The 175,097-nt window shown below is 72.3% G+C and carries 163 protein-coding genes, 2 tRNA genes and 1 riboswitch; of the genes, 66 read left to right on the top strand and 99 right to left on the bottom strand.

From position 1 onward, the window contains the following. Nucleotides 1-232: 232 nt before the first annotated feature. The 4 genes from AC2YHB_RS14725 to glf are packed head-to-tail and all read right to left on the bottom strand — an operon-like array spanning nt 233 to nt 5,129. Nucleotides 233-1,012, bottom strand: a complete 780-nt coding sequence (locus AC2YHB_RS14725) for an ABC transporter ATP-binding protein (protein WP_487354206.1) — start codon at nt 1,010-1,012, stop codon at nt 233-235. A 1-nt stretch (nt 1,013) separates the two neighbouring features. Next, complete coding sequence (locus AC2YHB_RS14720; protein WP_487354205.1) at nt 1,014-1,916, bottom strand: ABC transporter permease; 903 nt, start codon at nt 1,914-1,916, stop codon at nt 1,014-1,016. Continuing rightward, a complete protein-coding gene (locus AC2YHB_RS14715) occupies nt 1,909-3,912 on the bottom strand; it encodes a glycosyltransferase (protein WP_487354204.1) in 2,004 nt (667 codons plus the stop codon). The genes AC2YHB_RS14720 and AC2YHB_RS14715 overlap by 8 nt, the downstream gene beginning before the upstream one ends. Then, nucleotides 3,909-5,129, bottom strand: a complete 1,221-nt coding sequence (gene glf / locus AC2YHB_RS14710; RefSeq protein WP_487354203.1) for a UDP-galactopyranose mutase — start codon at nt 5,127-5,129, stop codon at nt 3,909-3,911. The genes AC2YHB_RS14715 and glf overlap by 4 nt, the downstream gene beginning before the upstream one ends. Nucleotides 5,130-5,214: 85 nt before the next feature. Here glf and AC2YHB_RS14705 point away from each other — a divergent pair, with 85 nt between their 5' ends. After that, on the top strand, nt 5,215-6,357 hold the full coding sequence (locus tag AC2YHB_RS14705) for a phosphatase PAP2 family protein (RefSeq protein ID WP_487354202.1): 1,143 nt from the start codon (nt 5,215-5,217) through the stop codon (nt 6,355-6,357). Here the strand turns inward: AC2YHB_RS14705 and AC2YHB_RS14700 are convergent. From AC2YHB_RS14700 to AC2YHB_RS14690, 3 genes are read right to left on the bottom strand one after another with little or no spacing between them, the layout of a single operon-like run. Further along, nucleotides 6,257-7,159 (bottom strand): glycosyltransferase family 2 protein, encoded by a 903-nt coding sequence (locus AC2YHB_RS14700; RefSeq protein ID WP_207006493.1) that lies wholly within the window; start codon nt 7,157-7,159, stop codon nt 6,257-6,259. The genes AC2YHB_RS14705 and AC2YHB_RS14700 overlap by 101 nt on opposite strands. Continuing rightward, nucleotides 7,156-8,064: a glycosyltransferase family 2 protein gene (locus AC2YHB_RS14695; protein ID WP_308645461.1), complete on the bottom strand. Its 909-nt coding sequence runs from the start codon at nt 8,062-8,064 to the stop codon at nt 7,156-7,158. The genes AC2YHB_RS14700 and AC2YHB_RS14695 overlap by 4 nt, the downstream gene beginning before the upstream one ends. 39 nt (nt 8,065-8,103) lie before the next feature. Beyond that, a complete protein-coding gene (locus tag AC2YHB_RS14690; RefSeq protein WP_179647740.1) occupies nt 8,104-8,505 on the bottom strand; it encodes a hypothetical protein in 402 nt (133 codons plus the stop codon). Between the two features lie 217 nt (nt 8,506-8,722). On the opposite strand from AC2YHB_RS14690, the gene AC2YHB_RS14685 reads away from it, so the two are divergent. Beyond that, the gene (locus AC2YHB_RS14685) at nt 8,723-9,487 is read left to right on the top strand and encodes an inositol monophosphatase family protein (protein WP_036541287.1); all 765 of its coding nucleotides are present in this window, start codon (nt 8,723-8,725) and stop codon (nt 9,485-9,487) included. 49 nt (nt 9,488-9,536) lie between these two features. On the opposite strand, the gene AC2YHB_RS14680 is transcribed toward AC2YHB_RS14685, so the two are convergent. Together AC2YHB_RS14680 and AC2YHB_RS14675 are read right to left on the bottom strand one after the other, a co-directional pair. Continuing rightward, complete coding sequence (locus tag AC2YHB_RS14680) at nt 9,537-10,949, bottom strand: LCP family protein (RefSeq protein WP_308645462.1); 1,413 nt, start codon at nt 10,947-10,949, stop codon at nt 9,537-9,539. Between the two features lie 68 nt (nt 10,950-11,017). Further along, nucleotides 11,018-12,031 carry a threonine ammonia-lyase gene (locus AC2YHB_RS14675; protein WP_179647742.1) on the bottom strand — a complete coding sequence of 338 codons (1,014 nt, stop codon included), beginning with the start codon at nt 12,029-12,031 and terminating at the stop codon, nt 11,018-11,020. 88 nt (nt 12,032-12,119) lie between these two features. On the opposite strand from AC2YHB_RS14675, the gene AC2YHB_RS14670 reads away from it, so the two are divergent. Next, entirely contained in the window at nt 12,120-12,995 is an 876-nt protein-coding gene (locus AC2YHB_RS14670; RefSeq protein WP_036541281.1) for a LysR family transcriptional regulator, read from the top strand. Nucleotides 12,996-13,005: 10 nt separating this feature from the next. On the opposite strand, the gene AC2YHB_RS14665 is transcribed toward AC2YHB_RS14670, so the two are convergent. Continuing rightward, entirely contained in the window at nt 13,006-13,509 is a 504-nt protein-coding gene (locus tag AC2YHB_RS14665; protein WP_179647744.1) for an acyl-CoA thioesterase, read from the bottom strand. A gap of 23 nt (nt 13,510-13,532) precedes the next feature. Here AC2YHB_RS14665 and AC2YHB_RS14660 point away from each other — a divergent pair, with 23 nt between their 5' ends. Both AC2YHB_RS14660 and AC2YHB_RS14655 read left to right on the top strand, forming a co-directional pair. After that, nucleotides 13,533-14,732, top strand: coding sequence for an LCP family protein (locus tag AC2YHB_RS14660; protein WP_487354201.1), 1,200 nt, complete (start codon nt 13,533-13,535; stop codon nt 14,730-14,732). A 36-nt stretch (nt 14,733-14,768) separates the two neighbouring features. Continuing rightward, nucleotides 14,769-15,632, top strand: a complete 864-nt coding sequence (locus AC2YHB_RS14655; RefSeq protein ID WP_487354200.1) for a crotonase/enoyl-CoA hydratase family protein — start codon at nt 14,769-14,771, stop codon at nt 15,630-15,632. A 39-nt stretch (nt 15,633-15,671) separates the two neighbouring features. Here the strand turns inward: AC2YHB_RS14655 and AC2YHB_RS14650 are convergent, their stop codons facing one another. The 5 genes from AC2YHB_RS14650 to AC2YHB_RS14630 all read right to left on the bottom strand — a co-directional run bounded on the left by AC2YHB_RS14650 (nt 15,672) and on the right by AC2YHB_RS14630 (nt 19,389). Next, nucleotides 15,672-15,815: a DUF1059 domain-containing protein gene (locus tag AC2YHB_RS14650; protein ID WP_179647748.1), complete on the bottom strand. Its 144-nt coding sequence runs from the start codon at nt 15,813-15,815 to the stop codon at nt 15,672-15,674. Nucleotides 15,816-15,913: 98 nt separating this feature from the next. After that, nucleotides 15,914-16,489 (bottom strand): LPXTG cell wall anchor domain-containing protein, encoded by a 576-nt coding sequence (locus AC2YHB_RS14645; RefSeq protein WP_036541272.1) that lies wholly within the window; start codon nt 16,487-16,489, stop codon nt 15,914-15,916. 82 nt (nt 16,490-16,571) lie between these two features. Then, the gene (locus AC2YHB_RS14640; protein WP_487354199.1) at nt 16,572-17,372 is read right to left on the bottom strand and encodes a class E sortase; all 801 of its coding nucleotides are present in this window, start codon (nt 17,370-17,372) and stop codon (nt 16,572-16,574) included. A 111-nt stretch (nt 17,373-17,483) separates the two neighbouring features. Further along, nucleotides 17,484-18,041: an LPXTG cell wall anchor domain-containing protein gene (locus tag AC2YHB_RS14635; protein WP_487354198.1), complete on the bottom strand. Its 558-nt coding sequence runs from the start codon at nt 18,039-18,041 to the stop codon at nt 17,484-17,486. 193 nt (nt 18,042-18,234) lie between these two features. Beyond that, the gene (locus AC2YHB_RS14630; RefSeq protein WP_487354208.1) at nt 18,235-19,389 is read right to left on the bottom strand and encodes an acyl-CoA dehydrogenase family protein; all 1,155 of its coding nucleotides are present in this window, start codon (nt 19,387-19,389) and stop codon (nt 18,235-18,237) included. A gap of 95 nt (nt 19,390-19,484) precedes the next feature. Here AC2YHB_RS14630 and AC2YHB_RS14625 point away from each other — a divergent pair, with 95 nt between their 5' ends. Both AC2YHB_RS14625 and AC2YHB_RS14620 read left to right on the top strand, forming a co-directional pair. Continuing rightward, on the top strand, nt 19,485-20,174 hold the full coding sequence (locus AC2YHB_RS14625; protein WP_051931482.1) for a TetR family transcriptional regulator: 690 nt from the start codon (nt 19,485-19,487) through the stop codon (nt 20,172-20,174). Next, a complete protein-coding gene (locus tag AC2YHB_RS14620) occupies nt 20,171-20,620 on the top strand; it encodes a CoA-binding protein (RefSeq protein ID WP_218864591.1) in 450 nt (149 codons plus the stop codon). Before AC2YHB_RS14625 ends, AC2YHB_RS14620 begins: the two co-directional genes overlap by 4 nt. Here the strand turns inward: AC2YHB_RS14620 and AC2YHB_RS14615 are convergent. The 7 genes from AC2YHB_RS14615 to AC2YHB_RS14585 all read right to left on the bottom strand — a co-directional run bounded on the left by AC2YHB_RS14615 (nt 20,595) and on the right by AC2YHB_RS14585 (nt 26,324). Then, a complete protein-coding gene (locus AC2YHB_RS14615) occupies nt 20,595-21,764 on the bottom strand; it encodes a heparan-alpha-glucosaminide N-acetyltransferase domain-containing protein (protein ID WP_487354197.1) in 1,170 nt (389 codons plus the stop codon). The two genes, AC2YHB_RS14620 and AC2YHB_RS14615, sit on opposite strands and share 26 nt — an antisense overlap. Beyond that, on the bottom strand, nt 21,764-22,252 hold the full coding sequence (gene purE, locus AC2YHB_RS14610) for a 5-(carboxyamino)imidazole ribonucleotide mutase (protein ID WP_207006502.1): 489 nt from the start codon (nt 22,250-22,252) through the stop codon (nt 21,764-21,766). The genes AC2YHB_RS14615 and purE overlap by 1 nt, the downstream gene beginning before the upstream one ends. Before the next feature lie 34 nt (nt 22,253-22,286). Beyond that, the gene (locus tag AC2YHB_RS14605; RefSeq protein ID WP_487354196.1) at nt 22,287-23,465 is read right to left on the bottom strand and encodes a 5-(carboxyamino)imidazole ribonucleotide synthase; all 1,179 of its coding nucleotides are present in this window, start codon (nt 23,463-23,465) and stop codon (nt 22,287-22,289) included. A gap of 77 nt (nt 23,466-23,542) precedes the next feature. Further along, nucleotides 23,543-23,869 (bottom strand): winged helix-turn-helix domain-containing protein, encoded by a 327-nt coding sequence (locus tag AC2YHB_RS14600; protein ID WP_051931480.1) that lies wholly within the window; start codon nt 23,867-23,869, stop codon nt 23,543-23,545. Nucleotides 23,870-23,974: 105 nt separating this feature from the next. Then, nucleotides 23,975-24,937 carry an adenylate/guanylate cyclase domain-containing protein gene (locus AC2YHB_RS14595; protein WP_487354195.1) on the bottom strand — a complete coding sequence of 321 codons (963 nt, stop codon included), beginning with the start codon at nt 24,935-24,937 and terminating at the stop codon, nt 23,975-23,977. Continuing rightward, nucleotides 24,930-25,451 carry a PH domain-containing protein gene (locus tag AC2YHB_RS14590; RefSeq protein WP_179647756.1) on the bottom strand — a complete coding sequence of 174 codons (522 nt, stop codon included), beginning with the start codon at nt 25,449-25,451 and terminating at the stop codon, nt 24,930-24,932. The genes AC2YHB_RS14595 and AC2YHB_RS14590 overlap by 8 nt, the downstream gene beginning before the upstream one ends. Nucleotides 25,452-25,499: 48 nt before the next feature. Continuing rightward, nucleotides 25,500-26,324, bottom strand: a complete 825-nt coding sequence (locus AC2YHB_RS14585) for a biotin--[acetyl-CoA-carboxylase] ligase (RefSeq protein ID WP_487354194.1) — start codon at nt 26,322-26,324, stop codon at nt 25,500-25,502. Nucleotides 26,325-26,391: 67 nt separating this feature from the next. On the opposite strand from AC2YHB_RS14585, the gene AC2YHB_RS14580 reads away from it, so the two are divergent. The 3 genes from AC2YHB_RS14580 (at nt 26,392) to AC2YHB_RS14570 (ending at nt 28,692) form a co-directional block, all read left to right on the top strand. Next, nucleotides 26,392-28,005, top strand: a complete 1,614-nt coding sequence (locus tag AC2YHB_RS14580; RefSeq protein ID WP_179647758.1) for an acyl-CoA carboxylase subunit beta — start codon at nt 26,392-26,394, stop codon at nt 28,003-28,005. Continuing rightward, nucleotides 28,002-28,265: an acyl-CoA carboxylase subunit epsilon gene (locus AC2YHB_RS14575; protein ID WP_051931477.1), complete on the top strand. Its 264-nt coding sequence runs from the start codon at nt 28,002-28,004 to the stop codon at nt 28,263-28,265. The genes AC2YHB_RS14580 and AC2YHB_RS14575 overlap by 4 nt, the downstream gene beginning before the upstream one ends. Nucleotides 28,266-28,338: 73 nt before the next feature. Then, on the top strand, nt 28,339-28,692 hold the full coding sequence (locus AC2YHB_RS14570; RefSeq protein WP_487354193.1) for a DUF4345 family protein: 354 nt from the start codon (nt 28,339-28,341) through the stop codon (nt 28,690-28,692). Between the two features lie 31 nt (nt 28,693-28,723). On the opposite strand, the gene AC2YHB_RS14565 is transcribed toward AC2YHB_RS14570, so the two are convergent. Then, complete coding sequence (locus AC2YHB_RS14565; RefSeq protein WP_036541254.1) at nt 28,724-29,839, bottom strand: epoxide hydrolase family protein; 1,116 nt, start codon at nt 29,837-29,839, stop codon at nt 28,724-28,726. Nucleotides 29,840-29,934: 95 nt separating this feature from the next. On the opposite strand from AC2YHB_RS14565, the gene AC2YHB_RS14560 reads away from it, so the two are divergent. Genes AC2YHB_RS14560 through AC2YHB_RS14550 form a run of 3 tightly spaced genes read left to right on the top strand, consistent with a single transcriptional unit; the run spans nt 29,935 to nt 33,696 of the window. Then, a complete protein-coding gene (locus AC2YHB_RS14560; protein WP_179647760.1) occupies nt 29,935-30,933 on the top strand; it encodes a helix-turn-helix transcriptional regulator in 999 nt (332 codons plus the stop codon). Nucleotides 30,934-30,943: 10 nt separating this feature from the next. Beyond that, nucleotides 30,944-32,614, top strand: a complete 1,671-nt coding sequence (locus AC2YHB_RS14555) for a DUF885 domain-containing protein (RefSeq protein ID WP_487354192.1) — start codon at nt 30,944-30,946, stop codon at nt 32,612-32,614. Next, nucleotides 32,611-33,696: a DNA glycosylase AlkZ-like family protein gene (locus AC2YHB_RS14550; protein WP_179647762.1), complete on the top strand. Its 1,086-nt coding sequence runs from the start codon at nt 32,611-32,613 to the stop codon at nt 33,694-33,696. The genes AC2YHB_RS14555 and AC2YHB_RS14550 overlap by 4 nt, the downstream gene beginning before the upstream one ends. 2 nt (nt 33,697-33,698) lie before the next feature. On the opposite strand, the gene AC2YHB_RS14545 is transcribed toward AC2YHB_RS14550, so the two are convergent. Further along, nucleotides 33,699-34,940, bottom strand: a complete 1,242-nt coding sequence (locus AC2YHB_RS14545) for a hypothetical protein (RefSeq protein WP_179647763.1) — start codon at nt 34,938-34,940, stop codon at nt 33,699-33,701. Continuing rightward, nucleotides 34,933-35,445 carry a sigma-70 family RNA polymerase sigma factor gene (locus AC2YHB_RS14540; protein ID WP_308645464.1) on the bottom strand — a complete coding sequence of 171 codons (513 nt, stop codon included), beginning with the start codon at nt 35,443-35,445 and terminating at the stop codon, nt 34,933-34,935. The genes AC2YHB_RS14545 and AC2YHB_RS14540 overlap by 8 nt, the downstream gene beginning before the upstream one ends. A gap of 90 nt (nt 35,446-35,535) precedes the next feature. Between AC2YHB_RS14540 and AC2YHB_RS14535 the strand changes: the two genes are divergently transcribed. Together AC2YHB_RS14535 and AC2YHB_RS14530 are read left to right on the top strand one after the other, a co-directional pair. Beyond that, the gene (locus AC2YHB_RS14535; RefSeq protein WP_179647765.1) at nt 35,536-36,135 is read left to right on the top strand and encodes a Maf family protein; all 600 of its coding nucleotides are present in this window, start codon (nt 35,536-35,538) and stop codon (nt 36,133-36,135) included. Next, nucleotides 36,111-37,433: a hypothetical protein gene (locus AC2YHB_RS14530; protein ID WP_179647766.1), complete on the top strand. Its 1,323-nt coding sequence runs from the start codon at nt 36,111-36,113 to the stop codon at nt 37,431-37,433. The genes AC2YHB_RS14535 and AC2YHB_RS14530 overlap by 25 nt, the downstream gene beginning before the upstream one ends. Here AC2YHB_RS14530 and AC2YHB_RS14525 read toward each other — a convergent pair whose 3' ends face one another. From AC2YHB_RS14525 to AC2YHB_RS14510, 4 genes are read right to left on the bottom strand one after another with little or no spacing between them, the layout of a single operon-like run. Beyond that, nucleotides 37,434-38,633, bottom strand: a complete 1,200-nt coding sequence (locus tag AC2YHB_RS14525) for an acyl-CoA dehydrogenase family protein (RefSeq protein WP_036541239.1) — start codon at nt 38,631-38,633, stop codon at nt 37,434-37,436. It lies immediately after the preceding gene. Nucleotides 38,634-38,682: 49 nt separating this feature from the next. Next, nucleotides 38,683-39,831 carry a dTDP-4-amino-4,6-dideoxygalactose transaminase gene (gene rffA / locus AC2YHB_RS14520; protein WP_179647767.1) on the bottom strand — a complete coding sequence of 383 codons (1,149 nt, stop codon included), beginning with the start codon at nt 39,829-39,831 and terminating at the stop codon, nt 38,683-38,685. Next, entirely contained in the window at nt 39,828-40,613 is a 786-nt protein-coding gene (locus tag AC2YHB_RS14515) for a sulfotransferase domain-containing protein (protein ID WP_179647768.1), read from the bottom strand. The genes rffA and AC2YHB_RS14515 overlap by 4 nt, the downstream gene beginning before the upstream one ends. Then, nucleotides 40,610-41,566: a glycosyltransferase family 2 protein gene (locus AC2YHB_RS14510; RefSeq protein WP_179647769.1), complete on the bottom strand. Its 957-nt coding sequence runs from the start codon at nt 41,564-41,566 to the stop codon at nt 40,610-40,612. Before AC2YHB_RS14510 ends, AC2YHB_RS14515 begins: the two co-directional genes overlap by 4 nt. A 121-nt stretch (nt 41,567-41,687) precedes the next feature. Between AC2YHB_RS14510 and AC2YHB_RS14505 the strand changes: the two genes are divergently transcribed. Together AC2YHB_RS14505 and AC2YHB_RS14500 are read left to right on the top strand one after the other, a co-directional pair. Further along, complete coding sequence (locus tag AC2YHB_RS14505) at nt 41,688-43,904, top strand: hypothetical protein (protein ID WP_179647770.1); 2,217 nt, start codon at nt 41,688-41,690, stop codon at nt 43,902-43,904. Further along, nucleotides 43,901-45,121, top strand: a complete 1,221-nt coding sequence (locus AC2YHB_RS14500; protein ID WP_179647771.1) for a lipopolysaccharide biosynthesis protein — start codon at nt 43,901-43,903, stop codon at nt 45,119-45,121. The genes AC2YHB_RS14505 and AC2YHB_RS14500 overlap by 4 nt, the downstream gene beginning before the upstream one ends. Here AC2YHB_RS14500 and AC2YHB_RS14495 read toward each other — a convergent pair. Beyond that, on the bottom strand, nt 45,090-47,087 hold the full coding sequence (locus tag AC2YHB_RS14495; RefSeq protein WP_179647772.1) for an acyltransferase family protein: 1,998 nt from the start codon (nt 47,085-47,087) through the stop codon (nt 45,090-45,092). The two genes, AC2YHB_RS14500 and AC2YHB_RS14495, sit on opposite strands and share 32 nt — an antisense overlap. 158 nt (nt 47,088-47,245) lie before the next feature. Here AC2YHB_RS14495 and AC2YHB_RS14490 point away from each other — a divergent pair, with 158 nt between their 5' ends. Then, nucleotides 47,246-49,042, top strand: coding sequence for an acetyl/propionyl/methylcrotonyl-CoA carboxylase subunit alpha (locus tag AC2YHB_RS14490; protein WP_179647773.1), 1,797 nt, complete (start codon nt 47,246-47,248; stop codon nt 49,040-49,042). Between the two features lie 25 nt (nt 49,043-49,067). On the opposite strand, the gene AC2YHB_RS14485 is transcribed toward AC2YHB_RS14490, so the two are convergent. After that, nucleotides 49,068-50,255 (bottom strand): GGDEF domain-containing protein, encoded by a 1,188-nt coding sequence (locus tag AC2YHB_RS14485; RefSeq protein WP_051931579.1) that lies wholly within the window; start codon nt 50,253-50,255, stop codon nt 49,068-49,070. Nucleotides 50,256-50,424: 169 nt separating this feature from the next. On the opposite strand from AC2YHB_RS14485, the gene AC2YHB_RS14480 reads away from it, so the two are divergent. The 3 genes from AC2YHB_RS14480 to AC2YHB_RS14470 are packed head-to-tail and all read left to right on the top strand — an operon-like array spanning nt 50,425 to nt 52,807. Then, entirely contained in the window at nt 50,425-50,907 is a 483-nt protein-coding gene (locus AC2YHB_RS14480; protein ID WP_242530306.1) for a PH domain-containing protein, read from the top strand. Continuing rightward, entirely contained in the window at nt 50,904-52,379 is a 1,476-nt protein-coding gene (locus AC2YHB_RS14475) for a PH domain-containing protein (RefSeq protein WP_487354191.1), read from the top strand. Before AC2YHB_RS14480 ends, AC2YHB_RS14475 begins: the two co-directional genes overlap by 4 nt. Then, on the top strand, nt 52,376-52,807 hold the full coding sequence (locus AC2YHB_RS14470; protein ID WP_487354190.1) for a type II toxin-antitoxin system PemK/MazF family toxin: 432 nt from the start codon (nt 52,376-52,378) through the stop codon (nt 52,805-52,807). The genes AC2YHB_RS14475 and AC2YHB_RS14470 overlap by 4 nt, the downstream gene beginning before the upstream one ends. Before the next feature lie 3 nt (nt 52,808-52,810). On the opposite strand, the gene AC2YHB_RS14465 is transcribed toward AC2YHB_RS14470, so the two are convergent. Then, nucleotides 52,811-53,725, bottom strand: coding sequence for an AurF N-oxygenase family protein (locus AC2YHB_RS14465; RefSeq protein ID WP_179647776.1), 915 nt, complete (start codon nt 53,723-53,725; stop codon nt 52,811-52,813). A gap of 63 nt (nt 53,726-53,788) precedes the next feature. Between AC2YHB_RS14465 and AC2YHB_RS14460 the strand changes: the two genes are divergently transcribed. The 5 genes from AC2YHB_RS14460 (at nt 53,789) to AC2YHB_RS14440 (ending at nt 57,461) form a co-directional block, all read left to right on the top strand. Then, on the top strand, nt 53,789-54,487 hold the full coding sequence (locus AC2YHB_RS14460; protein WP_051931585.1) for a TetR/AcrR family transcriptional regulator: 699 nt from the start codon (nt 53,789-53,791) through the stop codon (nt 54,485-54,487). After that, nucleotides 54,484-54,768, top strand: a complete 285-nt coding sequence (locus AC2YHB_RS14455; RefSeq protein WP_207006525.1) for a DUF4873 domain-containing protein — start codon at nt 54,484-54,486, stop codon at nt 54,766-54,768. Before AC2YHB_RS14460 ends, AC2YHB_RS14455 begins: the two co-directional genes overlap by 4 nt. Nucleotides 54,769-54,802: 34 nt before the next feature. Further along, complete coding sequence (locus AC2YHB_RS14450; RefSeq protein ID WP_179647779.1) at nt 54,803-55,204, top strand: DMP19 family protein; 402 nt, start codon at nt 54,803-54,805, stop codon at nt 55,202-55,204. 139 nt (nt 55,205-55,343) lie between these two features. Further along, nucleotides 55,344-56,774 (top strand): hypothetical protein, encoded by a 1,431-nt coding sequence (locus AC2YHB_RS14445; protein ID WP_179647780.1) that lies wholly within the window; start codon nt 55,344-55,346, stop codon nt 56,772-56,774. A gap of 36 nt (nt 56,775-56,810) precedes the next feature. Then, nucleotides 56,811-57,461 carry a hypothetical protein gene (locus tag AC2YHB_RS14440; protein ID WP_179647781.1) on the top strand — a complete coding sequence of 217 codons (651 nt, stop codon included), beginning with the start codon at nt 56,811-56,813 and terminating at the stop codon, nt 57,459-57,461. Nucleotides 57,462-57,479: 18 nt separating this feature from the next. Here the strand turns inward: AC2YHB_RS14440 and AC2YHB_RS14435 are convergent, their stop codons facing one another. After that, entirely contained in the window at nt 57,480-58,016 is a 537-nt protein-coding gene (locus AC2YHB_RS14435) for a helix-turn-helix domain-containing protein (protein ID WP_179647782.1), read from the bottom strand. Between the two features lie 77 nt (nt 58,017-58,093). On the opposite strand from AC2YHB_RS14435, the gene AC2YHB_RS14430 reads away from it, so the two are divergent. Next, nucleotides 58,094-59,281 carry a benzoate/H(+) symporter BenE family transporter gene (locus tag AC2YHB_RS14430; RefSeq protein WP_179647783.1) on the top strand — a complete coding sequence of 396 codons (1,188 nt, stop codon included), beginning with the start codon at nt 58,094-58,096 and terminating at the stop codon, nt 59,279-59,281. A gap of 6 nt (nt 59,282-59,287) precedes the next feature. Here AC2YHB_RS14430 and AC2YHB_RS14425 read toward each other — a convergent pair whose 3' ends face one another. Together AC2YHB_RS14425 and AC2YHB_RS14420 are read right to left on the bottom strand one after the other, a co-directional pair. After that, complete coding sequence (locus AC2YHB_RS14425) at nt 59,288-60,466, bottom strand: calcium-binding protein (RefSeq protein WP_179647784.1); 1,179 nt, start codon at nt 60,464-60,466, stop codon at nt 59,288-59,290. A 31-nt stretch (nt 60,467-60,497) separates the two neighbouring features. Beyond that, a complete protein-coding gene (locus tag AC2YHB_RS14420; protein ID WP_179647785.1) occupies nt 60,498-61,655 on the bottom strand; it encodes a SpoIID/LytB domain-containing protein in 1,158 nt (385 codons plus the stop codon). A 59-nt stretch (nt 61,656-61,714) separates the two neighbouring features. On the opposite strand from AC2YHB_RS14420, the gene valS reads away from it, so the two are divergent. Together valS and AC2YHB_RS14410 are read left to right on the top strand one after the other, a co-directional pair. Then, on the top strand, nt 61,715-64,333 hold the full coding sequence (gene valS, locus AC2YHB_RS14415; protein ID WP_487354189.1) for a valine--tRNA ligase: 2,619 nt from the start codon (nt 61,715-61,717) through the stop codon (nt 64,331-64,333). Further along, nucleotides 64,333-64,614, top strand: a complete 282-nt coding sequence (locus AC2YHB_RS14410; RefSeq protein WP_179647787.1) for a hypothetical protein — start codon at nt 64,333-64,335, stop codon at nt 64,612-64,614. Before valS ends, AC2YHB_RS14410 begins: the two co-directional genes overlap by 1 nt. Before the next feature lie 25 nt (nt 64,615-64,639). Here AC2YHB_RS14410 and clpX read toward each other — a convergent pair whose 3' ends face one another. The 4 genes from clpX to AC2YHB_RS14390 form a co-directional block, all read right to left on the bottom strand. After that, complete coding sequence (gene clpX, locus AC2YHB_RS14405; protein WP_036541694.1) at nt 64,640-65,917, bottom strand: ATP-dependent Clp protease ATP-binding subunit ClpX; 1,278 nt, start codon at nt 65,915-65,917, stop codon at nt 64,640-64,642. Between the two features lie 135 nt (nt 65,918-66,052). Then, nucleotides 66,053-66,658 carry an ATP-dependent Clp protease proteolytic subunit gene (locus AC2YHB_RS14400; RefSeq protein ID WP_036541696.1) on the bottom strand — a complete coding sequence of 202 codons (606 nt, stop codon included), beginning with the start codon at nt 66,656-66,658 and terminating at the stop codon, nt 66,053-66,055. Between the two features lie 11 nt (nt 66,659-66,669). Further along, nucleotides 66,670-67,275 carry an ATP-dependent Clp protease proteolytic subunit gene (locus AC2YHB_RS14395; protein ID WP_036541699.1) on the bottom strand — a complete coding sequence of 202 codons (606 nt, stop codon included), beginning with the start codon at nt 67,273-67,275 and terminating at the stop codon, nt 66,670-66,672. 128 nt (nt 67,276-67,403) lie between these two features. After that, nucleotides 67,404-67,877, bottom strand: coding sequence for an SRPBCC family protein (locus AC2YHB_RS14390; protein ID WP_179647788.1), 474 nt, complete (start codon nt 67,875-67,877; stop codon nt 67,404-67,406). 96 nt (nt 67,878-67,973) lie between these two features. Here AC2YHB_RS14390 and AC2YHB_RS14385 point away from each other — a divergent pair, with 96 nt between their 5' ends. After that, complete coding sequence (locus AC2YHB_RS14385; RefSeq protein WP_487354188.1) at nt 67,974-70,472, top strand: hypothetical protein; 2,499 nt, start codon at nt 67,974-67,976, stop codon at nt 70,470-70,472. Between the two features lie 4 nt (nt 70,473-70,476). Here the strand turns inward: AC2YHB_RS14385 and AC2YHB_RS14380 are convergent, their stop codons facing one another. From AC2YHB_RS14380 to lpdA, 13 genes are all read right to left on the bottom strand, one after another. Beyond that, nucleotides 70,477-70,827: a hypothetical protein gene (locus AC2YHB_RS14380; RefSeq protein ID WP_036541705.1), complete on the bottom strand. Its 351-nt coding sequence runs from the start codon at nt 70,825-70,827 to the stop codon at nt 70,477-70,479. Nucleotides 70,828-70,880: 53 nt separating this feature from the next. Further along, complete coding sequence (locus AC2YHB_RS14375) at nt 70,881-72,077, bottom strand: alpha/beta hydrolase (protein ID WP_036541707.1); 1,197 nt, start codon at nt 72,075-72,077, stop codon at nt 70,881-70,883. 65 nt (nt 72,078-72,142) lie between these two features. Beyond that, complete coding sequence (tig, locus tag AC2YHB_RS14370; protein ID WP_179647790.1) at nt 72,143-73,546, bottom strand: trigger factor; 1,404 nt, start codon at nt 73,544-73,546, stop codon at nt 72,143-72,145. A gap of 67 nt (nt 73,547-73,613) precedes the next feature. Continuing rightward, nucleotides 73,614-73,686 (bottom strand) — tRNA-Pro (locus tag AC2YHB_RS14365). Between the two features lie 38 nt (nt 73,687-73,724). After that, nucleotides 73,725-73,795 (bottom strand) — tRNA-Gly (locus AC2YHB_RS14360). A 76-nt stretch (nt 73,796-73,871) separates the two neighbouring features. Further along, a complete protein-coding gene (locus AC2YHB_RS14355; RefSeq protein ID WP_051931591.1) occupies nt 73,872-74,960 on the bottom strand; it encodes a PP2C family protein-serine/threonine phosphatase in 1,089 nt (362 codons plus the stop codon). Then, complete coding sequence (locus AC2YHB_RS14350) at nt 74,915-75,769, bottom strand: Fpg/Nei family DNA glycosylase (RefSeq protein WP_487354187.1); 855 nt, start codon at nt 75,767-75,769, stop codon at nt 74,915-74,917. The genes AC2YHB_RS14355 and AC2YHB_RS14350 overlap by 46 nt, the downstream gene beginning before the upstream one ends. Next, nucleotides 75,769-76,275, bottom strand: a complete 507-nt coding sequence (locus AC2YHB_RS14345; RefSeq protein WP_179647792.1) for a ribose-5-phosphate isomerase — start codon at nt 76,273-76,275, stop codon at nt 75,769-75,771. The genes AC2YHB_RS14350 and AC2YHB_RS14345 overlap by 1 nt, the downstream gene beginning before the upstream one ends. A 20-nt stretch (nt 76,276-76,295) precedes the next feature. After that, nucleotides 76,296-77,663, bottom strand: coding sequence for an NAD(P)H-quinone dehydrogenase (locus tag AC2YHB_RS14340; protein ID WP_179647793.1), 1,368 nt, complete (start codon nt 77,661-77,663; stop codon nt 76,296-76,298). A gap of 53 nt (nt 77,664-77,716) precedes the next feature. After that, nucleotides 77,717-78,430 carry a hypothetical protein gene (locus AC2YHB_RS14335; RefSeq protein ID WP_179647794.1) on the bottom strand — a complete coding sequence of 238 codons (714 nt, stop codon included), beginning with the start codon at nt 78,428-78,430 and terminating at the stop codon, nt 77,717-77,719. Continuing rightward, nucleotides 78,414-80,180 (bottom strand): M91 family zinc metallopeptidase, encoded by a 1,767-nt coding sequence (locus tag AC2YHB_RS14330; protein ID WP_487354186.1) that lies wholly within the window; start codon nt 80,178-80,180, stop codon nt 78,414-78,416. Before AC2YHB_RS14330 ends, AC2YHB_RS14335 begins: the two co-directional genes overlap by 17 nt. 3 nt (nt 80,181-80,183) lie before the next feature. Further along, entirely contained in the window at nt 80,184-80,534 is a 351-nt protein-coding gene (locus AC2YHB_RS14325) for a hypothetical protein (protein WP_051931593.1), read from the bottom strand. A gap of 119 nt (nt 80,535-80,653) precedes the next feature. Beyond that, on the bottom strand, nt 80,654-82,054 hold the full coding sequence (gene lpdA, locus AC2YHB_RS14320; RefSeq protein WP_036541721.1) for a dihydrolipoyl dehydrogenase: 1,401 nt from the start codon (nt 82,052-82,054) through the stop codon (nt 80,654-80,656). Between the two features lie 117 nt (nt 82,055-82,171). Here lpdA and AC2YHB_RS14315 point away from each other — a divergent pair, with 117 nt between their 5' ends. From AC2YHB_RS14315 to AC2YHB_RS14295, 5 genes are all read left to right on the top strand, one after another. Then, the gene (locus AC2YHB_RS14315; RefSeq protein ID WP_487354185.1) at nt 82,172-83,362 is read left to right on the top strand and encodes a S8 family peptidase; all 1,191 of its coding nucleotides are present in this window, start codon (nt 82,172-82,174) and stop codon (nt 83,360-83,362) included. A 123-nt stretch (nt 83,363-83,485) separates the two neighbouring features. Then, nucleotides 83,486-84,679 (top strand): S8 family peptidase, encoded by a 1,194-nt coding sequence (locus AC2YHB_RS14310; protein WP_487354184.1) that lies wholly within the window; start codon nt 83,486-83,488, stop codon nt 84,677-84,679. Nucleotides 84,680-84,723: 44 nt separating this feature from the next. Continuing rightward, nucleotides 84,724-85,176 (top strand): gamma-glutamylcyclotransferase family protein, encoded by a 453-nt coding sequence (locus AC2YHB_RS14305; RefSeq protein WP_036541723.1) that lies wholly within the window; start codon nt 84,724-84,726, stop codon nt 85,174-85,176. Nucleotides 85,177-85,219: 43 nt separating this feature from the next. Further along, nucleotides 85,220-86,581: a YncE family protein gene (locus tag AC2YHB_RS14300; RefSeq protein WP_179647797.1), complete on the top strand. Its 1,362-nt coding sequence runs from the start codon at nt 85,220-85,222 to the stop codon at nt 86,579-86,581. A gap of 27 nt (nt 86,582-86,608) precedes the next feature. After that, a complete protein-coding gene (locus AC2YHB_RS14295) occupies nt 86,609-87,433 on the top strand; it encodes a purine-nucleoside phosphorylase (RefSeq protein WP_179647798.1) in 825 nt (274 codons plus the stop codon). 30 nt (nt 87,434-87,463) lie between these two features. On the opposite strand, the gene AC2YHB_RS14290 is transcribed toward AC2YHB_RS14295, so the two are convergent. Then, nucleotides 87,464-88,291: an ABC transporter permease gene (locus AC2YHB_RS14290; RefSeq protein WP_487354183.1), complete on the bottom strand. Its 828-nt coding sequence runs from the start codon at nt 88,289-88,291 to the stop codon at nt 87,464-87,466. Next, the gene (locus AC2YHB_RS14285; protein ID WP_487354182.1) at nt 88,288-89,301 is read right to left on the bottom strand and encodes an ABC transporter ATP-binding protein; all 1,014 of its coding nucleotides are present in this window, start codon (nt 89,299-89,301) and stop codon (nt 88,288-88,290) included. Before AC2YHB_RS14285 ends, AC2YHB_RS14290 begins: the two co-directional genes overlap by 4 nt. Nucleotides 89,302-89,364: 63 nt before the next feature. On the opposite strand from AC2YHB_RS14285, the gene AC2YHB_RS14280 reads away from it, so the two are divergent. Further along, on the top strand, nt 89,365-90,309 hold the full coding sequence (locus AC2YHB_RS14280; RefSeq protein ID WP_487354181.1) for a helix-turn-helix transcriptional regulator: 945 nt from the start codon (nt 89,365-89,367) through the stop codon (nt 90,307-90,309). On the opposite strand, the gene AC2YHB_RS14275 is transcribed toward AC2YHB_RS14280, so the two are convergent. Genes AC2YHB_RS14275 through AC2YHB_RS14255 form a run of 5 tightly spaced genes read right to left on the bottom strand, consistent with a single transcriptional unit; the run spans nt 90,299 to nt 96,488 of the window. Then, complete coding sequence (locus AC2YHB_RS14275) at nt 90,299-92,047, bottom strand: N-acyl-D-amino-acid deacylase family protein (protein ID WP_487354180.1); 1,749 nt, start codon at nt 92,045-92,047, stop codon at nt 90,299-90,301. The genes AC2YHB_RS14280 and AC2YHB_RS14275 overlap by 11 nt on opposite strands. After that, nucleotides 92,044-93,633 (bottom strand): AMP-binding protein, encoded by a 1,590-nt coding sequence (locus tag AC2YHB_RS14270; protein ID WP_487354179.1) that lies wholly within the window; start codon nt 93,631-93,633, stop codon nt 92,044-92,046. The genes AC2YHB_RS14275 and AC2YHB_RS14270 overlap by 4 nt, the downstream gene beginning before the upstream one ends. After that, nucleotides 93,626-94,537, bottom strand: a complete 912-nt coding sequence (locus AC2YHB_RS14265) for an alpha/beta hydrolase (protein ID WP_487354178.1) — start codon at nt 94,535-94,537, stop codon at nt 93,626-93,628. Before AC2YHB_RS14265 ends, AC2YHB_RS14270 begins: the two co-directional genes overlap by 8 nt. Continuing rightward, entirely contained in the window at nt 94,534-95,163 is a 630-nt protein-coding gene (locus AC2YHB_RS14260) for a TetR/AcrR family transcriptional regulator (RefSeq protein WP_051931601.1), read from the bottom strand. The genes AC2YHB_RS14265 and AC2YHB_RS14260 overlap by 4 nt, the downstream gene beginning before the upstream one ends. Next, complete coding sequence (locus AC2YHB_RS14255) at nt 95,160-96,488, bottom strand: flavin-containing monooxygenase (protein WP_487354177.1); 1,329 nt, start codon at nt 96,486-96,488, stop codon at nt 95,160-95,162. The genes AC2YHB_RS14260 and AC2YHB_RS14255 overlap by 4 nt, the downstream gene beginning before the upstream one ends. A gap of 143 nt (nt 96,489-96,631) precedes the next feature. On the opposite strand from AC2YHB_RS14255, the gene AC2YHB_RS14250 reads away from it, so the two are divergent. The 3 genes from AC2YHB_RS14250 to AC2YHB_RS14240 all read left to right on the top strand — a co-directional run bounded on the left by AC2YHB_RS14250 (nt 96,632) and on the right by AC2YHB_RS14240 (nt 98,815). Continuing rightward, the gene (locus tag AC2YHB_RS14250) at nt 96,632-97,360 is read left to right on the top strand and encodes an SDR family NAD(P)-dependent oxidoreductase (protein WP_487354176.1); all 729 of its coding nucleotides are present in this window, start codon (nt 96,632-96,634) and stop codon (nt 97,358-97,360) included. After that, nucleotides 97,357-98,175: an SDR family NAD(P)-dependent oxidoreductase gene (locus AC2YHB_RS14245; RefSeq protein ID WP_487354175.1), complete on the top strand. Its 819-nt coding sequence runs from the start codon at nt 97,357-97,359 to the stop codon at nt 98,173-98,175. Before AC2YHB_RS14250 ends, AC2YHB_RS14245 begins: the two co-directional genes overlap by 4 nt. A gap of 64 nt (nt 98,176-98,239) precedes the next feature. Beyond that, complete coding sequence (locus AC2YHB_RS14240) at nt 98,240-98,815, top strand: VanZ family protein (protein WP_487354174.1); 576 nt, start codon at nt 98,240-98,242, stop codon at nt 98,813-98,815. Here AC2YHB_RS14240 and AC2YHB_RS14235 read toward each other — a convergent pair. Continuing rightward, entirely contained in the window at nt 98,798-99,238 is a 441-nt protein-coding gene (locus AC2YHB_RS14235; RefSeq protein WP_179647807.1) for an SRPBCC family protein, read from the bottom strand. The two genes, AC2YHB_RS14240 and AC2YHB_RS14235, sit on opposite strands and share 18 nt — an antisense overlap. A gap of 70 nt (nt 99,239-99,308) precedes the next feature. On the opposite strand from AC2YHB_RS14235, the gene AC2YHB_RS14230 reads away from it, so the two are divergent. Beyond that, complete coding sequence (locus AC2YHB_RS14230; protein WP_036541761.1) at nt 99,309-99,692, top strand: MerR family transcriptional regulator; 384 nt, start codon at nt 99,309-99,311, stop codon at nt 99,690-99,692. 34 nt (nt 99,693-99,726) lie between these two features. Continuing rightward, complete coding sequence (locus AC2YHB_RS14225) at nt 99,727-100,716, top strand: aldo/keto reductase (protein WP_487354173.1); 990 nt, start codon at nt 99,727-99,729, stop codon at nt 100,714-100,716. 31 nt (nt 100,717-100,747) lie between these two features. Here AC2YHB_RS14225 and AC2YHB_RS14220 read toward each other — a convergent pair whose 3' ends face one another. After that, nucleotides 100,748-103,012, bottom strand: a complete 2,265-nt coding sequence (locus tag AC2YHB_RS14220) for an FdhF/YdeP family oxidoreductase (protein ID WP_487354172.1) — start codon at nt 103,010-103,012, stop codon at nt 100,748-100,750. Nucleotides 103,013-103,118: 106 nt separating this feature from the next. Here AC2YHB_RS14220 and AC2YHB_RS14215 point away from each other — a divergent pair, with 106 nt between their 5' ends. After that, nucleotides 103,119-104,795 (top strand): phospho-sugar mutase, encoded by a 1,677-nt coding sequence (locus AC2YHB_RS14215; RefSeq protein ID WP_487354171.1) that lies wholly within the window; start codon nt 103,119-103,121, stop codon nt 104,793-104,795. A gap of 3 nt (nt 104,796-104,798) precedes the next feature. On the opposite strand, the gene AC2YHB_RS14210 is transcribed toward AC2YHB_RS14215, so the two are convergent. Next, entirely contained in the window at nt 104,799-105,359 is a 561-nt protein-coding gene (locus AC2YHB_RS14210) for a hypothetical protein (RefSeq protein ID WP_179647810.1), read from the bottom strand. Nucleotides 105,360-105,382: 23 nt separating this feature from the next. On the opposite strand from AC2YHB_RS14210, the gene deoC reads away from it, so the two are divergent. From deoC to AC2YHB_RS14190, 4 genes are read left to right on the top strand one after another with little or no spacing between them, the layout of a single operon-like run. After that, nucleotides 105,383-106,366: a deoxyribose-phosphate aldolase gene (deoC, locus tag AC2YHB_RS14205; protein ID WP_051931603.1), complete on the top strand. Its 984-nt coding sequence runs from the start codon at nt 105,383-105,385 to the stop codon at nt 106,364-106,366. A 12-nt stretch (nt 106,367-106,378) separates the two neighbouring features. Then, entirely contained in the window at nt 106,379-107,815 is a 1,437-nt protein-coding gene (locus AC2YHB_RS14200) for an aldehyde dehydrogenase family protein (RefSeq protein WP_179647811.1), read from the top strand. Further along, the gene (locus AC2YHB_RS14195; RefSeq protein ID WP_036541773.1) at nt 107,815-108,684 is read left to right on the top strand and encodes an aldehyde dehydrogenase family protein; all 870 of its coding nucleotides are present in this window, start codon (nt 107,815-107,817) and stop codon (nt 108,682-108,684) included. Before AC2YHB_RS14200 ends, AC2YHB_RS14195 begins: the two co-directional genes overlap by 1 nt. A gap of 3 nt (nt 108,685-108,687) precedes the next feature. Beyond that, nucleotides 108,688-108,954, top strand: a complete 267-nt coding sequence (locus AC2YHB_RS14190; RefSeq protein ID WP_487354170.1) for a hypothetical protein — start codon at nt 108,688-108,690, stop codon at nt 108,952-108,954. A 54-nt stretch (nt 108,955-109,008) separates the two neighbouring features. Here the strand turns inward: AC2YHB_RS14190 and AC2YHB_RS14185 are convergent, their stop codons facing one another. The 3 genes from AC2YHB_RS14185 to AC2YHB_RS14175 all read right to left on the bottom strand — a co-directional run bounded on the left by AC2YHB_RS14185 (nt 109,009) and on the right by AC2YHB_RS14175 (nt 113,370). After that, the gene (locus AC2YHB_RS14185; RefSeq protein ID WP_487354169.1) at nt 109,009-110,301 is read right to left on the bottom strand and encodes an HNH endonuclease signature motif containing protein; all 1,293 of its coding nucleotides are present in this window, start codon (nt 110,299-110,301) and stop codon (nt 109,009-109,011) included. A 306-nt stretch (nt 110,302-110,607) separates the two neighbouring features. After that, on the bottom strand, nt 110,608-111,801 hold the full coding sequence (locus tag AC2YHB_RS14180) for a dipeptidase (RefSeq protein WP_487354168.1): 1,194 nt from the start codon (nt 111,799-111,801) through the stop codon (nt 110,608-110,610). Nucleotides 111,802-111,834: 33 nt separating this feature from the next. Next, nucleotides 111,835-113,370, bottom strand: coding sequence for a serine/threonine-protein kinase (locus tag AC2YHB_RS14175; protein WP_487354167.1), 1,536 nt, complete (start codon nt 113,368-113,370; stop codon nt 111,835-111,837). A 78-nt stretch (nt 113,371-113,448) separates the two neighbouring features. Between AC2YHB_RS14175 and AC2YHB_RS14170 the strand changes: the two genes are divergently transcribed. Together AC2YHB_RS14170 and AC2YHB_RS14165 are read left to right on the top strand one after the other, a co-directional pair. Continuing rightward, complete coding sequence (locus tag AC2YHB_RS14170) at nt 113,449-114,081, top strand: AAA family ATPase (RefSeq protein ID WP_487354166.1); 633 nt, start codon at nt 113,449-113,451, stop codon at nt 114,079-114,081. Continuing rightward, complete coding sequence (locus tag AC2YHB_RS14165) at nt 114,065-114,583, top strand: hypothetical protein (RefSeq protein WP_036541789.1); 519 nt, start codon at nt 114,065-114,067, stop codon at nt 114,581-114,583. The genes AC2YHB_RS14170 and AC2YHB_RS14165 overlap by 17 nt, the downstream gene beginning before the upstream one ends. A 23-nt stretch (nt 114,584-114,606) precedes the next feature. Here AC2YHB_RS14165 and AC2YHB_RS14160 read toward each other — a convergent pair whose 3' ends face one another. Genes AC2YHB_RS14160 through AC2YHB_RS14145 form a run of 4 tightly spaced genes read right to left on the bottom strand, consistent with a single transcriptional unit; the run spans nt 114,607 to nt 117,930 of the window. Beyond that, nucleotides 114,607-115,686 (bottom strand): adenosine deaminase, encoded by a 1,080-nt coding sequence (locus AC2YHB_RS14160; protein ID WP_179647818.1) that lies wholly within the window; start codon nt 115,684-115,686, stop codon nt 114,607-114,609. 23 nt (nt 115,687-115,709) lie between these two features. Continuing rightward, nucleotides 115,710-116,225, bottom strand: a complete 516-nt coding sequence (locus tag AC2YHB_RS14155; RefSeq protein WP_179647819.1) for a hypothetical protein — start codon at nt 116,223-116,225, stop codon at nt 115,710-115,712. A gap of 5 nt (nt 116,226-116,230) precedes the next feature. After that, a complete protein-coding gene (locus tag AC2YHB_RS14150) occupies nt 116,231-117,520 on the bottom strand; it encodes a thymidine phosphorylase (protein ID WP_487354165.1) in 1,290 nt (429 codons plus the stop codon). Between the two features lie 23 nt (nt 117,521-117,543). Then, nucleotides 117,544-117,930: a cytidine deaminase gene (locus AC2YHB_RS14145; RefSeq protein ID WP_487354164.1), complete on the bottom strand. Its 387-nt coding sequence runs from the start codon at nt 117,928-117,930 to the stop codon at nt 117,544-117,546. 199 nt (nt 117,931-118,129) lie between these two features. On the opposite strand from AC2YHB_RS14145, the gene AC2YHB_RS14140 reads away from it, so the two are divergent. The 4 genes from AC2YHB_RS14140 (at nt 118,130) to AC2YHB_RS14125 (ending at nt 123,361) form a co-directional block, all read left to right on the top strand. Further along, nucleotides 118,130-119,227 carry a BMP family lipoprotein gene (locus AC2YHB_RS14140; protein ID WP_487354163.1) on the top strand — a complete coding sequence of 366 codons (1,098 nt, stop codon included), beginning with the start codon at nt 118,130-118,132 and terminating at the stop codon, nt 119,225-119,227. A 113-nt stretch (nt 119,228-119,340) separates the two neighbouring features. Next, the gene (locus AC2YHB_RS14135; protein ID WP_207006565.1) at nt 119,341-120,855 is read left to right on the top strand and encodes an ABC transporter ATP-binding protein; all 1,515 of its coding nucleotides are present in this window, start codon (nt 119,341-119,343) and stop codon (nt 120,853-120,855) included. Then, nucleotides 120,852-122,075 carry an ABC transporter permease gene (locus AC2YHB_RS14130; protein WP_487354162.1) on the top strand — a complete coding sequence of 408 codons (1,224 nt, stop codon included), beginning with the start codon at nt 120,852-120,854 and terminating at the stop codon, nt 122,073-122,075. The genes AC2YHB_RS14135 and AC2YHB_RS14130 overlap by 4 nt, the downstream gene beginning before the upstream one ends. Then, nucleotides 122,072-123,361, top strand: coding sequence for an ABC transporter permease (locus AC2YHB_RS14125; RefSeq protein WP_487354161.1), 1,290 nt, complete (start codon nt 122,072-122,074; stop codon nt 123,359-123,361). The genes AC2YHB_RS14130 and AC2YHB_RS14125 overlap by 4 nt, the downstream gene beginning before the upstream one ends. 8 nt (nt 123,362-123,369) lie before the next feature. Here AC2YHB_RS14125 and AC2YHB_RS14120 read toward each other — a convergent pair whose 3' ends face one another. Genes AC2YHB_RS14120 through AC2YHB_RS14105 form a run of 4 tightly spaced genes read right to left on the bottom strand, consistent with a single transcriptional unit; the run spans nt 123,370 to nt 129,450 of the window. Further along, nucleotides 123,370-124,566, bottom strand: coding sequence for an amidohydrolase (locus AC2YHB_RS14120; protein WP_308645468.1), 1,197 nt, complete (start codon nt 124,564-124,566; stop codon nt 123,370-123,372). A 19-nt stretch (nt 124,567-124,585) separates the two neighbouring features. Then, complete coding sequence (gene meaB, locus AC2YHB_RS14115) at nt 124,586-125,566, bottom strand: methylmalonyl Co-A mutase-associated GTPase MeaB (RefSeq protein WP_179647821.1); 981 nt, start codon at nt 125,564-125,566, stop codon at nt 124,586-124,588. A gap of 9 nt (nt 125,567-125,575) precedes the next feature. Next, on the bottom strand, nt 125,576-127,723 hold the full coding sequence (gene scpA / locus AC2YHB_RS14110; RefSeq protein WP_179647822.1) for a methylmalonyl-CoA mutase: 2,148 nt from the start codon (nt 127,721-127,723) through the stop codon (nt 125,576-125,578). Next, nucleotides 127,720-129,450 carry a methylmalonyl-CoA mutase family protein gene (locus AC2YHB_RS14105; protein ID WP_487354160.1) on the bottom strand — a complete coding sequence of 577 codons (1,731 nt, stop codon included), beginning with the start codon at nt 129,448-129,450 and terminating at the stop codon, nt 127,720-127,722. Before AC2YHB_RS14105 ends, scpA begins: the two co-directional genes overlap by 4 nt. 183 nt (nt 129,451-129,633) lie before the next feature. On the opposite strand from AC2YHB_RS14105, the gene AC2YHB_RS14100 reads away from it, so the two are divergent. Further along, nucleotides 129,634-130,680, top strand: a complete 1,047-nt coding sequence (locus AC2YHB_RS14100; RefSeq protein WP_487354159.1) for a glycosyltransferase — start codon at nt 129,634-129,636, stop codon at nt 130,678-130,680. A 27-nt stretch (nt 130,681-130,707) separates the two neighbouring features. Here AC2YHB_RS14100 and AC2YHB_RS14095 read toward each other — a convergent pair whose 3' ends face one another. Further along, the gene (locus AC2YHB_RS14095) at nt 130,708-131,355 is read right to left on the bottom strand and encodes a DUF1345 domain-containing protein (protein ID WP_308645470.1); all 648 of its coding nucleotides are present in this window, start codon (nt 131,353-131,355) and stop codon (nt 130,708-130,710) included. A 41-nt stretch (nt 131,356-131,396) separates the two neighbouring features. On the opposite strand from AC2YHB_RS14095, the gene AC2YHB_RS14090 reads away from it, so the two are divergent. Then, nucleotides 131,397-132,338: a LysR family transcriptional regulator gene (locus AC2YHB_RS14090; protein WP_487354207.1), complete on the top strand. Its 942-nt coding sequence runs from the start codon at nt 131,397-131,399 to the stop codon at nt 132,336-132,338. Here AC2YHB_RS14090 and fdhD read toward each other — a convergent pair. From fdhD to AC2YHB_RS14075, 3 genes are read right to left on the bottom strand one after another with little or no spacing between them, the layout of a single operon-like run. Further along, complete coding sequence (gene fdhD, locus AC2YHB_RS14085; RefSeq protein WP_487354158.1) at nt 132,302-133,132, bottom strand: formate dehydrogenase accessory sulfurtransferase FdhD; 831 nt, start codon at nt 133,130-133,132, stop codon at nt 132,302-132,304. The genes AC2YHB_RS14090 and fdhD overlap by 37 nt on opposite strands. Continuing rightward, on the bottom strand, nt 133,120-134,139 hold the full coding sequence (locus AC2YHB_RS14080; RefSeq protein ID WP_487354157.1) for an FUSC family protein: 1,020 nt from the start codon (nt 134,137-134,139) through the stop codon (nt 133,120-133,122). Before AC2YHB_RS14080 ends, fdhD begins: the two co-directional genes overlap by 13 nt. Continuing rightward, nucleotides 134,123-136,408 (bottom strand): FdhF/YdeP family oxidoreductase, encoded by a 2,286-nt coding sequence (locus AC2YHB_RS14075; RefSeq protein WP_036541815.1) that lies wholly within the window; start codon nt 136,406-136,408, stop codon nt 134,123-134,125. The genes AC2YHB_RS14080 and AC2YHB_RS14075 overlap by 17 nt, the downstream gene beginning before the upstream one ends. Before the next feature lie 163 nt (nt 136,409-136,571). Here AC2YHB_RS14075 and AC2YHB_RS14070 point away from each other — a divergent pair, with 163 nt between their 5' ends. The 5 genes from AC2YHB_RS14070 (at nt 136,572) to AC2YHB_RS14050 (ending at nt 142,951) form a co-directional block, all read left to right on the top strand. Then, nucleotides 136,572-137,954: an FAD-binding oxidoreductase gene (locus tag AC2YHB_RS14070; RefSeq protein WP_487354156.1), complete on the top strand. Its 1,383-nt coding sequence runs from the start codon at nt 136,572-136,574 to the stop codon at nt 137,952-137,954. A gap of 94 nt (nt 137,955-138,048) precedes the next feature. After that, entirely contained in the window at nt 138,049-138,765 is a 717-nt protein-coding gene (locus tag AC2YHB_RS14065; RefSeq protein ID WP_036541819.1) for a succinate dehydrogenase cytochrome b subunit, read from the top strand. Between the two features lie 13 nt (nt 138,766-138,778). Then, nucleotides 138,779-140,842 (top strand): fumarate reductase/succinate dehydrogenase flavoprotein subunit, encoded by a 2,064-nt coding sequence (locus AC2YHB_RS14060; protein ID WP_036541821.1) that lies wholly within the window; start codon nt 138,779-138,781, stop codon nt 140,840-140,842. After that, nucleotides 140,839-141,582 (top strand): succinate dehydrogenase/fumarate reductase iron-sulfur subunit, encoded by a 744-nt coding sequence (locus AC2YHB_RS14055; RefSeq protein ID WP_036541823.1) that lies wholly within the window; start codon nt 140,839-140,841, stop codon nt 141,580-141,582. The genes AC2YHB_RS14060 and AC2YHB_RS14055 overlap by 4 nt, the downstream gene beginning before the upstream one ends. Nucleotides 141,583-141,667: 85 nt before the next feature. Beyond that, nucleotides 141,668-142,951, top strand: a complete 1,284-nt coding sequence (locus tag AC2YHB_RS14050) for an adenylate/guanylate cyclase domain-containing protein (RefSeq protein WP_179647829.1) — start codon at nt 141,668-141,670, stop codon at nt 142,949-142,951. A gap of 4 nt (nt 142,952-142,955) precedes the next feature. Here the strand turns inward: AC2YHB_RS14050 and AC2YHB_RS14045 are convergent, their stop codons facing one another. The 11 genes from AC2YHB_RS14045 to AC2YHB_RS13995 form a co-directional block, all read right to left on the bottom strand. Next, nucleotides 142,956-143,606, bottom strand: coding sequence for a hypothetical protein (locus AC2YHB_RS14045; RefSeq protein ID WP_179647830.1), 651 nt, complete (start codon nt 143,604-143,606; stop codon nt 142,956-142,958). A 56-nt stretch (nt 143,607-143,662) separates the two neighbouring features. After that, entirely contained in the window at nt 143,663-143,881 is a 219-nt protein-coding gene (locus AC2YHB_RS14040; RefSeq protein ID WP_179647831.1) for a hypothetical protein, read from the bottom strand. Nucleotides 143,882-144,037: 156 nt separating this feature from the next. Continuing rightward, entirely contained in the window at nt 144,038-144,493 is a 456-nt protein-coding gene (locus AC2YHB_RS14035) for a hypothetical protein (protein ID WP_179647832.1), read from the bottom strand. A 21-nt stretch (nt 144,494-144,514) separates the two neighbouring features. Next, nucleotides 144,515-145,822, bottom strand: a complete 1,308-nt coding sequence (locus tag AC2YHB_RS14030; protein ID WP_179647833.1) for an HNH endonuclease signature motif containing protein — start codon at nt 145,820-145,822, stop codon at nt 144,515-144,517. Nucleotides 145,823-146,157: 335 nt separating this feature from the next. Further along, the gene (locus tag AC2YHB_RS14025; protein WP_179647834.1) at nt 146,158-146,394 is read right to left on the bottom strand and encodes an SCO4848 family membrane protein; all 237 of its coding nucleotides are present in this window, start codon (nt 146,392-146,394) and stop codon (nt 146,158-146,160) included. Beyond that, nucleotides 146,391-147,455 carry a YihY/virulence factor BrkB family protein gene (locus tag AC2YHB_RS14020; RefSeq protein ID WP_487354155.1) on the bottom strand — a complete coding sequence of 355 codons (1,065 nt, stop codon included), beginning with the start codon at nt 147,453-147,455 and terminating at the stop codon, nt 146,391-146,393. The genes AC2YHB_RS14025 and AC2YHB_RS14020 overlap by 4 nt, the downstream gene beginning before the upstream one ends. Nucleotides 147,456-147,461: 6 nt before the next feature. Then, complete coding sequence (locus AC2YHB_RS14015; RefSeq protein ID WP_179647835.1) at nt 147,462-147,977, bottom strand: 2'-5' RNA ligase family protein; 516 nt, start codon at nt 147,975-147,977, stop codon at nt 147,462-147,464. Beyond that, nucleotides 147,977-149,065: a tryptophan--tRNA ligase gene (gene trpS / locus AC2YHB_RS14010; protein ID WP_207006579.1), complete on the bottom strand. Its 1,089-nt coding sequence runs from the start codon at nt 149,063-149,065 to the stop codon at nt 147,977-147,979. Before trpS ends, AC2YHB_RS14015 begins: the two co-directional genes overlap by 1 nt. 33 nt (nt 149,066-149,098) lie before the next feature. Then, nucleotides 149,099-150,331 (bottom strand): MFS transporter, encoded by a 1,233-nt coding sequence (locus AC2YHB_RS14005; RefSeq protein ID WP_036541829.1) that lies wholly within the window; start codon nt 150,329-150,331, stop codon nt 149,099-149,101. Nucleotides 150,332-150,360: 29 nt separating this feature from the next. Next, a complete protein-coding gene (locus AC2YHB_RS14000; protein WP_487354154.1) occupies nt 150,361-151,209 on the bottom strand; it encodes an SDR family oxidoreductase in 849 nt (282 codons plus the stop codon). 25 nt (nt 151,210-151,234) lie between these two features. Next, the gene (locus AC2YHB_RS13995) at nt 151,235-152,575 is read right to left on the bottom strand and encodes a cytochrome P450 (protein ID WP_487354153.1); all 1,341 of its coding nucleotides are present in this window, start codon (nt 152,573-152,575) and stop codon (nt 151,235-151,237) included. 73 nt (nt 152,576-152,648) lie between these two features. Here AC2YHB_RS13995 and AC2YHB_RS13990 point away from each other — a divergent pair, with 73 nt between their 5' ends. After that, nucleotides 152,649-153,251, top strand: coding sequence for a TetR/AcrR family transcriptional regulator (locus tag AC2YHB_RS13990; protein ID WP_036541832.1), 603 nt, complete (start codon nt 152,649-152,651; stop codon nt 153,249-153,251). 3 nt (nt 153,252-153,254) lie between these two features. Here AC2YHB_RS13990 and AC2YHB_RS13985 read toward each other — a convergent pair whose 3' ends face one another. Genes AC2YHB_RS13985 through AC2YHB_RS13975 form a run of 3 tightly spaced genes read right to left on the bottom strand, consistent with a single transcriptional unit; the run spans nt 153,255 to nt 159,691 of the window. Continuing rightward, nucleotides 153,255-156,761, bottom strand: coding sequence for an ATP-binding cassette domain-containing protein (locus AC2YHB_RS13985; protein ID WP_487354152.1), 3,507 nt, complete (start codon nt 156,759-156,761; stop codon nt 153,255-153,257). A gap of 58 nt (nt 156,762-156,819) precedes the next feature. Then, nucleotides 156,820-157,482, bottom strand: a complete 663-nt coding sequence (locus tag AC2YHB_RS13980) for a DNA alkylation repair protein (protein WP_487354151.1) — start codon at nt 157,480-157,482, stop codon at nt 156,820-156,822. A 19-nt stretch (nt 157,483-157,501) separates the two neighbouring features. Beyond that, nucleotides 157,502-159,691, bottom strand: coding sequence for an NADP-dependent isocitrate dehydrogenase (locus AC2YHB_RS13975; RefSeq protein ID WP_487354150.1), 2,190 nt, complete (start codon nt 159,689-159,691; stop codon nt 157,502-157,504). 155 nt (nt 159,692-159,846) lie between these two features. Here AC2YHB_RS13975 and AC2YHB_RS13970 point away from each other — a divergent pair, with 155 nt between their 5' ends. Continuing rightward, nucleotides 159,847-160,854 carry an aquaporin gene (locus AC2YHB_RS13970; protein WP_487354149.1) on the top strand — a complete coding sequence of 336 codons (1,008 nt, stop codon included), beginning with the start codon at nt 159,847-159,849 and terminating at the stop codon, nt 160,852-160,854. Between the two features lie 107 nt (nt 160,855-160,961). Here AC2YHB_RS13970 and AC2YHB_RS13965 read toward each other — a convergent pair whose 3' ends face one another. Beyond that, nucleotides 160,962-161,693 (bottom strand): hypothetical protein, encoded by a 732-nt coding sequence (locus AC2YHB_RS13965; protein ID WP_487354148.1) that lies wholly within the window; start codon nt 161,691-161,693, stop codon nt 160,962-160,964. A 100-nt stretch (nt 161,694-161,793) separates the two neighbouring features. Between AC2YHB_RS13965 and AC2YHB_RS13960 the strand changes: the two genes are divergently transcribed. Beyond that, on the top strand, nt 161,794-162,780 hold the full coding sequence (locus tag AC2YHB_RS13960) for a malate dehydrogenase (protein WP_487354147.1): 987 nt from the start codon (nt 161,794-161,796) through the stop codon (nt 162,778-162,780). Between the two features lie 64 nt (nt 162,781-162,844). On the opposite strand, the gene AC2YHB_RS13955 is transcribed toward AC2YHB_RS13960, so the two are convergent. The 5 genes from AC2YHB_RS13955 to AC2YHB_RS13935 form a co-directional block, all read right to left on the bottom strand. Beyond that, on the bottom strand, nt 162,845-163,078 hold the full coding sequence (locus AC2YHB_RS13955) for a DUF3017 domain-containing protein (RefSeq protein ID WP_308645473.1): 234 nt from the start codon (nt 163,076-163,078) through the stop codon (nt 162,845-162,847). 98 nt (nt 163,079-163,176) lie between these two features. Beyond that, nucleotides 163,177-164,031: a bifunctional methylenetetrahydrofolate dehydrogenase/methenyltetrahydrofolate cyclohydrolase gene (locus AC2YHB_RS13950; protein ID WP_036551405.1), complete on the bottom strand. Its 855-nt coding sequence runs from the start codon at nt 164,029-164,031 to the stop codon at nt 163,177-163,179. A gap of 13 nt (nt 164,032-164,044) precedes the next feature. After that, entirely contained in the window at nt 164,045-165,634 is a 1,590-nt protein-coding gene (gene purH / locus AC2YHB_RS13945) for a bifunctional phosphoribosylaminoimidazolecarboxamide formyltransferase/IMP cyclohydrolase (RefSeq protein WP_487354146.1), read from the bottom strand. Between the two features lie 31 nt (nt 165,635-165,665). After that, a riboswitch (ZMP/ZTP riboswitch) is annotated at nt 165,666-165,741 on the bottom strand. 12 nt (nt 165,742-165,753) lie between these two features. Continuing rightward, a complete protein-coding gene (purN, locus tag AC2YHB_RS13940) occupies nt 165,754-166,362 on the bottom strand; it encodes a phosphoribosylglycinamide formyltransferase (protein WP_036551403.1) in 609 nt (202 codons plus the stop codon). A gap of 30 nt (nt 166,363-166,392) precedes the next feature. Continuing rightward, a complete protein-coding gene (locus AC2YHB_RS13935) occupies nt 166,393-167,712 on the bottom strand; it encodes a cell division protein PerM (protein WP_487354145.1) in 1,320 nt (439 codons plus the stop codon). 150 nt (nt 167,713-167,862) lie between these two features. On the opposite strand from AC2YHB_RS13935, the gene AC2YHB_RS13930 reads away from it, so the two are divergent. The 4 genes from AC2YHB_RS13930 (at nt 167,863) to AC2YHB_RS13915 (ending at nt 172,834) form a co-directional block, all read left to right on the top strand. Then, nucleotides 167,863-169,803, top strand: coding sequence for a SigE family RNA polymerase sigma factor (locus AC2YHB_RS13930; RefSeq protein ID WP_179647844.1), 1,941 nt, complete (start codon nt 167,863-167,865; stop codon nt 169,801-169,803). A 100-nt stretch (nt 169,804-169,903) separates the two neighbouring features. Then, nucleotides 169,904-170,413 (top strand): RNA polymerase sigma factor, encoded by a 510-nt coding sequence (locus AC2YHB_RS13925; RefSeq protein ID WP_036551399.1) that lies wholly within the window; start codon nt 169,904-169,906, stop codon nt 170,411-170,413. Beyond that, entirely contained in the window at nt 170,406-171,944 is a 1,539-nt protein-coding gene (locus AC2YHB_RS13920; protein WP_487354144.1) for a hypothetical protein, read from the top strand. The genes AC2YHB_RS13925 and AC2YHB_RS13920 overlap by 8 nt, the downstream gene beginning before the upstream one ends. A gap of 155 nt (nt 171,945-172,099) precedes the next feature. Then, a complete protein-coding gene (locus AC2YHB_RS13915; RefSeq protein ID WP_487354143.1) occupies nt 172,100-172,834 on the top strand; it encodes a hypothetical protein in 735 nt (244 codons plus the stop codon). 106 nt (nt 172,835-172,940) lie between these two features. On the opposite strand, the gene sucD is transcribed toward AC2YHB_RS13915, so the two are convergent. Both sucD and sucC read right to left on the bottom strand, forming a co-directional pair. Beyond that, nucleotides 172,941-173,837, bottom strand: coding sequence for a succinate--CoA ligase subunit alpha (gene sucD / locus AC2YHB_RS13910; protein WP_179647847.1), 897 nt, complete (start codon nt 173,835-173,837; stop codon nt 172,941-172,943). 17 nt (nt 173,838-173,854) lie between these two features. After that, a complete protein-coding gene (gene sucC, locus AC2YHB_RS13905; RefSeq protein ID WP_036551393.1) occupies nt 173,855-175,021 on the bottom strand; it encodes an ADP-forming succinate--CoA ligase subunit beta in 1,167 nt (388 codons plus the stop codon). Nucleotides 175,022-175,097 lie beyond the last annotated feature (76 nt).

Here is a 175,097-nt window from a genome sequence, read left to right as displayed (position 1 = left end):
GCGCTGCGGCATGCCGTTCGTGCCCACTCGACGGGGTCAGTCAGCACCCGGGACCGACCGGGCCATGCAGAGCCGGCTTGCCGCCAGGCGGACGCCACCATCCACCGGAGCCAACCGCGGCGCGGCAGCGCGGCGCCCCGCGCCGCAGGCGCGTCGATGCGCGCCCGCGGACCGAGCGGAGCGAGCGTCCGTGCGGTGCGCATCGACCGGCGACGCGCTCGCGCAATCCAACTCAGATGTCGTTGCCCATCTCGTCGTCCGTGAGCTCGACCTCGTTGTCGGTGTCGGGCGTGTCGTACTCGAGGTAGTGGATGGCGGCCTTGGGGTCGCCGTCGAAGCCGAGCTTGCCCTTCTCGAGGACGAGGACGCGGCTGCACATGCGCTCGACGGACGCCGGCGAGTGGCTGACGTAGACGAGGGTGCGGCCGGAGTCGCGGATCTCGAGCATCTTCTTCATGCACTTGCTGCGGAAGGGCTTGTCACCGACGGCGAGGACCTCGTCGGCGAGGAAGATGTCGGAGTCGACGTGGATGGCGACCGCGAAGCCGAGGCGGGCGCGCTGGCCGGACGAGTAGTGCCCGACGGGCGCCTCGAGGGTGCGGCCCAGGTCGGCGAAGGCGACGATGTCGTCGTACTTGCGCTTGAGCTCCTTCTCGCTCATGCCGAGGATCGCGGCGTTGAGGACGAGGTTCTCCGAGCCGCTCAGCTGCGGGTGGAAGCCGGCGCCGGTGGCGATCAGGCCGGCGATCCGGCCGCGGGTCAGCAGGGTGCCCTCGTCGGGGCGCATGACGCCGTTGATCAGCTTGAGCAGGGTGGACTTGCCGGAGCCATTGAGGCCCATCAGGCCGATCGACTCCCCCTCCTCGATCGTGAAGGAGACGTCCTCGATGGCGTTGAACTTGTCGCTGGTCTTGACCCCGCGCGCCTTGGCGACCGTGACCTCCTTGAAGGTCCGGTGGTAGCGCAGCGTGAACTCCTTGGTGATGTTCTCCGCGACGATCGAGACGGCCATGTCAGAGACGCTCCGGGATCTTGTTCTCGAGGCGGGTGAAGACCCACTGGGAGAAGGCGAGGATGACCAGGCACGCCAGGAGCGCGAGCACACCGTGGGTGATCAGGTGGTCGGGCATGATCTGGGTGCCCTCCGCCTTGAGCCTCGCGTGGTCGGCATCGGTCAGGGTCGGGTACCAGAACGCGCGCTGGAAGAGCACGACGGCGTCGGCCAGCGGGTTGAGCAGGTAGTACTCGGCGAAGCGCCCGAACCGGTCGTGGACGATCGCGTAGGGGTACATCATCGGCACGCCGAAGCGGACGAAGTTCGTCAGCACGTTGACGATATTGCCGAAGTCGCGGAAGAAGACGTTGGCGGCGCTGAAGAGCAGCGCGCCGGACAGGCCGATCGCCGCGATGATGAGCAGCGCGAGCAGGAGGCAGGCCACCCCGACGAGGTCGGGCGACCAGCCGCTGAAGAGGCAGGCCACCAGCAGGACGACGACCTGCGGGCCGACGTGGTAGAGCGAGACGAGCATCGTGGCGACCGGGAACATCTCCCGGGGCACGGCCATCTTCACCACCAGCGCCTTGTTGCGCATGATCGAGCGCGTCCCGGCGTTGAAGGTCTCGTTGAAGAAGTGGACGAGGATCAGCCCGGCGAACAGGTGGATCGGGAAGTTCGGGACGTCCTTGTGGAGCTGGAACAGCACCCCGATGACGAACCAGTAGATGAAGAACTGGGTCAGCGGGTTGATGTAGGACCAGAGCAGCCCCAGGAACGAGCCCTGGTAGCGCGCACTGATCTCCCGGCGCACCAGCAGCTTGAGGACGTAGCGCTGCTTGAAGACGGCGAACAGGCCGCTCTCGGGCGCGGGCGGACGGAGCGGGACCTCCTCGGCCGCCGTCGTGACGGCCTCACTCATCGGCACCGCCTTCGGTCCAGGGGGCGAAGGTCCTCTCCCACGCCTCCGGCGAGGTGATCTCGTCGAGGGCGTCGCGGTACTGGCGCGCGAGCTCGGGCCACTGCTTGGCGAAGCGGGCGTGCAGGTCGATCGTCCGCTTGAGCAGTGCGCGGTAGGTCTCCGGGTCGCGGCGGTAGAGCGCGGCCGACGTCCCGTCGTTCATCGAGACGATGGCGGAGTCGAAGCCGGCGAGGCGGTACCACTTGGCGTCGACCGCGGGGATCGCCGCCTCCGGGTTGGTCCGCGACAGCGCCCGCGGGGCCCGGAGCTGCCGCAGCGGCGCGAGACCGGCGCTGATCAGCTGCGACTTGCGGGTCGGGACCTCGGTGAGGTCCTTCTTGAGCGGCTTCTCCATCCGCGGCGGCGGGAGCGTGTCCACGTCGGCCACGAGCTGGGCGTCGCTGAACTCCTTGCGGGTCGCGTTCACCTCCGCGAGCCGGGTCGGGAGCATCTCGTGCAGCGCCTGCGGGCCGCGCAGCACGTCCTCCATCGCCTGGAGCCGCAGCTCGGCGGTGGAGTACTGCATCGCGACCAGGTGGGCGAGCTGGTTGTTGAAGACTTCGCGGATCACCCGGCCGCCGCGCGGGAAGGTCGAGTGCAGCAGGGCGGCGACGAGACGGTTGCGCAGGTGGAAGTACGACTGCCAGTCGAGCGCGTCGTTCTTGTCCGTCCACGGGACGTGCCACACCGCTGCACCCGGGAAGGTGACGGTCGGGAAGCCGTGGGCGCGGGCGCGCAGGCCGTACTCGGCGTCGTCCCACTTGATGAACAGCGGGAGCGACAGTCCGATCTCGTCGATGACCTGGCGCGGGATCAGGCAGGAGAACCAGCCGTTGAAGTCGACGTCGACGCGCTTGTGCAGCCACCGCGCGGAGCGGATGTTGCGGGTGCCGAAGTCCCACTGCATGTAGCCGTCCTCGGGCGTCTTCCACCAGAAGCGCCACGGGTGGACGATCTCGCCGAAGCTGTGCAGGCGGGAGCGGGAGTAGAGGCTGAACATGTGCGCGCCCACGATCGTGGGACGGCGGGCGAGGTCGCCGAAGGTGACCTGCCGGATGATGCCCTCGGGCTCGCAGACGACGTCGTCGTCCATCATCAGCGCGTACGTCGCGGTGCCCTTGCGCAGCGACTCGAGCTGGCCGCGGGCGTAGCCGCCGGAGCCGCCGAGGTTGCCCTGCTTGACGATCCGCAGCTTGTCGCCGAGCGCCTTCTCGACGTCGGGGAACAGCTCGGCGTCCTCGACCAGCTGGGTGCCCTGCTCCATCACGAAGACGGTGTCGAGGTAGGGCGCCAGGTCCTCGTCGGCGAACTGCAGGAGCAGCTCGGAGCAGAACTCCGGGCGGTTCATGGTGGTGATCGCGACGTCGACCGAGCCGTGGGCGGCGCGGTCCGCCGGGACCTCGGCGGTCCACTCGGCGGAGACCACGACCGGCTGCTCGCCGGCGAGCACGTCGTACCAGTACCAGCCGCCGTCGATGAAGGGCTTGAGGCTGAGGTCGAACACGAACGCCTCGGTGCCGCTCCCGGTCGACTCGGCGGACTCGACGCGCTGGCTGTTGCCGTTTGCGAGGGACTTGTTGACGACGACCGTCGCGCCGGCACCCTCGACGGTCACGGTGAGCCGGACCTGGTCGACGATCGTCCAGCGCCGCCAGTAGCTGGCCGGGAAGGCGTTGAAGTACGACGCCAGGCTCACCGTCTGGCCGGCGTCGACCCGCAGCCGGGTCCGGTCCAGGACCTGCTCGGGACGCAGCTTCTCGCCGCCGACGGTGGCCTGCCGGATCTTGGTGTTGTTGAGGTCCTTGGCCGCACGGCTGCCGCCGACGACGTACTTGTCCTCGTCGAGGTCGGGCTCGGCGAGGTCGACGTAGAGCGCGAAGACCTCGGAGTCGCGGTCGAGCGGGAGGATCTGGCGCTGCAGCAGGCGGGTCACGGTGCCGCCGGTGGGCTCGCTCATGCGTCCACCCCGCCGCTCTTGAGCTCCGCGCCGTCGGCGAAGTGGGGCCGCAGCGTGTTGTCGTACATCGACAGCGCCGAGGCGATGGCCATGTGCATGTCGAGGTACTTGTAGGTGCCGAGGCGGCCGCCGAAGAGCACCATCGGCTCGCGCTCGGCGAGGTCGCGGTACTTCAGCAGCTTCTCGCGGTCCTCGGCCGTGTTGACCGGGTAGTACGGCTCGTCGGTCTCCTCGGCGAAGCGGCTGTACTCCCGCACGATGACGGTCTTGCCCTCGGGGTAGCTGCGCTCGGGGTGGAAGTGCTTGAACTCGTGGATCCGGGTGAAGTCGACGTCCGGGTCGGGGTAGTTCATCACCGAGCAGCCCTGGAAGTCGTCGACGTCGAGCACCTCGGGCACCAGGTCGACGGTGCGCCACGAAAGGCGGCCCTCGCTGTTGTGGAAGTACTCGTCGACCGGGCCGGTGTAGACGATCGGGACCTTGCCCTTGTAGCGATCGGCGACGCCGTCGGCGAGGAAGTCGGTGTCGAGGACCACCTGGATGTTCGGGTGGTCGGCCATCCTGGCCAGCCAGGCGGCGTACCCGTCGACGGGCAGGCCCTCGTACTTGTCGTTGAAGTAGCGGTTGTCGTAGTTGTAGCGCACCGGGAGCCGGCTGATGATGTCGGCCGACAGCTCCTCCGGCGAGGTCTGCCACTGCTTGGCGGTGTAGTGCGCGATGAACGCCTCGTAGAGCGGGCGGCCGATGAGGGAGATGCCCTTCTCGACGAAGTTCTCCGGCTCCTTGTCCCCCAGCTCGCTGGCCTGCTCCTTGATCAGCGCCCGCGCCTCGGCCGGCGTGTACGCCGCATCGAAGAACTGGTTGATCGTGCCGAGGTTGATCGGCAGCGGGTAGACCTGCTGGTTGTGCGTCGAGTAGACGCGGTGCTGGTAGCCGGTGAAGGCGGTGAACCGGTTGACGTACTCCCAGACCCGCTCGTTGCTGGTGTGGAAGAGGTGCGCGCCGTACTTGTGCACCTCGATCCCCGTCTCCGGCTCGGGCTCGCTGTAGGCGTTGCCACCGAGGTGGGAGCGGCGCTCGATGACGAGCACCCGGAGCCCGAGGTCGTTGGCGCAGCGCTCGGCGATGGTCAGGCCGAAGAAGCCGGAACCGACGACGACCAGATCGGGCAGATCGGGCAGGTCGGGGAGGTCCGGGTTCGACGAGGTGAGGGTCACGGAGGGTGAGTTTACGGACGAGTTCCCCGCCGGACACATCTGACGCGCGTCCCCCGAACGGGGACGTGACGAATATCCTGTTCTGGTGAATGACCACCAGACGGGACGTCGGGGGGCTCCCTCGTTCGCGCTGGCGTGGGTGGCGGGCCTCGGTCTCGCCACGCTGACCGTCGTGTTCTCCCTGCTCGAGGACATCCCGGTGCAGGACCCCGACAGCCTGATCCCCGGCTACATCCGCTTCCCGGCCATCGTCCTGGGCGCGATCGCGATCGACGTCGTACCACGGATGCTGGCGGCCGCCGGCCGCCCCGGCGGCGGCTGGCTGCGCCGGTTCGGCAGTGCCGGCCGGCGGGTGATGCGCGAGCGCTGGCCGCTGACGCACTGGAGGTTCGCGCTCAACGGCGTGGCCGCGTGGTACCTCTGCTACGCCGCCTTCCGCAACGTGAAGAGCATGGCCCCGTTCGTCCACGAGAAGATCTACGACGAGCCGCTGGCCGACGTCGACCGGTTCCTCTTCGCCGGGCACGACCCGGCCGCGACGCTCCACGCCTGGTTCGGCACCGGGGTGGCCGCGCACTTCTTCTCCGCCGTCTACATCGTCTGGATCGCGCTGGTCCCGGTCACGATCGCGATCGCGCTGGTGTGGACCCGGCACACCCGGGCCGGCGAGTGGTTCGTCACCGCGGTCGCCGTGGACTGGGCGCTCGGCGCGGTCCTGTACGTCGTGCTGCCGACCGTCGGCCCCATCTACTCCGACCCCGGCACCTTCGCCGCGCTGCCGGAGACCTATGTCAGCCGCCTGCAGGAGAGCATGTGGTCGGACCGGGTGGCCACCATGGCCGACCCGGCGACGGCGGGCCTGCAGACCATCGCGGCGTTCGCGTCCCTGCACGTCGGGATCATGGTGACCATCTGCCTGGTCGTGCACCTCGTGGGTCTGCACCGCTGGGTCCGGATCGCGTCCTGGACCTTCCTGGCGCTGACCGTGCTGGCGACGGTCTACCTCGGCTGGCACTTCTTCGTCGACGTGATCGCCGGCGCCGCGCTGGGCGCCTTCGCGGTGTGGATCGCCGGCATCGCGACGGGCAACCGGATCGGCTGGCGGGCCCGGCTCGTGCCGGAGCGGATCAACGTGGCGACGCCGGTGGGAGGGCCCGCATCCGCCGGGCATCCCGAAGCGCTCGCGTCACGTTCCGCGCCTCTGCCCGACCACCCCGCAGCGGACTGAGCAGGACCACCACGAGGGCGACCAGCCACGGCTTGAGCCGGACCAGCACGTTCTCGCCGTACCGGAAGTGCACGACGAAGAGGTTGCGGTACATGTAGTAGCCCTTCCAGCCGGCCAGGTCGTGCTGCTGGTCGAAGGAGAGCTGGCGGACGAGCACGGCGTCGCGCACCGCGCGGATCGGGAAGCCGGCGCGACGGGCGCGGATCGCGAAGTCCACGTCGTCGTAGAAGATGAAGTACGACGGGTCGGGCAGCCCGATCCGCTCGACGACCTCACGGCGGACGAGGAAGCCCTCGAAGGCGACGTTCTCGACCTCGACGGTCGCGGGCATGTCCGCGCGGGTGGCCCAGGTCGAGTCGATGCTGGCCGTCTTCGGCCGGATCGCGAGCGGGTTGCGCAGGTCGAAGCGGACGGCGGACTTCTCCACGAGCGCGCCGGTGAGGTCCTCGCGGACCGCGATCAGGCAGGAGCCGTCGGCCTCGAGCAGCCGGGTGAGGCAGTCGGGGGCCGGGACGACGTCGTCGTCCATCAGCCACATCACGTCGAAGCCCTTGTCGTAGGCGGTCTTCAGCCCGAGGTGGAAGCCACCGGCACCGCCGAGGTTCTCCGTCGTGTGGATCGCCACCAGTCCGGGCAGCGTGCTGCGCTCGAGCACCTCGCGGGTGTGGTCGGTGCTGGCGTTGTTGACGACGAACACCGCGTCGGGCGCCCGGTCCAGGCCGCCGAGGCCCGCGAGCATCCGCTCGAGGAGGTCGGCGCGGTTGAACGTGACGACGACGACCGCGACCTGCTCGGCACTCATCGCAGGTACCTCCGGTGCCCGCTGAAGTCGCCCCGCAGCCCGGCCGCCGCCGCTCGCGCGCTCAGCGGGATCCGCGCCGGCTGCGGCTTCGTGAACAGGTAGAACCACACCGTCTTCAGCCAGAAGAGCAGCACGTGCACCCAGCCTCGGTAGGCCCGCAGGTTGAGGGTGTTGTTGCGCGCCATGCAGTAGTGCTTGAGGTCGCTGGGCGTGTGGTTGTACGTCGTCCGCCCGAACATCATCGGCGTCCCGAGGTCGTCGGTGGCCGGGTGCAGGAAGTGGGCGTCGACGACGGTCGCGATCCGGGCGCCGGCCCGCTCCGCGCGCCAGAGGTACTCGACGTCGTCGCCCCAGATGAAGAACTCCTCGCGCGGCAGCCCGATCCGCTCCACGAGGTCGCGGGTCACCAGCACGCCGTTGAACGGGATCACGACGTCGTCGATCAGCCCGTCGCGGGCGGCGGCCTCGACGGCGGCCATCTCGTGCACGACGCGGGTCCCGCCGGGCAGCCGGATCGGGAAGCACAGCCGCGACGGGTCCTGCTCGGCCAGCACGGCCGGCCCGCAGAACTCCAGGCCGTCGCGCTCCTGCCGCTCCAGCAGGAGCTCGAGGCAGTCGGGCGCCGGCAGGCCGTCGTCGTCCATCAGCCAGACCAGGTCGGCGCCCTCGCGCACGGCCCAGCCGAGTCCGTGGTGGAAGCCGCCCGCGCCACCGGTGTTGGTCGCGAGCGTCTCGTGCCGCACCAGGTCCTCGTCGAGACCGGCGAGCCACTCCCCCGTGCCGTCCGTCGAGGCGTTGTCGACCACCAGGATCCGCTCGAGGCCCGGGGTGGCGAGCAGCCGCGGCACGAGGCGCTGCAGCATCGCCAACCGGTTGAAGGTCACGACGACTGCCTGCACACGCACGGAGCAGACCCTACTGGCCGGAGCGCTCCCAGCCGGACTTCAGGACTCGTCGGGCAACTCGGTCAGCAATGCGTCCGGGTCGAGCCGCGGCGGCACGCTCGCCAGGGCCAGCTGGACGAGGGCCGTGCGGGCCTTGACCTCGACCGCGCGGCGCACCCGACCCTTGTCCTCCCCCAGCAGGCCGGCGACGACGTCGGCGACCACCTTGTCGTCGTACGACGGCCGGGTGCCGGGCTCGACGTCGATGTCGGGCAGGGCGACGAGGACCGGCAGGACCTGGTCGCCGAGCGCGTCGAGCATCTGGAAGCGGGCGTAGCGGTCCATCTCGGCCCACGCGGTCTCGACGTCGACGCCCTTGCGGCGCAGCTTGCGGTCGGAGGCCAGGAAGTGCTTCGCCGTCCCGGTCAGGGCCGCCGTCAGCTCGTGCTCGGTGAAGCGCATGGGCCCAGTCTCCTGTCTGCCGGAGGCGCGGGCATAGTCGGTGGTCATGGTGCGTGCATCGCAAGGCGGCTGTGTGACGCCAGACCGGGCGTCTTGCGAGCACGGCCAACGCAGCGAGGTGCGTGCCAGGGCCGCCGAATGGGACTGTGCATCCGGCAGACAGGAGGCGGGTCTCTCCGATGCGGTCCCGGCGGCGGCCATGGCCTAGCGTGGAGGTGTGGACACCGCCGCCGTGCTGACCCTCCTCCAGGACGTCGCCGCGGAGGTGATCAACCCCCGCTTCCGCGCCCTCGCCGACGAGCAGGTGTCGGAGAAGAACCCCGGTGACCTGGTCACGGTCGCGGACCACGAGTCCGAGGCGCTCATCACCGCCGCCCTCAACGCGGCCTACCCGGACGCCGTCGTGCTCGGCGAGGAGGCGATGGCGGCCGACGCATCGCTGCTCGACGCCTTCGCGGCCGCCGACCACGGCTTCACGGTCGACCCCGTCGACGGCACCAAGAACTTCGTCAACGGCTCGCCGGACCACGCCGTGATGGTGTCGGAGGTGGTCGCCGGCGAGATCACCCGCGGCTGGATCTGGCAGCCGCAGCACGAGAACGCCTATGTCGCCGAGCGCGGCGCCGGCGCCTGGCTCAACGGCGAGCGGCTCAACGTCACGACCGGCACCGGCGCGCCCTTCCGCACCGCGCGGCGGCAGTGGGTCGGCCGCGGCCTCGGCGACCTCGGCACCCTGGAGCTGACCTGGGCCTGCTGCGGCGTCGACTACCCGCACCTGATCGCCGGTGACGCGGCTGCCCTCGTCTACAGCCGCAGCATGCCGTGGGACCACCTGCCCGGCGCGCTCATCCTCACCGAGGCCGGTGGCGCCATCGGACGCCACGACGGCGGACCGCTGGTGCCCCAGCGCCTCGAGGGCGGAATCGTCGCGGCCCCCGACAAGGCGACGTACGACGCCGCGGTGGCCGCGCTCCCCGTCTGAACGCTCCTGTCCGACCGGGCCCCGTCCAACCGGCCCCAGTCCGGCCGGATCAGCAGGCGGCCGCGACGTCGTCGGTCTCGTTGGCGACGTACCCGTCGTTGCGCGAGCCGAGCGAGCCGCCCGTGACCTTGCCCTCGCCCTTCTTCTTGCGGCCCGGGGTGGGCTTCGCGTCGCCCTCGGAGCGGTCGATGGCCTTGCGAACCATCGCGCGGACCTTGTCGAGGTCAGGGTGCGCGGTGTTGACCTGCGGCGGCACGAGCGAGACGGTCGCGACCTTCTCGTCGCGGGCGCGCAGGGCCAGCTGGGCGAAGTCGGCGAGCGCTCCGCCGGGCACGTCCGTCCTGATCATCGCGCTCGACGCCTTGGCGATCTCCTGGAAGTTCGTGAGCGCCTGCTTCGGGCTGACCTGCGTGAGCAGCGCCGTCATCACGCACTTCTGGCGCGCCATGCGCGAGTAGTCGTCGCTGCCCTCGCGGGAGCGCGCGAACCACAGGGCCTGGTAGCCGTTGAGCTTGCGCTTGCCGGGCTCGATGTAGCCGGTCACGTCCTCGCCCAGGCCGCCGACCGGGATCCGCTCGCGGACGTTGAGGGTGACGCCGCCGAAGGCGTCGACGAGGCGGCGGAAGCCCTTCATGTTGACCATCACCCAGTAGTTCATCTCGAGGCCGGTGATGCCCTCGATGGCCATCACGGTGGCGTCGATGCCCGGGGTGTCGGAGTCGAAGAGGTCGGTGTGGTCCTCGGCCCAGGTGCTGACGCCGTTGAGGTAGCACCCGTCGCAGTCGAAGCCCTTCGGGAACTGCTCGTCCATCACCGAGCCCTCGCGGAACTTGAAGTTCTGCATGTTGCGCGGGAGGCCGATCATGACGGTCTTGCCGGACGTCGCGTCGATCGAGGCGATCGTCATCGAGTCCGGTCGCAGGCCCCAGCGGTCGGCACCGGAGTCGCCGCCGAGGAGCAGCACGTTGAAGCGGCCGTCGTGGGCAGCACCGATCTCGCCGTCGACGAACATGGTGAGCCAGTCCCGCTGCACGGCGGCGAGGTGGGCGCCGAACAGCATGGTGCCGGCGACGGAGAAGCAGAGCACGCCGTTGACGCCGACGACCGCCCGGCGGTGCTGCATCCGCAGGCTCAGCGGCTGGCCGATCCGCCAGGCGTCGACGAACAGCGCCGCCCACGCGATGGCTCCGCCGATGAGGTAGAGGCGCAGGAGCAGCAGGAAGGTCGGGTTGAGCGCGAGGGTCAGCGCGTAGGACCGGTCGAGCAGCAGGCGGATCCCGAGGAAGGCGAGCACCGCGAGGGTCGCGAGCCAGACCCGGACGGCGATCCGGCCGACCTGCCGGTTGCCCGCCACGAGCTGTGCCGAGCCGGGGACGACGAGGGTGAAGGCCATGAGGGTCAGGGCGCGGCGGAAGCGCACGCGGGCGGCCCGCTCGGCCACGACCATCCGATCCCCAGACACCCGCCCAGTATCACCAGTCACACGCGTCCCACCGGTGCCGACGCGCCGTCGCGCGCCGGGCGGAGCGCTCAGGCGGCCGTCGACACGGCGCCGAGCCGGGCGATCTCGTCGGCCGAGGCGTTCGCGCCCGTGCACATCACGGCGACCGGGCCGGGCCGCCCCGACCGGTCCGGACTCCGGGGGACGAGAAGGCCGGCCAGGGCGGCGGCTCCGGCACCCTCGGCGAGGGTGTGCGCCCGCGTCGCCAGGAGGCGGGCGGCGTGGTCGATCTGGTCGTCGGCCACGAGCACGAAGTCGTCGAGCCGGCCGCGCAGTACCCGCTGGGGCAGGGGGTACCCCGTGGTCGTGGCGAGCCCCGAGGCCCGCGTGGTGGCGGGCGCGGTCTCGATGGTGCCGCTGCGCCACGACCTCCAGCCGGCGGGCGCCGCCTCCGACTGGACGCCGATCACGCGGGTGCCGGGCGCCAGGGCGTCCCGCACGAGGCAGGCGCCGGCCGCGCCCGTGCCGCTGCCGATCGGGACGTAGACCGCGGCCAGGCCGCTCGGCAGGACGGCGGCCTGCCGGAACAGCTCGAGGTACGCCGTCGCGTGGCCGAGCACGATCCGCCGGTCCGTCGGGCAGATGAAGGAGGCGCCCGAGGCGGCCGCCAGCTCGCGAGCCGCGGCAGCGGACTCCCCGAGGGTGTCGCCGCGGACCAGGACCTCGGCCCCCAGCGCCGCGACTGCGTCCCGCTTGACCGCAGGGGCGGAGGACGGCATCACGATCGTGGCGCGCACGCCGGCCAGCCGGGCGCCGTACGCAACGGACTGGGCGTGGTTGCCGGTCGAGCAGGTGACCAGGCCGTGCTCCTGCTCGGCGGCGGAGAGCGTCGCGGCGAGGTGGACGCCGCCGCGGACCTTGAAGGAGCCGGTCGGCAGGACGTGCTCGTGCTTGACGAGCACCTCGGCGCCGACCGCGCTGTCGAGGAGCGGGTGGGACTGCAGGGGCGTGGCCGGGAGCTCGCGAGCGACCACCTCGGCGGCCCGCAGCACCTCGTCGAAGGTCGGGTCGTCGGGGAGGGATGCGCTGCGCTGCTCGGCCATGGCTCCATGGTCCCGGTCCGGGCATTCATCGGTCCAATAGTTCTTGTCGCAACCATCCATCGACGACATCGATCGATAGAGTGCCGTCATGATCGACCTGCGCCGCCTCGAGGCCCTCGTCGCCGTCCACCGGACCGGCTCGGTCTCCGCCGCGGCCGCCGAGCTGCACTACGGCCAGCCGACCATCTCCCACCACCTGCGCCGGCTGGAGGCCGAGACGGGCGCGGTCCTGCTGCAGCGGGTCGGGCGGGGCGTGCGGCTCACGCCCGAGGGCGTGCTGCTCGCGCGCCGCGGCGAGGAGGTGCTGGGCCTGCTCGCCCGGGCCGAGGCCGAGCTGGCCGCGGTGACCAGCCTGCAGGCCGGGCGGGTCCGGCTGGCGGCCTTCCCCTCCGGGGCGGCGACCCTCGTCCCCGACGCCCTCGCGCTCCTGGCCGGCCGGCACCCGGGCATCGAGCTGGAGCTCACCGAGGCGGAGCCGCCCGAGGCGCACGAGCTGCTGCGCGCCGGCACCGTCGACCTCGCCCTCACCTTCGCCTACCCCGACCAGCCCGAGCCGGAGCAGATCACCTCCGTGCCGATCCTCGACGACCCGCTCCACCTGGTGACGCGCGACGACGCCGCCCCGTCCGCGGGGCCGGTCGAGCTCGCGGCCTGGTCCGGGCAGCCGTGGGTCGCCGGCTGTGAGCGCTGCCGGCGCGAGCTGCTCGCGCTCTGTGCAGACGCCGGCTTCACGCCCGCGATCGCCTTCGCGAGCGACGACTACGTGGCCGTGCAGTCCCTCGTCGCCGCGGGGCTGGGCGTCACCGTGCTGCCCGGGCTCGCGCTGCGCGCCCACCAGCACCGGGGCGTCGCCACCCGGCGACTCGCGGCGCACCGCCGGATCCAGCTCTCGACGTACGGCGCTCCCCCGCGTCCCGCGGCCGTCGACGCGGTGGCCGCGGCGCTCACCGAGGTGGCCGGCTGATCGGTGCCGGTCAGCCCAGGCGGACGGCCTCGATCTCCCGGCGCTTCGCGAGCCGGTGGGCCCGGCGGATCTCCGCCTCGCGCATCCGCCGGCGGTCGTCGTCGGTCTCGGGCTCGAGCGCCGGGACCGGACGCGCGGCACCGGCGCCGTCGATGGCGACGAAGACGAAGTACGCCGAGCCGACGTGCCGCAGCTCGGTCGTCGCGTCCCACGGCTGGGTCTCGATCCGCACGCCGATCTCCATCGACGAGCTGCCCACCCAGTTGATCTGGCCGAAGGTGCGCACGATGTCGCCGACGCGCACCGGCTCGAGGAAGGCCATCTCGTCCAGCGCGGCCGTGACGGCGGGGCCACCGCTGTGCCGCTGCGCCACGACACCGGCGGTGGAGTCGGCCAGCTTGAGCACCTCGCCGCCGTGGATGTTGCCCAGGAGGTTGGCCTGCGCACGCGACGACACGGTCGCCAGCTCGATCCGGGAGTACGACGGCGTGCGTGCCGCAACGATCTCGCTCACGGCCAAACGGTAGCGTCACGGGCATGGCGGGGCGCGGCAATGGCAACGGGGACGACGGTGACTTCGACTGGATGTACGGGTCGGGAAACGAGAAGGGCGTCCCGCGACCCGAGCGGGGCGGGGACGACCCCGAGCCGACGCGACGCATCCCCGTGCAGCCCCGCCCGGGCGCGTCATCCCCGCGGATGCCCGACCGGCTGCCACCGGCCGAGCAGTACGGCGCCACGCCCGAGCCGGCCGGCCGGCCGCCGGCGCCGCCGTGGTCGCCGCGCAGGAGCCGGTGGAAGCGGCCCGGGACCTGGGTCAGGCTGGTGCTCCTGCTGCTGGTGCTGTGGCTGGTGTTCCTCGTCGCGGTCCCGCTCTTCACGTGGAGCAAGGTCGACAAGGTCGCCTACGAGCCGTCGGGCGAGCGTCCCTCCGAGCAGCCCGGGACGACCTACCTCCTGGTGGGCAGCGACTCGCGGGCCGGCCTGTCCAAGGCGGAGCGCCGCAGGCTCCACACCGGCAACGAGACCAGCGAGCTGACCGACACGATCATGCTCCTCCACACCGGCGAGGGGCCGACGACGCTGGTCTCGATCCCGCGCGACTCGCCCCTCGACATCCCGGGCCACGGGGTGTCGAAGGTCAACTCGGCGTTCAGCAAGGGCGGCACCCCGCTCCTCGTGCAGACCCTGGAGAAGGCCACCGGCGTCCGGATCGACGGCTACGTCGAGATCGGCTTCGGCGGGCTGGTCGGTGTCGTCGACGCGGTCGGCGGGATCGAGGTGTGCCCGAAGAAGCGCATCCGCGACAAGCCGTCGGGCCTCAACATCAAGAAGGGCTGCCAGGAGGTCGACGGCGCGACGGCGCTCGCCTACGCCCGCGCCCGCAAGTACAGCCCGATCTCCGACCTGGCCCGGGTGCAGCAGCAGCGCGAGGTCGTGGCCGCCGTCGGCAAGAAGGTGCTCTCGCCCTGGTCCGTGGTCAACCCCGTGCGCTACTGGAAGCTCAACGCGGCCGTGCCCGACTTCTTCCGGTTCGGCGAGGGCATGGGCCCCTACGACGCCTCGCAGTGGGCGCTCGCGATGACCGACGCCCCGAAGTCCTGCACGGTGCCGCTCGCCAGCGCCGACGCCACGTGGGACACCAAGCGCGCGCGCAAGCTCTTCGACACCCTTGCCGAGGACCGCACCGACGACATCACCGCCGACCTGTGCACGGCCACCGGGCTCGCCCCGTGAGCCGACACCTCCTCACCACCGCAACGAAGGACTGACGTGTACGAGACCCTGACCTGGGAGGTCGACGCCGACGGCGTGGCCACCCTGACCCTGAGCCGACCCGACGCCCTCAACGCGTTCGACCTGACGATGGCCCGCGAGCTCGAGCAGGTCTTCCTCACCGACGCCCGCGACGACGCGGTGCGCGCCGTCGTGGTCACCGGCGAGGGCCGGGCGTTCTGCGCGGGGATGGACCTGAGCGCCGAGGGCAACGTGTTCGGGCTCGACGAGACGCTGTCGCCGACCCCCGAGGAGTTCCGGGCGTCGTACGACGCCGAGCCGTTCGCCTCCGGCGTGCGCGACACCGGCGGCAAGGTCACGCTGGCGATCCACGCGCTCCCCAAGCCCGTGATCGCGGCGATCAACGGTCCGGCGGTCGGCATCGGGGCCACGATGACCCTGGCCATGGACATCCGGCTGGCCTCGGAGAAGGCCCGGATCGGCTTCGTCTTCGGCCGCCTCGGGATCGTGCCGGAGGCCTGCTCGAGCTGGTTCCTGCCGCGGATCGTCGGCATCCAGCAGGCCCTGGAGTGGGTCTACTCCGCCGACATCCTCACCGCGGAGCAGGCGCTCGCCGGACGGCTGGTGCGCAGCCTGCACGCGCCGGAGGACCTGCTGCCGGCCGCGCAGGAGCTGGCCCGCTCGTTCGTGAAGGACCGCTCCCCCGCGGCGCTGGGCCTCGCGAAGCAGATGCTCTACCGCAACAGCGCGGCCTCCGAGCCGCTCGAGGCGCACCTGACCGACTCGCTGGCGATGTACTGGACGTCGATCGGGGACGGCAAGGAGGGCGTCGCGGCCTTCCTGGAGAAGCGGGCGCCCGCGTTCACCGGCAAGGCCTCCGCCCTGCCGCGCATCGTCTGACGGCCCGTTCGGGCGAGGCGGGCGATGTGGGCCTCGGGCTCACATCGCCATGAACAGGATCTCCTCGCGGGAGTACTCCCGGCCGGGGTGCTCGGCAGCGAGGTGCTCCTGGGCCTTCTCGACGAGCTCGTCGTCGGTCTCGCCGCGCAGCGTGACGGAGCAGGGGCAACGCAGGGTGGGCATCGGTACCTCCCGGGGTCGGTGTCGGATCCACTGTAGTGGCCGAAAACGACCTCCGGCCGCCCGTGGGCGGCCGGAGGATGGATCAGGGGTGCAGCAGGTCAGGCGGGGACGCCCTGCTGGCGACGGCGGCCGTAGCCGACCCCACCGACGCCGGCGCCGACGAGGGCGGTGCCGAGCAGCAGCCACATCACGTTCGGGCCACCGGTGTTGGGCAGGTTGCCGTTGTCGTCGTCGTCACCGCCGGGGCCGGCACCGAGGCGGAAGGCCGTGGTGTCGTCGGACGGGAGGAAGAGCTCGGTGTTGTCCGGCGTCAGCGCCGCGGTCGCGATGTACTTGCCGCGCGGCAGCGAGGGGCCGGTGACCGGGACCGCGTCGTCGACGAAGTGCACCGTGGTCGTGAACAGCGGGGCCGAGGCCACGGCACGCGCACCGCGCGCGGTGCCGGACGCGGCGAGGATCTTGACCTCGATGTCGCCCTCGGGCGGCGTCGGGTAGTTGGCGCTCGCGCTCACCTCGAGCTCGACGGGCTTGCCGATCTCGGCGTCGACGACCACGATCAGCGTCTCGGTCGGGATCTGCATCCCGCTGTATCCGTCGTCAGCAGTGGCGGAGCCCACGGGCGTCACGACGACCGCGGCCGACAGTGCGGCGAGCGCAGCGATCTTCCTCAGCACAACTTCCTCCTACAGCCAGTCCCCATGCAACGACCCGGCTCGTCTCTGGGACGGGAAGTGCGTTGCACGTGATCCTAGTGGGTCAGGACGCGTTCGTGGGAACAGACTCCACCAAGTGGCCGAATGCGACGGACCGGTTGTCGGTGTGGAAGATCTCCGAACAGGTCAGCAGCGTGATGATGTGGGTGTTCGGATCGCCGTCGATCGTGTCCGGCGGCTGGGTGCCGCCGTCGGGGTTGACGGGCTTCGGGTCCAGGACCCAGGTCTTCGTGAACGGGATGATCAGGTCCTCGCCACCGCTGTCCAGGACATAGGTGTACGTCGCCGCGCGGGTCATCACGAAGATCTCGTCGCCGGGCTCGAGCTTCGGGAAGTCGGCGAAGGGCTCACCGTGGGTGACCCGGTGGCCGGCCAGCACGTAGTTGCCCTCCGCGCCGGCGTCCGCGGTGTTCTCCATGTGGCCGACGCCGGCAGCCAGGACCTCGTCCGAGGACCCCTCGAGCACGGGCACCTCGTAGTCCTTGCCGAAGCGCGGGATGACCAGGATGGCGCTGGCGTTGCCGAAGTCGGTGCGTACGACGTCCTGCCCGTCGGCCCAGCCGTCCCGCAGCGAGCTGGCCACCTGGCCCTGGCGGCGTTCGGACACCCAGTTGGTGCCCCAGAACTGCCAGGCCACCCACGCCAGCACGGCGAGGCCGGCGGCGATCAGGCCGCAGCCGAGCCAGAACGAGACACGTCGCCCGGTCGACACCGGAGGCTTCGCGGTGGTGCTGCCCGACCCGTTGCCGGGGCGTTGACGGCGCCGGCGGACGCGGACCGTGCCCTCGCCCTCACCGCTCGTGGTGCCCTCGTCGGGTCCGTCAGGTGCGTCGACCTGCGACATGGGTGTCCCTCCTCCAGCGGCCCCACTGACCGCTCCCGCTCATCCAACGCCATGGCGGCGCAAGCGTCACGCGAACGGCCGAACCACGGGACGCCTCCGTCCCGCGGAGCGTCAGGCGAGCGCCCGGGGGCGCCGGCTGCCGCCGGCGAGGCCGCCGCCCGCGACGACCAGCCCGAGGCCGGCCAGCAGGATCCACAGGTGCGGACCACCGGTGTTGGGCAGCGTGCCGTTGTCGTCGTCCTCACCGCCGGTGCCACCGCCTCCGACCCGGAAGCCGACGGCGTTGCGGCAGCCCGTGAGCTGTCCGTCGTCGGGCGTGAACGCCATGGCGACGCGGTAGCGACCGCGCGGGAGCACCGGGCCGAGGACCTCGATCGGGCTGCCTTCGTAGCGCACCGTCTTGGTCCACACGACGCCCCGGGCCGCGGCGCGCGCGGCCTGGCGGGCGCTGGCCGTGGAGATCGTCAGCTTCACCGTGCCGACCTCGGCCACGTTCGAGTTGGACGCGACCTCGATGACGAGGTGCACCCGCTTCCCGACGGCGACGTGCGGCACGTTGATGTTGCAGCTCGTCGGGAACGTGGGCGTGTAGGTGTCGTCGGCGACCGCGCGCCCTCCCGGCACGAGCAGCGCTCCGACAATGGCAAGTGCGGTGAGCAATCGACGCATCTGGCCCCATCTCCCCATAGGTGAACACCGGCATCGGAACCGCTCCCCGAGCGGGGCGGACAGGTGTGTTCGATGATTAAACCGGAAGCGGCGCAGAGAGTTACGTCACGCACCACGGAAATCTTCTCGGATGCGATATTTCGGCGCGCGGAGGCGGCTCCGGATGTGCAAGGAGCCGCCTCGCGCGAACCGGTCAGAGCTCGCTCTGGACCCCCGCGAGGAGCTGGCGGGCCATGACGATGCGCTGCACCTGGTTGGTGCCCTCGTAGATCTGGGTGATCTTCGCGTCGCGCATCATCCGCTCCACCGGGTAGTCGCGGGTGTAGCCGTAGCCGCCGAGCACCTGGACGGCGTTGGTGGTGACCTCCATCGCGACGTCGGACGCGAAGCACTTGGCCGCGGCGCCGAAGAAGGTGAGGTCGGAGTCGCCGCGCTCCGAGCGGCCGGCGGCGGCGTAGGTCAGCTGGCGGGCGGCCTCGACCTTCATGCCCATCTCGGCGAGCAGGAACTGCAGGCCCTGGAAGTCCGCGATCGCCTTGCCGAACTGCTGGCGCTCCTTGGCGTAGCCGAGGGCGTAGTCGAGGGCGCCCTGGGCGACGCCGACGGCCTGGGCGGCGATCGTGATGCGGGTGTGGTCGAGGGTCTTCATGGCGTACTCGAAGCCCTTGCCCTCCTCGCCGATGATCCGGTCGCCGGGGATCCGGACGTTGTCGAAGTAGACCTCGCGGGTGGGCGAGCCCTTGATGCCGAGCTTCTTCTCCGGGGCGCCGAAGGAGACGCCCTCGTCGGACTTCTCGACCACGAAGGCCGAGATGCCCCTGGTCCGGGCGTCGGGGTCGGTGGTCGCGAGGACGGTGTAGAACTCCGACTCCCCCGCGTTGGAGATCCAGCGCTTGGTGCCGTTGAGGATCCAGTCGTCGCCGTCGCGGACCGCGCGGGTCTTCTGGTTGGCGGCGTCGGAGCCGGCGTCGGGCTCGGAGAGGCAGTACGAGAAGCCGCCCTCGCCGGCCGCGAGCTTGGTGAGGTACTTCTTCTTGATCTCCTCGCCACCGCCGATCATCACGGGCAGGGAGCCGAGCTTGTTGACGGCGGGGATGAGCGACGCGGACACGTCGGCCCGGGCGACCTCCTCGATGACGAGGACCGTGGCGAGCGCGTCGGCGCCGGCGCCGCCGTACTCCTCGGGCACGTGGGGCGCGTGGAAGTCCGCCGCCTGCAGGGCGTCGTGCGCCTCCTGCGGGTAGCGGGCCTCCTCGTCGACCGCGGCGGCGAAGGGCGCGACCTTGGCGTCGCAGATCGCGCGCACGGCCTCGCGGATGGCCTGGTGCTCCTCGGAGAGGGCGTACATCGGGTAGTCGCTCACGCGTGGCTCCTGTGCTCGGGCTCGAACGGTACTCAGTATCATAGTAGCGAGACTCCGTTCCGTCGAGCTAGCCTGAGCCGGTGCCCACCCCCACCCGCGAGCGCCTCGTCGCCGCCGCCTTCGAGCTCTTCGAGGCCCAGGGGTACGACGCCACGACCGTCGACGACATCGCGGCCCGGGCCGGCACCGGGCGGAGCACCTTCTTCCGGCACTTCCGCGGCAAGGAGGAGGTCGTGCTCCCCGACCACGAGGCGCTGCTCGGCCGCCTCGCCGACCGGCTCGCGGTGGCCTCGCCCGGCAGCGCCGGGACCGCCCTGCGCGAGGCGGCCGGCATGGTGCTCAGCCACTACCTCGCCGAGGGCGGGACCGCCCGCGCCCGCTACCGGCTCTCCAGCAGCGTCCCGGCCATCCGGGACCGGGAGACGGCGAGCGTGCAGCGCTACGTCCGACTCTTCTCGCAGCACATCCACGGCTGGCTGGACCAGGAGCCCGACGGCCCGCTGCGCGCCGAGCTGGTCGCCTCCTCGGTCGTGATCGCCCACAACCACGTGCTGCGGCGGTGGGTGCGCGGCGAGACCGACGACCCCCGCGGCGAGCTCGACGACGCGCTGACGCTCGCCCTGCGGCTGCTGCGCGACCCCGCGGCCCCCGAGCAGCCGACGATCGTCATCACCGGCGGGGTCGACGACGTCGACGACGTCGTACGACGGGTCCGCGAGGCGCTCGCGCCGGGGAAGAACCGCGGCCGTCCGGGTATTGCACCCACATGACCTCGGCACCCGCCCACCTGTCCCACGACGCCATCGACCTCATGCTCGACGACTGCGAGACCTGGGCGGTGGTCGGCCTGTCCGCCAACACCCGCCGGACGGCGTACGCGATCGCGCAGGTGCTGCAGGCCCACGGCAAGCGGATCGTGCCCATCCACCCCGTGTTCGGCACGCCCGACGGACCGGAGGAGGTGCTCGGCGAGCGCGGCTACGCGACGCTGGCCGACGTGCCCTTCCCGGTCGACGTGGTCGACGTGTTCCGGCGCTCGGAGGAGGCCGGGCAGTTCGCCGACCAGGCGGTGGCGATCGGTGCGCGCGGCGTGTGGTTCCAGGTGGGCGTGGTCGACGAGGCGGCCTTCGAGCGGACCCGTGCCGCCGGGGTGGCGATGGTGATGGACACCTGCCCGAAGATCGAGTGGGTCAACCGGTCCGTACGCCGCGCCTGAGCCGCCGACCCGGCCAGCCGACGAGCCACTCCAGCGGCCCGCGGCGCCCCAGCAGCGCGAAGGCCGCGCCGACGCCGAGCACGACGGCGACGTGCCAGCCGAACGTCCGCTCCTGCTCGGCGGGCCACACGTCCGGCGTCCGCATCACCACGTGCAGCGTGTAGAGCGACAGCGGCATGGCGCCCGCCCCGGCCACCACGGCGAGTCCGGCGCGTCCCCACCGCGGCAGGACGTCGGCGAGCGCGCGGGCGAGGCCGATCACGACCAGCGCGCTCCCGATGGTCTGCGCGAGGTCGAAGGGCGTCGCCGAGTGCGGTGACACGACGAGCAGCCACTGCCAGGCGCCGTCGGTCGGCGTGGTGCCGTGCTGGCTGCCGCTGAGCATTCGCAGCAGCTCGTCCTCGGTCGTGACCCGGTGGGGCACGAGCGCCGTGCGGACCTCCAGGGACGACGTGCACAGCCGCGACACCGCGGTCGCGACCACCGCGAGGCCGAGCCCGCACGCGGCGAGCCGCAGCGGGGTCCGCCAGCCGGTGAGGTCCGTCCGGCCGATCGCCATGCCGGCCAGCAGGTAGGCCAGCCACGGCACCGCCGGGTAGTAGCCGGTCAGCAGGAGGTCGGCGAGCAGCGGTCCCGGATCCGCCAGCCGCGCGAAGTCCGGGCTCGCGAAGTCCCGGACGGGCAGGCTCGGGCGCACCAGGTGCGAGACCACGGGCGCCGCCACCAGCCAGACCCCCGCCAGCACCGCGAGCGGCACGGCGCGCAGGCCGATGAACGGCAGTCCCAGCAGGAAGAGCACGCCGTAGTAGGCGAGGATGATCGCCAGGCTGGTCTCCAGCCCGCCGAGGGCGAACCCGAGCAGCGCGACCAGGACCGCCCGGGCCGCCAGGCCGAGCACGGTCCGGGTGCGCTCGCGGCCGCGGACCGGGTGCGCTCCCCCGCTCATCAGCGCGATGCTGACGCCGGCGAGGACGGCGAAGAGCGCGGAGGCCCGGCCGCCTGCGAGCCACTGGACGGTGGTCAGCTCGCCGGTCGTCGTACGGCCGTCGAGGACGTGGGTCGCGATCATGCCGACCAGCGCGACGGTGCGCGCCACGTCGATCCCGACGAGGCGCCCCTCGCGCAGCGGCGCGACCCGGAGCATCAGTGGCCCCGGACGACCGCGCCCTTCGCCTCGGCGGCGGCCTTGAGCTCGGCCTGGAAGTCGGTCATCCGCTGCTGGAGCGCGGGGTCGCTCGCCGCCAGGATGCGTACGGCGAGCAGCCCGGCGTTGCGCGCACCGCCGATCGCGACGGTGGCGACCGGCACCCCGGCGGGCATCTGCACGATGGAGAGCAGGGAGTCCATGCCGTCGAGGTACTTCAGCGGCACCGGCACCCCGATCACCGGCAGCGGCGTGACCGCGGCGAGCATGCCGGGCAGGTGGGCCGCGCCGCCGGCGCCGGCGATGATCACCGACAGGCCGCGACCGGCGGCCTCCTTGCCGTAGGCGAGCATCTCCTCCGGCATCCGGTGTGCCGAGACGACGTCCGCCTCGTGGGCGATGCCGAACTCCTGCAGGGCCTCCGCCGCCAGCTGCATCACCGGCCAGTCGGAGTCCGAGCCCATCACGATGCCCACACGCGCAGTCATGGGCGGGAGCCTAGTGAGTCCGGACGACGGCAGGTCACTCGCTGTGGTTGCCGAGATCGCCCCGGAACCACGCCGCCGCGTGGCGCGCCCGCTCGAGGCAGTCCTCGAGGTCGTCGCCGAAGGTGTTGACGTGGCCGACCTTGCGGCCCGGACGCAGGTCCTTGCCGTAGAGGTGCACCCGCAGCCGCGGGTCGCGGGCCAGCGCGTGCGGGTAGCCGTCGTAGAGGCGACCGACGTCCGGGTTGTCGCCACCGAGGATGTTGACCATCACCGTCCAGCGGTCGCGGGGCTCGGGCGAGCCGAGCGGCAGGTCGAGCGCGGCGCGCAGGTGGTTCTCGAACTGGCTGGTGACGGCGCCGTCCTGGGTCCAGTGGCCCGTGTTGTGCGGGCGCATCGCGAGCTCGTTGACGAGCACCTGCGGGTTGCCGTCGGCGTCCACGGCCTCGAACAGCTCCACCGCGAGGATGCCGGTCACGCCGAGCTCACCGGCGATCCGCAGCGCCAGCTCCTGGGCAGCGGTGGCCAGCGCCGGGTCGAGGTCGGGCGCCGGCGCGACGACCTCGCGGCAGATGCCGTCGACCTGCAGGCTCGCCACGACCGGGTACGCCGCCGCCTGGCCGCTCGGCGCGCGAGCGACGAGGGCCGAGAGCTCGCGCCGGAAGTCGACCAGCTCCTCGGCGAGGAGCCGGACACCCGCCTCCTCGGCGGTGGCGAGGGCGTCGGCCGCGTCGGTGGCCGTCCGGGCGAACCAGACGCCCTTGCCGTCGTACCCGCCGCGGCTGGTCTTGAGCACGCACGGCAGGCCGAACGTCTCGACCTCCGCGACCGAGGTGACCACGGCCCAGCGCGGCTGCGGGGCGCCGAGGCGGGTCATCGCCTCGCGCATCACGATCTTGTCCTGCGCGTGCACGAGCGCCTCGGGCCCGGGGTGCGCGACCACGCCGTCGTCGGCCAGGGCGCGCAGGTGCTCGGTCGGGACGTGCTCGTGGTCGAAGGTGACGACCGAGCAGCCCTCGGTGACCGCCCGCAGCGTCGCGAGGTCGCGGTAGTCCCCCACCTGCTGGTCCGGGATGACCTGCGCGGCCGAGACACCCTCGGCCTCGGCCAGCAGCCGCAACGGCACGCCGAGCGCGATCGCGGGCTGGGCCATCATCCGGGCGAGCTGGCCGCCGCCGATGACGGCGATGCGAGGGGAACGTTCGGTCGCTGGCACGGCCGAAGCCTAGGACGCGGCCGCCGTCGGTGCGGAATCAGGCGGGTCGCTCAGGCGGGTCGCTCAGGCGGTGTCGGTCAGGCGGTGTCGGTCAGCCCGGCGGGCTCGCCGGCCTCGAAGCGCAGCCCCTGGCCGCGGATCGTCGTGATCAGCCGTGGCTGGCGGGTGTCGTCGCCGAGCTTGCGGCGTACCCAGCCCAGGTGCACGTCGATCGTCTTCGAGGAGGTCCAGAAGGTGACCCCCCAGACGTCGCGCATCAGCTCCTCGCGCGTCACGACCGTTCCGGCGCGGGCGATGAGGGCGTGGACGAGGTCGAATTCCTTGCGCGACAGCAGGACCTCCCGGTCCCCGCGCCACGCGCGACGGGTCGACGGATCGACCCGTACGTCCTGCACCTCGATCACAGAGGTCAAGGTAAGGACGCGGGGTGGTCACCGGAGGGGAAACGGCGAGAATTTTGCCTAGCGAATCCGTTGGACCAGATCCGGGAATTCGCCGAACGCAGTCCGTCAGGCGCGTCGTACGGCGACCGGCTCGACCACGCCGAAGCCGCGCACCGGGCGCGGCGGCAGCGGCCGCGACTCGATCTGGTCGGCCGGCAGCAGGTCCGCGGTGGCGTGGTCGACGATGATCCGGTTGCGCCGTGCGACCTGGGTGAGCCGGGCGGCGAGGTTGACCGGCGGGCCGAAGACGTCGCCGAGCCGGAGCACGACGCCGCCGCTGGCGAGGCCGACCCGGACGTCCGGCATGCGGGGGTCGCGGCCGATGACGTTGATGATCCCCTCGGCGGTGGAGAAGGCCGCCATGGGGTCGTCGTTCACGAAGAGGACCGCGTCGCCCATGCTCTTGATCAGGCGACCCTGCTCGCGGGCGATGACGTCGCCGCAACGGGACTCGAAGACCTCGACGAGCTCGCCGATCCGCTCGCGGCTGACCTCGTTGGACAGCGCCGTGAAGCCGACGATGTCGGCGAAGCCGACGCTCAGGTCGGTCGTGTGCGGGTCGGCGTCGATCGCGCGCACCGACTGCATCCGGTCGACCGCGGCGGCCAGGTGGCGGCGCCACGCGTAGACGAGCAGGTCCTCGAACCGGGCCCCGAAGCGGTCCATCACCCAGGCCGTGGAGTCGCCGTCCTCGGCGCCGCCCTGCTCGGCGAACGCCTCGTCGACGTGGTGGACCAGCTCGCCGACCTCCCAGTCGGCCAGCCGCGCCATGCTCAGCCCGACCCCACGGGCGACGTTGAGCGCGACGTCGAGGTCGATGATGCCCTCGCCGAGCAGGTCGACCACCAGCCGGAGCGCGACGACGTCGGCCTCCGTGTAGGCGCGGGCGTCGCCGCGCTCCGGGAACCCGAGGGTGCGCCACAGCCGGCGCGCCTGCGCGAGCGGGATGCCCGCCTGGTCGGCGACCTCCGCCGCGGTGAGCTGGGGCTCCTCCCCGAGGAAGGTCAGCTCCGGGTCGGTGTCAGACACCTTCGTCGCGGCGCACGCCGGGCCCCTGGTGGAGGTCGTGCAGGAGCTCGTTGAGCTGGCGCTGCGCGGCCTCGACGTGGGGGATGTCGTTGAGCCGGACCATGCCGTGGGTCGACGCGTCGGCGATCAGCAGGCTGCCGCAGCCGAAGGGCCGGTCGATCAGGTTGATCTCGATCGAGATGTCGCTCACCCGGGCCAGCGGGATGTCGTGGCCGCGGCGGGTCAGGATGCCGTTGCGGGTGATCAGGCGCCGGTCGGTGAAGGCGTGGACCGTCGTCAGCCAGACGAGGAAGGGCCGCACCGAGAACCACAGGATGCCGAGGATCGCGAGCACCCACACGATGTAGCCGACGACCTGCTGGAAGCCGTCGTCGTCGAGGTTCGCCTCGGCGACCACCCCGATCGCGAGCAGGACGACGAGCGCGAGGATCGGCACGAACAGCGCCTTCGGGTGCTGCCGCGTGCTCAGGATCAGTCGCTCACCGGGGTTGAGCAGCTTCTTCGAGATGGCCACGGGGAGATCATCCCACCCTTCGCCCGGTTCGGCTGCGCACGCGGCGACTCAGTCGGTCGCGCGCACGTGCACGACGTCTCCGGCACCCACCCGCTCGGTCCCGGACGAGGTCTCGACGACGAGCCGGCCGTCGGGGTCGATGTCGGTGGCGCGGCCGGTCAGCTCGCCGCCACCGGGCAGGTCCACCCGGACCTCGCGGCCGAGCGTGGCGCAGTGGGAGCGGTAGGAGGTGGCGAGCCGCTGGGTGCCGAGGTCGCCGCCGGCCTGCCAGACGTCGTACCCCTCCCGGATGGCGGTGACGGCCTCGATCAGCACCTGCGTCCGGTCGGGCGCACCCGGTGCCGCGACCGCGAGGCTGGTGGCCGTCTCGACCGGCAGCTCGTCGGCCGTCATCGACACGTTGATGCCGACGCCGATGATCGCCGCCGGCCCGTCGGGGGTCTCGACCCGCTCGACGAGGATGCCGGCGACCTTGCGGTCGTCGTCGAGGAGCACGTCGTTGGGCCACTTCACCCGCGCGTCGTACCCGAGCGCGACGAGCGCCTTGGTGACGTTGTGCCCGACGAGCAGCGGGAGCCACGGCCAGGACGCTGCCGGCACGCTCGGACGCAGTACGACGGAGAAGGTCGCGGCGGTGCCGGCCGGCGTCTCCCAGGTGCGGTCGAGGCGTCCGCGCCCGGCGACCTGGTGGTCGGCCACGACGACGAGCCCCTCGGCGACGCCCGCCCGGGCCCGCTCGGTCGCGACCTCGTTCGTCGATGGCGCCTCGGGCAGCAGCTCGAGGGCGAGGCCGGGGGTCTGCCCGAACGCCGCGGCGAGGCGCTCGCCGTCGAGGGGTCCACGGGCCGGGTGCTGGTTCGAGCCGAGAGTCACGGGCACTACCCTGTCGCAGCAGGCGCCCTGAGGAAACCCCGGGGTGCTGGAGAACGAGGAGGCCCCCTTGACCGCCCAGCCGCAGCCGGCAGAGATCGACATCCACACCACGGCCGGCAAGCTCGCCGACCTGGAGCGCCGGACCGACGAGGCCGTGCACGCTCCCGCCGCGAAGGCGCAGGAGAAGCAGCACGCCAAGGGTCGCAAGACCGCGCGTGAGCGGATCGAGCTGCTCTTCGACGAGGGCTCGTTCGTCGAGCTCGACGAGTTCGCCCGCCACCGCTCGACCGCGTTCGGGCTGGAGAAGACCCGCCCCTACGGCGACGGCGTGATCACCGGCTACGGCACGGTCGACGGCCGCCAGGTCTGCGTGTTCTCCCAGGACTTCACCGTCTTCGGTGGCTCGCTGGGCGAGGTCTACGGCGAGAAGATCACCAAGGTCATGGACCTGGCGATCAAGTCGGGCTGCCCGATCATCGGCATCAACGAGGGTGCCGGCGCCCGCATCCAGGAGGGTGTGGTCTCGCTCGGCCTGTACGGCGAGATCTTCAAGCGCAACGTCCACGCCTCGGGCGTGATCCCGCAGATCTCGCTGATCATGGGCAACTGCGCCGGCGGGCACGTCTACTCCCCCGCGGTCACCGACTTCACGATCATGGTCGACCAGACCTCGGCGATGTTCATCACCGGCCCCGACGTGATCAAGACCGTCACCGGCGAGGACGTCACCATGGAGGAGCTCGGCGGCGCCCGGGCCCACAACACCAAGTCCGGCAACGCCCACTACATGGCCTCCGACGAGGACGACGCCATCGAGTACGTCAAGGGCCTGCTGTCCTTCCTGCCGCAGAACAACCTCGACGAGGCCCCCGCCTACGACGAGCAGGCGGACCTCACCCCGACGGCCGAGGACCTGGCGCTCGACACGCTGATCCCGGACTCCCCGAACCAGCCCTACGACATGCACGACGTGATCACCACGATCGTGGACGACGGCGACTTCCTCGAGGTCCAGGCGCTGTTCGCGCCCAACATCATCACCGGCTACGGCCGCGTCGAGGGCCGCCCGGTCGGCATCGTGGCCAACCAGCCGATGCAGTTCGCCGGCACCCTCGACATCGACGCCTCCGAGAAGGCCGCACGCTTCGTGCGGTTCTGCGACGCGTTCAACATCCCCGTGCTCACCTTCGTCGACGTCCCGGGCTTCCTGCCCGGTGTCGACCAGGAGCACCTCGGCATCATCCGCCGCGGCGCGAAGCTGATCTACGCCTACGCCGAGGCCACCGTCCCGCTGGTCACGATCATCACCCGCAAGGCCTACGGCGGCGCCTACGACGTCATGGGCTCCAAGCACCTCGGCGCCGACATCAACCTGTCGTGGCCCACCGGCCAGATCGCGGTCATGGGCGCCCAGGGCGCGGCCAACATCGTCCACCGCCGCACCCTCAACGAGCTCGCGGCCGGCGGTGCCTCCGCCGAACAGGTCGAGGCCAAGCGCGCCGAGCTGATCGACGAGTACGAGACCACCCTGGCCAACCCCTACATCGCGGCCGAGCGCGGCTACGTCGACGGCGTCATCATGCCCTCGGAGACCCGCGCCGAGGTGGTCAAGGCCCTGCGCCTGCTGCGCACCAAGCGCGAGACCCTGCCGCCGAAGAAGCACGGGAACATCCCGCTGTGAGCGACGTCCAGGAGACCGTCGAGGCGGCCACGCAGCCCGAGGAGCCGGCCCAGCCGCTCCTCCGCATCGTCACGCCCGACACCACGCCGGAGGAGGTGGCCGCGATCGTCGCGGTCCTCTCCGCCCTCGGCGGTGGCGCGCCCGCGCCCGAGCCGCCGCGCTCGGAGTGGGCGAACCCGGCCCGCCAGGTCCGCTCCACGCCCGGACGCACCCTCGCCCAGGGGCGTGGTGCGTGGCGGGCGAGCGGCCTGCCGCGCTGACGGGTCCCCGGCCCGCGGCCGATGACCTCGCAGGTCATGGCCCCGGGCACCGGACCGGGCGCACGATGGCGCCATGAACCCGCTCATCGCGACGGGCGCGGCGGCGTACGCCGGGCTCGGCCTCGTGTCCTTCCTCAAGCCGGGCGTGGTGCCCGCCGTGATCGGCTCCACCGCCCCGAGTGCGGACTCGCGCACCGAGATCCGGGCCGTGTACGGCGGCCTGCCGCTCGCCTTCGCCGCGACCCTCGCGACGAGCCCGGCCTCGGCGACGGCGATCGGCGTCGCGACGGCCGGGATGGCGGCCGGCCGGGCCGGTTCCGCGGCCTTCGAGGGCCGGCCGAGCGCGAAGATGGTCGGCCTCTTCGCGCTGGAGGCGGCGGTCGCCGGTGCGCTCCTGTGGGGTGCCCGGACGCACCGCAGCGCCTGACCGGAGCGGCCAGGCGCTGCGACGGGGACCGTCAGGCGAAGAACGCCCGCAGGTCGGCGACGACGTCCTGCGGCACCTCCATCGCCGCGAAGTGCCCGCCGGCCGGCAGCTCCGACCAGTGGTCGATGCCGGTGTTGTCGCGCTCCGCGAGCGAGCGGATCGTCTGGAAGTCGTCCTTGAACACCGCGACCCCGATCCGGCCGGCGCTGACAACGGGCTCGGCACCCGAGCGCTGCTCGTCGTAGTAGTAGCGCACGGCCGAGGCGTAGGTGTTCGTCAGCCAGTAGAGGGTCGCCTGGGCCAGCACCTGCTCCGGCGTGACCAGGCTGGTGCCGTTGCCGAAGCTCTCGAGGAGCTCGCTGTAGGCCAGGACGGCGACCGGTGAGTCGGCGAGGCCGGCGGCGATCGTCTGCGGGCGGCTCGCGTTCATCGTGTTGTAGCCGCCGACCGACTGGAACCACTGCATGTGCTCGAGGGCGGCGTACTCCTTCGGGCCGAAGGCCTCGAACTCGGCCGGGTCGCCGCTCGGGAACGAGAAGAGCTGCAGCACGTGCGCGCCGCGGAAGCCCTCCGGGTCGGTGACGGCGAGCTCGCGCCCGACCATCGCGCCCATGTCGCTGCCGTGCACCCCGTAGGCGTCGTAGCCCAGGCGCCGCATCAGGACGTCGTACGCCGCTGCCGCGCGCTTCGCCGTCCATCCCGCGTCGGCGACCGGGGTCGACCAGCCGAAGCCCGGCATCGACGGGATGACCAGGTGGAAGGCGTCCTCCGCGCGACCGCCGTGGGCCTCGGGGTCGACGAGCGGCTCGATCATGTCGACGAAGTCGAGCACCGAGCCCGGGTAGGCGTGGGCCAGCAGCAGCGGGGTGGCGTCGGCGTGGCGCGAGCGGACGTGGAGGAAGTGGATCCGCTGGCCGTCGACGTCGGTGACGAAGTTGTCGTAGGCGTTGAGCCGGGCCTCGACGGCCCGCCAGTCGAAGTCCTGCCACTGCTCGACCATGGAGCGGAGGTAGGACTCCGGGGTGCCGTGGTCCCACGAGTCGCCGGGCGCGGCCGGGGCGAAGCGGGTGCGGGCGAGGCGCTCGCGCAGGTCGTCCAGGTCGGCCTGCGGGACGTCGATGACGAAGGGGGTGATCTGCTCGGTCATGGTCGTGCCTTCCGGTTCTCGGTGGGGGTTCCCTCCTTGGTGTCTCCGACGTTAGAAGCGATACCGGAACACTTCTTTCCTGTTAAAACAGGTGGGTGCAGACAACTTCCGGGCGTGTCCTCGAGCTGCTGGGCCTGCTGCAGTCGCGGGTCGAGTGGACCGCCCCCGAGCTCGCCGCGCGCCTGGGCGTCACCGAGCGCACCGTGCGCAATGACGTCACCCGGCTGCGGGAGCTGGGCTACCCCGTCGACGGCCTCCGCGGCCGGACCGGCCACTACCGGCTCGGCGTCGGTGCGAAGCTCCCGCCCCTGCTGCTCGACGACGAGGAGGCCGTGGCCGTCGCGGTCGGCCTCCGCACGCTGACCGGGGTCGCCGGCTTCGAGGAGAGCGGCGGGCGCGCCCTGACCAAGCTGGAGCACGTGCTGCCCGACCGGCTGCGCCGCCGGGTGACCGCGCTGCGCGACGCGACCGAGGCCGGCCCGGTCAACACCGACTCCAATGTCGAGGACCCCGAGGTCGACGCGGGCGTGCTCGCCGAGATCGCCGACGCGATCCGCGACCACCGCGGCCTGCGTGCGTTCTACGGCCCGCCGGGCGGCGAGGACGGGGAGGGCGAGGACGGGGACCGGGAGCGGGTGGAGATCGAGCCGTACCGCGTGGTCGCGTGGCAGCGGCGGTGGTTCGTGGTCGGCCGCTCGCCCGCGACCGGGGCGTGGGCGCCGTACCGGGTCGACTGGCTGACCCTGCGCCTGCCGGGCGGGCGCCACTTCGTACCCGCCGAGCTGCCCGGCGACCTGACCGAGCTCGTCGTGCGCGAGGTGGCCCGGACCGGCTGGGCCGTGCACGCCCGGCTGGTCATCGACGCCGCCCCCGAGGAGGTCCTCGCCCGGATCAACCCGGCGGTCGGCGTCGTCGAGCCGCTGCCCGACGGCCGGTGCGTGCTGGTGACCGGTGGCGACAGCCTCGAGATCGTCGCGGTGTGGATCGGCATGCTCGGCATCGACTTCACCGTCGAGTCGCCCGCGGCGCTCGTCGACCACCTCCGGGTCCTGGCGGAGCGATATGCCGGTGCGGTTGTCGGGAGCGCTGGCTAGGGTCGCCCGCATGACGCGACTCGTGGACGCCCGCACCGACCAGTTCGTCGAGGACCTGGCCGCGCTCGACCCGCTCACCGCGACCTACGCCGGCATCCCCGGCCACGAGGGCGAGCTGCCGGACCTCTCGCCCGACGGCTTCGCCGCCCGCGAGGAGCTGCACCGCCGCGCGCTGGCCGACGTCGCGGCCCTGGCCAGCGCCGACGAGCGCGAGGAGGTCGCGAAGAACGCCTTCCTCGAGCGGGTCGGCCTCACCGTCGAGCGGGCCGACGCCGGCGTCGAGCGCAGCGAGTTCTCCGTCATCAGCAGCGCCGCCCACGCCGTGCGCGAGATCTTCGACCTGATGCCGACCGAGACCGCCGAGCACTGGGACGCCATCGGCGACCGGCTCGCCGCCATCCCCGCAGCGCTCGAGGGCTACCGCACGACGCTCCTCGAGGAGGCCGCCGCCGGTCGCGTCTCCGCCCGGAGGCAGTACGCCGAGGTGGCGAGCCAGGTGCGCGGCTGGACCGGCCAGGAGGGCGCCGCGGGCGACTACTTCCTGCGGGCGGTGGCCGAGGCGCCGGAGTCGGCCCGTGACGCGCTGACGACGGCGGCACAGGCCGCCTCGGCGGCGTACGCGGAGTTCGGCCGGTTCGTCGAGACCGACCTGCAGCCGAGGGGCCGCGAGACCGACGGCGTCGGCCGCGAGACCTACGCGCTGGCGTCGCGCTACTTCCTCGGCGCGGCCGTCGACCTCGAGGAGACCTACGCCTGGGGCTGGGAGGAGCTCAAGCGGATCGAGGACGACATGGCCGCCACCGCGCAGCGGATCGTCGGCGGCGGGTCCGTCGCCGACGCGGTCGCCGCCCTCGACGCCGACCCGGACCGCGACTGCGGGAGCCGCGAGGCCTTCCAGGCGTGGATGCAGGCGAAGTCCGACGAGATCCTCCGGGCCTTCGACGGCGTCCACTTCGACATCGCCGAGCCGATCCGCACCCTGCAGTGCAAGGTCGCGCCGATCGACGACGGCGGCGCCTGGTACTCCCCTCCCTCCGAGGACTTCTCGCGCCCCGGCACGATGTGGTTCTCCTTCACCGACGACCACGAGCACTACTCCACCTGGCGCGAGACCACGACCGTCTTCCACGAGGGCGTCCCCGGCCACCACCTGCAGTGCGCGCAGGTCGTGCACCAGGCCGAGCTGCTCAACCGCTGGCAGCGGCTGCTGTGCTGGGTCAGTGGCCACGGCGAGGGGTGGGCGCTCTACGCCGAGCGGCTGATGGACGAGCTCGGCTACTTCGACGACCCGGGCGACCGGCTCGGCTTCCTCGACATGCAGGGCTTCCGCGCCGCGCGCGTCATCGTCGACATCGGCGTCCACCTCGGGCTCGAGGTGCCGAAGGACAACCCGTTCGGCTGGCGACCGGGCGAGGTCTGGGACGCCGACCGCGTCCTCGAGTTCATGCGCGCGCACTCGCGGATGGACGACGGGGCGCTGAGGTTCGAGGTCAACCGCTACCTCGGCTGGCCGGGCCAGGCGCCGTCGTACAAGGTCGGCGAGCGGATCTGGCTCGACGCCCGCGCCGACGCCCAGGCCCGCCACGGCAGCGACTTCGACCTCAAGGCCTTCCACACCGCGGCGCTGAACCTCGGCTCCATCGGCCTCGACCCGCTCAAGGCGGCGCTGGGCCGGCTGTGACCCACCTCGACCCCGGCCAGGCGCGACGGATCGCGCTGCGCGCCCAGCTCCTGGACGCGCGGCGCAGCCGCTCGGTGGCCGAGGTCGTGGAGGAGCTGACCCTGCTGCAGGTCGACCCGACCGCCGCCGTGGCGCCCAGCGTGGACCTCGTGCTGTGGTCGCGCCTGGGGGACGAGTACGAGCACTCCGACCTCACCTTCGCCCTCGAGACGGAGCGCTCGCTGGTCGAGCACTCGTCCTTCGTCCGGCCCGTCGACGACATCGGACTCGTGCTCGCCACGACCACCGCCGACCTCCACCCGCGGGTCCTGGCCTGGGTGGCGGCCAACGACCGGTTCCGGGCCGACGTACTCGCCCAGCTCGCCGCCGAGGGGCCGCGGACCGCCGCCGAGATCCCCGACACCTGCCAGGAGCCGTGGGCATCCAGCGGCTGGAACAACGACAAGAACGTCAACCGGATGCTGGAGATGCTCACCCTGCTGGGGGACGTCGCGATCAGCGGCCGCCGCGGCCGGCTCCGCGTCTACGACCTCGCCGAGCGGGTCTACCCCGCCGACCTGGTCGTGCCGTCGTACGACGACGCGCGGGCCGCGCTCGACCGACGGCGGCTGGCGTCGCTCGGCATCGCCCGCGCGACCGCCAAGGGCAACGGCGGCGAGGAGCTGGGCGCGGGCGGCGCCGGCGAGCCGGCGACCGTCGAGGGGGTCGACGGCGAGTGGCGGGTCGACCCGGACGCACTGGCAGCCGCGGACGAGCCGCTCGAGGGCCGCTGCGCCTTCCTCTCGCCCTTCGACCGCCTCGTCTACGACCGCGACCGCGCCCGCGAGCTCTTCGGCTTCGACTACGTCCTGGAGATGTACAAGCCCGCGGCCCAGCGCCGCTGGGGCTACTTCGCCCTCCCCATCGTGTACGACGACCGGCTGGTCGGGAAGCTCGACGCGAAAGCCGACCGCAAGGCCGGCCTGCTCCGCGTCCACGCGGTACACGAGGACTTCCCGTGGGAGCCCGCGATCGGCGACGCCGTGGAGGCGGAGCTCGACGCACTGGCGGGGTGGCTGGGGATGGCGCTCACCCGGGCGTGAGCTCACCGGGTCGCGAAGCGCTCCCAGTGGCTCCCACCGTCGGCGCTGCGCCACACCTCGCCGTCGGCACCGGGCACCCAGAGGACGGGACCGTCGAGGTACTCGACGAGGAGCGGAGCGGCATCCGAGTTCCCAGTGACACCCGGCTGGTCGCTGGCGACCGGCTCGAGGGTGTCACCGACGACGCGCCACACTCCGGCATCGAAGCCCTGCCCGATGTCGTCCCAACGGGTGGCCAGCACGCGGACCTCCCCGTCCTGGAGCCAGGCGGCCGTCGTGGTGACGTGGCTGTCGGGCACGTCGATCGGGGTGCGGGTCCAGTCGGCCGGCGTCGCGGACGGAGCCCGGTCGACCACGTCCAGCGGGAAGAGCGTGGCGCCGTCCCCGCCCTCGATCACGGCGTGGTCCTGGCCGACGGCCGTGAGGACGAGCCCCGGCAGGAAGGAGCCGGACAGGTGGTGACGCTGCCAGGTCGTGCCGCCGTCGTCGCTCCAGTGGTAGTCGATGCCGTCCGCCGCCGAGGCGAACCCGGCCAACCGCAGGCCGAACCAGGTGACCTGCTGGAGCCCGTCGGGCGCGGTGACCGGGTGTCCCGTGCCGTCGCTGCCGACCGCGACCAGCCGGTGCTCCGCCGTGTCGGGGTCGAGCGTGTCGACCGGGACCTCCCCCGCGGCGAGCGGCCCCTCAGCCCCGCTGATGCGGACCGCTTCCTCGCGCCCGTCCGTCGAGACGAGGGCGATGCTGGAGTCGCCCCACCCCCGGCGCACGACGAACCGCCCTTCCGGACCCGCGGTGACCTGCGACCCCGACGGCAGCTCGATGAGCCGCCGGGTGGCGAACCCGTCGTCGGTCACGGCGAGCACGTCGCGCACCTCGCCGTCCTGCCACAGCGTCGCCATCGCGTCGGTGTCGCCCGGCGCCACGGCCAGGGCCAACGGCGGTCCGTCCTGTCCATCGACGAACGCGGCGAGCGCGGCCTCGGACGTGCTGTCGCTGGTCGTGGTCGGCCCGGGACCGACCGGATCGGGCGGGCCGGAGGTGTCCTCGCCACCGACGACCTGCACCACCCCCATCACGCCCGCGACCGCGAGGGCGGCGGCGCCGACGGCCGCGACCTGGCGGCGGGTACGGCGGGCTCGACCACGGCGGGCGAGGACGGCGAAGTCCGGGACGGTGGCCGCCTCGGCGGCCTGGCGGGCGACGACGGCGGCGTCGTCGCCGAAGAGCTGGTCGACGTCAGTCACGGGAGCCTCCGTGGACGAGGGGGTCGGTGGTGAGCGCCGCGGCGAGCGCGATCCGGCCGCGGCTCAGGCGCGCCTTCACGGTCCCGACCGCGACACCGAGGGTCTCGGCGACCTCCGCGACCGGGAGGTCCGCCAGGTAGTGGAGCGCGAGCGACTCGCGCTGCGCGGCCGGCAGCGTCCGCAGGGCGGCGACCAGGGCGAGCCGGTCGTCCGACAGGTCGGCGTCACGTCGTACCTCCGGACCGGGACGCCGGCCCAGTCGCTCGGCGATCGCCGACCTGCGCCGGCGGGTGCGCGCGACGTTGACGGCGACGGTGCGCAGCCACGCCTCCGGCCGCTCCACCCGCTCGAAGGTACGACGGGAGGCGACCGCCCGCGCGAACGCCTCGGCCACCACCTCCTCCGCCTCGGTCAGGTCACCGCAGACGGCGTACAGCTGGCCGACCAACCGGCGGTAGCTCGCGTCGAAGCACCGCTGGATCGGGTCCTCTGGCTCCTCGGCCACCGCACCTCCTGGATCGCTGCGCATCGTGTCATCCGTACGACCCGCACGTGCGCCGAAAGGTTGCGCCGACCCGCTGGTTAGGGTGAGCGGGTGCCGCAGCTCGTCCTCGCCTCCGCGTCCCCCGCCCGGCTGGCGACCCTCCGCAGCGCCGGCTTCGAGCCGCGGGTGGTCGTCTCCGGCGTCGACGAGTCCCAGGTCTCGGGCGTCCCGCCGGCCGAGCTCGCGCTGCGCCTGGCCCAGCTGAAGTGCCGCGCCGTCGCGGGCGGCGAGGACATCGCGTCGGACGCGCTCGTGCTCGGCTGCGACTCCGTCCTCGAGCTCGACGGTGAGGCGCTGGGCAAGCCGGAGGACGCCGACGAGGCGGTCCGGAGGTGGCAGGCGATGCGCGGGCGCTCCGGTGTGCTGCACACCGGGCACTGCCTGCGCGACGTCGCTGGCAGCAGGGAGGCCGCGGCCACGGCGTCGACCACGGTGCACTTCGCCGACGTGACCGACGACGAGGTCGAGGCGTATGTCGCGACCGGCGAGCCGCTGCACGTCGCCGGCGCGTTCACCGTCGACGGCCTCGGCGGTGGCTTCGTGACCGGCATCGAGGGCGACCACCACAACGTCGTCGGCGTGAGCCTGCCGCTGCTCCGCGGCCTGGTCAGGGAGCTCGGGCACTCGTGGACCGGTCTCTGGGCGCGCTGACGACCCTCGCCACCGTCGTCCTCCTGGCGGCGGCACCCGCGGCAGCAGCTCCGGACGACGACCCCGGGCCCGCTCTCGCCGGCACCCCGGTCAGTGGCAGCACAGGCCCCGACGGCGCGCCCGAGCTGACGACCGGTCGCTATCTCGACCACCTGCCGCCGCGGGGCGGCCTCTCCTACGTCCTGCCCCGCACCGCCGAGGGCAGCACCTTCCACGTCGCCGCGATGTTCGTCGGCGCGGGCGACTCGGTGGGCGAGGGTGTCCGGATCGAGGTCGGTACGACGCCGGGCGACAAGGGCTGCGGCAGCGGCGGCGTCTTTCGGCCGACCCTCGGTGAGACCGATCCCGTGCTCTTCACCAATGTGTCCACGTGGACCGACGTCGACGACCACCGGTGCGCGACGGCCGACCGGCTCTGGTTGACCCTCGGCGCCGCGGACGACCCGGCGGACGCCGGCCGCGACGTCGAGCTGCTCGTCTACGAGGAGCCACCGCTGTCCGACTACAACCTCGACCTGCTGCCCGAGCCCGAGCCGCTCGCGTGGGCCCCGCTCACGCCGACCGCGCCCCGCGACGTCCCCGTCGGTACGACGCCGACCAACGCCCCGGTCGTGCGCGACGGCAGCTACGCGGTGGTCCTGCGCCCCGGCCGGACCGCGGTGCTCGCCGTCCCGCTCGACTGGGACCAGTCGCTGCAGGCCCAGCTCGACGCCCGGCTCCCCGCGGGCTCTCCCACGCCCGACGGCATCACCGTCGACGTGGTCAGCCCGCTGCTCGGCACCAGCGAGGTGTCGTTCACCGCCGGCCGGCCCGACGACTGGACGGTCCCGCTCGACGGCCGCGGACCGCTGCGGATCGGGGCGCAGTCGCAGGTGGTGGCCTACGGCAACCGCGACTCCTACGACGCGACCTTCACCACCGAGGCGCTCGCCGGCATCCACTACGTCGTGGTCCGCTGGACGGGCACCGACGAGGCCGGTCCCGGCGCCGCCGGCCTGCGGGTGCCCGCGACGCTCACCCTGCACACGACCGGCGCGGCGGGCGACGGCCTGCCCGCCTACACCCCGGCGACCGGTCTGGTCGGCCCGCAGGCGACCTCCCGGCTCGTCGACGGCACGCTGCGCGAGCCCGCCGCGGTCGAGCCGGTCGCGGAGCCGGCCGAGGATCCCGTCGTACCGCTGGGCGGGCGGGGGCTGGCGGCGGCCGCGATCGCCGGCGGGCTCGCCGTGCTGGGCCTGGTCGTGCTGCGGCACCGCCGCGCGCACCCGGGTCGGGCGCGCGGCCGGCACCGCACCTGACTACTCGACCGGCAGGCCGAGGCCCCGCGCGATGAGCATCCGCTGCACCTCGGAGGTGCCCTCGCCGATCTCGAGGATCTTGGCGTCGCGGTAGAACCGGGCGACGGGGTACTCCTCCATGAAGCCGTAGCCGCCGAAGACCTGGGTGGCGATCCGGGTCGCGGTCACGGCGGACTCCGTGGCGTAGAGCTTGGCCACCGACGCGGCGTGCTTGAACTCCTTGAGCGACGGCCCGCGGCCACCCTCCATGGCGTCCTTCATCGCGGCGGCCCGGTAGGTCAGCATCCGCGAGGCGTGCAGCATGACCTCGAGGTCGGCGATCTGGAAGGCGACACCCTGCTTGCGGCCGATCGGGCCACCCATCGTCTGGCGGTCGAGGGAGTACTCGACGCAGAGGTCGACGCAGGCCTGGATCAGGCCGACGGCGAGCGCCGCGATCGCGACCCGGCCGTCGTCGAGGATGGCGAGGAACTGGGCGTAGCCGCGGCCGCGGTCGCCGACCAGGTTGTGCTCGGGGACCCGGCAGTCGGTGAACGACAGCGGGTGGGTGTCGGAGATGTGCCAGCCGAGCTTGTCGTAGGGCGGCTCGGCGACGAAGCCGGGGGTGCCGGCCGGGACGATGATCGCGGAGATCTCGGGCTTGCCGGACTCGGAGACGCCGGTGCGGGCCGTGACCGTGACCAGGCTGGTGATGTCGGAGCCGGAGTTGGTGATGAACTGCTTGCCGCCGTTGATCACCCACTCGCCGTTGTCGAGCTCGGCGCGGGTCTTCGTGGCGCCGGCGTCGGAGCCGGCACCCGGCTCGGTGAGGCCGAAGCCGGCGAGCCGCTGGCCCGTGACCAGGTCGGGCAGCCAGGTCTTCTTCTGCTCGTCGCTGCCGTAGGTGAGGATCGGGTTGATGCCCAGGCCGACACCGGCCTCGAGCGTCACGCCCATCGACTGGTCGACCCGGCCGAGCTCCTCGATCGCCAGGCACAGCGAGGTGAACGGGCCGTCCGCCGCCTCGAGCCCGGCGCCGCCGTACTCCTCGGGGGCGGTGAGGCCGAACAGCCCCAGCTCCCCCATCTTCTGGACCACGTCGGTCGGGAAGTGGTGGGCCTTGTCCCACTCCGCCACGTGCGGGCGGATGGTGGCCTCGGCGAAGTCCCGGACGGTGCGCCGGAACTCCTCGTGCTCGCGCGACAGCTCGAACTGGCTCATGCCAGCATCCTACGACGTCAGGTTAACGTTTGCTAACCCCCGAAAGAGGTCAGTCGAGCAACGATGCCCGCAGCGCCCCCACGACCCGGTCGGCCTGCTCCGCCGTGAGGTTGTTGAAGAAGGGCAGCCGCAGCAGCCGGCCCGAGACGTCCTCGGACACGGGGCACTCGCCGGGCACGTCCGCGAAGCGCCGGCCCGCGTCCGAGCTGTGCAGCGGGACGTAGTGGAAGGTCGGCTTCACCCCGCGCGCCCCCATCCCGGCCAGCGCCCTGTCGCGCAGCGCCTGGTCGGGGAAGAGCAGGTAGAACATGTGGAACGCCTGGCGCGCACCCTCCGGCACGACCGGCAGCGTCAGCCCGAACTCGTCGGCGACCGGGGCCACCAGCTCGGCGTACCGGTTCCACACCGCCGCGCGCTTGCCGAGGATCTGGTCGTGCATCTCCAGCTGGCCGTAGAGCTGCGCGGCGAGGGTGTCGGAGAGACCGAAGGAGGACCCGGTGTCCTTCCAGGAGTACTTGTCGACCTGGCCGAGGAAGAAGGCCTGCCGGTTGGTCCCCTTGTCGAAGAGCACCCGCGCCCGGTCGACGTCCGCCGGGTCGTTGATGAGCAGCGCGCCGCCCTCGCCGCAGATGAAGTTCTTCGTCTCGTGGAAGCTCAGCGTGGCGAAGCGGCCGAAGCTGCCGAGCGGCTGGCCGTGCCAGGTCCCGAAGAGACCGTGCGCGTTGTCCTCGATCAGCGTCGCACCCGGCCACTGCGCCAGCACCTTGCGGATGCCGTCGAGGTCGCACGCGACCCCCGCGTAGTGCACGGGTACGACGGCCTTCACCCGCTCGTCCATGAGCGTGGCCAGGTGCTCGGGGTCCATGCCGAGGGTCCGCGGCTCGATGTCGCAATAGCGCAGCGTGGCACCCGCCCGGGCATAGGCCAGGGCGGTCGTGGTGAAGGTGAAGTCGGGGACCACGACGACGTCGCCGGGACCGATGTCGGTGAGCATGCCGGCCAGCTCGAGGGCGGCCGTGCAGGACGTGGTCAGCAGCACCTCGGTGGCCCCGCTCGCCTCGGCGAGCAGGGCACCGACCTTCTTCGAGAACGGCCCGGAGGCGGAGGTGTGCCCGCCGTCGAGCGCGGTCCGGACGTACTCCAGCTCGCGGCCCTCGATCGCCGGGACGTTGAAGCGGATGGTGTCCTGGGCGGTCATCGTGCCTCCGTGGTGGTGCCGGTGGTGGTTCGGGTCGCCCAGGGCAGGTCCCGGTGGAGCAGCCGGGACAGGGCGAGGTCGCTGTCGACGAAGTGGTCGCGCAGGGCGGTGACCAGGTCGGCGGGGAGGTCCGGCTCGTCGCCGGAGGACGCGTTCACCGGTCCGTCGGGGGGCGGCGGAGCGCTGGCGGGGTCGACGCCGACCGCGTCGTACACGGCCGCCAGGGCGGCAGCGCCGAGGTCGGCGTCGGTCACCTCCTCGAGGAAGCAGACGTGGGAGCTGTCGGGGAACGCCTCGAGCCAGGGGGCGAGGTGGTCGACGTACCGGCCGCGCTCGAGGTAGGCGTACGGCGAGACGGAGGTGAGCGTCGGGTCCCAGGGGCGGGAGCCCTCGAGGTTGTCGCTGAGGGCCTGCTCCAGCGTGCGCTCCTCCAGGCCGAAGCCGTGCGTGAAGCGGTAGTTGGAGACGGCGCGGGCGACCGGGTCGCGCAGCTGGGCGACGACCACCGGTGTGCCGAGCAGCGCCTGGGCCCGGCCGATCGCGGACGGGTGCTCGATGTAGCTGGTGGACTTCTCGCCGAGGACCGCCTCACCGGCGGCGTGGGCGAAGAAGGTGCGCCGGTAGCCGTCGAGGCCGGCCCCGAGGATGGCGTCGTCGAGGAACACCTTCGGCTCCGGCCGCGCCGGGCGGGCCATGGTGATGTCGGGGTGCGCGTCGAGCAGGCCCGCGAGGTAGGTCGTGCCGCAGCGCTGGCCGCCGATGACGAGGAGGTGGCGGGTCATCCGGCGCTGACCCGCTTCACGACGTGGTAGCTCTCGTGGGCGCTGACGGCGTTGAGCGTGCGCACGACGTACTCCCCCAGCATCGAGAGCATCCCGATGATGAACCCGTTGAACACGGCGAGGAGGACCACCAGGGTCGTCCACCCCTGGACGTCGCTGCCGAAGAACAGGCCGCGCAGCAGGTAGACGATGCCGATGAGGAAGGCCAGCCCGGCCACCGCGAAGCCCGCCATGGCGGCGACGCGCAGCGGGAAGGACGAGTAGGAGAACAGGATCGTGAAGACCAGCTTGAGGATCCGGGCCAGCGAGTAGTTGCTCTTGCCGACCGCGCGCGGCTCGTGCCGCACCGTCACGTTGGAGCGGTTGCTGGAGTAGAGCAGCGCCTGCCCGGTGATGTAGGGGTACGCCGTCCGGGAGGCGTTGATCCGGTCGACGACGTCGCGGCGCAGGATCCGGAAGTTCGAGACCGCCAGGTCGGTGGGCTGGCCGAAGATCCTGCGGTTCATCATCGAGATCAGCTGGCTGCCGATGCGCCGGTAGCCGGCCGCCTGCTTGCGCTCGAACTCCCCGAAGACCACGTCGCGACCGGTCATCGCCTCGTCGATGAGGACCAGCGCCTGGTCGGGCGGGTTCTGCAGGTCGTCGTCGAGGGTGATGACGTAGTCGCCGGTGGCCTCGCGGAAGCCGGCGAGGTTGGCGTTGTGCTGCCCGTAGTTGCGCAGCATGTCGAGGGCGACCACCCGCGGGTTGGCACGCGCCTTCTCGGAGATGACCTCCCAGCTGCGGTCGCGGCTGCCGTCGTTGACGAGGATGACCTCGTAGTCGAGGCCCGCCCCCTCGAAGGTCTCGACGATCCGGTCGACCGTCGTCCCGACGATCGCCTCGCTGTTGAACACGGGCACGACGAGCGAGTAGCGGAACCGCCCACGGTCGAGCAGGGCCGGAGTGGTCATCGGCGGCAGCGCCATCCCTTCCAGGGGTCGAGGTCCGCACGAGGATAACCGCGTGAGCGGTCCTGCCTCGAACCGTGATCGGCCATGGCGTGCACCGGAGCCGGTGGCATACTGCCCGGCGATGACCACACCACGGACCGGACTCGCCCGCGAGGTCGCAGTGCTGGCGCCGCCCGTGCTGGCCCTGCTCGCCCTCCTCCAGATCGCCACCGGCCCCGACACCGGCCACCTGGCGCTGGCGCGGGCCGGCCTCGTCGTGGCCGTGGGACACCTGCTCCCCGGCGCGGTCGTGTGGCGGCTGGTGCGCCCCGAGCGCGGCTGGCTGGTCGAGGACGTCGTCATGGGTCTCGGGATCGGCCTCGCCCTGGCGGTCCCCGGGCACGTGCTGGCGGTCGTCGTCGGCGTCCCGGCGCTGGGGATCGCACTCCCCCTGCTGGTCGGGGCGAGCGTGCTGGCCGTCCCGGCATCCCGCGCCCGCGTCCTCTCCCGACGCTGCGAGCCGCTCCCCTGGCTGTGGGGCGCCGCGACGTCCGCGAGCGCGCTGCTGCCGGCGCTCGGAGCCTGGGACGCCTGGGCGCAGCGCCTCGACGTCCGCGGCTGGACGGTCCAGTACGTCGACCTGCCCTACCACTCCGCACTGGCCCACGCGGTCTCCGAGCGGTTCCCGCCGCACTACCCGCAGGTCGCGGCCGAGCGGCTCACCTACCACTGGTTCGCGCACGCGTGGACGGCCCAGGTCTCCGCCGTCTCGGACACCGGGGTCGACCAGCTGCTGTGGCGCTTCAACCCGGCGCTCCTCGCGGTCGTCGTCCCCCTGGCGACGGCGGTGGTGGCCGTGCGGATCACCGGGCGCGCCTGGGCCGGGCCCGCAGCCGCGGCGGTCGCCTTCCTGCTCCTCGACGTCCGCCCCTGGGGCGTGTCCGGGCTCAGCAACCCGCTCGCGTCGCCGATGTCGCCGACCCAGCAGTTCGGGCTGCTCGTGCTGCTCACCCTGCTCGCGGTCCTCGTGCTCCGCTGGCGCGGGGAGGTCGGCGCCCGGGCCAGCCTGCCGGTCCTGCTCCTGCTCCTCGTCGTGACCGGCGGCTCCAAGGGCAGCATGCTCCCCGTGCTCGTCGCCGGAGCGGTCGCGGCGGCCGGTGTGCTGCTCCTGGTGCGCCGGCGTGACGCGCTCCGGGTCGTCGGCGCCGACGCTCTCCTGGCCGGGGTGACGCTCCTGGTGCTCAACCGGCTGATGTTCGGCGGCGGCGACGGCGGCGTCAGCCTGGACCTCGGCGCGGACTACGTCGCCGCGCGCAGCCAGGGCCTGCTCGGCCGGGAGGTGGAGCTCGCCAGCGCCCTGGGCGTCCTCGTGCTCGTCCTCGCGACGCTGCCCCTCGTGCTCGCCCTCCTGGGCGGGCTCGCCCTCGCCGTCGACCGGGGCACCCGCACCGACCCGGTCACCTGGCTGCTGCTCGGCGGCGGCGTCGCCGGCGTGGGCGCCGTGGTGGCGCTGACGCACCCGGGCGGCTCCCAGGGCTACTTCTACAAGGCGGCCGAGCCGCTGCTGGCGCTCGCCGGGGTGTGGGGCACGGTCGTGCTCTGGGAGCGGGCGGGGGCCCGCCCCCGCCTGGTCCTGGCCGGGGTCGTGACCGGCCCGGTCGCGCTGCAGGCGACGCTGCTCGCCTTCGACCACGGGCGTGCGCCCGGTGCCGGCGGGGCCCTGCTGTCGGTCGCGGTCCTGCTCGCCCTCGTCGCCGCCGGCGCGTACGCCGCCAGCCGCGCCAGCGGGGCCGGCCGGGCCGGGTTCGTCGCGACGGCCGCGCTCGCGCTGCTGGCCGCCGGCGTGGTGCCCACCGCGCACGCGGTCGTCGAGTGGGAGCGCCCGACCGCGATCGCCTCCGACCGACCGATCCCCACGGGCATCAACGGCACCGACATCCGGGTCCTGCGCTGGCTGCACGACCACTCGGAGCGCGGTGACCTCGTCGCCACCAACAAGCACTGCCTCGGCCGGGTCGCGGACCCGTGCGACCGGCGGCGCTTCTTCATCGGCGCCTACAGCGGGCGCGGTGTCGTGATCGAGGGCTGGACCTACAACCGCCGCGTGGCCCCGCTCTACCCCGACTACGGGACCGCGCAGTTCCGCGACGACCAGTTCTGGGACCAGGACCTGCTCGCCCTCAACGACGGCTTCCTCACCGCACCCGGCGCCGAGGGTGCCGCGGCCCTGTGGGACCTGGGCGTGCGCTGGCTCGTCGTGTGGCGCGACGCCCCGCACGCGGCCGACCTGGCGCCGTACGCCGAGAAGGTGCGCTCGGGCCGGACCCTCGACGTCTACCGCCTGACGCCGGCCGGATGAGCGCCCGGCGCGACACGTCCGCCCTCGCGGTCGCCTCCCTCGTCTCCGGCGCCCTGGCCTATGTCGTCTTCGCCACCACCACCCGCGCCCTCGGCACCGAGCAGGCCGCCCCGGTCGCGGTGCTGTGGACCTGGTGGGGCCTGTCGGCGGCGGCGATCACCTTCCCGGTCCAGCACTGGATGGCCCGGTCGGTGGCGGCCCACGGGGGCTTCGCGGCGGTGCGGGCGGCGCTGCCCTCCGTCGCCGGCCTGAGCCTCGCGGTCGCCGGCCTGGCGGGGGTCGTGGCGTGGTTGCTGCGCGACCCGCTCTTCCACCGCGACGACGCCGGCTTCCCGGCGCTGGTCGCGGCGCTGACCTTCGGCTCCTTCGCGATGGGCGCGGTCCGCGGTGCGCTGACCGCCCACGAGCGGTTCCGGGACCTCGCCGTGACCATCGTCGCCGAGAACGGCCTGCGCACCGTCGGCGTCATCGCCCTGTGGGCGGCCGGCGTCGACTCCCCACTCGCCTACGGACTCGTCCTGGTCGCGGGGCACGCCTGCGGTCTCGCGTGGACCTCCGCGCTCGCGCTCCCGGCCACCGGCGAGCCGGGATCGGACCCACGACGTTCGGCGCTCTCGCTGCTGGCCGGCGCCTCGGCGGGCCAACTGCTGGCCCAGTTCGTGCTGACGGGCGGGCCGCTGGTGCTCGCCGTGCAGGGTGGCGCGGCCACGGACGTGACCGCGCTGTTCGTGGCTTTGGCGGTGTACCGCGCGCCGTTCATCGTCGCCCTCGGCGTGGTGCCGCAGCTGACCGGTCGCGTCACCCGCTCCGTCGTCGAGGGTCGACACGACGAGGTACGCCGCCTGCGCCGGACGCTCCTCGCCGGCACCGCTGTGCTCGGCGCGGGAGCCGTCGCCGTCGGGCTCTGGGTCGCTCCCCCGATCGTCCGGCTCGTCTTCGGCGCGGACGCCGACCTCCCCGGCCGGCCGAGCGCGCTGCTGGCGGTCGGCAGCGTGCTCGCCGTCGCGAACCTGGTCGCGACCGTGCTTGCGATCGCCCACGGGCACGCCCGGATCGCCGCGGTCGGCTGGCTGGCCGGCATGGCTGGCGCCGCCGTGGTCCTCCTGACGGACCTGGCCGCGCTCGACCGCATCGGCACCGCCTTCCTCGTCGCCGAGGCGATCGCCTTCGCGGTGCTGCTGGGCGTCAGGAGCCCTCGAACGCCCCGGTCCGGCTGAGCAGGCGCCACACCGGGCGCTGGCGCGCCTTCACGTACGCCGCCGTGTAGTGGTGGTCGTCGCGCCAGACGACCTGGCCGTCGACCACCGGCAGGCACCACGGTGCGCCCTCGCAGAAGGCCGGGTTGAGGTTGAGCAGCTCGACGTTGGGGTGCTCGGCCGCCACGGCGGAGACGTAGCCGTCCACCGGGGTGCCGCCGTCGGGGACCGGCACGGAGCACTGGCCGAGGGTCGAGGCCGAGGCCAGGCAGTCGGTCGGGTCGAAGGTCTCGGGCATCACCAGCCGGGAGACGACCAGCACGTGGGGCACCAGCGCGCTCACCTTCTCCAGGGTGGCGCTCGTGGTCTCCCAGGTGAGCCTGTCCAGCGGCTCGCGGGGGCCGTCACGGCGGGACACCACGTCGCCCCACTCCTCGACGTCGTCACGCGGGCGGGCGAGGAGGATGACGACGTCCGGGTCGAGCTGGGGCAGCACGTCGTCGTACCAGCCCTCTCGTGCCCTGCGGCAGTCCTCGGAGCCCTCGGCGCCCATCTTCGAGTTCGTGAGCTCCTCCTGCCAGGTGCAGCCGGGGAGCACGTTGAACGACATGTCCCAGTCGCGGTCGCGGGCGAGGCGGCGGAACATCGGGACCATCATCTGGGCCTGGCTGTCGCCGACGAGCAGCACCCGGGTGCCGGCGCCGCGGTGATCGCGGCAGGCGTCGACGTCGTCGACCGTGCACGACTGGACCGCTCCGTGGTCGTCGACGACCTTCTTCCAGTCGATGTCGGCGGGCACCGACGCCCGGCCACCGGGCGCGCCCGACGCCGGCCCGGCCGCGGCCGCGACCTCCGGCCGGCGGTCCTGCTCGAGCAGGCCCGGCGCGACGACGACGGCGACCAGGGTGCTCACGGCGAGACCGGCGACGACGCTGGACCACCGGAGCCGGTCGAGCACGGCCGCCTTGCGGACCGGCATCTCGAGGACCTCGTACGACAGCGCCGCGAGGCCGGTGCTGACACCGGTGGCGAGGACGGCGATGACCAGCGGACCGGAGTCGAGGACGGTCGTCAGCGCGACGATGACGGGCCAGTGCCACAGGTAGGTGCCGTAGGAGATCTTGCCGAGGAAGACCGGGATCCTCGTGCCGAGCACCCGGTTCAGGGCGGCGCCCTCGGTCTGCGCCAGCGCCCCGAGGAGCACGACGGCCGCGGCGCAGGCGCCGAGCCCGCGCCACGACGCCGACACGTCGAGCAGGCCGCTGCCGAGGACGAGCAGCGCCAGGAGTGAGAGCCACCCGGCGGCGACGGCCACGCGGCGCGGGGTCGGCTGCGGTCGCCGCTGCAGCGCCAGGGCCAGGAGCACACCGGCCAGCAGCTGGTAGAGGCGGGCGTCGGTCCCGTAGTACGCCCGGTCCACGTCGACCCCGGCCCAGTACACCTGCGCGGCCACGGAGCAGACCAGCAGCGCGCCCACGATCCAACGGAGCAGCGCGACCCGCTTGAGGACCACGAGGAGCAGCACGAGCAGCGGGAAGAAGACGTAGAACTGCTCCTCGATCGACAGCGACCAGAAGTGCAGGAAGGGGCTCTTCTCGCTGTCCGCGGCGAAGTAGTCGCCGGCGGCGTCGGCGAAGTGCCAGTTCGAGTAGTAGAGCAGGGCGGAGCGCGCGTCACCGACCAGCGAGATCCGGGCAGGCACGGACCAGAGCACCGTGAAGACACCGGCCACGGCGACCACGACGACGACCGCTGCGGGCAGCAACCGCCGGGCGCGACGGGCGTAGAAGCGACCCAGCGCGAAGGAGTCCGTGCGCTCGACCTCGGCCAGGATCACGCTCGACACCAGGAAGCCGGAGAGCACGAAGAACAGGTCGACACCGACGAACCCGCCGGTCGCGAGCGCCAGGCCGGAGTGGAAGAGCACCACCAGGTAGACCGCGACGGTGCGGAGCCCGTCGAACTCGGGCCGGTAGGTGCGGATCACGCGGGCAGGCTAAGCGCTCCCCGGCACCGGACCCAAGCCGCAGCGGACGGCGTCGGCGTCCATGTGCCGAAGGGGCGCGTCGACCCCCGGCAGGTAGCCCCTAGACTGCCCGGGCAGTCGCACAACCGTTGTTACGCCACCGAAGCAGGAGAGTCCGCGTGCCTGAGACCAAGCCGTTGCAGAAGGTCCTCGTCGCCAACCGTGGCGAGATCGCCGTCCGGGTCATCCGTGCCGCGAAGGACGCCGGCATCGGCAGCGTCGCGGTGTACGCCGAGCCCGACGCCAACGCCCTGTTCGTCCGGCTCGCCGACGAGGCCTACTCCCTCGACGGAACCACCCCGGCCGACTCCTACCTCGTGATCGACAAGATCATCGACGTCGCGAAGAAGTCGGGCGCCGACTCCGTGCACCCCGGCTACGGCTTCCTCGCCGAGAACGCCCAGTTCGCCCAGGCCGTCATCGACGCCGGGCTGACCTGGATCGGCCCCTCCCCCGAGGCCATCGACGGCCTCGGCGACAAGGCCAAGGCCAAGCAGATCGCCCTCGCCGCCGGCGCCCCCCTCGCCCCGGGCCTCAAGGACCCGGTCGAGTCCGCCGACGAGATCGTCGCGTTCGCCAAGGAGCACGGCCTCCCGGTCGCCATCAAGGCGGTCTTCGGCGGCGGCGGCCGCGGCCTGAAGGTCGCCCGCACCCTCGAGGAGATCCCCGAGCTCTACGAGTCCGCCACCCGCGAAGCCATCGCCGCCTTCGGCCGCGGCGAGTGCCTGGTCGAGAAGTTCCTCGACAAGCCCCGCCACGTCGAGACCCAGTGCCTGGCCGACAAGTACGGCAACGTCGTGGTCGTCTCCACCCGCGACTGCTCCCTGCAGCGCCGCCACCAGAAGCTGGTCGAGGAGGCCCCCGCGCCGTTCCTGACCGACGAGCAGAACAAGCGCCTCTACGAGTCCTCCAAGGCCATCCTCAAGGAGGCCGGCTACGTCGGCGCCGGCACGTGCGAGTTCCTCGTCGCCGCCGACGGCACGATCTCCTTCCTCGAGGTCAACACCCGCCTCCAGGTCGAGCACTGTGTCTCCGAGGAGGTCACCGGCATCGACCTGGTCCGCGAGATGTTCCGCATCGCGGCCGGCGAGGAGCTCGGCTACGACGACCCCGAGGTCCGCGGCCACTCCATCGAGTACCGCATCAACGCCGAGGACGGCGGCAACAACTTCATGCCCGCCCCCGGCACCCTCACCAAGTGGAACCCGCCGCAGGGCCCGGGCATCCGCGTCGACGGCGGCTACGAGAACGGCGAGACCATCCCGGGCGCGTTCGACTCGCTGATCGCCAAGCTGATCGTCACCGGCCGCGACCGCACCCAGGCCATCGAGCGCTCGCGGCGCGCGATCGCCGAGTTCGAGGTCGACGGCATGCCCACCGCGCTCACCTTCGACGAGGTCATCGTCAACGACCCCGCCTGGGTCGCCTCCTCGAACCCGACCGGCGAGGGCTCCTTCGACGTCTACACCACGTGGATCGAGACCGAGTTCGACAACCAGATCGAGCCCTACAAGGGCACCGCCGGCGAGACCGACGAGCCCGAGGAGAAGCAGAAGGTCGTCGTCGAGGTCGGCGGCAAGCGGATCGAGGTCGTCCTCCCGGCCGGCCTGGGCGGCATCGCCTCCGGTCCCGCTGCCGGTGCGAAGAAGCCCAAGCGTGCCGCCGGCAAGAAGGCCGCCGCGGCCGCGTCGGGTGACGCCGTCACCTCCCCGATGCAGGGCACCATCGTCAAGGTCGCCGTCACCGAGGGCCAGGAGGTCGCCGAGGGCGACGTCGTCGTGGTCCTCGAGGCCATGAAGATGGAGCAGCCCCTCAAGGCCCACAAGGCCGGCACCATCACCGGCCTCACCGCCGAGGTCGGCGCCACCATCGGCAACGGCGAGGTCGTCGCCGAGATCAAGGACGCCAGCGCCTGAGCCCGCTGCGCGGGGCGGACGCAGGTCACGCCGTACGACGCACGGACGGCCCGGCCTCCCCGGCCGGGTCCGTCCAGCGCACGGCGTGCGCCCGCCCGGCGGCCTTGGCGCGGTAGAGCGCCTCGTCCGCACGGGCCATGGCCTGTCCGATGTCGTCGTCCGGCTGGACCGCGGCGAGGCCGAAGCTCGCCGTCGACGGCTCCGCTCCGCCGGACGCGCGGTAGTGCTGCGCGACGTCGGCCGCGACCTGCTCGGCGCGGTCGTCGAGGGTCAGCAGCACGAACTCGTCGCCGCCCAGGCGACCGACGAGGCCGCGGGCCCCGACGACCTCCTCGCAGGCGTCGGCGAAACGGGTCAGCGCGCTGTCGCCGGCGGCGTGCCCGAACCCGTCGTTGAGCTCCTTGAACCGGTCGAGGTCGGCGACGAGGACCGCGGGCGCCTGGCCGAGGCCGCCCGTGGCGATCTCGCGTCGCGCCAGGCGCAGGAACTCGTCGCGGTTGAGCAGGCCGGTCAGGCCGTCGCGGGTCGCACGGCGGCGCAGGTCGGAGGTCTGCTGCTCGTGGCTGAGCGCGGACATGCCGAAGGTGACGACGACCAGCAGGATCATCGTGAGCAGCGTGGTCGCCTGCGACCCGAAGCCGGCGAGGAAGACGGGGTGCCGCGGCCCGACGGCGACGAAGACGCCGGTCCGGGCGAGGTAGAAGGCGCCGATCGCGGTCGACGCGACCGCCATCGACAGCACCGCGAAGTGCACCTGCGCCCGGGACTCCGCCACCAGGTCCCGCTCGCCGAGGAGGCACCACAGCTCGACGGCGGAGCGGCTGATCAGCAGCGCCATCCCGGCGAGGTAGAACGCACCACCGGCCCACACGTCGTGCGCGGGGTCGTCGAGCAGCGACGCGGGCAGCACCACGGCCGGCCCGACGGCGAGCTGCCAGCGCGGCAGGGCCCGGCCCCGCAGCGAGCGCGCTCCCGCCCACACGCAGCCCGCGCCGAGAACGCCGGTGGCATTGCCGAGCGGGTTGGCGACGGCCTGGACCGGCGTGCCGTTGAGCACGAACAGCGACGCGCTGACGATGAACAGCCCGAGGGACACGCACCACCAGCCGCTGTAGGCCGACCGGGTGGACCGGTAGGTCGCGCCCCAGAAGAGCACCAGGACGCACGCCGCGACCAACCCGAAGGCGACGCGGAGGGTCAGGGTGTCCAGCACGTCCTCAGGCTAGGCACGCCCGTGTACGACGGCAGGCCGTTGCGTGAGGAGCCCGCCGATCATGACCGGACGAGGTGGCGCAATGGTCACTTCGAGCCGGGCCGTCGGCGCCGGTGCGGGACCTAGGTCCCTGCTCACGGCGCTCGGATCCGGCTCGTAGGGTGGCCGCGTGAGCCAGCTGCGCGACCCCGCCCACCGGGTCAGTCCCCGCGCCCGCACGATGTGGCAGCTCGAGGCGGGGATCGAGGCGCTCGTCGCCGTCGTGGTCGGCGTCGTCGCCGCGCTCGTGTGGGTCCCGGGCGGCCTGCGCTGGGGGCTGGCGCTGGCGGTGGTCGTCGGGTGCGTGGGGCTCGCGGTCGTCGTACCGCTGTGGCGCTACCGGGTGCACCGCTGGGAGGTGTCCGCGACGGCGGTCTACACCCAGCGCGGCTGGTGGGCGCGCGAGCGCCGGATCGCGCCGATGTCGCGGGTGCAGACGGTCGACTTCGCGCAGGGTCCCCTCGCGCGGCTCTTCGGCCTGGCGACCGTGACGGTGACGACCGCGTCGGCGGCGGGGCCGCTGCAGATCGAGGGCCTCGACCGCGACGTGGCACTCCGGCTGGTCGACGAGCTGACCCGCAAGGCCGACCTCGTCGAGGGCGACGCGACGTGAGCCTCCCCGTCGCGGACGAGGCGCCGTGGCAGCGGCTGGACCCGCGCATGCTGCTGGTCCACCCGATCACCGAGCTCGTCAAGTTCCTTCCGGTCCTGGTCGGCCTGCTCGTCGCCGGTGGCGCGTCGGGCACCGGCCCGTGGGCCCTCCTCGGCGTCGGCTTCCCGGTCGGCCTCGGCGTGGTCCGCTACCTCACGACGACCTACCGCGTCACCGGCTCGCGCGTCGAGCTGCGCCGCGGCCTGCTGCAGCGGCACAACCTGTCGACGCCGGTCGACCGGGTCCGTACGGTCGACCTGACCGCCTCCCCGATCCACCGGGTGCTCGGCCTCGCCGCGATCGTGATCGGCACCGGCAGCGTGGCCAGCGACGACGACGAGCGGCTGCTGCTCGACGCCCTCCCCCGCGAGCAGGCGAGCGCGCTGCGCGCCCAGCTGCTGGCGTCCCCGGCGACGGGCGCGGGTGCGGGCTCGCCGGACGCGGCCGGCCTGCCGGGCGTCGTACCGGAGGCGGTGGTGGCGCGCTTCTCGCCGCGCTGGCTCTGGTACGCCCCGTTCAGCGGCGCCGTGCTGGTCGCCACCGGTGCGGTCGTCGGTACGACGGCCCCGCTCCTGCAGTCCGTCGACATCCGGATCAGCGAGGACGACCTCGACGTCTTCTCCCCCGGCGTCGTTGGTGCCCTCGCGGTCGCCGTGCTGCTGCTGGTCGCGACGCTCGCGGTGGTCGGGTACCTCGTCGTCAACGGCGGCTTCCTGCTCGCCCGGCAGGGCGCGACCTGGCACGTGCGCCGCGGGTTGCTCACCCAGCGCGAGACCAGCATCGACGTCGCCCGGCTGGCCGGCGCCACGATCGGCGAGCCGGCCGCGCTCCGGCTGGCCCGCGGACGGCGCGTCAACGCGATCGTGACGGGGCTGCGCGGCAGCCAACAGTCCTCGACCGTGCTGCTCCCCCCGGCGCCGTACCCGACCGCGGTCACCACGACGAGCGCCGTCCTCGGCGACCAGGCACCCGTGACCGGCGCGCTGCGCGGCCACGGCCGGGCCGCGACCACCCGTCGCTTCACCCGCGCCCTGCTGGGCGCGGCACCCTTCGCGGCGTTGCCGGTCCTGGCGGTGCTGGCCGGGGCATCCGCGGGACTGCTCGTCCTCCCGCTGGTCGCGGTCGCCGCCGCGCTCGCCCTCGCCGCCGACCGCGCCCGCGCCCTGGGCCACGCGCACCTGGCCGGCCACGTGGTCACCCGGTCCGGGTCGGTCCTGCGCCGACGTGACGCGCTGGCCGACGCCCACGTCATCGGCTGGAACCTCCGCGCCACCTGGTTCCAGCGCCGCGCCGGCCTGGTCACCGTCGCCGCGACCACCGCCGGCGGCACCGGCCAGGTCGGCGTGTACGACGTCCCGGCGCCCGACGCGATCACCCTCGCCCTGGCCGCGACCCCCGGCCTGCTCGACGAGTTCCTGGAGGACGCCGGATGAGCGACACGACCGACCCGACCAGCGACCCGACCAGCGTCCCCGACGGGACCTACGCCCCCGTCCCCGACGGCCGCCCCGACCCGGGCGAGGTCGTCTGGGCGTGGGTGCCCTACGAGGACGACCCGCAGCAGGGCAAGGACCGCCCGGTGCTCGTCATCGGCACCGCAGCCGGCCCCGCCGGGGAGCAGCTGCTCCACTGCCTGGTGATGACGAGCAAGGACCACGACCGCGACGCCGCCCAGGAGGCGGCCGCCGGCCGCTTCTGGATGGACGTCGGCTCCGGGGCGTGGGACCCGCGCGGGCGCCCCAGCGAGGTCCGGCTCAACCGGCTGCTCGTGATCGCCGCCGACACGGTCCGGCGCGAGGGCGCGGCCCTTCCCGCCGACGTCTACGCGGCGGTCGTCGAGGCCCGACTGCCGTTCGCCTGAGCCTCAGCGCATCAGGAACGAGGCCCGCCACACCTTGCGGTCCCGCTCGCCGACCATGCCGTTCTCCTGCAGCACCGGCATGACCTTCTCGCCCATCCAGGCGATCGTCTCGCGGTAGGCCTCGTTGCCGAGCGCCTGGCGGCGGGCCTCCTGGGGGTCGAGCCCAACGGCGGCGTACACGTCGGGGTGGACCAGCGAGCGCATGGTGACATAGGCGACCTGGGCGGTCAGGGCCTGGTGCCAGCGCAGCTTCGCGCGGCTCAGCCCCTTGACGGCGGAGGCGAGCTCGTCGCGCGCGAAGGTGACGTGGCGGGCCTCCTCGGTCACGTGGATGCGCGCGATCATCCGGGCCAGGGGCTGGATCCGCTCGTCGCGCATCAGGTCGCGCTGCCAGCGGTCGACCGGCTCCTCGCCGATCAGGATGCCGGCGTACGCACTCGCGCCGCGCAGCGCGACCGGACCCAGCCGCGCGAGGCGGTACGGCGTCCGGCGCGGGCCGTAGGCACGCACGCCCATCGCCTCGATGGCCCGCCCGAACATCACGGTGTGGCGGGTCTCGTCGCCGACCTCAGTCAGCATGAACTGGGTGCGCGCGGAGCGCGGGTCCTCACGGTAGGCGTCGCGCAGCAGGATCTGCATCAGCACGACCTCGAACCAGATCCCGACACTGACCATGCTCGCGACCTCGTGCAGCGACAGCTCGATGCGCTGCTCCTCGCTGAGCCGGTCCCACAGCGGCGTACCGTAGAGCGACATCCGCTCCGGCTGCATCCACCACAGGCCCGGCACCGGCGGCGCGCTCCAGTCGATGTCGACGTCGGGGTCGTAGGACTGGCGGGCCGTCGAGCGCAGCAGCCGCTCGGACAGGGCCTCGGCGTTCGGGGAGGCGACCTCGGCAGCGGGGTCGAGCAGGGTCATCGCGGGAGATCCTTCGAAAACTAGATGTGACCATCGGTAACGTCTAACTGTACTGTTGTGCCCATGGCCTCCAACGTCAAGAGCGACGGGCGCACGACCCGCTGGGAGAAGCACCGGGCTGCCCGGCGCGAGGAGTTCGTCCAGGCGGCGGTCCGCGCCATCGACACCCTCGGCCCCGACGCATCGGTCGCCGACATCGCCGCCGAGGCGGGCGTCAGCAAGCCGGTGCTCTACCGCTACTTCGCCGACAAGTCCGAGCTGCACGCCGCGGTCGGCGCCTGGGGCACCGACCTGGTCCTCGAGCGGGTCATCGCCGCCGTCCTCCTGCCCGCGAGCTCCCGCGAACGGGTGACCGCGGGCGTCGAGGCTTACCTCGGCACCATCGCCGAGCACCCGCAGGCCTTCCTCCTGCTCACCCGCCAGCACGCCGGCGGCGACCCGCTGGCGGCCGGCAAGGACCTGATCGCCTCCAAGCTCTCCCGGATGCTCGGCGACGCCCTGCGCCTGCTGGGCGGCGACGCGGGCGCCGCCGAGCCGTGGTCGCACGCCATCGTCGGGCTCGGCAGCTCGGTCGGCCAGTGGTGGCTCGAGCGCCGCACCATGTCGCGCGCCGCGGCCGCCGCCTACCTCGGCGAGTTCATCTGGCACGCGCTGTCCGGAGCCGCGGCCGAGCACGGCGTCGACCTCTCCGCCCTCGACCCCCAGCTCGGCGCGGACAACGTCCGCCCGCTGCGCAAGGAGCCGAAGGAGTCCGGGCGATGAGCGTCGCGCACGAGCCCCAGGAGCTGTACGACGGCCCGGCGGTCGTCCACGTCGACGGCACCGACCACGGCGTCGTCGTCACCCTGCGCGGCAGCTTCCAGCCCCTCGACGGCCTGTTCCACTGGTACGGCCGCGTCGCCGCCGGCACCCCCGTCGACGACGTGCGCAGCGGCAGCACGGTCACCCTGCGCACGGAAGCCGGCGAGGCGACCGCCCGGCTGTCCGACAAGGACACGTGGGGGCGGTTCCGGATCACGGGGACGGGGACGCCTCCGTTCTGAGGCAGGGCCGTCCGCCAGCGGTAGCGTCACGTCCATGTCGACCGACGACGCGTGGAGCCAGTACGAAGCCTTCGGCGAGGGTGATCGTTCGACTCTGACGCCACGACAACGTGCGGTCTTCGCCATCTGCGACCTACGCCAGGAGATCAACTCCGGCGGGTTCGACTCCTACTTCCGCTCCTGGGGAGGAGACACCGCACCCCTTGCTCTCGCCGCCCTCCCCGAGGCACTGGGCGAGCGGTGGGCCATGCTGCTGCGGGAGGGGATGCAGGTGCTCGGCCCCGACTACCCAGCGAGCGCCGATGCGCGGTTCGACGTACTCGACTCCCACAATCTCGACGCGGTGCTGGACGGGCTCGACGAGAGGTTCTACGACCTCGAGGCCGCGACCGACGCGAACGACCTGATCGACGCCTACCTGCAAGCCGGCTCCTAGTCACCGGTCCACGAGCCCGTCCGGCCACGCCCGTCCGGCCACGCCCGTCCGGCCACGCCCGTCCGGCCACGCCCATCCGGTCGTCCACAGGGACCGCTTGCCACTGGCTATCGAACGCATGTTCGCTTATCATGGATGCATGGCCGAACTCGCCTACCTCGATGCGGCAGCGTTGCTCGCTGCCGAGGAGTCCGGGGTGCGCCAGCGGCGCCAGGCCGACGTCGAGGCGATGGACCGCCTGCTCGCCTGGTGCGACCACCACTCCGAGGACCCGCAGTCCCAGCCCGGAGCGGTCCCGGGCATCGGAGGCGACCGCCTGGTCACGATCGGCGGTGAAGGAACGCCGCCGGTGGCCGAGCTGTGCTTCGAGGAGTTCGCGATCGCCGCCCACGCCGGCGTGATCGCGACCGCCAACCGGGCCGCCGACCTGCTCGACCTGCGCCACCGCCTTCCGAACGTGTACGACGCCGTGCGGGCCCTGCGCCTTGAGCTGTGGGTCGCGCGCAAGGTCGCCTCGATGTCACGCAGGCTCGACCGCGACCGGGTGACGGTCGTCGACATCGCCGTCGCAGCCGCCGCTGACGAGTCTCCGTCGCGCGTCCTCGCGCTGGCCGAGGCCAAGGTCATCGAGGCCGACGTCGAGGCCCACCGTCGGCGGATCGCCGACGACGAGGCAAGGAAGGGCGTGTGGCTGCGCCGCAAGCGCCCCGGCGAACGCGCCGGTGGCATCGCCGCCGAGGCGGACGTCCAGAGCCTGGGGATGCGGCTGTCCACCGCGGGAGCCGAGGAGCTGGCCGAGTTCATCGACCACCTCGCCGGCACCATCGCCGACCAGCACGTCCCGACCCACCCCGACGACGTGAAGACGATGGACCAGTTCCGCGCCGAGGCGGCCGAGCTGCTCGCCGACCCCGCCGCGGCGCTCGCCCTCCTCACCGGCCCGCCCGACCAGCCCGACGAGCCCGACCAGCCCGCACCCGAGTCGCTCGCGGCGAAGCGCCACCGCCGCCCCGCGACCATCAACGTCTTCCTCAGCCAGGACGTCCTGTCCGGCAACGCCGACGGTGTCGCCCGGGTCGACGGAATCGGCCCGCTGCTGCTCGACCAGCTCGCCGCCCTCCTGCACCGCCGAGACATCGCCGTCCTCCCGGTCGTGGACCTCACCATCGGGCGCGCCGTCAGCGGCTATGAGCATCCCACGTCGATGAAGCGCCGCACGCTCCTCCGCACCCGGCGCGACGTGTTCCCCCACTCACCCCGCCGCGGCACCAGCCTCCTCGACCACGACCACCCCTCGCCGTACGACCCCACCGGCCCACCCGGCCAGACAAGTGACCACAACGACGCACCCCTGGCCCGCCGCGACCATCGCGCGAAGACCCATCTCGGCTTCCGCGTGGTCCAGCTCGGCCTCGGCGCCTACCGCTGGGAGACACCCCACGGACTCGCCCGCGTCGTCACCGGCAACGGCACCACCTCCGTCGAGCTGATCCGCGACCGGAAAGGCAAGGCGATCGGCGAGATCTACCCGGCCCACCGCCGCGTCGCCTGCGCTCTCTCGACGATGTGACGCTCACGCGGCGGCAGGTCGCCGTAGGGTCACGGCATGACCGTGATCCCGGCGACCCGCCAGGAGCCTGCACGTCGCGACCGCAGGGCGGGCGTGGTCGCCACGGGGCTGTCCGTCGCCCTCTACGCCGCGTCGGTGCCGAGTGGGCTGGGGTCCGACTTCGACGGATACATCTGGGCCGCACGCTTGCTGGACCACCAGTTCCTCCTCGGCGCCCTCGGCTGCACCCTCTCGATCCTCGGCGCCGTCACGCTGCTGCGCGGTTGGCGCCTCGGCATCGGCCTCGCCGTCGCCCTCAGCCTCGGCGTGCTGTGGACGGGGTGGGGCGCGTTGGGCGCCGCCTTCGCCGACAGCCATGACGAGCGACTCTCCGGAGTCGAGAACCCGGACCGCACGCTCCGGACCCGCGTGCTCCTGTCCGGTTTCGTCGATCCGATCTACGAGATCCAGGTGGAGCAGACCGACCGCGGGTTGCTCAACCGCAGGTTCACCCTCGGCTGCATCGACGGCGACGCGCTCTCGATCGACCAGTTGCGGTGGGACGACGGCGCACTGATCGTGGACTCGTCCGCCGGGGCTGTCGCCGTCACGGTCGACGAAGGTGGACGGCCGGGCTACATCCGCCCGTTTCCCGACTCCTCGCTCGACGAAGGCTCCGTGGGTCCGGTCAGGCTCTACCCCTGCTAGCAGCGACCACCGGCGCTCTCACCCCGGCGTGACGATCACGTTGACCGCCTCGAACCCCTCGACCCCACCCCGGTAGGAGTGCGGCCGGTCGGCGGCGAACCGCACGTGGTCCCCCGGCCCGAAGGCGACCACCTCGTCGTCGTACTCCACCGACCCCGAGCCGGACAGCACGACCAGCTGCTCCTCGACGCCCGCCACGTGGGCGCCCGATCGCCGCTCAGCTCCGGGCGCGAGGCGGAGCAGGTAGACCTCGGTCGTCCGGCCCGGCTCGCGCACGACCCGCACGCGTGTCGCGAGGATGCCGTCGTCGGCGATGACCGCGCCGTCGCGGTCGTCCATCAGCGCCGCCATCGGTACGCCGAGCGGCGTCGCCACCGCGTACAGGGTGTCGAGCGTCGGGTTGCGCTGCCCGGTCTCGAGCTCCGAGAGCGTGCCCTTGCCGATGCCGGCCTCGGCGGCCAGGGCCGAGAGGGACAGCCCGCGGGCCTCGCGCAGCGCGCGGATCCGGGCGCCGACGCCGGCGCGATCGGGACCCGGGCCGTCCACTCGCGCCATCGGCGTCCCTTCACCTAGAGTGTTCCGTATACAGAACGCCGCGCAGGTGTTCGCGAGAGCCAGTCGGAGGAGGCGGCGTGTCCGAGGAGACTACCCACGGCCCGGTGCTCGCCGGTGTGGTCACGGCGGTCGTCGGGTTCAGCAGCTCGTTCGTCGTGGTGCTCGCCGGCCTCACCGCCGTCGGCGCGTCCCCCGACCAGGCCGCCTCCGGCCTGCTCACGCTGCTCGTCACCCAGGCCGCCGGGATGCTGTGGCTCTCGGTGCGGCACCGCACTCCCGTCGTCCTCGCCTGGTCCACGCCCGGCGCCGCGCTGCTCGCCTCGGCCACAGGCGTCACCGGCGGCTGGCCGGCCGCCGTCGGTGCGTTCGTCGCGACGGGGGTCCTGATCGTCCTGACCGCGCTCGTCCCCCGGCTCGGCGACCTCGTCGCAGCCATCCCGCAGAGCCTCGCCCGGGCCATGCTGGCCGGTGTCCTGCTGCCGCTGTGCATCGCGCCGGTCACCGCCGTCGTCGACGCTCCCCAGGCCGTGGCGCCCGTCGTCCTCACCTGGCTGGTCCTGCTGCGGATCGCGCCCCGCTGGGCCGTGCCGGCATCGCTCGGCGTCGCCCTGGCCACCGTCCTCGTCACCGCCGACGTCGACGCCGCCGCGCTCGCCCCGACCCTGGCCTGGACCACCCCGCACTGGTCCGTGCCGGCGCTCGTCGGCGTGGCCCTGCCCCTGTACGTCGTCACGATGGCCTCGCAGAACGTGCCCGGTGTCGCCGTCATGGGCACCTTCGGCTACCGCGTGCCGTGGCGCGAGACGCTCGCCGTCACCGGCATCGGCACCGTCGTCGGCGCCCCGACGGGTGGCCACGCGATCAACCTGGCCGCGATCAGCGCGGCCCTCGCCGCGGGCCCCGCCGCGGGGCCGGACCGCAGCCGCCGCTGGATCGCCGCCGTGAGCGCCTCGGTGACCTACCTGGTCCTCGCCGTCGCGAGCAGCGCGCTCGCCGCGATGGTCGCGGCTGCCGAGGACGGGCTGATGCAGGCCGCCGCCGGCTTGGCCCTGCTGGGCACGCTCGGCAGCTCGCTGGCCGACGCGCTCGCCGATCCCCGCGAGCGCGAGGCCGCCGCCGCGACCCTCGTCGTGGCCGCCTCCGGGGTCACCGTGCTCGGGATCGGCGCCGCGTTCTGGGCGCTCGTCGTCGGCCTCGGCTGCCGGGCCGTGCTCCACCGCCCGGCCCCCGAGCCGGACCCGGAGCCCGAGAAGGCGCCGGCCTGAGCCGGCTCAGACCTCGCAGCCCCGCCGGACCTCGGTGGAGCAGATGTCGGCCCCGGCGCCGCCGTACCCGATGTCGCGGCCCTTGCCGCCGTCGAGGATGTCGGTCCCGCTGAGCCCGTAGAGCTTGTCGCCGCGGCCGCCACCCGAGAGGTAGTCGTTGCCCGACGAGCCGGTCAGGACGTCGCTGTACGACGTGCCGTAGGCGAGGTTGATCGACCTCAGGGTCGCCAGGCCGGTGCTGTCCCAGCGCGCCTCGCCGCGGCCCAGGTTGATCCGCACGGCGCGGTCGAAGCCCTGGAAGCTGATCGAGTCGTCGCCGGTGCCGCCGTTGGCATAGGGACGCGCCTTCCTCGTCCGGACGACGAAGGTGTCGTCCCCGCCCTCGCCGTAGGCGGTCGACTTGCCGTCGCGGAGCCGGAAGAGGTCGTCGTCGGCGCCGCCGTAGCCGCGGGCGCCGAGCGAGAGCTGGACGTTGTCGGTGCCCGCGTCGCCACGGGCGACCCCGCCCTTCATGACGACGAGGTCGTTGCCGGCGCCGCCGCTCGCCGTACCGCCACCCGCGACGAGGGTGTCGTCGCCCCCGTTGCCGGTGATGGTGTCGTCGCCGGCCACACCGACGAAGCTGTCGGGGCCGGGGCCGCCGACCATCGTGTCGGCGTCCGCGGTGCCCTGCAGGGTCTCGATCTGCAGGTAGACGTCGTGCCCGTCGCCGTCGACCGTGCCGGCGGCACCGTCGACCGTGATCGGGTGCAGCGCGGTGACATAGGTCAGCAGGTCCTTGTCGCGACCGCCGTTGATGCGGTCGTCGTCGGCGCCGCCGTAGAGCGCGTCCGCACCGGTGCTGCCGAGCAGGTAGTCCTTGCCCGGGCCGCCGGAGAGCCGGTCCGCGCCGGCCTCGCCGTTGACGGTGTCGTTGCCGTAGCCACCGGAGATCGAGTCGTTGCCCGTGCCGCCGCACACGACGTCGTCGCCGGCGCCACCCTTGAACCTGTCGTTGCCCGGACCGAGCCAGACCACGTCGGCGAGCGGGGTCCCCTCGAGGTCGTCGTCACCCGTGGTGCCGACGATCGTCGCGGTCAGCCCACGGCAGGTCTGCGTCGCGGCGTCCGCCGGTCCGGCCACGACGACCGCACCGACCATGACCAGCGACGCCCCGGACAGCAGGGCCAGCAAGCTCTCGCGCATACCCCATACCTGTCACCGGGGTGGTCGCCCGTTACACGCGGCGGAAGTACGTCGACAGCAGCCCGATCCGCGACCGGAAGGTGTCGGCCGGGACGTCGACCGTCTTCAGCGTCCCGGTGACCCGCACGGTCACGGCGCGACCACCCCAGTCGCCGTGGCCGTCCCGGGCGACGACCGTCACGGCCGTGGCGGTCCCGATGCCCGGCGCCGCAGCCCGCAGCTCCGCCTGGGTGAGCGTCCAGTGCCAGGTGCGAACCGGGTCGTAGGGGTCGGCCCGCGCGACGAGATAGGGCTGCGAGCCCTTCACGGTCCACCCACCGTTGCTGGACGAGAACTGCGTGAACGCCGGCGTGCCGCCGTAGGCCCGGATCTCGCCCCGGGTGGCCGCGATCGCCGCGTCGGTCTGCGGCTGCTCGTCGCCCGCGCCGCCGTAGACCTGCGACTGGGTGGTGTCGTAGACGTCGAAGTGCCCACGGCTGCTGTTGGCGCGCTCGTAGGCGGCGTAGGAGCGGGCGGCGACCGCCTGCGCCTTGAGCGCCTCGGCCTTCCACAGCGCCGGCATCTCCCGCGGCACGACGCCGCGCAGGTAGGTCTCCAGCGACACGATGTTGACCACGTCGCGCTGCCCGCCGGCGCTCGCCGAGCGCAGCTTGCCGCGGTAGACCTTCGACCCCGACGGCAGGTAGAGCCGCATCGACGGCGCGACGAACTCGGCCTGGCCGGCGATCGAGCGGACCAGGTGCCAGCTGTCCGTGTAGACCCAGACCCTGCTGGTCGCGTTGTCGGACGACGGCGTGATCCGCCAGCGGGTCGCCCCCGCCCGGCTCAGCGGGTACGACGCCCCGCTGGACACCGAGCGCACCGACAGCCCGCTGCGGTGACCCACCACCAGGGCCTGACGGGTCTCCGCCGTGAGCAGGACGCGGATGTCGCCCGTGGCCGACCCGACGCGGGTGCCCGGGTAGTAGAAGTTGACGATCTGCCGGAAGCCCAGCCCCTTGGTCGCGGCGCCCTGCGCGCCCCACTGCGACATCCCCTTGCCGTGGCCCCAGCCGCGTCCGTCCAGCTGGAACTCGGCTGCTCCGGCCGCCGAGGCGACCGCCGGGCCCGGCGCCACCACCCCCGGCACCACCGCCAGCGGGGCGACGGTCGCGAGCGCGGTCAGGGCTGCACGGGCGAGCAGGCGCATCGTCCGAGGTTAACCCGCGGTTCAAGGCTGGAGGCCGTTGCGAACTAGGATCCTTGTCCATGAGCGAGCTCGAGAGCCAGCAGACCCCGGACCCGACCAGCGCCGACGCCAGCGCTGTCGTCGTACCGGACAAGCCGGCCCTGGAGGGGCTCGAGGCGAAGTGGGCGGAGCGCTGGAAGGCCGAGGACACCTACGGCTTCGACCGCACCCAGCCGCGCGAGAACGTCTACGCGATCGACACCCCGCCGCCGACCGTGAGCGGCAGCCTGCACGTCGGCCACGTCTTCTCCTACACGCACACCGACCTGATCGCCCGCTTCCAGCGGATGCAGGGCAAGTCGGTCTTCTACCCGATGGGCTGGGACGACAACGGCCTGCCGACCGAGCGCCGTGTCCAGAACTACTTCGGCGTGCGCTGCGACCCGTCCCTGCCCTACGACCCCGACTTCACTCCCCCGGAGAAGCCGGACCCCAAGCGCCAGGTCCCGATCAGCCGCCCGAACTTCATCGCCCTGTGCGAGCAGTTGGTCGAGGAGGACGAGAAGGTCTTCGAGGCGCTGTGGCGCACCCTGGGCCTGAGCGTCGACTGGAAGATCACCTACACGACGATCGGCAAGCACGCCCAGACCGTCAGCCAGCGCGCGTTCCTGCGCAATCTGGGCCGCGGCGAGGCCTACCTCCAGGAGGCGCCGACCCTCTGGGACGTCACCTTCCAGACCGCCGTCGCGCAGGCCGAGCTCGAGGCGCGCGACTACGCCGGCGCCTACCACCGGGTCGCGTTCCACAAGGCCGACGGCTCGCCCGTCCACATCGAGACCACCCGTCCCGAGCTGATCCCGTCCGTCGTCGCCCTGATCGCGCACCCCGACGACGAGCGGTACGCCGACCTGTTCGGCCAGACCGTCACCTCGCCGGTCTTCGGCGTGGAGATCCCCGTCCTCGCCCACCCGGCCGCCGAGAAGGACAAGGGCGCCGGCATCGCGATGTGCTGCACCTTCGGTGACCTGACCGACGTGCAGTGGTGGCGCGAGCTGCAGCTCCCGGTCCGCACGGTCATCGGTCGCGACGGCCGGTTCACCCGCGAGACCCCCGAGTGGCTCGGGTCCGAGCAGGCGTCGGCGGCGTACGAGGACCTCAAGGGCAAGACGGTCCACTCCGCCCGGGAGGCGATGGTCGCCAAGCTCAAGGAGACCGGCGACCTCGACGGCGACCCGAAGCCCACGCAGCGGATGGCGAACTTCTACGAGAAGGGCGACAAGCCGCTCGAGATCGTCTCCACCCGCCAGTGGTACATCCGCAACGGCGGCCGGGACGCGTCGATCCGCACCCAGATGCTCGACCGCGGCAACGAGATCCAGTGGCTCCCGCCGCACATGAAGCACCGCTTCGACAACTGGGTCGGCGGCCTCAACGGCGACTGGCTGATCTCGCGCCAGCGCTTCTTCGGCATCCCGTTCCCGGTCTGGTACCCCCTCGACGCCGAGGGCGAGCCCGACTACACCCGGCTGCTGCTGCCGACCGAGGCCGAGCTGCCGGTCGACCCGTCGACGCAGGCGCCCACCGGCTTCACCGAGGACCAGCGCGGCAAGCCCGGCGGCTTCATCGGCGACCCCGACGTGATGGACACCTGGGCGACCTCCTCGCTCACCCCGCAGATCGCGGGCGGCTGGGAGTCCGACCCCGACCTGTGGTCGCGCGTCTTCCCGATGGACCTCGCCACCCAGGCGCACGACATCATCCGCACCTGGCTGTTCAGCCGGGTCGTCCGCGCGCACTTCGAGAACGGTGCCGCGCCGTGGTCGCACGCGATGATCTCCGGCTTCATCGTCGACCCCGACCGCAAGAAGATGTCGAAGTCCAAGGGCAATGTCGTCGTCCCCGACGAGATCCTCGGCAAGTACGGCGCCGACGCGGTCCGCTGGCGCGCCGCGATCGCCCGCCCGGGCCTCGACTCGCCGTTCGACGAGACGCAGATGAAGGTCGGCCGACGGCTGGCGATGAAGGTCCTGAACGCGTCGAAGTTCGTCCTCGGCAGCGTCGGCGCGACCGAGTTCAGCGCCGCGCGGGTCAGCCAGCCGGTCGACACCGCCCTGCTCGGCCGCCTCGCCGGCGTGGTCGGCAAGGCCACCGAGGCGTTCGAGGCCTACGACTACACGACCGCGCTCGAGGTCACCGAGAAGTTCTTCTGGGAGTTCTGCGACGACTACCTGGAGCTGGTCAAGGAGCGCGCCTACGCCCAGGACGGCGACGCCTCCGACTCGGCCCGCGCCACCCTGGCCGCGGCCCTCCAGGTGCAGCTCCGGCTGCTCGCGCCGTTCCTGCCCTACGTGACCGAGGAGGTCTGGTCGTGGTGGCAGGTGGGCTCGGTCCACCGGGCCGCCTGGCCCACCGCCACCGAGCTCGGCTCCCCCGCCGCCTCCGACGGCACCGCGATCGACGCCGTCGCCGCCGCCCTCGCCGGCATCCGCGGCGCGAAGTCGCAGGCCAAGGTCAACATGAAGACCCCCCTGTCGCGGGTCGAGGTCAGCGGCCCCGAGAAGGCCGTGCGCGACGCCGAGGCGGCCTCCGCCGACCTCGTCGCGGCCGGCAAGATCACCGGCGACCTGGTCTTCACGGTCGACGCCGACGCCACCGAGCTGCGCGTCACCGCGGAGATCGCCGAGCAGCCCGCGGAGTGATGCGGGTCCGCACGCTGGCGGCCGCGGCCGTCGTACTGACGCTCGCGGCCGGGTGCCGCGCGACCGAGTGGCCCTCGGACGCGGACCCGGCGGAGTTCTGCGACGGCTTCACCGGCCTTCAGTTCACCGAGGACGGGATCGACGAGGGCCTGCGGCAGCTCGGCACGCCGCAGGACCTGCCGTTCGAGGCACGGCGCTACCTGCTCGACCTCGACGAGGGCAAGGACCCCGACCCGGCCGGGGAGCAGGCGTTCGAGGAGTATGTCGCCGCGTACTGCTGACGACCCGGCAGCCGTAGCAGCAGCGTCAGGCGGACTTTTTCTTCTTCGTCTCGCGCAGCACGAGCGTGGGCGCGACGTCGTCGTCGACGACCTCGCGGGTCACGACGACCTTCTCGACGTCGCCACGGCTCGGCACGTCGTACATCACGTGGAGGAGGACCTCCTCGATGATGGCGCGCAGGCCTCGGGCGCCGGTGCCCCGCTCGAGCGCCTTGTCGGCGATCGCGGCGATGGCGTCCTCGGTGAACTCGAGCTCGACGCCGTCGAGGTCGAAGAGCTTCTTGTACTGCTTCACCAACGCGTTGCGCGGCTCGGTGAGGATCTGGACGAGCGCGTCCTGGTCGAGCGGGCTGACGCTCGCGATCAGGGGAAGTCGGCCGATGAACTCGGGGATCAGGCCGAACTTGGTGAGGTCCTCCGGGCGGACCTGCGAGAGCAGGTCGTCCGCGGCCCGCTCGGCCTCGCCGCGCGGCTCGGCGGTGAAGCCCAGGGACTTCTTGCCGACGCGCTGCTCGATGATGTGCTCCAGGCCGGCGAAGGCCCCGCCGACCACGAACAGGATGTTCGTGGTGTCGATCTGGATGAACTCCTGGTGGGGGTGCTTGCGGCCACCCTGCGGCGGCACCGAGGCGGTGGTGCCCTCGATGATCTTCAGCAGCGCCTGCTGCACGCCCTCACCGGAGACGTCGCGCGTGATCGAGGGGTTCTCGGCCTTGCGGGCCACCTTGTCGATCTCGTCGATGTAGATGATGCCGGTCTCGGCCTTCTTGACGTCGTAGTCGGCGGCCTGGATCAGCTTGAGGAGGATGTTCTCGACGTCCTCGCCGACGTAGCCGGCCTCGGTGAGCGCCGTGGCGTCGGCGATCGCGAAGGGCACGTTCAGCATCCGGGCGAGGGTCTGCGCGAGATAGGTCTTGCCGCAGCCGGTCGGGCCGATCACCAGGATGTTGGACTTGGCGACCTCGACGACCTCGTCCTTGCTGTGCTTGCCCGACACCGGCTGCACGCCGGCCTGGACCCGCTTGTAGTGGTTGTAGACCGCGACCGCGAGGGACTTCTTCGCCTGCTCCTGGCCGATGACGTAGGAGTTGAGGAACTCGAAGATCTCCTTCGGCTTCGGCAGCTCCGCGAGGTCGACGTCGGAGCCCTCGGCGAGCTCCTCCTCGATGATCTCGTTGCAGAGGTCGATGCACTCGTCGCAGATGTAGACACCCGGACCAGCGATGAGCTTCTTGACCTGCTTCTGGCTCTTTCCGCAGAACGAGCACTTCAACAGGTCGCCACCGTCACCGATGCGTGCCACGGGTCCTCCTCAAGTCTGAACTCCCCGACGGTACTCCCTGCGGCGCCGCAAGTGCAGCGTGACACGGGGAGTACCGGGTCGGGTTCGGGGAGGTCATCGGTCGTACGTCGTTCTCTTCGGCAGCCCTGGTCCGGATCAGACCAGTGCGGGGGTCTTCAGCGACTCCAGGATGGAGTCGATCAGGCCGTACTCGACGGCCCCCTGCGCGGTCAGGATCTTGTCGCGCTCGATGTCGCGGCTGACCTCGTCGACCGCCTTGCCCGAGTGGTCGCTGATCATCTTCTCGAGCAGCTCACGCATGCGCAGGATCTCGTTGGCCTGGATCTCGATGTCCGAGGTCTGGCCGAAGGTGCCCTCGGTGTAGGGCTGGTGGATCAGGATCCGGCTGTTGGGCAGCGCGAGGCGCTTGCCCTTGGCACCGGAGGCGAGGAGGATCGCCGCCGCCGAGGCCGCCTGGCCGATGCACACGGTCTGCACGTCCGGCTTGATGAACTGGATCGTGTCGTAGATCGCGGTCAGCGCCGTGAACGAGCCGCCCGGGCTGTTGATGTAGATGCTGATGTCCTGGTCGGGATTCATCGACTGCAGGCACAGCAGCTGGGCGATGACGGCGTTGGCGACGTCGTCGGAGATCGGGGTTCCGAGGTAGATGATGCGGTCCTCGAAGAGCTTGGCGTAGGGGTCGATGCGACGGAAGCCGTACGACGTGCGCTCTTCCCACTGCGGGATGTAGTAGTTCATGCGTTGATCACTCAGTCCTTCTTGTGGGCCGGCCGGCCCTCGTCGGAGGCTTCCTTCGCGCTCTTGATGACCTGGTCGACCAGGCCGTACTCCAGCGCCTCCTGGGCGGTGAACCAGCGGTCGCGGTCGGCGTCCTCGGTGACCTGGTCGACGCTCTGGCCGGTGTGCTCGGCGATCAGGTCGAGCAGCACCTTCTTGATGTGCAGCGACTGCTGCGCCTGGATCTTGATGTCGGAGGCCGAGCCGCCCATGCCGGACGACGGCTGGTGCATCATGATCCGCGCGTGCGGCAGCGCGTAGCGCTTGCCCTTCGCGCCGGCGCAGAGGAGGAACTGGCCCATCGACGCGGCCAGGCCCATGCCGACCGTCGCGACGTCGTTGGGGATGTAGTTCATCGTGTCGTAGATCGCCATGCCGGCGTCGACCGAGCCGCCGGGGCTGTTGATGTGGAGGAAGATGTCCGCCTCGGGGTCCTCCGCCGACAGCAGCAGCAGCTGGGCGCAGATCGCGTTGGCGTTCTGGTCGCGCACCTCGGAGCCGAGGAACACGATCCGCTCGCGGAGCAGCCGGCTGTAGATGTTGTCGTCGAGGAAGTTGATCCCCGCGCCACCGTTCATCTCATGGCCAGCCGCGTGGCCACCGGGAAGAATCTGAGTCACGCGAGCGACACTAGCCGTCCGGGGCGGCAGAACCACGTGTTGCACGCCGCTGTTCGCCGACAGCAGATTTCACGACCCGCCGGCGGTCAGCCCTCGGCGGCGGCCTTGAGCCCGGCCACCGTCGTGGCCATCCCGTGCTCGAGCTCGTCGGCGTGCTCCTCGTTGCCGCCGAGCGCCAGCGGCGCGACGATCCGGCTGCCGAGGGTCAGCCTCGAGGGCACCGGGCGGCGGTGCACCACACGGGTGCGGCCGGCGTCGACCGGCTCGAGCTCCCACACCCACTGGGCACCGCTGGAGGGGGTGTCCCACGCCAGCCGCCGCCCGGGGACGACGTCGGCGACGACGGAGCGCGTCGGCCACACGAAGCCCTTGCGGCGGTTGATGCCGAGGTACCACTGGCCGACGCGGAGGCCACCGCGCTTGAGCGGCACCATCCGCACCGTCTCCGGGCTCCAGCTCGCCAGCTGGGCGAAGTCGGTCAGCAGCGCCCACACGTGCTCGGCGGGTGCGTCGACCTCGGCCTCGGCGCGGAGCTCGCGGGCCGCGTTCGGTGTCGCCATGGGCCCCATCTTGGCAATAACCCGGCCCGGCGTCACGGCGTTGTCCGCGGTGGGATCCGGGCCCGCCACGACGCCCTTGCGCCCAGGAGGAACCCGATGCCTGCCGGCTTCTGCACCCAGTGCGGCTCCGCCCTTCCCGCCGGCAGGAGGTTCTGTACGACGTGCGGCAGCCCGGCCCCGACGCCGGCCGCGCCCACGGTGCAGTCACCGCCTCCCCCGCCTCCCCCGGCTCCCCTGGCTCCCCCGGCTCTCCCGCCTCCCCCACCTCCTCCGTCTCCCGTCGGCCGCCGGCGCCGCGGCGCGGCACTGCTCGTCGGCGTCGGGATCGTGGTCCTCGCCCTGGTGTCGGGTGGCGTGACGGTCTGGCTGCTCAACCGCGGCGACGAGGACACGTCGGCCGGGCGCGGTGACGCCCTCGACGTGCTCCCGGCCTCGATCGGCCAAGGGGTGTCGGTGCTCGGCGAGCCCGGCGAGGTGTGGACCCTCGACGCGGACGACGTCGTCCCGGGCGGCCGGTTCTTCCCGCTGCAGACCTTCGACGACGGCCAGGACGAGACCCCCAACCTGCTCGCGTTCGGCGACGTGGTCGTCGTCCGCGCCTCTGGCGAGGGGGACTCCACCCTGGCCGGGGTCGACGCCCGCTCGGGCGAGGTCGACTGGCGCCTCGACGAGGGGCTCGGCGAGTGCCTCGGGACCGCGCGCCACCTCTACTGCCGCGACGCCGAGTGGAAGGGCCTCAGCGCCGTCGACCCCGCGGCCGGCAAGGTCACCGGCACGACCGACCAGTCACCGCAGTACAGCGTCCACCCGGTCGAGGAGGGCGACCGGCTGTTCGTGCTGGCCGGCGACGGCGACCAGGGCTACACGGCACTGGCCCTGGACCCGGTCACGCTCGCCGAGGTCTGGTCGACACCGATTCCCGGCTCCGGCGACTGGGAGTTCGAGTCCGGCGAGACCACGGGCGCCCTCGACGTCGGCGGCACCACCGTCACCATCACGCTCAACGACATCGAGGGTCCCGGCTACGTGACCCGGGTCGACCGGCGGACCGGCACGCTGCGAGGGGTCAGCGCCAGCGGTGACGACGGCGGGACCGCGGACGGCGACTGGCTCGTCGACGAGGACTGGGAGCACGAGGCCGTCACCGTCAGCCGCGACGGCGAGGTCGCCCTCACCGCCCCCGGTTCGCCGTGGCCCCGCTACAGCGAGAGTGAGTGGGGCTATGTCGTCGACGGCCGGATCGGCGTCGGCACCGCCCTCTACGACATCGCGAGCGGAGCCCCGGCCTGGGACCGCGACGACCTCCCCGACGGCTACTACCAGTGGGCCACCGACGGCGACCAGGTCGTCCACACCACCTCGTGCGACAGCTACTGCACCCCGACGACATCGGTCCTCGCCGCCGACGACGGCCACACCGAGTGGTCCACGGACGGCTCGGTCGGCAGCACCTGGACCCGGGACGCGGTGCTCGGCGTCGACACGGAGGCCGACCTGCTGACCGTCCGCGACCGCCACGACGGCACGCAGGCGTGGACCCAGCCGCTCGGCCTGTACGACGAGGACGCCGACGACGGCGGCATGGGCGGCACCTGGTGGCGGCCCGAGCTCACCGACCACGCCGTCGTCGCGATCGGCAGTGACCGGCTGCTCGGGGCGACCGACTTCCCGGCGTCGGCACCCGGCTCGGGCAGCGAGCCCGGCGGGTCCGGCGACGCCGACGACGACACGGCGTACGTCACCGCCTGCGGGCGGCCGCCGGAGTTCGTCCCCGTGGCGTCCGAGACGGCGTTCGGCGGTGTCACCATCACCTACGAGGTCCACGCGACGTGCCCCGGCGGGCAGTGGCTCAACCACAGCCAGCTCAGCGTGCCGTTCCTCGTCGACGGCTACGCCTACGCCGCCGGCTGGTTCGACTTCAGCGACGCTCCCTACTGGGTCCCCGACGACGGGGTCGAGCTCTCCCTCGTCTACCCGTTCGAGAACACCCAGGTCCCCGAGCCGCAGATCCGGCAGGCGATCGAGGAGGACGGCGGGTCCGGCGACGTGGTCGTCGTACCGTGCGAGCCGGGGCCGGACGACCAGCCGGGCTCGGTGCCGAGCGACCCGTCGTACGGCACCGACCCCGACGAGCCGGCGACGGCCGACGGCGCGCCCGACGAGGCCACCGACGAGGAGCGCAACGAGACCGCGCTGGAGGCCCTGCAGCGGATCGCCGCCGAGGACGAGTCGGCGGTCGAGGCCCTCGGCACGAGCTGGACGGCGCAGCTGTCGTCGAAGAAGCCCGGGACCGCCGACGACGGGATCGTCTACGACTCGTACGACGACATCCTCGCGCTGCACCTGCGGCACCGGGCGCGCTACCCCGACGCGCTCCTGGTGTTCAGCACCGACTGGCCCGGCAGCTTCGGGCCGTCGAGCCGCGACTACTGGGTGACGCTCGCCGGGCAGTCGGAGTCGACGACGGCGCCGGTGCTGCGCTGGTGCCGCAGCGAGGGCTGGGGCGAGGGCGACTGCTGGGCGAAGCGGCTGCGGCGCAGCGGCGACCCGGACGCCAACACCGACCGCGGCGCGCCGGACGAGCGCAACAACTGAGCCGTCAGAACGAGGGCGTGAGGAAGGACAGCCACAGCACGACCGGCGCCCCGGCGACGACCACGGCGATGATCGCGAGCACCAGGCCCGCGGTGCGCCGGGCGAGCAGCCAGCCGAGGCCGGCCAGCAACGCGCCGGCTGCGCCGGGCACCGCGATCACCAGCGCGATGAGGTAGCCGATGCCGACGAGCGGGTCGTCCGACGTGCGCGCCGCCTCATCGGTGGCGATCCACGCCCAGGCGGCGAAGCCGAGCTCGAGGACGGCGAGGACCAGGGCGACGACGGCGGTCACGACTGCCGCGCGGCGGGTGGGCGCGTCGGGGCGGGCGGGGCTGTCGGGCGTGAGCGTCGTCATGCCTCCAGCGTCGTACGACGCCCGCGGCGGCGGATGAGTAGTCGGACTCAGTTTCAGCCTGCTGCAGCCGCCGGGACGGGCTCGGCGAGCCACCGCGTGAGCGCGGTGTGGACCTCGGGGTGGTTGAGCAGGCCGAAGTGGTCCGTGCGGGCGAGGTGGAGCACCTCGGCGCCGGGGAACAGCTCGGTGCCCCGGCGGTCGCGGCCGGTGGCCGAGCGGGGGGTGACGAGCAGGTCGCCGATGGCGCTGGCCACCGGGTGGCGGGGGGACCTGGTGAGGGTCGCGGAGACCAGCCGGTAGCGGGCGTGCGGCAGCGGCGGCACGTCCTGGGCCAGGCCCTCGATGAGGTCGTGGATGCCGGGCGCCTGGCGGTCGATGATCCGACCGAAGGCGGCGCTCTCGGGGAACCGGGCCAGACGACGGCTGGCCCGGTCGGCGCCGACGGCGAACCACGAGCCGAGGTGCGGGGTGCCGAGCGTGACGACGTCGGACACCAGCCGCGTCCACGGCGCGGGGGCGTCACCGTCGGCGACCACCGCCGAGGACGCCCGGATGATCAGCCCGCCCAGCGAGTGGCCGACGAGCGCGATCCGGGTGACCTCGGTCGGCCACGCGTCGACCAGGCGCTGCAGGAGGGACGCGAGCACGACGCCGTTCTCGCGCAGGGGCAGGCCGGTGTTGGCGCGGAGGTAGACAGGCGTCCAGCCGCGGCGGGCCAGCGTCTCGCCGTACGTCGAGCCGAGGCGGTCGCGGTGCCGGCGCCAGTAGTCCTCGGTCTCGCAGAGGCCGTGGAGGAAGACCACGAGCTGGCCGGTCGCGTCCCGGAAGTCGGCGGCGACCTGGCCCGGCGTCAGGACCACGTCGCGCCCGTCGCGGCGCACGGCCATCTCGATCGCCAGCTGCGGGCGTTCGCGGCGCAGCTCCTCCCCGATCAGGCCGTTGACGGCTGCGCTGACGAAGCGGCCGCGCGGGCCGTCCTCCAGGCGCGGCCCGAGGCCGGTCTCGGCGAGGCGGGACAGCCCGGCGCTCGCCCCGCGCAGCGAGACGCCCAGGGCGCCGTACACGGTGGCGGCGATGCCGCGGTGGAGCACCTCGGCGGGACGTCCGGCCGGCCCGAGGCCGAGGCCGACCGTGCCGTGCACGCGGCGGGAGATGGCCTCGTGGGTGTCACGCGCGGTCGCGACGACCAGGTCGTCGAGGACCGCCGTGGCCAGCGCTGCGGCGTCGACGAGGGTCGGTTGCTGCCTCATGAAAACGGAGACTACCCCGTTGAGTGCACAGTCGTACACTCAACGGGGTAGCGAAGCGACGAGGCTCAGGCCTCGGTGGTCTCCTCGGCGGCGGCCTCCGGGGCCTCCTCCGACGCCTCGGCGGCCTCGGCCTCCGGGTCGCCGATGCTGCCGTCGGCCTTGAGGTTCTTCAGCTCGAGGACGTTGCCGGCAGCGTCCTTGACCTCGGCACCCTCGACGAGCAGCTGCAGCGCCTTGCCGCGGCGGATCTCCTGGACCAGCTCGGGCACGTGGTTGTGCTCGAACATGTGGTTGACGAACTCCTGCGGGTCCTGGCCGGACTGCTGGGCGCGGCGGATCATGTGCTGGGTCAGCTCGCCCTGGTCGACACCGAGCTCCTCCTTGTCCGCGATCTCGTCGAGGAGGAACTGCGCGGCCACGGCGTCCCGGACCCGGCGCTCGAGGTCGGCCTCGAACTCCTCCTGGGTCTGGTTCTCCTCCTCGAGGTACTTCTCGAGGGTCAGGCCGGAGAACTGCAGCTGCTGCTCCAGGTTGGCGCGACGGGCGTTGAGCTCCTCGGTCACCATCGTCTCGGGCAGCGGGACCTCGACCTTCTCCAGCAGCGCCTCGAGGACGGCGTCGCGGGCGGCAGCGGCCTGCTCGAGGCGCTTGCCGCGGGTGAGCCGCTCGCGCACGTCCTCGCGGAGCTCCTCCAGGGTGTCGAACTCCGAGGCCTCCTGGGCGAAGTCGTCGTCCAGCTCGGGGAGCTCCTGCTCCTGGACCTGGGTGACCTTGACCTTGACCTCGACGTCCTGGCCGACGAGCTCGCCGCTGACCAGCTGCGTGGTGAAGGTCTTCTCCTCGTCGACCGCCATGCCGACCAGCGCGTCGTCGAGGCCGTCGATCATGCCGCCGTTGCCGACCTTGTAGGAGAAGCCGGCGATCTCGGCGCCGTCGACGACCTCGCCGTCGTTGGTGGCGACGAGGTCGATGACCACGAAGTCACCGTCCTGCACGGCGCGCTCGACGTCGCTCAGGGTGCCGAAGCGCTCGCGCAGGGCGTCGACCTGCTCGGCGACGTCCTCGTCGGTGACCGCCAGGTCGTCGACCGACGCCTCGAGGCCCTCGTACGACGGGAGGTCGATCTCGGGCTTGACGTCGACCTCGGCGGTGAACTCCAGGCCGTCGTTGTCCTCGAACTTCGTGACCTCGATGTCGGGCTGCGCCAGCGGGGTCAGGTTGTTCTCCTGCAGCGCCTCGACGTAGGCCTTCGGGAGGACCTCGTTGACGGCCTCGTCGAGGACGACGCCGCGGCCGACCTGGCGGTCGATGACCTGCGGCGGGACCTTGCCACGGCGGAAGCCGGGGACGTTGATCTGCTTCGCGATCTTCTGGTACGCCGCGTCGAGGCTCGGCTTGAGCTCCTCGAAGGGCACCTCGACGGTCAGCTTGGCCCGGGTCGGGCTCAAGGTCTCGACGGCGCTCTTCACAGGTGTTCTCCTACTGTCTGATGAATGGGCGCGGGCCGGGGCCCGCTGGTGCGATCGGGGTGATCTGTCGGGGCGACAGGACTCGAACCTGCGGTCTCCTGCTCCCAAAGCAGGCGCGCTAGCCACTACGCTACGCCCCGTCGAGCGGACCGCTGACGGGCAGCCGACCGCAACTTCGAGGGGATGACGGGAATCGAACCCGCGTAATCAGTTTGGAAGACTGAGGCTCTACCATTGAGCTACATCCCCGGATGCTCACGGCTCGCCCGCTGGCGCGCCGAAAGACCCGGGCAATCGTGCCACACGGCACCTACCGGGCCCCAACTCAGGGGCGTCGGTGGACGAGCAGCAGCGCGCGGTCGTCGTCCGGCGATCCGACGGCACCGACCAGCCGGTCGGCGAGCCCGTCCCACGACTTGCGCAGTAGCGACTCCGCCGCCCCCAGCATGTGGTCGATGCCGAGCTCGATGTCGCGCCGCGGCTCCTCGACCATCCCGTCGGTGTAGAGCAGCAGGCTGTCGCCCTGGTCGAGCTGGCCCCGGATGCAGGCGTACTCGACGTCCTCGACGATGCCGAGCACCGGCCCCTCCGCCTGCAGCATCTCCCACCGGCCCGAGCCCGCGTGCCGCTGGACCGCGGGCGGGTGCCCGGCGCTGCGCAGCTCGAAGACGCCCGTGGCGAGGTCGACGGAGACGTGGACGGCCGTGGCGAAGCCCTCCTCCCAGGCGCGCTGGAGGAGGTAGTCGTTGGCCGCGGGGAGGAAGCCCGCCGGAGGCAGCGCGCCGACGAGGCCACCCATCGCGCCGGACAGCTGCAGCGCCCGGGTCCCGGCCGCCTCGCCCTTGCCGGAGACGTCGACCACGACCAGCTCCAGGCTCTCGCGCCAACGGGTCGTCGCCACCACGAAGTCGCCGGCGAAGGGCGAGCCGCCGGCGGAGGACAGCGCCGACTCCACGAGCCACTCGCGCGGCAGGGTCGGGATCTCGCCCTGGGCGAGGATCCGGTCGCGCAGGTCGACCAGCATCGACTGGCCCCGCAGCGGCCCGACGCCGATCTGCCCGCGACGCAGGGACATCACGATGACCAGCACCGAGATCGTCGCCATCACGCCGAGCGCGGTCGCGATCCGGATCGTGTACTCCTCCTGCAGGACACCCGCGGTCACCAGCGTGAGGAGGATGTAGCCCGCGAACCACGGCAGCATCCGGCTGCTCAGGAACAGGATCCCGAGCACCAGCGGCAGGAAGATCAGGTTGATCGGGACGTCGACGGGCTCGAGCCAGATGCCGACGACCACGAGGGCGGCGAAGAGGGCCAGCACGGACGCGATCCCGAGGTCGCTCAGCACCCACCGCCGGAGGACGCGGATCATCGCGCCGCCCGGGAGCGGAAGGTGGGCTGGCAGCGGGCGCACCAGAAGAGGTTGCGCCCGCCCAGGACCTCGGTGCGGACGGCGCGCCCGCAGACGTGGCACGGCTGCCCCGCGCGCCGGTAGACGTAGACCTCGCCACCGTGGTCGTCCACGCGCGGCGGGCGCCCCATGGCCTCGGGCAGGTGGGCAGGCCGGACGGTGTCGATCCGCCCGGTGCGCACTCCCTCCCGCATCAGCACGACCAGATCGTCCCAGATCGCGCGCCATTGCGAGACGCGAAGCGTCCGGCCGGGCCGCATCGGGTGGATCCGGTGCCGGAAGAGCACCTCGGCGCGGTAGACGTTCCCGACGCCCGCGAGGACGGCCTGGTCCATCAGCAGCAACCCGATCGGGGCACTGCTGCGACCGATCCGCTCCCACGCCCGGTCCGGCTCCGCGTCCTCCCGCAACGGGTCCGGCCCGATCCGCGCGGTGACGGCGTCGCGCTCCGCGGCGGTGACCAGCTCGCACCGGGTCGGGCCGCGCAGGTCCGCGTACGCCGCCTGCTCCCCCGCACCGGCCGGGCGGACCAGGCGCAGCCGCACCTGGCCGACGGGCTCGGGGACGGCCGGCACGTCGTCGTACACGTCGAAGGTGCCGTAGAGGCCGAGGTGGACGTGCACGAAGCGCTCGCCCTCGAACCGGACGAACAGCTGCTTGCCCCACGCCTCGGCATCGAGCAGGCGGCTGCCGTCGACCTGGCGGGCGCCGGCGTCGAAGCGTCCCTGCGGGCTGCCGACACGGACGAGGCGGCGGCCGAAGACGGTCGTGATCTCGCCGGCCAGGCGATGGAGGGTGTGCCCCTCGGGCATCAGGCCTGGCCGTGCCCGAGAGCGGACTCGGGCAGCGGCGGGAGCTCACCCGTCGTCTCGTAGGACGCCATCTGGCCGATCCGGCGCACGTGGCGCTCGTCGCCGGGGAACGGCGTGCTGAGGAAGACCTCGACCAGCCGGGTCATCTCGTCGATGGTGTGCATGCGGCCACCGACGGCGACGACCCACGCGTCGTTGTGCTCGCGGGCCAGGCTGGCGGTCTCCTCCGACCACGCGAGCGCGGCGCGGATGCCCTTGACCTTGTTGGCGGCGATCTGCTCGCCGTTGCCCGAGCCGCCGATCACGACGCCCAGGCTGTCGAGCCCGGCCTCGCGGTCGGCGCGCACGCCCTCGGCGGCGCGCAGGCAGAAGACGGGGTAGTCGTCGAGCGCGTCGTAGACGAAGGGACCGTGGTCGACCGGCTCGTAGCCGTTGTCGGTCAGCCAGCTGGTGAGGTGGGACTTCAGCTCCAGGCCGGCGTGGTCGCAGCCGAGGTGAACGCGCATGGCCGCCATTCTCTCAGGCATCACGCCTGGTGGAGTCGGCGGGCCGCCTCCGCGATCGAGCCGCTGATCGACGGGTAGACGGTGAAGGTGTTGGCGAACTCGTCGGCCGTCAGCCGCTCCTTGACCGCGAGCGTCACCGGGTGGATCAGCTCGGAGGCCCGCGGGCCGACGACGACGCCGCCGAGCAGCACCCCGGAGCCCGGGCTGATGAAGAGCTTCACGAAGCCGTCGGTGATGCCCTGCATCTTGGCGCGCGCGTTGGTGGCGAGCGGCTGCAGGACGACCTCGGCGGCGGTCTTGCCCGCGTCGACCTGCTGCTGCGTCACGCCGACCGTCGCGATCTCCGGCGAGGTGAAGACGTTGGACGAGACGTCGCGCAGGTCGAGCGGCGCCACGGCGTCGCCGAGGAAGTGCCACATCGCGATCCGCCCCTGCATGGCGGCGACGGAGGCCAGCATGAACACGCCGGTGCAGTCGCCGGCGGCGTAGACACCGCGGGCCGAGGTGCGCGAGACCCGATCGACCTCGATGAAGCCGCCGTCGTCGAGCCGGACCCCGGCCTCCTCGAGCCCGAGTCCGGTCGTGTTGGGCACCGAGCCGAGGGCCAGGATGCAGTGCGAACCGGTGACCTCGCGGCCGTCGGCGAGCGTCACCGTGACCACGTCGCCGTCGCGGGCCACCGACTGCATGCGCGACTGGCCGAGCACGGTCATGCCGCGGCGGGTGGCGACGTCCTCGAGCACCTGGGCGGCGTCCTGGTCCTCGCCCGGCAGGATCCGCTCCCGCGAGGAGACGAGGGTGACCGGGATGCCGAGCGCCTGGTAGGCGCTGGCGAACTCGGCTCCGGTGACACCCGAGCCGACGACGATCATGTGCTCGGGCACCACGTCGAGGTCGTAGACCTGCTCCCAGGTGAGGATCCGCTCGCCGTCGGGCTGGGCGCTGGGGAGGGTCCGCGGCGCGGCGCCGGTCGCGACGAGGATCGCGTCGGCGTCGTACGACGACTCGGTGCCGTCGTCGTGGGTCGCGACCACCCGGGCGGGGCCGTCGAGCCGGCCCCGACCGTGGACGACGGTCACCCCCTCGCGGGCGAGCCGGCTCTCGATGTCGGCCGACTGGGCGAGCGCGAGCAGCTTCACCCGCGCGTTGACCTTCGCCAGGTCGACGCGCGGCGAGTCCACCTCGATGCCGAGCTGGCCCGCCTCGAGCAGGTCGGTCATCACCTCGGCGGTGGCGATCAGCGTCTTGCTCGGCACGCAGTCGGTCAGCACGGCCGAGCCGCCGATGCCGTCGGAGTCGACGACCACGACCTCCGCCCCGAGCTGCGCGGCGACCAGCGCCGACTCGTAGCCACCGGGTCCGCCGCCGACGATCACCACTCGGGTCATGGCCGTCATTCTTGCAGCCGGTGCCGGACGCCGGGACGCCGCCGGGGCGCCGGTCAGGGCAGGGCGACCGGCTCGGAGCACCGGGTCGTCTGGCCCTCGGCGGCCCGGCCGTGGTTGACCCGGGCGATGCCGCCGTCGTCCTTGAACCCCCAGGCGGGCTCGCGCCCCGAGAGCACCCCGACGCAGAACACGACCGACGTGGCCGGTTCGGGCAGCCGGACGTCGTCGCCGCCCGGCGCCGGGGGCGCGTAGGCCCGCAGGGGCAGCGGCATCCGCACGGTCTCGCCCAGCTCGCGACCGTCGCCGAGCTCGGTCACCCCGATCCACGGGAACGCGTCGCCGACCGCGTCGGCGGCCACCGGCAGCACGCGCTTGGCGAGCTCGACCCGGCCCGGCTCGTCCCCCGGCAGCACGTAGGTCTGGTCGGGACCGTCGGAGAGCCGGCCGGAGTCGTCGGGCACCCGGTTCGTGACCAGGACGGGCGCGCCCGAGCGGTTGGTCACCGACCACGTCACCACCACCGCGTCGGCGTCGACCTCGACCGACGCCTCGACGGCGAGCCGGGTGCTGTCGAGCGTCGCGGTCGGCGTCGGCGTCGTCGGGGCCGCCGGTCCGGCGCCCGGCCCCGTCGGGTCGCGGTCGTCCCGGTCGTCACGGTCGGTGCGGTCGCCACCACAGGCGGCGAGGGCACCGAGGACGACCGGGAGGAGCGCCGCGAGCGCCACCCTCCGGCGCGCCCGCCGCGGCCGGTCAGCTGTAGGACTCACGGCGGTCCCAGCCGAGCTCGTCACGCAGCCCGTTCTCGGTCAGGACCGCGGGGTGGTCCGGGTCGACGCGCTCGGGGGTCGACGGGTCGTGGTCGTGGTCGACCGGCAGCCCCACGGCGGTGCGCTCGCCCTGCGCGACGCCGTGGTCCACCGTCGCGTCACCGTCGTACGGCGTGCCGTCGAAGTTCTCGCTGAAGAAGTCGTAGATGTGCGCCATCTCGTGGTACAGCCCGGCGATCGGGGGCCGCCCCTCCCCCGAGCCCTGCCGGTGCGGGTTGTACTCGATGGTGCCGTCCTCGTGGGCGTAGTTGTTGTCCTCGCCGAGCTCGCGAATGGTGACGGTGTCGCGACCGATGCCCAGGAAGCCGGAGTCGTCGTGCTCCGCCTTGAGCCGGGCGAGCATCTCCTGGCCGGTCGGCGACGCGGCGAGCAGGTCCAGGTCGGCCTGGGTGCGCGCGACGAACTCCGGCGAGCCCTCGATCCGGATGAAGTCCGACAGGTCGTCCAGCTCGATCCGCACACGGGTCCGTGTCTCGACGTCGCCGGCGTGGGTGTCGCCGTCCTCGCCGTAGGCCGTGTCGCTGCCGCTGCCGCCGTACGTCGTGTCGTCGCCCCGGCCGGCGTAGGCGACGTCGTCGCCGGCCCCGCCGACGAGGGTGTCGTCGTCACGGCCGCCGGAGACCACGTCGTCACCGGCTCCGCCGAGGACCAGGTCGTCGCCCCGCGCGCCCTCGAGGTAGTCCTTCCCCTCGCCGCCCGCGACCGTGTCGTCGCCGTCGGTCCCGTAGACGGTGTCGTCGCCGTGCCCGCCGTAGAGCTGGTCGTCGCCACCCTCGCCGTCGAGGTAGTCGCGGTCGGCGCCACCGGAGACGTAGCTGTCGCCGCCGCCGGCGTCGACGCTGTCCTGGCCGTCGCCGCCGAGAACCGTGGTGTCGCCGTCGCTCGTGCTCCGGACCGTGTCGTTGCCCTCGCCACCGACGACGGTGACGTCGACGTCCGCGCTCGAGGAGACGGTGATCGTGTCGTTGCCGTCGCCGGCGCGGACGACGACCGTCTGCCCGACCGGCACGCGGTAGGGCACGCCGTTGACGATCACGAAGGTCACGCCGGTGGCCGGGTTGGTCCACACGGTGACCCGGTCGTCGCCGCTGCCCGTGTTGACGATCGTCTGGCCGCCGACGTTGAGGACGCCGACGCCGTCGGCGCCGGCGGGCACGTCGAAGCCGTCCTCCTGACCCGAGGCGACGCGCTGCCAGGTGGCCGCGATCGCCTCCCACTGGCCGGTGAGCTCCTTGAGCGCGGCATCGCACCGGCCGAGCTCGCCGTCGAGTGCCGAGCGGATCTGGGTCGCCTCCGCCTCGGCGTCCTTGACCCGCTTCTCCTCGGCATCGTCGGCCGGGTAGAAGGTCACCCAGCCCAGGAGGCCGAAGTGGCGGATGCCCGCGACCTTCGCCCACGACGCGTCCAGCTGCGACTCCGCCGAGCGCACGCTGCCCGCACCGTCGCGCAGGACCCGCGCGGCGTTCCGCGCGATCTCGCTCGCGGTGTCGAGGGACGCCACGATGCGCTGGCGGTGGCCGGCGTAGGAGTCGGCGGTCGCCCCCTCCCAGCCGGCGGCGTACACGGAGCGCGCGCCCTCGTTCACCCGGTCGCCGGAACCGCCGAGCAGGCCGTCCAGGTCCTCCCAGCCGGCGGCGGCCGCGTCGAGGTCGGGGGCGTCCTCGCCCAGCCGCCAGATCCCCAGTGCCATCGCCTACACCAGCCCCAGCAGGCCCTGCAGGAACGGGTTCGTCGTGACCTCGTCGCGCGTCGCCCGGCTGAGCCGGGCGGCCTCCTCGTCCTGTGCGGTCAGGTCGAACGCGGTCGTGTAGAGGTCGTCCATGTCGCCCTCGAGGACGGCCGCGAGCCGTCCGACCGCGAGGTCACCGGCGTCGACGCACGCGACGTGGCTGGCGACGAGGGCGGGACCGCCCGCGGAGTTGCCGGCCGCACCGGCGTCGACCTGCAGGGCGACCGCGCCGCTGCTCCAGCCCTTGTTGATGCCCTTCGACTCCGCAAGGCAGATGTCGGCCAGCTTGCAGAGGTCCTGTGGTGTGACCTGCATGGTCGCCTCCCGTCCGAGAACGTCGGGGTGGCGTCGTCTCCCCGACCGGACGGGACCTACCCCGGGAGCCCCGGGGCCAATCGCGTCCGGCCGGCGGAAGGTGTCGAGCCGGGCCGGCCCTACAGGTTGATCATGTGGCCGGCGATCCCGTGGATCGCCTCCTTGACGGCCTCGGACAGCGTCGGGTGGGCGAACACGTTGCGGCCCACCTCGTCGGCGGTCAGGTCCCACTTCTGCGCCAGGGTCAGCGCCGGCAGGAGCTCGGTCACGTCGGGGCCGATCATGTGGGCACCGAGGATCTCGTTGTGCTCGGCGTCCGCGACGATCTTCACGAAGCCGACGCCCTCGCCGAGGCCCTGGGCCTTGCCGTTGGCCGAGAACGGGAACGAGGCCGTCTTGACGTCGTACCCCTTGTCCTTGGCCTGCTGCTCGCTGTAGCCGAACGAGCCGATCTGGGGCTGGCAGTACGTCGCCCGCGGGACGAAGTCGTACTCGACCGGCATGGTCTCGGCACCCGCGAGGGTCTCGGCGGCGACGATGCCCATCGCCTCGGCGACGTGGGCGAGCATGAACTTCCCGGTGACGTCGCCGATGGCGTAGACGCCGTCGACGTTGGTGCGGCAGTACTCGTCGATCGCGATCGCGCCGCGGTCGGTCAGCGCGACACCGGCGGCCTCGAGGCCGTAGCCCTCGACGCGCGGGGCGAAGCCGAAGGCCGCGAGGAACTTGTCGGCCTCCAGGACCTGCTCGTCGCCACCGGCGGCCGGGGCGATGCGGACCTTGACGCCGGAGCCGGTGTCCTCGACGCCCTTGACGGCGGTCGAGGTCAGCACCTTCACGCCGAGCTTCTTGTAGTGCTTGGCGAGCTCCTTGGACACGTCGGCGTCCTCGGTCGGGACCATCCGGTCGAGGAACTCGACGATGGTCACGTCGACGCCGAAGTTCTTCAGCACGTAGGCGAACTCGACACCGATCGCGCCCGAGCCGCCGATGACGATCGACGACGGGAGGTTCTCGTCGAGGATCTGCTCCTCGTAGGTGACGATGTTCTTGCCGTTGGGCTCCACGCCCGGGACCGACCGGACGGTCGCGCCGGTGGCGAGGATCAGGTCGTCGCAGGTGTACTCGGCGGTCGAGCCGTCGTTGAGCGCCACCGAGATCGTCTTCGGACCGGTCAGGGTGCCCCAGCCGTCGACCTCGGTGATCTTGTTCTTCTTCATCAGGTAGTGGACGCCCTTGACGATGCCGGCGCTCACCTGGCGGGAGCGGGCGTGCGTCGGGCCGTAGGCCATCGTCGCGTCGCCCTCGATGCCGTACTTGGCCTTCTCGTGCGTCAGCGTGTGCGCCAGCTCGGCGTTCTTGAGCAGTGCCTTGGACGGGATGCAGCCCACGTTGAGGCACACACCGCCCCAGTACTTCTTCTCGATCACGGCAACGGACTTGCCGAGCTGGGCGGCGCGGATCGCGGCGACATACCCACCGGGGCCGGCACCGAGGACGAGGACATCGAAGTGGGTCACGACCCAAGCCTAGTAGGGGGTGTGCTTGTGTCTCACATCACGCTGGGGCAGAGTGCGGGCTACTCACCGGTACGGCGGCTGAAGGGGTCGCCGACCACGATCGAGGAGTGCTCCCCCATGTCTCGGATTCCCGGATTCCTTGCTGCCTGCGCGCTCGCGTGCGCGGGCCTCGCGGCCGTCCCGTCAGCCACCCAGGCCGCCCCCGCGGCCACGGAGGCGAGCGGGCCGGTCAAGGTGATCGTCACGCTCGAGCCGGGGGCCGACGCCCCCGCCGCGGCCCGCGCCCTCGCCACCCGGAGGGGCGGCAAGGTCACCCACGTCTACTCGCACGCCCTCAGGGGCTTCTCGGCGACCGTGCCGGACGCCCTGCTCACGCAGCTGAAGGGCGACCCGCGGGTCCGCTCGGTCGAGCTCGACCTGCCGGTGCGGATCAGCGACACCCAGACCCCCACGCCGAGCTGGGGTCTGGACCGCGTCGACCAGCGCAACCTCCCGCTCGACAGCTCCTACTCGTCGACGGCCACCGGGCAGGGCGTCGACGTGTACGTCGTCGACACCGGCATCCTGACCACCCACCCCGACTTCGGCGGTCGCGCGGTCTCCGGCACCGACACGGTCGACAACGACGGCAACGCCACCGACTGCAACGGTCACGGGACCCACGTGTCGGGCACGATCGGCGGCTCGTCGTACGGCCTCGCCAAGAACGCGCACCTGATCGGCGTGCGCGTCCTCGACTGCAACGGCTCGGGCGCCACCTCGGGCGTCGTCGCCGGCCTCGACTGGGTCGTCGCCCACCACCAGGCCGGCCAGCCGGCCGCGGCCAACATGAGCCTCGGCGGTGGCGCCTCGACCGCGCTGGACGCCGCCGTCAACCGGGTCATCGCCGACGGGGTGACCATGGCGGTCGCCGCGGGCAACGAGAACACCGACGCGTGCACGAAGTCGCCCGCCCGGGTCCCGAACGCGCTCACCGTCGCCGCCAGCGACCGCAACGACGCCCGCGCCAGCTTCTCCAACCGCGGCACCTGCGTCGACCTGTTCGCGCCCGGTGTCGACATCACCTCCGCGTGGCTGGCCAATGGCACCAACACGATCAGCGGTACGTCGATGGCGACCCCGCACGTGGCCGGCGCCGCCGCGCTCTACCTGGAGTCCCACCCGTCCGCGACGCCGGCGGCCGTCGGCACCGCCATCGTCGGGGCGAGCACGAAGAACAAGGTCACCGGGACCGCGCGCACGTGCGTGCTGCTGGTCGTCTGCTCCCCCGCCACGCCGGCCAACCACCTGCTGTACACCGGCAGCTGAGGCTCGTCGAGGTACCGGATCACGACACGCGCCTCCCGGCCCGACCGTCACGTCGGGCCGGGAGGCGCGTTGTTCCTGCGGGGGACGTCGTGGGGGCGCGCCCGGACAGGAGTTGGTCCGACGATGATGCGCATCGGCAGTGTGGTTCTCGCGAGCGTGCTCGCGCTCGGCTGTCAGGCGGTGGCCGCACCGGCTCCCGCACCGGCCCGGGCTCCTGTGACGGCGGCGCCGGCGGGGCTCCTCGACGTGGTCGTCACGCTGCAGCCCGGCACCGACCCGGCCGCGGCCGCCCGTTCGCTGGTGACCAGCCGCGGTGGGCAGGTCACGGCCCTGTTCTCCAGCGCCGTCGACGGCTTCGCCGCCACGCTGACCGACTCGCTCCTGACGCTCCTGCGCGGTGACGCCCGGGTCCGCTCGGTGGAGCTCGAGAAGACCTACCGCACCACCGCCACCCAGACCCCGACGCCGAGCTGGGGCCTGGACCGGATCGACCAGCGCTCGCTGCCCCTGAACCGCGCCTACACCTACGCCCGCACCGGCTCCCGGGTGAACGTCTACGTGGTCGACACCGGGCTCCAGACCGGTCATCCCGACTTCGGCGGCCGGGCCGTGTCCGGCACCGACACCGTCGACCGCGACCGGACCGCCCAGGATTGCAACGGCCACGGCACCCACGTCGCGGGGACGGCCGGCGGATCGCGGTACGGCGTCGCGAAGCGGGTGCGCCTGATCGGCGTACGGGTGCTCGACTGCGCGGGCAGCGGCGAGACCTCGCAGGTCGTCGCGGGCCTCGACTGGGTGGTGCGCCACCACCGCGCGGGCCAGCCGGCGGTCGTGAACATGAGCCTCAGCGGGCCGGTGTCGGCGGCGATGGACACCGCCGTGCGCAACGTGATCGCCGACGGGGTGAGCGTCGTCGTGGCGGCCGGCAACGACAACGTCGACGCGTGCAAGACCTCACCCGCCCGGGTGCCCGGCGTGCTGACCGTCGCGGCCTCCGACCGCACCGACGCGCGGGCGACCTTCTCCAATTGGGGCACCTGCGTCGACCTCTTCGCCCCCGGCGTCGAGATCACCTCGGACTGGAAGGGCAGCACGACCCGGACGATCAGCGGCACCTCGATGGCCACGCCGCACGTCGTCGGCGCGGCCGCCCTCTACCTCGACGCGCACCCGAGCGCGTCGCCGGCGACGGTGCACTCCGCCATCGTCGGTGCGACGAGCAAGGGCAAGGTCACGGGCGCGGAGAGGCAGTGCCTGCTGCTCCTCTGCTCGGCCGGCACCCCGAACAGCGGACTGCTCTACGTGCCGCGCTGATCCGGCTGCCCGGGACGGCGTGCTCCACGCACTAACCTGACCGGGTGACGACGTACGCCGCCTACGGGACCAACCTCGATCCCCTCCGGATGGGCGAGCGGTGCCCGCACTCCCCGTTGCAGACGACGGGGTGGCTGACCGGGTGGCGGCTGACCTTCGGCGGCGAGGAGCACGGCTGGGACGGCGCGCTCGCGACGATCGTCCAGGACCCGACCACCGCCGTGTACGTCGCCGTGTACGACGTCAGCCCGCTCGACGAGCCGAACCTCGACCAGTGGGAGTCGGCCGACTCCGGCCTCTACCGCAAGACGAAGGTCCGGGTCTCGACCATGGTCGGCGAGATCGTGGCGTGGACCTACGTGCTCGACGCCTACGAGGGCGGGCTGCCCTCGGCGTCGTACCTCGGGGTGATCGCGGACGCCGCCGAGTCGGCCGATGCCCCGGCCGACTACGTCGAGGCGCTGCGCCGGCGCGACTGCCGCTCCACCGGCCTCTGACGGGGAGGCCGTACCCCCGGCGAACCTGAATCGTTGTCAGGTAATGCTGCGTCGTCTCACCCTGGCCACGACCGCCACCGCCCTGTGCGTCGCCTCGCTCGCCCTCGTGCCCGGCGCGGCCCCCGCGCAGGAGCCGCCCACGCGGCTGCGTGACGTGATGTGGGTCGGCAACAACTGGGCCGGCACGGCCAGCATCGTCGACGCCGACGACTTCACCGTGCTGAAGCGGGGCGTGGACCTGATCCCGGACAAGGCGCAGGAGCTCGCCGACATCCGCAAGGACCTGGTCGCGCAGGCCTACTTCCTGCTGATCCGCTACGGCCCCGGCGAGGGCCACGACCAGTTCGTCGACGACATGTTCACCACCCGCGACGGCCGCTACCTCGCCGTGTCGCGGCCGAGCTTCGCCGACGTCGTGTGGATCGACATCGCGAAGGCGACGGCCGGCGACCCGGACTCGATCGTGCGCGAGCAGCCGATGGACGGGCACCGCAGCGACCACATGGCCGTCTCCCCCGACGGCCGGCGGCTGCTGGTGTCGGACTCGACCGAGCGCCAGGTCATCGAGTTCTCGATGGTCGACGAGGTCCTCCCCGACGGGACCGTGGTCACGATGGGCGACCGGATGCGCACCTTCGCCTCGGGCGAGACGCCCCACGAGAGCAACTACACCCGCGACGGCGAGCAGATCTTCCACGCCTCGATCGGGCTGGTCTACACGCCGGGTGACCTGCCGCTGCTCGACGGCCTCAAGGGCGACCGCTGGTTCCAGGTGGTGCGCAGCTCGGACTTCTCGGTCCAGCGCCGCTGGGGCATCGGGCGCGAGCTGGCCGAGGCCGGCTACCCGGACATGAGCAGCGCCGTACGACCGATGGCGGTCTCGCCCGACGAGCGCTACGTCTACTTCCAGGTCTCCTTCTTCCACGGGTTCGTCGAGTTCGACACCCAGGCGCCCGACCTCAACGGCAGGACCGACTACAAGCTCGGCGGCGTCCCCGAGCCGGCGGTCGGTGCCGTCACCCGGCTGGTGCCGCTGCCCAACCGCGTGCCCAAGATGCCGCGCGAGCAGTACGTGAACGACTCGGCCCACCACGGCCTGTCGATCAACGCCGACGGCGACACGCTGTGCGTCGCCGGGACGATGGACGACTACGCGGCCCTGGTCGACCGGGAGTCGGGCCGCTACCGGATCTTCGACGAGGCGACCACCGGTCACACCTACCTGAAGCCGTACTGGACCACCGAGGGCCTCCACGACACCTGCTGGGTCTCGCTGTCCGGCAGCGACGCCGTCGCCGTGATCGACACCGAGACCGGCGAGGAGCTCGCCTACCGCGAGGTCGGCGACCACCCCCAGCGGGTGCGGCACGGGTTCGTGCCGGAGGCCCTCGTCGACACGTGGTGACGGGCCGTTGACGAGTAGTCTCGCCGCGTGAACGACACGCCCTCGCCGTACGCCCTGGCCGAAGAGGCCGCCGCCCGCCTCGCCGAGCTGACGGGGGTCGCCCGCCACGACGTCGCGCTGGTCCTCGGCTCCGGCTGGCTGCCGGCCGCCGAGGCGCTGGACCCGACGGGCGAGAACACGACCGAGATCTCCGTGACGGACCTCCCCGGCTTCGGTGCGTCGGCCGTCGTCGGCCACTCCGGCAAGGTCCGCTCGATCCGGCTGCCCGGCGAGGACGGCGACCGGCACCTGCTCGCCTTCCTGAGCCGCACGCACTACTACGAGGGCAAGGGCGTCCCGGCCGTCGTCCACGGCGTCCGTACGGCGGCCGCCGCGGGCTGCCGCGCGATCGTGCTCACCAACGGCTGCGGCGGCCTCAAGGAGACCTGGACGCCCGGCACCCCGGTGCTGATCAGCGACCACATCAACCTCACCGGCCAGTCCCCCATCGTCGGCGCCAACTTCGTCGACCTCACCGACCTGTACTCCCCGCGGCTGCGCGAGCTGTGCCGCGAGGTCGAGCCGAGCCTCGACGAGGGCGTCTACGTCCAGTTCACCGGCCCTCACTACGAGACCCCGGCCGAGGTGCGGATGGCCGGCATCCTCGGCGGGCACCTGGTCGGCATGAGCACGACGCTCGAGGCGATCGCGGCCCGGGAGGCCGGGATGGAGATCCTCGGCATCAGCCTGGTCACCAACCTCGCCGCCGGCCTGAGCGGCGAGCCGCTCGACCACGCCGAGGTGCTCGAGGCCGGTCGCGCCGCGGCCACCCGGATGGGGGCACTGCTCGGCGAGGTCGTCCCGCGGATCTGAGACCCGCGGGACGACCTGGGGAGCCGGCGCTCAGCTGGCGCGATCCATCGTCCGCACGCCTGCCCACAGCCCGAGCGCACCCACCACGAACGACGCGGCGAAGCCGGAGACGATCGTGTCCACCGGGAACGAGCCGGCGAACAGCGCGCGCTCGGCGTCCACGAGGTACTTCAGCGGGTTGAGGTCGGACGCGGTCTGCAGCCAGCCGGGGGCGCCGTCGAGCGGGAGCAGCACGCCGGCGAGCAGCAGGAGCGGGAAGATCACGGTCTGCTGGACGGTCCAGAAGATCCACGCCTGCTCCTTCGCGGCGATCGCGAGCGCGAGGCTCAGCGCGCCGAGGCCGACGCTGAAGGGCACCAGCACGACGATGCCGAGAAGCACGCCGCCCAGGTGCAGGTCGAAGGCGAAGGGCGCCACGACCGCGACGATGATCGCGGTCTGAAGGACGAGCGGCACCATCTCCCGCAGCGCCTTGCCGATCATCAGCGAGGAGCGGCGCACCGGCGAGACGAGCAGCCGCTCGAACGAGCCGCTGATGATCTCCTCCGACAGGTTGGCGCCAGTGAAGGACGCGCTCATCAGCGCGGTCATCGCGACGATGCCGGGCACGAACCACTGCAGCGCGGAGCCGTCCGGGCTCTCCGGCAGCAGCGGCGCGAACAGGCCGAGGAACACCAGCGGCTGCACCATGGCGAACAGGACGGACGCCGGCTGGCGGAGCACCGGCTGGAGCTCACGGAGCAGGACGTTCCAGATGTCGGCGGCGAGGCCGACGGGCCGCGCCGCGACAGGGGTACGACGGCGGGCGGGCACGGTGGGGGCGGCGCCGCCCAGGTCGGTGGTCATCTCGATGGTCATGCCGCTGCTCCTTCGCTGGGGGTGGACTGGTTCTCGCGCAGGCTGCGCCCGGTGAGGTTGAGGAAGACGTCGTCGAGGGTCGGCCCGACGACCTCGAGGCGGGTGACCGGCGTACCGGCGGCCGCCAGGTCGGCGACCAGGGCGGGGGCGGCGTCGCGCCCGAAGGCGGCCCGCAGCTCGACGTGGCTGCCGGTCACGACCACCTGTGCGCCGGCGACGCGGTCGGCCCGCTCCGCGGCGGCCCGGGCGGCGTCGGCGGAGGCGAAGTCCATCGCGACCAGGTCGCCGAGCGCCGACTTGAGCGCGGCGGCCGAGTCGTCGGCGATGACCTGTCCGTGGTCGATGACGATGACGCGGCCGGCGAGCGCGTCGGCCTCCTCGAGGTAGTGCGTGGTCAGCACGATCGTGGTCCCGAGCTCGGCGTTCAGGCGGCGCACCTGCTCCTGGAGGTTGACCCGGTTCTGCGGGTCGAGGCCCGTGGAGGGCTCGTCGAGGAACAGGATCGGCGGCTCCTGGACGAGGCCGATGGCGACGTCGAGCCGGCGGCGCTGGCCGCCGGAGAGCCGGGCGACCGGGCGGTCGGCGTGCTCGGTCAGGTCGAACGCCTCCAGCAGCTCCTCGGTCCGCGCGCGGGCGTCCTGCCGGGACAGGCCGTGCGCCCGGGCCTGGCTCATCACCTCGTCGCGGCCGCGGAACTGGTGGCCGGCGGCGTTGCCCTGGCCGACGTACCCGATCGAGCGGCGGACCGCGGCGCGCTCGCGGACGACGTCGTGGCCGGCGACCTCGGCGGTGCCGGAGGTGGGGGCGATGAGCGTCGTCAGCATCCGCAGGGTCGTCGACTTGCCGGCGCCGTTGGGGCCGAGGAAGGCGACCAGCTCGCCGGCCGCCACCTCCAGGTCGAGGCCGCGCACGGCCTCGATCGTCTGCTTGCTGCGCGTGTAGTGGCGGGTCAGTCCGGAGGTGCGGATGACCGGGCCGCTGCTGCCTGTCCTGCTCGTGTTCTTCTCCATGACCACCACGCTAGGAACGTTTTAGGTCAACTTCTGTCCTGATTCCGATCTAATCTCGGAGACATGTCGACGAGCGCCCGGATGCTCCGCCTCCTGTCCCTCCTCCAGACCCACCGGTTCTGGACCGGCGGCGAGCTCGCCGGGCGGCTGGAGGTCTCCGAGCGCACGCTGCGCCGCGACGTGGAGCGCCTGCGCGACCTCGGGTACGACGTCGACGCGGTCCGCGGGGCCGCCGGCGGCTACCAGCTGCGGGCCGGCGGGGCGATGGCCCCGCTGCTGCTCGAGGAGGACGAGGCGGTCGCGGTCGCGGTCGGCCTGCGCGCCGCGGCCAACGGCGGCGTCCCCGGCTTCGAGGACACCACGCTGCAGGCGCTCACCAAGGTGATCGCGCTGATGCCGCCGCGGCTGCGCCGGCGGATGGCCGCCCTGCAGACGCAGACCGAGGGCATGGCCTGGGCCGGCGGGCCGGTCCTCGACCCCGCCGTGCTGACCACGCTGGCCCAGGCCTGCCGGGACGACGAGGCGGTCTCGTTCGCCTACACGGCCGCCGACGGCAGCGCCACCGTGCGGCGGGTGGAGCCGCACCGCCTCGTCAACCTGGGGCGGCGGTGGTACCTGGCGGCGTACGACCGCGACCGGCAGGACTGGCGCTCCTTCCGGGTCGACCGGGTGGAGGGCACGCCCACGACCTCGGGCCAGCGGTTCCGCCCGCGGGAGATCCCGGGCGGCGATGCGGCGGCGTACGTCAGCCAGGGCCTGCGCACCCGGCCGCGCCAGCACCGGGTCGTCGTCACGATGGCCGTGCCCGCGGCGACGGCCGAGGCGAGCGTCGCGCGGTGGGCGAGCATCGAGCCGCTCGGCGAGGACCGCTGCCGGATGACGATGGACACCGACACCCTGGACTGGCCGGTGCTGGTCCTCGCCGGCCTGGACTGCGACTTCGAGGTGGAGGCGCCGGACGAGTTGCGCGCGCTGCTCGCCCGGTTCGCCGCCCGGATCAGCCGGTAGCCCGCAGGAAGCTCCCGGTACGACGGGCGCCGACCACGTCGGTCGGCAGGCCGTCGGCCACGACCAGCTCCCCGCCGACGAGCACCGCGGCGACCGTGGCGTCGTTGCGGTTGACCATCCGCGAGAGGTTGCCGAAGGCCGGGACCGGCGCCTCGGCGTACTCGTCGAGCGACGCGTCGAGGCGCTCGGGGTCGATCACGACGAGGTCGGCCCGGTCGCCGACGCGCAGGTGCCCGGCATCGAGGCCGTACCAGTCGGCGAGCTCCCCGGTCAGCCGGTGCACGGCGTGCTCGACGCTCATGAAGGGCCGCGGCGTCGACTCCGCGTCGCGGACCCGCCGCAGCAGCCGCAGGCCGAAGTTGTAGAAGGCCATGTTGCGCAGGTGCGCGCCAGCGTCGGAGAAGCCGAGCTGCACACCCGGGTCCGCCGTGAGCTTGTCGAGCACCTTCGGCCGGTGGTTGGAGATCGTCGTGCGCCAGCGCACCTTCTCGCCGTGCTCCACGACGAGGTCGAGGAAGGCGTCGACGGGGTGGATCCCGCCCCGCTCGACACCGACCTGGCCGAAGGTCCTGCCCACGACGTCGGCGTCGGGGCACTCGGTGATCTCGGCGTCGAAGAAGTCGCGGTGCCACACACGGGGCCCGTACTTCTTGTCGTAGTCCTTGCGGAACCAGCGGCGGTAGTCCTCGTCGGCGAGCAGCGCCCGCTGCTCCTCGATCTGGTTCGACAGGTGCAGGGCGGCAGCGCCCGAGCCGAACTCCTCGAAGACGGGCAGCGCGATGCCGTCGGAGTAGACCTCGAAGGGCACCGGCAGGTGCTGGAAGCGCAGGTCGCCGCCGCAGCGGTTCACCGTGCGGGCGATCAGTGGGAACAGGTGCGCGACCATCGGGATCGCCTTGATGTCGGCGGCCGACAGCAGGCTCACCTTGAGCGCGGGCTTGCGGCCCCAGCCGGCGCTGCTGAACGCCATCCGGGCCAGGCTCTGCGGCTTCGCGACGTCGGGTCCGCCCTGCAGCGCGCGCCCCCTCCTGCGCAGGACCCGGTTCAGGCGCCGCCGCTCCTTGCCCTTCGCGTACGTCGACGGCAGGGTCCGCGAGCGGCAGGTCTCCCCGTCCAGCTTGTCGAACATCAGCTCCTGCGAGGACATCCCGATGAAGCCCTCGTCGAGCGCATCGACCAGGTCCGCCTCCATCCGGGCCAGCTCGGCCGCGGTCGGCCTCACCGCGGGGTCGGTGGAGCGGGCCAGCCCCATCCGCGCGGAGCGGATGTCGGAGTGGCCGATGAACGCGGCGACGTTGGGGCCGAGCGGCAGCTGCTCCAGCGCGGCGACGTACTCCCCCGCGGTGGTCCAGGTCTTCAGCTGCTCGAGCGCGCCGACGACGTAGGGGCGCGGGATCGCCTCGACGCGGCCGAACAGGTCGCCGGCGTCCTCGGGCGCGGCGTGCACGGTGGAGAGCGAGCAGGACCCGAGGAAGGTCGTGGTGATGCCGTGGCGCAGCGACTCCGACAGGCCGGGCTGGACGAGCACCTCGACGTCGTAGTGCGTGTGGATGTCGACCATGCCCGGCAGCACCCAGTGCCCGGTGGCGTCGATGACCCGCGGGCAGCCGGTCTCGTCGAGGGGCTCCTCGCTGACCGCGACCACGCGGCCGGCACGGATCCCGAGGTGGCGCACCGCGGACGGCGCGCCCGTCCCGTCGAACCAGCGGCCGCCGCGGACGATCGTGTCGAAGCTCATGCGTCGCTCCTGACCAGCTCGGCGTAGTGGTGGTCCCGCTCGCCCCGCGACCAGAGCAGGTCGTCGGTGTCGAGGGCCTGGGCCCGCAGCTCACGCTTGAGCACCTTGTTGGTCGCCGTGCTCGGCAGGGCGGCGGCGATCCGCACGTGCCGCGGCCACGCCTTCGGCGACAGGTCGGGCTGCTGGGCCAGGAACGCCGCGAAGTCCTCCGGCGCGAGCGAGGCCCCGTCGCGCAGCACCAGCGCACACATCACCTGGTCGCCGACCCGCTCGTCGGCGACGGCGTACACGGCCGCCTGGGAGATCGCGGGGTGCCGCAGCAACAACTGCTCGACGGGCGCGGCGGCGAGGTTCTCGCCGTCGACGCGGAGCCAGTCGTCGGTGCGGCCGGCGAGGAAGACGAAGCCGTCCTCGTCGCGGTAGGCGAGGTCGCCGGACCAGTACATCCCTCCGTCCAGCCGCTCCGCCGTCGCCCGCTGGTCGTTGTAGTAGCCGGCGAAGAAGCCCGCACCCTGGGTGTTGACCAGCTCACCGACGGCCTGGTCGAGGTTCGTCACACGCCCGTCCGCGTCCCGCACCGCGCGCGGGCACTCCTGCCGGGTGAGCCTGTCGTAGACCGCCACCCCGTCGAAGGGGACGCCGATCGAGCCGGCCGGGGTGTCCTCGGTGCGGGTGATGATCACCGCCGACTCGGTCGAGCCGAAGCCGTCCCAGACCGAGCAGCCGAAGCGCGCCGCGAACTCGCGGATGTCGCGGTCGGAGGCCTCGTTGCCGAACGCGAACCGCAATGGGTTGTCCGCGTCGTCGGGGCGCTCGGGCGTGGCCAGCACGTAGGCGAGCGGCTTGCCGACGTAGTTGAGGTAGGTCGCCCCGTAGCGCCGGACGTCGTCGATGAAGTGCCGCGCGGAGAACTCCGCGAGGGCCAAGGCAGCGCCGGAGGCCGCACTCACCGCGAAGCCCGCCATCACCGCATTGCTGTGGAACAACGGCATCGAGCAGTAGACGACGTCGGTGGCGTCGAGGCCGTACTTGTCGACGAGCACGCTGCCCGCCATGACGACCATGAAGTTCGCGACCTGCACGGCCTTCGGCTCACCGCTCGTGCCCGAGGTGAAGATGAGCATGAAGGTGTCCGTCGTCGAGGCCACCCGGAAGCCGTCGGTCGTCGTCGGCGCGGCCGCGACCTTCTCCCGCCAGTCCGGCCGGTCGGTGTCGACGACGACCGCGCCACCGAGGTCGAGACCCTCCAGCAGCGGCAGGTGGGCCCCGTCGGTGAGCAGCACCCGGCAGTCGGCCCGTCGTACGTCGGCGGCCAGCGCCTCGCCGCGGCGGGTCCGGTTGATGCCGACCGTGACGTGCCCAGCGACCGCACCGGCGGCGATGGCGAACGCCATCTCGGCGCTGTTGGGCAGCAGGACGCCGACGTGGAGCGGGTCGCCGTCGCGGGCGAGCGCGTGCAGCACGTGCGCGCGGGCGGCGCTCCCCGCGACGACCTCGCGCCAGGTCCACGTGTCGTCGCCGTGCCGGAAGCCGGGGGTGTCGCGGTCGGCGTGCGCGAGCAGCAGGCCCTGGACGGTGTCAGCCATTGACCGGCTCCAGCTCGGGTGCGGGCACGGAGACGTGGCGGCGCAGGAAGTGGAGCGCGTGCTCGAGGGCCGCCTCGTGGAAGGGCTTGCCGGCGAACAGGTCGAAGTGGTCGCCCGGGTAGTGCCGGACCTCGGCCCGGCCCGCGAAGGCCGCCTTCATCGCGGCCTGCAGCGGGGCGCTCCGGTCGAAGTCGGCGACCTGCACCAGCCACGGCACCTCCAGCGACGCCGCGGCCTTCGCGGGCGCGCGGGTGCCGAGCTCCAGGACCACGTCGGCCGCGATCTCGTTGCGCCAGGTCGGACCCGCGATCGAGAGGTAGTCCTCGTAGGCGCCCTCCAGCGTCAGCGCGCCGGGCTCACCGGGGCGGGCCACGACGGGGATCATCGAGGGACCGCGGCCGGCCCTGCGTCGTACGGCGCTCGCGAGGCCGCGACCTGTCGACGCCAACAGCTGACCGGGCGCGTGGTGCTTCGTCGCGAGCCTGGCCGCCGCCAGCCCGTCCACCATGGGTACGACGGACACCACCGCCGCGACGTCGTCCCGCTCGGCAGCGGCGGAGACGACGTGGCCGCCCCCGAGCGAGACGCCCCACAGCACGACACGACCCGCGTCGACACCGGGCAGGCGCTTCGCGGCGTCGACCGCCGCGTGGAGATCGGCGACCTGGCCGGCGAGCGAGACGACCTGGCGCGGCGAGCCGTCGCTCGCGCCGAAGCCGCGGTAGTCGAAGGTGACCGCGTGCAGCCCGGCCGCCGCGAAGGCCTCGGCGAACGGGAACATCCCGGCGTCCTGGGTGCCGGCCAGGCCGTGCGCGAGGACGACGACCGGCGCGCCGTCGGCACCGGTGAAGTGGGTCGCGGCGCAGCGCACGCCCGCCGAGGTGAAGTCGAAGGTGGTGCTCATCGCGTGCTCCCGTAGATGCTCTGGATCCAGATGTGGGTGATCGCGTCGATGTGGGCCTCGCGCTCGGGCCCGACGCCCATCGCGTGCCGCTCGACGGCGTGGTCGTTGAGGTCGAGGAGGACGGCGGCGAGCACGTGCGCGTCGCCGCCCGCGGGCGCGTGCCCGACGGCCCGCTCGCGCTCGATCATCTCCGCGGTCATCTCCGCGAACTCGGCACGGCCGGCCTCCCACAGCTCGCGCACCGCGGGGCTGGTGGCGCGCGCCTCGAGGAGGGCGCGGTAGGTGTGCGGGGTGCGGTCGACCGAGTCGAAGAGGGTCGCGACGACCGTGCGGATCCGGGCCCGGGGCTCGCCCTCGGCCTTGACCAGCAGGTCGGTCGCGTCCGACGCGTCGTCGTACAGCTCGGCCATGAGGGCCAGGACCGCGGTCGCCTTGCTCTCGAAGTAGAAGTAGAACGCCGAGCGCGTCACGCCGGCGCGGCGCGAGATCTCCGCGACGTTGACCTCCTCGAGGGTCTGCTCGCGGAGCAGCTCGTCGAGGGCCTCCAGCAGGGCCGCCCGACGCTGGTCGCCCCGGTTGACGCTGCGCCGGTCGACCATCCGTGCCCAGAGCCGCTCGTCGCTCATCGCGCGGCCCCCTGGCCCGCCCGGGCGAGTCCGGCCGGGATCTCCTTGACCCGCAGGTCGTGCTCGTAGATGAAGTAGTCGAGCTGCTGGGTGTGCCGCGCGGTCTGGACCATGTGGCCGGTGTACTTCTGCGTGTCCTCGTCGATCACCCGCTCCATCTCCGCGACCGGTGGCGTCGCGTAGCGGCCGACCAGCCAGGCCGCGACCATCCGGGTCTGGCACTCGACGAACGGGAACAGCGTCGGCGTCGCCTGCGCGAAGCCGATGAAGGCGAGGTCGTCGAAGCCCGGCTTGAAGACCCGCTTGTAGAGGCGGATCTCGTTGTCGGGCGCGCTGATCAGCTCGGGGTCGAAGAAGGGGAAGGTGATGTTGTAGCCGGTCGCGTAGATGATCACGTCGAAGTCCGCGCTCGTGCCGTCCTCGAAGTGGACGGTCTCCCCGTCGAGGCGGGTGACATTGCCCTTCGGGGTGACGTCACCGGACTTCAGCCGCAGGGGCAGCTCACCGGACTGCGTCGGGTGCGCCTCGAAGAACTTGTGGTTGGGCGCGGGCAGGCCGTAGAGCGTGGGGTTCGAGGCAGTGAGGACCTGGCCCATCTGCATCAGCTTGCGCTGCCACGCCAGCGGGAGGTGCGGCGTGGTGCGGAAGTTCATGTCCGCCGCCTTGCCGTACATCAGCTTCGGCACGATCCACGCACTGCTGCGCGTGGACAGGGTGACCTGGTTGCGCATCGCCTTCTGCGACAGCTCGACGGTGATGTCCGCGGCACTGTTGCCGATCCCGACCACGAGGATCCGCTTGTCCATCAGGTGCAGGGGCGTCCACGGGTCGATGTAGGCGTGGGAGTGGATCGTCTCGCCGGTGAACTCGCCGGGGAACTCCGCGAAGCGGGGGTCCCAGTGGTGGCCGTTCGCGACGAGGAGCACGTCGAACGGACGCGTGCGGCCGGCCTGGTCGGTGATGTCCCAGCCGCCGCCGGGGCGGCGCTCGGCGCTGACCACGCCGTTCTCGAACTCGATGCGCCGGCGGATGTCGAAGGCGTCCGCGTAGGCGTCGAGGTAGTCCTTGATCTGGGTGTGGTGAGGGAAGTCGGGGTAGCTGTCCGGCATCGGGAAGTCCCGGAAGGACAGCTGGTGCTTCGAGGTGTCGATGTGCAGCGAGCGGTAGGCGCTGCTGTGCCCGTTCGGGTTCCCGAAGGCCCAGTTGCCACCGACCCGGTCCGACGACTCGAAGGTCGTGAACTCCAGGCCGTAGTCGGCGAGCATCTTGCTCATCGTGAGGCCGCTGATGCCCGCGCCGATCACGGCGACGGTGGGACCACTCATCGGTACTTCCTTCCGGTGGGGCTCCGGGCGGAGCCTCGACGAAGCCTTGACAAAGCCAGGTGACGGGCGTCACGTTAAGCCTGTCATTTGACACGTGTCAACAGATTCAGACGAATGTCAGCAACGAGTCAGCGGAGGGCAGCATGCAGGTAACCGTCGTCATCGGAGGCGCCTCGGGCATCGGGGCGGCCACCGCCCGGGTGCTGGCGGAGGCCGGTCACGAGGCGGTCGTCGCCGACCTGCCGGGCACGCCTGCGGACACCTTCGTGGACGTGACCGACGAGACCTCGGTGGCGGCGCTGCTCGACCAGGTGGTGGCCGACCACGGCGCGTTCCACGGCGTCGTCAACTGCGCCGGCGTGAGCACCCTGGCCCGGGTCGTCGACCACGACGCGGCCGAGTGGCGACGGGTCGTCGACGTCTGCCTCACCGGCGCCTTCCTCGTCCTCAAGCACGCCGGCCAGCGGGTGGCCGACGGCGGCTCCCTGGTGTCGCTGTCCTCGCTCAACGCACGGCAGCCGGGCACGGGGCTGGCGGCGTACTGCGCGGCGAAGGCGGGCCTGGTCGCGCTGACCGAGGTCACCGCGCTCGAGCTCGGGCCGCGCGGCGTACGGGTCAACGCGGTCGCCCCCGGCCTGGTGGTCACGCCGCTGACTGCGCCGGCGATGGACATCCCCGGCGTGCGCGACGACTACCTCGACAACACGGCGCTGGGGCGCTCGGGCGAGCCGGACGAGGTCGCCGCCGCGATCCGCTTCCTGCTGTCCGACGACTCGCGCTGGATCACCGGCGAGACGCTCGACATCAACGGCGGCGCCCACCTGAAGCGCTATCCCGATCTGGTCGGCCTCGTCGAGAAGGCCTTCGCATGAGCACCCTCGCCGGCCGCACCGCCATCGTCACCGGGGGCGGCTCCGGCATCGGCGCCGCGCTGACCCGTGCCCTGGTCCGTGAGGGCGCGCACGTCCTCTGCGCGGACCTCGACCTCGCGGCCGCGGAGTCCGTCGCCGCCGGCGTCTCCGGACCCGGTACGGCGACCCCGCGCCAGGTCGACGTGACCTCGGCGCAGGACCTCGTGGACGCCGTGGACGCCGTCGTCGCCGAGCACGGTCGGCTCGACCTGATGTTCAACAACGCCGGCATCACCTTCCTCGGGAACACCGAGGACCTGACGCTCGAGCAGTGGAACGCGATCATCGACGTGAACGTACGCGGCGTCGTGCACGGCGTGCATGCGGCGTACCCGCGGATGATCGCGCAGGGCGGCGGGCACATCGTGAACACCGCGTCGATGGGCGGGCTGATGGCCGCCGGCCTGATGACGTCGTACGTCACGACCAAGCACGCGGTCGTCGGGCTGTCCCTCGCCCTGCGCACCGAGGCCGCGGCCCACGGCGTCGGCGTCACCGTCGTGTGCCCCGCGGCCGTCGACACCCCGATCCTCGACAAGGGCGAGATCGGGCGGTTCAAGGGTCGCGACTTGTACCTCGAGGGGCAGGGCGTCAAGCACCCCGTCGACCCCGACGTGCTCGCGCGGCGGGTGCTCGCGGCGGTCGCCGACGACGAGGCGTACGTCGTCGAGCCGCGCCAGGCGCGGATCGCGTGGCGCGTCGGCCGGCTCTCCCCCACCTTCGTCAACAAGATGGCGACGAGGTTCATCGCGAAGCAGCGCGCGCAGGCCGGCTGAGCCGCGATCGGCGGGCCGGCGTCGAATCGGTGGCGTTGGGCCGGGGTCGATAGCCTCTGGCCCCATGGTCGGGTTCGGGGGCACCGGGGTGATGCTGCTCGGCGTCGTCGTCGCGGGTGCCGCTTGCGGCCTGCTGGGCCTGCTCCTGGTCCGCCCGCTCGGCTGGGTCTCGGCGGCCGCGATCGCGGGCTTCGTGTGGTCGGTCGCGGTGATCGGTCTGGTCACCCTCGTGCCCGCCGAGGCCAACCCCGGCATCGTCCCGGCCGAGGGCCGGTTGACCTCCTGCTCGTGGGACATCGGCGGGCCGGCACCCGACGGCTTCTGGATCTTCCAGTCCGGCCAGCGGGCGCTCAACACGGTGCTCTTCGTGCCGGCCGGCGCCCTGCTCGTGCTGGCCGTGGGCCGCTGGCGGGCCGGCTGGCTGCTCGCGCCCCTGGGCGTGGCCGCGTTGGCCGGCTACTCCGTGGTGATCGAGAAGACGCAGCTCGAGCTCGCCCGGATCGACCGCGCCTGCGACGTCACCGACATCATCGACAACTCCACGGGCGCCGCGCTCGGCGCCCTCATCGGGCTCGTCCTGCTCGTGGTGCTCCAGCCCTGGCGGCACCGGCGGCGCCAGCTCTCAGGCACCCACCACTGACAGGCGCCGGGCGAGGCCGTCGCGACAGCCCGCCATCATCCGGGCGTGGTTCCAGGCCAGCACCGGCCTGCCGGCGTACGACGCCAGCGCGAGCAGGCCGTGGACGACGACCTCCTGCCGGAACTCCAGCCGGGTGCCCGTCGCCGTCGGCGTGAGCCCGAACCGGGCGTAGCCGTCGAGGTCACCGCTCAGCGCGACCTCCACGACCGGCGGCGTCCGCGAGACCGCGTCGAGGACGAGGTCGAGGGTGTAGGGCAGCGCCGAGCGGCAGCGCACCCAGGCCGTGTCCGGCCCGAGCTTCGCGACCGCACGCACCTGCGGCCACCACCGCGGGTAGTGCTCCAGGTCCGTGAGCACGCCCGCCACGTCGTCGACGGACGCGGCGACCTCCCAGGCGTCGGCGAACTCGTAGGCGCGGACCACGCGTCCATCATGCCGTGGTCGTCCGTGGCGGCCTTGACCTGGAGCACGCTCCAAGGGGGAAGATCAGGACATGACGGGACTGACCATCGCCGAGGCGTCCGGCCAGCTCGGCCTGAGCGCCGACACGCTGCGCTACTACGAGAAGGACGGGCTGCTGCTGCGCCCGGTCCCCCGCTCGTCCAGCGGGCACCGGCAGTACGACGAGCCCGACCTGCGCTGGATCAAGCTGGTGACCTGCCTGCGCGCCACCGGCATGCCGATCCGCGACGTCCGTCGCTACGCCGCGCTCGTGCGCGAGGGCGACGGCAACGAGGAGGAGCGGCTCGCGCTGCTGCACGCCCACCGCGAGAGCGTGCTGCGCGAGCTCGCCGAGGTCACCGCCCACCTGGGCGCGATCGACCACAAGATCGGCATCTACGAGCACAAGCTGGAATTGCTCGAGCAGAGCGCTTGACCTGGAGCGCGCTCCAAGGAGTTGGCTGGTGGTCATGACGATCCCCACCCGCACCCTCGGTACGACGTCCCCCCTCACCGTCTCCGCCCTCGGCCTCGGCTGCATGGGCATGTCGGAGTTCTACGGCTCCCCCGACGAGGTTGGCGGCATCGCGACCATCCACCGCGCGCTCGACCTCGGTGTCACCTTCCTCGACACCGCGGACATGTACGGCCCGTTCACCAACGAGCGCCTCGTCGGCAAGGCGCTGGCCGGGCGCCGCGACGGCGTCCAGCTCGCGACGAAGTTCGGCAACGAGCGGCTGCCCGACGGCACCCGCCTCGGCGTCAACGGTCGCCCGGAGTACGTCCGCAAGGCCGCCGACGCCTCCCTGGAGCGGCTCGGCGTCGACCACATCGACCTCTACTACCAGCACCGCGTCGACAAGACCGTGCCGATCGAGGAGACCGTCGGCGCGATGAAGGAGCTGGTCGAGGCCGGCAAGGTCCGCCACCTCGGGCTGTCCGAGGCGTCGCCGGAGACCATCCGCCGCGCGCACGCCGTGCACCCGATCACCGCGCTGCAGACCGAGTACTCGCTCTTCACCCGCGACCTCGAGGACGAGATCCTGCCGACCCTGCGCGAGCTGGGCATCGGCCTGGTCCCCTACTCCCCGCTCGGCCGTGGGCTGCTGACGGGTGCGATCGGCGCGACCCCCGACACCGGCGACAGCCGCGCGACGGCGTACTTCCCGCGCTTCCAGGGCGACAACCTCGCCACCAACCTCGCGCTGGTCGACAGGATCAAGCAGCTCGCGGCGGAGCACGGCTGCACGCCCGGCCAGCTCGCCCTGGCGTGGGTGCTCGCCCAGGGCGAGGACATCGCCCCGATCCCGGGCACGAAGCGGGTGCGCTACCTGGAGGAGAACGTCGGCGCGGTCGCCGTCGAGCTCACCGCCGACGACCTGGCCGCCCTCGAGGCCGCGGTGCCGCGCGACGCCGTCGCCGGTGAGCGGTACGGCGACATGAGCACCATCGACGCCTGAGGATCGCGAGGATCCCGAGGAGCCCGAGGAGTCAGCGTGCGGGTGCGATCCGCACCCGCACGTTCTTCATCAGCGGCTGGTCGCTCTGCTCGCTGTAGTCGCCGGCGCCGATGAGCACGTTCATCTCCGGCATGTAGCCGGCGGCGCTGCCGCGGGGCAGGTCGTAGCGCAGTGCCGTGTAGTTGCGCAGCTCGCGCGTCGACCCGTCCTTGCAGGTGGCGACGATGTCGACGAGCCCGCCCTGCTCGATGCCGCGCGCCTTCATGTCGTCCTTGTGCAGGAGGAGCAGGGTGCGCAGGTTCTTCACGCCGCGGTAGCGGTCGTCGTCGGAGTAGATCGTGGTGTTCCACTGGTCGTGGGAGCGCATGGTCTGGAGCACGAGCACGTCGGGGTCGTCGGGGACCACGTCGGTCAGCGGCGCCGACGAGAACTCCGCGCGGCCCGACGGCGTCTGGAAGACGAGCTCGCGGGCCGGCTGCTTGAGCCGGAAGCCGAGCGGCAGCCGGACCCGCCGGTTGAAGTCCTCGAAGCCGATCAGCGCCTTCGCCATCGTGTCGCGGATCCGGTCGTAGTCGTCGACGTACCACTCCCACGGCGTCGCGCTGTCCGGCAGCGCCGCCCTCGCCATCCCGGCGATGATCGCCGGCTCGGACAGCAGGTGCGGCGACGGCGGCCTCCGCCTGCCGCGCGAGAGGTGCACCATGCTCATCGAGTCCTCGACGGAGGTCTCCATGAGCCCGTGCTTCTGCTGGTCCTTCTCGGTGCGCGCCAGGCAGGGCAGGATCAGCGCCTTGCGGCCGTGGACGAGGTGGCTGCGGTTGAGCTTGGTGCTCACCTGGACGGTCAGCTCGCAGCTGCGCAGCCCCGCCGCCGTGTACGGCGTGTCGGGAGCCGCCATGACGAAGTTGCCGCCCATGCCGACGAACACCTTCACGGTGCCGTCGTGCATGCCGGCGATCGTGGAGACCGTGTCGCGTCCGTGCTCGCGCGGCGCGGTGATCCCGGTGGCCGCGTCGAGCCGGTCGAGGAACTCCGGCGAGGGCCGGTGGTCGATGCCGCAGGTCCGGTTGCCCTGCACGTTGCTGTGCCCACGGACCGGGGACGGACCGGCGCCCTCGCGGCCGAGGTTGCCGCGCAGCAGGAGCACGTTGACGATCTCGCGGATCGCGTCGGGACCGTGCTCGTGCTGGGTGACCCCGAGGCACCAGCTGATCAGGGTCCGGTCGGACTCGGAGTAGATCCGCGCCGCCTTGCGGATCTCCTTCTCCTTCAGCCCCGACTGCTCGACCAGCTCGGACCACGGCGTCGCCTCGACGACGGCCCGGTAGTCCTCGAAGCCGTGCGTGTAGCGCTCGATGAACTCCATGTCGAGCGCCTTGGGGTCGGAGCGGTACTCCTCCAGGAGCGCCTTGGCCATCCCGCGCATCAGCGCCATGTCCCCGCCGGGACGGACCTGCAGGTTGAGGGTTCCGGTGCGCGTGGCCTTGAACAGCGCCATGTCGACCATCTCGTGCGGGATGATCGCCTTGCGCGACGCGGCCTCGATGAGCGGGTTGACGTGCACGATCTGCGCGCCGCGGTCGAACGCCTCGGTGAGCGCGGTCAGCATCCGCGGCGCGTTCGACGCCGCGTTGACGCCCATGATGAAGAGCGCGTCGGCGGCCTCCCAGTCCTTGAGATCCGCCGTCCCCTTGCCCGTGCCGAGCGAGGCCTGCAGCGCCCGGCCGGACGCCTCGTGACACATGTTCGAGCAGTCGGGCAGGTTGTTGGTGCCGAGCTCCCGCGCCATGAGCTGGTAGAGGAAGGTGGCCTCGTTGCCGAGCCGGCCGGAGGTGTAGAAGGCCGCCTGGTCGGGGCTGTCGAGGGCACGCAGCTCCGCACCGACGAGGGCGAACGCCTCGGCCCAGCCGATCGGGACGTACTTGTCCGACTCCGCGTCGTAGACCATCGGCTCGGTCAGCCGGCCCTGGTCCTCGAGGGCGAAGTCCGACCAGCCCTCCAGCTCGGTGACCGTGTGCTGCGCGAAGAACTCGCGGCCGACGCGCTTCGAGGTCATCTCCCAGACGACGTGCTTGATGCCGTTCTCGCAGATGTCGAGCTTCAGGCCCTTGAGATCGTCGGGCCAGGCGCAGCCCGGACAGTCGAAGCCGTCGTTCTCGTGGTTCATGCGGAACATCGCGGCGCTCCCCCGGCCGAACGCGTGCTCCTTCGCGAGCACCTTGTTCACCGAGATCGCGGCACCCCAGCCTGCTGCGGGGTGGTGGTAGTCCTTCTGCGACCAGCTCTCGTCCGCCATGGTGCGAACCTAGTCCGGAGGGCACGTCGCGCGACAGAGCGTCACGGACAATCGCCGGGCGTCGGGTTGGGCGCGGTGCACTGGCCGGGGCGGCTACCGTGGCCCGGTGACCACGCCCGACACCGACGTCCTGATCACCCGGGCCCAGGCCTGGCTCGCCGAGGACCCCGACGAGCACACCCGCGACGAGCTGACCCGCGTGGTCGCCGCCGTCCAGGCCGGGGACGCGGATGCGCGCGACGACCTCGCCGACCGGTTCCGGGGCACGCTCGAGTTCGGCACCGCGGGTCTGCGTGGCGCGCTCGGTGCGGGGCCGAACCGGATGAACCGCGTCGTCGTCATCCGCGCCGCGGCCGGCCTGGCGTCGTACCTCCTGCAGGAGGGGACGGACCCGGGCACCCCCGTCGTCATCGGGTACGACGCCCGCCACAACTCCGACGTCTTCGCGCGTGACACGGCCGAGGTCATGGCGGGCGCCGGGCTCAAGCCGCTGCTCCTGCCGCGGCCGCTCCCCACCCCCCTGCTGGCGTTCGCCATCCGCGAGCTCGGGTGCGCCGCCGGCGTGATGGTCACCGCCAGCCACAACCCGCCGCAGGACAACGGCTACAAGGTCTACCTCGGCGACGGCAGCCAGATCGTGCCGCCCGCCGACAGCGGCATCGCCGAGCGGATCGCCGCCGTCGGCAACCTCGCCTCCGTGCGGCGGGTGCCGCTCGACACGACCGGCGGTCGGGTGCTCGACGAGGGCATCGTCGACGCCTACCTCGACACGGTCGCCGCGATCGCGGGCGACGGCCCGCGCGACCTCGCGATCGTCTACACCCCGCTCCACGGCGTGGGCGGCGGCGCCCTGCCGGCGGTGCTGGAGACCGCCGGCTTCTCCGCCCCGACGATCGTCGCCGAGCAGGAGCAGCCGGACCCCGACTTCCCGACGGTCGCCTTCCCCAACCCGGAGGAGCCCGGCGCCATCGACCGCGCGGTCGCCCTGGCCCAGCGCACCGGCGCCGACCTGGTGGTCGCCAACGACCCCGACGCCGACCGGTGCGCGCTGGCCGTGCCCGATGCCGGCGCCGACGGTGGGTGGCGGATGCTGCGCGGCGACGAGGTCGGCGCGCTGCTGGCCGACCACCTGCTCAAGGCCGGCCGCGCCGGGGTCTACGCCACCTCGATCGTGTCGTCGTCCCTGCTCGGCACGATGGCGAGGGCCGCGGGCCAGCGCTACGCCGAGACCCTCACCGGCTTCAAGTGGATCGGCCGCCTGCCCGACCTGGTCTTCGGCTACGAGGAGGCGCTGGGCTACTGCGTCGACCCGACCCATGTCGCCGACAAGGACGGGGTCTCGGCGGCGCTGATGCTCTGCGAGATCGCCGCCGAGGCGAAGGCCGCCGGCCGCTCGCTCACCGACCTGCTCGACGACATCGCGGTCGCGCACGGGCTGCACGCCACGGACCAGCTGTCGGTGCGGGTCACCGACCTGTCGCTGATCGCGGCCGCGATGGAGCGGCTGCGCACGCAGCCGCCGGCCGTGCTCGGCGGCTCCGAGGTCACCGCCGCCGACGACCTCACCCGGGGCTCCGCCGACCTCCCGCCGACCGACGGCCTGCGCTACCGCACCGCCGACGGCAGCCGGGTCGTCGTCCGACCGAGCGGCACGGAGCCGAAGCTCAAGTGCTATCTGGAGGTCGTCGTCCCGGTCGTCGACGGCGTCGACGGTGCCCGCGAGGTCGCCACGGCCAAGCTCGCCGCGCTGCGCGCGGACATCGCGGCCGCAGCGGGGATCTGACGGTCAGCCGACGAGCAGGGCGACGAGGGTCGCGACCCCGAGCACGGCCAGCGCCACGATCTCGGGCAGCGCCCAGACCCGGCGCACCTCACCGCGTTCGGTGAACGCGTCGTGCGGCTTCATCCGCCGCCGTACCTTCTCCTCGACCAGCCAGCCGACCGAGTGCTCCTCGGGCCGCGCGCCCGGGCCGGCCTTCGCGTCGCGGTTGATGGTGAGCCGGCTGCGCCCGAAGCCGCTGCCGACGAACCGGTCCTCGTCGACCACGACGACGGTCATCTGGTTGATCTGCACCGAGGTGATGCGGGCGAAGGGGATGAACCGGCTGTGCAGCACGTTGCGCAGCTCCACCTCGTCGCGGTGCAGGAGGACCGCCGGCCGCAGCAGGACCGCCCAGACCAGCACGCCCGCGAAAAGGAGCGCGGGATAGGCCCAGGGCGCGAAGCCGTCGCGGTCCGACACCAGTCCGTAGCCCAGCATCGCCGCCACCGCGACCAGCCCGACCACACCCGAGACCAGCCCGCCCGAGCTGTACCGCTCGGCCTTCTCGCCACCTTCGCTCTGCACCCTGCGAACTCTATGCTGGGCCAATGCCGACCTCCGCCCCCACCGATCCCGTTCCGGGACTCGCGGCGTACTCCGAAGTGACGGCCAGCGACGCCTCGCTGCGCCGGTTCCTCCACGGCCTGCCCGGTGTCGACCAGGTCGGCGCGGAGGCCCGCGCCGCCGGGCTCGGGACCCGCTCGATCAAGACCACCGCCAAGGCGTGGGCGCTCGACCTCGCGATCCGGATGGTCGACCTCACCACGCTCGAGGGCCAGGACACCCCCGGCAAGGTCCGCGCGCTCGCCAACAAGGCGCTGCGGCCCGACCCCGCCGACCCGACCTGCCCGTCGGTCGCCGCCGTCTGCGTCTACGGCGACCTGGTCGGCGAGGTGAAGGCGATCGTCGGCGACCAGGTCAACGTCGCGGCCGTCGCCACCGCGTTCCCGAGCGGCCGCGCGTCGATGGACGTCAAGCTCGCCGACACCCGCGACGCCGTCGCCAACGGTGCCGACGAGATCGACATGGTGATCGACCGCGGGGCCTTCCTCGCCGGGCGCTACCTGCAGGTCTTCGAGGAGATCGTCGCCACCCGGGAGGCCTGCGTGCGTCCCGACGGCACGCACGCCCACCTCAAGGTGATCTTCGAGACCGGTGAGCTGCAGACCTACGACAACGTCCGCCGCGCCTCGTGGCTGGCGATGCTCGCCGGCACCGACTTCATCAAGACCTCCACCGGCAAGGTGCAGCCGGCCGCGACCCTGCCGGTCACCCTGGTGATGCTCGAAGCCGTCCGCGACTTCCGCGAGGCCACCGGCGTCCAGATCGGCGTCAAGCCGGCCGGCGGCATCCGCACCGCCAAGGACGCGATCAAGTACCTCGTCATGGTCAACGAGATCGCCGGCGACGACTGGCTCGACCCGGACTGGTTCCGCTTCGGCGCCTCGACGCTGCTCAACGACCTGCTGATGCAGCGCACGAAGATGACCACCGGCCGCTACAGCGGCCCCGACTACTTCACCCTGGACTGAGGGACTCAGACAATGGCGTTCGAGTACGCACCGGCTCCGGAGTCGCGGAGCATCGTCGACATCAAGCCGTCCTACGGACTGTTCATCGACGGAGAGTTCGTCGACGGGCGGGGCTCGTCGTTCAAGACGATCAACCCGGCCACCGAGGAGACCCTCGCCGAGATCGCGGAGGCGTCCGACGCCGACGTCGACCTCGCCGTTCGCGCTGCCCGACGGGCCTTCCGGGGCTGGTCGCGGCTCTCCGGCAAGGAGCGGGCGAAGTACCTCTTCCGGATCGCCCGGATCATCCAGGAGCGCGGCCGTGAGCTCGCCGTCCTGGAGTCCATCGACAACGGCAAGCCGATCAAGGAGAGCCGCGACGTCGACGTCCCGATCGTCGCCGCGCACTTCTTCTACTACGCCGGGTGGGCGGACAAGCTGGAGTACGCGGGCCTCGGACCCGCCCCCCAGCCGCTGGGCGTCGCCGGGCAGGTCATCCCGTGGAACTTTCCGCTGCTGATGCTGGCGTGGAAGGTCGCGCCCGCGCTGGCGTGCGGCAACACGGTCGTCCTCAAGCCGGCCGAGACCACTCCCCTGACGGCTCTGCTCTTCGCCGAGATCTGCCAGCAGGCCGACCTCCCGCCGGGTGTCGTCAACATCGTGACCGGCGCCGGGGCGACCGGCCAGGCCGTCGTCGCGCACCCGGACGTCGACAAGGTCGCCTTCACCGGCTCCACCGCCGTCGGCAAGGCGATCGCCCGCGCGATCGCCGGCACCGACAAGAAGGCCACCCTCGAGCTCGGCGGCAAGGCCGCCAACATCGTCTTCGACGACGCCCCCATCGACCAGGCGGTCGAGGGCATCGTGGGCGGCATCTTCTTCAACCAGGGCCACGTCTGCTGCGCCGGCTCCCGCCTCCTGGTGCAGGAGTCGGTCGCCGACGAGGTGCTCGCGAAGCTCAAGCGCCGGATGGGCACGCTGCGCGTCGGCGACCCCCTGGACAAGAACACCGACATCGGCGCGATCAACTCGGCCGAGCAGCTGGCCCGGATCCGGGAGCTCTCCGAGATCGGCGAGTCCGAGGGTGCCGAGCGCTGGTCGCCCGCCTGCGACCTGCCCTCGTCGGGCTTCTGGTTCCCGCCGACGATCTTCACCGGCGTCACCCAGGCCCACCGGATCGCCCGCGAGGAGGTCTTCGGACCGGTCCTGTCGGTGCTCACCTTCCGCACGCCTGCCGAGGCGATCGAGAAGGCCAACAACACGCCCTACGGCCTCTCCGCCGGCGTGTGGACCGAGAAGGGCTCGCGCATCCTGCACATGGCCTCGCAGCTGCGGGCCGGCGTGGTGTGGGCCAACACGTTCAACAAGTTCGACCCGGCCAGCCCCTTCGGTGGCTACAAGGAGTCCGGCTACGGCCGCGAGGGCGGACGTCAGGGTCTCGCCGCCTACCTCAAGGGAGCTGACCTCTGATGGCCCGCATCGACGTGCGCAAGACCTACAAGCTCTACATCGGCGGCGCGTTCCCGCGCTCCGAGTCGGGCCACTCCTACGAGGTGACCGACAGCAAGGGGAAGTTCGTGGCCAACGCCGCCCTCGCCTCCCGCAAGGACGTCCGCGACGCCGTCGTCGCCGCCCGCAAGGCCTTCGGGTCGTGGTCGGGCCGCACGGCCTACAACCGCGGGCAGATCCTCTACCGGATCGCCGAGGTCATGGAGGACCGCCGCCCGCAGTTCGAGGAGGCCGTGCGGCAGTCCGAGGGCGGTACGGCCGCCGCCGCCCGCGCGCAGGTGGACGCCGCCGTCGACCGCCTCGTCTGGTACGCCGGCTGGGCCGACAAGCTCGCCCAGGTCGTCGGCAACGCCAACCCGGTCGCGGGTCCGTTCTTCAACCACTCCGCCCCCGAGCCCACCGGCGTCGTGGGCGTCCTCGCCCCGCAGGGCTCCTCGCTGCTCGGGCTGGTGTCCGTGGTCGCCCCCGTGATCGTCACCGGCAACGTCGCGGTCGTCGTGTCGTCGTACACGCGTCCGCTGCCGGCGGTCACCTTCTCCGAGGTGCTCGCGACCTCCGACGTCCCCGGTGGTGTCGTCAACATCCTGACCGGCGACGCCGCGACCCTCGGGCCGTGGCTCGCCGCGCACATGGACGTCAACGCCATCGACCTCGCCGGTGTCGCGGGCTCGGCCGAGCTCGCGACCTCCCTGGAGGTCGCGGCCGCCGACAACCTCAAGCGGGTACGACGCGCGCCCGACGTCGAGCCGGACTGGTCGGCCGACCCCGGCCTCGGCGCGATGACGGCCTTCGTCGAGACGAAGACCGTCTGGCACCCGATCGGGATCTGAGGCATGGGCTTCTGGTCCCTGCGCCCCGAGACCGGTCTGGGATGGGCGCTCTGGTCGGCCTGTCTGGCCGTCCAGCTGCTGGCGGTCGTGGCCATCGTCCGGGAGGTCCGCGGGCGGAGGATCAACGGCTGGGACGTCGTGGCGCTGCTCTTCGTGACCGTCGGCGGTCCCGGCCCGGCGCTCGCCTTCCTGGCGGTGCACGCCTTCCTCGAACGCCGCGCCATCCGCAAGGAGCGGGACGCCATCGCGCGCACAGCCCGAGCGCACTGACACCCGGACATGCCACAGGCCCCGGCGGGTCTGGCGGGGTGTGGGGCGTGGTGGTCAGTAGCCGTCGAGGATCGTGGTGCCGGCGGGGCCGACGTGGAAGTGGTGGCCGTGGGGGCTGGTCCACAGGTAGTGGCCGGGCTGGATCACGAGGTAGCGCCATTGGCTGTGGGTCTTGGCGCGGTGGTGCCTGCGGCAGAGGGGGACGAGGTTGCAGGGGCAGGTCTTGCCGCCATCTGCGTGGGGTTGGGCGTGGTCGAGGTCGCAGCGGACCGCTTGTTGGGGGCAGTTGGGGAACCGGCAGGTGTGGTCGCGGAGCCGGACGCGTCGCTGGTGGCGGTCGGGGATCTCGTAGGAGTCGACCGGAACGCAGTCGGCCAGGTTGATCACCGGTCGCACGATCACGGTCGTGCCGGGGACCTGCAGCCACTCCTTCACCTGAGCGACGGCGACGGGTGATCTGGTCTCCTCACACCGCCCCACCGTGTTGTCGCCGGTGAAGGCGGTGTCGGTGATGTGGACGTTCAACTCCACCCGACGTCCGGGGGCTTGGGCGATGACCTCGCCGGTGGTCTCGTCGGCGATCAGCAGGTCGAGGGCGAGGTCACGGCGGGCGATCGCACCGACCGCCTTCGCCCGCCGGACGTCGAGGCTGGACTCGTCGCCGAGTTGGCCCCGCAGCGCTGCTTCCCGGGAGATGGCTTGGTTGAAGTCGTGGCCGTCGGCCGCGTCGAGGTACGCGTCGAGGTGCACGCCGCCGCGCTCATCGGTGTCGGTGATGTTGCAGTGACGGTGCTCGTTCGCGGCCTGCCGCTCGGCCTCGGCGCGTTCGGGGTCGAACCGCAGGATCGCCTCGGTCACAAGACGTTCGAGCTGCGCCCAGCCGACCCCGCCGACGGCGGCGTTGAGGTGCCGGTCCACGAACTCCGCCGCCTGCTCGGGAAGGGAGCGGGTGAGGTCGGCGATCCTCTGAGCCCGCCACGGCGTGACCCGGCCCTCGAGGACGGCGGCGTAGAGAAGCGGGAGGCGCCAGGCGCACTCGATGACCTGCCCGACATACGACCGGCCACCGTCAGGTGAGCGGCCGAGCACCGCGATCAGCTCCATCAGCTGGAACTCCGACACGAGCGGGGCACCCGGGCCGGCGATCGGGACACCGGTGTCGAGGTAGCCCTCGGTCAACGTCGCGGCACCCTCGGGACTGTCGACGATGTTGGCCTCAGCCCAGGCGACGATGTTCATCCACTCCCGGATCAGGAGGTGGTCACGGACCTCGGCGTCGTCAGCGATCCACGACAGCAACGACGCTGTCGAGACCGCCGTCGCGGTGCCGCTGGTTCCGAGATCCATGACTGGATTCTCCCATCGACCTCCGACACAACGAAGCGACGGAAAACCGCCTGTGGACAGGGGAAACTCCATCCGGGGCATGTGCAGAACAAGTGGCGCAACGAGTGATCACGAGGCTGCCGGACCGCACCCGACCGCGCGACCCAGCCCCGCACCCACGCCGCTCGTCGCTGCGCTTGAAGACCCGACCACAGGGAAACCGAAAGCCACAGCACGTGCACCGGAGCCAGGGGTCTCGAGACGGTCGCTGCGCGACCTCCTCGACCACCGAGGTCGCTGCGCGACCTCCTCGACCACCGGCCGAGGTCACTCCGCCGGCAGCACCGCCCGCAGCACCCGCAGCGTGTTGCCACCCATGATCGCGGCGATCTCCGTGTCGTCGTACCCGCGGTCGACGAGCTCCTGGGTGATGGCGGCGAGGTGGGTGGTGTCCCAGCCCACGGTGGTCGCGCCGTCGTAGTCGCTGCCGAGCGCGGCGGTCTCGACGCCGGCGATCTCGACGACGTGGTCGATGGCGTCCACGACCGCGTCGACGGTCAGGTCGCAGACGGCGGCGTCCCAGTAGCCGACGCCGACCACCCCGTCGGTCGCGGCGACGCCACGGACCTCCTCGTCGGTGAGGTTGCGGTTGACGTCGCAGGTGGCCTGTACGCCGCCGTGGGACAGCACCACCGGCTTCGTGGCCAGGTCGAGCATCTCGGCGACGGCCTCGTGGCTGGCGTGCGCGATGTCGACGACGATGCCGCGCTTCTCCATCTCGGCGAACACCTCGCGGCCGAGGTCGGTCAGCCCGCCCTTGTCCTCACCGTGCATGGACCCGGCGACCTCGTTGTCGAAGAAGTGGGTGAAGCCGGCCATCCGCATGCCTGCGTCGTAGAGCTTGTCGAGGTTGTCGATGTCGCCCTCGAGGTTGTGCAGGCCCTCCACGGAGAAGAGCGCCCCGGTGACCTGCTCGCCGTCGACGCGGTCCGCGATCAGCCGGTCGAGGTCGGCCCGGGAGCGGATCAGGCGCAGCGCACCGTCGGAGTCGTCGGCGGCGTTGCGCAGCTTCTCGGCGTGGTAGAGCGAGCGCTCCAGCAGCGAGCCCCAGGTGCGGAAGGGCTGGAGCTGCGCGATGGCCAGCAGGGTGATGTTGTCGCCGGCGTCGGTGGGGTTGCTGTCGTAGTTCTGCCCCTTCGGCGACTTCGACACCGACGAGAAGACCTGGAGCGCGACGTTGCCGTCCTCGAGCCGCGGCAGGTCCATGTGCCCGCGGTCGCCACGGTCGAGGAGGTCGCGGTCCCACATGAGCGTGTCGGAGTGCATGTCGACGACCTGCAGCGAGTCGTGCAGCCGCTGGGTGTCGGCGGTGACCTCGGGGAGCTCGGCGGGCTCGATCCGGTTCCGCATCCGCTCGATCTTGCCGGGCGCATAGCTGAAGAAGGCGACCGCCAGCACGACGACGAGGGCCAGCAGGGACAGACCGGTGATCTTCACCCGGCGGCGGTTGATCCAGCTCACCCGCGGACGCTACCAACGCGACGAGGGTGCAGCTCAGCCGCCACGGCGGACCTCACCGATCACGGCGGCGCACAGCTCCTCGACGTCCGACGCGAACCCGTCGGCACCGGCCGCGTCGTCGGCCGTCGCGAGCGCCCGGGTGCCGCCGCAGGCCAGCGCCTGGTCGGCCGTGGTGGCCACCAGCACGACCCGGACGACGCCGGGGTGCACCGGCTTCCTCGGGATCGCGACCGGCGGCGCGGCGCAGGTGAAGGCGGCGTCGTACCCGTGCGGCTCGAGGTCGTGGCACTGTGCCGCGTACGACGCCTGCCAGGTCGCCCCCGCCTGTCGCAGCGCGTCCTGGCCGGACCCGTCGAGCAGCCCGCGCAGGCGCTCGGCCGTGGTCACGCCGGACGCCTCGAGGTCGGCCTTCGCGCCGACCGAGATGCTGACGACGGTCCCGGACGCGCCCCCTCCCCACCAGCACGACGCGGACGCACGCGCGCCGGCCGCCGCACCCGTCGGCGCACCCTGCGCCCCCGACGAGTCGAAGCTGGACCGGGTGTCGGAGCCGGCGACGTCGGCCACGGCGTCCCCGAGCTCGTTGCAGAACTGGTCGGTCCGGAAGTACGACGGCCTCGGCGGCGCCCCGTCGTCCAGCACCGCGACCGCCGCGGCAGCCCCACCCGCGACCACCGCGGCCGCGGCCACCCCCACGAGCACGCGCCGACCACGGCGGGCCCGGCGGGGCGGTTCGGCCGGGGGCGGCGCGGGTGCGAGGGCGACGACTGGGGGCACCGAGGGCGCCGCGAGCGCGGCCAGTCCCGCCTCGGTCCACCAGGTCGTCCCGTAGGCGCGCTTCGCGGCCCGGCCGAGCGCGTTGAGGAGGGCGTGCGCGTCGGACTGGCGGTCGGCGGGCACCTTCGACAGCGCCTTGCCCAGGACCGTGCGCAGCGTGGCGTCGACCGCCTTGAGGTGCCGCTTCTGCTCGGAGAGCGGCTGCCCGGTCAGCAGGTGCACGAGGAGCGCCGCGACGGCGTACACGTCGGCGACGCGGGTCGTCGCGGAGCCGGGGTGGTGCACGGCCTCGGGGGCCAGGTAGGCGGGATCCGGCCGGCCGATCGCGAAGTCGGTCAGGCGCACCCGGCCGTCGCTGCCGAGCAGCACGGCCGACGGCGAGATCCGCCCGTGCACGACCCCGTGCTCGTGCGCGTGGGCGAGACCCTGGAGCACGCCGTGGGCGACGCCGAGCACCTGCCCCACGATGAGCGCCTGGCCACGATCGAGCACGTCGGCGAGGGTGGCGCCCTCCACCCGCTCCGTCACGAGGTACGACGCCGGGGAGCCCTCGGCGAGCCCCCGGACGCCCACGAGGTGGGCATCGGCGAGCCCCACCAGCGCCCCGACCCGGCCCGCGAGCGCCTCGGCCTCGTCGGCAGCGAGGCGGCGCAGCGCCACGGTCTCATCGTCACCCGTGCGGTGCCCCTCGAACAGGACCCCCGCGGGGTCGGCGCCGATCCGGCCGGTGACCTCGTAGCCGCTGACGTCCGGAGCGGTCTCCGGCTCCTGCGACTCCGTGTCGTGGCCCATGGTCCGATCCTGCCGTGCGCGGGGGCCCGCCGCTGCGGAATCCGCGATGCCCGTGGCGCTGCGGCAGAATGGACCCCCATGACCGCCCGTGTGATCGTCCTCGCCGGTCCGTCGGGCTCGGGCAAGTCGCGGCTCGCGGAGCGGCTGCAGAGGGCCCACGGCTGGCCCACCCTCCGCCTCGACGACTTCTACCGCGACGGCGACGAGCCGGGCCTCCCGACCATCACCACGGGCAAGAACGCCGGGCTCGTCGACTGGGACCACCCCGGCACGTGGCACCACGAGGACGCGCTGGCCGCGCTGCGCTCGCTGTGCACCACCGGTGCGGCCGACATCCCGGTCTACTCGATCGCGGAGAGCCGCCGCACGGGCTCCCAGCACCTCGACCTCGGCGGCGCCACCCGCTTCTGCGCGGAGGGCATCTTCGCCGCGGAGATCGTCGAGGAGTGCCGCGCGCACGGGCTGCTGGCGGCGGCGTACTGCATCACGCAGCACCCGATGGTGACCTTCTGGCGCCGGCTGACCCGCGACCTGCGCGAGCACCGCAAGCCGCCCCTGGTGCTCGTCCGCCGCGGTCTGGCCTTGGCCCGCGAGCAGCGGCAGGTCGTGCGCCGCGCCGTGGCCGTCGGCTGCAGGGTCGCGAGCGGCGAGCGCGCCTTCGCCGAGCTCGGCTCCCCCTCGACGGAGGACGACCATGCGGTGGCCCGCTGACCTCACGCCGCACGCCCTGAAGCAGCCCGACCAGGTCAGCTGCGGCGCCGCCTCGGTCGTCGCCGCGCGGGTCCTGCTGACGCCCTGGCGTCCCGGCGACGCCGAGACCGACATCCGCGAGGAGCACCGGCTGCTCACGTCGAGCCGCAGCCCCCGCGACCGCTTCCAGCTGCCCTGGCCGCGCCGCTTCGGTACGCCGCCGTGGGCGGTCGCCAACGCGCTGCGTGCCCTGACCGGCCAGCGGATCGCGACCGTCAACGCACGCCCGCGCCCGGTGATCGGCTACGAGGTGCTGCGGGAGAGCCTCGCCACCCGCCCGGTAGCCGTCTACGTCGGCAGCCGCTGGCTCCCCCGCCACGTCGCGCTGGCCGTGCGGGCGGTCGACGACGCGGTCGAGGTCTTCGACCCCGCCGCCGGCGCGGTGCTCACCATCGGGAAGGCCCGCTGGACCGGCCACCAGGTCGGCATCGGCGGCTGGAGCCACTTCTGGTTCGTGGTCTGAGGCTGCTGGCTCGGACTCGTGACTCAGCGCAGCCGCTCGGCGTACCAGGGCTTGATGGTCTCGGTGATCAGCCGGTAGCGCTCGTCGTACGGGATGAACGCCGACTTCATCGCGTTGACCGTCAGCCACTCCATCTCGCGCCAGCCGTAGCCGAAGGTGACGTTGAGGAGCCCGAACTCCTTGCTGAGCGAGGTGCCGCTCATCAGCCGGTTGTCGGTGTTGACGGTGACCCGGAAGCGCAGCGAGGCGAGCAGCTTGATCGGGTGCTCGGCGATCGACGGCGCCGCGCCGGTCTGCACGTTGGAGGACGGGCACATCTCGAGCGGGATGCGCTTGTCCCTGACGTACGACGCCAGGCGGCCCAGCTTCGCCGTCCCGTCCTCGGCGACGGCGATGTCGTCGACGATCCGCACGCCGTGGCCGAGCCGGTCGGCGCCGCACCACTGCACCGCCTCCCAGATGGACGGCAGGCCGAAGCCCTCGCCGGCGTGGATCGTGAAGTGGGAGTTCTCGCGCTGGAGGTACTCGAAGGCGTCGATGAAGCGGGTGGGCGGGTAGCCCGCCTCGGGGCCGGCGATGTCGAAGCCGACGACACCGCGGTCGCGCCACTGGATGGCGAGGCCGGCGATCTCCATGCCGCTCGCGGCCTGGCGCATCGCGGTGAGCAGGTGGCGGACCGTGATCCGGCCACCTGCGGCGGCCATGCCCTCCTCGAAGCCCTGCTGCACCGCGGCCACCACCTCGTCGAGCCCGAGGCCGGCCTCGACGTGCAGCTCCGGCGCGTAGCGGATCTCCGCGTAGACCACGCCGTCGGCGGCCAGGTCCTCGACGCACTCGCGGGCGACCCGGGTCAGCGCGTCGGCGGTCTGCATGACGCCGACGGTGTGCGCGAAGGTCTCGAGGTAGCGCTCGAGCGAGCCCGAGTCGGCCGCCTCGGCGAACCAGGTCGCCAGCTCGTCCGGGTCCGTCGTCGGCAGCTCGTGTCCCACGGCCGCCGCGAGGTCGACGATCGTCGCGGGCCGCAGGCCCCCGTCGAGGTGGTCGTGCAGGAGGACCTTGGGGGCGGCCTGGATGTCGGCGGCGTCGAGGACGGGGTGTTCCATGACCCATTCCTACCGCAGCGCCGTCAGCCGCGTCCGAACCAGCGCCGCTTCCTCCGCTCGGGCACGGGCGAGCTGAACGCCAGCGACCGTGCCGTGCCCGTCGCCAGGTCGGCGAGGCGGAGGCCGGTGCGGGCCTCCAGCAGCCGGCGCAGGCCGCGCTCGTCGAGCACCCGCAGGGTGCCCTCCTCCGGCAGCGGGTCGCCCTCGTCGACGACCACCTCCCCCTCGCCGCACGACCAGGAGCGCCGGCCGCCGGCGTGCGCGACCGTCCACGTGTAGTAGTCGACCGTGCTCATGAAGAAGGCGTGCGCGACCTCCACGTCGAGGGCCGCGTGGAGGGTGCCGGCGAGGTCGGGGTCGGTGCCCCGTCCGATCAGCACGAGGTCGTCTCCGTGCACCACGACCGAGAGGTGGTCGCCCAGTCCCTCGGCGATCGCCTCGTCGGGGGTGCTGGTGCCGCCGTCGGGCATGTAGCCGGCCTTCGCGAGGTCCTCGACCGAGGCACCGCGGACGACGGTCAGTGCCGTCTTCCAGCCCACCGGGCTCAGCCGATCCGGTCGATCACCAGGGGGCGCGGCTCGAAGGGCGTGCCGGCCGGCGCGACGTCGTACCCACCCTCGAGGGCGGCGAGCGCCCGGTCGAAGCGGTCGGGGGTGTCGGTCAGCAGGGTGAAGAGCGGCGCGCCGGCGCGGACCTCGTCGCCGGGGCGGGCGTGCCAGACGACACCGGCACCGGCCTGCACCGGGTCCTCCTTGCGCTCGCGGCCGGCGCCCAGCCGCCAGGCGGCGATGCCGACGGAGAGGGCGTCGAGGCGGGTCAGCACGCCGTCGGCGGGCGCGGTCACCACGTGGCTCTCCCGCGCCACCGGGAGCGGGGCGTCCGGGTCGCCACCCTGCGCGGCGATCATCGCCCGCCACGCGTCCATCGCCGAGCCGTCGGCCAGCTTCTCAGCGGGGTCGATGTCGTCGCGTCCGGCCGCGGCGAGCATCTCGCGGGCCAGCGCGATGGTCAGCTCGACCACGTCGGCCGGTCCACCACCGGCGAGCACCTCGACCGACTCGGTGACCTCGATCGCGTTGCCCGCGGTCAGGCCGAGCGGGGTGTCCATGTCCGTGAGCAGGGCGACGGTGTTGACGCCCGCGTCGGTGCCGAGACCGACCATCACCTCGGCGAGCTCGCGCGCCCGGTCGACCGACTTCATGAAGGCCCCGCTGCCGACCTTCACGTCGAGCACGAGCGCGCCCGTGCCCTCGGCGATCTTCTTGCTCATGATCGACGACGCGATGAGCGGGATCGCCTCGACGGTGCCGGTGACGTCGCGCAGCGCGTAGAGCTTCTTGTCGGCCGGCGCGAGCCCGTCCCCGGCCGCGCAGATGACCGCGCCGACGTCGTCGAGCTGCGCCAGCATCTCCTCGTTGGACAGCAGCGCACGCCAGCCCGGGATCGACTCGAGCTTGTCGAGGGTGCCGCCGGTGTGGCCCAGCCCGCGCCCGGACAGCTGGGGCACGGCGACGCCGCACGCCGCGACGAGGGGCGCCAGCGGCAGGGTGATCTTGTCGCCGACGCCGCCGGTCGAGTGCTTGTCCGCCGTCGGCCGCGAGAGGGACGAGAAGTCCATCCGCTCGCCGGAGGCGATCATCGCGGCGGTCCAGTCGGCGATCTCGCGCCGGTCCATGCCGTTGAGGAGGATGGCCATCGCCATCGCGGACATCTGCTCGTCGGCCACCACGCCGCGCGTGTAGGCGTCGACCATCCAGTCGATCTGACTCGTGGTCAGGGTGCCGCGGTCACGCTTGGTGTGGATGACCTCGACGGCGTCGTGCGATTCAGCCATGCGGGAACACTAGTCGGCAGCCGTCAGAGGCCGAGGTTCTCGGGTCCGAACGCCTGCGGCAGCACCTGGTCCATGGTGAGGACGCCCTCGGGGGTCAGCACCTCCAGCGGGGCGCCGCCGTTCTCCCACAGCAGCTGGCGGCACCGGCCGCACGGCATGATCACCTCGCCGGCGCCGTTGACGCACACGAAGTGGGTCAGCCGGCCGCCGCCCGTGGCGTGCAGCTGGGAGACGAGCCCGCACTCGGCACACAGCGTCACGCCGTACGCCGCGTTCTCGACGTTGCAGCCGACGACCAGGCGGCCGTCGTCGGAAAGCGCGGCGGCACCGACCCGGTAGCCGGAGTACGGCGCGTAGGCGCGCTCGGCGATCTCCGACGCGGATCGCTGAAGGGAGTCCCAATCGACCACGGGGACAACCTACTCGTCGTACCCTGCGTCTGCGCGAGGATCGTCGGCGAGAGCGCCCTGCCGGTGCAAATGTCCCAAGTTGGTAACCGTTTCACCGAAGGTGCTTCCCGCCGCGCGGTCGTTGGGTGAGGATGCACCGAGCATTCCCGCCATCCCCCTGCCCGGCCTGCGTGCCCGGGCGCCGATCTGGAGGACATTTGTGAAGACCTGGAAGAGGACCTCGGCGATCACCGCCGCCGCTCTCGTCGCGGCCGCGAGCCTGGCCGCGTGCGGCGACGCCCCGGAGGAGGGCGCGGAGAAGAAGAACGACTATCTGCCCTGCATCCTCTCGGACGCCGGCGGCTTCAACGACAAGTCGTTCAACCAGCTCAGCTACGAGGGCGTCAAGGAGGCGGCCGACAAGCTCGGGAGCGAGTACAAGGAGTTCGAGTCCAAGAACGAGAACGACTACGCGGGCGCGCTCGAGGGCTTCGTCAGCGCGGGCTGCGACACGATCGTCACGGTCGGCTTCGCGCTCGCGGCGGCCACCAAGGAGTCGGCCAAGGCCAACCCCGACATCGAGTACATCCTGATCGACGACGCCGCTGACGGTGGCGACGACGGTGCGACCTTCGACGGCAAGGCCGACCAGCCCAACATCAAGCCGATCCTCTACGACACGGCCCAGGCAGCCTTCCTCGCCGGCTACGCCGCCGCGGACTACACGAAGACCAAGGTCGTCGGCACCTACGGCGGCCAGCCGTTCCCGACCGTCACGATCTTCATGGACGGCTTCAAGCAGGGTGTCGACTACTACAACAAGGAGAAGGGCACCAAGGTCAAGCTCGTCGGCTGGGAGGGCAACGACAAGGGCGTCTTCACCGGTGGCTTCGACGCCAACGAGAAGGCGACCAACACCGCCAAGCAGATCCTCGACCAGAACGCCGACGTGATCCTGCCGGTCGGTGGCCCGATCTACCAGGGCGCGCTCACCGCGATCAAGGACTCCGGCAAGGACGTCGCGCTGGTCGGTGTGGACGCCGACTTCTTCGAGACCGACCCGAACACGCAGGCGATCGTGTTCACGTCGATCCTCAAGAACATGAAGACGTCGACCTACGAGGCCATCCTCGCCGCCGGTGAGGACAAGCTCGACATGGCGCCGTACGTCGGCACCCTCGAGAACGACGGCGTCGGCCTTGCTCCGTTCCACAACTTCGAGAGCAAGATCTCCGACACCCTCGTGTCCGAGCTCGACACGGTGAAGGCCGGCATCATCGACGGCTCGATCCCGGTCACCTCGTACCTCAACCAGTAACACCTCCGGTTCCGGGGGAGGTCGGTCTGCGCCGGCCTCCCCCGGACTGTGTTTCACCCCTGTTCCACCCCCGGGGATGGCATCCATCCCGTCACTCGGAGAGGATCGCCTCCATGACGCTCGAACTCAGGGGCATCACCAAGCGCTTCGGAGCGCTGGTCGCCAACGACCGCATCTCGCTGACCGTCAACGAGGGCGAGATCCACGCGCTCCTCGGTGAGAACGGTGCCGGGAAGTCGACGCTGATGAACGTCCTCTACGGCCTCTACCAGGCCGACGAGGGCGAGATCCTCCTCGATGGTGCCGAGCTGAAGATGTCGGGCCCCGGCGACGCCATGGCGGCCGGCATCGGGATGGTCCACCAGCACTTCATGCTGATCCCCGTGTTCACGGTCGCCGAGAACGTCATGCTCGGCAACGAGGCGACCGGGTTCGCCGGCACCCTCGACATCGACGCCGCGCGGCAGCGGGTGCGCGAGATCTCCGAGCGGTTCGGGTTCGACGTCGACCCCGACGCCCTCGTCGAGACCCTGCCCGTCGGCGTCCAGCAGCGCGTCGAGATCATCAAGGCCCTCTCCCGCGACGCCCGCGTCCTCGTCTTCGACGAGCCGACCGCGGTGCTGACCCCGCAGGAGACCGACGAGCTCATGGAGATCATGCGCCAGCTCCGCGAGTCGGGCACGGCGATCGTCTTCATCAGCCACAAGCTGCGCGAGGTGCGCGCGATCGCCGACCGGATCACGGTCATCCGCCGCGGCGCCGTCGTCGGCGAGGCCAGCCCCACCGCGACCAACGCCGAGCTGGCCGCCCTCATGGTGGGCCGGCCGGTCGAGCTGACCGTGCACAAGGACCCCGCCAAGCCGGGGGCCGACGCCCTCGTCGTCCGCGACCTGCGGGTCAGCGACGACACCGGCCACGTGCACCTCGACGGGATCAGCTTCTCGATCGCGGCCGGCGAGGTCCTCGGCGTCGCCGGCGTCCAGGGCAACGGCCAGACCGAGCTCACCGAGGCCGTGCTCGGCCTCCAGGCGCACGTGAAGGGCTCGATCGAGCTCGACGGCCACCAGCTCGTCGGCAAGTCGGTGCGCAAGGTGCTCGACTCCGGCGTCGGCTTCGTGCCCGAGGACCGCCAGGTCGACGGCCTGGTCAGCAACTTCACCATCGCCGAGAACCTCATGCTCAACCGCTCCCACGGCGGCCCGTTCGTCGGGCTCGGCACCGTCCGCACCAAGGCGCTGGAGGAGTTCGCCGAGCAGAAGCTCGTCGAGTACGACGTCCGCGCGTCCGGCATCCAGGCGACCGCCGGGCAGCTCTCCGGCGGCAACCAGCAGAAGGTCGTCGTGGCCCGCGAGCTGTCCCGCGACCTGCGGCTGCTCGTGGCCGCGCAGCCGACCCGCGGCGTCGACGTCGGCTCGATCGAGTTCATCCACAAGCAGATCGTCGCGACCCGCGACAGCGGCGTGCCCGTGCTCCTGGTGTCCACGGAGCTCGACGAGATCGTCGCGCTCTCGGACCGGATCATGGTGCTCTACCGCGGACAGGTGGTCGGCATCGTCCCGGCCGACACACCGAGGGAGACGCTCGGCCTGATGATGGCCGGCGAGCGGCCGGAAGGAGTCGTCGCGTGAACAACGAGCCCGGAGCCGTCCAGACCCCCGAGGTCGAGGAGAAGCCCGCCGGCCAGAGCCCGTGGCGCGGCGTCGCCCGCGAGATCGTCGGTGGCAACGCGATGGTCTCGCTGCTGTCGGTGCTGCTCGCCTTCCTCGTCGGCTCGCTGATGATCCTGCTGACCGACGAGAACGTCCGCTCGGCCGCCGGCTACATCGGCGCGCGCCCCAGCGACTTCTTCAACGCCGTCGGCGACTCGATCACCGGCGCCTACTCGGCGCTCTTCCGCGGCGCGATCTACAACAGCGAGGTCGACGCGTTCGAGACCCGGATCCGGCCGCTGACGGAGACCCTCAAGTTCTCCGGACCGCTGATCCTGGCCGGCCTCGGCGTCGGCCTCGCGTTCCGCGCCGGGCTCTTCAACATCGGTGGCCGCGGGCAGATGCTGCTCGCCGGCGCCGCGGCCGGCTGGGTCGGCGTCTCGCTCGACCTGCCCACGATCGTGCACCTGCCGCTGGCCATCCTGGCCGGCGCCGTGGCGGGAGCCCTCTGGGCCGGGATCGCCGGGCTCCTCAAGGCGCGCACGGGCGCGCACGAGGTGATCGTGACGATCATGCTGAACTACGTCGGCTACTACCTCGTCTTCTACGCCCTCTCCCGCCAGGGCTGGCTCCAGGCGCCGGGATCGGGCAACCCGAAGTCCGAGGCGATGCCGGAGTCGGTGATCCTGCCGAAGCTGCTCGGCGACAAGTTCAACCTCCACTTCGGCTTCATCCTCGCGCTGCTGGCCGTCGGCTTCGTGTGGTGGCTGCTCAACAAGTCCGCGATGGGCTTCCGCTTCCGCGCCGTCGGCGAGAACCCCGACGCCGCCCGCGCCTCCGGCATCGACGTCGGCCGCACCTATGTCGTCGTGATGCTGATCGCGGGTGGCCTGGTCGGCCTCGCGGGCGTCAACCAGATCCTCGGTACGACGACCAGCGGCGTCACCGTCGACCTCGACGCCGGCATCGGCTTCGACGCCATCACGGTCGCCCTGCTCGGGCGGTCGCGCCCGCTCGGCATCCTCGCGGCCGGCCTGCTGTTCGGCGCGTTGAAGGCCGGCGGCTTCGCGATGTCCGCGTCCGAGGGCATCCCGATCGAGATCGTCCTCGTCGTGCAGTCCCTGATCGTGCTCTTCATCGCCGCACCACCACTCGTGCGTGCGATCTTCCGCCTGCCCAGCAAGGAGGTGACGGCGTGACCACCACCGCCAAGACCCCGATGCCCGTCGTCCCCGACGAGACGCCGGTCGTCGCCACGCGCGGCGCCCTCAAGGCGCCGATCGTGCTCGGGATCGTGACCTTCCTGCTGGCCCTGCTGCTCGGGTTCAAGGGCGCCGAGGGCGACACCACCTTCCGGCTCGCGACCGACACCGACTTCTTCGAGCTGCCCGAGGTCGTCGTCCCGTCGAGCGCCGCGTTCGCGACCATGGTGGTGCTGCTGGCGATCATCACCGCGGCGTCCGCGCTGCTGGTGAGCCGCGGGCGTCGTACCCCCCTCTGGCTGGTGGCGGTCTTCGCCGTGCTCGCCATGACCGGCTTCCTGTGCTGGGCCGCGGCCGGCGAGACGCTGCCGGTCATCGGCCTGCTGGGCGGCTCCATCGCCCTCGCCGTGCCGCTCGTGTTCGGCGCGCTGGGCGGCGTCCTGGGCGAGCGTGCCGGCGTCGTCAACATCGCCATCGACGGCCAGCTGCTGTCCGGCGCCTTCGCGGCCGCCATGTTCGGCACGATCACCGGATCGCCGTGGGGCGGCCTCGTCGCGGCCATGCTGGCCGGCGCCCTCGTGGCGCTGGTGCTCGGCTTCTTCGCGATCACCTACTTCGTCGACCAGGTCATCGTCGGTGTCGTCCTCAACGTGCTCGTCATCGGCATCACCAGCTTCCTCTACGGCCAGGTGATGACGGAGAACCCCGAGGGCCTCAACGCGCCGGCGCAGTTCGAGCGGATCGCGATCCCCGGCCTCGGCGACATCCCCGTCATCGGCCCGGTGCTCTTCCGCCAGACGATCCTCGTCTACCTGATGTACGCCGCCGTCGCGCTCGTCGCCTGGGCCCTCTACCGCACCCGCTGGGGCCTGCGCGTCCGCGCGGTCGGCGAGCACCCGAAGGCCGCCGACACGGTGGGCATCAAGGTCAACCGCACCCGCTACACGACGCTCCTCATCGCCGGCCTGGTCGCCGGCATCGGCGGGGCGACGTACACCCTGGTCTCGGTGCCGCAGTTCGGCGAGGAGATGACCGACGGCGCGGGCTATATCGCCCTCGCGGCCGTCATCTTCGGGCGCTGGGACCCGGTCCGGGCCACCCTGGCGGCGCTGCTCTTCGGCTTCGCGACCAACCTGTCGGGCGTGCTGTCGGTGCTCGGCTCGGCCGTGCCCAGCCAGTTCATGCTGATGCTGCCGTACGTCGTCACCATCATCGCCGTCGCCGGACTGGTCGGGGCCTCGCGGGCGCCGGCGGCCGACGGGGTGCCGTACCGGAAGGGCTAGCGGACGCCTCAGCCGGCGGCGAGGGCGACCACGGCGACACCGGCGAGCATCTTGGCGCCGTAGCCGATCGCCTGCTCGTCGACCTCGAAGTCGCCCTGGTGCAGGTCGAAGCGCGCTCCCCCGGGGGTGCGCGTGCCGAGCCGGAACATCGAGCCGGGGACGTCCTCGAGGTACCACCCGAAGTCCTCGCCGCCGAGGCTCTGCTCGACCTCGGTACGGTGGTGCGGGCCGAGCAGCTCGTCGGCCGCGGTGGTGACCATGGCGGTGCAGACGCCGTCGTTGACGACCGGCGGGACGCCCTGGAGGTAGTCGACGGTCGCGGTGATGCCGTAGGGCCGGACGATGTCGAGCACCGCCTCGCGCACCACCGGCTCGCACGCAGCCCAGGCGCCCGCCTCGAGGATCCGGACCGTGCCACTCGCGATGCCGCGGTCGGGGATCACGTTGGGGGCCGAGCCCGCGCGGAGCATGCCCCACACGACGCTGACGCCGGCGCGGGGATCCATCCGCCGGCTCAGCACGGCCGGCAGCTCGCTGGTGATCTTCGCCAGCGCGAAGGTCAAGTCGCCGGTCAGGTGGGGGCGCGAGGTGTGCCCGCCGTTGCCCTCGAGGCGTACGTCGATGCGGTCGGCCGCGCTCGTGATCGGACCGGTGCGCACTCCGATCGCCCCCACGTCGACCGAGGGGTCGCAGTGCAGCGCGAAGATCCGCTGCACGCCCTCGAGCGCGCCGTGGCTGATCAGGTGCTTCGCGCCGCCGGGCATGACCTCCTCGGCGGGCTGGAAGAGCAGGCGCACCCGTCCCGCGAGCTGCCCCTGCTGGTGCAGCTCGGCCAGCGCGTGGGCAGCGCCGACGAGCGAGGCGACGTGCACGTCGTGGCCGCACGCGTGCGCGACGCCCTCGTTCGTGCTGCGCCACGGGTCGGTGGTCAGGTCGTCGACGGGCAGCGCGTCGAGGTCCGCCCGGAGCGCGACGATCGGGCCGCTGTCGCCGAGGTCGGCGACCAGCCCGCTGCGGGGCGTGCGGGTGAGCCGCCAGCCGGTGCCGTCGAGGCGCTCGGCGACGCGGTCGACGCTCCGCCGCTCCGCCCAGGACAGCTCGGGGTGCTGGTGGAGGTCCCGGCGGAACGCGACCAGCTCGTCGTCGTACTTGTCGACGACGGCGGCGACGAGCGCCAGCAGGTCGGAGGTCTCACGCAGGTCCACCAAGCCAGCCTATCCGGGGTCAGGCGTCGTAGGCGGCGAGGATCCGGTCGGCGGCCAGCGGCGCGCTCAGGTCGCCCGAGAGCACGGCGGCGCGAACCTCGTCCTGGACGGCGCGCACGCCGGCGTGGTGGCGCAGCCGCTGGTCCAGCTCGTCGCGGACCAGCGCCCACGTGAAGTCGAGCTGCTGCTCGGCGCGCTTGCGGGCGAGACCGTCGGCGCCGAGGCGCTCGCGATGGCGCAGCACCTCGCCCCAGACGATGTCGAGGTCCTTGTTGTACAGGCCCGAGTAGGTGACGACCGGCGGCGCGGCGGCCGAGCCGCGCACCAGCTTGAGCGCCCCGAAGAGCTCCCGGGCAGCCACCCGCGCAGCCATCTCCTGCTCCCCGTCATCGGCCTTGTTCACCGCGATCACGTCGGTGATCTCGAGGATGCCCTTCTTGATGCCCTGGAGCTGGTCGCCGGTGCGGGCGATCGTCAGGAACAGGAAGGTGTCGACCATCCCCGCGACCGTGACCTCGGACTGGCCGACGCCGACGGTCTCGACCAGCACGACGTCGTACCCGGCGGCCTCGACGATGGTCATCGCCTGCGCGGTCGCGCGTGCGACACCGCCGAGCGTGCCCTCGCTGGGGCTGGGCCGGATGTAGGCGTTCGGGTCGACCGAGAGCCGCGCCATCCGGGTCTTGTCGCCGAGGACCGATCCCCCCGTGCGGACCGAGCTCGGGTCCACCGCGAGGACCGCGACCTTGTGCCCCTCGGCGGTCAGGTTGGTGCCCAGCGCCTCGATCGTCGTCGACTTCCCGACGCCGGGCACGCCGGAGATGCCGACCCGGATCGCGTTGCCGGCATGGGGCGCCAGCTGGGCGAGCAGGTCGCGGGCGAGCTCGCGGTGGGCGGGCTTGCGGGACTCGACGAGCGTGATCGCCCGCGAGACCTGGGCGCGCTTGCCCGCGAGCACTCCCTCGACGAGTGCCGCCACCTGCTCCGCTCCACTGACCACGGCGCGAGCTCAGTGACCGAGCTGCTGCGAGAGGTCCTCGAGGAGCTCCAGCGCGGACTCGGCGATGACCGTGCCCGGCAGGAACACCGCAGCCGCGCCCATCTCCTTGAGCGTCGGCACGTCGTCGGGCGGGATCACGCCGCCGATGACGATCATGATGTCGCCGCGGCCCTGCTCCTCCAGCGCCTTCCTCAGCGCCGGGAGGAGGGTCAGGTGGCCGGCCGCGAGCGACGAGACGCCGACGATGTGGACGTCCGCGTCGACGGCCTGCTGGGCGACCTCCTCCGGCGTGGAGAACAGCGGCCCCACGTCGACGTTGAAGCCGAGGTCGGCGAAGGCCGAGACGACGACCTTCTGGCCGCGGTCGTGGCCGTCCTGGCCCATCTTGGCGACGAGGATGCGCGGGCGACGGCCCTCGTCCTCCTCGAACTTCGCCGTCGCGGCCAGCACGGCCGCGGCGGCATCGTCGTTGCCGACCTCGCTCTTGTACACGCCCGAGATCGTACGGATCACCGCCTGGTGGCGGCCGTAGACCTTCTCCAGCGCGTCGGAGATCTCGCCGACCGTGGCCTTGTTGCGGGCCGCGGCGACCGCGAGGTCGAGCAGGTTGCCGTCGCCGGTGTCGGCGGAGCGGGTGAGCGCCTCGAGGGCCGCCTCGACGTCGCCCTGGTCGCGCTCGGCGCGCAGCCGCTCGAGCTTGGCGACCTGCTGGCGGTAGACCTCGTCGTTGTCGACCTTGAGGACCTCGAGCGGGTCCTCGGCCGGCAGCCGGAAGGTGTTGACGCCGATGACCTTCTGGGCGCCCGAGTCGATCCGCGCCTGGGTGCGGGCGGCGGCCTCCTCGATGCGCATCTTCGGGATGCCCTGCTCGATCGCGGCGGCCATGCCGCCGGCGGCCTCGGCCTCCTGGATGTGCGCCCAGGCGCGCTCCGCGAGGTCGTGGGTCAGCTTCTCCACGTAGTAGGAGCCGGCCCACGGGTCGATCGAGAAGGTGGTGCCGCTCTCCTGCTGCAGCAGCAGCTGGGTGTTGCGCGCGATCCGGGCCGAGAAGTCGGTCGGCAGCGCGATCGCCTCGTCGAGGGCGTTGGTGTGCAGCGACTGGGTGTGGCCCTGGGTCGCGGCCATCGCCTCGATGGCCGTGCGGCCGACGTTGTTGAAGACGTCCTGCGCGGTGAGCGACCAGCCCGAGGTCTGCGAGTGCGTGCGCAGCGACAGCGACTTCGGGTTCTGCGGGTCGAACTGGCGGACCAGGCGCGACCAGAGGGCCCGGGCCGCGCGCATCTTCGCGACCTCCATGTAGAAGTTCATGCCGATCGCCCAGAAGAAGGACAGGCGCGGCGCGAACTGGTCGATGGTCAGGCCCGACTCGAGGCCGGCGCGGATGTACTCGACACCGTCGGCGAGCGTGTAGGCGAGCTCGAGGTCGGCGGTCGCCCCGGCCTCCTGCATGTGGTAGCCGGAGATCGAGATCGAGTTGAAGCGCGGCATCCGCTGGCTGGTGAACGCGAAGATGTCGGAGATGATCCGCATCGACGGCGTCGGCGGGTAGATGTAGGTGTTGCGGACCATGAACTCCTTGAGGATGTCGTTCTGGATGGTCCCGCTGAGCTGCTCCGGCTTCACCCCCTGCTCCTCGGCCGCGGCGATGTAGAGCGCGAGCACCGGCAGGACCGCGCCGTTCATCGTCATCGACACCGACATCTGGTCGAGCGGGATGCCGTCGAACAGGGTCCGGGTGTCGTAGATCGAGTCGATCGCCACGCCGGCCATGCCGACGTCGCCGCGCACGCGCGGGTGGTCGGAGTCGTAGCCGCGGTGGGTCGCGAGGTCGAAGGCGACCGAGAGGCCCTTCTGGCCGGCCGCGAGGTTGCGGCGGTAGAAGGCGTTGGACTCCTCGGCGGTGGAGAAGCCGGCGTACTGCCGGATCGTCCACGGCTGCGTGGTGTACATCGTCGGGTAGGGCCCGCGCAGGAACGGGCTCAGGCCCGGGAAGGTGTCGAGCGCGTCGAGGCCGGCGAGGTCGTCGGGGCCGTAGGACGGCTTGATCTCGATGCCCTCGGGGCTCTTCCAGCCCTCGGCGACCGGCAGGTCGGGCGCGGCGGCCGCGGCCCGGTCGGAGGCCAGCGGGAGGCCCGCGAAGCTCTTGGGGATGGTCATGCCAGCTTCTCCCTCGTGACGGTCAGGAACGCCAGGGCGTCGACGCCCATGGCAGCGGCGTCGTCGACCTCCGCGTCCACGGCGTCGGGCTTGCCGGCGATGATCACGTGCTGGGCGCCCGCCTCGCGGAGCGCCGCGACGGCCGCCGCGCCCCACTCACCGTAGGCGGCGTCGGTGCCGGCGAGACACACCACCGCCTGCCCTGTGTACGACGCCAGCAGGTCCTCGACACCGGACGTCGGCCCCGCGGCCTCGACCGCGATGCCACCGGCGGCGAACAGGTTGCTGATGAAGGTCGCCCGGGCGGTGTGCTGCGCGATGGAGCCCAGCGTCGCCAGGAAGACCGGCTGCGCGGCCGGCTCGTCGCGCAGCGCCTCGAAGGAGGCGCCGTAGCGGCGGACCCGGTCGTTGAGCGGGTCGGCGGCGCGCTCGGGCAGCGTCTCGGCGAGGTTCGGGAACTCGCTGACGCCGGTCAGCGGGCGCTTGCGGCGGGCGATGTCGGCCTCGCGCTTCGCGACCACCGCGGCGATGCGCTCGCGGAACGGGTCGAAGTCGTGACCGCTCTCCCACTCCTGCTCGAGCCGCTGGAACTCCGCCCAGCCCGCCTCGGCGAGGTCGGTCGTCAGCTGCTCGACGGCGTAGGCGCCGCCGGCCGGGTCGGCGACCGCGGCCACGTGGGACTCGTCGATGAGCAGGTGGTTGACGTTGCGGGCGATGCGGCGACCGAAGCCGTCCGGCAGGCCGTTGGCGCTGTCGAAGGGCAGCACGGTGACGGCGTCCGCGCCACCGACGCCGGCGGCGAAGGCCGCGACGGTGCCGCGCAGCATGTTGACGTAGGGGTCGTACTTGCTGAGCATCGGCCGGCTGGTCACGGCGTGCTGGCGCTGGCCGGTCGCGGTCGCGCCGCTGAGCTCGAGCACCCGCGCCCACAGCACCCGGGCGGCACGCAGCTTGGCGATCGTCGGGAACTGCTCGTCGGTGGCGGCGTACCGGAACTCGACCTGGGCGGCGGCCTGGTCGACCGTGAGGCCGTGGTCGGTCAGCCAGCGCAGGTAGGCGACGCCGGCGGCGAGCGACCAGCCCAGCTCCTGTGCGTCGCTGGCGCCGAGGTCGTGGGCAGCCGTGGCGTCGACGACGATGGCACGGATGTCGTGCTGGTCGGCCTTGCGGGCCAGCGTCTGCAGCTCGGCGACGGCCTCGTCGACGGCGATCGGGATGTCGCGCAGCATGACGCCGAGCGGGTCGATCCCGAGGTTGCTGTCCGGGTGCTTCGCACCGGGCAGCGCGAGGAACGCCTCGGCCACCTGCGTGGTCGCCGACGGGGCGTCGAGGACGACGGGCGCGAGGTCGAGCAGGACGTTGGCCAGCGTGGCGGCGACGTCGGTGGACTCGTCCGCGGCCAGCCACAGGCTGGTGACGCCGCCGTCGAGGTCGACCAACGCGGCCTCGTTGGCGAGCTTGGCGTCGGGGCCGCTCACCAGGCTCCGGATGTCCCACGCGCCCTGGCGGGTGGGCCGGACCGGGCTGGTCGCGCCACCGGGCAGGCCGAGCGGGGTGATGCCGATGCCGTCGAGCGTGGTGCGGGTGAGCTTCTCCCACACCGCGCCGTCGGGGTCGTTGTCGCCGAGCTTGCGGGACTTGCGCAGCACGGCGGCGGTGGCGGCCTCCCAGTCGGCGCGCGTGTGCGCGTCTTCGGGTTGCGCCAGCGTCAGGGGCGAGTCAGTCACGAGCGACAAGACTATCCGTGACATGACCACTGTCACCGTGCGTGTGAGATATGTCCGACTACCGGGCAGTAGCGTCCCGACGCTCGGACAGGCCCGGGGCGGGTCGCGACGAACGCCGAGCGTTCACCCGACCGCAACCCGCAGCCCGCGGTCCCGCAACGTCGCCGCCCCACCGTGGTGGACATGAGGATCCTCCTGGCCACCGAGAGCTTCTACCCGGCCGTCGACAGCACGACCACCACGCTCAAGGCGACGGTGGACCGCCTCGTCGACCTCGGCCACGCGGTGCGGATCGTCGCCCCCGGCCCGGGCCTGGGCAGCTACCGCGGCTGCGACGTCGTCCGCGTGCGCCCGCTCGAGCCGACCGGCGCGCAGGTGCGCGAGGCGATCGAGTCCTTCGGCGCCGACGTCGTCCAGGCCCACTCGCCCCGCAACGTGGGCCGCAAGGCGCTCAAGCACGCAGCGCGCCTCGGCGTGCCGAGCGTCGCCGTCGAGCAGTCCGCGGTCCTCGACCTCGCCGCCGACTACTGGCGGGCCAGGATCGCCGACCGCGCCGACCGCGTGCTGGTCACGTCGCGCTGGATGGTCGAGCGCGCCGCCGAGCTCGGCGTCGAGGCGTCGCTGTGGGAGCCCGGCGTCGACAACCGGGCCTTCAACCCGACGCTGCGCGACCCGTGGCTGCACGCCTCGTGGTCGAAGGCCGGCTCCCGCGACGGCGGGCGCGTGGTCGTCGGCTTCGTGGGCGGCCTCCACAAGCCCGCAGGCGTACGACGCCTCGCCGACGTCGCGCGGATCCCCGGCACCCGCCTCGTGGTGGTCGGGGACGGGCCCGAGCGCGAGTGGCTGGCCCGCCGCGTACCCGGTGCCCGGTTCACCGGCCCGCTGTCGATCGGCGACCTGACGGTCGCGATGCCGACCCTCGACGTCCTGGTCCACCCCGGCGAGCACGAGACCGACTGCCACGCGCTGCGCGAGGCCGCCGCGTCCGGCGTCCCGGTGGTCGCGCCGCGCGCCGGTGGGGCCCGCGACGTCGTCGCCCACCTCGAGACCGGGGTGCTGCACGAGCCCGGCGACGGGCGCGACCTGGTCCGCGCGGTGAGCGCCGTCGTCGCCGACCCGCACCGCCACCTGATGGGCGCGGCGGGCCGCGAGCGCGTGCTGCGTCGTACCTGGGCGGACGCGGTCGACGAGCTGGTCGCCGAGCACCTGCCGGTCGCCGCCGGCGTCTGAGCGGGCTCGTGTCTGGGCGGGCTGGCGTCAGGTCGCGACGATCCCGACCACGAGGTTGATCGTGGTGGCGAGGATCGCGGCGCCGAAGACGTACGAGATCAGGCAGTGCCGCAGCACGACCGCGCGGATCGCCGCGCTCTGCACGCTCGTGTCGGAGACCTGGTAGGTCATGCCGAGGTTGTAGCTGAAGTAGAGGAAGTCGCGGAACGCGGGCGGCTCGGACCCGTCCGCCGGGGCGTTGAAGTCGATGCCGCCCGGCGTGCCGGAGTAGTACAGGTGCGCGTAGCGGGTCGCGTACATCAGGTGCAGCGACGCCCACGCCACGAAGACCCCGCCCAGCGCCACGGCCGCGTCGGCGCGCCCGGCGACGTCGGACCCGACGAGCAGCAGCGCGACCACGCCGCCGAGGCCGCCCAGGGCCGCCGCCCCGACGACGACCTCGTCCACGCCGGGGCTGAGGTCCTCGTGGGTCGCGTTGACGCGGGTGGCATCGGCGTCCATCGGCCAGAGCACGGTCCAGCCGAAGACCACGTAGACCGTGCCGGCGACCGCGATCGCCAGGAGCACCCCGAGCTGGACCTCGACGAGGGAGCCGAGCACCGCGGCCGTCGTACCGGCGAGGACGGCGGAGAGCAGGCGCGGCCAGGCCGTCGCGGCCAACGGAGGACGCTTCACGCTGCCGAGCCTAGGCGCCGGGGAGCCTTAGGGTGAGCGCCATGCTGCTGCGCCGGCTGGAGTACCTCGCCGCCCTGTCCCGCGAGGGCCACTTCGGGCGCGCGGCGCAGGCCTGCCACGTGACGCAGCCGGCGTTGTCCGCCGGCATCCGCAAGCTCGAGCGCGAGCTCGGCGTGCAGATCGTGCGGCGCGGCCAGCGCTTCGAGGGCTTCACGCCCGAGGGGGTGCAGGTGCTGCACTGGGCCCAGCGGATCCTCGCCGAGCGCGACGCGCTGGACCAGACCCTCGCGGAGATGCGCGGTGGCCTGTCCGGCACGCTCCGCATCGGCGCGATCCCGACCGCCCTCGGCGTCGCGTCCCTGCTGACGGCGCCGATGCGCCAGCGCCACCCGCTCGTCCGCTACCGGCTCGAGTCGATGTCGTCGCGCGACATCGTCGGCCGCCTCAACGACTTCGAGGTCGACGTCGGGATGACGTACGTCGACGGCGAGCCGCTCGGCAAGGTCCGCGTCGTACCGCTCTACCGCGAGCGCTACCTGTTCCTGACCCCGGCGGACGGCGACCTCGGGCAGCTCGACGCCCTGACCTGGGCGGAGGCCGCGGGGGCGCCCCTGTGCCTGCTCACGCCGGACATGCAGAACCGCCGGATCATCGACGGCCACCTCACCGACACGGGCGTCGAGGCCAGCGTCGTCGTCGAGACCGACACGGTCTCCGCGATCTACGCCCACGTGGCCGCGCTGGGCCTGTCCAGCATCGTCCCGCACACGTGGCTGCCTGCCTTCGGCGTACCCGACGGCATCCGGGCGCTCCCGCTGCCGAAGCCGCGGCGCACCCCCCAGGTCGGGCTCGTGCTGGCCGGGCACGGCCCGGAGTCGCTGCTCGCCCGTGCACTCGTCGAGACGGCCCGCGGCGTCGACCTCGAGGCCCTGCTCGGGGGCGAGGCTCAGTCGTCCAGCAGGACCCGGTCGGCCCCGGCGTAGACGTTCATCGACGCGCCGCGCAGGAAGCCGACCAGGGTCATCCCGTTCTCCTCGGCCAGGTCGGCGGCCAGGGAGGACGGCGCCGAGACCGCCGCCAAAGCGGGGATCCCGGCCATCACGGCCTTCTGCACCAGCTCGAAGGACGCCCGGCCGCTGACCATCAGGATCGACTCGCGCAGCGGGAGCAGCCCGTTGCGCACGGCGTGGCCGACCACCTTGTCGACGGCGTTGTGCCGCCCCACGTCCTCCCGTACGACGACCAGCTCGCCGGTCGCGGAGAAGAGCGCCGCGGCGTGGAGGCCACCGGTCCGGTCGAACACGCGCTGCGCCTCACGCAGCCGCTCGGGCAGGGCGGACAGCAGTTCCGGCGTCAGCCGGAGCGGGTCGTCGGCGACGGACCAGGTGGAGGCCGTCCGCACGGCGTCGAGGCTGGCCTTGCCGCACAGGCCGCACGACGAGGTCGTGTAGAAGTTGCGCTCCAGCGAGACGTCGAGCGGCGGCAGCGACGGCTCGAGCGCCACGTCGACGACGTTGTAGGTGTTGCTGCCGTCGTCGGTGGCGCCGGCGCAGTAGCGCGCGGCCACGACGTCGCCGGCGGCCCGGACCACGCCCTCGCTGACGAGGAAGCCGACGGCGAGGTCGAAGTCGTCGCCGGGGGTGCGCATCGTGATGGTGAGCGCCCGGCCGCCGACCCGGATCTCCATCGGCTCCTCGGCGGCGAGCGTGTCGGGACGCTGGTCCACGACGCCGTCGCGGATCCGGAGCACCTTGCGTCGTGCGGTCACGCGGCCCATGTCTCGGTCCTCTCCTGGTGCCGGTCCGGTCGTCCACCGATCACGGCGGCGGCCGCGACCCCGGCGACCACGCCGATCAGGGTGTCCACTCCCCTGGCGAGGAGCATTCCCGACGGGTCGGCCGGCACGGCCAGCTCCGTCATGATCATGATGAGGGGGGTGAAGAAGCCGAGCGCCAGCCCGTAGTGCCGGCTGAGGAAGAGCTCGGTCGGGAACAGCAGCACCATCACCACCACCGCCAGCACCTCCGGGCGCGGCCCGGGCAGCAGCACCGCGGCGCTGACGACCAGACCGGCCAGGGTGCCGGTGACCCGGTGCGTCGCGCGGTGGACGACGGCGCCGAGCTCGAGCCGCTCGCCGACGACCACGACCGCGAGCGGGACGGCTGCCGAGGCCATCGCCCAGTTGGCGTGCTCGATGCCCAACGCGAGACCGGCCAGCCCGGCGGCGGCGATCGCCACGGCGTAGCGCAGGGCATGGACGCTGGTGCCCGCCGGGAGTCCGCGAGCCGGCGGCGCGGGCGGCTCGGCCGAGCCCGCTCGGAACACCCGGGCGAGGCCGAGGGCGAGGCACCAGGTCGCCGTGCCCGCGCAGATGAGGACGGCGCCGTACGGGCTGACCAGGCCGGGGCCGACCGTCGCGGTCGCGCCGAAGGCGAAGATGCCGAAGAACGGGCCGCCCGGCTGCAGGCGCAGCCAGTCCGCCAGCACGGAGCCGACGACGGCGTACGCCGTGACGCCGAGCACCACGAGCACCGCCGGGACGCGCAGCTCCGAGAACGCGACGCCCAGCGCCACCCCGGTCACCAGCATGCCGGCGCCGTGGAACTGGTGCCGCTGCCGCTCGGGAGCCGGCTCGGTCCGGCCGTACATCCCGGTGAAGGAGCCGAAGACGGCGTACAGGATCAGCTCGGGGCGTCCGGCCAGCAGGAGCAGCGTGCCCGGCACGAGCAGGCCGAGCCCCACGCGGACGACGTGGCGGCCCTCCGGGTCAGCGTGCAGCGACAACGGGCTCCAACCGGACGATCACGCCCTTGGAGGTCGGCGTGTTGCTGATCTCGGCGACGCTGTCGAGCGGCACCAGGACGTTGGTCTCCGGGTAGTACGACGCCGCCGAGCCGCGCGCCGCCGGGTAGCCGACCACGGTGAAGCCCTTCGCCCGGCGCTCCACGCCGTCGTCCCAGATGCTGACGATGTCGACCTCGGCACGGTCGGCGATGCCGAGCTCCGCGAGGTCGTCGGGGTTGACCATCACGATCCGGCGGGCGTCGTGGATGCCGCGGTAGCGGTCGTTCATGGCGTACGGGATGGTGTTCCACTGGTCGTGGGAGCGCAGGCTCTGGAGCACCAGGTGGCCGGCCGGAGCGGTGATCCGGTCGAAGGCGTTGGCGGTGAAGACCGCCTTGCCGCTCGGCGTCGGGTAGACACCCGAGTTGACCGGGTTGGGCAGCCGGAAGCCGCCCGGGTGCGCGACCCGCTCGTTGAAGTCCTCGAAGCCCGGGACGACGCGCGCGATCCGGTCGCGGACCAGCGCGTAGTCGGCCTCGAAGTCCTCCCACGGCACGGGGTTGTCGGGACCGAGCGTCGCCCGCGCCATTCGCCCGATGATCGCGACCTCGCTGAGCAGGTCGGGCGAGGCCGGGTCGAGGCGGCCGCGGGACTGGTGCACCTCGCTCATCGAGTCCTCGACGGTTACGAACTGCTCCCCCGTCGCCTGCACGTCGCGGTCGCTGCGTCCCAGCGTCGGCAGGATCAGCGCGGTGTCGCCGCACACGGTGTGCGAGCGGTTGAGCTTCGTCGAGATCTGCACGGTCAGCCGACAGCTGCGCAGCGCCTGCTCGGTGACGTCGCTGTCGGACATCGCACGCACGAAGTTGCCCGCCGCCGCGATGAACACCGACGCCTTGCCGTCCCGCATCGCACGGACGCCGGCGACCGAGTCGTAGCCGTGGGCCCGCGGCGGCTCGAAGCCGAACTCCTCGCCGAGGCGGTCGAGGAAGGAGTCGGGCACCCGCTCCCAGATGCCCATCGTCCGGTCGCCCTGCACGTTGCTGTGGCCGCGCACGGGACACACACCGGCACCGGGCCGGCCGAGGTTGCCGCGCAGCAGCAGGAAGTTCACGATCTCGCGGATGGTCGGTACGCCGTGGCGGTGCTGCGTCAGCCCCATCGCCCAGCAGACGATGACGCTCTTCGCCGCGAGCACGCGGTCCCGGACCTCCTCGATCTCCGCGCGGGTCAGGCCGGTCGCCTCGAGCACGTGCTCCCAGGTCACCTGGCGGACGTGGGCCGCGAAGTCGTCGTACCCGATGCAGTTGGCGGCGATGAAGTCGTGGTCGACGACCGTGCCGGGAGCGGCGTCCTCCGCCTCCAGCAGCAGCTTGTTGAGCATCTGGAAGAGGGCGAGGTCGCCACCGGGGCGGATCTTGAGGAACTGGTCGGCGATGGCGGTGCCGTTGCCGATGACGCCGCGCGGCTTCTGCGGGTTCTTGAAGCGGAACAGGCCGGCCTCGGGCAGCGGGTTGACCGCCACGACGTGGCCGCCGTTGCGCTTGGTCTCCTCGAGGGCCGACAGCATCCGCGGGTGGTTGGTGCCGGGGTTCTGGCCCACGACGAAGACGAGGTCGGACTCGTGGATGTCGTCGAGGGAGACGCTGCCCTTGCCGATGCCGAGGGTCTCGCCGAGACCGGAGCCGCTCGACTCGTGGCACATGTTCGAGCAGTCGGGGAGGTTGTTGGTGCCGAAGGACCGCGAGAAGAGCTGGAGCAGGAAGGCGGCCTCGTTGTTGAGCCGGCCCGAGGTGTAGAACATCGCCTCGTCCGGCGAGCCGAGCCCGTTGAGCTCGTCGGCGACCAGCGCGAACGCCTCGTCCCAGCCGATCGGCTCGTAGTGGGTCCCCCCCGGGCGCTTCACCATCGGCTCGGTGAGCCGGCCGCGGTGGTTGAGCCACATGTCGGACTTCTGGTCCAGCTCGGCGATGGAGTGCTGGGCGAAGAACTCGCGGGTGACCCGCCGCGTGGTCGCCTCGTCGTTGACGTGCTTGGCGCCGTTCTCGCAGTACTCGTTCTTGTGCCGGTGCTTCGGGTCGGGCCAGGCGCAGCCGGGGCAGTCGATGCCCTCGGCCTGGTTGAGGCTGAGCAGGGTCAGCAGCGTCCGCTTCGGACCGGCCTGGGCCAGGGAGTACTCCATGGCGTGGGCGACCGCGGGAACCCCGGCGGCGTACTTCTTCGGCGGGCTGACCTTCAGGTCGTCCCGCGGATCCTCGTCCGACCGCATCTGGGCTCCTCCTCCGCGGCACGGCGCCGCCGCTCCCAGCCTCCCCCGCCGGGCGTCCGTCGTCAAAGACCGGTCTTCCATCGCGCGATAAGCATCGGTGATGATGAAGGTGCTCCGGGACAACCATCTGCGAAGGGTCCGGGCGCACTGGCAGACTGCGTCCATGGAGGCCGACAACGCCGTCGTGGCTGCCGTGCGCGAGCTGGTCGACACCCTGCCTGCCGGCGTGGTGGTGACCGGTGCCGCCGAGATGGAGAAGTACCGCGAGGACTTCGCCCGCGACGGGTCGGCGGGGTCGCCGCTCGCCGTGGTCCGCGCCGAGGACGCCGCGCAGGTGCAGGAGGCGGTGCGGTGGGCCGCCCGGCACCGCATCCCCGTCGTCCCGCGCGGCGCCGGGACCGGGCTGTCCGGCGGCTCGTCGGCCGTGGACGGCGGCATCACGATCTCGCTCGACCGGATGCGGTCGATCACGGTCGACCCCGCGAGCCAGGTCGCCGTCGTCGAGCCGGGCGCGCTCAACGCCGAGGTCAAGCACGCCGCCGCGGAGCACGGCCTGTGGTACCCACCCGACCCGTCGTCGTACGAGATCTGCTCGATCGGCGGCAACCTCGCCACCAACGCGGGCGGCCTGTGCTGCGTGAAGTACGGCGTCACCACCGACTACGTCCTGGGCATGGACGTCGTGCTCGCCGACGGCACCCTGGTCCGGATGGGCGGCAAGCAGATCAAGGACGTCGCGGGCCTCTCGCTGATGAAGCTCTTCGTCGGGAGCGAGGGCACGCTCGGCGTGATCACCCGGGCGGTGCTGCGGCTGATCCCCGCCCAGCTCGCGGGCGCGACCCTGGTGGCGAGCTTCCCGTCGATGACCGACGCGTCGCGGGCCGTGGTCGCGATCCGCGGCCGGATCCGCTGCTCGATGCTCGAGCTGATGGACGGCGTCACCATCAACGCCGTCGAGGACTGGCGCTCCCACGGGCTCGACCGGTCGGCCGGCGCCCTCCTCATCGCCCAGTCCGACGCGCCGGGCCAGGCCTGTGCCGGCGAGGTCGAGGTGATCCGCGCGTGCTGCGAGGCGGCCGGGGCGGCGGAGGTCTTCACCACCACCGACCAGGAGGAGGCCGCCCTCTTCGTGGCCGCGCGCCGCAACGCCTTCCTCGCCGTGGAGCAGCGCGGCAGCGTGCTCTTCGAGGACGTCGGCGTACCGATCCCCCAGCTGCCCGACCTGGTCGACGGGATCGCACGGATCGCCGAGGACTGCGGTGTCGAGATCGCCCTCGTGGCCCACGCCGGCGACGGCAACACCCACCCCCTCGTCGTGTACGACGCCAGCGACCCCGCCTCGGTCGCCGGTGCCCGACGGGCGTTCGACGGGGTGATGGCACTCGCCATCGGGCTCGGCGGCACGATCACCGGCGAGCACGGCGTGGGCCGGGCCAAGAAGGCCTCACTCCCCGACCAGCTCGGGCCCGACCTGATGGCGCTGAACCGGCGGATCAAGCAGGCCCTCGACCCGGACGGCATCCTCAACCCCGGCGCCGTGCTCTGAACCCTCCGTCGATACGAGTAAGGCTTGCCTTACGTGCATATCTCACATGATCCGCGTCACCTACCGGCCGGTAGCGGGAGTAGCGTGGCCCCCCGTGGCAACGACGACGCGACCTGAACTGGTCAAGGGCTCCCGTGCAGCCCGCACGACCATCGCCCTCAAAATCCTGATGGCCGTGAGCGGCCTGCTGTTCATCGGCTTCGTGCTGGGGCACATGTACGGCAACCTCAAGGCCTTCTCCGGCGAGGAGTCCTTCAACGAGTACGCGCACCACCTGCGCGAGCTCGGGACGCCGATGCTCCCCTACGAGGGCTTCCTCTGGATCATGCGGGTCGGGCTGCTCGCCGCCCTCGTCGTCCACGTGGGCTCCGCCATCGCGCTCTGGCAGCGCGCGGCCAAGGCCCGGCCGGTGAAGTACGTCGCGAAGAAGAACCGCGGGTCCTCGATCTCCTCGCGCACGATGCGCTGGGGCGGCCTGACCCTGCTGCTGTTCATCGTCTGGCACCTGCTCAACTTCACGATCGTCAAGATCAACCCGAGCAACGGCGACACCGGCAGCGACAACCCCTACGCACTGGTCGTCGACACCTTCGACCTGTGGTGGATGACGATCATCTACCTGGTCGCGATGGTCGCCCTCGCGCTGCACCTGCACCACGGGACGTTCAGCTCGCTGCAGACGCTCGGCCTGACCAACTCCGCCACGTCCCGCGCCCGCGCGCGTGCCGCCGGCTGGGTCGTGGCGATCGTCGTCGCCGGCGGATTCTCGCTGGTCCCGCTGTCCGTGCTCGTCGGCATCATCGAGAAGTAAGGAGCCAACGAACATGGCTGCAGGAACCCACTACCTCCCTGGTCTGACCCCGACCAACGAGCCGTCGGTGCAGAAGTCCGACGACGCCGCCGGCTTCTACGAGCTCGGCGACAAGCTGGTCGACGCCAAGGCCCCCACCGGCCCGATCGAAGAGCGCTGGACGACGCGCAAGTTCGAGAACCGCCTGGTCAACCCGGCCAACCGCCGCAAGCTCGACATCATCATCGTCGGCACCGGCCTGGCCGGTGGCGCCGCCGCCGCCACGCTCGGCGAGGCCGGCTACAACGTGAAGTCGTTCTGCTACCAGGACTCCCCGCGCCGCGCGCACTCGATCGCCGCCCAGGGTGGCATCAACGCGGCCAAGAACTACAAGGAGGACGGCGACTCGACGTACCGCCTCTTCTACGACACGGTCAAGGGCGGCGACTACCGCGCCCGGGAGTCGAACGTCTACCGCCTCGCCGAGGAGTCGGCGAACATCATCGACCAGTGCGTCGCGCAGGGCGTCCCGTTCGCCCGTGAGTACGGCGGCCTGCTCGACAACCGCTCCTTCGGCGGTGTCCAGGTGTCGCGCACCTTCTACGCCCGCGGCCAGACGGGCCAGCAGCTGCTGCTCGGCGCCTACCAGGCCATGGAGCGCCAGGTCGCGGCCGGCACCGTCGAGGCGTTCACCCGCCACGAGATGCTCGAGCTGATCGTCGTCGACGGCAAGGCCCGCGGCATCGTCGCGCGCGACATGGTCACCGGTGACATCGAGACCCACCTCGCCGACGTCGTCGTCCTCGCCTCGGGCGGCTACGGCAACGTCTTCTACCTCTCGACCAACGCGATGGGCTCCAATGTCACCGCCGCGTGGCGCGCGCACCGCAAGGGCGCCTACATGGCCAACCCCTGCTACACGCAGATCCACCCCACCTGCATCCCGGTCTCCGGGGGCCACCAGTCGAAGCTGACCCTGATGTCGGAGTCGCTGCGCAACGACGGCCGGATCTGGGTCCCGAAGAACGTCGCGGACTGCGAGAAGGACCCGCGCCAGATCCCCGAGGCCGACCGCGACTACTTCCTCGAGCGGATCTACCCGTCCTTCGGCAACCTGGTCCCCCGCGACATCGCCTCGCGCGCGGCGAAGTACATGTGCGACGAGGGCCGCGGCGTCGGACCCGAGATCGAGGAGCTGCAGCCCGACGGCACGACCAAGAAGGTCCGCCGCGGCGTCTACCTCGACTTCAAGGACGCCATCGAGCGCCTCGGCAAGCACGGCGTCGAGGAGAAGTACGACAACCTCCTCGACATGTACGAGCGGATCACGGGCGAGAACCCGTACGAGGTGCCGATGCGCATCTACCCCGCCGTGCACTACGTCATGGGCGGCCTGTGGGTCGACTACGAGCTGCAGTCCAACATCGAGGGCCTGTTCGTCACCGGTGAGGCCAACTTCTCCGACCACGGCGCCAACCGCCTCGGCGCCTCGGCGCTGATGCAGGGCCTGGCCGACGGCTACTTCGTCCTCCCGAACACCATCCGCGAGTACCTCGCCGACGGCCCGTTCGAGAAGGTCGACGAGAGCAACCCGGCCGTGGTCGAGGCGCTGCAGTCCGTCAAGGAGCGGGTCGAGAAGTTCCTGTCGATCAACGGCACCCGCTCGGTCGAGAGCTACCACAAGGAGCTCGGCTCCATCATGTGGGAGTACTGCGGCATGGAGCGCACCGAGGAGGGCCTCAAGCTGGCCATCCAGAAGATCCGCGACCTGCGCGCCGATTTCTGGACCAACGTCAAGGTGCTCGGCTCGGCCGACAACATCAACCAGGACCTCGAGAAGGCCGGCCGCGTCGCCGACTTCCTCGAGCTGGGCGAGCTCATGTGCATCGACGCGCTCAACCGGCGCGAGTCCTGCGGCGGCCACTTCCGGGCCGAGTCACAGACCGAGGACGGCGAGGCGCTGCGCCACGACGACGAGTTCGCGTACGTCGCGGCCTGGGAGTGGGGCGGCGACTCGAACGACGGCGGCCAGCCGGTCCTGCACAAGGAAGACCTGATCTACACGGCCATCGAGATGAAGCAGAGGTCCTACAAGTGAAGCTCACTCTGAAGATCTGGCGGCAGGAGAACCCCACCGCCACGGGTGCGATCCACACGTACGAGCTCGACGGCGTCTCGAAGGACATGTCCTTCCTGGAGATGCTCGACCTGCTCAACGAGCAGCTCGTCACCAGCGGCGAGGAGCCGGTCGCGTTCGACTCCGACTGTCGCGAAGGCATCTGCGGCATGTGCTCGCTGATGATCAACGGCGAGGCGCACGGCCCGGAGGTCACCACGACCTGCCAGCTGCACATGCGCTCGTTCAACGACGGCGACACCATCACCATCGAGCCGTGGCGTGCCGAGCCCTTCCCGGTCCTCAAGGACCTGGTCGTGGACCGCTCCGCCTTCGACCGGATCATCCAGGCCGGCGGCTACATCTCCGCCAACACCGGCTCGGCCCCCGAGGCCAACTCGGTGCCGGCGCCGCGCGACAAGGCGATGCGGGCGTTCAACGTCGCGACCTGCATCGGCTGCGGCGCGTGCGTCGCGGCGTGCCCCAACGGCTCGGCCTCGCTGTTCATGGGTGCCAAGATCACCCACCTCGGCGAGCTGCCGCAGGGCCAGCCCGAGCGCTGGTCGCGCGTCGTCGACATGGTCGGCCAGCACGACCACGAGGGCTTCGGCGGCTGCACCAACATCGGTGAGTGCGCGGCCGCGTGCCCCAAGGAGATCCCGCTCGACGTGATCTCGCAGCTCAACAAGGACCTGCGCACCGCGCTGAAGAACGGTCACTGACCGCTCGCAGTCCCCGTCCGGCCCGGCTCGATCGAATCGAGCCGGGTCGGCGCCATTTCCGGGTCTGTTCTGCCACGATCAGCGCGTGGGGCTCAAGACGATCAGCAGCTGGCTGCAGGAGCAGCACGGACAGCTGCACATGGCCCGCTGGATGCTCGAGTTCGACGACCACGAGGCCGAGCGCGAGTTCGCCGGGTACGACGACGTCCGCGGCCTCAACGAGGGTCGCTTCGCCCTCGGCATCGGCATCCTCTTCACGACCGTGTACGGCGTCGTGGACGTGCTCGTGCTCGACCGGCTGGTGCCGGAGGTGGCCCTGGTCCGGCTCGCCGTCGTCCTGCTCTTCCTCGGCGCCCTCGTGGTCACCGGTCGCGCGATCTGGGTCGCCCGGCAGCTCCAGCTCGCCTCGGCGCTCCTGCTGACCGCGACGCTGCTCCTCCTCGGGACGGCGATGGGCCAGGTCGCGGACTTCCCCATCGAGTACCTCCGCACCTCCTGCACGGTCACCCTGCTCGGCGCCGTCGGGCTGCTCCGCCTGCGCATGCACGCCGTGATGGCGATGACGGCGGTCTACATCGCGGTGTGCCTGAGCCTGCCGGGCGCGCTGGGCGGTGTCGACACACTGGCCCGGAACGTGGCCCCCACCCTGGGCCTCGCGTCGATCGCGGTGCTGATCGGCTACTCCTTGGAGAAGCTGCGGCGTACCGACTACCTGCGCCAGCAGGAGGTCGAGATGGAGCAGGCCCGCTCCGACGAGCTGCTGCACAACGTGCTGCCGGCGACGATCGCCCAGCGCCTGCGCTCCGAGCCGGGCGCGATCGCCGACTCCGCGCCCGAGGTCAGCGTGCTCTTCTCCGACATCGTCGGCTTCACGCCGGTCTCGGAGTCACTGACACCCGAGGCGCTCGTCCAGCTGCTCGACACCATGTTCCGCGAGTTCGACGAGCTGTGCGAGCGACGCGGGATCGAGAAGATCAAGACCGTCGGCGACGCCTACATGGCGGTCGCCGGACTCCCCCTGCCCGACGCCGACCACGCCGCCTCCCTCGCCGAGCTCGCCCTCGACATGCAGCGCACGCTCACCCGCCTCTCCCCCGAGTGGCCGAGCCCGATCGCGATGCGGATCGGCATCGCCTCCGGTCCGGTCGTCGCGGGCGTGATCGGCCGCCGCAAGTTCACCTACGACCTGTGGGGCGACACGGTGAACACCGCCAGCCGGATGGAGTCGCACGGTCGCCCGCACCGCATCCAGGTCTCCGCGGCGACGCACGCGCTCCTCGAGAGCCGCTACGCCTTCAGCGAGCCGCAGACGATCGAGGTCAAGGGCAAGGGCCCGATGACGACGTACTTCCTGCTCGGGGCCTCCTGACGGCTCAGCCTCCGGGCGCGCTGGTGCCGTAGGGGTCGACCGGCGCGCCGTCGCCGGTCGTCGGCAGGTCGCCGCGCGTGACCGGCGACGACGGCGTGGCGGGCGTGATGTCCCCGCCGTCCTGGTGGCGCGCGCCGAGCGCCGCCGCGACCAGGTCGTCCCGGTCCACCCGCTCCGTCGGGCCGCTGAGGGCGAGGACGTGGCCGGCGTCGAGGACGACGTACTCCTGCCAGCCACCGCCGGTGCGGTACCAGCCGCCGGCATCGGGCTCGCACGACTCCACGGGCGCCGGGGACCCACCCGTCGGTCCCGGCAGCGGCTCGGTCGCGCACCGGCCGGCGTCGTACGTGCCGGCTCGGACGGTGAGGTGGACCTCGGTCGTGTACGGCGCCTCCACGGGCACGTACGTCGCCCCGTAGTCCGCGTCGCCGAACACCCCCGCCGACTGCTCCGCCAGCTCGAACCCGGCGAGCTCGATGGTGTGCACGAGGTCGGGGTCGACGCCCTGGGCCAGGACCCGGCGGTAAGTGTCGTCGGGCAGGGGCGCCGGTCCGTCATCCCGGCTCGAACTCTCGGTGCCGCAGGCGGTGGTCAGGAGGAGGACCAGGGCTGTTGCCGCAGTGGAGATGGGGCCGAGTCGTCGCGCACCGTGCATGGGTCGACCGTAGGGCGCAGGGGCTCACGTCGGCCTGAGGTCGGGTGCTCAGCTGGTCACACCGCGAAGCGGACGAGCGAGACCAGCCCCGTCACGAAGACGACTGCGAGCAGGACGAGCACAGCGAAGCATCCAGCCTTGCCCCACCACGTCCGTGGCCGTGGTTCGACTGCTTCGGCATCCCAGTCAGGCTCACCGCGACCCACCCACGCGGCGACGTGGTCCCACGAGCAGAAGTCCTTCCAGACCTCGTGGGGCGCATTCTCGAACTGCACGCTGACGTGAGTGTCGTGGACCAGCGCCGTACGGCCACACTCAGCGCAAGCGAGTCCTTCGTCACCACCACGGCAAGAGCGTAGGACGCGCTCAACGGCTTGACCTACTTGGTTGCGGATTGGCCGGCGCCGGCCTCAGGGTCTCTGCGGCCGTTCTCATTCGAATCCAATCGCCACGTACAGAACAACGAATCCAGCGATACAGAGCGGGACCATGAGCGCAACACCCCCGGCAACGCCGACCCACCACCTTCGCCACTCACTGGAGGCGGCAGCAGCGACAAGAGCGCCTGCGAACAGAATCGCCAAGGCCGGGATGACGAACACGTCCCAGAACAACCCGCCTGTGCCCCAACTCGCCTGAACGAAGTAGGCGCCCAAGACGAGCACACCCGCCGCGAATCCCAACAGCACCCCTGTGATTGCATGCGGCGCCCGATCAAGCTTGGACATTGGCATCAGCTCAGCTTTCGGCACGGTGCGATCTCCGCTCAGCAGGGACGCTCCGACTGCGGTCGCGATCCAGGCCCGCAACTCTAACTGCCAAGCCCCGAGAAGGTGGTCCAGATCAGATGAGAGGACTCGACATGCTCTTCCGTCGAACCCGAGCATTCCACGGCAACCTTCGAAGGCTCATGCAGCCCAGTCGAGGGCGATCCTCATCAGCGATGCCTCAAGGCGTGTGGGTGTCTGGTCAGCCGTGGCGGCGGTGACCTTGCGTGTTCCGGTCTGGTCGACCAGGTAGTGGGCCCCGTGTGGGTCTCGCCAGATGACGATCCCGGGGAAGGGTTGTCGTACTTGCCAGCCGGCGTGGGTCTTGATCCGGTGGTGGGTGCGGGTCATTGGGCCGAGGTTGTCGGTGGAGGTCTTGCCGCCCTCGGCGTAGGGGACCTGGTGGTCCAGATCGACCTTCCGGGACAGGTTCGCCGCAAACGGGAACGTGTCGCCGGGGTGGATCAGGTGCACGGCCTCGCGGAGCTTGGCCGGGATCTCGTAGGCGTCGACCGCGGCTCCCTGGTTGAGGTCGATCACGGGTTGCACCTTCACCTGGGAGGCGAAGTGGGCGACCAGGTGGCGGACGTAGGCAATGGTGACGGGGCCGTGGCCCTCCATTCGCGCGATCGGTGAGTCGGGGGTGCAGTGCAGGACGATCTCGACCTTCGGCTTCACCGGACCCACCGTGAGGTCGACGTGGGCCTGAGGATTGGTCAGGAGGGCAAGGGCGGCGACGCGGCGTTCGTTCTTGGTGGCGTCGGGCATCTGGTCCTCAAGTGCCTTGGCCACGGCTGTGACGCCGGCGTTGGAGCCGAGGATGAGGGCCGCGTCGGTGTGGAACGTCAGGGTGGCCTTGCCGTGCTTGTTGATCCGCGAGACCCGGACGTAGTTGTCCTTCGCGGCGGCCTCTTCCTTGGCTCGGGCGAGCTCGGGGGACGCTGCGGCGACCTTGCCCTCCACGATGGCTTCGAAGCGGGTCCAGGCGAGGCGGCCGTCGGCGATCTCGACCACCTCGGCGTCGACCCAGGCGGCCTCGTCCGCCGACAGTTCGCGGGTGGCGTCGGCGACATGCCGGGCGTGGGTGGAGCGCACCTGGCCGGCTTTCACACCGGCCCAGAGCTTCGGGAGCCGGTGCACGAGGTCGACCGCGTCGGCGATCAGCTTCTTCGCGCCGTACGGGCTGGTCTGGATCCGGGCGCCGAAGGTCGCGGCGGCGTGCTCGGTGATCCGCGGCGTACCGGCCGCACCCGCGGGCTTCGCGCGCTCGCGACCACGCTTGTCGCCAGGCGGCAGCGCGTCGGGTGAGTGGAGGACCGCCCACTGGTAGGCGGCTTCGAGGATCGCCCGCTCCGCGCTCTGGCGTGCTGCGTGCTGGTCCTCGACGAACGACAGCACGGCGTCGGCGGACATGTCCGCGAGCTGGTGGTGTCGGTCTCGAGTGGCCATACGTGTATTGGATCACGGGGTGCCGACACAACCGGCTGGCGCGGGACCTGCCTGTGCACAACGGCGCTCCCACCGGGCCTTGTGGAGGACAAGTGGCGCAAGAAGTGACTCGCGGAGCTGCCGGACCGCACCCGACCACCGGAACCCAGCCCCGCACCCACCGTCCTCGTCGCTGCGCTTGAAGACCCGACCACCCACCCAACCGCAGGGCACAGCAGGTGCACCGGAGCAAGAGGTCTAGAGACGGTCGCTGCGCGACCTCCTCGACCACCGGGTCGCTGCGCGACCTCCTCGACCACCGAGGCGCTGCGCGACCTCCTCGACCAGCGGCGAGGTCAGGCGGAGGCGTCGACCTTCGACGCCTTCAGCGCCTTCCACCCCAACGAGCCGAGCACGGCGGCGATCGCGAAGTTCACGACGATCAGCACGGTGTGCGCGATCCAGTAGCCGGCGGCACGGTCCTCGCCGGCGTCGTAGGCGTTGTAGAGGTTCTTGGCGAAATTGCCGAAGGTGATGACGTTCCAGGCCGCGACGGCGAGGAGCAGCAGGGCGTGCTTGCGCTCGAACTTCACCGTCCCATCCTCCCAGAGCCTCCACCACGACGGCCGATCAGGGCGCCGACCAGGGTGCCGGCCGCGGCGCCCACGGCCAGCGGGACGGCCCACGGGCCACGTCCGGCGGATGCCGCGGCGCCCGCGGGGTCGACGAGGGTCACCTGCGCCACCGACACGGGGACGACCGCGTCCGCCGCGGCCTCCGCACGCGCGACGGGGGCGGTCTGGGCCCAGGCGGCGGCGTACAGGATGACGCGGGAGAAGTAGTTGATCCAGACCAGCAGGATCAGCGCGATGCCGAACGCCTGGAAGGCGGGCTGGCCCTTCGTGCTGACCAGGAGGAGGCCGGAGAGCTGCTTGAGGATCTCGAAGCCGATCGCGCCCAGCCAGGCGCCCGACCACAGGGCCCGAGAGGGGGTCGGCGGCTTCGCGAGGATCCGGAACATCAGGAAGAACAGCAGCGCCGACGCGGCGAGGCCGAAGGCCAGCGCCAGGATCGTGACCAGCCACCCGAGGCCGGCGCCGAGGCCGATCCAGTCGAGCACCTGGCGCGACATCCGGGTGAGCACGCTCGAGGCGCTCACGCTCACCATCAATACGACGCCGAGCACGACCAGCGAGGCCAGGTCACGCAGCTTGCCGGCGATGAAGTTGGGCTGCAGGCGGTCCGGCATGCCGAAGACGACGATCAGCGCCGTCTGCAGCGAGGACAGCCACCCCAGGCCGGCGTAGAGCACACCGACGAGGCCGATCAGGCCGACGGCACCGGCGGCGCCCTGGATGTCCTCCAGCGGGACCTGGTTGGCGCCGTCGCCCACCAGCCCCGGCAGGACCTCGCCGATCGCCTTGATCAGGGCGTCCTGGGCGTCGGGGAAGACCTTGGCGACGTACCCGACGGCGAAGAAGGCGAGCGCCAGGACCGGGAAGACCGAGAGGAAGCCGAAGTAGGTGACGCCGGCGGCCTGCTGGCTGCCCTTGACCTCCGAGAAGTGCTCCTGGGTGCGGAAGGCGTGGTCGGCCAGCGGGGACCGGGCGCGCAACCGTGCGATCCGGGCCTTCACACGGTCGACAGCACTCATGGCAGCTCAGACGGGCTCGGACAGGGCGAAGGTGCGCGTCGCCCTCCAGCCCTCCTCCTCGTGGTGGACGTAGAGATGGAAGTCCGTTACCCCGAAGCGGCAGTCGAATCCCGCGAGCTCGTCGAAGGCGCGGTCCAGCGTCGGGTCGTCGAGGTGGTGGGCGACCGTGACGTGCGGGTGGTAGGGGTAGTCGAGCTCGACGGCGAGCGGTCCGCGGCGGACGGCGTCGGCGAGCTGCTCGCACTGCGAGATCCCCTCGACCAGGCCGACGAACACCACGGGCGAGACCGGCCGGAAGGTCGCCGTGCCGCGCAGGTGCACCGTGAACGGGGCGACCTTCGTCGCCGCCTCGGCCAGGTGCGCCTCGATCGCTGAGAGGTCGCCCTCGACCTCCATCGGCGGGATCAGCGTGATGTGGCTGGGGACGCCCTCAGCGGTGGGGTCGCCGATGGAGAGCCGGTAGTCGTAGAGCTCGGTGGCCCACGGCTCGGGTACGGCGACGGCGACGCCGATCACCGGCATCAGGACTCCGTTGCCCGCAGCGCGGCCGGGGCGACGAAGCCCACCCGCTGGTAGACGTCGCGCAGCGTGGCCTCCGCGACCGCGCCGGCGGTCTCGGCGCCCTTCGCGAGCACCTGCATGAGGTGGTCCTGGTCGTCGAGCAGCTCGAGGGTCCGGTCGCGGAACGGGGTGACGAAGTCGACCACCACGTCGGCGAGGTCCTTCTTGAGGTCGCCGTACATCTTGCCGGCGTACTGCTCCTCGAGGGCCGAGATCGGCTCACCGGTGAGCGCCGAGTAGATCGTGAGCAGGTTGCTCACACCCGGCTTCTCCTCCTGGTCGAACCGGATCTCCGTGCCGGAGTCGGTCACCGCGGAGCGGATCTTCTTGGCCGTGACCTTCGGGTCGTCGAGCATCTCGATGATGCCGCTGGGCGCGGAGCTCGACTTCGACATCTTCCGGGTCGGGTCCTGGAGGTCGTAGAGCTTCGCCGTCGCCTTGAGGATGTAGGGCTCCGGCAGCCGGAAGGTCTTCTTGAAGCGGCTGTTGAACCGCTGCGCGAGGTCGCGGGTCAGCTCGAGGTGCTGGCGCTGGTCCTCGCCGACCGGCACGTAGTGCGGGCGGTAGAGCAGGATGTCGGCCGCCATCAGCACCGGGTAGGCGAAGAGGCCGACGCTCGCGGCTCCCTCGCCGCCCTTGGCCGACTTGTCCTTGAACTGGGTCATCCGGCGGGCCTCGCCGAAGCCGGTCAGGCCGTTGAGGACCCAGGCCAGCTGGGCGTGCGCGGGCACGTGGCTCTGCACGAAGATCGCCGACTTCGCAGGGTCGACGCCGGCGGCGATCAGCTGGGCCGCGCCCCGCAGGGTCCGCTCGCGCAGCAGCTTCGGGTCCCACTCGACCGTGAGCGCGTGCATGTCGGCGATGAAGAAGAAGGGCTGGTGGTCACGCTGCAGGTCCACCCACTGACGGACCGCACCCACGTAGTTGCCGAGGTGGAAGGAGTCCGAGGTCGGCTGGATCCCGGAGAGGACGCGCGGACGCGCCACCCCCTCGGGCACGGCCGGCTGGGCGGTCTCCGGCACGGGCGTGTGCTCGGTCGTGGCGGACATGGGAGCGATTGTCTCAGGCGCCCGCTCGCCGGGTCACGCGGGTGCGGCCGCCACGGACGCCCGGCGGTGGGTCACCGCCGAGACGAGGAGGATCGCGACGCCGATGGCGGCCAGCCCGGCGCCGACGAGCGCCGGCGCGCGGTAGCCGTGGCCGGCCGCGATGACGAGCCCGCCGAGCCAGGCGCCGAGGGCGTTGGCGATGTTGAGGGCGGCGTGGTTCATCGCGGCGCCCAGGGTCACCGCTCCCCCGGCGACGTCCATCAGCCGCAGCTGGAGGTTGACCACGAGCACCGAGCCGGTCGCGGTGACGAGGAACGCGACGGGGAGCAGCAGCCACCCGTGCGGCGCGGCGGCGTAGTAGACGAGCATCAGCACGATGCCGGTCGCGCCGGACAGGATCAGGCTGCGGAAGACCGACCAGGCGGCCAGCTCGCCGGCGAGCCAGGTGCCGACGACCATGCCGAGGCCGAGCGCCAGCACGAAGAAGGGCACGGTGCCCCGCTCGAGGCCGCCGACCTCGGTGACGGTCTTCGCGATGTAGGAGTAGACGGCGAACATGCCGCCGAAGCCGACCGCGCCGACGGCCATCGTCAGCCAGACCTGCAGGCTGCCGAAGAACTCCCGCGCCTCCTTGCGACCGCTCGCCTCCGGGTCGCCGGGCACGGACGGGACGACGGCGAGCACCATCGCGACGGTGGCGAGCGCGAGCAGGCCGCCCAGGAGGTACGTCGAGCGCCAGCCCACCTGCTGGCCGAGGAAGGTGGCCAGGGGCACGCCGACGACATTGGCCACCGACAGCCCGAGCATCACGCTGGCGACCGCCCGGCCGCGGCGCTCGGGCGTGACCAGGCTGGCCGCGACGAGGCTGGCGACGCCGAAGTAGGCGCCGTGCGGCAGTCCGTCGAGGAACCTGGCCGCGGTGAGCACCTCGTAGCTCGGAGCCGCGGCGCTGAGGATGTTGAAGGCGGCGTACACGCCCATCAGGCCGACGAGCATGCCGCGGCGCGGCAGGGCGGCGCCGAAGAAGGCGAGGATCGGCACACCGACCACGACGCCCAGCGCGTACGCCGAGATGATGTGGCCGGCCGTGGGGACGGACACGTCCACGCCCTCGGCGACCTCGGGCAGCACGCCCATCGTCATGAACTCGGTCGTGCCGATGGTGAAGCCACCGACCGCGAGCGCCAGGATCGCCAGCACCGGCCGGGCGTGGGCCAGCTCGGGCTCGGACAGGGCCTCGGTCGAGGTCGCGGGCGCAGAGGTCACGTGGGATGGTAACCGGCCCGCACGGCTTCCTATTCCGAGAGGTCGGATGTCTCCGCGGCCCGCCGGGCGCGCTCCTCGTACGCCGCCCGCGCGGCGGGGTCCGCCGAGCTGAGCACGTCGCCGGCGCGCGTCGCCCGGCTCATCGCGTCCTGCACGAAGCGCGGCAGCGCCAGGCTCCCCTTGCCGAGCCCCTGGGTCCAGCGCGGGACCCACAGCTCCGGCCTCGGCCGGCGCACGGCGGCCTCGATCACCTCGGCGACGTCGTCGGCGGTCACCGGCTTGATCCCCCGCGCCGCGGGCACCCCGGCGGCGAGCTCGGTCTGCACGACGGTCGGCAGCACGACGGTCACGTCGATCCCGTCGGGCGCGAGCTCCTGGCGGATGGCCTCGCTGAAACCGACCACCGCGAACTTCGACGCGGAGTAGGTCGCCCCGTGGGGCACGGCCACCCGGCCCACGGCCGAGGCGACGTTGACGATGTGGCCACGACCCCGGTCGACCATCCCCGGCGCGACCGCCTTCACCCCGTTGATGACGCCGTGCACGTTGACGTCGAGGATGGTGCGGGCGACACCGACTGGCTCCTTCAGCACCGGGCCCAGCGGCATGATCCCGGCGTTGTTGACCAGCACGTCGAACGGGCCGAGGTGGGCCACCTCGGCGAGGAACGCGGTCCAGGAGTCCGGGTCGGTGACGTCGAGGTGGGCGGTGGCCACGCGGTCGTCGTACCCGCTCGCGACCTGGGCGGCGAGGCCCGCGTCGAGGTCCCCGACCGCCACCCGGGCGCCCTGGCGCGCGAAGCGCTCGACCGTGGCGCGGCCGATGCCGCGGGCACCTCCGGTGACGATGACGGACAGATCGGCGAGGGAGCGGCTCATGGTTGCCTCCGGGTCGGGCGGTTGGTCAGGCTCGGACGAGGTCGATGGGCTGGCCGTCCTTCGGGAACGGCAGCGAGTGGTTGTCGAGCGGCGCGACGTACGACGGGTCGACGCTCCACCGGTGGGTGCGCAGCAGCCGGTGCAGGATCGCCTTCACCTCGGCGCCGGCGAAGTGGAGGCCGATGCACTTGTGCACCCCGCCACCGAACGGCGACCAGGCGTAGCGGTGGGACTTGTCCTCGCGCCGCTCGGGCCCGAACCGGTCCGGGTCGAAGCGGTCCGGCTCGGTCCACAGGTCGTCCATCAGGTGCGAGAACTGGACGCCCACGGCGACGTGGGAGCCCGCCGGCACCCGGACGCCCTGCACCACGGTGTCCTTGACCGCGCGCCGCGCGAGCATCGGGACGGGAGCGCGGAGCCGGAGGCTCTCCTTCATGACCAGGTCGAGCGAGGTCAGCTGCTCCAGCTCGGCCAGCGACGGGGCCTCCCCCAGCGCGAGCGACTCCGCGCGACAGCGCTCCTGCCACTCCGGGTGCTGGCCGAGGTGCTGGAGCATCGTCGACGTCGTGATCGTCGACGTGTCGTGCGCCGCCATCATCAGGAAGATCATGTGGTTGACGACGTCGTCGTCGGAGAAGCGCTCGCCGCCCTCGCCCTCGATGTGGCACAGCACGGAGAAGAGGTCGTCGGTGCGCTCGGCCCGCTTGGCCGGCAGGTAGTGGCGCAGGAACTCCTCGAGCACCCTGCGGCCGCGGTGCGCGCGCCCCCAGCGGGTGAACGGGACGTCGGCGCGCACCACGCCGGACGCCGCCTGGACGCAGGCGATGAACGCCTCGTTGACCCGCTGCATCTCCTCCGGCGAGGTGTCCGCCGCACCGCCCATGAAGATGTCGGCGGCGATGTCGAGGGTCAGCTGCTTCAGGGCCGGGTAGCAGCGGAAGCCGTCACCCGCCGGCCACGTGTCGAGGCCACGGGCGATGGCGGGATGCATCGCCTCGACGTACGACGCCAGGCGGTCGCGCGTGAACGCCTCCTGCATGATCCGGCGGTGCAGGTGGTGCTCCTCGCCGTCGAGCAGCATCAGCCCGCGGTGGAAGAAGGGCCCGACCAGGCGGCCCCAGGCGGGGCCGTTGGCGAAGGCCTTGTCCCCGTTGCGGAGCGCCTCCTCGCAGGCGTCCGGCCCGAGGAGCATCACGAAGGTCTGGCCGAGGAAGGGGAACGGCGAGACCGGGCCGTAGGTCTCCCACTGGTGGCGCATCAGCGCGACGGGGTCCTTCGCGTAGGCCGTCACCCGCCCGAGCAGGGGCAGGCCGTGGTCGCCACGCCGCACCGCGGGGAGGTCGCGGGTCACCTGGTCGGTGGTCATGGAGCACAGCCTCATTCAGGAAGGACGTCCTGTCAACCTTCTCTCCCGGCCGTCTCCGTGACAGGGTGGAGGGGTGGCGGTGCAGTCGGGGACCTACAAGGGCGTGAGCGCGGCGGACCGTGCGGCGGACCGCCGCCGTCGCCTGCTCGACGCGGCGCTGTCCGTGTGGGCCGACCCCGACCAACGGACGACGATGACCGCGGTGTGCCGTGCGGCCGGGCTGACCGAGCGCTACTTCTACGAGAGCTTCGGTGGGCTCGACGAGGTGCTGAGCGCCGTGGTGGAGGAGGTCGGGACCGAGATCGAGAGCACCACGCTCGCGGCGGCCGACGCCGCCGGAGCCGATCCCGCGGCCCGGATCACGGCGGCCGTCGCGGCGTTCGTCGACCTCCTGGTCGCCGACCCCCGCAAGGGCCGGGTCGCGATCATCGAGGCCGCCGCGCTGCCGGGGCTCCGGGCCCGTCGTACCCAGCTCCTGCGGCACTTCGCGCACCTCGCCGCCGAGGAGGCGCAGCACCACGCCGCCCGCCGTCACGAGGACGAGCTCGCCGGCCTGCTCTTCATCGGCGGCATGGCCGAGGTCGTCACCGCGTGGCTCGACGGGGCCCTCGACGTCGCCCCCGAGGAGGTCGTCGCGACCGCCTCCCGGGCCTACCTCGGTCTCTACCCGACCTGACGCTCAGCCGGCGAGATGGCCCCACTCGCCGGCGAGCTCGGTCCACGGCCCCACGGCCGCCACCTCCCCGTCCGCGAGTACGACGACCCGGTCGGCCTGCGCCAGCGCCGCCCGCTTGGACGTGGCGCCCACGACGGTGGTGTGGCGCTCGCGCAGGGCCGCCCACAGCTCGATCTCGGTGGCTGCGTCGAGCGCGCTCGAGACGTCGTCGGCGAGCAGGAGCTCGGCGTCGGCGGCGAGCGCCCGGGCGAGCGCCAGGCGCTGGACCTGTCCGCCGGACAGGCGCACGCCCCGGTGGCCGACGAGCGCGTCCGGACCGCCGGCCTCGGCGACGTCGGCGCCCAGGCGGGCGGCCGCGATCGGCTCCTCGAACCGGCGCTCGTGGCCGAGCTGGACGTTGTCGGCGAAGGTGCCCGACAGCACGCGCGGGACCTGCGCGACGTGGGCGACCTGGCCCGGCCGCAGGAAGGCCTCGGCGTCCTGCACCTGCTGGTCGTTCCAGCGCACGGCACCGGTGTGGTCGATCAGGCCGGCGAGCGCGGAGAGCAGGCTGGACTTGCCCGAGCCGACCTGGCCGACGAGCAGCACCAGCTCGCCGCGGGCGATGGTGAGGTCGACGCCGGCGACGCCGATCGTGCCGTCGTCGTGGACCGCGGTGAAGTCGCGCAGGTGGAGCTCGTCGAGCGGGACGCGGCCGGGCGCCGCGGGAGCAGGCGCCGCGCCGGTGACGAGGTCGATGCCGTCGGGGAGCTCGACCAGGTCGACCCCGCCGGCGAAGCGCGAGGTCGCCCGTTGCCAGGACCGCACCCCGGGCGCCTCGGTGACGACGGCGCCGGCGACCCGGCCGAACCAGTCGAACCCGTTGACGGCCGTGGCGACCAGCAGCGCGGTGGCCAGGCCCCAGACGTCCCAGAGGTAGAAGGCCCACGCGGCCACGACGCCGACCTGGACCATCACCATCGGCACGCCGTCGAGGACGGCCTGCACCCGGTGCTCGAACACCGCGGCCTCGACCCGCCCGCCGTCGACGCGGCGCAGGTGGGCGTGCACCTGCGGCGTACGGCCGGCGAGCTTGACCGTGCGCGCGGACTCGACGGCGGAGACCAGCGCGCGGCCGAAGCCCGCCCGCGCCGCCGAGGACCGCGCAGCCGAGCGGCCGGCGATCGGGCGACCGATCGAGGAGGCGAGGGCGCTCGACGTCATCACGACGAGCAGCACCGCACCGGCGAGCCAGGTGCCGCCGACGAGCATGGTGAACAGCGCGATGAGCAGGCCGTTGACGAAGTCGATCCAGCGGTCGGAGTAGCGGGCGTAGCGGTCGGCGTCCATCGACCGCGCGACCACCTCACCTGGAGGCGTGCGGGGCAGGCGGTGCCCGGCGACCTGGCCGATCAGCACCGACATCCGCACCCTCAGCATGACCTCGATCCACCAGCGCGGGTAGCGGCGGATCGCGTCGGCGAGCAGCAGCGGGCCGGTCACCAGCAGCACCGCGAGCGCGGCCGTCAGCGGCCCGACCGGCTCGCCGGCGTCGAGCCGGGCGACGATGTGGCCCCACACGAAGCCGGTGAGCGCGCCGAGCGGCGCGAAGATGCTGGCGAGCAGGAAGAGCACCACGGAGTAGAGGCCCCACCACGGCCGGACCCGCATCGCGTGCCACGTGCCCCGCGCCAGGGAGGGGCCGGTGCCGACGACGGGGCGTGCCGGCGGCTCGCCGGTACGACGGCGCCCGCCCACGTGGCCCGACGCGTCCAGCGGGTCGGTGAGGTCCTGCTCGTCGTCGGCCGCGCTCGCGACGAGGAGCCGCTGGAACGGCCCGTCGACGGCGGCCAGCTCCTCGCGCAGGCCCTGCTGGATGACGCGGCCGTGGTCGAGGACGGCGACCATCTCGGCACGCTCGATGGTGCTCAGCCGGTGGGCGACCAGGACGCCGGTGCGTCCGCTGATCAGCCGGTCGGCCGCGGCCACGACCCGGCTCTCGGTGACCGGGTCCATCCGCGCGGTGGCCTCGTCGAGCACGACGACCTGGACGTGGCGGACCAGCAGCCGGGCGAACGCCACCAGCTGCTCCTCCCCCGCGGACAGCGTCGTCCCGCCCGGGCCGAGCAGCGTGTCCAGGCCCTGGGGCAGGCCGTCGACCCACTCGGTCAACCCGAGCTCGTCAACCGCCGCCTCGATCTCCTCGCGCGGCACGGAGGCGAACAGGGCGATGTTCTCGGCCAGCGTCCCGGCGAGGATCTCCGTGCGCTGGGTGACCACGCCGACGCGGCGGCGCAGCTCGTGCAGGTCGAGCGTGGTGATGTCGGAGCCGCCGAGGAAGATCGTGCCGGCGGGCGGCTCGACGGCGCGCGAGAGCAGCGACGCGAGGGTCGACTTGCCCGAGCCGGTGCGGCCGACGAGCGCGACGGTGTGCCCCGCCTCGACGTACATCTCGACGTCCTGGAGCGCGAACGCACCCTCGGCGTAGGAGAAGTCGAGGTGGCGGATGCGCAGGTCGAGGGCTCCGGCCGGGACGTCCTCTCCCCCGACCGGCTCGGCCTCCACGGCCAGCAGCTGGCGCAGCCGCAGCACGGCGCCGAGCCCGGCCTGGATGTCGGGCAGCTGGTGGGCGAGGTTGTTGATCTGGCCGACGAAGATCGTGGTGACCAGGAAGAGGGTGACCAGCCGGTCGACCGGCAGCGAGCCGTGGCCGGCGAGCAGGACGCCCGCGAGGGCGACGGACAGCAGCAGGCCGTGCAGGACGAGGCCGACGCGCGCGGCGACGCGGCCCTCGATCCGCACCACGGCGCCGAACCGCTCGTGCACGAGGGCGGACAGCTTCGCCAGCCGCTGGACGGCGAACGCCTGGCCGAGGCTGGTGCGGAGGTCGTCGCGGCCCGCGATGCCCTCCTCGAGCGCGGCGGCATGGTCGGTCCAGGCCATCTCCTCGATGACCTTGAGCCGGGCGATCTCCACGAGCGCCGGGCGCATGACCCACACGGTCACCGCGCCGACGACCGGGAAGAGCATGAACGCCGGCCACCAGGTGAAGCCCGCGACCAGCCACATCGGCACGGCGCCGAAGCCCGTGCGCATCGCCATCCAGATCTGCTGGCGCAGCAGCGTGCCGACCTCGTGGGTGTCGTCGTCCACCCGGTCGAGGACCTCGCCGACGGCCTGCTCGGTCAGGTGCTCGAGCGGCTGGTGGAGCGCCGCGCTGAGCAGGTCACCGCGCAGGCGGCCCTCCGCGCGGTCGACGACCCCGGCCCACACGACGCGGCCGGTGGTGTCGATCGTGGCGGCGCCGACGACGCAGAGCGCGAGCCAGCCCACGAGGGCGCCCGTGGGGTGGTCGGCGACCCGGCCGGCGAGGACCGTGCCGAGCGCCGTGCCCAGTGAGCTGATCGCGACCGCGACCACCGCGAAGAGTGCGGTGCGGCCCTTGAGGCGGCGCCAGTCGACGCGGCGGGCGGGGTCGTCGGCGACGTGCTCCGGGGCCGGAGCGGGGGCCCGGGTCAACGTCGTCGTCACTGGATCGAGAATAGTTGCCGCCGCCGACAACTTCCTCCGGATTATCTGCTGGCGAAGGTCACAGGTGCTTGAGGGCCTCGCGCCGGCTCAGCGGGCTCAGCTCGTGGCCCGCCACGTAGGAGCGCACCCAGTCGGGGTGCACCCTCGCCGCCTCGCGCAGCGACCATCCGACGGCCTTGCGGACGAAGAACTCGGGGTCGGCGAGGTTCGGCTCGATGACCTCGGCGAGCAGGTCGAGGTCGACCCGGTCGCGGCGGCCGAGCTGGCTGATGATCGCCAGGCGTCGTACCCACAGGAAGTCGTCGGTCGACCAGCGGCGCACGACCGCGGCCGTCTCGACGGGGTGGGCGTCGTGGAGGTCGGCGACCCGGTGGGCGGCCTCGTCGACGTGGTCCCACCAGGCACCGGTCCGCGCGACGTGCTCGTGGAAGGGGACGAGGGAGAGGTCGCCGCGCAGCGGTCGCAGGCCGAGCAGGACGGCGGCGGCGTAGCGCTCCTCGCGGTGGGTGGCGTCGTCCCACAGCTCGCGGGCCGTGGGGACCAGCTCGTCCGGGGAGCTCACGCCGAGGTCCCGGACGAGCGCGCGGACGAGCCGGCGGACCTCGGGGACGCGGACGCCGAGGAAGGGCATCGCGGACTTCATGTACGCCTGCTGCCCGGGCGCCAGGGACGCGTCAGCCGCGGCCCGCAACGTGCTGCGGACCGCGGCTGACAGCGACATGGTCGTGCTCAGGCGGTGATCAGAACGCGGCGAGGGCCTCGTTCAGCGTGGTGCTCGGGCGCATCACGGCCGAGGTCTTCTCGGCGTCCGGGTAGTAGTAGCCACCGATGTCGGCGGGCTTGCCCTGGACGGCGATCAGCTCGGCGGCGATCGCCTCCTCGTTGGCGCGCAGCGTCTCGGCCAGCGGCTTGAACGCGGCGGCGAGGTCCGCGTCCTCGGCCTGGTTCGCCAGCTCCTCGGCCCAGTAGAGCGCGAGGTAGAAGTGCGAGCCGCGGTTGTCGGTCGTGCCGAGCCTGCGGCCGGGCGAGCGGTCCTCGTTGAGGAAGGTGCCGGTGGCCCGGTCGAGCGCGTCGGCGAGCACCTGCGCCGCGGGGGCACCGGCCTGCTCGGCGTACTTCTCCAGCGACGGGACGAGCGCGAAGAACTCACCCAGGCTGTCCCAGCGCAGGTAGTTCTCCTCGACCAGCTGCTGCACGTGCTTCGGCGCGGAGCCGCCCGCGCCGGTCTCGAAGAGGCCGCCGCCGGCGATCAGCGGGACGACGGAGAGCATCTTCGCCGACGTGCCGAGCTCGAGGATCGGGAACAGGTCGGTGTTGTAGTCGCGCAGCACGTTGCCGGTCACCGAGATGGTGTCCTCGCCCTTGCGCATCCGCTCGAGGGAGTACGACGTCGCCAGGGTCGGCGCCAGGATCTCGATGGTGAGCCCGTCGGTGTCGTGCTCGGGCAGGTAGGCGTTGACCTTCTTGATCAGCTCGGCGTCGTGCGCGCGCGACTCGTTGAGCCAGAAGATCGCCGGCGTCTGGGACGCGCGGGCACGGGTCACGGCGAGCTTCACCCAGTCCTGGACGGGGATGTCCTTGGTCTGGCAGGCGCGCCAGATGTCGCCGGCCTCGACGTCGTGCTCGATCAGCACGTCGCCGTTGGAGGCGAGGACCCGGACGGTGCCGGCCTCGGCGATCTCGAAGGTCTTGTCGTGCGAGCCGTACTCCTCGGCCGCCTGCGCCATCAGGCCCACGTTGGGGACGGTGCCGATGGTGGCCGGGTCGAGCGGGCCGTTCTTCTTCACGTCGTCGATGACGGCCTGGTAGACGCCGGCGTACGACGAGTCCGGGATCACCGCGAGGGTGTCGTCCTCACCGCCGTCGACGCCCCAGAGGCGGCCGCCGTTGCGGACCAGGGCGGGCATCGACGCGTCGACGATGACGTCGGACGGGACGTGCAGGTTGGTGATGCCCTTGTCGGAGTTGACGTAGGACAGGCGCGGGCCGGCGGCGAGGGCGGCGTCGAACGCGGCCTTGATCTCCGCGCCGTTCTCGAGCTTGTCGAGGCCGGCGAGGATGGCACCGAGGCCGTCGTTGGCCGAGAGGCCCGCGGCGGCCAGCTGGTCGCCGTACTGGGCGAAGACGTCGGAGAAGTAGGCCTTCACGACGTGGCCGAAGATGATCGGGTCGGAGACCTTCATCATCGTCGCCTTGAGGTGGACCGAGAAGAGGACGTCCTGGGCCTTGGCCTCGGCGAGCGCGTTCTTCAGGAACGCCTGCAGGTGGGCGGCCGACATCTTGGTGCCGTCGACGATCTCGCCGGCAAGGACCTTCAGGCCCTCCTTGAGGACGACGGTCTCGCCGGCCTCGGTCTCGAGGACGATCGACAGCACGTCGTCCTGCGCCAGGGTCACGGACTTCTCGTTGCTGGCGAAGTCGTTGGCGCCCATCGTGGCGACATTGGTCTTCGAGCCGTCGGCGAAGGGCTTGTTGGTGTGCGGGTGCGTCTTGGCGTAGTTCTTCACCGACGCGGGCGCACGGCGGTCGGAGTTGCCCTCGCGCAGGACCGGGTTGACCGCGGAGCCCTTGACCTTGTCGTACTTGGCCCGGATCTCCTTCTCCTCGTCGGTGGCGGGCGCCTCGGGGTAGTCCGGGACGGCGAAGCCCTGCTCCTGCAGCTCCTTGATCGCGGCCTTGAGCTGCGGGATGGAGGCGGAGATGTTGGGGAGCTTGATGATGTTGGCGTCCGGCGTCTTGGCCAACTCGCCGAGCTCGGTCAGCGCGTCGTCGGCGAGGCCGAACTGCGCGAGGATGCGCGCGGCGACGGAGATGTCACGCGTCTCGAAGGCGACGCCGGCCTTGGCGGCGAAGGCCTCGACGATCGGCAGGAAGGAGTACGTCGCGAGCAGCGGCGCCTCGTCGGTGTGGGTGTAGATGATGCTCGACATGTCCGGGCGTCACTCCTGAGCCGTGGTTGGGATTCTTGACGTCAAGATACCTGATGACGGGGCGCAGGTCCCCCTCGGTGGCCACCCTAGTGACTAGGGTTGCCGATGTAACCCGGCTGGTTTTCGGGAGCCGGACCGAGGAGAGGTAGACCCCCATGACGCAAGAAGCGATGGCCGACCAGTCGGCCGACACCCCACCCACCATCGTCCAGAAGCTGCTCGCCGAGTTCCTCGGCACGTTCGTGCTGGTCTTCATCGGCTGCGGCGCCGCCGTCATCAGCGGCGTCGACCTGGTCGCGACCGGCTTCTCCTTCGGCATCGCGATCGTGATCATGGCCTACTCGTTCGGCCGGATCTCGGGCGGCCACTTCAACCCCGCCGTCTCGGTCGGCGCAGCGCTCGCCGGGCGGATCTCGTGGAAGGACGTGGGCCTCTACTCCGCCGCCCAGACCGTCGGCGCGCTCGTCGGCGGCTTCGTCCTGGCGATCACGCTGCTCGCCTCCGACGCCGGCTGGGAGTTCGGCGACCCGCTGGCCAGCAACGGCTACGGCGACTTCGGCAATGCCGACCTGTTCGGCGCGCTGATCATCGAGATCGTGCTGACCTTCATCTTCCTGCTCGTGATCCTCTCGGTGACCGATGACCGCAACCGCGCGATCGCGGCGCAGGCACCGCTGGCCATCGGCCTCGCCCTCGCGGCGATCCACTTCGTCGGCATCGGCGCCACCGGCACGTCCGTCAACCCGGCGCGCTCCATCGGCGTCGCGTTCTACTCGGGCGGTGACGCCATCGCCGACCTCTGGCTGTTCATCGTCGCCCCGCTCATCGGCGCGGCGATCGCCGGCGTGATCTACCCGCTGACCTTCGGCCGCGACAAGGACCCCGTCCCCGGCTCCGGCCTCAACTTCGGCAGCGGCGGGTCGTCCGACCCGGGCTTCACGCAGCAGTGGAACCAGGGCTACGGCCAGCAGGTCTTCGGCCAGCAGCAGCCGGACCAGCCGATCATCCAGGACGGCTGGCAGTGGGACCCGGCCAGCCAGCAGTGGGTGCCCGCCCAGCAGCCCGGCGGGGCTCCGGCTCCGGCACCCGCGCCCGACCAGGGCCAGCAGGGTGGCTGGGCGCCGCCCGCAGGCGACCAGACCCAGGTCCGCCCGCCGCAGTGACCTGATCCAGACCCCTCAGGAGCGGGGCCCATTCTTCGGAGTGGGCCCCGCTTCGCTCTTCGCGGTCGGCTGAGCCCGGGTGCCGACAGGTGGGCCGCCAGACAGCCTCAGCCGTCCACGGAAGCCAACCGCGTGCGCGGCAGCGCGGCGGAGCGGAGCGACGACGCGCTCGCGCCATCGAACACAGTGAGCCCCGCTTCGCCTGTGCGGACGAGGCCGATGCCGCGGGCGTAGACGTCGCGGCGGGTGAACCCGCTGTCGACCACCTCCAGGGTGACCGTGTCGTCGTACTCCCCCAGCGGTACGTCGACCGCGTCGCCGACCGCGACGACGGACGCGACCTCGTCCTCCCCACCGGCCCGGCCGCTCACGAAGCCGTCGCCCCGGCGCGGCTCGGCCGGCATGGCCAGCCCGGCCTCGGCGCCGTCCACGCCGGCCTCCCACGCGCCGGTGTCGGCCTCGCGGCCGAACCACCACACGTTGCCCTCGGTGTCCTGCGCGTAGTGGTCGCGGACCACGGCGCCGTCGGACGAGGTCCGCACCAGGACCGTCGTCGGCACGCCGGCGATCTCGCCGCCGGGCTCCACCTCGAGCACCAGCTCCTCGGTCGTGGCCCGCGCGACGTCGTACTCCCAGCGGGCGCCGGGCAGGAGCGGGAACCACGGGTTGTCGATCGCGTCGACGAAGTCGGAGGGGCGCGGGTCGGGCGTCGGGACGACGAGTCCGTCGACCCCCGTCGGGGCGCTCGGCGCCGAGGCGGAGCCGCACCCGCTGAGGGCCGCGAGCGCCATGAGCGCGGCGGCAGCGAGCCGAATCTTCGACCTGGCCGGGGTCCGCATGCGGGCCATCGTCTCGCACCCGTGCCCGGGTGCCCGCGGCGGGCCGGGCGCTGCTAGCGTCGCCAGAGTCCACCGCGTTCTTCTCCATAGGAGTGTCCCTGTGAGCACCACCCCGCTCAAGGTGGCCGTGACCGGCGCAGCCGGCCAGATCGGCTACAGCCTGCTCTTCCGCATCGCCAGCGGCGCCATCGCCGGCGACCGGCCCGTCGAGCTCCGCCTGCTCGAGATCGAGCCCGCGCTCAAGGCCCTCGAGGGCGTCGTCATGGAGCTCGACGACTGCGCGTTCCCGAACCTCGCCGGCGTCGAGATCGGCTCGGCCCCGGAGAAGATCTTCGACGGCGTCAACCTCGCGCTGCTCGTCGGCGCCCGCCCGCGCGGCCCGGGCATGGAGCGCGGCGACCTGCTCTCCGCCAACGGTGCGATCTTCACCGCCCAGGGCAAGGCGCTCAACGCCGTCGCCGCCGACGACGTCCGCATCGGCGTCACCGGCAACCCGGCCAACACCAACGCGCTGATCGCCGCGAGCAACGCCCCCGACATCCCCAAGGAGCGCTTCTCGGCGCTCACCCGCCTCGACCACAACCGGGCGATCTCGCAGCTGGCCGCCAAGACCGGCTCGGCCGTCACCGACATCAAGAAGATCACGATCTGGGGCAACCACTCGGCCACCCAGTACCCCGACATCTTCCACGCCGAGATCGCCGGCAGGAACGCCGCCGAGGTCGTGAACGACCAGGCCTGGATCGCCGACACCTTCATCCCGACCGTCGCCAAGCGCGGCGCCGCGATCATCGACGCCCGGGGCGCCTCGTCGGCCGCCTCGGCCGCGTCCGCGACCTGCGACGCCGCCCGCGACTGGCTGAACGGCACCCCCGCGGGCGACTGGGTCTCCATGGCGGTCGTCTCCGACGGCTCCTACGGCGTGCCCGAGGGCCTCGTGTCGTCCTTCCCGGTCACCACCTCCGGCGGCAACTGGGAGATCGTCCAGGGCCTCGAGATCGACGACTTCTCGCGCGGCAAGATCGACGCGTCCGTCGCCGAGCTGGCCGACGAGAAGGCCGCGGTCACCGAGCTCGGCCTGATCTGAGCCACCCGCACCAACGACGAAGCCCCGGCCGCGTTGCGGCCGGGGCTTCGTCGTGTCTGCAAGGTCAGACGGGCTGGTCCGGGATGCTCGCGGCGAGCACGAAGAGGGTGACCGCGATGACCACCAGGATGGCCACGTCGAGCGCCCGGTGGCGTACGGCGAGCATGCCGGCGTCGCGGTCGCGGAGCACCAGCCGCAGCACCGCCGCGAAGGCCAGCGCGCCGGCGATCATCCGGACGCCGGTGCGCCAGTCCGAGGCGGCCGCGACGACGACGCCGCCGATCGTCAGCAGCAGCACGACGATGTAGAAGCCCCCGCCGATGGTCGACGGGTACCGGCGTGGCCCCTCTTCCTCGGCGACCTGCGGCTCCTCGTTCAGCGCACTGCCCTTCCCGTTCAGGCCCGGGCCTGCTTCTCGGCCATGGAGACGACGTTGGCGAGCAGCATGGCGCGGGTCATCGGCCCGACGCCACCCGGGTTGGGCGAGACCCACCCAGCGGTCTCCCACACGTCGGCGGCCACGTCGCCGGCGATCTTGCCGTCGACCCGGCTCACGCCCACGTCGAGGACCGCCGCCCCCGGCTTCACCATGTCGCCGGTGATGATGTCCGGGACGCCGGCCGCCGCGACGACGATGTCGGCCTTCCGCACGTGCGCGGCGAGGTCGACAGTGCCGGTGTGGCACAGCGTGACGGTGGCGTTCTCGCTGCGGCGGGTCAGCAGCAGGCCGAGCGGACGGCCCACCGTGATGCCGCGACCGACCACGACCACCTCGGCGCCCGCGATCGGGACGTCGTGGCGGCGCAGCAGCTCGACGATGCCGTACGGCGTGCACGGCAGCGGCGCCTCGTTGCCGAGGACCAGCCAGCCCAGGTTGGTGGGGTGCAGGCCGTCGGCGTCCTTCGCCGGGTCGATCAGGCCCAGGACGCGGTTCTCGTCGCGGCCGCGCGGCAGCGGCAGCTGGACGATGTAGCCGGTGCAGGCGGGATCGGCGTTGAGGCCGGCGACGGCCTCCTCGATCTCCTCCTGCGTGGCGACCTCGGGCAGGTCGACCCGGATCGAGGCGATGCCCACCTCGGCACAGTCCTTGTGCTTGCCGTTGACGTACCACCGCGAGCCGGGGTCGTCGCCGACCAGCACGGTGCCCAGGCCGGGGGTGATCCCCTGCTCGCGCAGCTTGTCGATGCGGACCCGGAGCTCGTCCTTGATGGCCGCCGCAGTGGCGTTGCCGTCGAGCTTCTGTGCAGTCACGTGATCCATCCTGTCAGTGGAAGAAGTGGCGCGTGTTGGTGAAGTACATCGTCACGCCGTCCGCCTTGCACGCTGCGATGGTCTCCTCGTCGCGGACCGAGCCGCCCGGCTGGACGATCGCCTTCACGCCGGCGTCGATCAGGATCTGCGGGCCGTCGGCGAACGGGAAGAACGCGTCGGACGCCGCGACCGAGCCGCGGGCCCGCTCCTGCCCCTCGAGGAGGGTGTTGGCCCGCTCGACGGCGAGCTTGCAGGAGTCGACCCGGTTGACCTGGCCCATGCCGATGCCGACGGCGCCGCCGTCCTTGGCCAGCAGGATGGCGTTCGACTTGGCCGCACGCACCGCGTGCCACGCGAAGGCGAGGTCGGCGAGGGTCTGCTCGTCGGCGGCCTCGCCGGTCGCCAGCGTCCAGCTCGCCGGGTCGTCGCCCTCGGCCTGGAAGCGGTCGACGTGCTGCATCAGCAGGCCGCCGCTGATCGGGCGGGTCTCGACGCCGCCGGCCGCCAGCGGCTCCGCGACGAGGATCCGGATGTTCTTCTTGCCCTGGAGCACCTCGACCGCGCCCTCGTCGTACCCGGGGGCGACGATGACCTCGGTGAAGATCTCCGCGACCTGCTCGGCCATCTGCTTCGAGACCGGGACGTTGGTGGCGATGACGCCACCGAACGCGGAGACCGGGTCGCACTCGTGGGCCCGGCGGTGGGCCTCGGCCACGTCGGCGCCCACGGCGATGCCGCACGGGTTGGCGTGCTTGATGATCGCCACCGTCGGCTGGTCGCCGTGGTCGTACGCCGCCCGGCGGGCCGCGTCGGTGTCGACGTAGTTGTTGTAGGACATCTCCTTGCCGTGCAGCTGCTCGGCGGCCGCGAGACCGCCCGAGCCGTAGCCGGAGCGGTAGAGCGCGGCGGGCTGGTGCGGGTTCTCGCCGTAGCGGAGCACCGCCGACTTGTCCCAGGTCGCGCCGACCCACGCGGGGAAGCCGGTGCCCTCGGAGGAGTCGGTGAGGACGTTGCCCATCCAGGAGGCGACCTGGACGTCGTAGGTCGCGGTGTGGACGAACGCCTTGGCCGCGAGGGCCTTGCGCTCGTCGTACGTGAAGCCCTCACCCTGGGCGGCCTCGAGGGCCTTGGCGTAGTCGGCGCCGTCGGTGACGATCGCGACGGAGGGGTGGTTCTTGGCGGCGGCGCGGACCATCGAGGGACCACCGATGTCGATCTTCTCGATGCAGTCGTCGACGCCCGCGCCGGAGGCCACGGTCGCGGCGAACGGGTAGAGGTTGACCACGACCAGGTCGAAGGGCGCCACGTCGAGCTGCTCGAGCTGGGCGACGTGGTCGGGCAGTCGGCGATCGGCGAGGATGCCGGCGTGGACGCGCGGGTGCAGCGTCTTCACCCGGCCGTCGAGGCACTCGGGGAAGCCGGTGAGGTCCTCGACCTTCGTGACCGGCAGGCCGAGCGACTCGATGAGGGCGGCCGAGCCTCCGGTCGACACGAGCTCGACGCCGGCGGCGGCGAGGCCCTTGACCAGGTCGTCGAGGCCGGTCTTGTCGAAGACGGAAACCAGGGCTCGCTTGATGGCGATCCGGTCGGGCGTGGCGGACATCGAGGGGCTCCTCATCGGTCGGTGGTCTCGATGAGGGCACCCAGGCGATCGATGCCGACTCGTCACTCCCTGGTGGTGGCCCACCTGCGCCAGTCGTGTGACGCAGATTCTACGGCGGCTCAGCCTCCGAGGCGAACCCGCCGGCCGTCGACCGTGAAGCCCTCCCGGGCCATCCGCCCGACCGACTCGACCAGCATCGCCCGCTCCGCGACCTTGATCCGCTCGTGCAGGGTCTCGACCGTGTCGTCGTCCTCCACCGGGACCGCGCTCTGGGCGACGATCGCGCCCGTGTCGACCCCGGCGTCGACCACGAACAGCGTCGCGCCGGTGACCTTGACGCCGTACTCGAGGGCGTCCCGGGGCCCGTGCATGCCCGGGAACGACGGCGAGAGCGCCGGGTGGGTGTTGACCGTCATGCCCCCGAAGCGGGCCAGGAACTTCTCCCCCACCAGCTTCATGAACCCCGCGAGCACGACCAGGTCGGGCTCGAAGGCGGCGACCTTGTCGGTCAGCGCGCGGTCCCAGTACGGGCGGCTGGTGTGGTCGGAGAGCCGGGCGACGAAGGTGGGGACGCCGGCCCGCTCGGCCCTGGCGAGGCCCTCGATGCCGTCGCGGTCGGCGCCGACGGCGACCACCCGGGCGCCGTAGGCGGGATCCGCACTGGCGTCCAGGATGGCCTGGAGGTTGGTGCCCGATCCGGACACGAGGACGACGATGCGGGCGGTCACGGCCCGGAGTCTAGGCCGTGGCGGGCCCGCTCAGCGGCGCGGGAGCCGGTCCCGGACGGCGCTCAGGCGGGTGCGGACCCAGCCGTCACCGTCGCGCTGCCACCAGCAGACCAGCAGGGCCCCGACCACGCCGCCGATCCCGAACGACGTGATCGCGTGGAGGAGCACCTCGAACGTGTACGGACCCACGTGGGCCATCCGGCCGGGGCCCACGGCGCCACCCGCGAGCACGGTGAGCGCGGCCAGGCCGACGCCGGCGAGGATGCCTCCCGCGCAGCCGCGCAGGGCCGCCTGGTCCCAGCCGAGGACCGGCCGGTCGCGCTGGACCCGCCCGGCGACGTACGCCGCCAGCAGGACGGGCGTCACCATCAGCCACTCGGTCCACCACGGCTGGACGCCTTGGTCGGGCAGCGCTGCCAGCAGGGGGAACATCGGGAGCGGGCCGAGCACGACCACGCTCGTGGAGACGGTGGTGCCGGTGCCGACGGTGAAGCCGGGACCGAGCAGGTAGGAGCTCGAGAACAGCACCGCGTTGGGCAGCACCCCGAGCGTGATCAGCAGCATCAGGGTCACCGCGCCCGCGTCGGCGTGCAGCTGGGACACGACGTTGGCGGCGGTGGAGAAGTCGAGCACGAACGCGACGGCGAGCGCCACCAGGCTGATCGCGAACCAGAGCCCGAGGATCCGGCGCGCCACGAGCGCGGCGTCGCGCACGGCCGGCGGGACGACCGGCAGCCAGATCGCGGCGCGACCCGAGCCGAAGGCGATCGCGGCGCCACCGACGCCGCCGCCGATGAGGAGCGACCACAGGACCACGGGAGCCGGGGCCGGGGAGGACGCCGGGGTCGCGGCGACCGCGCAGGCGATGACGCCGACGACGGCGTAGCCGACCGCGAACAGGGCCGCGGCGAGCGGGACGGTCCAGTCGCGGGCCCCGTCGGAGATCCGGTCGGCGTCGGGCCCGTGCCCGGAGATCGACTCGCCGACGCGGTGGCCGACCCGCCAGGTGGCCCACGCACAGGCCAGGGTGAGGCCGAGCGGGATCGCGGTGATCCGGATGCCCTCCACGGCGACCGTCGAGCCGTGCGCGACCAGCCAGCCGTGCGCCCCGACACGCAGGGCGCCGCTCGGGCTGCCGTCGGCGCCCGCGTCGGTCAGGAACCAGCCGACCACCGCCAGCGCCATGCACACGAGCAGCGGGCCGCCGGCCGCGATCGCGCCGCCGAGGGTCGCGGCCGGCACCAGCGGCCGGCTCGTCGCCAGCTCGTGGCGCAGCTCGGCGTCGCTGCGGGCCGTGCCCTTGGCACGTCCGGCGGTACGGCGCAGCGGCGGATCCTGGAGCGACGTCATGGTCCCTCCATCTTCACGCCGTCGCCCGGCAGGGCCGGGCCGCCACGCCGACGGTGCCGGGGTTGAGGGCTGAGAATCCGCTGAGGTGACGGGAGAAACGGCCGGTCTGGTTGGGGTCCGGTCGCCCGGACGTCGTACGGTGGTCCGGCCATGACCGAGCCGCGCGACCGCACGTCCACCCCGGAGCACGGGTACGTCAGCCACGCGGACCTCACCACGGGCTTCGACGCGTTCTACAAGGACGCCCGCGACCGGCTGCTGCTGCAGACGTTCGCGCTCACCGGCGACCTCGCCGTCGCGCGCAGCGCCGTCCGGGAGGCCTTCGTCGTCGCCTGGCACCACTGGCGCAAGACCTCGCGCCTCGACGACCCCGAGATGTCGGTGCGGCCGAACGCCTGGCGCAAGGCGCTGCGCCGCAGCAGCCACCGTCCGTGGCACCGCAAGAAGGACCTCGAGCCCGAGGTGCGCGCGGTGCTCGACGGCCTGGCCACGCTCACCCTCCCGCAGCGCAAGGCGCTGCTGCTGACCCAGCTCGCCGCGGTCTCGATGGAGGAGATGGCGCAGGAGGTCGGCCTGCCGCTCGAGGCCGCCGAGCGCGAGCTCCAGCTCGGCGCCGCCCAGCTCGCGATGCAGCTGGAGATCCCCACGTCGGCGATCCCGCTCTCGCTCAGCTCGCTCTCCACCGTCACCCGCACCGTCACCTGGCCGCGCGTGACCATCATCCGGCGGGCCGGTAGCGCCCGTCGGCGCGCCCACACCGTCGTCGGCGCCACCGCCGCCGTGGTCGCGCTCGTCGCCGGCGGCGCCGTCGCCACCGACGCGACCGGCGCCCGCCCCTCGCTCGACCGGGCTCCCCTGCCGTCCTCCTCCGCCCCGCCGACCGCCGGTGGCCCGGCCGTCAACACGCTGCCCGACACCGCCCTGCTGCCCCTCATCGGCGTGCAGGAGGTCCTCGGTGGCAAGGGTTGGCGCGAGGGTGCGACGTCGGACAACTCGACGGGCAACGGCCGGGTGCTGCCCTGCCAGCCGGAGCGGTACGCCGACCCGCGCGGCACCGCCGCCTGGGTCCGCACGTTCCGGACGACCAGCACGAAGCCGCCACGGACGATGGTCCAGTTCGCCGAGGCCTCGATGTCGGAGAAGCACGCCGTGCGCACCTACCGTCGCGCGCTGAGCTGGTTCACCGGCTGCCCGACGCCCGACGACGACGCGTCGGCCGTGCCTCGGATCCAGCTCGTCAGCACCGCCGACCTGCCCGGCGTCGGCGACCAGGCCTCGCTCATGGTGCTGCGCTCGCGCGCCGACCGGGTCGTGTACGTCGTCGGGCTGGCCCGCAGCGGCCAGTTCACCACGACGACGTCGTTGGCCAGCCGGATCCCCGCCGGCAAGGCCGACCGCAAGAACGTGGCCCGCCTGCTCGCCAGCGCGGTCGACCGGCTCTGCCCGCTCGCCGACGGTGGCGCGTGCGCGGACCCGAAGGTGAAGGTGGCCGACCGGGCGTCGTACCCGGTGGGCAAGGTGCCGTGGATGCTGTCCGAGGTCGACCTGCCGCCCCTCAACGCCGACCAGGGCCCGTGGGTGGGCACTCCCCCGGCGGCGCTCGCCGAGGACCGGATCGACTCGGGCGCGATCGGCTGCGACACGGTGCACCTGTTCGGCTCGTTCCGCGACCAGAAGCTGCAGGGCAACCGGTTCCGCACGTTCGTGCTGAGCGCGGCCGACCTGCCGCCCGAGGTCGGCCTCACCCAGACCGTCGGCGCGCTCCCGGCCAACGCCGCCCGCGCCTTCGTCGACCGCTTCCGCGAGCAGATGCGGGCCTGCCCGCAGTCCGACGCGACGGCGGGCACCGAGGTCGACGAGCTGGCCTCCAGCGGCACGTCCGCCAGCGCGCTCTCGGCCTGGCACCTCAGCACCGCCCTGCCCGGCGACCGCACCGTCGAGTACGACGTGGCCGTGGTCCGCCGCGGCACCTCGATCGCGGTCCTCGCCTACGTCGCCGCGCCCAAGGCCCGCATCGCCGACGACGACTTCGTGGCCCTCGCCTACCGCGCCCTCGACCGGTTGCGCTCGATGGCGGCGTACGGCGGGTAGAGAATTCCTCCGACGGGGTGCAACCGCATCCCCTGGCCGGGCGTATGCCTCCTGAAAGCCCCCGACGAGGGGCTCGAGGACGGTCCGAGAGGAGGTCGGCGTGGAAGCCAGTGAGTTCGACGAGTTCTACACCGCGTCGTTCCGCAGGGTGACCGGGCAGGTCTACGCGATGATCGGTGACTTCGAGGAGGCCACCGAGTGCACGCAGGAGGCGTTCGCCCGCGCCTGGGCGCACCGTCGCAAGCTGGACCGCGCCGAGTACCCGGAGGCGTGGGTGCGCACGACCGCCTACCGCCTCGCCGTGAGCCGCTGGCGCCGCCGCAAGCGCGGTGAGCGCTCCCCCGACCGGGCCCTGCAGGGCGCCGGCTCGGTGGCGGCGGTCGACGAGTCGCACGTGGCGCTCGTGGCGGCGTTGAAGAAGCTCCCCGAGGCCCAGCGCCAGGCGCTGGTCCTCCACCACATCGCCGACCTCCCCGTGCAGCAGGTGGCTGCCGAGGTCGGCGTACCCGAAGGAACCATCAAGGCGCGGCTGAGCCGCGGCCGTGCGGCTCTCGCCGAGCTGCTGGCCGACGAGTCCGGCCTGGCGGGAGGAGGGGTCACCCATGCCTGAGCAGCACGACCCGATCGATGAGCTGGCCCGTTTCGGGGCAGGGTTCGGCTCCGCGACACCTGGAGGCGACATGCCCCTGTCCGCAGCCGACGTACGACGCCGCGGCGACCAGATCCGCCGTCGGCGCACCGCCCTCGTGGCCGGTGGCGCGGCGCTCGCCGTGGCGGCCGTCGCCGTGCCGGTCTTCGCGGTGATCGGCAACGGCGACCCGCGCGGCGACAAGCCGAATGTCACCGACAAGACGCACCCGGCGCTGGCCGAGGCCAACCTGCTCCGCGACGCCGACACCGAGTACGACCGCGAGGGCTACAGCCTGTTCACGACCACGGAGACCTTCGAGGGCGACGGCCAGGCGGTCTACCTGCCGTGCCAGCGGGAGGCGACCAGCGCCCTCGGCGCGAGCGACAGCCTCACCCGCGTCTTCAACCTGGCTCCCGACCCGGAGAAGATGTCGCCCGGCGACACCTTCGACGACCAGACGGACGACGACATGGTCGAGCTGGTCGCCCAGTTCGACTCACCCGACGCGGCGCGGACGGCCTACGACCGCTTCGCCGAGTGGATCGTCGACTGCGAGATCCCCGGCGCGGACACGGTCAGGGTCGGGGCCCAGGGCCGGTCGGTCGACGTCGCCGACGGCGACGCGGTCGTCTACGACATCAACTGGGGGCCGGTGCCGCAGGAGCTCGACCCGACCGGCGACTTCGCCTACATCGGGGAGATCGGGCTCGTCGTGCAGGACGACCGGATCGCGGTGCTCAAGGTGACCGGCATCGGCCAGGACTACAACTGGCTGCCGGAGGACGGCGGCAGCCCGCTGGAGCGGATGCTCCCGAAGGCCGCCGAGCGGCTGGCGCTGGACGGCGCGCCGAACCAGCCGACCGAGACGACGGAGCCGACGGACACCGTGACGGCCGACGACGGCCGGACGACCGGGACCGGCGAGCCCGACCCGGGTCCCGGTGGTCCCGACGCCATCCCTGACGACTTCCCGATCTTCGCCGGCTGGCCGGAGGAGGCCGGGGACGGCGAGGGTCGGATCGGCCCGGAGCGCCCCGGCGAGCCGCTCGCCTCGGAGGCCTGCGGCGAGAAGGCCGCCGACCCCGAGTTCGTCGACCGCCTGCGCGCCGAATACCACAACGCGGAGGACTACCGCAGCCGCGTGGTGACCACCTACGCCAACGCCGACGAGGCAGTCGCCGCCGTCGCGGCGATCCGGCAGGTGTACGCCGACTGCCCCACCGGCGAGGTCCGCGACGACGGCTACACGCCGCACTGGGCCGTGGTCGACACCCAGATCGGCGGCGACTCCTTCGCCGTCCTCGGGTGGGACACCCTCGGCGACCAGCCCACGCCGTACGGCGACACGCTGCTCGTCGTCCGGCTCGGCAGCTCCGTGCTCGTGGTCGCCCACGGCGGAGAGTCGGGTGCACCGAGCGGCGGGGACGACCAGCGGGCCGTCGACCAGATCGTCCAGGAGTCGGCGCCGGTCGTCGACGCGATGTGCACCTGGACGGCCGCCGGCTGCTGACCGGGCCGTCCTGGCCACGACGGGCCGCCACCGAGCAACGGTGGCGGCCCGTCCGCGTTCCCGCTCAAGAAAGTCCGCGCAGCGTTGCAACCGACCGCCCGGTTGCAGCGTCTCCACTTCCGAATCAACGAACCGATCACCTGAAGGAGACCGCCATGCAGCAGCACCGGCTCACCCTCGCCGTGGCCGCCGTCGCGGCCGCCACCCTGCTCGGCGCCTGTGGCACCGACCCCTCGACCGACCGCTCCGCCGACGACGGCGCGGGCACCACCCCGACCGGGACGTCGTCGACCACGCCGGCCACGAGCCTGACCACCGCCAACCTGCTGACCGACGACGACACGGTCTACAGCGACGGCGCCGACTGGTTCCGCACCGACGCCGCCGAGGGCGACGGCCAGTCCGTCTTCAACCCGTGCGCCCGGGAGAGTCTGCAGGGCACCGGCGCCACCAGCGTCGTGCGGGCCGACTTCGAGCTGCGCAACAGCGCGGCCGACGCCCCCGACACGGCCGGCGACCACCTGATCCAGGTCGTCGGCGAGTACGACGACGAGGCGGCCGCCACGAAGGCATGGAGCACGGTCAACGGCTGGCTCGAGGAGTGCAGCACGCTGCCCGACGACCTGCCCGACTACCGCGCGCTCCAGACCCGCAAGGTCGACGTCGACGGCGCCGACGCGGTGATCACGGACTCGCACTTCGGACCGGTCCCGAAGGAGGCCGACCCGACCGGCGACGCCGCCTACATCATGGAGACCGGCGTCCTGCGCCAGGGCAACCGCGTCGTCGTACTGACCTCGGTGATCATCGGCCAGGACTACGACTTCCTCGACGAGGACGGCGGTACGCCGGTCAACCGGATGCTCCCGAAGGCGGCCGCCCGGCTGTGACCCGGCCCTGGCCCCGGGGACGACGAAGGCCCGCCACCTGTGGGGGTGGCGGGCCTTCGTGCGACCGGTGGTCGAGGAGGTCGCGCAGCGACCGTCTCGAGACCCGTCAGAGCGACTGCAGGATCTCCCGCGCGAGCGCCGCGGTCGCGGACGGCGTCTTGCCGACCTTGACGCCGACGGCCTCGAGGGCCTCCTGCTTGGCGGCCGCGGTGCCGGCGGAGCCCGAGACGATGGCGCCGGCGTGGCCCATCGTCTTGCCCTCCGGGGCGGTGAAGCCCGCGACGTAGCCGACGACCGGCTTGGTGATGTTCTCCTTGATGTACGCCGCGGCACGCTCCTCGGCGTCGCCACCGATCTCACCGATCATCACGATGAGCTTGGTCTCCGGGTCGTCCTCGAAGGCCTGGAGGGCGTCGATGTGCGTGGTGCCGACGATCGGGTCGCCGCCGATGCCGATGGCGGTCGAGAAGCCGAAGTCACGCAGCTCGTACATCATCTGGTAGGTCAGCGTGCCCGACTTCGAGACGAGACCGACCGGGCCCTTGCCGGCGATGGTGTGCGGCGTGATGCCGGCGAGCGACTCGCCCGGCGTGATGATGCCGGGGCAGTTCGGGCCGATCATCCGGGTGGACTTGCCCTGCAGGTAGGACCACACCTCGGCGGTGTCCTGGACCGGCACGCCCTCGGTGATCACGACGATCAGCGGCATCTCGGCGTCGATCGCCTCGATCGCGGCGTCCTTCGTGAAGGCCGGCGGGACGAAGAGGACCGACACGTTGGCGCCGGTCTCCTTCATGGCCTCGGCGACCGTGCCGAAGACGGGGAGCTCGACGTCGTTGCCGTCGTGGTCCTTGTGGGTCACGGTGGTGCCGGCCTTGCGGGAGTTCACACCGCCGACGATCGTGGCGCCCGAGTCGAGCATGAGGGCGGTGTGCTTGGCACCCATGCCGCCCGTGATGCCCTGGACGATGATCTTGCTGTCCTTGTTGAGGTAGATGCTCATCTTCTCTGCTCTCTATCTCAGGCGTTCGCCAGCTCGGCGGCCTTGTCGGCCGCGCCGTCCATGGTGTCGACCTGGGTGACGAGCGGGTGGTTCAGCTCGTTCAGGATCGCGCGACCGGCCTCGACGGCGTTGCCGTCCAGGCGCACGACGAGCGGCTTGGTGGCCTTGTCACCGAGGAGCTCGAGGGCGCCCTTGATGCCGTTGGCGACCTCGTCGCACGCGGTGATGCCACCGAAGACGTTCACGAAGACCGACTTGACCTGCTCGTCGTTGAGGATGACGTCGAGGCCGTTGGCCATCACCTGGGCGTTGGCGCCACCGCCGATGTCCAGGAAGTTGGCCGGCTTCACGCCGCCGTGGTTCTCGCCGGCGTACGCGACGACGTCGAGGGTGCTCATGACCAGGCCCGCGCCGTTGCCGATGATGCCGACCTGGCCGTCGAGCTTGACGTAGTTGAGGCCGAGGTCCTTGGCCTTCGCCTCGAGCGGGTCGGCCTCCTCGCGGATCTCGAACTGCTCGTGGTCGGGGTGCCGGACCTCGGAGGCGTTGTCGTCGAGCGACACCTTGCCGTCGAGGGCCTCGAGCTTGTCGCCGGCGAGCCGCGCGAGCGGGTTCACCTCGACGAGGGTGGCGTCCTCCTCGACGAAGACCTTGTAGAGGTCCTCGATCATCTTCACGGCCTGCTCGAACACCGGCTCCGGGAAGCCCGCCTCGGTCGCGATCTCGCGCGCCTTGGCCGCGTCGACGCCCTTGCCCGGGTCGATCGCGATCTGCTTGACGGCGTCGGGGTTGGTCTTCGCGACCTCCTCGATCTCGACACCACCCTCGACGGACGCGATGCAGAGGTACTGGCGGTTCGACCGGTCCAGCAGGAAGGAGAAGTAGTACTCCTCCTCCGGCGGGGTCGCCGGGGTGACGAGGACCCGGTTGACCGGGAGGTCCTTGATCGTCAGGTTCAGGATGTCCGTGGCGTACTGGAAGGCCTCGTCAGGGGTCTTCGCGATCTTGACGCCACCCGCCTTGCCGCGGCCGCCGGCCTTGACCTGCGCCTTGATGACGGTGACGCCGCCGATCTGCTCGGCAGCGGCCTTGGCCTCCTCAGCGGTCTCGACGACCACTCCGAGGGTGGTGGCCACTCCGTGCTTCGCGAAGAGCTCCTTCGCTTGGTACTCCATCAGGTCCACTGATACGTCCTCACATCTGGGTCAGAGGTTCGGTGCGCACACCTGCCGCACCCCCCGGGCACACTAGTCCTGACCC

It is taken from the genome of Nocardioides sp. SRI_004, assembly GCF_057586415.1.
The sequence above is the reverse complement of the archived record's forward strand: the minus strand, read 5'-3'. Positions and strand labels throughout refer to the sequence as shown.

Bases quoted from the DNA above. Each gene is read 5' to 3' on its own strand.
- AC2YHB_RS14725 (WP_487354206.1), bottom strand. From the start codon at position 1,012: ATGGCCGTCTCGATCGTCGCGGAGAACATCACCAAGGAGTTCACGCTG.
- AC2YHB_RS14720 (WP_487354205.1), bottom strand. From the start codon at position 1,916: ATGAGTGAGGCCGTCACGACGGCGGCCGAGGAGGTCCCGCTCCGTCCG.
- AC2YHB_RS14715 (WP_487354204.1), bottom strand. From the start codon at position 3,912: ATGAGCGAGCCCACCGGCGGCACCGTGACCCGCCTGCTGCAGCGCCAG.
- AC2YHB_RS14700 (WP_207006493.1), bottom strand. From the start codon at position 7,159: ATGAGTGCCGAGCAGGTCGCGGTCGTCGTCGTCACGTTCAACCGCGCC.
- AC2YHB_RS14690 (WP_179647740.1), bottom strand. From the start codon at position 8,505: ATGCGCTTCACCGAGCACGAGCTGACGGCGGCCCTGACCGGGACGGCG.
- AC2YHB_RS14675 (WP_179647742.1), bottom strand. From the start codon at position 12,031: ATGGCCGAGCAGCGCAGCGCATCCCTCCCCGACGACCCGACCTTCGAC.
- AC2YHB_RS14670 (WP_036541281.1), top strand. From the start codon at position 12,120: ATGATCGACCTGCGCCGCCTCGAGGCCCTCGTCGCCGTCCACCGGACC.
- AC2YHB_RS14660 (WP_487354201.1), top strand. From the start codon at position 13,533: ATGGCGGGGCGCGGCAATGGCAACGGGGACGACGGTGACTTCGACTGG.
- AC2YHB_RS14650 (WP_179647748.1), bottom strand. From the start codon at position 15,815: ATGCCCACCCTGCGTTGCCCCTGCTCCGTCACGCTGCGCGGCGAGACC.
- AC2YHB_RS14640 (WP_487354199.1), bottom strand. From the start codon at position 17,372: ATGTCGCAGGTCGACGCACCTGACGGACCCGACGAGGGCACCACGAGC.
- AC2YHB_RS14635 (WP_487354198.1), bottom strand. From the start codon at position 18,041: ATGCGTCGATTGCTCACCGCACTTGCCATTGTCGGAGCGCTGCTCGTG.
- AC2YHB_RS14630 (WP_487354208.1), bottom strand. From the start codon at position 19,389: ATGTACGCCCTCTCCGAGGAGCACCAGGCCATCCGCGAGGCCGTGCGC.
- AC2YHB_RS14620 (WP_218864591.1), top strand. From the start codon at position 20,171: ATGACCTCGGCACCCGCCCACCTGTCCCACGACGCCATCGACCTCATG.
- AC2YHB_RS14615 (WP_487354197.1), bottom strand. From the start codon at position 21,764: ATGCTCCGGGTCGCGCCGCTGCGCGAGGGGCGCCTCGTCGGGATCGAC.
- purE (WP_207006502.1), bottom strand. From the start codon at position 22,252: ATGACTGCGCGTGTGGGCATCGTGATGGGCTCGGACTCCGACTGGCCG.
- AC2YHB_RS14570 (WP_487354193.1), top strand. From the start codon at position 28,339: ATGAACCCGCTCATCGCGACGGGCGCGGCGGCGTACGCCGGGCTCGGC.
- AC2YHB_RS14565 (WP_036541254.1), bottom strand. From the start codon at position 29,839: ATGACCGAGCAGATCACCCCCTTCGTCATCGACGTCCCGCAGGCCGAC.
- AC2YHB_RS14555 (WP_487354192.1), top strand. From the start codon at position 30,944: ATGACGCGACTCGTGGACGCCCGCACCGACCAGTTCGTCGAGGACCTG.
- AC2YHB_RS14525 (WP_036541239.1), bottom strand. From the start codon at position 38,633: ATGAGCCAGTTCGAGCTGTCGCGCGAGCACGAGGAGTTCCGGCGCACC.
- rffA (WP_179647767.1), bottom strand. From the start codon at position 39,831: ATGACCGCCCAGGACACCATCCGCTTCAACGTCCCGGCGATCGAGGGC.
- AC2YHB_RS14515 (WP_179647768.1), bottom strand. From the start codon at position 40,613: ATGACCCGCCACCTCCTCGTCATCGGCGGCCAGCGCTGCGGCACGACC.
- AC2YHB_RS14510 (WP_179647769.1), bottom strand. From the start codon at position 41,566: ATGACCACTCCGGCCCTGCTCGACCGTGGGCGGTTCCGCTACTCGCTC.
- AC2YHB_RS14505 (WP_179647770.1), top strand. From the start codon at position 41,688: ATGACCACACCACGGACCGGACTCGCCCGCGAGGTCGCAGTGCTGGCG.
- AC2YHB_RS14500 (WP_179647771.1), top strand. From the start codon at position 43,901: ATGAGCGCCCGGCGCGACACGTCCGCCCTCGCGGTCGCCTCCCTCGTC.
- AC2YHB_RS14470 (WP_487354190.1), top strand. From the start codon at position 52,376: ATGAGCGACACGACCGACCCGACCAGCGACCCGACCAGCGTCCCCGAC.
- AC2YHB_RS14465 (WP_179647776.1), bottom strand. From the start codon at position 53,725: ATGACCCTGCTCGACCCCGCTGCCGAGGTCGCCTCCCCGAACGCCGAG.
- AC2YHB_RS14460 (WP_051931585.1), top strand. From the start codon at position 53,789: ATGGCCTCCAACGTCAAGAGCGACGGGCGCACGACCCGCTGGGAGAAG.
- AC2YHB_RS14455 (WP_207006525.1), top strand. From the start codon at position 54,484: ATGAGCGTCGCGCACGAGCCCCAGGAGCTGTACGACGGCCCGGCGGTC.
- AC2YHB_RS14450 (WP_179647779.1), top strand. From the start codon at position 54,803: ATGTCGACCGACGACGCGTGGAGCCAGTACGAAGCCTTCGGCGAGGGT.
- AC2YHB_RS14445 (WP_179647780.1), top strand. From the start codon at position 55,344: ATGGCCGAACTCGCCTACCTCGATGCGGCAGCGTTGCTCGCTGCCGAG.
- AC2YHB_RS14440 (WP_179647781.1), top strand. From the start codon at position 56,811: ATGACCGTGATCCCGGCGACCCGCCAGGAGCCTGCACGTCGCGACCGC.
- AC2YHB_RS14435 (WP_179647782.1), bottom strand. From the start codon at position 58,016: ATGGCGCGAGTGGACGGCCCGGGTCCCGATCGCGCCGGCGTCGGCGCC.
- AC2YHB_RS14425 (WP_179647784.1), bottom strand. From the start codon at position 60,466: ATGCGCGAGAGCTTGCTGGCCCTGCTGTCCGGGGCGTCGCTGGTCATG.
- AC2YHB_RS14420 (WP_179647785.1), bottom strand. From the start codon at position 61,655: ATGCGCCTGCTCGCCCGTGCAGCCCTGACCGCGCTCGCGACCGTCGCC.
- valS (WP_487354189.1), top strand. From the start codon at position 61,715: ATGAGCGAGCTCGAGAGCCAGCAGACCCCGGACCCGACCAGCGCCGAC.
- AC2YHB_RS14410 (WP_179647787.1), top strand. From the start codon at position 64,333: ATGCGGGTCCGCACGCTGGCGGCCGCGGCCGTCGTACTGACGCTCGCG.
- AC2YHB_RS14400 (WP_036541696.1), bottom strand. From the start codon at position 66,658: ATGAACTACTACATCCCGCAGTGGGAAGAGCGCACGTCGTACGGCTTC.
- AC2YHB_RS14395 (WP_036541699.1), bottom strand. From the start codon at position 67,275: ATGAACGGTGGCGCGGGGATCAACTTCCTCGACGACAACATCTACAGC.
- AC2YHB_RS14390 (WP_179647788.1), bottom strand. From the start codon at position 67,877: ATGGCGACACCGAACGCGGCCCGCGAGCTCCGCGCCGAGGCCGAGGTC.
- AC2YHB_RS14385 (WP_487354188.1), top strand. From the start codon at position 67,974: ATGCCTGCCGGCTTCTGCACCCAGTGCGGCTCCGCCCTTCCCGCCGGC.
- AC2YHB_RS14380 (WP_036541705.1), bottom strand. From the start codon at position 70,827: ATGACGACGCTCACGCCCGACAGCCCCGCCCGCCCCGACGCGCCCACC.
- AC2YHB_RS14375 (WP_036541707.1), bottom strand. From the start codon at position 72,077: ATGAGGCAGCAACCGACCCTCGTCGACGCCGCAGCGCTGGCCACGGCG.
- AC2YHB_RS14350 (WP_487354187.1), bottom strand. From the start codon at position 75,769: ATGCCCGAGGGGCACACCCTCCATCGCCTGGCCGGCGAGATCACGACC.
- AC2YHB_RS14345 (WP_179647792.1), bottom strand. From the start codon at position 76,275: ATGCGCGTTCACCTCGGCTGCGACCACGCCGGCCTGGAGCTGAAGTCC.
- AC2YHB_RS14340 (WP_179647793.1), bottom strand. From the start codon at position 77,663: ATGACCCGAGTGGTGATCGTCGGCGGCGGACCCGGTGGCTACGAGTCG.
- AC2YHB_RS14330 (WP_487354186.1), bottom strand. From the start codon at position 80,180: ATGGCACTGGGGATCTGGCGGCTGGGCGAGGACGCCCCCGACCTCGAC.
- AC2YHB_RS14325 (WP_051931593.1), bottom strand. From the start codon at position 80,534: ATGCAGGTCACACCACAGGACCTCTGCAAGCTGGCCGACATCTGCCTT.
- AC2YHB_RS14315 (WP_487354185.1), top strand. From the start codon at position 82,172: ATGTCTCGGATTCCCGGATTCCTTGCTGCCTGCGCGCTCGCGTGCGCG.
- AC2YHB_RS14310 (WP_487354184.1), top strand. From the start codon at position 83,486: ATGATGCGCATCGGCAGTGTGGTTCTCGCGAGCGTGCTCGCGCTCGGC.
- AC2YHB_RS14300 (WP_179647797.1), top strand. From the start codon at position 85,220: ATGCTGCGTCGTCTCACCCTGGCCACGACCGCCACCGCCCTGTGCGTC.
- AC2YHB_RS14290 (WP_487354183.1), bottom strand. From the start codon at position 88,291: ATGACCATCGAGATGACCACCGACCTGGGCGGCGCCGCCCCCACCGTG.
- AC2YHB_RS14285 (WP_487354182.1), bottom strand. From the start codon at position 89,301: ATGGAGAAGAACACGAGCAGGACAGGCAGCAGCGGCCCGGTCATCCGC.
- AC2YHB_RS14280 (WP_487354181.1), top strand. From the start codon at position 89,365: ATGTCGACGAGCGCCCGGATGCTCCGCCTCCTGTCCCTCCTCCAGACC.
- AC2YHB_RS14275 (WP_487354180.1), bottom strand. From the start codon at position 92,047: ATGAGCTTCGACACGATCGTCCGCGGCGGCCGCTGGTTCGACGGGACG.
- AC2YHB_RS14270 (WP_487354179.1), bottom strand. From the start codon at position 93,633: ATGGCTGACACCGTCCAGGGCCTGCTGCTCGCGCACGCCGACCGCGAC.
- AC2YHB_RS14265 (WP_487354178.1), bottom strand. From the start codon at position 94,537: ATGAGCACCACCTTCGACTTCACCTCGGCGGGCGTGCGCTGCGCCGCG.
- AC2YHB_RS14260 (WP_051931601.1), bottom strand. From the start codon at position 95,163: ATGAGCGACGAGCGGCTCTGGGCACGGATGGTCGACCGGCGCAGCGTC.
- AC2YHB_RS14255 (WP_487354177.1), bottom strand. From the start codon at position 96,488: ATGAGTGGTCCCACCGTCGCCGTGATCGGCGCGGGCATCAGCGGCCTC.
- AC2YHB_RS14250 (WP_487354176.1), top strand. From the start codon at position 96,632: ATGCAGGTAACCGTCGTCATCGGAGGCGCCTCGGGCATCGGGGCGGCC.
- AC2YHB_RS14245 (WP_487354175.1), top strand. From the start codon at position 97,357: ATGAGCACCCTCGCCGGCCGCACCGCCATCGTCACCGGGGGCGGCTCC.
- AC2YHB_RS14240 (WP_487354174.1), top strand. From the start codon at position 98,240: ATGGTCGGGTTCGGGGGCACCGGGGTGATGCTGCTCGGCGTCGTCGTC.
- AC2YHB_RS14230 (WP_036541761.1), top strand. From the start codon at position 99,309: ATGACGGGACTGACCATCGCCGAGGCGTCCGGCCAGCTCGGCCTGAGC.
- AC2YHB_RS14225 (WP_487354173.1), top strand. From the start codon at position 99,727: ATGACGATCCCCACCCGCACCCTCGGTACGACGTCCCCCCTCACCGTC.
- AC2YHB_RS14220 (WP_487354172.1), bottom strand. From the start codon at position 103,012: ATGGCGGACGAGAGCTGGTCGCAGAAGGACTACCACCACCCCGCAGCA.
- deoC (WP_051931603.1), top strand. From the start codon at position 105,383: ATGCCGACCTCCGCCCCCACCGATCCCGTTCCGGGACTCGCGGCGTAC.
- AC2YHB_RS14200 (WP_179647811.1), top strand. From the start codon at position 106,379: ATGGCGTTCGAGTACGCACCGGCTCCGGAGTCGCGGAGCATCGTCGAC.
- AC2YHB_RS14195 (WP_036541773.1), top strand. From the start codon at position 107,815: ATGGCCCGCATCGACGTGCGCAAGACCTACAAGCTCTACATCGGCGGC.
- AC2YHB_RS14190 (WP_487354170.1), top strand. From the start codon at position 108,688: ATGGGCTTCTGGTCCCTGCGCCCCGAGACCGGTCTGGGATGGGCGCTC.
- AC2YHB_RS14185 (WP_487354169.1), bottom strand. From the start codon at position 110,301: ATGGATCTCGGAACCAGCGGCACCGCGACGGCGGTCTCGACAGCGTCG.
- AC2YHB_RS14175 (WP_487354167.1), bottom strand. From the start codon at position 113,370: ATGGGCCACGACACGGAGTCGCAGGAGCCGGAGACCGCTCCGGACGTC.
- AC2YHB_RS14170 (WP_487354166.1), top strand. From the start codon at position 113,449: ATGACCGCCCGTGTGATCGTCCTCGCCGGTCCGTCGGGCTCGGGCAAG.
- AC2YHB_RS14165 (WP_036541789.1), top strand. From the start codon at position 114,065: ATGCGGTGGCCCGCTGACCTCACGCCGCACGCCCTGAAGCAGCCCGAC.
- AC2YHB_RS14160 (WP_179647818.1), bottom strand. From the start codon at position 115,686: ATGGAACACCCCGTCCTCGACGCCGCCGACATCCAGGCCGCCCCCAAG.
- AC2YHB_RS14150 (WP_487354165.1), bottom strand. From the start codon at position 117,520: ATGGCTGAATCGCACGACGCCGTCGAGGTCATCCACACCAAGCGTGAC.
- AC2YHB_RS14135 (WP_207006565.1), top strand. From the start codon at position 119,341: ATGACGCTCGAACTCAGGGGCATCACCAAGCGCTTCGGAGCGCTGGTC.
- scpA (WP_179647822.1), bottom strand. From the start codon at position 127,723: ATGACCATCCCCAAGAGCTTCGCGGGCCTCCCGCTGGCCTCCGACCGG.
- AC2YHB_RS14100 (WP_487354159.1), top strand. From the start codon at position 129,634: ATGAGGATCCTCCTGGCCACCGAGAGCTTCTACCCGGCCGTCGACAGC.
- AC2YHB_RS14090 (WP_487354207.1), top strand. From the start codon at position 131,397: ATGCTGCTGCGCCGGCTGGAGTACCTCGCCGCCCTGTCCCGCGAGGGC.
- fdhD (WP_487354158.1), bottom strand. From the start codon at position 133,132: ATGGGCCGCGTGACCGCACGACGCAAGGTGCTCCGGATCCGCGACGGC.
- AC2YHB_RS14075 (WP_036541815.1), bottom strand. From the start codon at position 136,408: ATGCGGTCGGACGAGGATCCGCGGGACGACCTGAAGGTCAGCCCGCCG.
- AC2YHB_RS14070 (WP_487354156.1), top strand. From the start codon at position 136,572: ATGGAGGCCGACAACGCCGTCGTGGCTGCCGTGCGCGAGCTGGTCGAC.
- AC2YHB_RS14060 (WP_036541821.1), top strand. From the start codon at position 138,779: ATGGCTGCAGGAACCCACTACCTCCCTGGTCTGACCCCGACCAACGAG.
- AC2YHB_RS14045 (WP_179647830.1), bottom strand. From the start codon at position 143,606: ATGCACGGTGCGCGACGACTCGGCCCCATCTCCACTGCGGCAACAGCC.
- AC2YHB_RS14035 (WP_179647832.1), bottom strand. From the start codon at position 144,493: ATGCTCGGGTTCGACGGAAGAGCATGTCGAGTCCTCTCATCTGATCTG.
- AC2YHB_RS14030 (WP_179647833.1), bottom strand. From the start codon at position 145,822: ATGGCCACTCGAGACCGACACCACCAGCTCGCGGACATGTCCGCCGAC.
- AC2YHB_RS14020 (WP_487354155.1), bottom strand. From the start codon at position 147,455: ATGAGTGCTGTCGACCGTGTGAAGGCCCGGATCGCACGGTTGCGCGCC.
- AC2YHB_RS14015 (WP_179647835.1), bottom strand. From the start codon at position 147,977: ATGCCGGTGATCGGCGTCGCCGTCGCCGTACCCGAGCCGTGGGCCACC.
- trpS (WP_207006579.1), bottom strand. From the start codon at position 149,065: ATGTCCGCCACGACCGAGCACACGCCCGTGCCGGAGACCGCCCAGCCG.
- AC2YHB_RS14000 (WP_487354154.1), bottom strand. From the start codon at position 151,209: ATGAGCCGCTCCCTCGCCGATCTGTCCGTCATCGTCACCGGAGGTGCC.
- AC2YHB_RS13995 (WP_487354153.1), bottom strand. From the start codon at position 152,575: ATGACCACCGACCAGGTGACCCGCGACCTCCCCGCGGTGCGGCGTGGC.
- AC2YHB_RS13980 (WP_487354151.1), bottom strand. From the start codon at position 157,482: ATGTCGCTGTCAGCCGCGGTCCGCAGCACGTTGCGGGCCGCGGCTGAC.
- AC2YHB_RS13975 (WP_487354150.1), bottom strand. From the start codon at position 159,691: ATGTCGAGCATCATCTACACCCACACCGACGAGGCGCCGCTGCTCGCG.
- AC2YHB_RS13970 (WP_487354149.1), top strand. From the start codon at position 159,847: ATGACGCAAGAAGCGATGGCCGACCAGTCGGCCGACACCCCACCCACC.
- AC2YHB_RS13965 (WP_487354148.1), bottom strand. From the start codon at position 161,693: ATGCGGACCCCGGCCAGGTCGAAGATTCGGCTCGCTGCCGCCGCGCTC.
- purH (WP_487354146.1), bottom strand. From the start codon at position 165,634: ATGTCCGCCACGCCCGACCGGATCGCCATCAAGCGAGCCCTGGTTTCC.
- AC2YHB_RS13935 (WP_487354145.1), bottom strand. From the start codon at position 167,712: ATGACGTCGCTCCAGGATCCGCCGCTGCGCCGTACCGCCGGACGTGCC.
- AC2YHB_RS13930 (WP_179647844.1), top strand. From the start codon at position 167,863: ATGACCGAGCCGCGCGACCGCACGTCCACCCCGGAGCACGGGTACGTC.
- AC2YHB_RS13920 (WP_487354144.1), top strand. From the start codon at position 170,406: ATGCCTGAGCAGCACGACCCGATCGATGAGCTGGCCCGTTTCGGGGCA.
- AC2YHB_RS13915 (WP_487354143.1), top strand. From the start codon at position 172,100: ATGCAGCAGCACCGGCTCACCCTCGCCGTGGCCGCCGTCGCGGCCGCC.
- sucD (WP_179647847.1), bottom strand. From the start codon at position 173,837: ATGAGCATCTACCTCAACAAGGACAGCAAGATCATCGTCCAGGGCATC.